Source organism: Faecalibacillus intestinalis, assembly GCF_015097455.1.
Lineage (GTDB): Bacteria > Bacillota_I > Bacilli_A > Erysipelotrichales > Coprobacillaceae > Faecalibacillus > Faecalibacillus intestinalis.
In genome coordinates this window covers 807,402-1,038,087 of the sequence record NZ_AP024085.1, presented here as the reverse complement: position 1 = coordinate 1,038,087, position 230,686 = coordinate 807,402, and the positions used below count along the sequence as shown (strand labels likewise).

The following is a 230,686-nucleotide window of genomic DNA, read 5'->3' as shown; positions in this document are numbered from 1 at the left end:
CCTGTTTTTAAATCGATAGAAGGAAGTTGCGCACCAAATTCCACAACAGTTATCGTTTTGATTGAGCCTTTACCTACAAACTCAGTTGTATTCATAGTAAATGTATATCCATTTCCAAAATCATTAAATTTTGAAACAAAAGCATCCGATGTCTTACTTCCGTTAAGACTTATATATCTTCCGCCTAGATAACTAACTCCTATATCAGACTTATAAGGTGGTATTTTAATGCGATCTCTATATTCTTCATATTTATTCTTTATCCAAGAAACTTTATTTTCCTTATATGCTTCGTTTCTCAACTGCTCAATTGTACTAGAAATTGCTTTTTGAGTGCCTTTATCTTTATATTTACCGTAATAGTCTTTTTTTAATTTATTACAGTATTTTTCAATCGAATCACTCACTACTTTATCATTTGGACAAGGTTCTGGTATTTTTTTCTGAATGGTTTTAGCCGTTTGTTTTACAGTCTTATTTACTATTTTTCTTGTTTCTGAAACTGTTTTCTTAATTCCATTTGTAACAGATGAAGTAGCACCTTTTCCTTTACTAGGTGTTGGATTTAGATTATGATTGTTGTCATCCTTCTTTTTCTTTTTAGAATTTTTATTTGCTACTTTAATGGCTTTTTCCTTTTCTTCTCTTTTTCTTTTTTCATTAGCAGCAAGTCCTATGCCTAATAAACCAATTCCAGTATATGATAGTATTCCTAAAACAACCATTGTTGTAATTCCAAAATGTCCACTAGGATCTACATACTTGTATTGATTATTCAAACAGTATGTGTATCGGTTTTGACTTGTAATGTTATCTTGTGTTCCCTTATAATCATCTATCTGTACGAACTGTCCAATTCTTGGATTGTAGTATCTTGCTCTTAAATAGATGTTTCCTGTTGTATCAAGCTTTTCTCCATCATAACCATAACCGCTTGTTTTATCATCTGTTTTTCCAAAGTCATCATATTCAATCTGTGACATTGTCCCTTTTGATGATATTTCAGCCATTACACTTTGATTGTTTCCACTTAGATAAGTTTGTGTTCCATCTGCACTTTCTGTTGAGATTCGTTCTTCTCCATAGATATGAACATCATCATTTTCAGAAAGCACAAGTGTATTTTCAGCTGTCTTATCTAAAAGATAATCTTTGTATTCACATTTTTCATTGGATTTTGGATCCTTAATGAGATTACTTGCACACAATCCATTTTTTCTTCTGTATGTAAGCTGATATCTCATTGCATCAAATGATTCATCTGATTTTTTCGCATCCAACAGTTCTTCTACTTCAGTAAATGGTAATGACTGCATATAGTCGAACCATTCTTCTGTATCCTGTTTGTAATCTAAATCATATGGGCTGTTGATGATCTTTTCTTCATGAATTCGATCACCTTCACCATCATATTCATAATTGTAAGTTCTATCTCTGTTTGTTTTTAAAGTAGTCAATTGACCAAATTCATCATATTGATAATATTCTTTGTATCCACCTGCGTAGTAGATATCTCTTACATTTCCATTTTTATCATAATAGATATCAGTAAGTCCATCTTTTGATTTAATACTTGTCAACTGATTTTTGTCATTGTAACGATAGATTTTATTTGTTCCATCACTTGATGACTCTACTTTGTTTCCAAAAAGATCATAGCTGTATTCAGTTATGACTGTTTTTCCATCAATCGTTTTTGTTGAAGCTTTCAATTCATCCGATTCATTGTAGTCATAGCTGTTAACGACACCATTGATTGTTTCTGAAATAACATTGTCCTGTCCGTCATACTCATATTTGTATTCTGACAGCATCTTGTCACCTTTAGTATTGACATAAGCTGTTCTACGATTCAGTTCATCATAACTGTAATCTGTAGTAATACCATTTCTTTCTAATGATTTTGTATTTCCTCTTACATCATAGCTGTAAGATGCATATTCCTTGCCATTTTTAGAAACCTTGTCTATTTTATCAAACTGACTATAGGTATAGCCTATTGTATAATCATTATACTTAATTTCAGTTCTGTTTCCATAGATATCCCATTTATATTCAACATTATTGTCGTTGGCATCTTTAACCTTTGTAATATTGTTGAACTTGTCATAGGTATACTTGACACTCTTATTGTTATAGTCTGCTTCTAAAAGGTTGTCATAGGCATCATATTTGAACTGTCTTGTTCCTTCTGAAAGCTTTCTTCCCAATGCATCATATGAATAATCGATCGTTGTTCCATCGTTTTTTGTATAAGATGTCATTTGACCGAAATCATCATACTGATAAGTTTCAGTAAGTCCATATTCGCTTACTTCTTTAATAAGATTATCAGCTTCATCATATTCATAAGTTGCTTTTTTATCATTATAACTTCTTTCAACAAGATTGTTGTTTCCGTCATAATCGTACTTCATCACTCTTTCAAGAGGACTTTGTACCTTTGTCATGTTATTTAAGCTGTCGTATTGATATCTTGTAATAAAGCCATTGCTGTTTGTTTCTGCAATCATATTGCTGTTGGCATCATATTCTCTTTTGATAACATGATCATAGATATCTTTATATTGAACAGCATTGCCTTCTTCATCATAATCAACAGATACAATTGCTTTCATGCTTCCATCTTCCAATGATGGGTAAAGATACTGTACTGGATGTTTTAAAGCATCATAGCGATATTGTGTTGTAAGACCCTTTTCAGTTTTTTCAACAACATTGCTTACAGCATCATATTTTTTTGAAATGATTTCCTTGTCGTTTTGTTTTTGACTTACTTCTCTTCCTAAAGCATCATAACTGTATGTTGTCACCTTATCCTTATTTTCTGTTTTCTTGATAAGTTGTGAATTGACATCATATTTGTTAACTTTTTCATGTTCTTCATAGGTTTCTTTTGTCTTATTTCCATATTTGTCATATTCATAAGTTGAAACATATTTTAAGGCATTTGTTGATTTAACGATTTGATTCAAATCATTATATTCATTTTCTTTTGTTGTCTTATCATTTTCTTTGACAGAAACAAGTCTGCCAAGAGAATCATATTTATTAACTGTTGTCTTTCTTGGTTCAACAGTTTTTACTACCTGACCAAGCAGATCATATTCATTTTCTGTAACATTTTTATTTGGATCTGTTTCTTTGATCTTTTGACCATAAATATCATATTCATACTCGCTGACAAATCCATTTTGGTTTGTTGCTTTTGATACAAATCCTTGGTCATTATATTCAAATGTTGCTTTGTTTCCAAGCTTGTCTGTCATTTCAGTAAGCTGGAATTTGTCATTGTAAACGTAAGATACTGCAAATCCTCTCTTGTCAACTTCTTTTTCAACAAGTCCGAAGGCATTGTAATGTGTCTGTGAACTGTTTCCAAGGGCATCCGTTTCCTTAATAACATTGCCATAGATATCATATTCTTTAAGAGTTGCATTTCCAGCAGCATCTGTTTCCTTGATGACTTGACCCTTGGCATCATAATCTGTCTTGGTTACATTTCCAAGCTTGTCTGTCTTTTCAACAGCCTGTCCTAAAGCATCATATTTGACCGTATCTGTTTTATCAGTAAATGAATCGTGTGTTGAAACAAGCTGACCTTTGGCATCATAACTGTATGTTAATGTTTTCTTGCCATCTGTTGAATCACTGACTTTTCTGTTTAACAGATCATATGTCGAATCAGTTACCGAACCAAGATGATTCGTCGTCTTGACTACATTTCCATATTTGTCGTATTCATAATCTGTTGCTTCATTTGTATTGCTTACTTCTTTAACAACACGACCATACTTGTCATATGTCTTGCTTGAAACTCTGCCATATGGATCTGTTGAGCTGACTTCCTGACTGAAGTCATCATATTCATGAGTTGTTACTTTTCCACCATTATCAGATGTTTTGGTTACATTTCCATTTTTATCATATTCTGTTTCTGTAACAAGTCCTGTTGTCTGATTCGTAGACTTGATGACCTGATCAAAACTATCATATTCTTCAACAGTGACCTCACTGATCTTGTTTGTTTTTGTAACACGCCCGTATTCATCATAAGATTTGATTTCTACCGGTGTATCATTGATTGTTGTCTTAGTTACATTCCCAAACTTGTCATATTCAAATTTTGTTGTATTTTTATAGGCATCAACCGTTTCGGCTTGTTGACCCTTGTCATTGTATTTATAAGTTGTAATGTTTCCAAGTTTATCAACATCCTGAACCAGAATACTGTTGATATCATAAATTTTTCTTTCGCTGTTTCCTTTAGCATCAATCGTTTCTGTTTCATTGTCCATTGCATCATATTTATGTTGTGTAACATTCCCTAGTTCATCCGTTTCCTTAACAAGTCTGTCGAGCTTATCATATTCACTTGTCTTTGTATTTCCATAGGTATCTGTTTCACTGAGAGTGTTTCCATAAACATCATAGCTGTATGTTGTTGTCTTTTTATCTTCTGTCTTTTTAATCAGTTGACCATAGACATCATATTTATTTGAAATAGCAACACCTTGCTCATTGACCTCTTTAATGACCCTGTCAAAAATATCATATTCTTTGGTATTGGCAAGTCCTCTTTGATCTACTGTCTTAATGATATTTCCATTTTTATCATATTCTTTTGTTTCAGTTTTTCCATTAGGTAAAGTTGTTTTTACAACTCTGTTAAACTCATCATATTCATAGGATGTAACATTTCCTCTTGCATCTGTTGTCTTTACAAGATTATCTCCATCATATTCATTTGATGTTGTATTTCCTTTTCCATCAACTGTCTTGATTTCATGACCGACTGCATCATAAGTATGCGTTGTAACCTGACCATAGGCATCTGTTTCCTTTACGATTTGTCCTTTGGCGTCATACGTATATTTTTTAGTAAGTCCTTGTTCATCTGTTTCACTGATAATACGATCACGATTGTCATACTTCTTAGATGTTTTTAGATTTCCCTTTTGAGTTTGGATAGCGTTGTTATTTTTATCATATACTGTAACTGTTTTGCTTCCAAGCTTGTCGATATATTCAACAACGTTTCCATTTCCATCATATTTGTATTCTTCACTGTTTCCATAGGAATCTGTTTTCTTGATGATCTGATTGCGATTGTCATAGACATACGTTGTTGTACGACCGTTTGAATCAGATTCATTAACAATATTTCCCATGGCATCATAGCTGTAGTTTTCTACCAGACCATTGCTGTGAGTAACTGTTACAACCTGATTACCATCGTAGGCATAGCTTTTCCATACACCAAGAGCATCTGTTTCTTTGACAAGAAGGTTCTGTTCATTATATTCATAAGTCACACCTTTTCTGTCTTCACTGTTTTCATAAATCAGATTGCTGTTGCTGTCATATTTATAGGTTTCTTTCGTACCATCCGCAGATGTTTTTGATGTTACATTATCATTTTCATCATAGGTATATTTTTCACTTGTTCCATCTGGATTGCTTTGCAATGTCAGATAGCCTTTTTTATTGTACTCATATGTTGTCTTTTGACCTTTTTCATCTGTTTCACTGATCATATTTCCAGCATCATTATAGCTGTAACTTTTCGATGATCCATCCGCCTTTGTAATTTTTGTTACCTTATAGCTGTCATCAAGAACATACTTTTCTGTTTCCTTATCATTATAGGTAACACTTGTCGTATTTCCCTTATAGTCAAAAGAGACCTTGTTTCCATTGGCATCCGTTTGTGAAACGACAACTCCGTTATCCTTATAAGTATTTTGTGCCAAAGTATTCCCATTTTTGTCTGTAATACTTTTTACCTTGCCATTTTTATCATAACTGTATTGTTCACTGTTTCCATTGGCATCAATAAATACTGTAAGCTGTCTGTCTGCGTTATATTGATATTGTACATTTGTACCATTTGGCAAGTTGATTTTGCTGACAAGATGATAATCATTGTATTCAAACGTTACTTGTTTGTTTCCCATATCAATATTTGTAATAAATCCATATTCATCATAGTTGATACGTGATTCAAATCCCGTTTTCGTTTTAATAGATGTCAGAATTCCATATTCATCAAAGATATATGTAACATCTTCTTTATCATCTTTAATAGAAACATAGTCACCATCAACATTGACAGTAAGACGATCAATAAGTTTAGGTACATATTTTCCATCTTTCTTTTCAATTTTTAAGATCTTTCCATCTCCTCTGTAAAAGATCATGTTATCGTCTTTATCATAGGAAATATACTGTTCAATATTTGATGAATAATTGTTTCCAAAAATCGATGCATTATCTTCTCCATAAGAGTTATAGACACGCGTCAAGATTAATTCATCAAAATCTGTTAAAGTAAAATCTTTTGATTCATGATAGAAGTTTCCAATACTTGTATTAACTGGATCGGCAACTGCACAGTTTCCGTAGCATGCAGGCCCTCTGTAAACATATTTTGCCTCAAAAGATGAAAGCTTTAATGGTGGTCTGTAGACATCCTTAGGTACTTTTGGATTATCTTTTGCAAATCTTAAGAAAAGAACATCTCCCTCTTTGACCTTGTTTGTAGATGTATTATTGTCTTTTTTAATATCATCTACCTTCAAGCCATAGTGTGATGCAATAGATTTAAGATTATCTCCAAGTTTTACCTTATAGATAATAAATCCGTCTGTAATCAGTTCTTTTTCTGACTCAGTGCCATCCTTTTTAACTTTCATTCGATATTCATAGAACGTATCGTATTTTGGAATATCTCCAATTTTTAGATAGCTCGTTGTATAGTTGACTTCACCCTTTTCATATTTTTGGGTTCCATCAATTGGATCAGTTATATAAACTGGATCAATGAAATAAGGTGAACTTTTTTCTTTGGCCTGTTGTGATTTTACAAGTTCAAAATCTGTTTCATTTGTTTTGGCATAAAGATCAAAATCAATATCACTGTTTGGCTTAGCAATACCATCCATGCTGATTGCTTCGAAATATTGACCGTCTTTACTGTAAACTCTTAATTCATTGTCAAACTCGTTGATGTCCAGATTTGGATCGACATCAAAATCATCACAGTGATAAATTTCAACCTTTGGCAGATTTCCTGTTGATTCTGAATTAAAAACATTACATTTCCAGTTAGGCGATTCATCCGTAACTTGCAGAATCAATGTTTTCTTTTGCCCATCCTTTAATTCTTGGACGTGCTTTGTAATATCAAATTCTTTAAATCCTTTTGGTTTAGAAAACTTGGTATTTGAAATAAACTGTTTTTGGTTATCTGCCGGCTGTGTATTCCATGTAACCTTACCGGGATCAACATAGCTGGAGTTATAGATATTGATATCATTTAACTCATTGGCACGATCCAGATCCTGTTCCTTATAAAGTTTCAAAACAGCATTTTCAACTCTTTGATTTTCACCGATATTTGGCATTGCAAAATAGATAAAAGTTCTAGCAATTTTAATATTGCTATTTTTACCACCGTAGAAGTTATCATCATATCCAACAAACAAATCTGAATATTGACTTTGGATATTTGGTCTTCCTGAACGGATATAGCTTGATTCAAGATCAATAACATCCACATTTTCAACTGCCACATTTGATCTGGCAACAACAGGATAGACTCTGTCTTCTTCACTTAACCAAGATGTTGTTAATGACAATGTAACTTTGATATTGCCATTATCAAGCTCCTTATAGTCATATCCTACTTCCTGATTTCTGTTTCCATCCTTATCAACAAGATAAGGTGCATTTAATACAAAGACTTCTTTTTTATCTTTCTTAAAAACAATAGATCCTGCATCATTTTTACTGACATTATAGTCATCTTTGTAAACTTCAAATGAATAAGTATCTTTATCAAGTTCCCCATTGATATAGATATTTTGTGAAACCGTATTTGAATTGATTCTATATTCTAAATCTAAATTTTTTTCTACTTCTGAATACAGAATAACATTTTCTTTGATAGCATAATTTGTAAGACTTCCAGAAGGCATAACTGTAAGTACATTATCTTTAGGATCTGTAATTTCTAATACGCCTTTTTGAATGTTGATGTCATAAAGACCATCTTTATTTTCATAAGAAGGGGTTGATCTGAATAACGATGTTTTCTTTTCTATATCGTTATCAATCTCAACATATTTTCCATCTTCTTTTTTATGTATCTGCTCGAAATAAAAATCTGTCACATATTCCCCACTTGACAGTTTATAAGTTTTTGTGTTTTCTGTTCTTAATTTAATGATTTCCTGATCATTTTGTCTTGAAGTATCTTCTTCGTCTACCGAAGGTTCTTTTGTAATAACATCAGGATTTCCTTTTTCTATTATTTGTGCAGATGTCTTATGAACATTATTGATATTTTCATCATAATATTCTCCATATGGATCCTGTTCCTTGATTTTTTCAAGTTCTTCTGCATATACTTTTCCAAACAGTTCAAGCTGACCAATTGCCATAGCTAGAACTATCATAGAAATGATGGCTATCTTTATTTTATTAAGTCCAGCTTTCATCTAAACAGCCTCCTCATTACTATAATGTTGATAATAATAATCATGATAGGCATTGTATGCTTTTTGAAGATCATCTACATCTTTTTCGCATAGCATATTGACCCATGCCTTTGTCGAAAATGAATGAAGCTTTTTTACGATAGCCTGTTGCAGCTCCATCATTTGTCTGACATAAGGATCTTTACTGTTAGAGTTTTCCTGAATCTGTTTATTTAAAATACTCTGACATTCCTGAACTTCTTGATACCACCCATCGTCACAGAAATTACTTCCGTTTATTATTTTCAAAATAATAAGCATATTAGATACAGGTGTCATTTTACTGTCAAATTTACCACTGCATTCATAATAGCCATTATCCTCAATTGCCTGTGTTTTCTGACTTGTCTGATAATAAACAGCGCCACTTACACCAACAACTGATAAAAATACGATGAGTCCAACAATGATATTTCTTGTCGTCCATTTCTTAAAACGCATAATTTATCCTCCCTCTTTCTCTTAAATACATGATTATGTATTTTTTATTATGAATAATTTATAAATCATCCATGTACTATACATTTTAAAAAATATCTATAAAAACTGTGACTTATTCATCATAGAATGCATTTTTTTATCATAGAAAACATAATTAAATAAGTTATAAGTATGTAATGCCACTATATCTTTAAATAATTTTATAGAATATATTTATAAAAAAATGAATCTTGTCATTTGCTTACATTTTCCAAATAACAAAATTCATTTCAATTTATCTATTTTAAATTTCTATATTTAAAATAGTCCTTTATACTAAAAAATTACGTTAGTCGAACTAAAAAAATTCTTGGCCATTTTTTCCTAATATTAAAAAAAGATTATCTTTTATATGTGCTATACCATTTAATTCGTTAATATTTCTATTTATTTTTTTACAATAATTTATTAATTCAGTACAATTAAAAATTTTTTCAACTCTTTTTGTACTTAAATTTATTTTATAAATATATCTACTTTTCCACACATAAAAATTAATATCTATCTAATTAGTTTTATTTTTTATTATAAAACCATTTATAGGATTTTTTTCTGTCATTATTTCTTTTTGCTTGAAATATGTAACATGTGTATAAATTTGTGTTGTTGAAATTGAGCTATGTCCTAAAATACTTTGTATATATCTAATATCAACTCCTTTTTCTAATAATGTTGTAGCAAAAGTGTGTCTAAACATGTGTGGTGTTACATGAGTTTGTAAAGATAATTCTTTCTCTAACTTATTTAATAATATTCTCACGGTCTGTTCGGACAAGGATTGATCAAACTTATTCAAAAAAAGGTATTCACAATCTATATTTTCTCTATAAAGCTGTATATAAGTTTTACAAAGTTCAATAACATCTGTATTTCCTACATACAAAATTCTTTCTTTTGATCCTTTACCAACTATTTTTAATGATTTTTCTTGTAAATTAATATCTTTTAATTTTATATTGCATAATTCAGATATTCTTACTCCTGTTGAAAATAATAAACATATAATAGTAATATTTCTAAAAGATATTTTCTTTTGAAAATTTGTTTTTGAGTTGTCAACCTCATCTAGCAAATACTGAATAATTTTACTAATATACTCTTTATGTATTGTTTTAGGCAACACTTTTGGTTCTTTTATTTTTGTCCTTATTTTTTGAAATGGTGAATATTCTACTATTTCTATATATTCTAAGTAAGAATAAAACGCTTTAACACTCGCTATCTTTCTTTTTATGGTTTTACATTTAGTATATTTTTTATTTAAAAAGTGAATATAATCCTTTATTGTTTTTGTAACTTCTGTTGAAGCATCTATAAAATCAATATATTGTTTTAAATCAATTTTATATGCTCTTAGCGTTTTATCACTTAATCTTTTTCGCAGTAAACAGTCTTCATAATAAGTTTCTAAATATTTTTCCAATTCTTCTTTTTTCATATTTGTTTCTCCCTTCAATATAATTAAGATTATATTGAAGGAAAATACACAAAATAAAGATATTTTTATAATTTAATAATTTGGTATGTCAAGCTTCTTTATAAATTAATAATAGATAGGAATTGAATATTCAGCATTTTGTAACTCAGTTAGATGATCCTTTTTGCTAAAAAATTTTTCAAGATCATGTTCATTTTTAAATAATTGTACACTTTCATATGTTTTATTTTCATCGTTTTCTTTTAAAATCAAATGAATTTTTTTCGTTTCTTCAGAGTTTTCAATCTCATCAATAAACAAATTAAAATAACTTTTTAATTTTAATACATCTATTTTTTCCCCTAATAAATTAAAACTGTATTTTTCAGAATATTCTAAACATAAATTTCTTTCTTTATTTTCTTTTACATCTTTGATAAACCATTCTGGTATGTTCTCATACGAAAAAGATAATGTATTTATTTTTTTATTAATCCTTAATGCTTTATTTTCTATAAACGATTTATATAACAAAAGTATATTGTCTAAATCTTTCTTATCTAATAAGTCATTAGTAATTGTAAATCTTAAGCCCAGTATTTTTTCTATTTGATAAACCTTATTCCATAAATCAATTAATTTTTCTCGCTTTTCATATTTTTCGTCTTTACCTTTCGAGCCTTTAATATATGTATCATTAATATACATTCCCTTATTAAATAACGATTGCATAAAAATTAATGTTTCAAGATATTCTTTAATTGTAGTATTTTGTAGTTTATTTATTTCTATATTGAATTTAATACGTTCATTATCTATTTCGTAATCAATGAGGAGCTTTGAATTGGGTGAAGTTACAAATCTTTTTTTTGTTAAACTATCAATAGGTTTTTGAATAAATGTATAAACATATGATTTTTCTCCATTACCTATTTTTAATTCAATACTTTTATTCATTTTTTCTGGAAAAATCACCAATTTTTCAGGTATAGGATCTGCTATAATATCTTTAGAAATTATAAATTCATTATTATCGATTTTTTCATTATTAATAAATTGTTGAAAATTCTTTAGAGGTTTTAAAGTTAATGGCCTTTGAGAGTTATAAGAATAATCTATCAAATCCTCCATTGTTAATTTTTCTTTTTGACATTTATCTTTAATTTCATCTAGATTCTCAATTTCAAAATTTTTAAATCCTAATTCAACCTTTCCATTTGTTGCTTCTAACATATATGTCCCATTTTCTTTATAAACATATTCCAAATTCCCATTCCATTTTTTAGATAACTCTTCCAATACAGATTGTGGTAGAAAACCATCATTATAATTTTGATTTTTAAAATTTTTAATAAAATTTGCCATCAAAAATCACCCTCCATTTCTTTCCAAATACATATTTTTGTTATTAATAAATCCTTTTCCTCTTGTGTACAATCTAATTTTTTTATTCTCTTTATCATATTTTTTCTTTGACTATCATTATTTACAAAAATATATTTAATATCTTCATAATCAAACTGTAAATAATATCCTTTATCTTTGATTATTTTATTATATGACTCTATAATATTTTGGTGATTAATTACGTTTTCTTCTACAATAATTTCTCCAAAATCTAATCCGTTGATTTCAGGTACATATCGCCATTCTTTTTCGTCTGTAAAATCTTTTATTCTTTTTGTTTTCAAATCCCTTCCAATTACAGGTTTCATATATTTAAAAACATAATTTGTCATTTCGCCTATATCTGCTAATACGTCATCATCAGATGAATATTGCATAGCAGCATTATATGACTTTCTTATTGAATTATAAAAAGAAGACTCTTGATTATAATAAATCACGGGTTGTAGGTTGTTTCTTATTCCCCATTCTTTTGTTAAACCTATGCAATATGTACCATATTCTTTCTTGTGCGCTTGAACCATATGTAAAGGAATATTACAAAAACATTTCATCGCAACACTAATATTTTTTATATCTAAATCTAAGTATTCTAGACTTTCTTTACAATATCTAGGATAAATCTTTTTATCACTTATCATTTCATTTAAATAATTAAACTTATTTACAAAATGAAAGAAAGTATTTGCACTTTGATAGGAAACAGGAAATTTATCATCTGATGTTATACCTATAGGTTTAGTTCTTATTACATTATTATTTCTATCCATTTTTATCACCTTCTATATTTCATCTTATAATTCTATCACTGTTATTTTTTATAAACAAGCTCCTCTATTCTAGTAATGATAATTGAATATTATCAATAGAAGGAGGAATTGAATATGAAAAAAATAATTCATTATTGTTGGTTTGGTAATAAAAAAATGGAAGATTATACAATAGCTTGTATTAAAAGTTGGCAAGAACATTTTCCAAATTATCAAATAATGGTATGGAATGAAAATAATTTTGATGTGAATATATGTGACTATACAAAAGAAGCATATGAAGCTAAACAATATGCATTTGTATCTGATTATGTAAGACTATATGCATTATATAACTATGGAGGTATCTATTTTGATACAGATTATGAAGTTTTTAAAAATTTTGAAGATTTATTAACTGCAGATCTTACTTTAGGGTTTGAAAGTATTGGAAAAGTTCAAACTGCTATGATGTTTTCAAAAAAAAGCAATCCTAATTTATTACATTTAATAAATTATTATAATACTCAACACTTTATTCAAAGTGATAAGAGCTATTCTCAAATAACAAATGTAGAAATAATATCAAATTATCTTTTAAAACTTGGTTTAAAAAACAAAAATGTTTATCAAAAGTTTAACAATATAGAAATTTACCCATCTGAATATTTTTGTCCTATTGATTTTAATTCTGGAAGTATTAATATAACTAAAAAAAGCATGGGTATCCATTCTTTTTCTGGAACATGGCTTGATAAAAATCAAAAAATCTATTTCAAAAATAAAAGACTACTCGGTAGAGAGGAAGCTAAAGAAAAGCAATTAATATTTAAGAACAGTTCATCAAATTTTTTAAAATATTCAATAATAATTACATTTTATAAAAACTTAAATCAATTACAAGCTTGTCTTAATGCACTTAGTATAGCCTTAAAGAATAGAAAAGACTATGAAATCATAATTGTCAACGACAATGAATTTCAAAAACTAAATAGAAATCATTTTAATAATATTAAAAATATAGACAATTTAAATATTATTAACAATGACAAAAATGTTGGATATTCTGCAGCCTGTAATATCGGTTCAAGCAATTCAAACGGAGAATACCTAATTTTTATAGATTCAGACATTATTGTGGATAGCATGTGGTTAATAGAAATGGAATTAACTGCAAAAAAACACCCTGATTTTGGCGCAATATCTTCAAAAATATTAAAACAATCAAACAATGGTATTGAGTATTTTGGTATGCTACTATATGAAGTTGATTCTATCAAACCAAAATATCAAAATAATCGTCCTAGTAAATATATATCAAAAGATAGAAAATTTAATATTGTTACCTCAGGATCAATGCTTATTTCTAAAAAACTGTTCAATTCTATTGGTGGTTTTGATGAAACACTCTATAATTCGCATTGTGATTTAGATTTATCATTAAAAATTTCCTCAAAAAATAATTACGTTTCAAATAAATCTATTGCTTATCATGGTGGTGCAACATCAGGTGATATAAGATATGTTTCTTATATCAAAGCACGATCACTATTTTTTAAAAAATGGGCTTCATTTAATATGAATGATATAACTCTAAAAGAATTAGAAGAAATGTATTCAGAATATAAAGAAAACATTTCTTCTCGATATTACAAAGTATTTAATTTTTCAAATACAAGATACGATGAGGTTTATTTAAAAGTTTTGGAAAAAGCATTAAATATACATATTGTTTCTAAAATTGATTTGCGTAACACATCTCAATCTCCAATACAATTATATAATTTATTAGATTATTCCATTGTTGAAACTTCAATGCCTATAATTTACTTTGTAGATAATTTTAATTTAATAATTAATAATAAACTTTGGTTTAATGAACGACCATTTAAAAGAGATTTAATCATTGACTGGAATGGAAATATTATACCTATTAATGAAATTTAATAGATATAATCCATTCCCTTAAAGTTCCACATTGTCCATGATTGTCCAATATCCGTATTTTTTTTACACACTTTCTTACAATATTTAATAAAAAAAGGATCGTGTATCATACTCAAATTATTTAAAACATCCTCTGTTGATTTACCTAACATTTTTATTATAATCAAATAATTAGATACTATAGGATACATTTTTAAATATATGTTTGCACTTTGTATCTGTAAATAAGCAGTTTTAATGTATTCGTATGCCATCACATTTTCATTTAATAACATATATGCTACTCCTATATTATTATTTAACTTAGCAACTGCTGCAGAATGTTGATTAACTTCACATTCTGCTTGTATATTTTTTAGTTCATTAATAGCTTTCTTGTAGTCACCTTTATACATTTGACATAAAGCTATAAGATTCTTAATGCGAAATTTTTCATATATCGAAAGACAACTATGGTTTTCTTCAAATTCTCTTGATAGCCTTTTAATTGCTTTATCATACTGTTCTTCTAAAATATCTACAAATGCTTCATGCCATGTTATTTCGTGTTTACGATAGACAGTTTCATCAATACTTTGATAATAATCTGAAATTGCCATTTTTAAATATTCTATTGTCTTTTTTTTATTTTCTTCTTTAAATTTACTATAAAAGTACATTAATGCTATATCACTATATGTTGTACTTGTCCAAAATTTTGAATTATTTTCTATCGTTTCTGCTACACGTAATGATTTTTCAAATATATCTTTTGCCTTATCAATCTTATTTATTGATAAATAAGTTACTGCTTCTCTATTATAAAGTAGAAAATCGTGAATTTTTGATTTAGGGTTTATTGTTTTATAAATCTTTATAATTTCCAAAGCTTCATCAAATCTATTAGATTGTAATTGAGAATTAATAGCGTCCCTGAAAAAATCACATATCTCTTCAATATCAATAATTGCTTGATTAGTTATATATAATTTAGACAATTCATAGAATATATTACAACTTTCATCTTTTTTTCCTAAAGATGAACATGCAAACGCATATAAGTGTGCACATTGTAAATACAATTTGATATTCTTTGTTTTTAAAGATTTGTTATTATACAAATTTTTTCCAAATTCAATCGCTTGTATGTAACTAAAATCATTTATATAATCAATTAGTATTTCTTTTGCAAGTTTTGAGTATTCGTAAATCTTATTTTGACAATAGTAAATATTGTAACTTACTAATTTTTTTTGTTCAAATTCATTGTTTTGCATAAAATTAATTATTCTATCTATTACTTTATATGTATATATACCTTCTTTTTTAAAAAATAAATACATTGAATCATGATAAAATGAATATATATTATCTTCAATTTTTATAATCGAATATTCTTTCAAAATATCAATTGCTTCGCTTGAATCAACTATTCTAAATAATGAATATGTATCAATGGAATTATTAAATAAAACTAATGTTGATATTATTTTTTTTAAAGAAGATAAAAATTCTTTATGTTGTTCGAAGATTGCATTAATTTTGTTTTTAAATATTAATTTAAATCCTGAGAAGAATTCATTTAAAATATTAGAAAATTTATCCTTATTGTATACATACCACTCTTCATTACTATGTTGTGCTAAAATTGAGTTTTGTTTTAAATAATCAGACACCATTGTGACTTCTAAAGGATTATCTCCAAATTTATGTACTAATTGTTCTACCAATGAATCATTTGCATCAAATCTTTTTAAAGATTCCATCCAAAATGTTATAACATCTTTTTCAAACCATCTAGGATTAAAAAACAAATATTGATTAGGTTTTGAATTTCGACTATGATTAATTACTTTTTTATAGTTCTCTATTATTTCTATGTTTTCATTTGATACTTTTTCGGTATTAAGCGCAGTTATCAATATAACATGAATATTATTATTTTCAAAATCTTCAATTAAATTTATAAGCAAATTTAAAAATACTGAATTACTATTTTGGATGTTATCTATTGAAATAATAATTGGTTTGTTTTTCGATCTTTCTTTAATTAAAATAGCGGTATATTGACTAATATAATTAATAATATTAATAAAATCATTACTTTGATCATTTTTGAAGATAAAATTAGATATTATTTTTGCTGCATTTTCTGTGATTTTTGGAGAAATTATTAATTTTTCTAATTGCTCTTGCGTATAAAATATATTTCTTTGTTTATATGAAATACCCGCTATATCACAAATGATTCTTCGAATTATGTCTAAATCTTGATAGTTATAACTATCATACGAAAAAAAAAGATAATCATTTTCTAGAGCTCTAGGTTTCATTTCATTGATAATTCGCGATTTTCCACATCCTGTTTTTCCTTCTATTTCAATATATTGAAATAATCCTGTTTTATTTTTCACAATAGCATTAGCAAAATCGTTACATATAAATTCTATGTATTTACTTCCCTGCAGTGGATGCCAATTATATCTTTTTAGACTTAATATTGGTAATTGATTATCATTGTAATATGTTTTATCATCGTAATCATAGCTTAAAATAATATTTGGCATTTCGATTTCTTTACCATGCAGTTTCTTTACATGACATAAAAAAGTTATTAAATAATCAGAAAATGGTTTTATTTCTTCAGATATCCATTCATCTTTGTATGTATTTAAAATTTCTATATTATCGTCATCATCCAACCAATCAATCTTAATGTTTGAAAAATAATGATTGGTTGTATTACTTATAAAAACATTTGTATAAAACATATCTGAATCTCTCAAATAAAAAGTATTTTTATATTCAGGATCACAAATACCTATTTCATTTAACTTTATTTTTATCGATAGTTTATCTTGTATTTCTTTCTGATTTATTTTATAACTTGGAAAATATTTATTTACTAATTCAGGATATTTTATTAATTCATTTTTTAAAAGTGTATCATCAAGAAATTGAACCTCAAAATTTAGTCTTCTACTAATATGGATAATTTCTTTTTTTGCCGAATCTCGAATCAGACTTGAAGAAAAAAATATTATTTTATTAATATTATGCGCTATAACAAGTACAACATTTTTACCTATTTCTTCTAAACCAATATTTCTTCTATGATGCTTACATTCTGCCCAAATTTTATATTCATGTATTTCATCAAAAAACTTCGTTTCAATATCTTTTCCGCCATCATGTGTATAACGAGTATGGAATAAAATATAATCATCTTTATTATAGATTTGTTTTGCATATTCAAAACACATTTCTTCAAAAGTAGCTGGTGTTAGTGTATAAAAATCCATATTCTTCGCCCTCCTGTATTAATGATAATATTCAATTATCTATGCTTAATATTATCATTTTTATGTATTAATAACAATTTTCTTATATCTTATTCTTGTTTTCTATAAAATACAACTTATTAAATTAATGTTTTTTCTATAATATTTAAAACCTATGTAAATCGAAATATATTTTATAGAACCTATGTCAAATTTTTATAAAAAATAGCGAGATAACTATACCCGCTATTTTTAGTAATTTTAAAGACAAAAACTAATAATTTAAATAATATAGTCCTTCTTGTTCTACTATAAGAATATTTTAACTAATAATTACTTCCTATTGTCCTCACTAAATAAGTAATAATACGTCTTTCCCATCACTAATTAGGCATTGAAAATTTAGCATATGGGGCAGAATTATACGGAACATAAAGTCTTAAATAGAATGTTGATTGTCCAAAATCACCTGTACATTTTCCAATAAAATATAATCTTGCTTGTGCCGGTGTACTATTAGTAGTCTCTGATCTTACTGTTTTTAAATCAAGACCACTAAATGTTCCACCAACAACAGTTGCGCCTTTACCCCAAACTTTATTAATTTTACCTTGTCCAGTAGCCCCAAATATATTTGCATAAAAACTTGCAGTAACTACTCCCCAAGATGCAATTACTCTTGCGCTTGTCCATTCATACTAATTTGACCCACTTGTACGAGTTCCATCAATTATACTTCCAGTAACAATTACTGGTGTAACGCTCAATGTCTTTACCGATCCATCAGGATATACATATTTTTCATATCCTCCCGTATCAGTTCATGATTTAACTGTTGGTTTTATATTATTATACTTTTCTTTCATACAATCGAGTTTTTCACCATCTTGTATTTTTGTAACCAACGAATCTATTTTATTTTCATTTACACCTACTTCTAAAAGTTTTTGCTTTATTTCATACCTTGAAACAGATGTTTCAATAGCAAATACAGATGTACAGTTTATTGATAATACGGTTAAAATAATTGCAATAATTTTAGTAATTCTTTTCATGATTTTTCCCTTCTTTCTTGCTCATAAGATAAATACAAAATGTTGTTAAGAAAAATGTACTATAAATAATCAATATTCCAATATGTAGAACAATGATATTAGGATTAAGTTTATACAAATTCATAGCCATAGAAGGATATAATATCTTAAAAACTTTATAAACAAAAAATAAAACAGATAAAGTTGGTATAATCCATCCATATTTTAAAGAACTTTTACAAATTAGATATTGTAAAATAATACTAAAAAACAATGGAATAATTATTTGATAAATTGAATATAACCAGTTTAAAAAAATACCTTGCATATTATCATTCCCTTCTCCAATTATAGAATATTAAATTTTATAAATAATACCTATATTTATTACATAAAATGCAATAATTTATCATAAGATACAAATATTCCATTATTTGCTTTAAATATAGAAATATATAACATTTAATTGCTATATTATCATGTCTCATTTTTTATAAAATATTTATCATACTCTTTAAATTTTTTTCAAAATAAAATAATTAATATGTCAAGTCTAGTTTTATATTTGAATCTTGCTATAATATATCTCATGAGGTGAAATTTTATCATGGAATCAACTATGTACTTTAAAGATATGAGAAATTGCGACCATAATAACTACCCAAATAAGATTTATAGGGTTGAACATTCAAAAATGCTAATAGAAATTTTAGATGATCAACACATTCAAGGTAGTGCTCAATATTTTAGTAGCATTCGTTCAAGAGATAATTTCATTGATAGCATTAAAAATAATATTTTAAAAATCAGCATAGATGAACTTAAAAAAATACAAAATTATTGGAAAATAAAAAACGAGGTCATAGATTATAAAATGGACCCTGTAAAACGGACACAAGAAAAAAAGAGTACTTAGGTTCTTGGTCCTGTTTTACAGGGCTTTTATTTTGTGTATCATGATTATTAGAAAAATGGTGGTGTTATTATTTATGGGAGTTAATTATTTTACGGATGAACAGCTTAGATTATTAGAAGAGAATCCTTATGTGGTAAAAGCATCTAAAAAAAGTATAACTTATTCAGAGGAATTTAAGGAACTGTATTGGATTGATTATCAAAATGGGATGCAACCAATAGAGATATTTAAAAAATACGGATTTGATCCGTACGCTTTGGGATCAAGAAGACGAGATAATTTTACAAATCGTTTAAAAAAACAGGCTGCAAGAGAAGATGGTTTCAAGGATACAAGAAGTAAAAACAGTGGTAGACCATCAACCAAAGAATTATCTTTAGAAGTGCAGCTGGAAAGACTGAAACATAAGAACGAAGTTCTCCAACAGGAGAATGATTTTTTAAAAAGAGTGAGATTTATCAACAGAAAACAAATTACAAAAAAATCGAAGAACAAACAGTAGGAGAAAAATATGGGCTTATTGATAAAACGTTAAATTCACCTAGAAATGTATTAACGGTTTCATATCTTTGTGAATCAGCTGGAGTTTCAAGAAGTGGATTCTATTCATGGAAGAAAAGAAAAAATGATCCATCATCTTTTTACAATAAGAAAGACGAACAGGATCGTAAAGACTTTGAGTTGATTTTAGAAGCTTATAACTTTAAAGGATATGATAAAGGCAGACGTGGTATTCATATGAGGCTTCTTCATATGGGAATTTTAATGAATCATAAGAAGATATCAAGGCTGATGAAAAAGTACAAGTTATTTTATCCGATAAGAAAAGCCAATCCTGCAAGAAGAATGGCCAAGGCAATAAAAACATCAAATTATGCAGATAATGTTTTAAACAGACATTTTGATGAATATGGACCTGGATATGTATTGGAAACAGATATCACTTATTTGTTTTATGGTCCGAAACGTTCAAAAGCCTATCTTTCAGTGGTTAAAGATGGCTTTACAAAACAAATACTCTCATATGTATTATCAACATCATTGGAAGAAGATTTCGTACTGAAAACAATAAATCAACTGTTTGAAAAGCATAAACATGATATTCATACTGATGCTTTAATTCATAGTGATCAGGGTGCACATTATACAAGCATCAGGTTCATTGATCTTCTTAAAAGTTTGGAAATCAGACAGTCAATGTCAAGAAGAGGAAATTGTTGGGACAATGCTCCTCAGAAATCATTTTTGGGGCATATGAAAGATGAGATTGGCAAATATATAGAAATCACTTCTACATACGACGGATTAGAAAAAGTAATCAATAATTATATGGATTACTATAATAATGAACGTTATCAGTATAAACTTGCCAAACTGTCACCAAATGAATTTTTTGAATATTATAAAACAGGAAATTATCCATTGGATCATATAACAAAAGAACCTGTTGAATATAAGAAAAAATTCAAATAGGTAAAGCAAAATTTGGATAGGAATCTAACACTCAAAAAGTTGATAAGTGTCATCGATAGAATATCTCATCTCAAATAAGCTATTGGGCAATTTATGTAGATGTTTGAGAATCAAATCAATATCATTTTCATTCAATGATACATAGCCATATTCATCCATCTTGGTAAAAATAACAGTTCCATTAAATACACCATCACAATCACCTGGATAAGATCTATAAATGATAGTTGTATCGTTATCATAAACACTTAAATCTCTTAAAAGGAGATAAATTGAAAGATCATCTTCAAAAAGATAGTCACGATAATCGAAAACACCCAATTCCTTTTTAACAAGGTTTTCCATTTTTTTAGTTTTTAAAATTTTTAATTCATTATTTTTAATAATTACATATCTATAATATTTTGACATAAAAATATATCCTCCTAGTTTTTGATACTTAGAGGATATATTTATTTCTATTTAGTTTTAAGTACTTTTTTATTTATTGTCCTTGACACGGGGTCCACTTTATTAAAATATTATTTCTAAACCTCTTTTTTATTTTAAATAATCATCATATGTCTTTTTTGATATGAATATTTTATAGTGGAAATCAAACAGAAGATTATATATATCATTACGCAATGTCTTAAATGTAGTGTTATTTAATAATTTATCAATAATAGTATCGTGTTCAATAAGGAAAATATCATTTTTTTCAAGTATTAATTCTTTTTCTTTTAAAAGCCTGATTATTTTTTTAGGACATTTTAAAGATAATAAATCCTGTAAACTTAATGTATTATTATCTAAAACTATGACAGTTAACCAATATAATTCTTCTGGAGATAATGTATCAATAATATCTTCATTTTGGGGTAATGAATATTTATTTTTTATAATTATATCTTTAATATCTTTTATGTTACCATCCCATTCCGATTCTAATAAATTTAATACTTCTTTTCTTGAAATGTAATCTTCCTGATTAATCATTTCTAATACATTATTTTTTTCTAATTTTTTAATTTCTGTTACTGATTTTTTGGCATCAGCTTCATTTTCGAAAAATTCTGCAATATCGCTTATCGTTAATCCGCCTACATTGTCTGTTTCTTCAATCAATAAATTATATGTATTTAATTGTGAAAGTATTCTAATTAATGCACAAAGTGATTCTTCATCAATTGATTGGAAATTTTCAATATTCAACACAAAATCATCATCTTTCAACATCATCAAAATAGCATTTTCAATAATTTTAATATTTGATTTATTATTATAGTTATCTAAAATTTCTTTTATTTTATCATACTCTTGTTCTATCATATCTGTTGTTTTATTGAATATTTGTCCAGCTGAGGAGGCTTCTAAAACTGATTTTAACAAAATGTATGGCATTTTTTTTAATGTATTTATTTTTATTAAGTCTTTTTTAGCGTATGTATAACTTAGATTAATATTATTAAGTGGTTCACATAGAGCACATGCTATTTTATATAAGTAGAATCCCGGAGAAATATTATCATTTTTTCTGATAACAACTTTAAATGTTGGTTTCTTATCATAGGATTTTAAAATCACTTCAGTTAAAGCACTTTTTCCTATACAAGTATCACCATGTATAATTATGATGTTCTTTTTATTAGTATCAAATTTTTCTTTTAATAATAAACGTTCTCTTTTCCTATTTACAAACTTAATCATTTTTTATAAGGATAATCACATATTATCCTTTCCTCCTTCCTATAATATATACCTTAATTATAATAGACAAATATTTTCATAACAATAAAATAAAATGTAAGATTTTTACAAAAGTATAAAAGCCTAGAAATCTAATTTCTAGTCCTTATTGGTACATAACATATATTTGTAATAATTTTTTGTATTAATACTTTGCAATTATTTTAGGAAATACAATCAATTAAACAATCTAAAAGATTTAAATATTCAAAAAGTTTATCCAATTCTTCATTACAAAAAACTAATGCCCCTATTTGATTATATAAAATTTTCGATATGTTTTCTGGACATTTTTCACTTTGATAATCAATTGCAATGTAACTGTAGCAGCTTCAAATTGTTTATTTATTCCTTTTTTTAACACTTCTAATAAGGTATCTGTCATTTTTTTAGTATCTTTCACGATTTGTTTCCTCCTACAAGAATAAAATAACATATATTGACAAATTTTATAAAAAAGAAACAAATTGGTCTTTAAATGAATCATTAAAAAAAGAGCACTTTCGTGCTCTTTGAACAATCCTGTTAGACTATTAGAGCAAAAGAAACTGCTCAATTAAAATACCATGTTAGCCATACAAATATGCAAAAGTTCATCAAAATCTTATTTTACTACTTATTATGAGATAACTTTTTTTGTGAATTTCCAATTTTTAAATACCACCCAATTAAATATCCTACAATATATAATAAAATATCATTTATATCAAAATAACCTGCAAATGTGACTAAATGAAATATTTCCTTACAAATACTTAATAATAATAAAGCACATATACCTTGTTTAAAAGTAACTTCTTTTTTCATTATCATTCCAAAAGGTACAAATAAAAGTAATTTCAAAGCAACATTTTTTACAATAATATCTAAATTAATATCATAATTAAAATTAAATGGAATTAAGTTAGTATTTTGAGCTATCTTGTCAAAGAATGGTAAAGAACCATTTATATCACTTACATTTCTTCCTAGAATATAAGGATATGCAAATAATAACACTATATATAGCAATATAATGATACGTATAATTTTTTTGTTTTTCATATAAATTCTCTCCTTTTATATTGCCTGGCCAGCTACTTACATTTTATGTATAGAATATTAAAAAATAAACATTTAAGGAATGAATGGTCTTAAATACTCATGGATGGTATTTTTTCATTCATTTAAATCATATATAATTAAATTGTAAAGTGAGGTGGTTATATGAAAGTTGCAATATTGGATGATAATATTTCATTTTGTAAAAGTTTAGAAAATTATTTGTCTAAATATCATTTTGATATTTCAATATACACAAATTATAACGATTTAAAAAATCATATAGATTCCTTTGAACTTTTATTTTTGGATATAGAAATGCCGAATATTAGCGGTATTGATATCGCCCAATCTTTATCATATAAACACCTTGATATCATTTTTATTTCAAGTCATGATGAAATGATCAAAAAATGTTTTAATAGAAATGTTGTTGGTTTCGTTGAAAAAAGCCATTTAGAAGAAATTGACGATATCATTTGTAGAATAATAAAAAAAGAACATCTAACAATTATAAAAGATGGTAAAGAATTTGATATATATTTTAATCAGATTGCTTATATTGAATATAGTTTACGTGATACCACTATTTATCTCAATAACAATTCTAAAATTAAGCTTTCTGAAAAATCCTTATCTTTTTTATCAAAAGAATTAGACGAACGTTTCTATCAAATCAATCGTAATATTATTATTAATTTAGACATGGAACCTATTTATAACAAAGGAACTGTTAAAATAAGCCACAATGAATTTCAAGTAAGTAGAAGAAATCAAAAAGATTTGAAAATTAAAATGTTAGAAAGGAGTATTTACAATGCTAGAAATATATAATTATGTTATTGGTATTCTTATAGGAATCTTATTTTCTTTCAGTAATCATAATGAATCAAAAATAATTATTATAAAAAACTGTTTAATAACAACTGTTATTTATGCTATTTCTATGAGTTTTATTAATGATTATTTTCTTTTAAGCTCTCTTCTAAAACTCATCTATTTTACTATATGTTTTATGTTGATTAGAAAATTGAATTTTTTTCAATCGTATTATAATTCTTTAATTATTGTATTATTTTATCTGCTAAGTTATGTTTTTCTTATTTTTATGCTTGAAAATTCAACTCAGTTTTCAATTTTTTATTCAGCAAACATTGACTGCATTGCAATTTTTATGAGTTTAATGGCTTTCTATTATTTAAACGAATTATCATTCTTAAATAATTCTGTGCAATTTAATATTTATGATCTTGTTCTTATAATACTGATTAATATCATACTTTTTATATTCATGTTCATTTTATCCTATAATTTCTTTATTAATAACTTAAATTATTATTTGGGTTTACTCATTTTAGGATTTCTTCTTTTATCAATAATTATAGTAGTTTCTCTTAATTACTGTTACATTCTTAAAAGAAAAGAAGATATCAATATATCTATGTATAAAGCTCAACAACTTGATAAAGCTTATTATCAAGGGCTTGAAATAGAAAATGAAGATTTAAGAAAATTAAAACATGATTATAAAAACCATTTACTTAATCTTAAGCAACTTATCGCATATCAAAATACAGAAGCTTCTTTACAATATATTAATAAATTAATAAATACAAACGTTACATCAAAAATGAATCGCTTCTGCAATATTTCTTATATTGATAGCTATCTTAACTCAATCATAGAATCTAATAATAATATCAACTTTGATATTCATTCAACAGACTTATCACAACTAAGCAACATGGGCTTTGATATTTTAATTATTCTAATGAATTTAATAGATAATGCTTTAGAAAATACATCTAACAATACAATAAATGTTGATATTGTATATAATCATGACATAATTATTAAAATTTGTAATCATTCAATAAAAAATCCCATCAAATCACACTTTAAATCTTCCAAGGGTGAAAATCATGGATTAGGTTTGAAAATAGTTAATGATATTGTAATGAAATATAACGGTGAAGCATACGACAATTATGAAAAAACACTCTACTCTAAATATATAATTTTAAAAACAGGAGCTAAAACAAATGAAGAAATCAACATATAAATATCTTTTAACAATATATCTCATATTAATGATATTCATTTCATATATAAATCAAGGTATTAACAATATAGGTGGACTTTCGTATTTTGAAGCTATTTGTCATTCAACAAATTTAGTACCACTACATAGCATTTCAATAAAACAATGTATTATTTCTTTTGTTCAATTTATGCCATTAGGATATCTTCTTCCAAGAGTTTTCTCTAAATTAAACTCAAACAAGAACTTTATCATATCATCATTCATAATTATAATTATATTCAAATTAGTAAAATTACTTACATTAACAGGATATTTTGATATTTCAAGCATTCTTTTAGGATTTGTGGGTTCATTTATAATTTATCGTATTTTGAAATAAATCTATAAAAAATAAAATGCAACTTTAATTTTGTAAAAAATGTGATATACTATAGACGTAGTCATAGGACTAGCATTAATAGACTAAAGAAAAAGGAAGAACGGCAATTCTTCCTTTTTCACTATTTTGGATACTAGCATCAATAGACTTAAGCAGTTAAAACTACTTCAATATAAAAGCGGTAATAACTAGAATTAAATAAAGAATAATTAAATATTCCATTTAATCCTCTCTTAAAGTCACATCAATGCTAGTCTCCTAGTATGATGTTTAAACATGCTAGATCCTCCATAGGCACATAAGTGCTTAAAGATTATATCATAATAAAAGCCATAATACGATAAAATATGACAATAATAAATTTATAACAGGCTATTATTTCTTAAACTCCATACCCATAAATAGATTTACTATTTAAATTATAATTTTTTCTTTTACCTCATCTTTGCTATTACCTTCTATAGTGAATACTTTTCCATTTTCAACTTTTTCAACAATACCTACATGATCTGTATGCCCATCCCGTTGCCAATCAAAAAATATGATATTTCCTGTCATTGGTACATAAGATTTATCTTTCCATCTGTTATTTTTCTTATACCAATTTTCTCCATCTGTACATAGAGAAAACTTTGGTACTGAGCTATCATCTAACATTCCACTTTCATTTGCACACCATGATACAAAAATGGCACACCAATTTACTTTTTTATTAAATCCATACCATATCCAATATTTACTTCCACTTGTTGTTCCGACTTGTGACTTTGCAACTTCTACTATATTGTTATTTCCAATATGATAATACCTTAAAACATGTACAACGTAATCAGGATCACCATAAACATTTGTTTTTAATTTTGCCTTCATTTCATCAGAAAACACCTTTGCATTTGCTCTAGTATATCCCCCAAAATGTTCATTTGCCCAACTTATATATCCGTTTCCATAATTATACCCTTGAAGGGCTAATGATATATGCTCGGTATCTCCACTTGAAGCTACTTTTGCATCATTTAAGCAACTAGCTAAATGTTGTATTCCTACCTTAATGGAATAATCAGCATCTGTTATTCCATTATGCACCCTTGGATATTTTTCATTAAATCCACATTCTGATGATTGCATAACTCTAAACATTCATAATCTCACCATCATCGTATAGTAAAATTGGGAACTTAATATAGTAATTTTAGTTTTCTAAAACTACTATAATCATTATTGATGATTTACTATACTTCTATCCACTATTTTATTTGCTGCTTACCATTAATCAGCCAAATATTTTTCTTTTATCTTTTTAACATATTTAATTTCACTACTATATTTTGAGATTTCTCCAACAGCTTCATTTAATTCAACTTCTCTATCTAACTTTTCTAAACATATAATTTTATAGTATAGGCACATAATGTACCCCAATCCCTTTTGTCCTTTTATCGCTTTCTTCAATAATTCCAAAGCTTGATCATATTCTTCGCTTATAATATAGTATATAATTTCAGAAAGGTTACTATTTATTTTACTATTTAATTTAGAATTATATAGTTCTAAATAATTATTATACTCTTGTCGATCATAATAGTATAATAATTTTGTTGTATACCAAAAAGCATAGCTCTTTTCTCCAAAAATTAAATCTTTATTTTTTTCAAAAAAATCATAAAATTCATCTGTATGATTTGATGCTTCTAATAAATCACAATATAATTTCTTTAAATAACTATTAATCAATGTTCCTTTTATTTTACATATCGCATCATTTACTTTTTTTATATTTTTTTCCAAATTTATACTTTTACTATAAATTTTATAAACTATTATTAAATATATATACATAGCACATCCTAAAATCAATACCAAAATTAAAATATAGCATATTGCTTTGCTTATTTCATTTACATAGGTTATTGCAACATATAGCGCAATTAAATAATATATTAACTTTATCAATCTATAACTAAATATAATTTCATTTTTCATAGCATCATTCTCTCCTTCTTATATAAAGTATACTAATACTATTTATCTATATTATCAACAAAAGTAAATATTTTTATTATTTAAACATCTTCATTAAATCTTTATCCTAACAATAAAAAAGTGGCTATTAACAAATAACCACTTTCTATATTAACTAGCAATTAGTTTACAAAGTTTAAATACGGCTATTGGTGTTTGAGGAAGGCCATATCCTTCCAATACTTTACCAATAAGTGAAAGTCCTACACTTGTCGTTACAGATAAACCAAATATAATTGCAACTGTATAAAAAGCTCTCGCTATAGCCATATCTTTTTCTGATAAAGTATCATATGCAAAATCCAATTGTGGATCTTGTGCTACTTTTACAGTTAAAATTAATTTAACATGGCTAGTTAATCCTTTATCATCAATTACTGGAGCTGTAATAGTATAAACATAAATTGCTCCTTTAGAATATCTATCTGCAACATTTTGAGTACTAAAGCTTAAAGAACCATGATTAATTGTAACCACTACCTCTTTTACTGAAGCTTTTATTTCAGCTTTTACATCATCATTAACTTTTAAGTCAACAGTTAAATCATCTAAAGATGATCCCTTAATTTCGCCTTCTACAATATTTAAAGTCCCGCTTGCTGAACTATCATAAGAAACATCATGTTTTAATTGTAAAGAAATGTAATTACCAATTGAATCCGGACCTTGTAAAAAAACTAATTGGTCTTTTTCATAATCAATTTTTACATTAAATAAATCAGACATTTTAAGTGCAGATAAAAAATTTTTCACAACATTTTCTGTTGTAATTTTCATGTTTGAAACGCCATTATCTTTATATGAAACAGCAACCTTATCAATATTTACAGATGTTGTACTATTTGATAAAGTAATATCTGTTTTGAATTGATCAAATGCCCATGAATCAGGCATTGTATATCCTAAATTTTCACTAAATCCATACGATGCATCTGATACAAAATAAAAGTCAAATCCTACAGATTTTTTAATTCTAGAACATACGTTTCTTGTTCCATAAACACCTATATTATAATATGACGAACATTCTGAATTTCTAATTGCTGTAAAATATGGAATAATATTTTTCGAAATTTCAGAATCTGTTGCATCAAAATCAACTGCAAAATAAATTACTGCGTTTTTGGGAACTCCTAAAGATAAAGCTGCATTAAGTGCTCTATTAGCATGTTCTGTTCCAGAGTTCAAAGTAAATTTACTTGCTTTATTTCCATATTCTTGAAAAATAAAGAATAAATTTAATCCTGCATTAACAATATTCTTATATTCTGTTCTTGTTAATTTTTTATCCAATGTTCCACCCGGGGTATTAGTTAAATAGCGCCCTACATGAGTATATCCAGAATTTTTAATAAGATTAATTTGATCAATTGTTAATCTTGTAGAAGTATCGCATCCTTTTGCGGATCTATTTGGATCTCCATTACTACTTAACAATGATTTGATGATTGTATAATCAATCACATTGCTTTTTTTATTTAATTTAAGTAACTTTGCAAACTCTGTTGCTTTTGCATCTAACGTTGAATCATATGTCTTTGATGAAGTACTTACACTAATTCCATTACATACTAACGCATATCTAACTAATTTAACTACATTACTTGATTTTCCTAATTCTAATCTTGGACATTTACTAATTGTTGATGGTCCCCATGTTCCTGTTGCTGAAGCTTTAGGAATTCCTTCTTCTTTTTGTAATGCATAAATTAACATTTTATTCATATCTCTATCATATAACCCATTACATGGACAAATTTGATAGAAATCATAATAGTCTTTATTTAATTGTTGTTGAATAGTTCTAATTTCTTCTTTTCCACCTGATAATAATTTAAATGCGCTCATATCTAACAATGCTTTCATAAAATCTTTATTGATGTTACCATCAGCATCATCAAATCCTGTAGCTTTTTTAAAACGTTGAACTGCTGCGTATGTTCCATCTCCATATACTCCATTAAATCCACCTGGACTATATCCTTTACACCATAATCCACCTTGTACAATATATACTAAATTCCCAGTATCACCCTTTTTTACAGTTGGACATTTTGCATATGTTGATTGCCCAAAGTTATTACTTAAAGAAGGTAATTTTTCTTCAATTTGTAATGCTCTACGTAATCCATAGATAGTACCCCAACCAGTAATACCATCTTCTGCTACTTTATTAAATCTAGAATCATTACCATATTTTTCGTTTAACCATTTTTGTGTGGCTAAAACCATTGCATCTGCCATAATTAATTCCTCTTTTCTTTTTTATTTGTAGAGTTTATACCGGTATTTCTTCTACATCTTTATATTAACTGCTTTTCCAAGCACTTTTGTGCTTATTAAATTTTCTCTATACAATTTTTTGAAATTGCTCCCGTAACTTGACCGTTTACTCCAATTACTACCCTATCACCTTTAATTTGAATTACTTCATATTTATTATTAAATACAAAACTTGCTATTGATTGACCTTCATACCATTTTGAACCTACTTTCACACGTACACTATCTCCACATTGTAAATTAGTTATTGTTTCTTTTTGTTTATAAAATGTTTTTATTAAACCATGATCATAACTACAATCCAAAAATTTTGAATTTATTCCTTTTATACTTTTCAATACACCTTTTTTTGCATTAGAAGTAAATTGATGTAATAAGACATTTCCAAATGGATTGTATTGAATCTTATTATCCCAGTTATTATATCCATTATTTGATCCATAATTAGCAATCCATAATGTCCATGCAGAAAATCCTTGATTTACTAATTTAGTTTTAAACCAATCTTGATTAGCATAAATACCAACAGCATATCCTGCTTTTTCAATCTCATCACAAAATGACTTTGCAATTTTATAATACATTTCATTACTCAAACTTCCTTGATAATCAGAATATTCTAAATCATAATAAATAACACTCACGTTATAATTACTACATGCTTTCAATGCTAAATTTGCTTCTTTTTTTGCTTCACTTTCATTTCTCGCATAGCAAAAATGATAAGCAAACAATGGAATTCCTAATTTATTAGCCTGTGATGCATTATTACTCCATTGTTTATCAATATTTTTATCACTCCAACCATAAGAACATCTTGCTATTACACCAGAAATACTTTCTTTAGCTTTACTTAAATCAACCTGTCCATTATGGTATGAAATATCAATAATCAAATTATTCATTTTCATTAAAATTATCAATCTTTTTTGAAGCAACTTCTAATCCTTTAACTAAAACTTGCGGAACATCGCATCCAGCTTCAACAAGATTTTCTAATATACTCCTATATTCATTTATAATTAATGAAGCTAAAACATACCATCCAAGAAATGCCAATATTGATAAATCAATATTAATTACAGCTCCTAATTCTTTAAAACATACTGGAATAACAAAGGCCAATAATACTAAAATCCATTGAACTAATTTTTTCATAATTCCTTTTAACCCTGCCATTGAATTTTCCTTATTATTAATTCTTGATTTTATCCATCCTGTTAAAGTATCGATAATATTGAGCAATAAAAGTACCATAAATAAAATCCAATGCTCACCTAAAAAAAGAGTCAAAATGGTTAATATAATAGAATATAAGTTACCTATATGTTCAATAAATCTATTCATCATTCATTTTTCTCACTTTATCTATTATTTTTCTATATTTTCTTATAATTGAACTATGATTAGCATAACCAACATGTATTGATATAAGATCAAAGGACATTTTTTCAAAATTGCGTAAAGTTATAATTTCTAGTTCATCTGGTAATAGCTCTTTCACCCAATTATTAACAATAGAAATAATATGTAAATAATACAAATAATCATTTTTCTCATATTTATTAAAATCTTCTAATCTTTCAATTTGCTTTTTTTGATTTAATTTATCTATATGTGATTTAGCAATAGAATATAAGTTTAGAGTAAGCTCAATTTCTTCATTAGAATATATCATTCCCCACTTACTCCTCTTCTTGTAATTTGTAAAACGTTTTACAATTTTAATGTATTACATTTTTTAAGCACAAATGTGCTTTTCTAACAGAAATTTCTATTATGAATTATTATCAAGACTATTGATAGGAATTTTTACTGATATAATAACTAATTGAGGTGATTGTATTCATGGAAAATACTATATATTTCAAAGATATTTCAAATTGTGACAAAAATAATTATCCTAATAAGATTTATCGAGTTGAACATTCAAAAATGCTAATAGAAATTTTAGATGATCAGCACATTCAAGATAGTGCTCAATATTTTAGTAGCATTCGTTCAAGAAATAATTTCATTGATAGCATTAAAAATAATATTTTAAAAATCAGCATAGATGAACTTAAAAAAATTCAACATTATTGGAAAATAAAAAATGAGGCTATAGATTAAACTAACATTTATATTAGTTTTCTATACCTCTTTTCTTACTTACTTTAAAAAAGCAAGTAATTATTTTTTATTTTACAACATAAATAATACTATTGAAATCTCTTAATCATTAAAGTTTTATTTCTTTTCTATACTTATTACAGATATATACTATTTATTTTAATATTCATTTCCTAAAATTAATATTCCTATCTATATTCAAACATTAAATTGTCATAAAATTTTTTAGAATATAACACATCACATTCCTTTGAAAAATTATATAGATTTGTATCAAATGTAACAAAAATAATATCATTTGTGTTTATCATATTATTTGTTTTATTTATAACTATAGATTCGTCCATACATGTTACTATAGAATAATCTAATCCATCATTTTTCTTTATTTTTGCCCCACTATAAACACATCTTCGACACATTCTAATCCAATATTTCATGCAATTTTTTGACATTCCCATTTTTTCTAATTCTTCCACTAATCCTTTTAAATGATTATCATATTTTTCAAACACTGTTTTATCATCTTTTTTTAATTTACAAAATAGTTTATGAACATATTTTGTCCCTTTTACATTTTGTATTTTGGGAAATTTATGTCCATTTTCTTTTATTTGTGGCTCAATATATGAAATCATATTTTCCAAAAGAAAATTAAATAGGTCATCTATTTCTTTATCATACCATTCATTTTTTAATTTTAAATCCGAATAATATTTATATGAAATTTCATTTAGTTTTATTTCACATATTACACCTGCTACATAATAAAAATTTCTTAAGAGTAAAATACCATAATATTCTGCGAGAAATTCTGTTATTGAAAAGCATACTTTGATTAATAACTCATTTATTTTTTTCACTTCGTACTCTCTTTTACGTTCAATAAAATGATTAATATCAACTTTATTATCTTTATATTGATCTTCAAATAACCTCAATTCAAACCCACCATCTGTATCATTCAATATAGAAAATTTTACATTATACTTATTTTTAAATTTAATAATTTGATCATAATAATAAGCAAATTGATCAATTTTTTTGTTTTTTTAATACTTTGCCAAAAAATCTCATATAATGTTTGAGATGTAATAAAAAGATAATTCGCATTTTTACATTCATCATAAAACTTACTTTCGTTTATTTGTCTATTTTCTAAAGAAATAGTATTACTACACTCCTTTTCATTCCTCATCAAATAAATAAAAGCATTTGTATCTAATAATATATTTTTTTTTCAATATATTCCCTCCACATCTTTAAAAAATATTATCCTTTCCTCCTTACTATAGATATATATCATATATTATAATAAACAAATACAATAAAATATAAAATCTTATAAAGGGTATAAAAGACTAGAAATCTAATTTCTAGTCTCTATTGATACATATATTTGTTATAATTTTGTTTTAATACTTTGCAATTATTTTAGGAAATGTAATCAATTAAACCATCTAAAAAATTCAAATATTTAAAGAGTTTATCTAATTCTTCATTACAAAAAACTAATACACCTATTTGATTATATAACATTTTAGATATATTTTTTGGACATTCTTCATATTGATGTATCAATTGCAATGTAACTATAGCAGATTCCAGTTGTTTCTTTATTCCTTTTTTTAACAATTCTGTTGTATCTGTCATTTCATCAATATCTTTCATAATTCATTTTCTCCCACAGGAACAAAATAACATATACTGATAAATATTATAAAAAATAGAACAAATTGGTCTTTAATCTTAATAAATAATTCTTTATTACTTAAAGAATCATTTGATTATTAATTTGACCCACTCAATTTCTTTATCATATCCTCTGCTGAATAACTTATATCTGCATCATTCTCATCATAATATTCAATATCATCAAATATTTCTGACATTTGATAATTCAATTTTTCAAATTCTTTTAATGACACTAAAGATGTATTTACTTTAATTTGAGGCTTAAAATATTTTGGGTTCTTGATTATAAATTCTAAGTTTGGTTTAATTTCATCAACATGTTCGTACTCGTTAATGCTTCCATTCATTTCAACAATAATTCCAACAGGTTCAACACCTACAATTTTAAATGCATTAATAAAATATTCATTGAATATTTTATTGTATTTAAATTCTTTTTTTATATTATTTTTATTGTCACAAACTATATTGTTTCCGTTCGTACATAATTCAATAAAAATCCATTTGTATTCTTTATGAACATACTCAATGCTATATGTTTTTCCATATCCTGCATAACCTCGATGATACTGATTTCCTGGTACAGTTAAATCAACATCAGATATAATCTTAAATTTCTTATACTCTTCTTTGAAAGTTCTTTGAATATATTCATAAAACAATGTCCTCATTTGTTCTTCAGAAACACTAGGAGTAGAAACATATACAATCAATAGAACAAAAATTGAAATAAAAAGAATAATTATTCTTTTCATACTAATTTGGAGTATTTATAATCGCCTTTAACCCTGAAACATTTTCCCAGCCATTTGTGTCACTGCTAACCCAAGCATGATAATTCTTTGTATGCTGTGCAATTTTGAAATCCCTGTAATTACTTTTTTGTGAGCCAATAGCTGTTACAAAAGCAACATGATTCCACTTTCCATCAGCTTCAGAATCATATGCAATAAACTTTCCTTTAGAAACTTTATTTGAAAATGTTTTAAAGCTGGTTGTAGAGTAAGCAACTTTCCAAGTTTTGACAAATGTATCCGCCCTTACCCAAGACGTTGAATAACTTTGAGTAGAATTATAATACCAATTACTTCGGTTACTAATTCCTCCCGCTCTAGCAATTTGAGAAGCAAAATTTGTACAGTCCCCATTAATAAAGCATGCATAAGAATAGTTATAGCTACTTGCCCATTTATCAGCATAATTTATCGCATTGGTAACATTCATTGTAGTATAAGTATTTATTGTTGCCTTTCTTTCATACTCTTTATAATATGGGCTTGTATAAGGCATAAGTACTGCCAATTCATCCATTGAATAATCATCTGTTTTAACTATTTGTCTTATTTCATTATTAAGATCACAATTATCACAAACATTAAAAAAAGTTAACAAACGTTGTGTATGGAAAGATTCACTTATATGATTTAAACTAATTTCATTTTCTAAAGCATTTTTATAATCTAACCAATTACTTTTTTCTAGGTTATCTAGATTATAATTCGTTGACAATATACTTATTAAATCATGTTCTAGACTATTAATTGTTTTAAAAGCCTCTTCATTATCAGAAAATTCCCAGTAAGTATCATTCTTTTTTTCATTAAGATATAAAACAGGACCTTTTTTTAGTTCGATAACATCTGTTATTTCTTCATAATATGGGCATTCTTGATTTTCTATTGCAAATATGCAAACAGTAGATGAATAAAATAAAGTTAAACTTATTAGTGCTGCAATAATTTTTTTCATAGTTATTAATCCTTTCTTGTAATTAAAGTAAGCGCTTCCCTCAATTAAAGTATATCATTTAACGAGCGTATGTCAACTATTACTTATTTTATATAGGTATTGAATTAAATATGGTATACATTTATAATTCTATATAGGTGATATTAATATGGCAAAAAATACAAAAGGTTTTTTTAAAATGGAGATGTTGCTATTAAAAATAATCAGTGAGGGAGACTGCTACGGCTATCAAATAGTCCAAACTCTAGATAAAATTTCAAATGGCACAATACATATAGCCGAAGGTACAATGTACCCTATTCTATATAGATTATTAGATGAAGGCTTAATCAGTGATGAAAAAAGACTGGTTGGTAAAAGACAAACTCGGATTTATTATCATATTGAGGATAAGGGCATTACACATATGCAGAAACTATATGAAGAATATTTAATAATGATTAATAGTATTGAAAGAATTATGGAGAACAAATATGAAAATGAATAGAAATGTAAATAAATATATCAAAGATTGTAAACATTTTTTTCCATTTTTATCAAAAAATGAAAAAATTTTTTTAAAAAGATTAAAAGTAAATATTGTTGAAAATATCGATTCAACTAATATAACTTATGATGATTTATGTAATAAATTTGGTTATCCTTCTAATATTATTATTTCATATTTTGAAGATCAAGACGCTAATTATTTAATCAAACAATCTCGAATAAGAAATATTTTAAAAAAAGCAATCATTATATGTACTGTAGCCATTTTAGTATGCTGTTTATGGCGTGGAATACTTATTTATAAAAGTTACCATGATTCAAAAAATTCAAAAGTAAAACATATAGAATATACAATAGAAGAGGTGAACTAATTATGAAAAAAATTATTACATTATTAACTATAGTAAGCAGTATTTTGTTTTTATCATTACCTGTATCTGCATTGGATCAAAAAAAAGAAATAATTAAATTAGATAACGGATATTATCTAGAAACAATTATAGAAGAAACATCCATGGCAAGAGCAGCTAATCAAAAAACTGCAAGAAAAACTGCAAATTACAAAAATGCTCAAGGTGCAATAATGTTTAGTGTTACTGTTACAGGTACATTTACATATACTGGTTCTTCGTCAACATGTACAAAGTCAGTTGCTGAAGCATCATCTAAAAATACCAACTGGAAAATTTCTTCAAAAAGCGCTTCCAAGTCAGGAAATAAAGCTACTGCTAAAGCAATAGCAAAAAGATATGTAGATGGTGTAGCAGTCGAAACACAAAATTGTACCGTTACATTAATATGTAGTTCAAACGGTTCTTTAAAATAATAAATATATATAAATAGCATACATTTTTTACATATTTAAAATATATTTTGTACTTTTTAAGAGGAAAAGCAAGACAGTTCAAGTCATTCTTCTCCTCTTTTTTATTTTTTGAATTCTATTTAAATTTTGACTTTATCTATATATTTTATAGATTTCCTACTTATTCTAAGAAAGTCTAATTTTATTTCTCGCTTGTTTGAAAATAAACTATATAAAGTTTTCCTTTGCATACACATTTATACCTTCATATAACCACTCTTCAAGATATATCTATCCACTATTTTCGTAAAATATTTGAAAATTATAATTAAAATAACCAAGTATTCCAACAATACTTTTTTCATATACAATTATTTTAATTCAAGTACTACTAGTTTATATAGTTTGAATTAAAAAATAATAAATTATCGTTCTACCTTAATTTAGAGACTACTTACATAACAACTAAAAGTAGACTTCAAAATTATACGATGCTAACAAGTCATATTCTTATTTATTATTTTATAATATTACCTATTTTATATATGTGTTTATTGACAAAAATATTCTTTATGCTATATTTAAGATAGAAAACGTTTTCATTAATATTTATTTTATAGGAGGGGTGCTTAAAATCAAAAAATATGTATCTTTATTTATCTTTTTATTAGTTCTATTAATACCTATCCAAGTTTTTGCAGAATATCAGCAGTTTGTTAGAAGATCAGATACTTTTAAAGTAGGACAATATGGTCAATTTGAACAATGTGTTGTTATTAATAAAGATCTCAGTACTAAGGTAATATCCTTTAATTCATGGGGAAATTATGCAGTTAAAAACAATAATGGATATAGCATCACAATGGTTTCAAGAAAACACGAAAAAAAGAATAATAAATTATACATTTACCTTACAGTAAAAGGTTATGACTTTAATACAAAAAAATATAGTTCAAATTATAATTTTAGTTTTACAATAAGTTCTTAAAATTAATAAAGTGACTGGATCTGTAACAAAATTCTCTAAAAAAAATAAAAAAAGAACAATGAAATAGTCAAAACTATAACATTGTTCTTTTTGTTATATAATGAGCACATTACCCGCATAATTTTAATAGTCAACGATTAAGAGATGAATTTCTTAATACTATGAAAAATAATATTTTACGTATTAACTTTAAAAACTTCTAAAATATAATCTTACTAAAAAAATCATCTCAATTTTTTCCAAATGAAAAAGTGATTATAGAATATAACAATAAATAAATTAGTGACAGAAAATTTTTTTAAACTCCATACCCATAAATAGATTTGCTACTTAAATTATAACTTTTTTCTCTAACCTCATCTTTGCTATTACCTTCTATAGTGAATACTTTTCCATTTTCAACTTTTTCAACAATACCTACATGATCTGTATGACCATCCTGTTGCCAATCAAAAAATATAATATTTCCTGTCATTGGCACATAAGATTTATCTTTCCATCTGTTATTTTTCTTATACCAATTTTCTCCATCTGTACATAGAGAAAACTTTGGTACTGAGCTATCATCTAACATTCCACTTTCATTTGCACACCATGATACAAAAATGGCACACCAATTTACTTTTTTATTAAATCCATACCATGTCCAATATTTACTTCCGCTTGTTGTTCCAACTTGTGACTTTGCAACTTCTACTATATTGTTATTTCCAATATGATAATACCTTAAAACATGTGCAACATAATCAGGATCACCATAAACATTTGTTTTTAATTTTGCCTTCATTTCATCAGAAAATACCTTTGCATTTGCTCTAGTATATCCCCCAAAATGTTCATTTGCCCAACTTATATATCCGTTTCCATAATTATACCCTTGAAGGGCTAATGATATATGCTCGGTATCTCCACTTGAAGCTACTTTTGAATCATTTAAGCAACTAGCTAAATGTTGTATTCCTACCTTAATGGAATAATCGGTATCTGTTATTCCATTATGCACCCTTGGATATTTTTCATTAAATCTACATTCTGATGACTGCACTGGAATCATCTGACAAAGCAGAAAATACTCCAATAAATAAAACAATCACTACTAGAATAATCATTCCTATTCCATAAGAAATCAAATGATTCATGATTGTTATTGGCTTTTTTATAAAATCTATAATTTTATTACCTGAATATTTCATCGTGGTTGTTTGTTGAACTTATTTAATGATTTTCTATATTTGTTCAACATTTTTGATTGGCTGTTTTAGTATATAATTTTATCTTTTCATTGCAATATACACTAATAATTTCAATATTTTATATTTCTATGCTTCTTATTGCATTTATCTCATCGTTATTCAATAATTTATAGAACACTTTCGCTTTATTTAATATTTCTAAAACCTCTTTTAAATTTTTAAAAGAATGTGCACCTTTTTTAATGTATTTCTTTGGCCATGATATAGATGAATTATTAAGAGCTGATTGCGGTATTAAAACATCTCTTCCTTGTTTTAGAGCATAATCTGCTTGTTTTAAAGCACCGCTTGTTTCCCCTGCTTCCATGATAATCGTTGCTAATGAGATTCCACTCATTGTCCCATTTCTTGTTGGAAAATTCCATCTATAAACTGGATTACATGGCGGAAATTGTGAAACCACTAATCCTTTTTCTTCAATAGCTAATTGCAATTCTTTTTTTTCTTTTGGATAGTATTGGTTAATTGGAGTTCCTATAACTGCAATTGTTCTTCCACCATTTTGTAAAGCTGATTTATGAGTAGCTGTATCGATTCCTTTAGCCAGTACTGCATTAACAACAATATTTCTTTTGATAAGTGACTTTACGATTTTTTCTGTCTTCTTCATTGAATCTATTGTAGCATTTCTGCTTCCAACAACACATACAGACTTTTCATTCAATAAATGAACATTTCCTTTTAGAAATAGAAATGGAGGTGTTCCTTGTATGTCAGCTAATAACTTTGAATATATTCCATCACCTTTTTTTACTAAAATGACATCATCTGTTAATTTTGCAAAGCTATCTTTTACTTTCAAATAACAGTTATAAAACTCTTTTTCTGAAATATCTAATTTTGATGACAAATAGGGAATATTATTTTTTAATCCACTTCTAAAATCAAAATGGTCTATTTTTTCTAATTGATCTATATATTCACATGTCTTTTTATCATTATTATTAAAATATTGTTGAATCGTATAATATAAGATTGCATCTCGAACATAAGCATTGTTAATATTAAACATTCCTGCTTTTGTTGTATTTTTCACTTTAACCTACTATTCCTTTTTCTTATTTTTTTAACAGTCATATCTTTTATAACATTATCAAGATATTTACTTAACTCATCAATTGTATATTGTTTATTATTTATAATTCTCTCTGATTCAATATAAACAAGTTGTTCATATAACTCTAACATTTTTTCTCTGCGATCATATGTCTCACTACTCATAATAATTAAATTCTCTTTATCATTAAATTCAAGATAAACAGGTTCATTGTTTTCTTTACAAAATTTTATAATTTCTCCAAGTTCTTTTTGCAATTTCGATGAACACTCTCTCTTGTTCACCTTGAATTTATCATTGAAATGTATTGTCATTGAATCTTCATCAATCCAGCCTTCTTCATTTGCTGAAGCTAAGCCTTCATTTAACATTTTCATTACTTCTAGTTCTGCTACCATCTTGTCATACTTTCTCGCCTTTCTTGACATTTCTTCTTGTTCATTTATATCCATAATAGTATAACAACCATGTCCATTTTTTGTTAAATAAACAGGAGACCCAACGGTAACATCTTCAAGTACTGCGCTGTAATTTCTTAAATCAGAGATAGGTTTTATATTTGGCATATTCTCTCCTCCTTTTATTAAAGTCATTATACTATTTTGACACCTGTTGCTAAAATATCAGTAGTATTTGTTATTCCAACGGTATCTAATGCTGTTAAATAATCCGAATATTTTAAATCTAAAATATTTGACATTGATCCAAAGAATTCATAAGCAAATGCATATTTTCCACCTTTTTCTTTATAATTTTTTATTCCATTTGTACAAGTCCTAAATGCTTTATAAATAGCGACACCTGTTTGAGCTTTATAAAATTGTTCATAAGCATCTATATCATTTTGTGAAATAATATTTGCATATACAGGATGTCCAAAATTTTTTTCATCTGAAAAACTCTTATCATAGTTTATATTTTCAATATAATGTGAAGTATATAAATATATCGTATATAGATTCATCATGGTTTCCATCATTATATTCTTTATTATAGACTGATCGAATATACTTCATTCTTTCTTTTTGTTCCTCTTTAGACGCAAGTGGATTTCCATCATATGGATCTCCACTTCGTGATGATTGTATATTAACTTTTTTTGGTATAGATGTATCAAATAAATCATTTTTATCTAAAGATAAAGCGTCTAATAATTCATCATCCGTTTGAGTTAGCGTAATTAAATTGAATAATTGTCCTGATGTAACACCAGCTTAATTATATTTATCTGAAATATCAATTATTTGATCAGTCACTTCATCTAATGTAATTTCATCTTCTGCATTTACTGTTGGAATAGTTGTTAATATCATACCAGCTGCAATAATTCCAATAAATACTTTTTTAATCATAAACTTTCTCCTTCCTTTTCACTTAATCAACATCTAAACTAAATAATGTAAACTGATTATAATTATTAAACTTGATATCTACTTCTTGATTATTTTTTAATATAACTCTGTATTTATTTTCTTCACCAATTTCATATGAATCTATTTTCCCAACTAGATTTTCAATTACTGTAAAATCATCTTTGATGCTTTCATGACTTTTCATCATAAAAGTTGCATATCCCTTATATCGATAAACAAGTGAATATTCTTTTATATCTAAAACATTACATTCTACATATGCTTTCGTCATGTATAAGTAATTTGCTTGTTTGAAGAAAGAAAAACTTAATCCAGATAACAGCAGAGTAATCGTCCAAAAAATAATAGATATCTTCTTAAAATGAAAATCGAGATAAACTAATTTTCGTCTCAACAAAAGTAATGTAAAATAAACTAAACCATCGAAGGATATTATATTAAGATATTTTTCAGCAATGATAAAAAACAACAAAACTGGGTACAAAATCAAAAAATAATTTTCGCCCAATATCTCATACACTCTATCTGATAGTGTTGGATATATATACTTTTTCAAAGACCTCACAAGAATTCACCTCCATTTTATCTTTATTAAATTTTACTATGTAAGCTTTTTTATTGTCAATTTATATAATTATTCACATATATAAAATAAAAATTGTTTATTTTTCTCTTCTATACTAAATATTACTTTTCCCAGTAAGATAACAGGAAAGGGGTTCTTAGGGGAAAACCGAGTCACATTTCCCCACAAAAAACAGACTCCCCCTTCACTAAGTCTGCTGAAATAAAATGTACAAAAAATACAGTTATATATGTAACTGTCATCTTTCTTGCTCTTTATTTCTTCTTTTTGCCCATCCTTTTAAAAGTTTCAATATAACTTCACTTTTTTCTCTAGGCGTATAGTTTTTTGGAAAATATTCATTAATATCTTCCATTTTAAACGATAATTTTTCTTTCTGATTTGCTTTTTCTTCCTTCATTATTGAATAAATAACGTTTTCATCTAAACGATTTTCTCTTGATAACTCCTTCATTCTTATTGCTTGAGCATGTGACGGTGTTAAATCAAGTTCTACAATATTTTTTACAACAAATTGTTGATTTTCTTTTGAAAGATATGAAAGTTCCACAGCAGGATTAAATGCAATCTTTTTCCCATCAGTTCTTATACCATCGACCATATCACGCAATGGCTCAATTAATTCTGTTAAACGTATAAATCTTCTAATTTGGTCTCTTGATTGTTTTACTTCTTCACTTAATATATCTACTGACCACTTATTTTGGGACTTCTGTGCAACTTGCGTAGAAGTTGATGATATCTGTTTTCCTTGATGTTTCATTGCATCTAATTTCAATTTGTAAGCAAATCCTCTTTCAGTTGGTAAGATGTTTTCCCTTTGTATATTTGAATCAACCATAATGATTGTTGCTTGGTCATCCGTGAGTTCTCTTACAATGGCCTGTATCTTTTCCTGACCATTTACCATTGCTGCATTCATTCTTCTGTGACCTGAAATCATTTCGTATCCGTGACTATTTGGATGCGGTCTTACAAGAACAGGAACTAAAATACCATTTGCTGAAACACTTTTTACAAGTTCAGACATTTGTTCATCATTTCTAACTCTAAATGGATGATTTTTAAACTCCTGAATATCTTCAACAGGAACTTCCATTATCTTTTCTAGTTTTGCATCCTGTCTTTGTTCTTCGTTGGTAAATAAATCATCGTACGTAGGAACTCTTATGTCGTTTATGCTCTTTTTCGGCATTTAAGATGACCTCCTTTGTAAAAGCTTCATAAGCTTTAGTTGCCGCACCTTTTGGATCATATTGAAATATGCTTTCTCCTATACCTGTACTTTCTGCTGCCTTTGTACATCTTGGAATTGTTGTATCAAATACCTTGATATGACCTCCAAAATTTTCTCTAACTTCGTGTGTGATTTTCTTTGATAGATTTGTTCTTTCATTTGTCATCGTAATCAACACACCTTCAATTTTTAAATCATGGTTAAGATTTCTTCTAACCATATTAATCGACCTTAATAAGTCAGCCATACCTTCAACAGCATAAGGCTCTGCCTGTACAGTTATAACAACTTTATCTGAAGCAGTAAGAGCATTAATAGGTAGATTATCCAGTGATGGATTTGTATCTATAATGACATAATCATAATCATCTTTTACAGTATCAATAAATCTTTTCAATACCGTTTCTCTACACATAGCACTTTCTAATTTAGAATTTATTCCTGCAAGAGAAATATTTGATGGAACAATATTAACATTTTCATTACTGTGAAGTATTAGCTGTTCTCTATTAAGTGGTATATCTTCAATAACTGATACAATAACATCCTTCATAGATAAAGGATATTGTGTACTGTCATAAAATCCAAATGCTTTTGTTGAATGTCCTTGTGGATCTAAATCTAACAGCAATACCTTTTTGTTATTTAATGCAAGACATGCACTTAAACTAACAGATGTCATTGTTTTACCTACACCACCCTTTTGATTTGCAATTGCTATTACTTCGCTCATTTGTAATCACTCCTATCTTTATATATTGCATTAAATTAACCTCCTTTCTTTTTTGCCAATCAATGATTGGCTATGTAAAAAAGCCATCTACTATGATGACTTTTATATGCTATCTTTCTTGTTGTTTATTTTTTGTATTTTTACTGTAGTCTTTTAACGGAACTTTCTTATCCATTACATGCTCTCTAAGTTTAAAAAAATTATCATGACTTTCAGAAGCAATGATATAGTCAAAACAGAATTTTCCTCTGTCGGCTGATGGTTCAACTGTGCTTAAATACCTTTTATCATTAAAAGCAGAATAGATAAAAGCATCTCCAACCTCTAAATCTTTAGCAAGTCTTATATTACCCTCATAGAATAAAACGAATGGTGGACATGCAATTTGTTTCAAAACTGTAGGATAGTTGTTATCTAAAATTGTTACATACTTTGTTTTCAATCCTCTTTTTAATTTAATAAATTCATTTTCATCTACAGGAACTTTTTCTTTTATGTCGTTATATATTTTTTCAAAGTCACCATCATGCTTCAAAGCAAAATAAAGCAATACATTATTCATAAATTCATCACCTCCTTTATATGAAAAAAGGAGATCCATTTTGAATCTCCTATACTTATTAAATTATTTACTTAGTCCCTTTTAATTTCTAATATGTTACCTAATTTGTTAGAAAAGCCCTATTTTTGTTAGATAAAAAGTCAAGAAAAGTTCCTCACTTTGTTAGAAAGAAAAAAGGATATTCAATAAGCAATAATACCTATCAAACATCCTATTTTTAATAGAAAAACCAATAAAAATGGCGGTACTTATGGGATTCGAACCCATGACCCTGTGCTCCGGAGGCACATACTCTATCCAACTGAGCTAAAGTACCATATATTTTTTGTAGAAATTATAATCATTTTAGCTAAACACCTGTTTACGCTCCGGAGACGTACGCTTTATCCAGCTAAGCTATAGTACCAACAAATATATTCTATCATATTAGAGATAAATAATGTATCAAATATAGTATTTTAAATCAATATTTGTTAGAATGTCATCCATGGGGTGAGGTTATGAAAAAAGGAATTATTATTACATTATTAGGTGGTACATTTTGGGGTATTTCTGGAACCATGGGACAGTTTCTATTTCAAACTTATCATTTAAATACAATGTGGCTTACAACATTGCGGATGATCTTTGCTGGAATCATATTATTAAGTGTTTGTTTTATCAAAGATACGAAAAAAACATTAAGTATCTGGAATAATAAAAATGATGTCTTTCAGCTTGTTTTGTTTGCACTATTAGGATTAATGTTTTGTCAATATTCCTATATGACAGCAATCTACTATTCAAACAGTTCAACCGCAGCTATTCTACAATACTTGAATCCAATCTTTATTATGTTCTATACATGTCTTGTTTGTAAAAGACTTCCTTATAAAAAAGAACTTCTTTGTGTTATTTTAGCTTTTGGTGGAACCTTCATCCTAGCAACACATGGAAATATTCATGAAATGATCTTATCTTTTGAAGGATTGTTTTGGGGAGTGATGGCAGGATTGGCTGCTTCGTTTTATTCATTGCTTCCTCGACATATCATGAATAAATACGGCAGTTTGATTCCTACAGGCTATGCCATGATTATTGGTGGTGTCGTATTAGGAATCATCGGACGTGTTTGGAATATCTCTGCTTCTTTAGATATTTATGGCTATTTAGCAATGGCAGGAATTATTGTTATCGGAACTGTTTTAGCTTTTTCAATGTATCTTATAGGAGTCAATCTTATTGGACCTATGAGAGCTTCATTAATTGCTGCAGTTGAACCATTAAGTGCAACGATTTGCATGTGTTTATGGTTACATTCTCCTTTTACATTAATGGATGTATTAGGTTTTATTATGGTTATGTCAACAATCTTCATATTATCTTATAAAAAGAAAGCATCATAAAAATAGCATAAAGTATTTAACTTTATGCCATTTTTTATGATTTAAAATATTTTTCTATTTCTAAAACTTTATCTTTAGAAACTTTTAACAATTCAACCGCTTTTGAAAATGAAATACTTAAGCTATTCATCAAATTTGTAATCAGTTCAATATTTTTCTTTTTTTGTCCTTGTACTAATCCTTTTTCTATATTTTCTCTGGCTATCATTTCTCCTAAATTACACATCTTTTTTACCTCCTTCTCTATTTCTTCAAATCCATATTCTTTCATGATCTCATTCTTTTTCAAAAGACCATATATATTATTTAAAAAGATGACTAACGGTGTCTAGAGCCAATCACTATCTTCATACTTATCTTTGATATCATGATCTTTATTTAAGGATACCATAATCTGTTCGCTTTTATCATAACTTTCTAACCTTTCAATAGTACTTCCACTGATATTTTCTAATTTAGAGTTTATTCGATTGACATGTCCATCTCTTTTTTTAGCTACCTGTGGCAGTATCCATATGACATAGGCCTTTTTCATTCCATCATAATTTCGATAATCATATTCTTTACCATTTTGACTGGTAATTATTCTTGAAAGATAATCATTTCCTCTTGTATGCAAAGCATAGCCAGGATTCTCTACATTTTGTATTTCTACATCTAGTTAGATTCTTTTCATTGTTCCATCAACTTGTGACAGATTGATATAACAGAAATAATCAAATTCTACTTTTCCATGATGAGGTATATCAATAACATTATTGAGTTGTTGAAAATAATAATTTCCTTCCTGATCTTTCTTTCCTTTAATAATTTCAATGATTTCTTCTAAAGAGACATCCTTAGCTTCTTTAACAAAGCCTTTGGTGATTCTTCCTAAAGTTTCTGGATGTCCTAATATTCTTTTACAGAGTTTATCGATCATGATAATATGATCATTTGATGTAATTTCTAGTACTTGGTCCATTTAATTTATCCCTCCTACTATTATATAGACATTTTTTTGACGTTTTTCTTTAAAAAAGAAAAACTTTCAAAGCTTTTACTTTGAAAGTTAAATCAAATCTAAATCTTTTAAAATATGAAGTCCTTCTTGAATAGCACCATTTCCACCTGTTTTAGTAAGTGTATAGGTTGCTGCTTCTTTAGCCTCCTTACATCCATTAGCTGGTGTAAAACTATAAGGGAATCCTTTTAACATACACACATCATTTAAACCATCTCCAAAAGTTGCCACTTCATCAAGATTCAATCCTTTTAATCTTAAAACTTCTTTTAACATGATTCCTTTATCATAATCATCACAAGTAATTTCAATATTATCTTCATATGATGAAGAAATGTTTAAATGAGGTATACAATCTAAACGTTCTCTTACGTCCTTTGCTTCTTCAGGATTTAAATGTCTAGCATCTACTTTTAAAGGCAAAGCTCCTTGGTTATAAATATCATCAATTGATTTTACCGAGGTACAATCATTTAAATAACCCCATCTTCTAAAGAATGTCGTATTTGGAAGGTCTTCTAAAGTAACGCCCTCACGACCTTTCATTAATAATTTAACATGTAGATCCCAATAGCTTTCAAAATCTGTTAAAATATATTTTCCTTTTGTTGTATGAATAGAAATATGATAATTATATTTTTGTAAAATAGGAATCATCTTTCTAAAAGCATCTTCATCCATTGGATGCGCAATATTTTTAGTTCCTTCAATATTTCGATATTGTGTCCCATTATTAATAATCAAATCACCATCTACATGAGACTTTTCAATCATATCAAGCATCATATTCATATCTCTACCTGAAGCAAACATAAATTCAATGCCCTTTTTTTTATAAAAATCAATCTCTTTAATATCATCATCATAAAATTGATTATCTCTATCAATGCTTGTTCCATCCACATCTAAAACAACTAATTTAATCATACTCTACCCTCTATCTTCCAAACTTATCCTTTAATTTATCAAATAAACTTTGTGAAATACCAAATTTTTTACACATATCTTGAACATATTGATTGACTTCTTCATTAGACATATTCTTAAGTCTTTCTTCATCAATACCTAAACTTTCCATCGTTGATTTCATTTGATCATACATTCCTGTATCACCATTTTGATAATTACTCATCATTTCATCGACCCAACGTTTAGCTCCCTCTAATTGTTGGTTTTCATGACTATCTTGTTGATCAAAGAAACTTTGTGCTTCATTTAAAGCATCAATTTCATCACTATCCAATCCTAAACTTTCAAAGAAATCTAAACAATAACGACATAAAGAACGACATTCATCTTGATAATCTAAACCTTTAAGTTCTTTTGCCATTTCTAATTCATGTTCAATATCTTTAATTTGTTGGAAGTGTTGTTCGTTAAGTTCTAAATCTTCATAAACATCTTCTTTTAAATCATTTAAAACAATTGGTACAAAGTATCCTACTTTTTCATAAGCTGACATTTCATAATGAACAGGCATTTCTAAAATTTCACTTAAACATTCAATAAATCCTTTTAAATTTAAATATTTATTTTTAAAAACAAAAGTATTTGCTTTTGTTTTGATTTTCGCATAAAAATCAAAACCTTCTTCTTTTTTAATAAGTACTACTTCTTCTATATCTTCATATAAAAATGAATGTGGTTCTTTAAAACAAAAATAAATTCCTTGATCCGTAAAGATCATTCCTTTACTTCCATCACCACTTGCATCAATAAATCCTAATACTTGATAATCTGTTGTACTTCCATATAAATAAAGTGCTTGTGATATCTGTGAAGGAATATTTTGTTGACTATAAAAGGTTGCCTCATTAACAATACTTTCATCTAAATTTTCTAATATGATTTCTTTTTCCATTTTTATCACCTTATAATACTTTACTATATTTTTAAAAGAATGCAAAGAAAAAATCCTTAATTGCTTAAGGATTTTGAATACATTTTTTTACTTGTAAAAAATGCGATTACTAATATAACAAAAGTGATATCAAAAGGACTGTTATAAAACACAATTGAAATCAATAATGAAATCACAATACTTGATATTTCAAGTACAAAAGGTTGAATTGATACTTGATATCTTTTAATCAATTTTCTTTGATTAAGAAGTTGTTTAATACTTATACAAAGCATTATTACAGCAACAAGTAAATCAATATAGTAATTGATTAAATAATGATTTCCAATCAATTCTTTAACAAAAAGAAGTACAATATAGATACACATTGTAAGTAAAATACCAGACATTTCATATTTATTTAAGTCTTTTTGTTTTAACTGATTGATTTTTTCTTTATAATTTATTTTTCGATTAATTTGATCAACAAATGATTGACTACTTTGTCCAATCATTTGTTTAACTGTTTGTCCTTTTTCCTGACAAATAAGCATACAATCTAAAATCTCAGATATTAAAATATTTGTTTTTAAAACATTTTTTTGCTTTTTAAACAATGTTTTTTCAATTTCTTGATAACATTTAAAATAATCATCATTTAAACTTTTTACTTTAACACTATTTTCAAAATAAATATCGTACTTCTTTTCTTTCATTCTAATCTACCTTTAATGAATGACTGTTAACTTCACTAATATGACAATTAAAGAATTCAGTCATTACTTGAATCATATAATAAGTATCTTTAATACCCGCAGTTTCATAAGTTGAATGCATTGCTAGTTGTGGTAAACCAATATCAACACTATTCATAGAAACTTGAGCCATTGCAATATTACCTAAAGTACTTCCTCCAGCTTCATCCGAACGATTAGCAAAGAATTGTACAGGCACATTAGCTTTTTTGCATAAGTCTTTAAATACCGCAACACTTACCGCATCACTTGTATATTTTTGACCAGCATGTGATTTAACAACAATTCCTTCATTCATATAAACACAGTTTGTTGCATCTGTTTTTTGTGGAATATGTGGATGAACAGCATGAGCGTTATCCGCTGAAAGCATAAAACTTGAAGCAATCGCACAATAGAATTGTTCTTCTGTTTTTCCAAGAGCACTGTTTGTACGTTTTAATACATCATATAAAAGTGTTGAAGCAGCCCCTTGTTTTGTTCCAGAACCAACTTCTTCATTATCAAAGCAAGCTAAAACATTGATTGATTGATCATTTCCACCTGCTAAGAAACCTTTTAATGAAGTAAATGCACATTGTAAATCATCTAAATGTTGACTTGAAATAAATTCATCGTTAGCTCCCCAGATAGATGGCGCTGTACGATTATAAAGATATAAATCACTACCATAAATATCTTCAACACTTACACCTGCTTCTTTAGCAACTAATTTCTTAAAGTCACCAGGTTTACAATCAGCACCACCAAATAATGGTAACATATCAATTTGTTTATTATATGCATAACCATCATTAACAGCTCTATTCATATGGATAGCTACATTAGGAATTAATACTAAATCACGATCAATATTAATTAATTGTGTTTTTAATTCATTTCCATCTTTAATTAATAAACGTCCAGCAATAGATAATGGTTTATCAAACCAAGTTGAACAAATCATTCCTCCATAACCTTCAGTATTTAATTGTGTGTATTTACCCTTAACTTCTAATTCAGCATTTTCTTTTAATTTAAAAGTTGGGCAATCACTATGTGAAGCAGCAACATTAAAACTATAATTTTCTAAATTGCTTCCGACCTTTAAAGCAATAATACTTGAATTATTACGAGTCACATAATATTTACCACCTGGAACCATTTTCCAAGGTTGACCTTCTAATAATTCAACAAAACCTTGTTTATTTAATTCTTCTTTAATGTTTTCAACAGCATGGAATGCTGTAGGACTTTTTTGTAAAAAGTCTAATAATTCTTTTGAAATTCCCCTATACATTTTCTAACACCTCTTCTATATTTTATCACAATTATTCTGTAATAGCGTTAGCTTTTTCTCTTTTAGCAATAGCTGGTAAAATTATTCCTAATGCAGTTAAAACAACAGGAGTAATAATATTTAAAGCCATTGTAAATAAGTCAGTTGAGTAAACACCCATGATACAACATGCAGCTGTTACAAAAAGACACCATCCACCAAAGAATAAAGCAACTGGTTGACTCTTAACAAAACGATAATCAGCTGGGATCTTATCATAAGCTTTTCTTAAACCAATATAAGCTAAGAATACCCAAACATAACGCATTGGCATACATACTGAATTTAATTTATTTAATTGGGCTAATACTCCAGCAGCTCCTTGTCCACCAATGATTTGAATTAAAATAATACTTCCAGATAAAGCCATAACCATTTTAATTCCATTAACATAAGCACCATATTTGTTTTGTTTTAATAATTTAGATGGAATAAATTGTCTAGCATCTTCATTATCTAATAACATTCTAAGTGGTGCATCAATACTTAATACTAATGTTGAGAATTGTCCAATCATATTACATAATGCGTAAATAATTAGTAATGCATCTCCCATATGATAGTATTGACCTAATTTTTGGAATGACCAGTAAGCACCATTTGATACATATGAATTGAATGATTCAGGTGATGCATTGATTACAGTTGGATCAAACATCATACCCATAGCAAATGTACCTAAAATAGCACATACCATAACCATGATTGCAAGTGCAATCATCCCTTTTGGGAATCCTTTTGAAGGATTTTCTACTTTATTTACATAAGGTGAAATTTTTTCACACCCACCAACTGCAAATACTAAAATAGAAAGTGACGTAAAATAATTAACATTAAATTGTGGAACAATTTTGTCAAAACTAAAGTCTAATGATAAATATCCCCCATTTGGATTAATTGCTGGTGCAGCAAACATCATTAAGATATATAAGATTGACATAACGAACATACTTGTTCCTGCAACTGTTGTTAATTGTTTAAGTGGGTTTAACCCTCTACTAGCAAACCAACAGAAAAATAAGAATACTGCAAGTGTAGCAAGTTGCACATACAATGTTGGAAGTGAGTCATAAAATTCAGCATTTCTAAAAATTGCCCAGCTTAATGCTTTTAAACCACCACTACCTTTACTTGCAATATAAGTAACGTGACATGCCCAATATGTCCATCCAGCATAGTATGCAAGTTTAGGACCAAATGTTTCATGTACCCAAGAACTTACTCCTCCACCAGAATTTTTAAACGCAGACCCTAGTTCTCCTACCATTAAAGCGTAAGGAACAAAATAAAGTGCGAACATTAATACCCAACTAAAAACTACTTGGATACCATTGAAGTAGATAAAGCCATTTAAAACGTTTCCAAATCCCCAAACAGTAGAAAACGCCATGAAAGCTAAACCATACCACTTGATTTTTTTTGAATCTTCCATGATTTTACCTCCATATTTTTTGAATAACTTAGGTCGTTTATTCTTAAATAAAATACAAATATTGTACTTCACGATACACTATTATATCGTATTATGTCGATAAATGCTATATATTTTATTTCATTGTACTCTTTTTTAGACATTTATCCGCAAATTGTCTAAAAAACCACACAATTCAATTCAAAAACAATATTCTATTTTTATCATCAATAAACTTTTATTATCATTTTATTTGATTTAACACCAAATATTTACCGTTTAAATATTTCTTTATTTATCAAAAAAATAAGTGAATTGTTACAATAAAAACAAGAGGTGAACGATATGGAAAATACATTATATTTTAAAGATATGAATCATTGTGATCAAAATAATTATCCTAAAAAAGTCTACAAAGTAGAATATTCTAAAATGTTGATAGAAATTTTAGATACCGATCATATTCAAGGTAGACCTTTCTATTTTAGTAGTCCTCATTCTAGAGACGATTTCATCAAACAAATTAAAGATCATATTTTAAGAATCAATCATGAAGAATTAGAAGATATCCAACTTTATTGGAAAAAAAGCAGATCTTACTAAAAAGAGCATCCGCTCTTTTTAGTATTTTATAATTCCATTGATATCTTAACAATCTTATTAAAATAAGTATCAAATGAATCATCTTTTTTTAATAAATGATCTTTTATTTTACCATCTTCAATATAATACATTTGAGATGAATAAGCTGCATCTAAAGGGTCATGCGTAACCATAATAACTGTAATATTCTTTTCTCTATTGACCTTTTCCAAATATTGCATCAATTGTTTAGAACGTACACCATCTAAATTACCTGTAGGTTCATCAGCAAAAATAATCTTTGGATGCATCACAAGTGTTCTTGCCACGGCCACTCTTTGACTTTGTCCTCCAGAACATTCAAATGAATATTTATCTAAAAGATCATCAATTTCTAAATCTTTGATTATTTGTTTAAAATCTTCTTCATCTATTATTTTACCTGCAAGTTTTAAAGGTAAAATAATATTTTCTTTAACCGTTAAAGTATCTAATAAATTAAAGTTTTGAAAAATAAAACCAATATTTTCTTTTCGAAAATGAGCTCTTTCAGTTTCAGACATTTCATAAATATTTTTACCATAAATAAAAAGTTTACCTTTTGTTAAATCATCAATTGTTGATAAAATATTTAACAATGTTGTTTTCCCTGAACCGCTTTTCCCCATGATCGCAATAAATTCTCCTTCTTTAACATCTAAAGAAACTTGATCTAATGCTAATTTAGGATTTAAACTTAAAGGATTATAGATTTTTGTAAGTGATTCTGTTTTTATAATTGTTTCCATATGACTACACTTCTCCCTTCTTTATATCGAGCAATTAAATACATCATCAACATTGGGATGATATAAACAAAACAGATAAATAATGCATTTGTTGATAAAACACATTTAATGATCAATGAAATTGTCAATGTTAAAATATACAAACTAACACAAATAAAAAGTGTTATATAAAAGAGTGAAATTTCTTTTTGCGAATACTTTTTAATTGTTTGCATGTCATATCCTAAGGTATATAACTTCTTATAAGTGTGTTTATTTTCTAAACGTTTGATATTCAATCTTTGATAAATAATATAATTTAAAATCATACTTGTAAAAATATACATGAATAGAAATTCTATAAAGAAACCTACTTGATCAAGATAAATATAAATCATTAAAGGCATCATGAGATTGATCAAGATACTTAATAAAATCAACATACCCATTTGATTAATAATAAAGATATAGTTTTTTAACATGACCAATGTTTCTCCTTTAACATCTTTTCTTAAAAGTATGACTTGAATCATTCTAGGTAATGTATATTTAATAATTCCATTGATTCCAAAAGTACAAAGTGAAAGTGGAACGATTAGATTTATCTTTAAAGTAGAGGTTAAGATAATATATAAACCATATAAAAATAAAGCAACATACAAAAATTCTTTAAACAAACTTTTTGTTTTTATTTTATAAGAAATCGTTTCATCCCCTTTTATTAAATGAGTTGTCGGTGTTTGAATAATATATCTAAACTCTACAAAAACAATAACTAAAATCGTTAAAAAGAAAAAAGCAAGTGTATCTAAATAACTTTTTTCAAAGAAAACAAAAACCATTTTTTCTTGTAAATAAAATGAAATAAATTTAAATAAGAGTGGTGTAACAAGCATACTTAATAATGTAAATAGAATAAAAGAAATACTTAAAATTATAGTGATTTGTATCATAAAAAATAAAACAATTTCTTTGGTCGTATATCCAAAAATCTTTAATAGACCTAATATCTTAGAATGGATCTTATTATAATAATTCGTAGAATAAACAACCACATAGATACAAATCAACATAAAAATTAAAATCACTGTCAATCTAAAAAGTTCCATAAAAAAGGCTGCTAAATCATCTGTCTTTAAAGGTGGATTAAGCGTCGTATTATAAAACATACTTAAAATCAAACTCAGTAATAACATTGCTCCTGTTATCACTCCAATCATACTGATATTCTTTTTGATTTCTTTAAAAAAGTATTTAAGTGTAAAATCAAACATATTTTTATCTCCTTTCCTTGATTTTCTTCTCTTTACACCTTCAAGATAAACTATAGAGTCCCTCTATACTCAAGTGTTTATTATAAAAAAAAGCTGAGATTTTTCTCAGCTTAACTGTTTTATTGTTCTTTTCTTTTAATAAACCATAATAATATAATTCCTACGAATAAGCTAATCGCTATACCAATTGCCATCAATTGGTAATTAAAATAAGAATATACTGATTGATCAATAATCTTTGTAACAGGATTCATACTTGCTATTAGCCAACTGAATACACATCCTATGAGTACAACAAATACTGGAACTTTTTTCATAGTAATCACCCCTCACTTGTTTTTAACATATTTCCTTCATTGTTTATTTTCATTAAAATGATAAATGTAAAACATGGTACAAAAAGAATAATTAAATTTATAATTATTAAAACACTTAATGCTCTTTCTATGATTATACTTGTCAAGACATGATATTGTAAGTAGAAAACACTCATCACTGAAACTTGTGCTAAAACAATAGATAGTAAACAATAATTAATCCTTTCTTTTAAAATAAGTTTTAAACATTGCTTTTTATTGAAACCATTGACAAGCAACAAGGCATATTGATAACGTCTTATGACAACATCAAACATTCCTATAATAAAACATGAAAGTACAAAGAGTATAAATATGATCTTTGAAAAATTGTAAATCATTTCAAATCCAAATGATGTTGTTTGACTTAGAATTGAAGAAGATACTGGATTATAAACTTTAATTTGTTGATCGTGTTTTTTAATAAAATCTGTTACTGCCTGTATGTTCTTATAAGAATTTATTTTTAAGATATAGACATTTGATTGATACGAGTCATCAGGAATACATTGATTGATGATTTTTTGATAGAGATTTTGTGAAATATAAATAATATTTTCAGTTGATTTCGTATAACGATTACCAATATCCTTATCAACAGTATCTGCATTTGAAAGTTCAAAAGGAATTTCAACAAATTCAAATTCATTGTTTTTTAGCACCTGCATTGTTCCAGTCAAATGAATATGTCCTTTTATTTTTTGATAAAGAGAATAAGAAATATAAATCTTGTCCGTATTTATTTTTTGTTTATCAATTAAAAATACAGGATTGCTGTTTTTTTTGACTGTTTTCATTTTCTTATAATAGGGTTGTATGACCACTGTTTCTTTAAAAGATGAATCATTAACCGTCATATGAGCCACATTCCATTCAAAAAAGGGAGAAATATTTTGAATCATATTATTTTGTGATAAATCTTGTACAAGTGTTCTAGAAACAGGCGTTCCAGCCATATCATAAGTATTTCCACCATCCTTATAAGAAATCCTTAATTCATTATCGATTGCTTTATTAATCATTCTTTCTGTTTCTTTTTGATAATAGGCTTGAAAACACATCATATAGGTCATAATGATCATCAAAAAGGAAATGATGATATTTCTTTTATAATGTATTTTATTTGATTTTTGTGCATGTAAATAATAATTAAGTGGAAATGTTAGAATTGTTTTTCTTGCAATCAAATTCTTATTTTCTTTAATGATATTTTTCTTTAATAAAATTTGTTGATTTTCAATATGATAGTGTTTATCTGCAATCTCTAACATACCTAAATCATGAGAAGCAATGACAACTGTTTTATGATATTTATAGCATAAATCATAAATGATTTTTCTCATACGTCTTCTGTTTTCATCATCTAAATACGCTGTTGGTTCATCCAAAAAAATGATTTCAGGTTCTTTCATCATACAGCATAAAATCAAAAGCCTTTGTTTTTGCCCTCCTGATAAAACTTTTACTTCTCCATTTAAATCAATATTTAAATCAAGTTCATCTAACAAATTCATCATTTTATCTTTCTTAAATTCAACCTGACCAAGTTGACTAAAGAATTCAATATTTTGAATGACTGATAGATCATTAAAAAGTCGACAGTCTTGAAAAACAAATGCGATTTTTCTTCTAAATGATTCCTCATCTAAATCAGACATTTTTTCATTTTCATAAATATATTCCTTATTTGCATAATCTGTAAGTCGTGCAAGTTCAAATAATAGAGTCGATTTACCCGAACCACTCTCTCCTGTAATCAATGTAATTTTCCCTGAATCAATTTTAATTTCTTGATCAGTAAATAAATCTTTATCCCTAAAGGATAAATTAATATGTTTCATTTCAATCATTGTTTCACCTTCTTAACAAAATACTTACTGTAGAATAAATACAAGATGTAAATAATGATAGAAACAGCTATTTGAATACTAAAGAAAAGTAATAAACTGATGATTAAACTTTGATCATTGACTGCAAAAAAAACCATCTTTCTTGCGATAAAGAAGCCCGGTATACCTAATGCAAGTGACAATAATAATTGAACAAAGCCATTTTCATTAATCAATGAATGAACATTCTTATCATTTAGTCCATAAAGTTTTAATAGTTTTACTTCATTTTTACGATCATCAAGTGCATTGATTTGTACCATTGCATAAAGTACAATGGCGACAAGAACCACCATAACCATGTAGATATATCTTCCTTTTCTTTCTTCTTTATAGATATCTGTCATATCAATAACTGAATTATATTGATCATAGGTTGCAAGATTTTTAGAAATCTTTGTTATTTCTTTCTCTACTATTTTTAAATTATTTATACGATCTACTTCTATAACATAATTCTTACTATGATAAGGTGTAATTGTTGCATTTAATTCTTTAGCGTCTAATAAACTATCTGGTGTCTGATTATTGTATTGATTCAATAAACTATAAAATGATTTTTCTGGCATTAAAATAGTATATCCTGCACTCAAAAATTCATTATAGTAATCATCGACAGAAATGATATGATCTACTTCTAAATCAAGTTTTACTTTTTTAGTAAGGACTTGCGACATCTCTGCCTTTAGCCCTGATTCATTCATTTCTCCTTGATAACTGTATTGTTGGACAGGTATATAGACCTCTACAGAAATCTTAAAATTCTTTTCATCCTTATCTATTCCTAGCTTATTAGCCAATGACTGACTGATAGCATTTCCTTTAAGCTTTTTACCATTTGATTTGATATTTTGAAAAGAATAATAAGGAGCTACAAGTGGACTACCATCTTTAAAATAATCAAAATTTACCTTGTTTCCTTGAAAGTAAACACTCGTCGTTGATACATTTTGCATCTGATTGATCGTATCAAAAACATCAAAAGGATAAACACCTTTAACATGCTTGATTGCTTTCATTTGTGCGAGTTCATCATCACTAATATCAAGATTATTTATCTGATCCCCTATAAAATAACCATCATTTCCAAAAAAGCATCATTCATTTTTCCTGTATAGACTTCTGCTTTATTAGCTCTTTCTATACCGTTTGCAAGCTGATTTTCCTGTAAAATACTGTCACTTATATTGATAGAAATAGAGACTGTCATAATAAATCCTAGTAACATCACCAATAGAAATTGAAACCATTGTCTTTGATTTTTATAGAAAAAATATTTTTTGATTCTTTGATGTTTTGTCTTTTCTATTTTTAAAACCTGTTGAACTTCTTTTATTTCCTGATGACAACAAAGCTGCTTATTTTCTATTTCATAAATGATATCCAAATGTTCAATTAAAAAATCATCATGGGTAGTAATAATAATATATTTATTGTCTTTTTTTAGCTTTTGTAGCAGATTTAAAATAATTTCTTTATTTTCTTGATCTAAAGATGCTGTTGGTTCATCAATGATAATGATGGAAGCATCTTTAAACATTGCAAGTGCTATTAAAAATCTTTTTCTTTGCCCTATAGATAAAGACGAAGGATAATTTTTTAAATCAATGGCATCTAATCCTACTAAATACAAGGTTTCTAACATTTTGTTTTGATTAAAATTCTGTTTTTTTAATTGACTTATAAATTCAAAATGTTCAATTATTTTCATATTTTCAAAGAATGTTCCAAATTGATCAATATAACTGACACAATGCAATAAGTAATCTTCCTTATTTTTCTCAGTGATTACTTGCTTATCAATAGAAAGTATTTGATTCTTGTATTGATAAATCAATGCTTTTAAAAACGTCGTCTTTCCACAACCACTTTTTCCTATAATTCCTGTTATTTTCCCTGGACATGTTTTAAAATTAGCATTTTTAAAAATCACTTGTTGCTTAAATTGAATATCTAAATGTTTTATTTCAATCATAAGTCTCACCTCTTTTCTAATTTCATTCTAACAAGCTTTAAAAAAAAGATAAGAGGTTGAGGACGTTTGACTTATTTTAAAGGATAATTAACAAAAAAATACCCATTATTGCATGGGTATAAGAAGTGAAATAATTAAATTTTGATTTTCATGTATGATTTTGATACTGCCTTGATATTTTTTTAGTAGTAATTTGAGAGTATCATATTTTACTGGATCAATATTTTCAATTCCTAAATGCATGGTCATTGTTATTTCAAAAACACATGTATCTTGAATAATTTTAACTTGTAACTCTTGATGATTGACACATAGAGCTGCTAAATCAAAAAGATAATTAATAATGATATTTAAATGATCATCTTGGATAAAGGAAATATCTTGAATAGAAATAATCATCGTAGGAATGATTTTTTTTAATTGTAATTGTTCAAGTTTCATATTAATAAATGAATCCAGCAACTTATTTCCTGATGTAATCAACATATCTTCTTGATCAAGTAAGGCTATTTTTTGATCAACGATTTGATTTATTGTTTCAAACTCTTTTTCTTTGATTGCCTGTTTCATTTGCAGATAATCATATTTTAAATCATGTTTTAATTTATAAAGTTCATTATTCTTTTTTTCAAGATAAGCATAATTTTGTTGATCATTTTTAAAATAAGTAATAGCTTGATTCAATAATTGTTGTTCATGATTTAATTTTGTATATTTAAAAAACATATAATAAGAAATCATCATTGTAATCACTAGTGTTGTAAGAATAATCAAATGTCGATTAACTCCTAAAATCTCAAGAAAATCATAATAAAGAATATGGTAAATACAAAGTGTACTTAAAGAAATCATCATTAATAAACTCCAATAAATATTTTGATTATCTATTAGATAACGTTGTTTTATATAAACAAGTAAAGCCATAACTGTCATATAAATTATGAATGATATAAGTGTATAAAATGGAAAAATAATAATAATATCTTTAACAACCAATAGAAAAGAAAGATAAAATAAAATTTCTGTTATCCTTCTTTTCAATGAATAAAACAAGAAAAAACATAAACTCTCTAGAAACAAAATATCCTGTAATAATAAGGAAGAACTGATCATCATCACTACACCATTAACAAATAATGACATACCAATATATCTTTTAAACAGTTCTTTAGGAATATTTAACAGGTAAATTAAAGCAATTTCTATACAACTTAAATATAAAAAAGTCATTATTGAATATACCTCCTATAGGTATGATATTTTTCGATGAGATCTTTTGCTTTTCTAGAGACATTAAATGTTTGTTGATTTAAAAGAGTTACTGATTGATGATTAATTTTAGTCACATATTTAAAATTAATAATCGTATAGGAATTGATTTTATAGAAAGCAATATTTGAACAAAAATATTCCGTACATTTTTTTAAAGTCGTATATTGTTGAAATTCTTGATCTTTAGTATAAAATGTACAAACATTTCTATGAGATTGAATATAATAAATATCAACGCAGCGAATATATTGATGATTTTTTTCATCAAGCAAATACTGTTTATTACTTTCTGCCTCATCTTTTTCTATCTTCAAAAGCAATCTCTTAAAATCTTCTTCATAAAAAGCTTTTCTAATAAAAAAATAAAGATGAATATCAAAACAATCATAAACTAACGCCTCATTAGCAGATACAAAAATGATCTTTGTCTGTTTATTTTTAACTTTTTTAGCAAGTTCAATCCCACTTGCTTGTAATAACATAATATCTATAAATAAATATTCATAATCCATCAAATCTAATGTTTCAAATTTTTCATTAAAAACAACAATCTCTGCATCTTCAAAATATAAACTTGTTTTTATCTTATTTTTTAATTGTGTGCTAAAACTAGCATCATCATCTATAATTCCTATTTTCATATGTAACCTCTTTTCATTTATTATATAATAATTAGATTTATTTTTAAAAGAAAAAGATAAGAGAAACCTCTTATCCTAACTTTACTGGATATAATTTAAATAATCCCTCACCAATAAAATTATTGATATCAAAATAGCCACAAAAATAATAGAAAGATTTATTTCACTAAAATGATAGTTAATTTCTATTGATGCAAACAGCCTTTAAACAACATCCCATTAACTTGTACCTTTTAACAATTGTTTAAAAAAGGCACCTTCATCTACTAATTGTTGATAACTTCCTGCTTCTTTTAAAGAACCATCTTTTAAAACGAGAATTTCATCAAATTTACTTAAGAGTTCCTTATCTAATTTATGAGTAATCATAAAGCATGTTTTATCTATATTTAAAAGAATACTTTCAATTTCTTTTGCAGTTGTATGATCTAAATTAGATGTAGGTTCATCATAAATCAACAAATCTGCATCTTTAAGTAAAGCTCTAGCAATACTGATTCTTTGTTTTTCACCACCTGAAATATTATTTCCATTTTCATTAATAACTGTATTTAAATCCTCAGGTAAGGCATTGACAAAATCTTTTAAGCCTGCTTTTTCTATGACTTCTGTGATTTGATTATCTGAATACTCTTTAAAGTATGTGATATTATTTTTTAAAGTATCATTTAATATTGGCGCATTTTGATGAACGATTGATATATGTTGATAAATATTTTCAATATTTATTGTGTTGATATCTATATCATTAATATATAAAGTCCCTTTACTTACTTCATAATTGTTTAAAAGTAACTTGATGATCGTTGATTTACCAGAACCGCTGTTTCCAACAAGAACGTATTTTTTATTTTTATAAAAAACATGATTAAAATCATGAATAATTTCTTTACTTTGATCATAACTAAATGAAACATCTTTAAATGAGATATTTTCTATAGAATCAATTGAATTTATTCGATGTTCGTGGCTATTTTCAAAATATGTTTCTATTTTATTTTCAATTGGTTTTATACTTTTTAATAAAGGAATTTCATTTGATAATCTTCCTAAAGGATTAGCAATATTATTGACTAATTGTGTAATTGCCAGCATTTCACCTATAGTAATCCTATTTATAATTACAAAATAGAGAGAAATAAGTGTTGTCATTACACTTACTCCTAAAGAAGATAATGTTGAAAAACCTGAAATAATTCCTTCATCGTAGCGATAATTTTGCATACTTGTTTCATATTCATTTTCTACATAATCAAATTGATGAATGACATGATGTGTAATTTGAAAACATTTGATAAGTTCAAAAGAATTGAAGAAATCTTTGATTTTGATATTTAATTGACTATATTTTTGCGTTGAAATCATTTGTTTTTTAGATAAAACTTTTCCAAATAAAATAGGAGCAAATATGGCAATAACATTGATCACAATAACAATAATAGCTAAAGAAAATTGAAATGAAAAAACAGCTACTAAACAAATAATAAATTGTGAGAGATCTGCACTAATCGTTAATAAATTATCAAAATAGTTTCTTTCAATAATTTTTAAATCATTATTAAAAATACTTAAATAGGCTGATGAGTTTTCTTGATTGAACTCTTTGACTGTTTTAAAAAAGATTCCTTTAAATAAATCATGATTCAATGAAAACATCACATTTTTTAAATATTTAGCTCTAAAAAAACCTCTTAAAACATAGATTAAAAAATTAATGATAATAAACAAAACCGCTAAGATCATAACATGACAAAATTGGATGATATTTTTATCAACAGATGTATCTACCATTTTTTGAACAATGCTTGCTAAAAAAACAGACATGATTCCTGCTGTTGAAAATAAAAGAACACATATCATAAAATAAAATTTATTTCTTTTTAAATATTTTTTCATATTCATCTCACCCTTTTATCTATTGTAACATTTTTCATAAATAAAAAGCTATTGGTTGTCCAATAACTTAAAGTATCTTTTTAAAATACAAAACATCATCCATCGGATTATGATAATACGCCTCACGTTCAACAAATCCTACCTTTTTATAAAGATGAATTGCTGATTGTAAAGGAATAATCGTGTCCAACATCATTTCCTTATATCCTGCTTTTTTAGCATACTCTAAAATTTCTAAAACAAGCTTTTTACCTAATTTATTTTCTCTATATTTTGGTTTTACATACAAGCGTTTCATTTCACAGCGACTCTTTGAATGGTGATGATAGGCAACCATTCCTATCACCTTTTTCTTTTCTACAGCCACTAAAAGTTCTCCTTCAGGAGCTGTATATTTTTTTGCTGGATTTTATAATTCCTCATCAATATTTTGAAAAGATAAATCACGTCCCAAACGCTTTGTATATTCTATAATTAATTCTTTTACTTGATCTAAATAATCAACACCATTACATATTTCCATAAAATCCTCTGATTTCAAACTAATTTTTTTCATATATATTTTCTATTATCTTTGTATCATCCCATATTTTTGAACTTTCAAAAGTGATTACTCTTTCTTTTCCCTTTAATATAAAAAGATGTTTTTGAATATCTACAAGGTCTTTATTTTGATAAAGGAAAACAATAACTTCCCCATAACATTTCTTTTTATCATTTTTTGTTTTCTTAATGCATTCATTTAATTGTTGTAAAGAAATATCAGTTATTCGATCAACATCAAAATTATTATACTCTTGATATTGGGTACTTTCTTTTGCTTCTATTTCGTCATAATAAGTATCTTTAAATTCATTTTTCTTAAAAATGAAAACACTTTGTTTACTTGCAGGTAAACATTTAATTTTTTGAACTTTTAATGATAGATCAATTGGTTCTTTTGAAATGTTTTTTTAAATCAAAATAACTTGATCATCTATTTTCTTTGTTTCAAATGAATATAGTTTATTTTGTTGATGACATCTTGTAAAAAGTGTTATCAAAATAATGAATGCACACATTTTTATAATCAATTTTTTCATAACTTTTCTTCCTTTTTATATAATCTACGTCGAAGTAAAACTTCTAAAATAAGATCAATAAATACTGTTACAAGATATATTGAATAATAATTCCAATATTTATCTTTTACTCTATTCATTTCATGAATTGGATTTTGTATAAAAGCTAATGCAATCAACAGTATTCCTAAAACATTAGAAATTCTAATAATGATCAATCCATAGTTATTTTCCTTATTTAGCAATTGTATAATTTGTCCTACAATACGTATAAGAAAAATAATTTCTATCGCTATCCAATAAAACATAAAATTTCATCCTTTCCTTTACATGCAGGCAAGTGAAAGCCAAATCAATGAAAGACAAAATACAACTACTGCTATTAAAAATAAAGTAACCCATAAAGCATATTTTCTAATATTTCTTTTCATATTTTTCTCCTTATTATAATCTTTAAAAGGTTTTATTATATATTTACTTACTTTTCAACAATACAATGGTTATTAAAATATTATTTTTCTATCAAAAAGTTTATTGCTTCTTTGGCGTTTGAAATAGGATAATAGGGCGTGCTTTTCTTTGTATTATCTTTATATTCTATTTCTAAACCTTTTTTATTTCCTTTTTTTGGTAAACTTCGATAATAATATCCTGAATAATCTTTTGCATTTTGATCATTAAACTCTAAAAACACTCCTTTTGCATAATAAAATACATAGCCTTCAAATTCTGGAGATACATATCGAAAACCCTCTAATTGTCCATCTTTTAAAAAACGTACTGCTACAAATTCTTGACAAGCTTTTTTATTGTCATCTTTTGATAAAAATATGTGATATTCAAAATAATCACCTAAACTACTTCTGCCTCCTATCAATCGATGATCTCCCATATATTTTTTAACATCTTCTTCTGTAAAATTGCTATTCAAATCCATAAACATTTTTTGATAAGGGCTATATTTTATGATTGTTTTAGTATCATCTAATAAAATATCTTTATTAGATTTTACACTACATCCACCTAATATTACTCCCATAACAAACAGTAATAAAATCATTTTTGCTTTCATTTTATTTCACCCTTCCTTGTTAAAACCACTCAAACATTTAATTATTAATTAAATACGTACGATATTTTAAATATAAAACCATATTAATAATCAAACCAACGCACATAAAAGTTATGGCACTTGAATAATGAAACATTGTCATAATTGAAAAATGATACATAACCAAATCAATTACAAGTAATCCAAATAAAAGAAAAGTATTTCTTTTAAGATCAATACATTCTTTAGAAACAACCTTTTTAATCATCATAAAAAAATAAACAAATATTATAAAATAAAACAAATAATGTATGACAACTGATAAATTATAAAGCAAGCCTACTTCCCCATAAATGGGATTTCCATCCGTTCCTATTGTAATCCAATGGGTAGAAATGTAATTATCAAAGTATTTGAATGCTAATAAACCTATTATTTCAAAAACATAGCTTAAATAAATAAGACAAACATCATATTGTTTCTTCATTTTCTTTTCCTCCATCCATAATATTATGAATCAAGGAAGCGCTTTCCTTACTTTCATTATACGTCTTTCTACCATTATGTCAATTATACTTTTATTATAATAGTATCTTGTTTATAATAATTCGTGTGTTATAATCAATTTGGGTGATAAAAGATGGCAAAATCTAACAGTTTCTTTAATATTGATATGCTTGTTTTAAGTTTGTTGAAAGTAAAGGATTGTTATGGATATGAATTAGTAAAATTAATTAAAGAAATTTCCAATGGCTCATTAGATATTAAAGAAGGTACTCTTTATCCTGTTGTACATAATTTATTAAAAAAAGAATATATTTCAAGTCGAGATGAGATCGTTAATAAAAAAATCAGAGTTTATTATCATATTGAGCCAATTGGAAAAGAATATTTAGAACAAACAATTATTGAATTTAGAAAGAATATGCAAGGTGTATTTGAAATCATTGCATATGGTGAAGGCAAAAAAGATGAGTAACGATATAAAAAAATATATAAAATATGTTAAAAAAATTATTCCAATCTATTCAAAAGATAAAAAAGAATTTATACAGTTATTAACACAAAAAATCATTGAATTTTCTAATGAACATGACTCCTGTAGTTATCAAGATATCGTAGATGAATTTGGGAGTCCTAATGAAGTTGCTGGTTCTTATATTGAAACTTTAGATAGTGACGAAATTATAAAGAAACTTAATAAAAAGAAAATTATAAATATTTTTATTTCTGTCATAATTATTTTATGCATAAGTGTTTGGGGATTTGAAAGATATCGAATCAATCAATTGATTGATGAAGCAAAACATACAAAGATGAAAACATATACAGCTGAAGAATATAAAGAAAAAATAGCAAAAGAAAAACAAGAAAAATAAGTATTTAAATTAGGAGTAAAAAATGAATAAAGAAATCAAAAAATATATAAAATATGTTAAAAAAATTATTCCTTTTTATTCTAAAGATAAAAAAGAATTTCTAAGGTTACTAACACAAAAAATTATTGAATTTTCAAATACTCATCCTAATTGTACTTATCAAAATATCATAGATGAATTTGGTAGTCCTAATGAAGTTGCTGGATCATATATTGAAAGTTTAGAAAACGATGACATAATAAAGCAACTTAATAAAAAATATATTTTTAAAACATTAGTAACCATTATTATATTTATATCTATTGGTATTTGGTGTTTAGAAATTTATCATTTCAACAAACTCTACCAAGATGCAAGAGACAGTATTCATGGATATTGGGTAGAAGAAATTACTGAAGATAGTCGTACTGAAAATGAATAAGGCTCCTTTTAGAGCCCAATGGAGTCAACTTAAGAAGTTGGCTCTTTTTTTACCTTTTTAACTCATATAGATTTCTAAATACATATTTGTAGTTAAGTATTTGTAGACTATTTATATTTAATCATATAAATATCTAATATATAATGTAGTTAAGAAAGAAGGCGATAATATGTTTGTTAGAGCTGTTAAAAATAATAAAGGTAAAAAAGATACATACTTTTGTTCACTCGTTGAATCTTATCGTGATGAATCTGGTGTCCCCAGACATCGTGTTCTTATCAATTTTGGGCAAGTTGATAAGGATGCCGTTCCTTATTTGAAGGCTGCTTTTGCTAAAAAGAAGCCTCGTCTTGTTTATGATGATGAATAGTGTAGTTAAGTCTTCTGAATTATCTCAACTTTTTTGTGATTTCAATTCTATTATACAATCTGACATCGTCAACATGCTTTGTCGTAAACAAAAAAGGATTTTACTCGTAATAGGAATATGAATTTCTATTCTGTCATCTATTATTTTATTTTTCGAAATAAAACTACTACGAATGCTGAACTTACTCATTTCTACTCTTCAATAGATAAATTTGAAAAAAGAATAAGTAAATAAGCACTCAATAAAGCTATAAAAAAGCTCAATCCTAATGTTTTTACATATCTTATCAATCAATTTGCTTCTATTTATTATGCATCTTCTCTTCCTAAAAAATATAGAGATCATTTGCTTATCGCAGAAGATGGAACATACATGGAAATCCCATATAATGTTTACAATATAAATGATTTCCAATTCTGTATGAATCAGCATGTGCATGATATTTTTGATGTTAAAAAAGTTCAGTCCAAAGCAGATGGACTTTATGATGTTACCAATAGTTTGTTTATTGACTTTTCATTGAAGCCTGCTCCATATTCAGAGACTCCTTTGGCTTTTGCACATTTATATAGGACAAAAAAAATCCTGAAAAATCAAAAAATCATTTATCTTGCAGATAGATATTATGGTTCAGCTGAAATCATATCTCATTTGGAGTTTCTTAAATATAACTATGTTATTAGAGGAAAATCTAATTTTTATAAAAAACAGGTTGCTCTCATGCAATCTGATGATGAATGGATTGAAGTTGAAGTCGATGATAAATGGCTTAAAAGATTCAGATTTTCACTAGAAGCCAAAGAATTGAGAAAAGAAAAACCAATTTTCAAAATAAGAGTTATAAAAAGAGTTTATAAATATACAGACATTAACCATGTATTCATTGTGAAAACCTTATTTATTTTACCAATCTAAGTAAAGAAGTATTTTCAGCAGATGAAGTCATTGAGCTATATTCAAAAAGATGGGATATTGAGGTTTCATATAAGACAATGAAAACAACTCAGGAAATAGAAAGGCACATAAGCTTAAATGGAGATGTTGCACGAAATGATATATATGCAAAGGTTCTGTTTCATAATATTGTTGGAGTTTTAAGAAAAGAAATAAATCATGAATTGGAAAAGAGGCAAACCGAAAAAAATATGTCGTGAACATAACACAATTGCATGTCATAGTTCATGAAATCAATTTTTTAAATTGTATGATGTATAATCTGAAAGAAAAAATCAAAAAGAAAATAGATAGTATCATGAAGATCATAGACAAAATAAAAGTGCCTGTTCGCCCAAACAGACACTATCAACGTTGGGGAAGAGTTATGCTGTCGGCACCGTCATATCGATTTAGACTCGACGGAAGAAATAATCCGAAACTTAAAAAAATCGGATCCGTTCTCATGACCACATTCCCGTAGTTAAGAATACATATATATTTTAACACAAAAAATTTAAAAAAATAGGTAATATTAAAAGGGATTTTATGCGCTTTTTTTATTGCACAAAAATATTGATAAAATAATTTTAAATTTATTTTCATAATAACAAAAATAGCACCAACTTAAAGAATGCATAATTCCTTAAGTTGACGCCATTTGGCTCCTTTTAGAGCCTTATTTTTTTATTCAACATTCTTTAATGCTTCATCCATTGGAATTTTCTTGATTTTTCTCATTTGAATCATCATAACAAATAAGTAAGAAATAACAGTCATGATAAACATCTTGATATAAACACTACCTTCTACATAGAAAGGTAACCATCCTGCATATTCTTCAAAAACTATTTTGAAAGCATAAGATAAGATCCATGTTGTTATTCCAAAAGAAAGTAATGTTGAAATCATAATAACAATTGTTGTGGCATGAACATACATCTTTTGTATTTCTTTTGATGTATAACCAAGAATTTTAACCATGGAGATCGATACTTTATTATTTTCAATAATCATCTTTGTAAGAAGATAAATAAGCATAATAAACATCACAATTGCAAATCCTTCAACTAAATAAAACATTTCTCCCATTGAAACATTTAATTGTCTTGATACTTTTGTTAAATCATCTTGAGTAATGGTTGAAGCGATATAGTCATCTTTTAAATCTGTTATTTTTCTATTTGAAAAATAACCATTGAAGTATCCATCTTGACAGTTGAAAACTTCATTAAAATAAGATTTAGACATATAAAGTGCCATACTACCAGGTGCATCATAAATGCCTTTAATTTCAAAAGTATAACGTAAATCTTTATAGCTTTCTTTTAAAGAAATACGATCGCCTTTTTTTAAATTATATTTATCAGCAATATCTTTTGAAATATAAACACCTTTTTTGGGTAATGATTTTATATGAATATATTGACTATTATTTTGTAAACCATAGAGGCTAATATCTTCTTCTATTGTACTTTCTGGAAGTGTTTTTAATGAGTAAAGAGAAAAAGCTTCTGCCCCTGTGGTTTTAGTTTTATAGTTATCATACATTTCATCATATTGATCGTCAATCAAACTTAAGAAACTATCCCTAAATTCTTGAGGAACCGTTTGGAAAGCTTGTTCAATGGCTGTGGTATCAATTGATTCTGGAGTATTTAAAATATATTGATATTTAGCAGTCATATTATTAACAACAACATCTTGATAATGATCGAGAACAGGATGCATATCCATTCCAAACATTAATAAGATAATTGCAAATAAAACACCGACAAATAATGTAACATACCCTGATAAGTTATTTAAAATAACACTTAATCTAAATTGAGAAAAGAAACCTAAACGATGTAAGACGAGTGTTTTCTTATTCTTTTTAGCTTTTTTAATATCTCTTTTCATAAATTTAAGAGGTGATAATTTTAAAGATTTCATTAAAATACCATAGTTAATTAAAACCATCATAATAAATGGAATGATCGTTGTCTTAATAAACGCATCTCCAGACCAAATAGTAACATAAGTTGGTAAACTATAACTTCCATAATACATACCGGCCATGACATCTTTAAAATATGTATAACCTAAAATATTTCCGACAATACAAGCCCCTAAAGAAACAAGAATAGGTAATGTCATGTATTGAACTAACATTTCTTTTTTTGTATATCCCATAGCGCGAAGAGTTCCAATCATTGGTGCTTCGCTTTCAATGGTATTTTTAGTAGTGATTGCAAAGACAAAAGCAAGGATTCCAATAATGATATAAAGTAAAACTGTCATCATTGCTTCATCTCCACCCATATCATCACCTGTAAAATGGATGGCTTGGTTGGCGTATTGAGGAATATAATCATCAATTCCTGAAACGTTTTTAACAAGTACGTTTAAAAAATCATTGCTGGCATTAACTTCATTATCAACCTTTTCATTATATGTCCACGCATAGTTATAGTAGATTTTAGTATCTTTAAAGCTTTCAAACCCTTCATCAGAAACAATGCCAACACCAAATTTAACAGAATCAAACATTAGATCACTATTTTTTGAAAAAAGAGCACTATAATCTGATAAAGCCACAAGTCCAGTAATTTTTAACTTCTTTTTACCTACTTTGATGGTTTGGCCTACTTGATAATTATTATTATCGGCATACATACGATCAATCGCTATTTCATTTTTACTTTGAGGAAGTTTTCCATCCATAATACAGACTTGATTGACTTTGTTTCTTGGTTTAAAGAGACGAATTGTACTTGAAGATTCTACTTTTTCTTCGATGTAATTAAGATTATAAATTGTGACACCTTCTTTTTCTAAAGCCTTTTTATTTTCTTTTGAAAGAGAATCATTTAAACGAAAATGTCCATCTTCAATATTGTATTTATCAAAACTGTCATTATAAGCTTTGATCATTGAGCCATCAGCTACTAAAAATCCTGAAATAAGACCAATAGATCCTGCCATAAACAAAAATATAATTAAATATTTTGCAATTTCATCTTTTAAAATATATGGTAATCTTTTAAATAATGGATTCTTCATTTTACCAATTCAAATCCTTTGCTGGAATTTTATGCGTATTTTTAATATTTTCACGAATACGTCCATCATGCAAATAAATCACACGATCAGCCATGTCTTTAATCGCATCATTATGCGTTACAATAATAATTGTATTACCATATTTTTTATTAACATCTTCAATCAATTGTAAAATATCTTTTGATGTATGATAATCTAAAGCTCCTGTTGGTTCATCACAAAGTAATAAATCTGGATTTTTGATGATTGCACGTCCTATTGATGTTCTTTGTTGTTGACCACCAGATAATTGATTTGGTTGTTTATAACGATGTTCTTTTAACCCAAGTGTTTGTAAGAGTTCTTCTTTATTTAATGGATTTTTACTTAAATATTTTCCTACATCAATATTTTGTTCAACATTTAAATGTGAAATCAAATTATACATTTGAAAAACATATCCCAAATGATTACGACGATAATTTGTTAGATCTTTTTCTTTTAATGTTGAAATTGTTTTTCCTTGAATCGTAATTGTCCCACTATCTGGTTGATCAATTCCTCCAATAATATTTAGAAGTGTTGATTTACCAGAACCTGAAGGCCCAAGTAAAACACAAATTTCACCTTTTTCTATTTCAAAATCAATACCTTTTAAAACTTCTGTCTTATATTCATCTTCACCAAAGCTTTTTTTAAGATCCTTGATTGATAAAAACATAATATTTCCTCCCATGGTTAGCCTTACCTAACCACATATAGAATACTATCACTTTTCTCTTTTTTCAAGTATCTCAAAGAAAAAAAACAGATTTCTCCGTTTTTATAACTCAATATGTTTCATAATAGCTTTAGCAATACCATCATTATTATTTGTATCTGTAATTTCATTAGCTACTGCTTTTAATTCATCTGAAGCATTTCCCATAGCCACACCTAAGCCAACATATTCCACCATTGATTTATCATTTTGAGCATCCCCAAAAGCCATCATTTCTTCTTTTTTATAACCCATAGGAATTAAAACACTATCTAAAGCTTTGGCTTTATCAACACCTTTTGCAGTAAATTCAAAATAGAAATCAGATGTAAACATACAATTTAGACGATCTTTAAATGGTTCCATCATTTCCTTATAATGTGCTTGTAAATAGTCTGGATCACCAAATGTAAGAATTTTATTGATTTCAAAATCAACAAAGGCTGCTAAATCTCTTTTTTCACATAAGATGTAGTTATTTCCTCTTGATTCATATTGCATAACATTAAATGGTTTTCCTTTATAAGTAATTGTATTATCAAAAACATCATTGACATACATATATTCATCTTTATCAAACATTGGTCTTGCTTTAAAATTCTTTAGATGTTCTAAGATTGCTTTACTATCTTCTACAGAAATTGCATGGTTATAAAGTGTTTCATGACTTTGACAATCAACTACTTTTGAACCATTGAAACATACAAACAAACCATGATGATTTTCCATATCTAATTCTTCAGCAAGTTTTAATAAACCACTTGTTGGTCTTCCTGAAGCTAAAACCAAACGTACCCCTTTATCTTGTGCTTTTAATAAGGTTTCTTTAGTAAGAGGAGTAATGACTTTTTCATCATTGACTAAAGTCCCATCAATATCCATAATTATTACTTTAATTGCCATAATCTATCTCCTTTTCTATTAGTATAATAAAGCGCTTTTACAACTTCAACATACTTTCATAAAAAGAAAAAGAAACAGAAAATATCTGTTTCTAATGTAATAATGAACGTGTTGAACCTGAAGCAATTAAGAATGTACTTCCATTATGAAGCATGGCGAGCATTTGTGGTGTAAGTAAACCTAATGCTCCTAAAACAATAAAGGATGTATTTAAACCAACAATCAAACGATATTGACTATGAATACGTTTAAATAAGCCTTCTGAAATCATTCTTAAAGCAACAATATCATTTAACGAATTTGATACAAGTGTAATATCTGCAAGTTCACGCGCAATATCTGAGCTATCTTGAAGTGAAATCGAAACATCTGCCATGGATAAGGCTGGTGTATCATTAATACCATCTCCTACCATCACAACGGTATTTCCTTCTTTTTTTAAACTTTCAATATAACTTGCTTTATCTTCTGGTAAAACTCCTGCTCTAAAATCATCTAAATTTAATTGTTTCGCAATTGCTTTTGCACAGTTAGGACTATCCCCTGTAAGCATAATGACTTTATCGAAACCAATATCACGAAGTTCTTGAACAACTTCTTTAGCTTCTGGTTTTAAAGGATCATAAATACTAATAATACCTGCAAGCTTTTTAGCAATGGCTAGATAAATAAGGGAACTTGAACCTTTACTTTCAAGTGAAGAAATCAAATCTTTAATTTCTTGTGTCATTTCTACACCTTCATCTTCAAAGACAAAATGACTGCTTCCAATAATAACATCTTCACCATTTAAGCTTGTCGAAATACCATGAGCAATCACATATTTTACTTCCGCATGTTCTTCACGATGTTTTAAGTTTTCAACTTCTGCTTGATGAACGATGGCATTAGCCACACTATGTGGGAAATGTTCTTCTAGACAAGCCGCAATTTTTAAAACTTCTTCTCTTGTATAATCTTGTAAAGGAACGACATCTAGTACAACAGGTTTGGCATGTGTTAAAGTTCCTGTTTTATCAAAAACAATCACATTTGCATCCTTCATGCTTTCTAAATGTTTTCCACCTTTAACTAAAACATTATGCATTGAAGCTTCTTGCATTGCTGAAATCACTGAAATTGATGTTGATAGACGAATCGCACAAGAATAATCCACTAATAAAAGAGAAGTGGCTCTTGTAAGATTTCTTGTCAATGCCCAAACCCCAAAGAATCCTAAGAAACTATAAGGTACAATGGCATCCGCCATATGTTCTGCTCTTGATTGAATGGATGCTTTTAATGATTCATTTGTATCAATCATATCAATGATTTTAACAATACGGCTATCATCTTGTAAGTTTCTGACCTTAACAAAAATCTTTCCTTCTTCAATCAATGTTCCTGCATAAACCGTATCATTTAATGTCACACGTTTGCTTAACGGTTCACCTGTAAAGCTTGATTCATTGACCATCGCTTCACCATCAACGATTTCTCCATCAATAGGAACCATACTTCCTGTTTGAACAATAACAACTTGCCCTTGTTTTAAATCAGACATCGCAATTTCTTGTTCTTGTCCATCTTCATAAATCCAAACTTTATCAAACTTACTCATCAAACTATCACCTAATTGTAAAGTAACTTTTTGACGTGTATAGTCTTCTAATAATTCAGATATTTTAAGCATCAACATAATATTGCTTGCTGTATTGAACTCTTTACGCAATAAAGAAACACCAATACTTGTTGCATCTAAAACAGGTACATCAATACGTCTATTTCCAAGTGAAGAAAGTCCTGCTTTAAAATAAGCTAATGCTTTATAAATAACAATTCCTTTACCAACAACATTTGGTAAAAAGAACTTAACAGCATATCTTCTAGCAAAAATTTTAATTAATTCATGCTTAAAACTTTGATCAAGTACTTGTAAATTTTGAGAACAATTCTCAGGGATTTCTCTGTTTTGTAAATCACTTAAATCATAATTATTTAAATAATCAAATACTTCATTTTTATAATTTTCATCAAAAACCAATAAAAGACTTCCATTTTTATAATGAGCTTCTACATATCTTACATACTCAAGATTTAAAAAATCGCTTTTTAAAATAGTTGCTTGTCCACTTGTAAAAGCATATTGTCCAAAACGAACACGTAATCTTCCATCAATTTCATGAACTATTTTAAAATTACTCATCATTATTGTGCCTTACTTTTTTCTACAGCTTCAGCATAGACGTCTTGAGCATCTTCTTTAATAGAAGTAACAGTTGCTTCTACGTTATCTTTTACTTGCATTCCACTAGCTAATCCTTTAACAGCTAATTCTCTTGCTTTATTACTTTTAGCGAACTTTGAAGTGACAACAGCAGTTACTGCTCCTCCTACAAATGTCCATAATTCTTTACTTTTGAAAAATTCTTTCATCTTAAAATCCTCCTATCATTTGTCATTATACGACATTTTCTTAAAAAATAAATATTTTTTATCTCATCTTTAAGTTTTTATTATACCTTGTTCTATTTCAATAATTTCATCACATAAAGCAAGAGATGACTTTCGATGACTAACAATAATAATCAATTTTTCATCTTTAATTCGTTTTAAACTTTCTAACAGGGCTGCTTCATTTAAACTATCAATACGACTTGTTGGTTCATCTAATAAAAGAATCGGTGTTTTTCTTAAGAAAGCACGTGCAAGACCAATTCTTTGTTTTTGACCACCCGAAATATTTTCATCATAAATCGTTTGATATCCTTGTGGTAAAGACATAATAAAATCATGAATTTGTGCTTGTTTACAAGCTTCTATTACATCTTCTTGACTATAAGCAGGATTTAATAAAGTAATATTATGATATAACGTATCTTTAAATAAAAATGTTTCTTGATCAACATAGCTGATATTTTCTTTTAAAGTGTGGCTATTGATATTTTCAATGGATTCATGATCAAATAAAATCTCACCTTCACCTTGATAAATACGCATTAATAATTTCAATAATGTTGATTTACCACATCCACTTTTACCAAGAAGACCATAGGTTTTACCAAATTCAAATGTATAATTGATTTGATGTAAAATTTCAGTAGACGTATTTGGATAATGAAATGAAAGATTTTTTATTTCAATTGGTAAATTTAAAATTGTATTTTTATTTGTAATTTCTTTAAGTAATGGTTCTTCATCTAATAGATTTAAAATACGTCTTGCACAAGGGAATACTTGATTGAGATTGTTGGCTAGATTTGCTAGAGCAATCGTTGGTCCAAAGGATGAAGAAAGTGCCATCATTGGAATCAACAATTCCTTAGAAACATGATTCTTGATCAATAAAATAGAAATAACAATCGATAAAATAATCAGCCCATCTGAAAGTATTTGTTGAAAACTTTGATGCTTGATTAATTTTTGATGTGTTTGGGTTAAATTATTTTGATGATCCATCATCTGTTCAAAGCGTTTTTCTTGTTGACTAAATTGTAAAATTTCTCTTTTACCTAAAACTGTCTCTAAAACAAAAGTATTAAAATTAGCAAGTAAAAAACGATAATTGCTTCCCTCTTTTTGACTCACTTTATAAGTAATATATGGAATCAATATACCCATGATACCATAACAAATAAAAGCAAGTATCCCAAAAACAAAATGATAAGAACCTATAAAACAAATCATAATTATACTATAAATAAAGGCAATCATCACTGGCGAAATAGTATGAGCAAAGAAAACTTCTAAGAGTTCAACATCACTTGTCAACATTGCAATAATATTTCCTTTATCTTCATTTTCTAATTTAGCTGGTGCCAATTCTCTTAATTTTTCAAAGACTAAATGACGAATATGAGCCAATACTTTAAAGGCAATATAATGATTACATGCTTGTTCTATGTATCGTAAGATTCCTCTTGAAAATGCACAAAGAATAATTAATTTAACAGCAAGTGAAAAGGAAATTACTTTACAAAAAGCAAGAATGATAAAAACGGTAATAAAGGTTGCTGTTAAATGCCCTAACACACCTAAAATAATTGCCAATAACATAATCATTAAAAAAGGACGTACTAATTTTAATAAAGAAATAATTAATTTTATCTTATCTTTCATTTTCAATAATCCTTTCTAAATTCTTTTGATTTTCCACAAGCTCTCTAAATAAATTAGCTTGATTGAATAATTCATCATAACTTCCTTGTTGAATCAATCTCCCCTCTTTCATCACAAAAGTAAGTTGACTTTCTTTACAATGAGCCATGCGATGTGTAATAAAAATAATAATTTTATCTTTAGCTAAACGTTTCATAATTTTTAAAATAATCTCTTCACTTTCACGATCAACATTATTCGTTGCTTCATCAAAAATATAAACATCACTTTCACGCAATAACGCTCTTGCAAGAGCTAATCTTTGTCTTTGTCCACCTGATATATTTTTAGCTCCTTCATTGAGTTGAAACTTTAATCCTCCTTGATTTTCAAAGACCTCAAATAGTTTTACTTCTTTTAAAACAGCCATCATTTTTTCTTCATCAATACATCCTGACATTGCAAGATGATCAAAGACTGTCCCTTTTAAAATATATGTTTCATCTTTGATCAACGTTATTTTTTGATAAAGTGTCATTGTTTCTGGTATTGTTTCTTGATTATAAAGAATTTTACCTTTTTGAATTGGATATAAATTCATTAGCAGTGAAGCAATTGTACTTTTCCCCGAACCTGATTCTCCTACAATCGTTAAAAATATTCCTTTGGATAAAGAAAATGAAACATCTTTTAAAATAATTTTTTCATCATAGCCAAAAGTTACATGTTCAAAAAATAAAGTTGAAATCGATTCCTGATAACTTTCTTGAATATCATCCAAGCTATCCAATAGTTTAAAAATTTTATCTGCTGCCGCGTTTCCATTTTGTCCAATATGAAAATAACTTCCTAACATTCTTAAAGGTAAAAAGAATTCAATAGAAATCATTACAATAAAAACAAACATCATAAAAGTAATATGTTGATTTAAATATTCTTGTAGACCCAAAACAACTCCTAAACCAAAACCACCATAAGCCACTAGATCCATCACACTAATCGAATTCAGTTGCATAATTAAAACACGCATGGTTTTCTTTCTAAAGTCTTCTGCTTCCCTATCCATTTTATCTTGATAATATAAATCACTTTGATAATATTTTAAAGTTGTAAGTCCTTGTAAATTTTCTAAAAAAGAATCCGCTAATCCTGTATAACTATTCCAATACTTCGCTAATAACCTTTTAGCTATTTTTTGTACAATAACAATAGAAACAGGAATAAGTGGTACACATAAAAGCAAGATAAGCGCTACTTTTAAAGACATAAAACCAACAACGATAAATAAAGTAAGTGGTGCCAACATGGCATAAAAGAATTGTGGTATATATTTAGAAAAATAAATTTCTAATTGATCAATACCTTCACTTGTAAGTTGAGTAAGCGTCGATTCTTTAAAAACTGTTGTTTGTTTTTGATGATATATCTTATCAAAAACACTTTTTCTTAACTTTGTCTTAATCATTTCACTTAAAGATAATGCTTGTTTATTTTGTGTTGTTTGTAAAAAACATTTTAAAGCAAACAAACAAATCACACTTAATAAATAAAAAACAAGTGAAAAAGATTGTTTTAAATAAAGACAAGATAAAACATAACTATGTAAAAATGTCAGTAGAATATGGCAAATTAAAACCAACCATTGAATCAAGACTAACCCATAAACATTTTTCATTTCCGCTTTAAAAGTTTTTAATAATCTTTTATTAAACATTTTTTCTTCTCCTTTCTTTAAGTGAAAGCCATCCATGTTTGATTGTTAGAAGTGGATGGTAAAAAAGCATATACTTTCCAGAAAAGCGCATCACTTTTTTAACTTGGCTTCGATATTCTTTTTGATAACAATGAACTTGACATCCACTACAAAAAGTTTTAGTTTCCATAAAAGGACATTTATCAATACGCAAACAAGCGTACTTATAAAGATCTTCACACATCTTACTTTCTTGAGGATGTTTTCTTTGATAAATATCAATCATTACCTTTAATATTCTTTTTTCATTTTCTCTTTTTTGATCTATTTTATTCATTAATAATCTCTACTTTCTTTAACATAATAAAATGATGAATACTCATTACCATCAGTAAACATATCTTTCCAATCCATACAGGTGTAATCATTACAGCAATCAAAAAAATAAGTGTTACTGTAAATAATGACTGATTCCTTTTCTTTCTCGTTGTCTTTCTTTCAATGACCATTTCATTGATATATTTTTGATAAAGTTTTGTTTGAATTAAATATTCATGAAATCTATCTGAACTTTTTGAAAATAAAAAAGCACTTAAAAGTAAAAATGGGGGTCGTTGGCAATATTGGTAAAACCACACCAATCGCTCCTAAAATAAATGATATAATTCCAAATATAATAAATAATATTTTCATGTTTCCTCCTGTAGTTAGTTATATCTAACTATTATTATCATATCTGTTTAAAATAAAAAAACAAGCATTTGATTTGTTTCATTCATGAAACAAAATGCTGTTTTTTCCATGTTTTATAATACTTTTTCGTGTTTCATCAATGAAACAGTATTTTTAAAAGGGCAAGATTTTCTGGCATATGTCCTTTTAATAAATTAACCTTTAATTTAACCGTAAGAGATGTTTGCATCAATCTTTCTTCTTTTGTATAAAAGAAATTTAAATCTGTAATAGGTATATAGAAACAATCATTTTTTTCAAAACAATCATATTCCTTATCCTGAATAAAATATTTCATCGATTTTAATTTAGAAGAAATCGTAATTCTTTCTTTTAATAATTCTTTTTTCATTTCAATTGGTTGAAACACAAGAAATCCTTGATGTTGTTCTATTAAAAGATAGGCTGGATGTTCAAAGCCTCGATTAGCCATTGAATGAACATTTGCATCTTTATAATGAAATAATGTAAAAGAAAAATTATATTTACCTGGTTCTAAATGATGTTCTAAATAATGTCCTGAAAATTCTACAAGGTCTCCTAGTTGATCAAAAACTTTATTAAAATGAATACGACTACAAATGCGCTCAATGGTTTCATCATTAAGTGTCGTATAGAGTTTGATAGCTTCTTGACGAGCCTCTTCTTCATTTAGGTGACTTGTTTCTTGTAGCCAATAGGTTAGATTCTTTATTTTTTCTTGAATTTTTTCAATATATTCTTGTCCTTTTTTTGAAAGCTGACATTTACCTTTATCTAAAGTTAATCCTTGTTCATAAAAAGTATTGATCATTCTTGACATTGTTGCTTTTGAAACATTCATTTTTTTAGCTAGTAATGTGACTGTTATTTTTTTATTTTCATTCATTAATAATAAGCTTTTTATTTTTTCTGTTGTCATTTTAATCCCTCATATTGTAAATTAGCACAAGCTAACTAATATGTCAATGTTAATGATATTAACATTTAAAGCTCTTACATTTTTGGGAATTTGTTAATGGAATTCAAAGTGATATCTAAATGCTTTATCTTTTTTATCATTCATTCTATAATATATTTGCATTAAGAAAGAGGGAATAAAATATGAGTATCAATGAAATCAATGAACAAGCAAAACAATCTTTAAGAAAATATTTTAAGGACAGTCAAGACATCCAACATGATGATGATGACACTAAAAAACAATTAACAATCGAAGAAATGTATCAATCAGTTGATGGTGAAATCAAAGAACAAGAAAAGAAATTAGAAGAATTACATCAAATGCGTCATGCATTACAACATAACGCTAAAGAAGCTTATGAAGCGGTTTATGGGAAAACTGATGAAGCAGCAGAAGTAAAACATACGACTGTCGAAGAAATGGAAAAAGAACTTCATGAAAATGCTGAACATCAAATGGAATATGTCAATGAATTAAAAAATAAATCTTTAAAAAAATAGGTCAACTCGACCTATTTTTCATTTATATATTCATCTTCACTTTGACGATCATCAACATATGAAGCAACTACAATTTTCGTTTCTAGATTCTTTTTATAATCATGCGAAAAGACACCTGCATATAAAATATCAAATAAATATTTTAAAGAGGTTGTTGAAGCAAAATCACCTATTTTAATATGTAACATTTCTCTTGAAGAAAGATACAAATGAACATCCGCCAATCTTGAAATAGAATTTTCTGCCATACAAGTAATTGAAATAAATGGAATATTTCTTTTATGATAAATTTCCGCAACTTCCACCATTTCTCTTGTTTGTCCTGAATAAGAAATAATGATTGCACAATGACTCTCATCGGCAAGACAGGCACTTCTTTTTTGACCCGTTACTTGATCAATGACTTGAACATCTTTACCAATATACATCATTAATGTTTTAAAATGTTTCGCTAGTAAAACATGATTGAGAACACCATAAACATCAATAACTTGTGCTTTTTGTAATAAGCGAACCGCTTCTTGTAGATCATCATGATGATTAAGTTGCTGTGTATCTTGAATGGTTTCTTTTTCTAATAAAGCAAGATTTTTTGTAATTGTCATCAAATCATCACTTAATAAAAAAGGAATAGAAGCATCTACATCTGTTTCTTCTAACATATAAGAAAGTTCTTTTAAATAAGCACTTTTAAATTCATTAAAACCACTATATCCTAACTTCTTAGCAATTCTTACAAGCAAAGGTGCACTTGTAAATGTATTCCTTGCTATTTCATTAGCAGACATTTTTTCAATATTCATTCCTTGATCAATAATATAATCAACAATTTCCTTCTCTGTTTTTGAAAAATGTGTATTTTCTATTTGATTGACAATAAGCATAAAAATCTCCTTTCTATAATTCTATTGTTTCTAAATCATTAGGAACATAAATCTTCCCACTAAAATAAGCTTTTCCTTCTTTTGTATAAAGTTCTTTACGATTTTCAATATTTTGATCTTCGCTGTGATATAAAACCACATTTTTTACTTTTAATTTTTCAGCAAGCTGACACGCATCTTTAACTGTTGAATGATGTTTTTCATAAGGATGAAAAATATCTGCTTGATTATATAAACAAAAAGCTTCATGTAATAAATAATCACTCTTTAAAGCATATTTTTCATTTGCTTCGTTATAAGGTTCATCCCCACAACAAGTAAGTTTTCTATTTTCATCTAATTCCATCATATAACCAAATTGTTTAGCTTTCGTTGAATGAATATCAAAGAAAGTTACTTTCTTACCAATAATTTCTTTCGTTTGACCATCGTTTACAACCACAAGATGTAAACGGTCATGAATAAATTTTGTTTGTTTACTTTGTAAAAGCATCTTACAAATTGTCTCTAACATCTCAATGACTTCCTCATGACCATAAATATAAGCTTCTCCCTCATATTTTCCAGCTGCCATATTTTGACAAATCAGTCTTATCATCCAAATCATTCCAAGTAAATGATCAATATGTTTATGTGTGACAAAAATATGTTTTACATCTTTCCAATTGATTCCTACTTTTTCAAGTTGATTTAAAACTGTATTACCCCCACCAGCATCAACCATAAAATAATCATTTTCATTTTCAAAAATATAACAAGTATTATAGCACTTTGTTACTAGGGCATTCCCTGTTCCAAGCATTGTTAGTTTCAAATTTAATCCCCCTCATCCTCTTTTATTTTAGCGAAAGTCTTTTCCTTTGTAAAATAAAAAAATAGAGACTAAGCTCTATTTTCATTAAAGATTTTACCAAATACAAAACGTACGATTGGTCCTGCAAAACATAATTGTAAGAAAAATGCCATAGGGAAATTCATAACTGTTGTTTGTAACCAAACAGCAATGATTTGACTTCCTGCATTTTTAAATAAAAGTGTTGCTGCAAATGACATACATGGACACATTAAAATAATAGATACCACTGAAATCACAATTACTAAATGAAATGGATGATCATTTTCTAAATCAACAATTTGAAATGCTTTCTTTTTAGCTAAATGTCCAATAATGAAAAAATCTAAAATAAAAGCAACGGGTCCCATAATCACTAATTCATGAAAAGCCATTAAGAACACTTGATTTGTCATTCCTCCAATATTTAATGAAATATTATAACAAATCATAAAATAAACCATCATGAATACCATCATAATTGTAAAAATAATTTCTTGAAATTTTGTTTTTGGCATAAAAAAACCTCCTTGAATAATAATGAATCTGTGTTGTTCGTTATCACTCAAAGAGTGTGCGTTTCCAATATAAACCAAATATTTAAGCCGAGTGTTATTTTATTAAATAATGTTAACTAAGTCAACTATTATTTAATAAAAGATTGACTAGGGCAACGAGTATGTCTATAATCAATTCATAGTTGTTTAGTATGATTAAGGAGGCTTTTATGTTAAATCAATTTTCAAGAACTCAATTATTATATGGAAAAGAAGCCATGGAAAAACTTAAAAACAGCCGTGTGGCCATCTTTAGTCTAGGTGGTGTCGGCGGTTATGTAGGCGAAGCGCTTGTAAGAAGTGGAATTGGCTCTTTTGATTTAATTGATGATGATAAAATTTGTCTAACAAATCTCAATCGTCAAATCATCGCTACATTTGATACAGTTGGTCAATATAAAACAGATGTCATGAAAGAAAGAATGTTAAAAATTAATCCGAAAGTCAACATTCAAACACATCAATGTTTCTTTTTACCAGAAAATGCATCTGATTTTTCATTTGAAGATTATGATTATATTATAGATGCAGTTGATACAGTTTCTGCAAAAATCGAGCTTGTTTTAAAAGCCCAAGAACACAATATTCCCATTATTTCAAGTATGGGAGCTGGAAATAAAGTTGATTCTACCCAATTTAAAATCACAGATATTTATAAAACAAAAGTATGTCCTCTAGCAAAAGTCATGCGTCGAGAGCTCAAAAAAAGACATGTTAAAAAATTAAAAGTTGTTTATTCTGAAGAAAAACCAATTCGCCCAATTGATGATTTATCCATCAGTTGCCGAACACATTGTATATGCCCTCCTGGTACAAAACGTAAATGTACAATTAGAAGAGATATTCCTGGAAGTAATGCCTTTGTTCCTTCCACTGTAGGATTAATTATTGCAAGTGAAGTTGTTAAAGATTTAACAACTATTTAAAATGGAAGATACTTAATCTATCTTCCTTTTCTTTTACGTTTATTTTCATACATCTTATAATCTGCAATCTCGATCATTCTTTGTAAATCAGTACTTTCTGTTCCATAACAAACACCATATGAAAATGCTAAATTTACACTATGATCATCTGCTAATAAAACGATTTGATCTCTTATTTCATTTAATTGATTAATATCATTATTTAATTTTTCCATTGAATCATAATGATGAAAAAAAGCAATAAATTCATCTCCACCCAAGCGTCCTACCAAACATTTTTCTCCCGAAATAGTTTTTAAAACATTTGTCATTTGTTTTAAATAAAGATCTCCACAATAATGTCCATAGACATCATTTACTTGTTTTAAGTCATCTAAATCTATAAATATCAAAGCATATTGAGCTATATTTTTATCTTCTAATAACTTATTGATTTTTATTTTTAAACCATTTCGATTATATATTTGTGTTAATTCATCGACATCTCTTTCTATTTCTATTTTCTTTCTTTTTATATAAGAGGTTGTGATATCTATCATAACGCCTAATGTAATATCTTGATCTTTTCGATCATTTATTTGTATATAACGTTTCATTTGAGGAAGATAATAAATATCTTTTTCAACTTGATGTGTATTTATTTTATTTAAAAAATCAATAAAATCATTAATATCTTCTTTAAATTGTGTGCATTGTTGTGAATTTAAAGAAAATATTTCTTTAAACCCATCTGATAAATACAATGTATTTAATTTTTGATTATATTCATAGAACCCGATAAGTTGATTTGTTTGAGTTAAAATATAATCCATTTTTTTATTATTAACTAATAAGCTTTGTTTCATTTCATTAATATAATGACTTAATTTTTGAAATTCTAAACTATTATTAATCGATACTTCCTCATCTAATTGTCCTTTAGAAATCTTAGATAATTGATGATTAATTTGATTTATACTATCAATCACATAAACACGAATATACTTAATAATAAGTAATCTAAATAAAATAGATATAATAATTAAACAAACGATCATTTCTAAACAATTTTTAGGTACTTCCTTAAAAAGAACTCTTACAGGAATAATACAATAAATATAATTATTTTTTATTTTCTTTGAAACACAATAGGATAATTGTCCATCAATTTCAGTAAAAAAACCATTTTTTGCTTCTTTAATTTGTGTATCTTTCAATCCAATACTAGAAGCTACATCTCCTATATGATGATGTGTTGTACCAACAATCTTATGATTTTTAGAATTGATTGCATAATATTGTGCTTCATTATTTACTCTAAATAATTTAAATAAATAAGATAATTGATTCTTTTTAGTTGCTTTAGAGGCATTTTCATGATTCATGCCTACTTGTACAATAAATTCTTTATTCTCACTCCATAAAGCAGAATATTGCATTTTTATATGAGAAGCAGTATTTTCCATAATTTTTTGAGTCAGTTGTAAATTTTGATTAGAAAGTAATGGTTTAAAAAAGCTTAGTTGTTTACCTGAATCAAATGAATAACCATAATATTCAGGATGTGTCCCAGAAATAATAACACCTTGCTTATTAAAAATATGAATTTCATCAACTTCAACATACTGTGCTATTTTCTTTAATTCATCAATATTATATAACGCATCTGGATTTTCTTGAAGACTATATGCAACAGCTTGAGCATTATCAATACAGGTTTGTCGATATTCTTTCTTTTGTTTATTTAAATCTTTTTGATTTTCATTTAAAATTTGTTCAATATGATAAAAAGTCGTTTGTGCTGTATAATTTGCTTCTTTTTTAGCTGTTATACAGTTAAAAAAAGTAACAATAATCATTAAAAAAAAGATAATAAATAATGTGATTTTTTTACTTTCCTTTTGAATTAATTCCTTTAAACTTTGCATATTCATGACTTCCTTTAACTATTAAAAAGTATAGCACAACTCATTCTTTTTTACAAAATCAACTCTATAAACAAAAAAAAGAATTGCTTTTGCAACTCTCTTTATAATTCTTTTCCATTAGACTTACATACTTTTTGATCCCCATAGAATGAATCTTACGGAGGAAGTATGTTAAATCAATTTTCAAGAACACAATTATTATATGGAAAAGAAGCCATGGATAAATTAAAAAATAGTCGAGTTGCTATCTTTGGTTTAGGTGGTGGTGGTGGATATGTTGGCGAAGCCTTAGTAAGAAGCAGAATTGGCTCATTTGATCTAATTGACGATGATAAAATCTGTTTAACTAATCTCAATCGTCAAATTATTGCTACTTATGATACTGTTGGAAAATATAAAACTGATGTAATGAAAGATGGAGTATTGTTAAATTAATACTCTATTTTGATTATTATTCATGAATCATCATCTTTATAATTTCTTTATTCGTTTCCCTCATTCCTTCTCTACCTAATCGCCCGACACTTTGAATCGTTGCTTCAACATTTTCCATCACAAGTCCATCTCCAGATTTAAATTCCTGTCCATTTTTGTACATATGATAACCTAAAATAGCCGCATCAACACTAGAAGCAATTTTTGCTGCACAAGAAGCTTTTGCTCCATCACAAACAATACCTGAAACATTGGCAAGTGTATTAACAATTGTATGAATGACAGCTTGATAATCTTCATCGTATAAATAAGCAATTCCTGCACCAGCTCCAGTAGCGGCACTTACTGCCCCACAGTAAGCTGATAAAGTTCCAATACCACTTTTTTCATGAATCGCCACAAGGTTAGATAGAGCTAACGCTCTAAACATTTTTTCTTTTGAAACCTTTAATTCTTGAGCATAGATAATAACAGGTAAAGAACATGTCATCCCTTGATTACCACTACCCGAATTAATAACAACCGGCAATTCGCAACCATTCATTCTCGCATCACTACCAGCTGCAGCATAAGCCTTCGCTTTATTTTTTACATCATTGCCAAAAGATTTTAAAAGAACTTTTCCAATATTAGCTCCATAATTATCATTTAAACCTGCACAAGCTATTGCATAATTATAATCTATTTGTCTTTCTAAAATATCTTGAATATCTGTCAATTCGACAGTCTTTATAAAATCATAAATATCTTTTATATCTAATAATGAACGATCTGCTTTTTCTTTTTTTACAACACTTTTTTCTTCTTGAAGGATTTGTCCATTTTTTTCTATACAAACAACATGCATATGAGAATCACTTATTCTCACTTTTACATACTCTTTTTTATTCCAAACCGTTATTATGTAATCAAATACTTTTGAACTATCCAAAAAATGTTCTTCAAAATCTACTTTTTCTATATATTGATCAATTTCTTTCTTTGTTTTTTCATCAATTTGACTTAATACTTCTAAATATTTATCATCATTGCCTCCTATGATTCCAGCACAAACAGCTGCTTTAATTCCTTTTAAATGATGTGTATGAGGAACAATGACACTCTTTACATTTTTTATAATACTTCCACTTGCTTCTACAACAATTTTTGTAGGTAGATGATTTAACACTTTTCTAGCAATACTTGCTCCATACGCTAATGAAATCGGTTCTGTACATCCCATAGCAGGTATTAATTCTTCTTTTAATATTTGAACAAATGCTTGATATTTTTGCTCTGTCTTTTTCATATGAATACTCCTTGATTAATTGATAACTCTAGTTTAATATGAATATGTTATCAAGTAAATTAAACGTTTTTAATAAAGCTGTTTAATTTTTTTAATACTAGGAGACTCTTATGGAAATACAAGAACTTATTTCATTTACAACTATTGTTCAACAAGGAAGTTTTTCAAAAGCTTCTAAAAAATTAGATTATTGTCAAGGATCTATCACCATTCATATCAAAAATCTTGAAAGAGAACTTGGTGTACAATTATTTGATCGCTTAGGTAAAAAAGTAACTCTTACAAATCATGGTAAAACATTTTATCAGCACTGTTTGAAGATACTTGATGATATTTCATGTGCGAAAGAAGCCATCAATCCTTCATTAGAACTTAATGGTCATCTTACAATTGGAACTATTGATTCATTATGTTCTTCCATAGTTCCTCAGCTTATTTGTAAATATCATCAATACCATCCTCATGTATCCGTTTCAATTACAACAGATACAATCGAAGGTCTATTAAAAATGCTTAAAAATAATGATATTGATTTTGCATATTTAGTTGATAAACAACTTTTAGATACAGATTGGCTAAAAATATATCAATCTAAAGAAGAAGTTACTTTTGTAGCATCATGTCATCACCCAATCTGTAAAATCAAACAGCCAACAATTCAAGATATCCTAACTTATCCCATTATTTTAACAGAAAAAAATGCCAGTTATCGTCGCCTTCTCGAAGAAAAGCTTCATGAAGACAATTTAGAAATTAAGCCTTTTATCCAATCTAAAAATACAGATTTACTTTTAGAACTATTGAAACTTGATCAATATATCAGTTTTTTACCAAAATATATTTTAGAAAATGATTTAAAAAATAAAACAATCACTCAAATCAATCTTCCTGATTACCAAATTGATGTCTATCGTCAACTTCTTTGTCATAAAGATAAGTGGCTTTCTCATGAAATGAAAGCATTCTTTCAATTAATAAAAGAAAAATATTAAAAAAGAATTGCATTTTGCAATTCTTTTATAATTCTTCTCCATTAGACTTACATACTTTTTGATACCAGTAGAAAGAGTCTTTACGTGCACGATGTAAATCACCGTTGCCATCATCATCCATATCAACATAGATAAATCCATAACGTTTTCTCATTTCACCAGTTCCTGCTGAAACCACATCAATACATCCCCAAGGCATATATCCCATTAAATCAACACCATCTTCATCAACTGCTTTTTTCATTTCAATGATATGTTGTTTCATATAATCAATACGATAAGGATCATGAATTGAACCATCTTCTTCCACTGTATCGATAGCTCCTAAACCATTTTCAACGATCCATAGTGGTTTATGATAACGATCCCATAATTCATTTAATACAATACGAAGACCAACTGGATCAATTTGCCATCCCCAATCATTTGCTTTTAAATAAGGGTTTTTAACAGCACTTTCTAAGTTAGAAGCTGTTTTTTTAGCATCCGCTTTAACAGTTGCAACACTTGTTGAATAGTAAGAAAATCCAATATAATCTACTGTACCAGCTTTTATTGTTTCTAAATCTCCATCTTCCATTTTTAATTCAATACCAGCATTTTTATATTCAATAAGTTTCCATTCTGGATAGAATCCTTTATTTTGAACATCTGTATAGAATGTACGTAATCTTTTTTCTGTAATACGTTTCCACATATTTTCTGGATTACAATCTTCTGGATAAATTTCTGAATAATTGATCATCATCCCAATTTGAAATTCTGGATTGATTTCATGACCACGAATTACTGTTTTTGCTGCAGCAACAAGCATATGATGAACAGCTTGTGCAACTTTATCTGGTCTAGATAAAGCTTCTGTAATTCCTAAGTTTGTGTAATCTTTACAGAAATTGATTTCATTAAATGTTAACCAATATTTAACTTTATTTTTATAACGATTGAAAATTGTTTCTACATAATTCATATAGAAATCAATTGTTTTTCTATTATACCAACCATCATATTCTGTTGCTAGATGAAGTGGTAAATCAAAATGGACAATTGTTACTTGTGGTTCAATACCATATTTTAACATTTCATCAAAAACATCATCATAGAATTGTAATCCTTCTTCATTAGGTTCTTTTTCATCCCCATTTGGGAAAATTCTTGTCCAGTTAATAGACATACGGAATGATTTAAATCCCATTTGGGCAAATAATGCAATATCTTCTTTATAATGATGATAGAAATCAGTTGCCACATGGCTTGGATAATATGTATCTTCATCCACATATGGTACAGCACCATCAGGTACTTCAGTTCCACGACGATCAATAAATTTTGTTGATCCATCAGCAAGCTTTAAAGCCATACGTCTAGGAATATTATTTCTTCCATCTCCACCAGTGATTACATCTTGAATAGCAAGCCCTTTACCACCACTTAAATACCCACCTTCATATTGGTTAGCAGCTGTTGCTCCTCCCCAAAAAAAACCTTCTTTAAATCCCATTGATACTTCCTCCTTGTTTTCTTATAATATTATATTCATTTTTATGTATTCGGTTTCATTTTTTCACTTTATGAAAATCTCATTTTCATAATAATACAGAATTCGTTATAATAAATATATATTCGGAGGGATAATATGAAATTACATCAATTACGTTATTTTCAATGTCTAGCTCATTATTTACATTATCGTAAAGCAAGTGAAGCCCTTTATATTTCTCAACCTACACTTTCATTTGCAATCAAAGAATTAGAAAAAAAACTAGTTGTTGCTTTATTTAAAAAAGAAGGAAGAACTATTCAACTTTCTCAAGAAGGAAAAATATTCTTAGATTATGTATCAAAAAGTTTACAAATTTTAGATGAAGGAATTCATGCTATTCAACCAAAAAAAGAAATTAGAATTTCATCTATTCCTACTGTCATTAATAGTTTTCTTGTACCTTTTATCATTCATTTACAAAAAGAACAACCTCATATCAACATACAATTTCGTAGTGAAAAGACAGAAACAATTACTCAAAAAATATTAGAAAATCAAAGACAATCATTTACAATATATTCCTCTTATTAAAAGAAAACTTGTCATTGTACTTTCAAAAGAAAATCCTTTATCAAAAAAAGAAAAAGTAGAATTAAAAGATCTATTAGATTATCCTTTCTATACTTATCAAAAAAATATGACACTTTATAGTACAATTAAAGATTTATTTATAAGTCAACATTTACCCTTTAAACCTACTAACTATTTTGATGATGAAAATTCGATGATTGGTTTAGTAAATGCTAATTTAGCTGTTTCTATTATGGAAGACAATGATACGCTTCTTTCTTATCAAAATATTATAAAAAAAGAAATTTCTCTTCCTTATAAAGAAAGAGAAATCTATATTGTATATGATCCTTTAAATATTTCTAAATTATCTTTAGATATTATTCAAGAAATGTTAAATTTTAAAAATGTTTGATAGATTTTATCTATCAAACCATAGAAATTATGATATTGTTTATAATTATCTTTTTATTTTAAAATTCTTATATAAAAGTGAGAATTTTTTATGGAAAGAAGTCAAATAATTGATATAAAACAATTTAATACATTTTATGATATTAACTATCATTCAATTGATCGATTGATTCAATTTGGTCAAATTAAACATATCAAGAAAAATACACTCATTATTGAAGAAAAACAAAAAAATGAAAATATATTTTTCTTACTTCAAGGTATTGCTTATAATTATTGCCTTTTTGAAAATGATAGTAAAAGAATACTCAATATTGAAAATCAAGGACATTTTTTAAACGAAGACGCTATCTATCAAGAATACGCATCTTCAAATATTAAAGTCTTAAAAAATTCTACTATTTTAGTAATTCCTATTTCTATCATTAAAGAGTTAATCCATGATAATTTTCTATTTTCATAAAAAATACAATCATCGTTAGCTTCTAAATATATAGAAAATCAAAATCTTTTAAAATTTAATTCTTATCAAAATAGTCAAGCGCGTTTAACTATATATCTTTGTTATTTAGCTCATAAACTTGGTATTCCTTATCAAGATGACATTGAAATTCCTTTTGATTTTTCAGTTGTTTTTCTTTCTCAATTAATTGGTGCAAAAAGAGAAACAACTTCTAGAATTTTAAATCAACTTATTGATCAAGATTTTATTTACTATCATCAAAAACACTTAGTCATTAAAAATTTAAATTTATTTAACCATTTAAAAAGTATCGCTTTTTCGTGATACTTTTTTAAAACTCTAAATTTAAAATATCTTTGATATGTTCAACCGACATTTCTTTTCCAGTCCATAATTTAAAAGTTTCTGCTCCTTGATAAAGCATCATACCTTCGCCATTAATAGCTTTTTTAACCCCAAATTTTCTAGCAACTCTTAATAATTCAGTTTCTTTAGGAGTATAAACAGTATCTGCTACATAAAAATCTTTTCTTAAATAAGTTTCATTCCTACTCCTGTTGCATTAACAAATAAGTAAGATTCATTCATTTCTTTTCTTAATGCTTCATGATCTGCTCAATCAAAAACTTTAGCTTTTGATTGAGTATTTTCATTAATATTTTTACAATTAATTAAAGCTTGATTATAAAATTCATCTTTTCTATTAAAAATAGAAATCTCTGCGACACCATCTAAAGCTGCTTGTATTTCAATAGCTGTAACTGCTCCACTAGCTCCAACAATCGTTATTTTTTTACCAATAGGATCAAGATTACTTTCTTTTAACGCTTTTATAAAACCAACGCCATCAGTCGTAGTACCAGTTAAAACACCATCATCATTAATAACAGTATTAACTGCTTGGCCCATCTTAGCAACAGGTGTTAAGTGATCTAAATACTTTACAATTGTTGTTTTATTAGGCATAGAGACATTCCATCCTCTTGCTTTCATTGCCTTTAAACCTTCTACAGTTTTCTCTAAATTTTCATGATCAACTTTATAACACATATAACAATAATCTAATCTTAACTTAGCAAATGCTTCATTATGCATTGTTGGACTTTTAGAATGTCTAATAGGATTAGCAATAAGTCCTATTAATTCTGTATTCCAGTCACTCTTTCAGTAATTCCTGCCATTTTTATTTTCCCCTCTACAATAATTCTTTTTGTTTTAATAAATGAATAATATTTCTTCCCTCTTGTGTTCCTTCAATAATACGTCTAGCTCTTTTACAGTCTCCAATTTCTAAAACATCACCATTTTTATCTTGATAATAATCTTTAAGTTGTAAATAAAGTGGATTATAAGCTTTCATTCCTAAACATACAAAGCCATAATCAAATGGAACTTTTATTTCTTGATTTTCTTTTTCTACAATAAAATAGCTTTCATGTACTTCTTTTAATTTTGTTTGTGTCATTTGTTTTACATGATGTTTTTCCATCATTTCTTTTGTTTGTGATTTTGTAACAGGATCAAGATCTCTTCCAATTTGATTCATCATTTCAATAATAGTAGGTGATGCCCCTCTATTAGCAAAATATTCAGCAACATCTAATCCTACTGCTCCTCCACCAACAATAACAATCTCTTTATTGGTTGTATCATCTGGATAAAGATCTAGATGATTCATAAATTTATCAATACTACTCACCTTATGATTATCTAAATCAATATTTTCCTTTAATCCACTAATTGGTGGAAGGATTGGTTTTGAACCAGTTGCAACAACAATATCAAGTTTAAAATTATCAACAAAATTAACGTTTGCTTCTACTCCTTTTAAAATAAATCGTGTAACTTTTCTGCTCTTTTTTCTAAATACTTAGGAAAATGAGCTATTCTTGTTTTTTCAGGTATTTGACTAATTTGTCTAGCTAAGCCACCTAAAGTTTTTTCTTTTTCTATTAAAAATGTTGTACATCCTACTTCACTTGCTGTACAAGCTGCTTCAAGTCCTGCTGTTCCCCCCACCAATAACTACTACATTCGTTTTCTTATTTACTTTTTGTTTTTTATAAAAATCATCATAGAAAACATCTGGATTAACTGTACAACGGATTGGTCTATTTAATCCAATATGATGCCCTGCACATCCAATATTACAAGAAATACATTGACGAATTTCATCTATTTTTCCTGTTTTGACTTTATGAGACCAACTTGGATTTGCAATTGTTTGACGACCCATTCCAATTAAATCAGCATCTTGGTTTTCAAGAATTTCACAAGCACTTTGAGGATTGCGAATATTTCCTGATGTCATGACTATTTTATCAGGAAAAGCTTCTTTAATAGCACGTGCCATATAACGACGCCATCCATCAGGATAATATGAAGCATCTATTTGTTTATGAATTGAATCACTTAATCCTGCAGAAACATCAATCATATCAACTTCTTTTACAAAGTATTTAAGTCATTCAATGCTATCTTCTAATGTATTACCACCATCTAAAAATTCATCTGCAGAAATTCTTATAATAACAGGAAAACGTGGACCGACTACTTTTCTTACTTTTTCTACAATGATTTTAGCAAAACGTGCACGATTTTCTATATTTCCACCAAATTCATCCGTTCTATCATTCGTAAGTGGTAATAAAAATCGTAAAATTAGATATGAATGTCCTGCATGTATTTCAATGGCATCAAAACCTATTGTTTGAGCTCTTTTAGCTGAGGTTGCATAATCATCAGCGATACTATAAATTTCCTCAACTGATAATTTTCTTGGAATAGCACCGCATTCTTTATTTGGTAAATTACTTGCAGAAACAGGTTGCATACCAATACGACTTTCCAAGGCACTTGCTCCTGCATGATTTAATTGGATAGCAATTTTAGCTCCATATTGATGAATTGTCTCACATAATTTATAAAGTCTTGGTATATAATTATCAGCATCTATTCTAAGTTGTGTAGTTCCATTACTTCCCTCTGGATATTTCACACAAGCATTTTCAACAATCATAAGCTCATAACCTCCTTGAGCTCTTCTTTCATAATAATCCATATGTAGAAAACTCATTTCTCCATTTTGTTCACCAAAATTAGTTCCCATAGGTATCATGACTAATCTATTTTCTAATGTTAATCCATTAATTTCTATTGGTTCAAATAAGTTTTTATATTGGTTCATTGATATCCCTCCACATATTATTCAAACAAATAGAAAAATAATAAAAAATAACAAAACCGTGATATATATCACAAAAAAAGAATATGTCCTTAAAACATACTCTTAATACTTAATATCTAACAATTCTTTAAAACAATTTAAATGATAATCTGCAAAAGTGCAATGATAAGCACTTGATAAAGCTGCTACATTCATAGAAGCGCTTTTAGCAGCAAAACATCCTGAAATTGCATCTTCTACAACTAAACATTCTTTATAAGGAATATTAAGCAAGTCTGCAGCTTTCATGAAAACCTCTGGATGTGGTTTTGAATACTGAATAGAATTTCCATCGCTAATTGCATCAAAGAAAGTATCTAAACCTAGTTGTTTTAAAATAAGCATTGTATTTTTACTTGAAGATCCAATAGCAAGTTTTAATCCTTTTTTTCTTAATTGTTCTAGTGTTTCTTTGACTTCTTTAGATAAATCTTTTGTAGACATTTTTAATAAATATTGTTGATAAAGCTTATTTTTTCTATCAGCAAATTGTTCTTTTTCTTTTAATGAATAGTTTTCTTTTGATTTTTCTAAAATAATATCTAAACTTTCCATTCTAGAAACACCTCTTAAACGTTCATTATCTTTTTCATCAAAAGGAATATTTAAATCATCTGCTAAAGATTTCCAAGCTAAATAATGATAATGATCTGTTGAACAAATAACACCATCTAAATCAAAAATAATGGCTTTCATCTTTTTGTATCCCACCTTCCACAATAGACATCAACTGGACTTTTTCCAACAAATTTTTCTTTTCCAAGAAGCTTATCCACTAAAACTTGTAATGTTTGATCATTGTTTGTATAACAATTAATATAGGTTTTTATCATTGGTACATCAAAAAGATGATATGGATTAGCAAGAGAGACAAAAATAGTTGGCACATCTTGCATAAACCATGGCGCATTTGCTGCCATTAATTTTATCCATTCTACTCTTCTTGTCGTTTGATTACTCGCTGTATCATAATTAGCTACATAAATGACTAAATCACATTTTTCTTTGATATCTTTTATACCGCCTTCAAATACCTCTTGAAAATCTAAACGTTTTGTATCAAATTCATAAACATTGAATCCTTCTTTTTGTAATAAATTGGTTAGTGATAGTTGTGTTCCTTCTTCTTTAAAACCACCATTATCTTGATCAGTTAGATTATATATTCTAATTTTTTTGTATTTATCACTTGTTAATGGTAAAACACCTTTTTGTTCTTTAACTAAAGTAATAGCTTGTTTAGCGCATTCTTTTGCTAAGCTTTGATGTTCGATACAACCTACAATCTTTTCAGATTCTTCTACCTCACTATGGTCAAACAAGCCATTTGCCATCTTTGTACCAATAATTCTTAAAACAGCTTCATCTAATCTTTTTTGAGATAAAAGACCTTCTTTTAAACCATTTTTTATAAACATGTAGTCTTCAGCGATATTTTTATTAAATAAAATCATATCACAACCTCTTTCAATACATAGAGGTAATGCTTTTGATCTAGACATAGCTACATTAAACCCAATCATTGCTGTAGCATCTGTTACAACTAATCCATTAAATCCTAATTTGTTTCTTAATAACACTGTTAAAATCTCTTTTGATAAACTTGCTGGCATATAGTCTTCTTCATTGCATTCAGGATTTATTTCTTTAATATAATGAGGTAATAAGATATGCCCAACCATGATTGAACCTATTCCATTATTAATAAAATGTTGATATATTTTTCCATAACTATTATTCCACTTATCAACGGTTAAATCATTTACACTACTTAATAGATGCTGATCTCTCATATCCACACCATCTCCTGGAAAGTGTTTAATACAAGGTAAAATATGGTTTTCTTTAAGTGCTTCAATTTGACAATCAGCAAATTTAATAATTGTTTCTTGATTTGAACCATAAGTTCTAATATTTGTAATAGGATTCAAAAAATTATAATCAATATCAACAATAGGAGCAAATGACCAGTTACATCCTACTGCGTGTGCCTCTTTACCTGCAATCATTCCTAAATCATAAGCAAATTTTTCTTGATTAGTAGCAGCAACAGACATTTGTCTAGCAAAATATGTACCATCAAGGCAAATGCCATTTCCCCCACTTTCTAAATTAGCAGCCAATAATAATGGTATTTTACTTTGGCTTTGAAGTCTATGATGAATTCTTTTTATCTCTTTTGAAGGAAGTGGGCGATACATCATTGCTCCTGGTTTATATTTTTGAATGAATTCGTCTATTTCTTTTTCATCTTGAACATTACCTATAGGACAAAAGATTTGTCCTATTTTTTCATCTAATGTCATATCACTACATATCTTAGTAACTTTTTGAATTTGTTCATCATTTAAATTAAATGGATATGTTGATAAATCTATCATATATTTTCTCCATTTCTTTCAATAATTTCTTTATACCAATAAAAAGAATCTTTCTTATAACGTTTACAATCCATAATATCTTGATCTGTGCGATTGACATAAACTAGACCATATCTTTTTGAAAAACCTTGGTGTGAACTAACAACATCAATAAACGACCATGGACAATATCCAAAAACAGGATATCCTTCTTCTTTTGCACGTAATACTTCTTTAATATGGGCTGAAAGATATTCAATACGATAAGTATCATGAACTCTATTATTTTCTAATACATCACTATAAGCCATACCATTTTCAGTAATAATAATAGGTAAAGCATAACGATTATAAATTTTATAGATAATACTTCTAATTCCTAATGGATCTATTCCATTAGACATCCATTTTGTTTTCTTTAAATGTTCATTAGGACAAACTTCAAACATAGAACTTCTAAAAAATGGCGGTAATTGATAATTAATACGATGTTCTTTGTTTTCTTTTACACAAATAGATGAATAATAGTTTATTCCTATAAAATCTGGTTTAGAAGATTTGAGAATTTCATCATCCCCTTTTTCTTGAACTGGATAACAATCCATATTCTTTAAAATACTTTTTACTCTAAATGAATAACTTCCTTTAACAGACATATCTAAAAGCATATACATCATTAATTCCTCAGCATCCATTGCTGCTAAAACATCTTCAGGAGATGAACTATATGGATAAACATTTTGAACAGCATTTACGACACCAATTTTTGCATTTACATCAATTTCTTTAAGTAATTTCATTACTTTCTTTTCTGCTAATGAAGCATGATATGACATTTGATACATATTTTTTGTTTGTAATACTTTATCATTTTCATGATTTCCATTTAGATCACTTGCTGCCATAGCAATCAATTGTTCATTGATTGTCACCCAATGCTTGATCGTACCTTGCCATTTTTGAAAGCAGATTTTAGCATATTCAACAAAAGCATCGATACATTTTCTACTTTTCCAACCACCAAATTCGTCAACTAATGCTTGAGGCATTTCAAAATGATAAAGTGTTGGAATCGGTTCAATATCATTTTCTAAACATAATTGAATAATTTGATCATAAAATTCAAGACCCTCTTGATTGACATGATGTCCATCTGGCATAATTCTTGCCCAACAAAAAGAGAAACGATATGCTTTTAATCCCAATTCTTTCATCAAAAGAATATCTTCTTTAAAATGATGATAATGATCACTTGCTACTTTTGTATCAGCAATACCTTCTTTAACATGACGTACATCTGTTGTTGAAAGTCCCTTACCACCTAAATTGTAGCCTCCTTCTACTTGAAAGCCACTGGTTGAAGCACCCCATAAAAATTTATTCATGTTGATCCCCTTTTTCATTCATTAATGCTTGATTATCAAGTGTTTTAAAGAATGGATAATAAATAATAATCGAAATAACAACAGCAACTAATTGGAAAATACCCCAAGATAAACTACCTTGCATAATACCTGAAATAAGTGGTGGCATTGAACCTAATCCTAAAATTCCAATTGGAGCGGTCACAATTCCAAATTGAATTAATGCATATCCTAAACAAACCAAAACAATTGGACAAAGAATAAAAGGAATAAGCATAATTGGATTTAAAATAACTGGTAATCCAAAAATAACAGGTTCATTAACACTAAAGATTCCACATGGTAATGTTAGTTTTCCAAATGATTTATATTGTTCACTTTTAGCTTTAAAGAACATTAAAATAACAAGACCAATTGTAGCACCTGAACCACCTAAATTAGCTAAATCCCATAATCCAATATTTAATACATGAGGAATTGCTTTCCCTGCAGCCATGGCTGCTGTGTTATCTCCAATATAACTAAGCCAAATTGGAAATAAAATAGGTAATACTGTCATCGATCCATGAATTCCAAAGAACCATAATAATTGTGCAATTAAAATAATAATGATAAATGCTGGTAAATTTCCTGTTAATGATTGAAGTGGTGTTTGAATAATTGTATAAATGCAATCAGTTGCATTTCCATAAGCTGTCATTGCAAATAACGCTCTTAATACTAAAAATACAATGGTAATGATAACTCCTGCTAATAAAGATGATAAAGATTCACTGACCATTTCTGGTACAGAATCAGGTAATTTAATAACAATATTTTTTTCAGTAATTAAAGCTAATAATCTAGAAACCACTAGTCCTGCAAGCAATGCTACGAAAACTCCTTTTGTTCCTAAATAAGCTGTATTAAAGAAACTAATTCCACTATCTGCTAAAGTTGTACTATCTAATGGAATAAGTAACATATAAGCAAATAAAGATAAAAAACCTGATGTTAAAGTATATTTTTTATTTCCAAATACAGTTGCTCCACGATATCCTACTGCAAAAGCCATATAAACAGCTAATAAATTTGTAGTAACATTTTGAACTCCTGTAAATAACTGACCTAACCCTGTTTTAGCAAGTAAATCTGTATAAGGTTGCCATGAAATATTCGTTAAAATTGTAAAAACTGCACCTAACATGATTATTCCAAGAGTAGACATACATCCACCACTAATTGCATTTAAATATTTGTTTTGTGATAATTTATTAGCAACTGGAACAAGTGTTTTTTCTATAATAGATATTAATTTTTCCATTTCCTATTCTCCTTTATGTATCTGACATTGGCCTTTGTCTACATTGAGTATAACAAGAAAAAGAAAAAATAAGTCATCAAAAAACCAGTGCTATTTTCAAAAATAAACACTGGTTTTCATAATCTGAAAATTTTATTAATAAGTAAAATAAATACAATAATACATGATGATTATTTCTAGTGTATAAAGTAATGATATGCGAGATTCAGTATTTGTATTATCTTGACTGCATAAAATAACTTCTCGATCAATAAATTCATTTATCATTTTTTGATGTTCATTCATTGTTAAAACAACAAGTTTAACTTTCTTTTCAAGAAGAATTTGTATAACTTCATTATGACGATAAAAATAGCCACCTTCAACACTTAAAATAATAACAGTACTACCTTCTTTTAAAGCATGTGCACTTTCTAACTGTTCTTCATTAGAAATAGCTACAGAAATATACTTATTCATTAAAGCAAAACGATTTTGTACATGTTGAGCTAGTAAAGTTGAAAACTCTAATCCAAGAATTAAAACGTCATCACTATCGTGTATATAAGAACAAATACGATCTAATTGTTCAAAATCAAGATGATCATAAGAAAATTGAATATTATTTATTACACGATTTGTATAATGCTGAAGAATTTCCTTAACATCATTTTTATTTGCTTTTATCACTTTAGGAGAATAATCAGTTTTTGAAATATCCAACGTATTCAAACAGGCGTTTTTAAATTCTTGAAAAGAATGAAATCCAATAAGTTTAACAAAACGTGAAATTGATGCTGGTGAAACATAGCATAAATCTGATATTTCATTAATTGTTTTTTTAGGAATCTCACTATAATGTGTTAAAAGAGCTAGTGCTATATCATAATTTGTATCTTTTTTATATTGACCATTAACATATCTTAATAATATTGATAATACTGAATTTGTATCCATAACTACTCCTCTATATCATATGATGATATTATTTTAACACATTTTTTTATTTTTATAAATTTTCTGCTAATAATTCTACTAAATGAATCGTTCTATACCACCTATTTTAAGTCCTTTTTCACAACCATTACAATAAACTAATATATTATTTTTATAATGTTTGACCCATTCTTTCATTTTCTTTTCTTGAATATTTTGTGGTAAAAGTTCAATATAGTGTTCTTTTAATCTTTGCATTGTTTGAGGTGCAATTTTGAACAAGTATATCTCCTTCCTTTAAAAAATCATCTTTACTTCGACAACACTTATCAATAATAGCGCCTTGTTCTTGCATATATTTTGTAATTTTATGAATAGCTTGTTCATGATTTTTTCTTACATCATAACCTCCTTCATATTGATTAGCAGCACTTGTTCCACCCCATAAAAAATCTTTATTCATCTTTTAACCTCCTCGTTTTTTTATTTTATATATTATTTTAATATATTAAAAAAGCGGTTATAAACTATGGTATAAGATTTCGGTTTTTATTTAAAATAACAAAAAAAGCGAAATTTAAGTTCGCTTTTAATCCAATTCATTAATAATGAAAGAGTTTCTTCCTGCATCCTTTGCTTCATACATAGACTTATCTCCTAAACGAATTAATTCTGTATAATCTGCATCCTTACCTTTCATAATAGCAATACCTATACTGCAAGATACTGAGATAGTTTGTTGACTATTCTTATCATAAAAACCACTTTTTAATAATTGAAGAAGTCTATTCATCTCTTTTTACCAACAAAACAAAAAATAAATTCATCTCCACCAACACGTCCTATTTCACCTTTAAGTTGTTCTTTTAAAACAGCCGATACAAATTGAAGTACCTTATCTCCAACTTGATGTCCAAAATAAGTATTAAAATCTTTAAAATGATCAATATCTAAAAACCCTAAAGTAATTTGTCCATCTTTTTCTGCTTGAGCTTGCAATATTTTTTATTTTTCTTGATCTCGATTTTTTTCTTTTTCTATGTAATCTAATAATTCATTAATACTTATAGCAAGTTTACTAAATTCATCTTTTTGATTGGTTTCTAATCTAATTGAATAATCTTGTGTACGTTTGATTTGTTCAAAAGCTTGTATTTCTTTTTGAATAGGAAAAGTTATCTGTTGAGCAAAGAAACTTTGAATCAATATTGCTCCTATAACTAATAAAATAAAGACCAATAAATAATATATTCTAAAAGATTGAATACTTTCTTTTTGTCTTGTATCACCTTCTTATCAAGTATAAAGTTTGCTACTTTCTTTTGGGAAGTTAATAAATGTATTGTTTCTAATTTTTGAATAATTGACATGATTTTCACCCCATTTTGGTAATTCTTTGACCTATTTTTAAGTAGATTAGTTCACCTATCATTCCTATACCTATCCCTGATAAAATACCAAATAACATTAAATAGGGTAAATAATAAATAAATACAGAAGAATTAAAGAAACACATAGCAACGAGTAGTTGTCCAATATTATGAAATACACCACCCATAATTGAAATAATAAGATGTGAAAATAGTTTTGTTTTATTAAATATAAACATTATGAATAATGATAAAATACCACCTGCTAAACTATAAAGAAACATATAAAGATTTGTAAAAGCCATAGCTACAATCATAATTCTAAGTAATAAAACAATTAAAGCTTCTTTAAAACCAAAACATAAAAGCAACGTAAGGGTAACAACATTAGCAAGACCTATCTTAGCTCCTGGAATTCCTAGATAAAAAGGAAATAGTGTTTCAATATAACTTAAAACAATTGCAATTGCACAAAACAAAGAAAGATAGCATAATTTTCTAATAGACTTTTCCATCTTGTACTTCCTCTTTTCCTTCTTTTATTTCTATTATTAAATGATGTGGTAAACAAACAATTGTTGATCCTTTTTTATCAATTGTTCCTTGTTTAATACATAAATGATCTGGACAAGTAGCTTGTATCATTTTTACTTTTTGATTTTTTATTTGAATCGTATTTTTTTGATCTATTTTTATGATTTGATCTTCATTTAAAGAATAATAACCATATATTTGATTATCTTTTGTTATTTCTATTAATTGACCTTGTTTTCTTGATTTAAAGAAAAATAATCCTCCAATGATTAAAAATAAAATAACAATAACAACCAAATCATTTCTTAATGTTTTATTTTTCATTTTTTCACTCCATGATATAATAAGATAAAGGTGGTCTATATGAAAAAAATACTTATTTCTATCATTATTTTTTCATTTTTATTATGTGGTTGTCAAAAAACAACACCGCTATCTCATAAAGAATTTTGTTTAGATACAATTGTACAAATTACTTTGTATGATTCATCCTCTAAAAATATTTTAAATAACTGTTTCAATTTATGCAAGAAGTATGAACTTGTCTTTTCAGCGAATAATAAAGAAAGTGAACTCTATAAAATCAATCATGCTCATCACAAATTAGATGAACAACCTCTTTCTAAAGAACTTTTTAAAGTCATTAAAGAAGGTCTTTATTATAGTCAACTTTCTCAAGGTGCTTTTGATATAACCATTGGTTCTGTTTCTTCATTATGGAACTTTAAAGAAAATAAACTTCCTGATGATCAACAAATTAAAACTCATTTAAATGATATATCTTATCAAAATATTATATTAGATAATCAAAAAATACGCTTTTTAAATGAACAAACAATGATAGATTTAGGTGCGATAGCTAAAGGATATATCGCTGATCAAATTAAAAGTTATCTATTAAAAAATAAGGTTAACAGTGCTTTAATTAATTTAGGTGGTAATATTTTATGTGTTGGTCAAAAAAATAATAATCCATTTTCTATAGGCATTACTGATCCTCAAAATACAAATCATTCAATACTTAGTTTAAATATTAATAATTTATCGATTGTAACAAGTGGTACGTATCAAAGATATATTGAAATTAATTCAAAAAAATATCATCATATTTTAAATCCCTCAACTGGATATTGTTATGATAATGATTTATCTTCTGTTACTATTGTATCTAAAAGTTCTTTACAAGGAGATGCTTTAAGTACGGTTTGTTTTGCTTTAGGTAAAGAAAAAGGATTAGCATTACTCAATTCAATAAAAAACGTTTCAGGATGTTTTATTGATGATCATAATCAAATAAGCTATAGTAAAAATTTTAAAAAATATCTTTCAAATTAAAAACTCCTTTTGGGAGTTTTTATTCAATAATCTTTCTAGGACATTTTTCTTTACATTTTCCACAATGAATACATTTTGTATAATCGATATGTGCTAAAAAATCATCTACTGTAATTGCTTGAGTTGGACATACCTTTGTACATAGCATGCATCCAAGACATCCTGCTTTACAATTTTTATTAACAATAGCTCCTTTATCATGACTATTGCATCTAACATGACTATTTGCTTCATAAGGTACCATTTCAATAAGATGTTGTGGGCAAACATCCATACATTTTTGACATGATTTACATTTATCCTGATCTACTTGAGCAATACCATCAATAATATGAATAGCATCAAAAGCACAAGCTTTAACACAACTTCCATACCCAATACAACTAAAACGACACTTTTTATCACCACTACCAGGAACAATGGCGGCACTTAAACAATCATGAATACCATCATATTGATATTGTGTTTGAATTTGATCACAAGTCCCTTTACATTTTACATAAGCTACTAAATGTACATGGTTTTCTACTTCTAGATGCATGATTTCACCTATTTTTTTAGCAACTTCTTCGCCCCCAACAGGACATTGATTGATGGGTGCTTCTTTTTTAGCAATGGCACAAGCAAGTCCATCACATCCTGGATAGCCACAAGCCCCACAATTATTACCTGGAAGAATTGCCCTTATTTTTTCTTCATTTTCATCTACTTTCACTTCAAATTTTATACTTGCTAGCGAAAGTAAAATTCCAATCAGTAAACCTATTATTCCTACAACAAGAATTGAAATAATCATATGCATTCCTCCTAAATTAATCCTGAAAAGCCAATAAATGCAATTGCCATAAGACCGGCAGTAATTAAAACAATGGGTGAACCTTGAAGTACATGAGGAATATCATTATCAGCAATTCTTTCTCTTATACCAGCTAATATTGTAATAGAAATTGTAAATCCTAAAGCTGTTCCAAATCCAGCAACAACGCTTGTAATAAAATTATAATGATTTTGTACATTTGTTAAAGCAACACCTAAAACTGCACAATTCGTTGTAATCAATGGTAAGTAAACACCTAATGCATTATATAAAGCTGTCGAGTATTTTTTTAAAAACAATTCAACAAGTTGTACTAAAGCAGCAATAATAAGAATAAAAGTTACTGTTTCTAAGTATTCTACATGTAATAAAACAAGTAAACGATATAAAACGTGAGTAACTGCAGAAGCAATCGTAATAACAAAAATAACTGCACCACCCATCGAAAGAGCTGTTTTTGTTTGTTTAGAAACGCCTAAAAATGGACATAATCCTAAAAATTGTGATAAGACAACATTATTAACTAAAGATACACTAATGAGTGTTAGTATAAGTGTTTTCATTTTTCAGGATCCTCCTTTAACAAGGATTTATTAATTTGGCATTGACTACCATGACAATGTAAACAATCCCCTCCACATTTTAAAGATGAATTTTGTACATTTGTTGCACTAGGTAGCTTTAATTTATTTTGAATAGCTGTTAATAAAGCTAAGATAAAGAATGCTCCTGGTGCCATTACAAAAATAGTAATTGGTTCAAAGGAAATAGGTAAAGTCATTGAAAATGCTGTTCCAGAACCTAAAATTTCTCTTACTAAACCTATTGAGGTTAATGCGAGAGTAAAACCTAACCCCATTCCTAATCCATCCATTATAGAAAGAAGCGGATTATTTTTAGAAGCAAAAGCTTCTGCTCTTCCTAAAATAATGCAATTAACAACAATTAAAGGAATATAAATACCTAATGTATCATATAATGAAGGAATATATGCTTGAAGTAGTAATTGAACAACTGTTACAAGTGATGCTACAATCACTATATAAGCAGGTATTCTCATACGACTAGGAATTATTTTTCTAAGTGCTGAAATAACAAAATTCGACATAATTAAAACCACCATCGTCGTAAGTCCCATTCCCATTCCATTCATTGCTGAGGTTGTAACCGCAAGAGTTGGGCACATACCAAGCATTAAAACAAAAGTAGGATTTTCTTTAATGATTCCATTATATAAAGGTTTTAAATACTTCTTCATATTTTCATCTTCCTTTCAATAAATCATAAAAATCTAAGGCTCCATTGATTCCATTTGTCATTGCTTTTGAAGTAATTGTCGCTCCTGATAAAGAATCTACTTCATCTTCATTTTGTTTACCATTTTTAACGACTTGGAAATGATCTACTTTTTTCCCTACATACTGATTTCTAAACTCTTCATTTTTAGCATTCATTCCAAGTCCTACTGTTTCATCAATTGATAAAATTTCAACTCCTGTAATTTCTTTTTGAAGGTTGATACCAACAATGATTTCAATATCTCCACCAAAACCATCATGATCAACAACTTGAATAATATAGCCTATACCCTCTTTTTGTTTAAAAGATTTTAAAGCTTTTTCAATTGTTATCCCATTTTTACCATACTTATTTTTTAATTGTTTAGCTAATCTATTGATTTCTTTTGAATTAATTTCTTTAAATGATGTTGCTTCTTTCATGACTTCTAAATAAGCTTCTTGTTGACTTTGTTGAGCTTGTTTTTCAATAGGGCTTAGAGTAATTTGGTAAACATAACCTAAAACACCACCACATATAACTGTAATAATACATAAAATAAGAATATCTTTTATTATTTTCTTCATTGATAAACACCGCCTTTTAAAGTGAATTTATCAATTAAAGGTACTAATAAATTAGAAAGAATAATGGCATAAGAAACACCTTCTGTACTAGTTCCAAAAAAACGAAATAATCCTGTTAATACACCTAATAAAATACCATAAATAAGTTGTCCTTTTTGATCCATTGGACTTGTTACATAATCAGTAGCCATAAAGAATGCCCCTAAAATAAGTCCTCCTCCACAAAGCTCACAAGCTAAATAGTAAAAATCAAAAGAACAAGGTGAAAATAATAATGTAAAAATAGAAAAAGTTATGATATAAGTCATTGGAATTGTTAATTTAATAACTCCTTTAATAAGTAAATAAACAACTCCTATAAGCAAAGCAACCGTAGAAGTTTCCCCTATTGTTCCAGCAGTATTTCCAATAAACATCCTTATTAAATCAAAGCTTTCTCCATTTTTTAAAATTGCAAGTGGCGTTGATGAAGTCATCCCGTCAAATGCAAAATTTGTCATTCTTCCAGTAAAGGAAATCAATAAAAAACATCTTGCTGCTAAAGCTGGATTCATAAAATTTTGTCCTAAGCCTCCATAAAATTGTTTAACCACAATAATAGCAAAGAGACCACCAATAACAGGAAGCCATAAAGGAACTGTTGATGGTAAATTTAAAGCAAGAATAAGTCCTGTGACAACTGCTGATAGATCTTTGATGGTAATTGTTTTTTTCATAAAACACTCATATAAATATTCTGCTAAAACACATGTTGTTATCGTTGTTACAATAATCAATAAAGCATTTATTTTAAATTGAATAATTCCAAATAAAGTAGCTGGTATTAAAGCAATAATGACATCTAACATAATAGAAGATGTTGTAACACGATCTTTAATATGCGGTGAAGCAGAAACATGTAGTAATTGATTCATGAATAACACCTACTTTCTTTTATTAATAGAGACTAAATATTTCATCTTCTTAAATGCCTGTGTCATATTTCTTTTTGCTGGACATGTATAGCTACAACAACCACATTCTATACATTCCATTCCACCATTTAAAATAAAGGCCTCTGTATCATTTTTTGTTGCTATTTGATAAAGTTTTTGAGGGACTAATAAACTCGGACACACGTCTTTACATCGACCACAACGAATACATGCAGAAGGTTCAAAAAGGGATACTTCATCTTGTACAAGTGCAAGTAAAGAACTTGATGTCTTAGTTACAGGTATATCTAAATGAATAAGGGCACTTCCCATCATTGGACCTCCACAAATAAGTTTTTGAACTTCAGATTTGAAACCTCCTAATTGTTCAACGATCCATTTAAAACTCGTTCCTATAGGAACTTCAATATTGCTAGGTGTTATTCCATCACCCGAAATCGTCATTACTTTAGAAATTAAAGGTTGATTATAACGAACCGCTTGATTAATAGCAATCACTGTTGCTACATTATCAACAATACATCCTACATCTAAAGGAAGCATTTTAGAATTTAATGTCTTTCCTGTTAAAACCTTAACAAGCATTCTTTCTCCACCTTGAGGATATTTTGTTTTTAGTTCTTTCACAGCAATTCTTTTTTCATCTTTACACTTTTCTTTTAATAAATGAATAGCCTCTTTTTTATTATCTTCAATGGCAATATAACAAAGAGCTTTTGGAAACATTTCTAATAGAACATGAATTCCTGCTATTAGTTCATCTGTTTTTTCAAGCATCAAACGATAATCACTTGTAAGATAGGGTTCACATTCCGCACCATTAACAATATAATATTGAACTTGATTTGAATCTTTAACAGATAATTTTACATGTGTAGGAAACCCTGCTCCTCCTAGACCAACTATACCTGCTGCCTTAATTCTTTCAATTTTTTCTTCATAAGTTAATTCTTGTTTATTATTATTATTTTCAACTTTTTGATATAATCCATCATTAGCAATAACAATTGATTCTTGAATTTTCCCACTGACATCCATTCTTTCTTCTATTTTTTTTACTACACCTGAAACTGAAGAAATAATAGGACTTGATACAAATTGATCTGAAGTAGCTATTATTTGTCCTACTTTTACATTATCTTTTATTTTTACAATTGGTTGACAAGGTGCACCAATATGTTGTTTTAAAGGAAATACAACTTCATCACTTGCTTTTATTTTAATAATAGGTAAATCCTTTGTATATTGTTTTTGATCTTTTGGATGTATACCTCCAATAAATGATTTTAAACTCATAACTTCCATCCCCTTTAACCCTATTTTAGTCCTATTATTTTCAAATTGAAAGCGTTTACAACAAGTTAAAAAATTAACTTGTTTTCTTTGAAATATATGAAAATTATGTGATTTTAATCACATTTAAATATAAAAAAAAGATAGCTTTCGCTATCTTAAAAATACTAATTTTGTTCATAAAATTCTTCGTCATCTAACATTGGATAAGTTGTAAGTTGTTGTGCATCTAAATTTACTTTATGCATATTAACTGCTGTAATTTGTCTTCTATTATAAGTTGTGTAATAATAGATTCCTTTTTGACTATTCCAACATGAAGTATAAATTGTAATTTCATATTTACCATCTGCTACTTCACAACATCCTCTTTGTTGTTCAACTGAACCTAAAATATGAAAAAATTGATTAACACTATCTCTTTCATTATCTTTTGATTGTCCGTTCATTTTAGTAAATGCAACACGTACAAAACGTGACATTGAAGATAAATCACCAGGTAAACCAAGTGCTCCCATACCTCTTGAATATGTTTGTAAATCTAATTCTTTAGAAAAAAGATTTTGCGGTTGTTTTGGAGAAAGCGACATGTAATTATTTAAGTTGAATAATTGTTTATCAAATGAAGGATTATTTGCAAGAACTCCTACAGGATTTTCATAGATTTTTAATCCTTCTTCGACTGATTCAACAGTTATACATCCACTTTGATCTGCAATAATCCAATGTAATGAAGCTACAGGTAATTGTTCATTATAAGGAGTATTCACTAAATTCATTGTTTGAATAAGTTGTTTAGCTTCTTTAAGCGTTGCACATTGACTTAAAACCCAAGGAATGAATTCATATTGAGCAACGTTGACTGCTCCTTCTTTAACCTCTTGATAACAAGCATTTCCGACAAAATTTAATCCTGCCATTCCTAAACCTTTTTCATTAACAGCATCATAGTATAATGGATAATCTTCAACTACATGAGCCATACCAATCATGGCATAATGTTCAATATTTTTTAATCCATGTCTATATTGTAAAGGATAGTTTCTCGGCATAATAGCTATTTTTTCACCATAGGAAAATTCATAATCCAAAGTTCTACCCATATAAAAATCTTTTGTTTGATAAGTTGCTGCTGTACACATATAAAATCTCTCCTTCTTTTCATTGTTTTGCTATTATATAGTATAACCCATTTATTTCATCTTTATGAATTAGAAAAGAAAAACACTCCTAAGAGTGTATTTCGAATATTATTTAACTTCAACAAGTTCTAAATAGCTTGTTGCACCTTTAACTCCTGGTGTTCCACCAGTAACTAAGATTTTTTGACCAGGTTTTACACCATTTTCTCTAGCAATAATACTTGCATAATCAATCATTGAAATACGTGAATTTAATGGTTTACAAGGAACAGCTTTAACACCCCAGTTTAAAGCTAATGCTTTTACTGTTTTTATAGATGGAGTTGCTGCTATAATACGAGATTTTGTACGATAACGCGCCATTTTACGAGCAGTAAATCCTGATTCTGTAAAGGCTATAATCGCTGCTACATTAAATTTATAAGCAATTTCAGCAACTGACATACAAATAGCTTCACTTGTATCATCTGGTGCTGTACGAATAGCTTGTCTTTGTAAGCTTTGATAATCCAAAGTTCCTTCTGTTTTTAAAGCAATTTTAGACATCATCATGACTGCTTCTTGAGGATATAATCCACTTGCAGATTCACCAGATAACATAATTGCATCTGTACCATCATAAATCGCATTAGCCACGTCAGATACTTCCGCACGTGTTGGTCTTGGATTTTGTTGCATACTTTCTAACATTTGAGTGGCAGTAATAACGATTTTACCACGTTGTTTACATTTTTTAATAATTGATTTTTGAATAAGTGGGACATCTTCAGCAGGAACTTCTACACCTAAGTCACCACGAGCAACCATGATACCATCAGCAATATCAAGAATTTCATCAACATTTTCAACACCTTCTTGATTTTCAATCTTAGCTAAAATTTGAATATCATTTCTACCATTTTCAATTAATAATTTTTTGATATCAATAATATCTTGTGCTCTTCGACAGAATGAAGCAGCTACATAATCAAAAGGTTGACCTGCTCCAAATGTTAAATCTGAAATATCTTTAGGTGATAAATAATCAAATCCTAATTTAATTCCTGGAACATTGATTCCACGTTTATTTTTTACTTCTCCATCATTTGCTGCAACACAAACAATATCAGTTCCTTCAATATGATCAACTAATAATTCTACTTGACCATCGTTTACTAAGATATAACCACCAGGTTTAACATCTTTATATAAATCTTTATAAGTGATTGTAAATCTTTCACTTGTACCTTCGATATCTTCTACACAAATAATAGAAGTTTGCCCTTTTTTAAAAGTAGTTTTACCACCAACAAAATCACCTGTACGAATTTCAGGTCCTTTTGTATCTAATAAAATAGCAACATTTGTAGATAATTCTTTATTAATTTCTAATAATGTAGTAATTTTTTCTGCATGTTCTTCATGTGTTCCATGTGAGAAATTTAATCTCATGACATTCATTCCAGCTTTTACTAATTTTGTAAGCATTTCTTTGCTTTCAGATGCTGGTCCTACAGTACATACAATTTTTGTTTTTGACATAATCTCGTTTTTCTTCATAACTTTTGCCTTCCTTTACTCTCTACAATTTTAAGTATAAACCTATTTTTTTACTTTAACAATGGTCAAAAGTAATGTAAGCACATCCACTTGAAAATATTTACTTTAATGTAAATTTGTTACATCTATTTATATGATTTATCAAAAACAAGAAAATATTTTTCTATTAAAAAAACCTTTTAAAGTAAGCTCTAAAAGGTTTAAATATTATTGGTATTCAAAATAATCTTTACTATGATGTACTGCAATTTCTAGAGGTAAAGTTTCTAATAATTCTGGTAATTTTTCTTCAATGATCACTTCTAAATGATGCCCTGGATCTATTAATAAACAATCATGATCTATCGCATATTTAGCATGACGATATTTAGTATCACCTGTAATATAACAATCTACTTGATCAGCAAGAATTTCTAAGTCGTCTGCTGCACTTCCCCCGCAAATAGCAATTGTATGTATCATTTTATTTGTATTTTTACTATATTTTAAATGTTCTATATGAAAAATGTCTTTTACTTTTTCAATGAAATCTTTTCCATTTATAGCTTCATTTAAAATAGCTTTCTTTCCAACTTCATAATGATCATAACAAGTAACATCATGAACACCTAACTTTTGAATCAACCAATCATTCATTGAAATACCATTTTGTCCTCGATCTAAACATGTGTGTAAACTATAAACAACAATATCATGTTTCATGGCTGTTGAAATAAATTTTCCTTGATGTAAAGAAGTATCTAAATTTTTAATCTTTTCTAATAAAAAAGGATGATGTGTAATTAACATTTGACAATTATTTTCAATACAGGCTTGTAATGTTTCATTATCAGCGTTTAAAGCAATATAAACTTTTTTAACTTCCTTTTCTCTACTTCCAATTTGTAGACCACAGCAATCAAAATCCATTTGAAGATTTAAAGGAAAATATTTCTCCAAATGATTCATAATTTCATAAGCTTTCATTAAGTTCACCTTCAATTAATTGTTTTTGTTTTTCTAATTCTAAATATCTTGGATGATTTGATGGCAAATCTTTCATAATCTTTAAATATGTTTGATATTGTTTTTGCCAATAACGAATAAATAATTCATCTTTATTTTTTCTTAAAACTGGACCAAACATCATATCTTCTTGATTATATTGAATATCTTGATTTGTATTTTCTACAACCATCATTTCATAAATATGATGACCATCTTTAATCATCTTTTCATCAACAATTTTAAAATGATTTTTAAATAAATATTTTCTTAGATGATCCGTATTAGCGTTAGGTTGTAAATAGAATTGTTTAACTTTGTTTAAATACGCTTTATTTTTTTCTAATATTTCTACAATTAGAAATGATCCCATTCCAGCAATCGTTACCATATCAACTTCTTTATCAAGAATAGGATCTAATCCATCTCCTAATAATGCTTCTACATTTTCTTCAAAATGATATTGCTTAATAGTAGAAAGTGACGCCGCAAAAGGACCTTTTGCGACATCACAGGCATAAGCTTTATCTATAATATTTTTTTCAACTAAATAACATGGCAAATAAGCATGATCTGTTCCAATATCTGCCAAGATATTTCCTTTTTTATGTTTTTCTACCAAATAAGCAAGTAATTCTAATCTTTTTGATAGTTTCATTAACGATCTAAGAAATCCTTTAATCTTTTAGAACGAGATGGATGTTTTAATTTTCTTAATGCTTTTGCTTCAATTTGACGAATACGTTCACGTGTAACGTTAAATTCACGACCTACTTCTTCAAGAGTTCTTGTTCTACCATCATCTAATCCAAAACGAAGTCTTAAAACTTTTTCTTCACGATCAGTAAGTTCTAATAAAACATCATTTAATTCATCTTTTAATAATTCATTTGCTGCATAATCATTTGGTGACATAGCGCCTTCATCTTCAATAAAATCACCTAAATGAGAATCATCTTCTTCACCAATTGGTGTTTCTAATGAAACGGGTTCTAAAGAGATTTTTTGAATTTCACGTACTTTTTCTGGTGTCATACCATCCATTTTTTCAGCAATTTCTTCAGCAGATGGTTCTCTTCCTAATTCTTGAATTAATTGTCTTTGAATACGTGTTAATTTATTGATTGTTTCTACCATGTGTACTGGAATACGAATTGTACGGGCTTGATCGGCAATTGCACGTGTAATTGCTTGTCTAATCCACCAAGTCGCATAAGTAGAAAATTTAAATCCTTTTGTATAATCAAATTTTTCTACTGCCTTAATTAACCCCATGTTTCCTTCTTGGATTAAATCTAAGAATAACATTCCACGCCCAACATATCTTTTAGCGATAGAAACAACTAATCTTAAGTTTGCTGCAGCAAGTTCTTTTTTAGCTTGTTCATCTCCTTCAAGAATTCTTTTAGCTAATTCAATTTCTTGATCATGATTTAATAATTCAACTCGCCCAATTTCTTTAAGATACATTTTTACAGGATCATTAATTTTAACATTACTTCCAAGTTGAGTGCTTTCGCTTTCTTTATCATCATCATGTTCTTGATACATATGTAATGTATCCCCTGTCATCATATCGAAATCACCATCAAAATCTAAATCAGGAGTATCGTCTGCATCATCTATATCAAGGTCTAAATCATCATCCATTGTAGGAACGTCTGCAAGTAACATATCATCATCTACATCTAATGAATCTAAATCATCATCAGAAATGGTAATTTGATTTTGTTGAATATATTCAAGTAATTCTTCTGCGAGTTCATCACTTAAATCATAATTCATTAAATATTCATCAATTTGTTCTTGGGTTAATACATTGTTATTGTTTTTTGCTTCATTTACAACTAATTTTTTTAAATCATCAAATGAAACTGCTTGTACTTTTTTCTTTGCCATAGTTTACTCCTTATCTTTTGATTCTATAATTTCTTGAAGAATTTTTGCTTGTTGACGAGGATCATATGTTTGTGATAGCTCCTGTTCAAGTTGTTTAATTCGTTCAATTTTAAGTTTTTCTTGTATTATTTTGATATAATCATCAATTGCTTGATTTGATTCTAATTGAGGTAAATGTAAAGATGATATTTCTAAAATTCTTTTAACAATATCTTGATCATCAATCATATTAATCAAATCAGCAACTTCTAAAATGACGTACTGACGATAATAATCAATAATATAGGAAGCAATTAAGCGATTAACTTTATCATACATATAGCCTGCTTTTGCTTCATATTCCATCGCATACTTTTTATCCTGCATCATATAATATAACAAATCTCTTTCAGCCTTTTGATACTTATCAATCAATCTTGAAACATGATCATAAGTCACTGGTCTAAAAGGTATTGGTTTTTTTACAAGAGTTTGTTGACTCATTAAATGATGAATTGTTTCTTTAGAAAATCCTGATTTTTTTTCAAGTTGACCAATATAATAATCTTGATCAACAATATCATCCAATTGCATGATGACTTTAACCATGGATTCTAAATAATTTTTTCGATCTTCATAATTATCAACATTGATACGTTCATAATAATAATTTAATTTAAACTCAACAGCACTTATTGGATTTTTAAAGAGTGCTATTAATTCATCTTTTCCTTTAGCTTCTAGAAATTCATCTGGATCCATTGCATCAGGAATAACCACGATTGATGTATGAAATCCTTCATTATTTAAAGCATCCACACATTTTATCATCGCATTTTTTCCAGCTTGATCACCATCAAGACATAAAACAATATCATTTGATAATCGTTTTAACATTTTTAAATGTTGTGAAGTTAAAGCTGTCCCCATAATTGCGACAGTATTTTTAATACCCGCTTTATATAATGCTATTACATCCATAAAACCTTCTAGAATAATAACTTTACCTTCATTTCTAACATCATTTTTTATACGATGGTAATTGTATAAGGTCTCTCCTTTAATAAAAATTTTAGATTCAGGAGAGTTCATATACTTGGATTCTTTTTGATTTTTTTGATAGATACGACCACTAAAGCCAACAACACGTCCTTCACTATTATGTAAAGGAAACATAATACGATTGGAATAGCGATCATATCCCACTTCAGATTCTATAACAAGTCCTGATTCATAAGCTTGCATTCTTGAAAAACCAGATTTTTCAAAAGCTTTTAATAAAATATTTTGTTCCGGTGCATAACCAATTTCAAAATAGTCAATAATATCTTTAGATAAATGTCTTTGACTTAAATAACTATTTGCTTCTAAAGCAAGCTTCGTCGTTAAATAATGTTTATAAATACGATTAGCTTCTTCATGCATTAAATAGTATGGTTCTAATTCTTGATTTACATGTGGTTTTTCTTCATAAAATGTAAAATCACCTAAATCAACATTTCCCATTTGAGCCACCATTTTGACAGCTTCCATAAAGGAAATTTTTAAGTAATCTTGTAAGAAAGTAAACACATTTCCACCGTGTGAACATACAAAACATCTATAGATCTGCTTTTCAGGTGAAACAGACATTGATGGATGATCATCATTGTGAAATGGGCACCTTGCTAAATAATTACGTCCTCTTCTTTCTAAAGGAAGATAATTGCCAATAACATCAACGATATCAACGCTTTGTCTTATTTCATTGATTTTTTCATTTGAAAGTCTTGGCATAATAATCTCCTTTATTAGAATGTAATTTTATCTTGAATATAACCTACTAATTGATCAATTGGTAAACGTACTTGTTCCATGGTATCTCTATCACGAACAGTAACAGCATTGTCTTCCATTGTATCAAAATCAACAGTCACACAATATGGTGTTCCAATAGCATCTTGACGACGATATCTTTTACCAATTTGACCTGCAACATCAAATTCAACAGAGAAATGTTTAGCAAGTGTTGCATAAACTTCTTCAGCTTTTTCACTTTGTTTTTTAGTAAGTGGTAAAACTGCTACTTTATATGGAGCAATGGCAGGATGTAATTTCATCACTGTTCTTGTATCTCCATTTTCTAATGTTTCTTCTTGATAACTATCACAGAAAATAGATAAGAATAAACGGTCTGCCCCTACAGATGGTTCAATAACATATGGAATATATTTTTCATTTGTTTGAGGATCTAAATATTCTAAAGATTTTTTAGAATGTTCCATATGACGAGATAAATCATAATCTGTACGGTCTGCAATACCCCATAATTCACCCCATCCAAATGGGAATTTATATTCAACATCACATGTAGCCTTAGAATAGAAAGATAATTCTTCTTTTTCATGATCTCTGAATTTTAAATTTTCTTCTTTTAATCCTAAGTCTAATAAGAATTTTTTACAATAAGCTTTCCAATAATCAAACCATTCTAAATCAGTATCTGGTTTACAAAAGAATTCTAATTCCATTTGTTCAAATTCTCTTGTTCTAAAAATAAAGTTACCTGGTGTAATTTCATTTCTGAATGATTTACCAATTTGACCAATACCAAATGGTACTTTTTTACGAGAAGTTCTTTGAATATTTTTAAAGTTTACAAAGATTCCTTGTGCAGTTTCTGGACGTAAATAAACAACAGATTTATCATCTTCAACAACACCCATATGTGTTTCAAACATTAATTTAAATTGTCTAACATCAGTGAAATTACTTTTTCCACAGTTAGGACAAACAATATTATGTTCTTTAATATAAGACATTGTTTGTTCATTAGACCAACCTTCACTATGTACAGAAGGATCATATGCTTCAATTAATTTATCTGCACGATGTCTTGTTTTACATTCTTTACAGTCAATTAATGGATCAGAGAAACCACCAACATGTCCTGAAGCTTCCCATACCTTTGGATTCATGAAAATAGCTGAATCTAAACCAACGTTATAAGGAGATTCTTGAATGAATCTTTTCCACCATAAACGTTTAATATTGTTTTTCATTTCAACCCCTAATGGTCCATAATCCCAAGTATTTGCTAGTCCATCATAGATTTCTGAACCTTGATATACAAAACCAGTTGATTTTGCATGATTTACTAATTTATCCATATCTTTAGTTGCCATAATTTTCTCCTTTTTTACGATATAAATGAATAAAGACTTGGCTTTCCAAGTCTTCTATCTTCTTTTCGCGTACAAATAAAATACCCTTATAGTGGATATTTGTCAACCAACTATAAGGGTACTATATATAGGTTCTTTCGTCTAACCAATGCATAATATCATGATAGACATCTCGATAATTATTATCATGTAAAATATCTTGTCTTTTATTATCATAAATCTTATATTGGAGATTTTTTAGACCATTTCCTTTTAATATTTGATAAAGTTTTATAGTATCTTTTCCATTTTTAGTAAGATTATCAAAACCACCTGATAATAAATAAACAGGTAAATAATCAGGTATATGTTTTAGATGATCTTCATCACTTACATATTTTATGTATTCCAATATATCATGATAGGCTTGATTTGTATAAACAAAATCACTTAAAGGATCTTCTTGATAAAGCTGTACTTCTTTTTGATTACTCATTTTATAACAACCATTTAAATTTTTTTGTAAAAATAAATCAACTGCTTTTTTTATTACTCTTGAACGATTCATTTGTCCATGTAGTAAAATATTTAAATCAACAATCGTTTTCATACGATAATAAAAATTATTTTTCATACATGTTCCAAGCATAATCATTCCATTAATATAATCTCCATACGTCATGGCATATTTAAGTAATACGAGCGAACCAAAATCAACACCAATCATAAAATAAGGAAGGTCTTCATATCTTTTAGCGATAATATGTCTTAAACGTTGCATATCTTCAATCAAAGTATCAAGCGCATTTCCGCTTCCAAAATAGCCTTGTTCAAAATGATAAAGTGATGTACCATGCCCAGGAAAATCAGGCACGACTACAATAAAACCTTCATGACTTAAATATTCCGCAAATTTTTGATAACGGTCTGAATGTTCACATAATCCATGATGAAGTTGAATGATTCCCTTATATCTTAATATCACATTTGGTTGATAAATATCAAATTTAATATGTGTTTGTGTTAAGGAGGTATACGTTTCTGTAAGTTTCATCATTTATGCCCCCTTGTATAAGACTTGTTATAGTTTTGCCTTTTTGTACGTGGTTTAATCAGGCATTTTTTACCAAATCCAATCAAATCTTTTCGATTAGCTTTGATCAAGGCTTCATATACAAGGTCATAGTTTTTAGGATTCTTATATTGAATCAAGGCTCTTTGCATCGCTTTTTCTTTAGGATCTTTTGGCACATAAACAGGTGTCATATCACGAGGATCCAACCCTGTATAATACATCGTTGTTGAAAGTGTTCCTGGTGTTGGATAAAAATCTTGTACTTGTTCTGGTTGATGATGAATATCTCTTAAATATTCCGCCAGTTCGATAGCATCTTCTAAACGGCATCCTGGATGAGAGGACATTAAATAAGGCACTAAGAATTGTTTTTTATTATATTTTTCATTAATACGATAATATTTATCAACAAATTTTTCGTAAAGCCCACGTCTTGGTTTGCCCATCTTATCTAAAGCATGATTACTGATATGTTCAGGAGCAACTTTTAATTGTCCTGAAATATGATGTTGAACAAGCTCTTCAAAGAAATGATCATTTTTATCATACATGAGATAATCGTAACGAATTCCTGAACGTACGAAAACTTTTTTAACGTTTGGAAGCTGTCTTAATTTTGTAAGTAATGATAAATAATCTTCATGATCAACTTTTAAATTTTTACAAGGTTCTGGCCATAAGCATTGTTTTGTAGGACAAGCCCCTTTGGTTTTTTGTTTATCACAAGCAGTATCTCTAAAGTTAGCTGTTGGTCCACCAACATCATGAATGTATCCTTTAAAATCAGGATCCCAAACCATTTTATTTGCTTCTGCAATAATTGATTCATGACTTCTTGCTTGAATAATTCTTCCTTGATGGAACGCTAAAGCACAGAAATTACATGATCCAAAACACCCTCTATTTGAAATAAGTGAGAATTTAACTTCATCAATAGCTGGAACGTGTTGATAACTTGGATGATAATCACGATTGTAATCATAACCATAAGCTCTATCGAATTCTCTTTGGGTAAGTGGTCTATTCGGTTTATTTTGAACCACATACCATCCTTGATAAGGTTCAACTAAGATTTTAGCATTATAATGATCGGTATTTAAATATTGTTTTTGGAAAGATTCAGCATATTTTCTTTTAGATGTTGTAATTTCTTCGTAACTAGGAAGCATTATATAATCAGCTTCATTTAAATCATCGATATTTTTTGTTTTATAAACTGTTCCATCTAAATACGTTAAATATTTAATATCTAACCCACTATCTAATGCTTCTGCAACTTCAATAATACTGTTTTCTCCCATTCCAAACATTAATAAATCTGCATTGGCATCAATAATAATCGATTTTCTAACCTTATCACTCCAATAATCATAATGAGCTAAACGTCTAAGAGAAGCTTCAATTCCTCCAATTAAAATATTAGCATCAGGAAATGCTTGTCTTGCCATTTGACTATAAACAATCACTGCTCTATCAGGTCTTTTAAAACCTTCGCCACCTGATGTATAAGAATCTTTATGTCTTCTTTTTTTAGAAACAGTATAGTGATTGACCATTGAATCAATATTTCCTGAAGAAATTAAAAAACCTAAACGAGGTTTCCCAAATTGCCTAAATTCTTCTACCTTATGCCAATCTGGTTGCGATAAAAAAGCAACCTTAAAACCATTTGCCTCTAATGTACGACAAATAATAGCTGCTCCAAATGAAGGGTGATCTACATAAGCATCACCACAAATATAGACAAAATCTACCTCTTGCCATCCTCTTTCTTCCATTTCTTTTCTATTTATCGGTAAAAATTGTCCCATCTATAAATCCTCCCCTTACTTTTGTTTCTATTATAGTCAAAATATGTTTATAAAAAAAGACAAAAGTGTCTACTTTTGTCATATTTTTGAAAGACTTTGAATCATTTTCTTTGTTTTAAATAAAATCCCCGTCATCTCATCAACATAATAATCCATAATTTCCATTAATAAATCAATAGATTCATCCGGTACTTTAAGTTGATCAATAGAATCAATCGTTAATTTATTAATATGACGAAAAGCCTTTAATGTTACCTTATCTAATTGTTTATCATGAAGTGATAAACAATCATGACAGACAAAGCCCCCATCTTCTAAACTGATTCCTGCTATATGATCTTGTCTTAAACATCTTACACAGCCATCAACTTGTAAAGCCATCCCGCATCTTTTTAAAATAAATGCATTATATAATAGATAAACCAATGGATAGGGATAACCATGATTTAGAGCATCTAATGATTTTTTTAAAGTATCAAAGATTTCTAAATCCGGTTGATTATCCTCTTCATTCTTTAAAACAAATTCCATAAAATAACTTGCATACGCTTCTAATTCAAGATTTTCTTTAATATAGCGATAAAAATCAACCGAACTTGCTTTAATCATCGTTGATAAACCATTTCTAGGTATAAAAGTAAACTCTGAAAGTGTAAGACTTTGACAAGCCGAAGCATTTTTACTTTTTAATTTTTTTACACCCCGAGCAATCAAAGTCATTTTTCCATAATCTTTAAAATACACAGTGACTAAAGAATCACTTTCTTTATAAGGATGCGTCTTTAAAACAATACCTAAAGAAACAACTTCTTCTTTTTTAATAGTCATCTTCGTTATAACCAAATTCTTTTAAATATTTTTGTTTATTACGCCAATTATTTTCAACTTTAACAAATAATTCCAAATGCACTGTTGTTTGTAAAAAACGTTTCATTTCTCTTTGTGCATTTTGACGAATTTTTTTGATCATACTTCCTTGTTTACCAATCAAAATACCCTTTTGAGATTTACGATCAACAACAATTGTCGCAATAACTTCTACACTGCCATCCTCTAATTCTGCCATTCTTTCAACAACGATTGCAACACTATGAGGAACTTCTTCTCTTGTAAAATAAAGGATCTTTTCTCTAATAAATTCAGCCATCACAAATCTTTCTGGATGATCTGTCATTTGATCTTTTGGATAATACATCATTCCTTCATTTAAATATGTTTTAATTGTAGAAATCAATGTATCCACATTTTGATCTTCTAAAGCTGAAATAGGAATGATTTCTTTAAAATCAAAAAGTTCTTTCCATTCTGTTAATTTTTTAATAACTTCATCTTTAGAAACAAGATCACATTTATTAAGTAAAAGGAAAACCGGTCCATCCGCTTCTTTTAATCTTTCAATAATAAAACGGTCTCCTCTACCAATCGTTTCATTTGCTGGTGCAATAAATAAAACCATATCCACTCCATAAATACTATTTAAAGCCGTCGTATTCATAAAGTTTCCTAAACCATCTTGAGGTTTATGGATTCCTGGTGTATCCATAAAAATGATTTGTGCTTCATCATCTGTATAAATACCTTGAATTGTATTACGTGTTGTTTGAGCAACATCTGACATGATTGCAAGCTTTGTTTTTAATATTTGATTTAATAAGGTAGACTTTCCAACATTTGGACGTCCTACAATACTGACAAATCCTGATTTAAAACTCATAAACTCTCTCCTATAAATACCATTGGTAATAATTCACCAATTGTATGTTTTTCTACTTTTTCTTTATTTGCTAGAAAGATGGGCATCTCTAAATCAACAAGTTCTGATAATACTTGGCGACATGCCCCACATGGAGAAGCAATCGGACTACAATCAGCAACAATTGCTAGTCCAATAATATCTTCTTTGCGATAACCTTTACAATAAGCGCCAAAGACAGCATTTCTTTCTGCACACATTGTTGACCCATAAGCAGCATTTTCAATATTACATCCTTGAACAAATGTTCCATCTTTTAAAGCAATACAAGCTCCTACTTTAAAATGACTATAAGGAACATACGCATTTTCTCTTGCTTTCCAAGCTAAATCGATTAATTTATTTTGGTCCATATTATTTCCTTTCAATATTTAAAGCATTCAATATTTCTTTTTGTCTTGAAAACATCACTTTTTCATCCTCTTCATTCATATGATCAAATCCAAGCAAATGTAATAAACCATGTGTAAATAAAAAACACATTTCTCGATAAAATGAATGACCATATTCTTCTGCTTGCATTTTAGCATGATCAATTGAAATAAAAATATCTCCTATTTCTCTTGGCATACCTTCAATATAATATTGTTCACTATCTTCTAAAGCAAAACTAATAACATCTGTACTACGATCAATTTTACGATATTCCTTATTGATTTCATGAATACGCTGATCATCTACAAAAATAACTGATAATTCTAAATCATCATGAATACCTAATTGTTTACATGCTTCTTGAATAATTTCTAAATAAATACTTTCATAATCTTCTTTAAAATCTTCTACTTCATTATTAAGTGCTAAATCTATTTCCATAATCTTCCTCACCCACTATTTTTCCTGAATCAATTATAACACAGTCAAACTGGCAGTTCATCATATTTATTTGATGAGAAACAATAATCACGATGATCTTTTGAAAACTTAGATAATTGATCAATAATTGTAATCTTTCTTGATCTATATTACTAAATGCTTCATCTAAAATCAAAACATCGGGTTCACTTAATAGTGCACGAATAATCATCACGAGCTGTCCTTGTCCCGATGATAAAAAGCCACCCTGTTCATCAAGCTTTAAATCTAAACCATTTACTAAATCATCCAACATAAAATAATGCAATAATTCTATCATTTTATTCTCTAAAAACAAACGATCAAAAATCATATTCGTTCTTAATGATTCTTTATAAAAAACGGGAGTTTTATTTAAATATTTAATATGACTATAATAACTATTTAAATCAAGTTCTTGTAGATTGATTCCATTAATAACAATTTCTCCTTTTGTTGGTTGTAATTGATTCATGATCAGTTTTAAAAGTGTTGATTTACCACTTCCTGTTTTTCCTTGAATAAACACTGATTTTTCTATTTTCAGTTGAAAATGATCAAAAAGAGGTCGTGTATAACCATAACTAAAACTTACATGTTTTAATTCAATGCTTTTTATCTTTTTGATTTTCTTTTTCCTCTCTCTTTTTTCAGGTAACATTTCTTTATATCTTTCAAAAATAATTTGTAATTCATCATGCATCGCAATAAAGACTGATATTTTCATTAAAGGATCAATCATATAAGAAAGTAATAAATAAACAAGCATCACTGTTCCAAGAGTCATCTGCTGTTTTTTATAAATGAAAATAGAAAATAATAAAACAACCATGATCATGATTTGAATCAATGCTTCTAATTGAATTTGATGCCTATTTGTTATTTCATCATGATGATAAACATCCATAAAATAGTTATCATAGAGATATCCCAATTTATTTTTCATCATTTTTTTAACTTTAAACTGGATTGTTTGAAAATAGTTTTCTTGAAATTCTAACAAACCATCATTTAAATGTTCTTTTTGTTCTAATATTTTTTTATTTTCAATATGTAACTTTTTACTATAAAAATAAAATACTAAAAAAATGAGGACCATCATCAATAAAACAATAAAAAACAAAGATAACTGAATCGATATAATAAAAAACAATATAAAGAGTATTAAAATACTATCTATAAAGATTACATGATAAAATTCTATAAAATATTGACTTAATTCAAATAAGTTTTGTGATCTAGATAATAAAGTTCCTTTTTCTAAACCATCAATATAATCATAATCTTGATAAATCAGATTTTGCATTGTTTTTAAAGCATATTCTTGATTAAGTTCTTTACTTAATTCTAAAATTTGTTGTCTTCTTAAATAATCTAATAAAAGTTTAAAAGCATAGAGTATTGTAAAACAAAGAGAAATGAGAATAATTTGATAAATTTGATATTTTGAAAAAGAATCAATCAATAATTGATAATAATAAGAAAAAAGCATTGTCAATAGAGAAATAATAATGGTTTTGATGACCATTTTAATAATTGTTTGATAATGTTGTTTAAAATGATCTTTTAGAAAATTTTGAAAAGTATAGTTATTTCTTTTAGTAAGCGGCATTCCTACATGATTGACCATTATGATTACCCCTGTAAACTGTTTTGAAAAAATTTCATAAGACATTTTTATGAGTCCTTTGGCTGGATCTCCCACTAAAAAATATTCATCTTTGATTTTATACAAAACAACATAATGATAGAGATCATCTTGTTTTAAATGAATGATTACTGGGCAATTGACCTCTTCAAATAAATGTTTAAACTCACATTGATACGCTTTTGCTTCTAGATGATATTTCTTTAAAACTTGTATCAATCCATAAACCGTAACGCCTTCTTTTGTAAGACGACAACACTTTTTAATATTTTTAATTTCATCATCTCTTTTATAAAAGCTTAAGAGCATTTTAATACAGTATGCCCCGCAACTGTTTTCATTATCTTGTAAAAAAATAGGATATTTCAACATATATTTATCACCTCATCATTATATATGTCAAAAACATCCTATTTTTCTTTTAATTTTTTAAAATTTTTAAATATTTTTTTCAATTGCTTGATCTAAAATAGCAATTGCTTGATCAACATCTTTTTCAGTTGTAATAAATGGTGGTAACATTCTTATAACATTCGCTCCTGCCATGACAACAATAAGTCCATTATCTAAACAAGTTTGAACAATATCTTTAACTGGTCGATCAAATTCTAAACCAATCATCAATCCTAAACCACGTCTTTCTTTAATACAAGAATATTTATCTTTTAAATCATCTAATTTTTCAATTAAATATTCACTGATATCTTGAACATGATCAAGCATTTTTGTTTCTTCTAAGATTTTAAAGACTGTTCGACATGCTTGTCCAGCCATTGGATTTCCACCATAAGTAGAACCATGATCTCCAGGTTCCATCGCTGCAGCAAACTTTTTATTTGCGACAAAGGCTCCCATTGGAAAACCTGCCCCAATTCCTTTAGCTAAACATAAAATATCAGGTAAGATATCGTATTGGAAATAAGTCATAATTGTTCCTGTACGACCCATACCACATTGAACTTCATCTAAAATCAAAGCAATATCTTTTTCATCACAAAGAATTCTTAAACCTGTTAAGAATTCTTTTGTACAAACGTAAACGCCACCTTCACCTTGAACAGGTTCAACGATGATTGCTGCTGTTTTTTCACTTATTAATGCTTTTACGCTTTCTAAATCATTGATATTTGCATATTTTACACCTTCAATTAAAGGTCCAAACGCTTCTTGATAATGTGCATTTCCTGTAAGTTTAACAGATCCTGTTGTTCTTCCATGGAAAGAATGATTTAAAGAAATAATTTCACTATCCGCTTTTCCATGTTTTTGATAATAATATTTACGTGCAAGTTTTAAAGCACCTTCTGTTGATTCAGCTCCTGAATTTGTAAAGAATACTTTATCTAATTTTGTAGCTTTTTTAACACATTCAGCTGCTTCAATTGTTTCAACCGTATTAAAGTAGTTAGAAATATGCATTAATCTATGTAATTGTTTTTCCATGGCTTCTACATAAGCTGGATAATTATAGCCAAAAGAATTAACACCAATTCCTGAAAAGAAATCAATATATTCTTTTTGATTTACATCATATAAATGAATGCCATCTCCATGATCAAATGTGACATTATATCTTCCATAGGCATGCATTAAAGCATCCAATGATCTATCATAATAATTCATTTTTAGTCCCCCAATTGTACATTTCTTGCAAGTTTTTCATAAAGTTCAACAGCTTGTACTAAAACTTCTTCATGAAAATTGAAAGTTGGTGTATGTAAACCTGAAGTATATTCTTTACATCTTGTCCCCACATAAAAGAAAACACCAGGAATCACTTTTTGATAATGAGCAAAGTCTTCTGCTAACATCACAGGCTCTTCAAGTTCTTCGAAGTTTGCGCCAACATTCTTTTTAAGTTCTTCATATAAATGTGCATCATTTAAAACAGGTGGGTTAAAAGGTTGACAGGCAAAATCAATTTGACAATGATATGCTTGTTCCATTCCTTGATTAAACCCTTTCATTGCTTCTACAATACGTGAAAAGACTTCTTCACTATAAGTTCTAAGTGTTCCATGGAAACTTGTTTGACTAGCCACAATATTTCTGACCGTTCCCCCATGTATTTCACCTATATTTAAAACACAAGGTTGCATTGGCGAAATCATTCGTGAAATGATACTTTGATAATTACTAATCAAAAAACTCGCAATCACAATCGAATCAATTCCTTCATGATACTTACCTGCATGTGCACTTTTACCATGAACCGTTACATCCAATTCACCACTTTCAGCCATTAAAGGACCTTTACGACAAGCAATTTTTCCTTCATCAACATCTGGGAACATATGTAAACCATAAATTCCTTTAACATGATATTTTTCAAAAATACCTGTATTAATAATTGATGGTGCCCCATTGACCACTTCTTCTCCTGGTTGAAAAATAAGCAAAACATTATGTGGTAGATCTTGAACATCTTTTAGCTTATAAGCAAGTCCAAGAAGTGCTGTCATATGTCCATCATGACCACAGGCATGCATTTTTCCTTGATGTGTACTTTTAAATGATACACCTGTTTGTTCTTCAATTTCTAAAGCATCGATATCGCTTCTAAAAGCAAGTGTTTTTTCTTTATGAAAATCAAGATAAACAGCGATTCCCGTCTCTGTTATTTTTAAAGGCTGATACCCCATTTTTTTTAATTCTTCATAAAGATACTTTGATGTTTTATATTCTTGAAAACCGATTTCAGGAATGGCGTGTAAATGACGACGCCATGTCCTTATTTGATCTAATAATTGTTCCATAATCGTATCCTAGATTTTACGTAAATCATCCATTAATTGTGTTTTACCTTCAGTTTTTTCATCTTTTTGTTCCTTGATGATTCTTGCTGGATTTCCAACAACAACCGCACCAGCAGGTACATCTTGAGTAACGATACTTCCTGCACCTACAACTGCACCTTTACCAATATGAACACCTTCGATAACAACCGCATTTGCACCAATTAAAACATCATCTTCTAGAATAACAGGTGAAGCACTAGGTGGTTCAATAACACCAGCTAACACTGCTCCAGCTCCAACGTGACAATGTTTTCCAACTTCAGCACGTCCTCCTAAAACAGCACCCATATCGATCATTGATCCTTCACCAATTTTAGCACCGATATTGATAACAGCACCCATCATGATAACGGCATTATCTCCAATAGAAACATTTTCACGAATGAAGCATCCTGGTTCAATACGAGCGTTGATATTTCTCATATCTAACATTGGAATCGCACTATTACGACGATCTTGTTCAATAAATGAATCTTTGATTAAATCTTTATTTTCTTCAACATAAGCATTAATAGCATCTAAATCTCCAATAGCAATTTTAAAATGACTATCTCCAAATAAATGGAATGCATCTGTATCAGGTAAATTTTCACCTTTTAAATACATTTTAATTGGTGTTTGTTTCTTTGCATCACCAATATACTTAATAATTTCTTCTGCTGTTTGTAACATAAATTTCCTCCTTATATTTTTATTTTTCCTTCAAACACAGTTGTTGCTGGACCTGTCATAAAAATATGTCCCTCTTGAAGTTCAATTTCTAACTTTCCTCCAAGAAGCTCAACTGTTGCTTTTTCTTTACAATAACCATTCAAATAACTTGCATACATAACAGCACAAGCACCAGTTCCACAAGCCATTGTTTCACCACTGCCTCTTTCCCATACACGCATTTTTAAATAATGATCATTGATTACTTCAACAAATTCAGTATTGACAGATTCTGGAAACATAGCATGTTTTTCAAATTGTTTTCCTATTTTTTCAATATCAAAATCTAATGAATCAACATACGTAATGACATGGGGATTCCCCATAGAAACAGCTGTTAAAGCATATTCTTGATCTCCAATCATTACTTTTTCATTAATCATTTTTTCTTGATCAAAAATAACAGGAATGTCTTTACAATTTAAAATTGGTTCTTGCATATCTACTTTTGCGCCAACAACTTCATCCCCATCAAAAATAAGTTCTACAATACGTAAACCTGCCTTTGTTTCAATATTTAAAACCTTTTTATCTGTTAAATGATGGTCATAACAAAATTTAGCAAAACAACGAATTCCATTTCCACACATCATTCCTTCACTACCATCTAGATTGAACATACGCATTTTAAAATCATATTGATCAGACTTTAAAATAACAATCATCCCATCTCCACCAATACCAAAATGGCGATTAGAAATACGACTAATAAATTCAGCATCCATCGGTACTTCTTGATGGATCCCATCAACATAAATATAGTCATTTCCAATACCTTCCATTTTTGTAAAATGTAATTCCACTTTATCACCTCACATTGTTTAAAACAATTTTACCAAAATGATAATTTTTTTCAATCTTCTTTATCATTTAATTTTATGACATCACATAAAAACACATGATTGAACCATTGTTCTATTACAGTTTTCATCTATATTATAACCATGAAAGATCAATCATCTTTCGTTAAATAATAAATTCATATTCCCTTCCTAATTATTATTTAAACAAAAAAGTCTTTAAAAAAGGCTTTTTTTGTTTAATAAGAAATATTCAGTTCACAATTGTTTATTATGATAATAACAAGAAAGATAAATAATATTTAAACATCTTTCTTAGAAAAAAATTTTTTTCAAATTTCCTTCCCTTATAAAACATTATATATCGTAAACGAATAAAGGATCCTTCTTGGATCCTTTATTTTGTTTCTAATTCTTCTTTATATTCTAAATATTCATCGTATGTTGATAAACGATCAATCATACCATCTTTATTAAATTCAATAATTCTATTAGCAATTGTTTGTACAAATTGATGGTCATGACATGTAAATAAAATATTTTCTTTAAATTGAATAAGACCTTGGTTTAAAGCTTGAATTGATTCAAGATCCAAATGGTTTGTTGGTTCATCAAAAACAAGAACATTTGCATCTTCCATCATCATTTTAGCCAGCATACATCTTACCTTTTCTCCTCCAGATAAAACATTTGCTTTCTTTAAAGCTTCTTCTCCAGAGAATAACACTCTTCCTAACCATCCTCTTAAATCTTGTTCATAAACCGTTCCATCTGTAAATTGTCTTAACCAATCAACAAGTGATAATTCACAGTCATTAAAATATTTTGAGTTATCTTTAGGAAAATAAGATTGGCTTGTTGTCACACCCCATTTAAATTCTCCTTCATAATCTTCATCTTCACCCATAATAATTTTAAAGAACGCTTCTGTTGCTTTATCATCTCCTACAAAAGCAACTTTTTCATTTGGTTGAATAGAGAATGAAACATTATTAATAAGTTTTTCTCCATCAACTACTTTAGTAAGACCTTCAACATTTAAAACGATATTTCCTACTTCTCTTCCTGGTTTAAAACCAATAAATGGATATCTTCTAAGAGATGGTTTAATATCGACCATTTCTAAGTTATCTAATAATTTCTTTCTAGAAGTTGCTTGTTTGGCTTTTGAAGCATTGGCACTGAATCTTGCAATAAATTCTTCCAATTCTTTTTTCTTTGCTTCAGCTTTTTTATTTTGATCTTTCGCTTGTTGAATTTGCATTTGACTATATTCATACCAGAAATCATAGTTTCCAACGTATAATTGAATACGGCTATAGTCAATATCAGCAATATGTGTACAAACTTTATTTAAAAAATGGCGGTCATGAGAAACAACAATAACAGTATTTTTGAAATTTAACAAGAAGTTTTCTAACCAATTAATACTTTTTAAATCCAAGTGGTTTGTTGGTTCGTCTAATAATAAAATATCCGGATCACCAAATAAGGCTTGCGCTAATAAAACTTTTACTTTTTGATTTCCATCTAAATCTTTCATATACATATCATGAAACTCAGAAGTAATTCCTAAACCATTAAGCATTGTTTCAGCATCAGCTTCAGCGTTCCAACCATCCATATCCGCAAATTCACCTTCTAATTCACCAAGTAAAATACCATCTTCATCATTAAAATCTTCTTTTGCGTATAATCTTTCTTTTTCTTGCATGATTTCATAAAGTCTTTTATTACCCATAATAACAGTTTCAACAACTTTATTTTCATCATAAGCAAAGTGATCTTGTTTTAAAACAGATAATCTTTTATGAGGTTCAATAATAACTTCCCCTTTATTAGGTTCAATTTCTCCTGCTAAGATTTTTAAAAATGTAGATTTACCAGCACCATTGGCACCAATAATTCCATAACAGTTACCTTCTGTAAATTTAACAGAAACATTTTCAAATAATGCTCTATCTCCATATCTTAATGAGACATTTTGTGTTGATATCATATCGTCATTCCTTTCTTTTAAGTAGCTTTGGTATTATGACATAAAACACAAAAAATGTCTATTAAAAGTAGATAAAATGGATTTTCAATATATTTATTTAATTACAAATGACAATCTTGAAATATTTTTCTATGACTTTCCATATCATCAAAGATGGGTTTTCTTTATAAAATTGATATCCTCTATAATTTAGCGTATCCACTTCTTTCTTTCATCTCTCATAATATTTTTCCTGCTTGTCTTTCATTAATTAATAAAAGTTTCCTATTTGAACTTTCAAGTCATTTTCTAACAACAATCTAACCCTTTCTATAAATGAAGGAACACTTTCATTTATGCTATATTGCCCCGTTTTTCTAAATTATGACATTAAAATAAAACATCCATTATTTATATATAGAAATTTATTTTTTGAACATAATAAAAGTGAATCCTTCATCGATTCACTTTTATTAGATATCTTATTTATCTTGAGAATGTCTTTCACCAATTTGGAATTCTTCTTGATGATCAAACATATATCTTACTGAAATAGGTGTATCTCCTGTAAGTATTGTAAAGTCTTTTGTATGAATATCCATTTTACCTTCTCTGATTGCTTGAGCAAATGTAACCATTCCATCTGATGAAAATGGTGCTTCTGAATCTTTTTGGAATACACCATCTGTTGTTCTAGGAACACCCATAGTATCCCAAATTTGATAGTTTTCTTCATCAGTCACATTCACAAATGGAACATGATTTCCTGTACTGACATCTCCAATAGCACAGAATGTTGAAATTGTCATTAATTCTAAACCATTAATGTTCCATACTTTTTGATGGAATTCATTTGATCTATGCAAAGCATAAGCTAATGCTTTCGCACAGTCTTTACGTGAAATGTAAGCCATTAAACCATCACCTTGTGAATTTGTAAGTGGTGCATTCATATGTGCATAAGTAAAGTAGTTTGTGACCATTGCTTCAGCATATTGAGAATTTCTCATAAATTGATAATCTAAACCAACTTCTTGAATATATTTTTCAGTATAAATATGATCTTTCTTTTCTACTGATGGATTTGTTTCATCATCCGCATTGACTAAAGATGTATAAATAATTTGTTTAACACCTGCAGCTTTAGCAGCATCTACTGCATTTTTATGCGCATTTTGTCTTTTAGCACCAACAAATGGCATAGAAATCAATGCTAGAGCATCTGCTCCTTTAAAAGCTTCAGCTAATCCATCAGGATTATTAAAGTTTGTGATATGTGTTTCAATTCCTTTTTCAGCATATTTCTTTAGTGATTCTTCACTATATCCACAAAAAATTAAGTTTTCTACTGGTTCTAGTGTTAATAAAACATCAGCAGTTAATTGACCTAAGTTACCATCAACACCAGTTAATAATAATTTACCCATGATTCTTCCTCCTATTTTACAGTAATATGATAACATTTTCACAAGATAATTATAGTCCTTATTTATTAATAAAGACTATAAGTTTTACTTATGGTCTTTAACCAATACTTTTACAATTTCTCCATAATATTGACTATGAACCCCTTCTTCTTGGTACCATTCATAAACATTTTCATCAACACTCTTTTGATCAAAATCACTTTTACCCATAACCTTACATAAAATAACGACTGAACTCTCTTCAAAATAAGGAGCAACATCTTGATTATTAACAGTCATTCCACACTTTTCCATTTTATTTTCATCTCTACCAGAAACACGTCCAAAATAACCTAATTGATTTTTATGTTCTTGATCCATAAAACAAATCGAATAATATTTAGCATGATCGAAAATATGTTTTGAATAACGTGTTTTATGTACATAAACTGTAGCCATTGGCTTTCTCCATAAAACACCAAATCCAGCCCAACCAATTGTAAGCCCATTGGTTTCTTTTCCATCACTAGCAATAGCTGGTTTTAAAAGGATTAATATATTTGATTAAATCTTTTACTTCTATTTCTTTCATCCAACTCATCTCCTTAAACACCTTTATTAATACTTATAATAAACAAAAATAGGCAATGGATTTTTCAGGTATATTAAATTATCCGGTACGCTATAAATTATCGTGGGGAATGTTACGAAATAATTTAAAATCGTAACATCCGTTTTTTATAAAATCTAACTAAAAAATAGGATATTGATATCTTATCAGTAATATTTATTTCTTACCAATTAATTCCTCAAACGTTATGTTTGAGGAATTATTGTAATTAGAAACAATTGCTTCTTATAGTAGTATAATTTTATTATATAGATATTTAAAATTCCTATTTTTATTTTACAAAAGAAAAGACTGTATGAAATTAATTATTTAATTTCGTAACAGCTCCTTTTTAAATTGAATTATTCTTAAATTATAATCATTTAACACTAACAAATAATAATGTTATAAAGACATTTGAACATTGGAAAGAAGAGATACCCAACTTTTTTACATGGATAAATGACGGACGTATATCCAATGGACCATGTAAAGGTAAAAATAATTATTAAAAAAAAATCTTATCCAATGCCAATGGCATGTCCTATTTTCAACGCGCAAGAAAAAGAATCTTATATTCTCAAAATAAATTGGATTGTCAACACATTTATACTTAATGAGTCATCAAAGCATCCTAAACTTACGCTCAAAGCCTCTTCAACTTCCTCCATCTCATACTCGTCTAACCGATCTAAACATCTAATTAATCTTGATTTATCAATCGTTCTTATTTGCTCGCACATTATTATAGAATCATGTTCAAGATCTTCTCGGCTGTTAATAAAGACATGTGTTGGTAAATTTCCTTTTTTTGCTACGTGAGATGTCAGTGATGCAACTATAGTAGTGCTACTAAAATAATTTCCTGCATCATTTTGTAAAATAACTACAGGTCTTATCCCACCTTGTTCAAAACCTTGATACGGATTTAAGTCGGCTACATATATTTCACCTCTACTGATTTTTTTATCATTGCATACTCCTTTCATATAATTCCAATACTATTTAGTGTTCAACTCGCATAAATATGTTAAAAAAATCTCCTTAAATATAAGGAGATTCAATAAAGCATTTTTAAGTTATGATCTTTGAATTAATCATTAATGTTATAACTATTTTTAATAACAATTATAAACAAATAAAAAAGATCATTTAAGGGGAATGATCTTCTTTATTTTTATAGGGAATTCGTGTAATAAAAAAATTAATATCTTGGGAAACTATTACTTAAAATGTAAATATATGAGATATAAATATATATGGGTTATCTCATTCTTTTACATGTTAATTTTTATTACAATTTCATTATAATGAAATATAACAAATTGAGTAGAGACAAGCATCCTAAATTAATCATTAGTATTTGTGCAATGTGCACAAATGATGTGAAGCGTTAAGAGCTTGTTTTTATTAATAAAATAATTTAAAAAAGACTGTTAACTTCATATTTGTCAACAGTCTTAAATCTCCTTAAAATAATGAGATTTATAAAACATTTTTAAGTTACGATATTTAAATTAATCATTAATGTCATAACCGTTTTTAATTAGAACTTCTTTAATTTTTTCCAGTATTATTTTAATAGAATAGTAAACCGCAGGCATACTACAGTTTTCTTCAATAGCAATTGATTCTAGAGTCTTACATTGAACATATTTTTTTAAAATACGTTCTTTTTCTTTGACTGGTAAATCTTTAATTGTTAACTCAATAAAACTTATTAATTCTTGATGTATCAATTCTTTCAACAATAAGTTTTCGTTAACATCAAAGCCTTCTTTTTCTAATTCTAAAAATGGACTTCGATCTAACGAAAAATATCCCTTATGATAATCTACTTTTCTTTTATATGCTGCATCAATATGATCATATTTATTCATTGTCTCATAAACATCCTGATCAACTTCAACAAAGCAATCTTGATTATAATATTTAGGATACATTTCTCTCAGGTTTACCCTAACTTTAGTTGACATATTATCCCTCCCTTCTTCATAAACTGAGAGAAACAACTGTCGAACTTTAAGTTTTATAAAAAAAAGCTCTAATGATTTTGGGGTCTCATTAGAGCATACTTAAGTTATTCAATTTTTAAAAGATTGATGTGTGAGTTAATCTTCTTTTTTTAATTTGTTTGTACTGAATTTTCTTCTTCTAATTTTTGTTTTTCTAATAATTTAAAGAATGGATAATATAAAACCATATCTAAGATAATTAAACCAATAACCATAATAGCAGCTTTAAAATCCATACATCCAAGAGCAGCTCCAAGTGGTGCTGGTGTTGTCCATGGTGTTTCAATAATTCCTTTTCCTACAATATGGAAGGCCATTAAACCATAAGCAATAATTGAATTGATTACTGGTACAAAGATAAATGGAATCATCATTAATGGATTTAAAACCATTGGTAAACCAAAGATAATCGGTTCATTGATATTAAAGATTGCAGGTCCAATTGATAATTTTCCTAATGTCTTTAATTCTGCTGATTTAGATTTCAACAACAAGATACAAAGTCCCATTGTAGCTCCACCACCACCAAGTGTAATAACATATGACCAGAATGGTTGAGTAAAGTAATGTACGATTGGTTGTCCAGCAGAGAATGCTGAAAGATTAGCAATCAAATACATTTGCATAAATGGTAAACGGATTGGTTGAGTAATACTTGCTCCATGTAATCCAAAGAACCAGAATACTTGAGCAATCATGGTAATTAAACAAATACCAACTAATGAATCAAGTCCTGAAATTGCAGGTGCTAAAACTGTCATGATCATACTTGGTAAAAGTTGTCCGCTAAAGTTTTGTACAACTAAAGAAAGACCATAAAAAATGATTACACAAATAAATAATGGTAAGATTGCATCAAAAGATGAACTGATTGCTGGTGGAACACCTTCAGGCATTTTAATACGAATGTCTTTTTTAAACATAAAATGCATAATTTCCACACAACCTATAGCAACCAAGATTGCTGTAAAGATACCTTTGGCATCCAAATAGGTCGTTGGTATGTAATTACCAGCTAAAGCTAATAAGTCTGTGGCACTTTTTCCATCAACAATAAGATTTGATGCTACTGCTGAAGTTGTTGGTGCAGATACAATTAAAAATACGGCAGTTGATACGATTGCTGAATTTAATTTTGGCATTTCGTATTCATCTGCTAAATGATAAGCAATTGCAAATGCAATAAATAACCCCATTAATGCCATTGTCATATTATAAGGTAATTGCAACATTGCTTTGTTAGCTTGCGCCCAATTATACCAACCATTTAACATATCAGAGACAAATCCCCAATTTGGCAACGTTTCTGGTTTAAAAGGTGGTGTGGAAATAATTAAACATACCCCTCCTAAAATAGATAACGGAATTGCTACTACCATTCCATCACGAATAGCAGCCAAATGTCTTTGATTCCCTAATTTGTTAGCAATTGGTACAAGTGTACGATTTGCAAGTTCATTAAATTTTTCCATGAAATTCATGAAAGTTCCCTCCCTTCTCTTGCTACAGTGAAATTATATAACTGTAACCGCTTAAAATTCTTTTGATTTCCACAACAAAAAATATCTTTCCAATTGCTTGAAATCTTTTCCAAATCGTGGAAATAAATTGTTTTATTTTTTTTATTGGCATTTATTTTTTTATGTTGACACTCCCTTTTTATTTTTTATAATGAAATTGTGTGTGAGTTATATCTTCTTATAAAATAGGAGGATATATTTATGAAATTAATCATTGAAGAAAATGAACAAAAAATGAGCGAAAGTGCAATGCACATTTTACTTGGAGCAATGATGCAAGATAAAAGAGTTAATATCTCTTTAACTGCTGGGCGTTCTCCAATCAATCTTTATAAGATGATGGTTCCTTATGTTAAAGACCAAGAAAAATTCAAAGACATTCAATACTATCTTTTTGATGAAGCACCTTATCAAGATAAACCATATGGCCCAAACTGGGAAGAAATGCAAGAACTATTCTTTAAAGATGCAAATATCCCTGATGAAAGAATCCATACAACAACTATGGAAAATTGGGAAACTTATGATCAAGAAATCAGAGATGCTGGTGGTATTGATGTTATGTTGATTGGACTAGGTTGGGATGGACATTTCTGCAGCAACTGTCCAAGATGTACACCTATGGATAGTTATACTTATCCAATGGATCGTAAAACAAAAAATGCAGCTAATCCAACATATCCAGCAAGAGATCATCTACCAATCACTTTATCAATGGGACCAAAAAGTCTAATGAGAGTGAAACATCTTGTAATGATTGTTACTGGTAAAGAAAAAGCTCAAATTTTAAAACAAGTGTTAGATTCACCTATTTCAGATGAACTACCAGCAACTGTTTTAAAATTACATCCTAACTTCACTGTTATCTGTGATAAAGATGCTGCATCTTTATTAAATATGGATGATTATAAAAGATTATAAAATCTTTATAGAAAGCTTCGGCTTTCTTTTTTTATTTCCAATGTTTGGAAATAATTTCTACCTTTTGGAAAAGAAAAAGTAAATAAAGCGTTCATTTGTTATAATTTTTCTATCCTGGAGGACTACTTATGAGAAAAAATAAAACAAAAAATAAAAAAAGCAATAAAAACAGAAATAATATGGATATTATCGAAACACGTGTTAGAAGATTTGTAGCTATGATCATCGATTGGTATCTTACTAACATGCTGGCTGTTATCCCTATTACCTTCTATTTAAGAGGAAATGACTACTTAAAACCTTATATGTTTGATTTAACACACTATGATTTTTCTATAGGTCTTGCTTTAGGTCTTTATGGTGTTTTGATTGGTATTATTTACTATGTATTTATTCCAACATATCTTTTTAAAGGACAAACACTTGGTAAAAAAATATGTAAGATCAAAATCATTAAAGAAAATAATGAATCAATCAATTTAAAAGATATGATGTTAAGAGAACTTCTTGGAGCATCCTTACTTGAAGGTGGGATGATTATCATCCCAACCTATATAAGAAAGCTACTTCCATTATTTAAACTTACAATGATTGTTGATCCTTTAAAATATATTGCCTATGCTTTAACTATCGGTTCAATTATCTATGCTTATTTCCAAGCAAATACACAATCTTTTCATGATAAAGTAGCTAAAACTATTGTTGTTAAACAATAATTAACTATGGTATAATTATGCAAAATATACATAAAGGAGATTCTTCATGTTTAACCTAATAATTATACTTTTATCAACACTTAATGATGAACCAAAAGGTTCAAATAACTATAAAATAGCTAAATATATGATAGAAAATATGCGCGATTTAGAAGAATATTCTCTCACAGATCTAGCTCAGGCTTGCTATGTGTCAAATTCTAGTATTTCGCGCTTTTGTCGTGATATTGGACTTAAAGATTTCAATGCATTGAAAAATCAAATCGCAAAGTTTTCTGTTGAGTCTGCTCGCTTAAAAAGAAAGTTTGACTATGAAAAACATGAATCCTCATCAATGTTTCAATCATATGTAAAAAATGTTATTTCCAATTTAAATTACTTCTTAGAAAATGATATTGAAAAACAAATCAATACACTTGTTCAAGAAATCAGTTCTTATCAGAAAATAGCCGCTTTTGGCTATATGCAATCTGAAAGTGTTGCCTGCAATTTACAGTTCGATCTGCAAACAAGTGGTAAACTTATCTTTTCTTGTTTTAATATCAAAGATCAGGCAGACTATATTACTGACGCTGATGAAAATAATCTCATTATTATTTTTTCAGAATCAGGAACCTATTTTGATCGTATTTTTCCAAGAGCCAAGCCATTCAAAAGTAACAAAAAGAAACCAAAGATATGCATGATTACTTCTGACCAGTCAATAGAATATCCATTTATCGATTTCTACATCCGTTATAACAGTAAAGGTGGCTACGCAAGTCATCCCTATCCGTTACAGCTTATTTCTGATCTAATCAGTATCAGATATTCTGAAACTTTATAAATAATAAACAGGTTTACCATCGCAAACCTGTTTATTTTTATATAATAGGGTCTAAAATTTGTTCGAGTTTGAAATTTCCATTTGAATAATCAACAATCATTGCTGAAGCATTATTAGGAAATTTAAAAGATTGTTGAGGTAATAATGATTTGATAAATCCATATAACAAACAGCCGTGCCCTACGATTAAAACGGTATCCTTTTCATTACAATCCTCTATGATTTCTTGAAGTGCATCATGATGTTTTGAAATAACATCATGAATGTCTTCTCCTTCATAAGGTCTGTAATCCATATCCAAATCTTCTAACCAGTTTGGTGATTCAATATTGAGTTTTCTTACAAGTTCTGTGGATATTCCTTCAAGTATTCCAAAATTAACTTCTTTAAAACGTTCTTCATAAATCGGTTCGACTTCTTTTTTACTTAGAATAATATTTGACGTTTGTACTGCCCTACCCAATGGAGATGTGTATGCCTTATCTATTTGGTATTGTTCTAGTTGCTTTGAAATACTTTCAACTTGTCTGATTCCCACTTTTGACAAAGGAGAATCACACCAACCCTGTGTCAGATTGATTTCATTAAAATGTGTCTTTCCGTGTCTTACAAATATAAATCTCATTATAACTTACCTTTAAAACTAAAACGTAAATGATGTTTTTCTTTATCTAATAAGAATTCATCATGTGTCTTAGCACCCCATGTATCATCACCAGCAACACCCATTTGTTTTTCATTGATACATAAAACCGTTTGATAAACATTTGGAAGTTCATCTTTGTGACGCGCATTTTCTAATTCATAAGGTGTATAGTGTAAAGCTGTAAATTCAAAGTCTTCACCTTTGACTGTTAATTTTGTATTTTCACCTGCAACTGATAATTCTCTGACATGCGTTCTGTTACCACATTCTTGTGGATATAAATAAGGTGTTAAATTGTCTGTTACTTGATAAGTATATTTTCCAAGAAGTGCCCCTTTGTTTCGATCAATATAGTTTTCTTCTGGACCAAATCCATAATAATTTACTTCTTCCATATCTTTATATAATTGGAAGATAAGTCCAAATACAGGCATTTCAATTTCAGAAACAACCGGTTGATAAGACATATCTACAATGATTTTACCATCACCATAGACTTCATAAACTAAATGAACCTTTTCATCTTGTAAATTTGGCAAATCATAAGCATATTCAATCTTGCAGGAACAGTCTCCTTTTGAAATACCAACAAACTCACATTTTGCATATAGACTGGCAGTTAACCATTTACCATAGCGATAACCATATTTATTTTCAACATCATTATTTGTAGCGGCTCTAAAGAAATTTGGTCTGACAGGTACTCTAATATATTCTTGTTGATGATATCTATAAGAAACCAAACCTTTTTGTTTTGAGAAAATCGCATTGAAATCTTTTCCTACAACGCCTACATTCAAGTAGTCTTCAACGATATCTACGTGTTTTGTTGTATGAATGTTATGTGTTTTATTTTTTACTTCATAGATATATTGTTGTTGAGCGTATATTTCATGATTCTTTTTCAAATAGACTGTTACAGTATATTCTTGGTCTTGATCATTTATTTTAAATGGATTTTCAACAACAACTGATGATAATGGTTTACAATCTACTGTCATTGTTTTGGTTTGAACAACATTACCATTGCATAACAGATCCATTTGTAATTGATATTCATTTAAATTTGTAAACAGATAATTATTGTTGATATGAATATCATTTTCATCTATTCTAAAATCTACATATTGATAACAGTATTTGACTTCTTGCATCTTTGGTGTATTTGTACGATCTGCAAAAACAATTCCATTTCCACAGAAATCATAGTCACTTGGTCTTTCGCCAAAGTCCCCACCATAACATAATTTTCCACCATGGTATAATGCTTGATCGATGTAATCCCAGATGAATCCACCTTGATACAAGGAATATTTCTTTTCTAAATCAATATATTTGAATAATGCTCCATTACTGTTTCCCATAGAATGGGCGTATTCACATAAAATAAATGGTTTATCTTGATGTTCCTTTAAGTATTTTTCAACATCAACTGCAAAAGTATACATTTGACTTTCAATGTCACTTGTTTCATTGTAGCGACGATCATGTGAAAGTCCTTCATAATGAATCAAACGAGAAGTATCTTTTTGTTTCATAAACTTAGACATTTCATAAAGATTTTTACCACCATAAGATTCATTTCCTAATGACCAAATAATAATCGAAGGATGGTTTTTATCTCTTTCATACATGGAATTGGCACGATCTAAAATAATATCTAGCCATTCAGATTTATCATCTGGTATGATATGTGTTTTATCAAAAAGTTCACTCCAAGTTCCATGTGTTTCAAGATTGACTTCATCAATGACATAAAGACCATATTCATCGCATAAATCATAAACAAATGTTTGATTTGGATAATGACATGTACGTAAGGCATTGATATTATTAGCTTTCATATTCAAGATATCTTTTTTAGTATCTTCATAAGAAACCGTTCTTCCCGTCTTAGCAGAAAATTCATGTCGGTTGACACCATGAAAAACAATTCTTTTGCCATTGATACACATGATACCATCAATAAGTTTAAATTCTCTGACACCCACATTGTATTGACTACATTCAACTAAACCCTTTTCATCCATGATTTCTACATATAATTGGTAAAGGTTTGGTTTTTCTGCTGACCATAAATGAGGATCATCGAATTCAAAATTGATTGGACTGCAACAATCTTTGCTTTCTTTTTGTCCAATAATTTCATCTTTATACTTTAAAGTATAGACTGCCTTAAATTTAGCCTCTTTTCTTACAATCATTGGCGTTACTTCAACAGTTGCATGATCATAATTTTCATTTAAATGTGTCAAAATCTTGATATCTTTTAAATGAACGTGTGATACCATTTGAAGTTCAACATCTCTGAAAATACCTGAAAAACGCCAGAAATCTTGATCTTCTAACCAGCTTCCACTGCTGAAACGATAAACGTTAACAGCAATTTTGTTTTCTCCATTAACAATCAAATCTGTAATATTAAAACTTGAAGGTGTAAATGTGTCTTCACTGTAACCAACAAATGTTCCATTGACCCATAGAGCCATGGCTGATTCAACACCATGGAAAGTAATATAAGTATCGACATTATCTTTGATTACTGAGCTGTCAAAATAAGTGACATAACTTCCAATTGGATTTTTATCAGGGAGTTCTCCAGGAATGATTTGTTGTGTTCCTGACCAAGGATAGATTTGATTGACATACATTGGTTTTCCATATCCTTGTAATTGAATATGACCAGGTACTTTGATTTCATCCCAGTGATCTACACAATAATCTTTATTAGAAAACTCCGGTATTAATTGATTAAATCCTGTTGCATAATGAAACTTCCAGCTCCCATTTAATGAATAATTGAAACTGCTTTGTTTTTCTTTTAATTCTTTAATACTTGCATATCTATGAATCGATGCTGTTGCTCTTAAACGATTGACATTAAAAATCTTTGGATCTTTGACCCATTCATTTTTCATTTCCATTTTTCTTTCCTCCTGACTATATTATAAATTAACCCTTAAAAATAGAAATGGAACAAAGTATAATATAGAGTAAAAAAGTATAAATATGTTTTTTATTCATTATATTTCTACCTATTTATGATATAAAAAGAAAGAAGTATAATAATTATAAGCTTATATTATATAAAGTATGGAGAATATTATGAATGAATTAGAAAAATTATTAAAAGATTTATATAAAATATCAGGTTTGAATATGTCTATATTTGATTTGAACCAAAATTTATTAGCTTCTTATCCTCATAAGAAATCAAAATTTTGTAATGAATTAGAAAAAAACAACAATGCTTTTCAACATTGTATTGATTGTGATTATAAAGCTATGGAACATGTCAAAAAAACGGGTGAACTTTATATTTATAAATGCCACTTTGGTTTAAATGAAGCAATTATGCCTCTTTATTCTTATGGAAGTTTAACTGGTTATTTAATGATGGGACAAGCCGTTATAGGAACATATAGAAATTATTCTGAAATCATTGAAAAATCTAAAGAATATTTTCAAGATAAAGAAATATTAAAAAAATATATCACAGAAATTACAATTTTAAACGAGGAACAAGTTTATGCTTTTGCGAGTATTTGTGATGTATGTGCAAAATACATTTCACTTACAAACCGTATCCAAGCAAAACATGATCATCTTGCCCAAGAAGTTAAACACTATATCATTGCAAACTACAATAAACAAATTACAATTGAAGAATTATGTTCTTATTTTTTCTGTAGTCGTGGAACTCTACTTAATCATTTTAAATCAAAATACAATACAACAATCCATCAATATCTTTTGGATTATCGTTTAAAAAAAGCCACAGAACTTCTTATAAATGATGAGTTAAATGTTAAAGAAATTGCCTTTTTTTGTGGTTTTGAAGATCCTAATTATTTTTCTAAAGTATTTAAAAAAAGATATGGTCGATCCCCTCTAGAATTTAAAAACAATATAAATCAGTAAAAAAGCCCTTAGATTTCTCTAAGGACCTTTTTAACTTTATAATAATTTTATTCGACACCAATAATAAATGAATAAACAGGTTGTTTTCCTTCGATAATATCTACTTCTGCATCAAAGTTATCTTCAATGTAGCTTTCAATTTCTTCAACTTCTTCATCAACAACATCTTCACCTACAAGTAAAGTAATCAATTCAGAATCTTCATCTACTAATTTATCTAAACATACTTTAACCGCATCTAATTTATTTGGTTTACAAGCAACAATATCTTTTTCAACTAAAGCCATATAATCATTCGCTTTAATTTCAACACCATCAATATTTGTATCTTTGATTGCAAATGTTACTTGTCCAGTTTTAACATGAGATACTGCATCTTCCATTTCAGCAATATTATCTTCCAATGAAACTTCTGGATTATACATAACACATGCTGATAATCCTTGAGGAATTGTTTTTGTTGGAATAACAATAACATTGACTTCTCCTTCTAAGATTGTAGCTGTTTGTTGAGCAGTCATTACAATATTAGAGTTATTTGGTAAGATAATAACATTTTTAGCATTTACTTCTTTAACAGCTGCAACCATATCTTCAGTAGATGGATTCATTGTTTGTCCACCACTTACAACATAATCACAATGTAATCCTAAGAATGCATCTTCTACACCTTGTCCAGCACAAACAGAAATAATAGCTGTTTCTTTAGCTTCACGTTTTTGAGGTTTGCTATCATCAACACCTACAATACTTCCTTGATTTGCTGCAGCATTTTGTAAGTTATTTGCTTGTTCTTGCATATTTTCAATTTTTAACTTCACAAATTCACCAAATCTTTGTGCTAAGTTTAAAGCTTCACCTGGTTTTAATGTATGTACGTGTACTTTAACGATATCTTCATCTTGTACAACGACGATACTGTTTCCTGGAATTCTTTCTAATTCTTTCTTTAATTGGTTTTCTGAGAATTTATCAATTAATGAAGGTTCAAGACGAACAATAAATTCTGTACAGTATCCATATCCTTCTTCACCAGATTCTAATTCAGTTCCAGCATTGACTTGACCTTCTGATTTAATATCAACAAAATCAACACGATCACCTGATAAAGCAGCCATAAATCCAGTTAAAACCAACAATAAACCTGCTCCACCACTATCAACAACACCAACTTCTTTTAATACTGGAAGTAATTCAGGTGTTCTTTCTAATGAATTTTCTGCTTCTTTAACAAAATAAGAGAAAACATCTTCAATTTCCATACCTGGTTGAGTATATTCAACGATCTTTTCACTTGATTCTCTAATAACAGTTAAAATTGTTCCTTCAACAGGTCTCATAACAGCTTTATAAGCAACTTCTGCCCCACTTTTCCAAGCATTGGCAAAAGCAACAGCATCAACACTTTCATGACCTTCTAAGCCCATTGCAAATCCTCTAAAGATTTGTGATAAGATAACACCTGAGTTACCACGTGCTCCCATTAATAAACCTTTAGATAATTTTTTAGCAATATCATAAATATTGTCACTATCCATATCTTTGATTTCTGCTGCTCCAGCATTAAAAGTCATAGACATGTTTGTTCCAGTATCCCCATCAGGTACAGGGAATACATTTAAAGCATCTATTTCAGGATGATTATTATGAAGAGTATTCGCACCACATAAAACCATCTCTTTAAATAGCTTTCCTGTAAGTATTTGCATATTTTTCCTCCACTAATCGATATTACGAAGTCCTTGAACATAAACATTAACTGCCTCAACTTTGACATCTAATGTTGATTCAACAACGTATTTCACTTTCTTTTGAACTTCAACTAAAATTTCATTAATTTTAATTCCATACCCTAAAATGATATATAAATCTAAAATTAAACCAGTTTCTCCATCACTCGCAATAATTCCTTTAGAATAATTTTCTTTCTTTAATAATTCATAAAATCCATCTTTTAATTTCTTTTGGCTAGCCATACCTACTACACCATAACATTCAGTAGCAGCTCCACCAGCTACAGTAGAAACTACATCTAAAGAAATATTTACTGATCCTAAATTTGTATTTTTTTCAATCATCAAGTTATCCTCCTTAAAATGATTTCATGTTCAAACATAATTATACCTTAAAAATATAATATTTACAAATTATAATCACTCTTTTAGTATCTTTCCAACCGCAAGCCATCATATCACATATTATTAAAAAAAAATACAAATTAACTCATTTTTATCATTATATAAAGTATTTATAATCACAAATATTGATAAAAACAGCTTTTTTGTAAAAAAATGTTTGCATTATACTATAAATAATGTTAATATAACACAGTACGTAGAACAACTACTAAAGGAGGGAAAGAACATGTCAAGAAAATGCCAAATCAGTGGTAGAGGTCCATTATCAGGAAACACTCGTTCTCATGCGTTAAACTCAAGTAGAAGAAAATGGAATGTTAACTTACAAAAAGCTACTATTTTAGTAGATGGTAAACCTACAAAAGTTAGAATTTCTGCTAAAGAGTTAAGAACATTAAGAAAAGCTGGATAATAGATGAAGACAGTACATAGTACTGTTTTTTTGTTTATAAACAACTTATTAAAAAACAAAACACCTGTAGAAAGTATAAACAATACAACAAAAGCAAAATCTTATTTTCAAAAAAAAGACATCGATCATTACCTTAAAAGCCATAAATCCGATGTCTTTTATCTTTAACTCCAAATTGACTATAAAAGTCTATAACACATTTTATTAAATCATAAATCACTATATAGCCATACATTTATATGTGTTATATAGCTTTTATTATTTAATCTTCTTTATTTCTTCTTTGAAGTGCAATATAACCCCCAGCTGTTGCCATAAGTAAAATATATGGTACAACTGACATATCATCACCAGTTTTTATATGAGAGTTATTTTTTGTTGATGATGTTTTATTGTCATCTTCTTTTTTAATACTTGTTTGTATTTGATCATTTGGTTTTTGATTTGGTTGATCATTATTTCCAGTTTGAGAAACTGTTTTTAAATTCTTAATGGCATCTTGTAGAGATGCTAAAGCTTGATCAACTTCATCTTGAGTTGTATTTTCATTTTGTAAAACATCTTTTGCATGATCTAATGCTTCTTTAAATGCTTTCCATGAATCTACCGTATAATCTTTTTCAACAAAATCATTAGTTGTTTCAATAACATTTGATAATTCTTTTTTATCTACTATTACAGGAGCATCAATTAATACTTTAATAGCCTTATCTAAATCATCATAAGCCTTATCAACTTGTTCTTGAGTAGCATTACTATCTTCATTAACAATGATTGCTTCTAATAAAGCTTTTTCAAATCTTGACCATGATTCAATAGAATAGTTATTATTTTCTATTTCTTTTGCATCATTAATCTTATTTGTTAGTTTTTCTTTGTTTGAGGTAACTGTATCTCTTAATGCATTGATTGCATTACGTAAATTATTAGTTTCTTCAGTTACATCAACTTTTCCTTCAACATAAGATTTTTGAGCAACAATTAATGCATCAATCATTTCATTTACTGAGCCACTAGATTTACCAGTAATATTTAATGTTTCAGCTTCTAAAATCATATCTTTTAAAGTTGAATCTTCAGGTATTTCTTCTAATTCAAACTTAACTTCTGCAATTTGATACCAGTTCCCTTTACCTTCAGTAAGAACAATTCTAACATATTTAGTCAATGTCTTATCAAAAGTAATAGTTTTTTCAAATGCTGAATTATCTAACGTTCCTACTGTTGTCCAATTTTTTCCATCAGTGGAGATTTGCACATCAGCACCATCAATTATATCTTTACCAGCATTGCTTGGTTGAATGATTTGGATAGAACTAATATTTATTGGACGAGTAAATGTGAATTTAACTTCTTTACCAATTTCTTGGTTGCTATTAAACCAACATTTAGTATTAATATTACCATCAATCATATTATTGTAGTTATTAGATTGATAATAAGTATCAGTTGCTGAAATAGTTGGAACTTTAGCATTAGGTTTAACTAATGATTGCTTAGCTGTTTGAATTGCATTATAAGCTTCTTTAGCTTTTTCAACAGTTAATCCTTCACTATTAAGTAATGTTTTTCCTGTAGTTACAGCATTTTTATAAGCTTGATATCCACTTGAATAGTCACTTTCATTTAATGGATATGTAACTTCAACATATAATGAATAATATTCCAATTTTACAGCTTTATTTTTAGCATCTTGTAATGCTCTTAATGCGTTATTAACAGCTAATTGTCCACTTGTTTCGTCAAAATATATTTCTTTTGCCATTGTTAATGCTTTATTATAATCAGCTACAGTTTCATTAATATATTCACTTACTGCTAATGGTTCAAATATTTCTTTTTTTAAATCAGTTTTATCACAATGTAATTGATATTTTAAAGTAATTGTCATATTACCGTTATATTTACCATCTAATGGTAAATCTGATTCAATAAAACTATATCCAAATAATTCTTTTGCTTCAAAATGATAATCACTATCATTTAGACCATAGAATACATCATCTGCAGCAATAGTCTTACCAAAATTATCAATATATTTGATAGTAACTGTTGCTGTATCTTCACCCTGGAACACTTCACCCGGAGCAGGTAAAGCCTCATTGAAGCCTGGAGTTCTTCCCAATTTATCAACAGCAGCTTTAAAAACATCATAGTCTGGTTGATTATCGTTCGCGTTCCACATCTTATAAGCTGTTGCACGTGTGCGATGATAGATTTTATCTTCTACGCTTTGTTCGCTTTCATAATTTGGATCATCACACCAAACTGCGTAAGAACCACCCATTACATATTCTGGATAAGGTTCTTCAAAAGTTTGTGCTGTTCCGGATAAGTTAGAGAATTTACCAGGATGCCATTCATTATAAATACGATCACCTTCTGGTACTGCATTAGTTTGCCACCACCAAGAAAGTACATAGTACATATAAACATCAGAATAGTTGATTACTTTGTTACCATTAGCAACAAAATCCGCTACCGATGCACAGTTTTCAGGAGCTGCCCAGTAACAAACTTCAATGTCACTATCCAATGTATAACCCTCATAATCACCAAATAATAAACCATCATTCCATGCTCTTGGAGTCATTCCGTTATCTTTAACTATCTTAGAAATATCATTAAAATATGTCATAATTTGTCCGTATTGTTCATTACTAAAACTAGAGAATTTAGCTAAGAACTCATCACCGCCAATATTAAAATGTTTACATCCCGCATCACCAAAGAATTCAATAAATTCAGTCATTAAATTTACTAAGAATTCTCTAGCTTCAGGATTTGTAAAGATATTAAAGCATTGATTTCGTCGAGCATCGGTTGGGAATAGTTCTCTACAACTGTAATCAGTTGGCAGATATTGTAAAACTGCTCCCGAGTGACCTGGAGAATCTAAAGAAGGCACGATTTCAATATGATAATCATTAGCAACTTGAATAATATCTAAAATATCTTGTTTACTTAATACATCATCATATTTATATTTAAATCCTTCGATTGCATCTAGAGTATCACTTTGAATTCTAAATCCTTCATTTTCAGAAAAATGAAGTTGAACCGCATTATATTTTTGCCAAGATAAATCTTTGATTTGACGAATTATCCATTCTTTAGAGAATGGTTTACGAGCAATGTCTAAATGCATTGAACGTAATTCAACATCTGGATAATCAATAACAGTTCCTTTCTCTAATATTTTATCATTAATCTTTAACATTTGAATTACTGACATTAAACCATAATAAATACCAATTTCATCTTTAGCGGTTACTGTGATTTTATCAGTAATATCTAATTTGTAGCTTTCAGCTTTTCCTTCTAATTCAGCCACATCCTCCATTCTAACAACAATATCATTAACTACTGCATTTTCTTCTTTACCGAATACTATTATTGGGGCTTTGGATAAAACTCCAGCGGCTTCAAAATTTGAACTAGTTAATTTTAAATCTTTTAATAAAATAGTATTATTTAATGTTTTTTCATTTGCTACTACAAAAATTCGACTATTTTCAGCAAGAGTAAAATCTTGCCCCGCTTCTTTAGTATATTGTTGAACATTTGGATAAGTCATTAATGATGTTGTTGCAACATTGCCTTTAGCTAAAACTGCCTGAAAACCGACTGCTTGACAAATAATAGCAACTACCAAAAGTGCCGGTAAAACTACTTTAAGAAACTTATTCTTCGATACTTTTCCTTTCATTTTCTACTCACTTTAAATTAATAAATTAATACATATACTAGTTTTTATTAATGATGTAAATTAGGTATATAAAACCAAAAACCTTATCTAAAACTTTAATTTATGCTAATTATTATCAATTGTTTTATCAATAATAGAATATTAGTAAATTATTATAATAGAATAGTAATTCTGCTATATTTGTGAATGCCTATTTAAGCGAGTCATAAAACTATAAATAATACCCCTTAACATCAACATTAATCATTCACCAGTATTTTACGTATTATTTAAGTACTAATTTAACCCCTTTCCTAATTTTCTTTTTAAACTGCGAACATCCGTTTAAGCGCTTACATTTCTCGCTAAAAAAAGTGGTTAGGTTTAAATAAAATGACCGTATTTTTTTATAAAAACCTAACATCACATTCACTTCTATAAGAATCATATCATGATATAAATATATATTCAATAATATTTAACATATTATCCCGCTTTTTGTGATTTTTTTAACAATTAATAAAAAACATAACAAACTACTACAATTACAAAAATTTTTTTATCCATTAATAAACGCTTAAAAACTGTATTCATCCCAAAAATCCAGTTATCAATACAACTATAAAAGCCAAAAAAGTGAGATGAAACTGAACTCACCCCACTATATTTACGGTTTTATTTTATGTCATGATATTTGAAACTACTTTTCAAAATCTTGTGGTTTTAATAATTAAAATAAAAGCAGACATTTTCTGTTATATGAGGTTTGCTCTTTTTCGTAATAATAACTAACGCTAATGGATTAGCTGTTTACAATTTTTAAGTTATGTGCTATTAAAGAATTAGATATAGTTATTTTTAATTTCTCTCTTTTCATTAAATTTTTTCCTTATTTATCTTGTCATAGTTATTTTTCTATTCTTAAGCTTATTAAATGTATTTTTAAATCAATTACTTGCTTTAATTAAAGAATATTATTATTAGTTGTTAGCTATTCTTTTAATACACTAATTTTTGAGTAGGTTTACCGTTTATTGTGTTACCAATGTTAAAATCAAATTAGTAAAAAATATCTGGACTATAGCAAGACACCAATAATAGAGCATATAAAAACATGAGGTCTCCTCCATAGAAAAAACCTCATGTTATCTAATTAGCTTCGTTTTAAAAATATCATGTTATTTCATAAAGCCATAAATCCGATGTCTTTTATCTTTAACTCCAAATTGACTATAAAAGTCTATAACACATTTTATTAAATCATAAATCACTATATAGCCATACATTTATATGTGTTATATAGCTTTTATTATTTAATCTTCTTTATTTCTTCTTTGAAGTGCAATATAACCCCCAGCTGTTGCCATAAGTAAAATATATGGTACAACTGACATATCATCACCAGTTTTTATATGAGAGTTATTTTTTGTTGATGATGTTTTATTGTCATCTTCTTTTTTAATACTTGTTTGTATTTGATCATTTGGTTTTTGATTTGGTTGATCATTATTTCCAGTTTGAGAAACTGTTTTTAAATTCTTAATGGCATCTTGTAGAGATGCTAAAGCTTGATCAACTTCATCTTGAGTTGTATTTTCATTTTGTAAAACATCTTTTGCATGATCTAATGCTTCTTTAAATGCTTTCCATGAATCTACCGTATAATCTTTTTCAACAAAATCATTAGTTGTTTCAATAACATTTGATAATTCTTTTTTATCTACTATTACAGGAGCATCAATTAATCCTTTAATAGCCTTATCTAAATCATCATAAGCCTTATTAACTTGTTCTTGAGTAACTTTATCATCAGCCACTACCTTATTAGCTTCATCTAGTGCATCTTTTAATACTTTCCATGATTCAGGAGTATAATCTTTTTCAACTAATTCTTTAGTTGTTTCCATAATTTTTAATAACTCTGTTTTATCCGCTGCTATAGGAGCATCAATTAATCCTTTAATAGCCTTATCTAAATCATCATAAGCCTTATCAACTTGTTCTTGTGTGGCAGTTTTATTTTCTAAAACTTTTAATGCCTTATTATAAGAAGTTTTTAAATCATTCCATGAATCTACTGTATAATCAGCTTCGTTTAATTTTTGTACTTCTTCTATTAATCTTGATAAATCAGTAGTATCAGCTGCATTTTTTAATGCATCGATAGCATTTCTTAAATTTGTTTCTACAGTTGTAGTATCAGTAGTACCTTTAACATATTCCTTTTGACCAGCGATTAAAGCATCAACCATATTAGACACTAAAACGGAAGACTTACCGCTTATATCTAATTCTTCAGCTTCATTAATCATATCTCTTAAAGTGTTATCTTCTTGTGGTTGTTCATAAGCAAATTTTACTTCAGAAACTTGATACCAATAACCTGGTTTAGCTACAGTTAAACGGACTCTGACATATTTTACTGCTGTTTTTTCAAATGTTGCTGTGTAATCTAAATCATTTTCCGTAATTGATCCAACTTTAGTCCATTTTTCACCATCTAATGAAACTTCAATATCTGCACCTTTTAAAGCATCAGGACCTACATTAGAAGGTTGAATAACTTGAACACTTGTCATGTTGACAGCTGTAGGAAAAGTAAATTTAAATTCTTTATCCGCTGCTTGTTCTTGTCCAAACCAGCACTTAGTATTCAAATCATTATCTAACATTTTTTCATAACTATATTCTTTAGTTGGATACCATTGATTCTTTTCGTAATAGTTATCTGTTGCAGTAATTGATGGCGTATTTCCATCAGGTTTTACTAAGTTTGATTTAGCAGTTTTAATTGCTTCATAAGCTCCTTTAGCAGTCTCAGCATTTAAAGTATCGCTAGATAATAATGCTTTACCAGCATCTACAGCTTGTTTATATGCTTCATATCCACCAACATAATCATCTTGTTTTAGTGGATATGTACTTTGTACATATAATGAATAATATTCTATTTTAACTGCTTTTGCTTTAGCTTCGATAAGTTCATCATATACTTCATCAACTTCTGCTTGTGTTGCATCAGTTTTATCATTAATAGCTTTAGCAGCTATTAATGCTGTTTTATATTCACTAAATGTTTCATTGATATAATCTTTTTCTTTTAATGCATTTGTTACTTCATTATTTAAAGCTGCTTTATCTGTATATAATTCATAAGTAAATACATAAACAGCACCTTCTTTAGTATAAGTACCAGTAATTGGTTTATTATCAATTACACGATATCCATAAATAGGATCTGCACTAAATTCAAATTTTTCACCAACTGTTCCATATTTAGTTACTTCATGTTTTAATTCTTGATTGTTTTCATCTACGAAACGAATAGTAATTTTACCTAAATCACCCGCTGTTAAGAATTCCCCAACATCTGGTAATGTAGATCCTTTTTCAAATCCAGCAACATTACCTAATTTAGTATAATTTTCTTGGAAACTATCAAAATCAGTAATTGAATTACTACTTGTATTCCATGATTTAGAAGCTAATGCACGTAACTCATCAGCAATATCTTCAGTAATTACATCTTCACTACATAAATTTGGATTATCACACCAAATTGCCAATGAAGCACCCTTGATAAAATCAGAACCATCATTTACAGCTGGATTTCCTTGGAACTTTCCAGGTGACCATTCATTATAGATTTTACGATCTGCATTTAAGTTATCAAATGAATGTTGTTCTCTGCCATCTGTAGGTTTACTATTACGTAATACATAATAGAAAAAGCTTGCATTGATATTGTAAATTGTATCATGGCCTTTATTAATGAATGTTTGTAAATTTGCAATACTTGAATTCCATGACATTTGTGACCAGAAATCAATTCCAATATAGTCATGCATTTTTATTTTTTGTGCACCTTCATAAGAATTTTCACCATAATAAACACCATCATTCCAAATTCTTGGTGTAAATCCACGATTATGTACATATTCTGCTAAATCATTGATATATCCAGTAATTACATCTTTCCAAATATATCCTTGACCATATTTTTTAACTGCATATGAATTTAATACACTCTTATATTCTGTAGTAAATGGTGCACGGTCAAACTCCATATACTCATCGCCACCAATATGGAAATCAGTACATCCTTCAAATAGATCCATATATTCATCATATAAACTACGAATATATGCAATAGCTTCAGGATTAGTAACATCTAAACCAGATTTATAATGATTTCCACTAGTATTAACTTGCCCATATTCTGGATGAGCTTTTAAAATTTGATCAACATGACCTGGACTATCAAATGATGGAATAACATTAATACCATATTTTTTAGCTTCTGCTAATATTTCTCTCACTTCTGTCTTTGTTAAATATTGATCAGAAACGATAGATGGATCTGTTTCACATTCAATTCTAAATCCCATATTTTCAGAAAAATGAATTTGAAGAGCATTCATTTTCATATATGACATTTCTCTAATTTGACGAATAAACCAATCTTTAGAAATATATTTTCTAGCACAATCGACATGTACTCTGCGTTCTGCAACATTTGGATAATCTACGATTTCACCGTAAACTAATCCATCGTTAGTAATAATCAAATTTTGGATTGTTCTTAATCCGTGCATAATAGCATTTTCACTAGCACCAGTTAAACGAACTCCATTTTCTCCAATAGTGATTTTATATGCTTCTTTACTATTAGAGCTACTAGTAATTGAACTTGTTTGATCAATATCAATCAAAATATCTCCATAACTCACATCTTTTTCTTGAGCATAAACCATTGCTAGCGGAGATGAAATAATTTCTTTTTCAACAAATTCTGAATTTACTAATTTTACCACTTCTTGTAATCTTGCATTTTCGATATTAGTTTGATTTGCTAAAACAGCTAATCGACTATCGTTAGTCATTTTCCAAACTTTATGGCTACTATCTGCTTTGTAAGATTGAAGAATAGGATTTGTTAATGCTTGTAATTGTTGATCTGTAAGGTTTGAAATACTGTCGCTAGATGTTGTTGCAACATTGCCTTTAGCTAAAACTGCCTGAAAACCGACTGCTTGACAAATAATAGCAACTACCAAAAGTGCCGGTAAAACTACTTTAAGAAACTTATTCTTCGATACTTTTCCTTTCATTTTCTACTCACTTTAAATTAATAAATTAATACATATACTAGTTTTTATTAATGATGTAAATTAGGTATATAAAACCAAAAACCTTATCTAAAACTTTAATTTATGCTAATTATTATCAATTGTTTTATCAATAATAGAATATTAGTAAATTATTATAATAGAATAGTAATTCTGCTATATTTGTGAATGCCTATTTAAGCGAGTCATAAAACTATAAATAATACCCCTTAACATCAACATTAATCATTCACTAGTGTTTTATGCGTTATTTAAATACTAATTTAACCCCTTTCTTGATTTTTGTTTTCCCTTTTAAAATACAAATATTTAAAGTTAGCGCTTACATCCCTCCTTAAAAAATGTATTGGGTTTAAATAAAATGACCGTATTTTTTTATAAAAACCTAACATCATATTCACTTCTATAAGAATCATATCATGATATAAATATATATTCAATAATATTTAACATATTATCCCGCTTTTTGTGATTTTTTTAACAATTAATAAAAAACATAACAAACTACTACAATTACAAAAAATTTTTTATCCATTAATAAACGCTTAAAAACTGTATTTATCCCAAAAATCCAGTTATCAATACAACTATAAAAGCCAAAAAAGTGAGATGAAACTGAACTCACCCCACTATATTTACTCGCTATTCTATCTTTTAAATCCTTTCTTAAATGATTCAAAGATAGATTCTTTTTTACTTAATTTTTGTAATTGTTCATACAATGATTTTTCTTTACTAGAAAGTTTTGTAGGAATTTTAACTTCAACCTTAACCATTTGATCTCCGTATCCGTTTCCTCTTAAATCTTTGACCCCTTTACCTTTTAATCTTAAAGTTGTTCCAGATTGTGTTCCTGCAGGAATTTTAACTTTCACGTCACCTTGTACTGTTGGTACATCTACCTCACATCCTAAAGTTGCATCAACTGAACTAATAGGAATTGTAACATAAATATTACGTCCTTCACGAATAAAGTGTGTATTGTTTCTTACACGGATTTCTACAAATAAGTCACCATTAGATCCACCATTAGATCCTCTTCCACCTTTACCAGCAACGCGTAATTGTTGACCATCATTGATACCAGCTGGAATATCTAATTGAACAGTAACTGTTTTAGTAATATATCCTTTACCATGACAGTCAGGACATTTAACTTTAATTTCTTTACCAGTACCATTACAATGTGGACATGTTGTTTGTGTTACAAATGTACCAAATGGAGATTGTTGTTGTTTAGAAACAGTTCCTGTACCATTACAATGCGAACATGTTTGTACATCGTTTGGTGTTTTTGCACCACTACCATGACAATGTGGACATTCTGCATCATAAGTTACTTTAATATCTTTTTTAACACCATTGATTGCATCCATGAAATCAATTTCTAGACGCATTAAATGATCATCACCACGACGTGGTCCATTTTGTCTTTGACGACGACTTCCCCCGCCACCAAAGAATGATCCAAAAATATCTCCTAAATCGACATCTTCAAAACCAAATCTACCAAAGCCACCGGCTCCAGCACCACCTGCACCTTGTTCAAAGGCTGCATGTCCATAACGATCATAAGCCGCTCTTTTATTATCATCAGATAAAACTTCGTAAGCTTCTTGAACTTCTTTAAATTTTTCTTCTGCATCAGGTTCTTTACAGATATCGGGATGATATTGTTTTGCTTTTTTACGGTATGCACGTTTTATTTCATCAGCGTTTGCTGTTTTTGAAATCCCTAAGACTTCATAAAAATCTCTTTTACTTGCCATAAAATCATCCTTTCTATAATACTTTTAAAAAACCAAGGAAGAACCTTGGTTTTTTAAGTGATTAGTTCTTTTCTTCGAAATCAGCATCAACAACATTATCATCATTGTTATTTGATGTTGTTTGTCCAGCACCACCATTAGGGTTTGCTTGTTGTTGTTGATAAGCATATGATGCCATTTGTTGAGCCATTTGTTCTAATTCTGACATTTTAGCTTCAAGAGTAGCCATATCATTGTTATCTAAAGCAGTTTTTAATTCAGTTTTTAATTGTTCTGCTTGTTGTTTTTGATTAGCATCAATCTTATCACCTTGTTCAGCTAAAGCTTTATCAATTTCATTGATCATTTGTTCAGCTTTATTTCTTGTTTCGATATCTTTACGTTTCTTTTCATCTTCAGCTTTATTAGCTTCAGCTTCTTTTACCATACGATCGATTTCTTCATCAGATAATCCTGTAGAGTTTTGAATAACGATTGATTGTTCTTTTTGAGTTTTTAAATCTTTAGCTTTAACATTTACGATACCGTTAACGTCAATTGAGAAAGTAACTTCGATTTGAGGTACTCCTCTTGGAGCTGGTTCGATACCATCTAATTTGAATAAACCTAATTGTTTATTATCTCTAGCCATTGATCTTTCACCTTGTAATACGTTGATATCAACAGCTGGTTGATTATCAGCAGCAGTAGAGAATACTTGTGATTTAGTAGTTGGAATTGTTGTATTTCTTTCAATCAATACTGTCATAACTCCACCCATTGTTTCGATACCTAATGAAAGTGGTGTAACATCTAATAATAAGACATCTTTAACGTCACCAGCGATAACTCCACCTTGGATAGCAGCACCCATAGATACAACTTCATCTGGGTTTACTGATTTGTTAGGTTCTTTTCCAAGTAAACGTTTAACAGATTCTTGAACAGCAGGGATACGAGTAGATCCACCAACTAATAATACTTGATCAATTTCACTTGGTTGCATTCCAGCATCACTTAATGCTTGTCTAACTGGTCCTTCAGTAGCTACAACTAAGTCTCTTGTAATTTCATCAAATTTAGCTCTTGTTAATGATAATTCTAAGTGTAATGGTCCAGCAGCACCAGCTGAGATGAATGGTAATGAAATTTGAGTTTGCATTACACCAGATAAGTCTTTTTTAGCTTTTTCTGCAGCTTCTTTAATACGTTGCATTGCCATTTTATCGTTAGATAAATCAATACCATTTTCTTTCTTGAATTCATCTACGATGTAGTCCATGATTTTCTTATCGAAATCATCCCCACCTAATTTATTGTTACCAGCAGTAGCTAATACTTCAAATGTACCATCAGCTAAGTCTAAGATAGATACGTCGAAAGTACCACCACCTAAGTCATAAACTAATACTTTTTGTTCTTGGTCTAATTTATCAAGACCGAATGCTAATGCTGCAGCAGTTGGTTCGTTGATGATACGTTCAACATCTAAACCAGCGATTTTACCAGCATCTTTTGTTGCTTGTCTTTGAGCATCATTAAAATATGCAGGTACAGTGATAACTGCTTTTGTTACTGTTTCACCTAAATAAGCTTCAGCAGTTGCTTTTAAGTTTTGTAAGATCATTGCTGAAATTTCTTGTGGTGTATAAGATTTACCATTTACGTTTTCTTTATGATCAGTACCCATATAACGTTTAACTGACATTACTGTATCAGGGTTTGTTACTGCTTGTCTTTTTGCAGCTTCCCCAACAATAATTTCACCATTTTTGAAAGATACAACTGAAGGTGTTGTACGATTTCCTTCTGGGTTTGCAATTACTTTTACTTCATTGTTTTCTAACACACTTACACATGAGTTTGTAGTTCCTAAGTCAATACCAATAATTTTTGCCATAATATAAATCCTCCTATTTTATTCACTTACTTTTACTAAAGATGCACGAATAACGCGATCTTTTAACATATAACCTTTTTGTAACTCTTCAACAACCATACCAGGTTTAAAGTTTTCATCACTTACAGTCATTACTGCTTGATGGAAGTTAGGATCAAATTCTTTACCTTCAGCTTCAATCACTTTAACTCCTTGGTTTTCTAATAATGTCATGATTTGTTTATAAATCATTTCATATCCTTTTAAGAAGTTTGCCACTTCTTCACTTGGATTTTCAATTGCTAATGATCTTTCAAAGTTATCAACGATTGGTAACATTTGTTCAATAAAACCTTGCATCATGAACTTTAAGTTATTTGCATGTTCATTTTGCATACGTCTTTTAATGTTTTCCATATCCGCAAACACTTTATAATAATCATTTTTCCATTTATCAACTTCACCTTGAAGAATTTTAATTTGATCTTCTTGATCAACTTTTTCCTCTTCAACAACTTCAGCCTCAGCTTCTTTGTTTTCTTCAACTTCTTCAGTTACTTCTTTTTCAACTTTAGTTTCCTCAGCCAATTTGTTCACCTCTATTTCTCATCTTGTTTATCTTCTAAACAAGCCTTTTCAATATTTTCAGATATATACTCTACTAATGCCACTACTTTTTCATAAGGCATTCTTGTTGGACCAATTACCGAAATAGAACCTTTTGATGTTTCCCCTGTTTTAAATGAAGCAGAGATTACTGAAACATCATTCATTTTTCCTAGAGGTGTTTCATTTCCAATATTGATTTGAATACCATCCTCACTCGATAACGGTAGAGTTTTCCACACTTTTGAATTTTCAAAAGCACTTACAAGTCTTCTTAATTTATCCACATCATTAAATTCTGGTTGATAGAGAATATTTTCTTTTCCAGAAAAATAAACACTATTTGAAGCAAATTTAACGAATGCTTCCAAAAACGCATTAAATAATTCTTCATGTTGCTTCACTTGCGTTGTAAGAATTGGTCGAACATCTCGTTCTAAACGAAATGCCACTTCACTGATAGGTGTTCCTATCAATAATTCATTCATCACATTAACACAACTTAATAAATCTTCCATTTCTACATCACTTGAAAATTGGAAAACTTTATTTTCAACATGACCTTGACTTGTAATGATAATTGCTGTTACACGTCCATCATCCAAAGGAACAACAGAGATGCGTTGCAACATATCATCTAAAGCATTTCCTAATGCAACACTTGTAAGATGAGTTAATTCACTCAACATGTTACAACTTTCATGCACCATCTCATTTAAATTTCGACGATGCTTATTAATAATTGTAGCAACTTGATTTTTTGTTCCTTCATCCAAATCAACTTTTCCTAAGTTATGAACATAGAAACGATATCCTTCTTTAGAAGGTACTCTTCCTGAAGAAATATGTGTTTTTTCTAGATAGCCATAATTTTCTAGAAAGTTCATTTCATTACGAATCGTTGCACTTGAATACGGTAGTTGATATTTTACCATCAATGCCTTGGATCCAACCGGTTCAGCATTTTCGATAAATTCTTCAACTATACATTTGAATATCAGCATTTGTCTTGCTGTTAACATCAAGTTCACCACCTTTAGCACTCCTATTTCTCTTGTGCTAAATACATTATACATTTTATTTTAGCACTGTCAACAACTTGGTGCTAAAAAAATAAAAAAATAGCATTCCTGCTATTTCATAAAATCAATTAATATATCATTTAAAACATATTGCCCTTCTTGCGTTGCTTTTAAATAATCATTTTCAATCATCAATCTACCCTTTTCTATATTTCTAGTAACCGCTTCTTTATATAGAACACAAGCATCTTCTTGATATCTTTCTTTAAATTTTTTTAAATCTAAACCTTCTTTTAAACGAAGTGACATCATTATTTGATTAAACATCGTTTCTTCTTTTGTTTCATCAATTGTTGTTGTTTTAAAATCACCATTTAAATATTTAGTAAGTGATCGACTATGTTCTATAATTTGTCCATCAATTTTACTACATGCACCTAATCCTATTCCATAATAATTATCATAATACCAATAAGTTAAATTATGCTTTGATTGATAACCTTGTTTAGCATAATTAGAAATTTCATATTTTTCAAAACCTATTTTTTCTAATTCTTGATCAATGAATAATGTTAATTGATATTCGCTTTCTTCATCTAAAGGTTGATAATTTTTATATTTTAAAATCGTTCCTTCTTCTAAAATCAAAGAATAATAAGAAACATGTTGTAAATTTAAAGTTTGTAAAACTTCTATATCCTTTTGAATATCTTCTTTTGTTTGTTTTGGTAAACCATACATCAAATCAATTGAGATATTATCAAAACCTATTTCTTTAGCGTATTTAATAATATTTTTTACTTGTGTTGTATTATGATGACGATCTATTTCTTTTAATAAATGATCTTGAAATGTTTGTACACCAATACTTAAACGATTAATGCCACTTTTTTTTAAAATCTTTAACTTATAATAATCCATTGACTCTGGATTAACTTCCATACAATATTCTTCCACTTCTAAACTATAGGTTTTTAACATTGACATTAATTTTTCTAATTGTTCATCATTTAAAGCACTAGGGGTTCCCCCTCCAATATAAATCGTTTTTAAATGATGTTGCTCTATTTGTGATAATTCTTCATTTAATCTTTGTAAATAGAGATCACTTTGTTTTTGATCATAATAGACCTTGCAAAAATCACAATAACTACAAATAGACTCACAAAAAGGAATGTGTACATATAAACTTCTAGTCTCCATCTTTTAAACCAAATTCCTTTGCTAGTCCACCTAAAGAAGTTTCTTTATAAGCACTATTTAAATCTTTACCTGTTTCTTTCATAACATTGACAATTGAATCAAAAGAAACTTTATTTTTTCTTAAATATCCTAATTGCTTCGCATAACTTGCTGCATCGATTGCACGTAAAGCTCCAAAACCATTTCTTTCAATACAAGGAATTTGAACATAGCCACCAACCGGATCACATGTTAGTCCTAAATTATGTTCAAGCCCCATCTCTGCAGCATATTCGATTAAAGAATTGTTAAGTTCTAAAATCCAACCATACGCTGCCGCTGCCATCGCACAGGCACTTCCTACCTCTGCTTGACATCCGCCATCAGCACCAGAAATTGTTGCATTATGTTTAATAACATTTCCAAATAATCCAGCAACGGCCAAAGCTTTGATCAATTCTTTACGAGGAATCTCTAATTGTTTATAACAATAAAATAACACTGCTGGTAAAATTCCACTTGCTCCACATGTTGGCGCAGTAACAATTTTATTACCACAAGCATTTTCCTCAGAAACTGCATAAGCATAGCTTGAAACAAGTAATCTTTCTCGATCACTTTCTCTTCGCGTATTGATGGCTTGTTGATACATACTTTTAGCAACTCTTTTTAGTTGTAACCTTCCAGGAATCACTCCTTCATGATGTAAGCCATTTTGTACACAGGTAAACATACTATCTAACACTTCAAATAAGTAGGCCTTAAAATGTTCATCTTCATAATTTAAAACATAATCATAGAAGGAAATACCATTGTCTTCAATATATTGAATAATTTCTTTAAGATTTTTATGAGGATAGATTTGTTTTGTTTGTTGCAACTTACTTCCTTCATATTCAACAGTTCCTCCACCTATAGAATAAGCAGTAATTGTATCAAGAATTTCTTCATCTTGGTACACATAAAATTTCATTCCATTTGGATGATAAGGTAAACGATCACTTTTAAAACGAACAATCGTTTGCTTGCCCAATGTTTGTTTAATAATATAATCTGTTAAATGACCTTTTCCAGTTAAGGCAAGCGACCCATATAATTCAACTTCAAAACGTGAAGCATTTGGATATTGTTCTTTTATTTTAGAAGCTGCTCTTTGCGGACCCATTGTATGTGAAGAGGATGGTCCAAATCCTATCTTAAATAATTCTCTTAATGATTCCATAATTTCTCCTATATTCTTAACATAAATAATTCTAAGCCTAATTTTTTATCTATTTGTCCCGTCTTAATTTTAACATCCAATAAAGATAATTCATTTAAACATCTAAGTAGTTCATCTATTTGAAAAAATTGACCTTCTTTTCTTACATATTTTAAACGAAAAGGATTAACTGCCAACATTTTAGCAATTTCTTGATCAGTATACCCTTTTCTATCTAATAATTTTACTTGATAAATCAACCGCATAGAATTAGCTACCAAAACAATCAATTTAACTGGTTCTTCATTAATTGTCATTAAATCTTTATAAATAGACATCATCTTTTGTTTATCTTTACTTAAAATAGCTGTTGTTAAATCAAAAACATTTTCATCCAAGGGACGACTGACAAGTTCTTCAACACAATGAATATCAATATGCTGTGTATATAAACAAAGCTTTTCTACTTCACTAGCAATATCCATTAAATTTGTTCCTTTTCTACTTAAAAGTAACTCTAAAGCATCATCATCAATAGTACAATTTCTTTTTTTAACAGCCTGTCTTGCTGTATCAGAAACTTTATAATAATTTAGAGGATTGATTTCATAAAACTGTGCTTCTTTTCTTAACATCTTGACAACTTTTTTTCTTTCATCAAAATTCTTTTCATCATTAAAAATAACAAGATGCACTGTTTTATCTAAATAAGGTAAACATTGCATAAAATAATCTATATCATGATTATCTTTTTTTATTTTTTTGGTTGTTAGAAAATCTGCTTTTTTAATAACAACCATTTTTTCATCACTTAAAAAAGGAGGTGTCATTACATCTTCTAAAACAACTTTCATTCCCTCTTTAGAAACATCATAAACTGTATAATTCATCTGTTCTTGATTACAATGATGATCTTTTTTTAACTTATCTAAACGTTGATCCATCAGTAATCTTTCTGTTCCATATAATACATATAACATATCATCACCATAGATATTATAAACTAAAAACCACTTGAAGTCATGACATAATTCTTACCTCCATAATAAACAATCTTAACCATTCCCTGAAGATCACTGCGATAAATTTTCACCCCATATGCTTCCAAACGATTTAATGTTAAATAAGATGGATGTCTATAACGATTATTCTTTCCTACAGAAATAAGTGCTACTTTAGGATCAATCATTTTAAACAAATCATCACTTGAAGAACTGCTACTTCCATGATGTGCCACTTTTAAAACGTCAATATCTAAATGATGATATGTCTGATATAAATCACTTTCCACCTCTTTAGAAATATCACCTGTAAATAAGTAATTTAAATAGTTGATAGTCACGTAAATAATAGAGGAGCGATCATTTGAATTTGTATAATATTTATCTAAAGCTAAATTTTTAAAAACTAAATCGCCAATTTTCTTTTTTTTAAAATCATAGATAACCTTTTTAACTTTAAAATGTTCTTTCAAAGACGCTAACGCTCCACAATGATCATAGTCTTCATGCGAAATAAAAACGGCATCCAAATAAAAAACACCCTGACTTTGTAAATAAGGAATCAACCGAGAAGTCGCAAGATCACTCTTTTGTAATCCCCCAGTATCAATCAATACATTTCCTCTGGCATAAGGCTGTTGAATAAAAAAACAATCCCCTTGACCCACATCAATCATCACAACTTGTCCTTTCATGTTGTAATAAGGATAAAAATAAAAAGCAAGTAACACACTTAATAATAGACATACTTCATGGGTTACTTTTCTATTGACATTCAATTTATAAATTCCTTTTAAATAAAGATAATAATAAACACCTATAAAAAATAAAGTCGGTTGACTAAAAGGCAATGTAAAAGAAAAATCATAAATAAAAGCAATCATTTTTAATAACAATTCATATTCTAAAGATAAAAAAGGTAAAATATATTTTCCAAGTAATAAATAATAAAGCATACTTTTATAAATTATTTCTATATAAGGCATTAGAAGAATACCTATTAAAAAAGAAAACACCGGTAAAACATGTTGAATAGAAATAATAATGGGAATTGAACCTAAAAATAAATAATATTTCCCTGCTTTTTGATTTTGTAAAAGTAAAATAAAAAAATAAATCAAATAAGAAAAAATAAAAGATAAATTATAAACCAAATAAGGATTATACATTAACATACCAACTGTTAAAAAAGAAAAAATATCCAACTGATTTAACCATTTACCAAAAATCATTGGTAAAAAAAGCATTAGATACGCTCTTAAATAAGAAATATTATAAGGAATACTAAACATGTAAACCCCAATCAATATAAGAGATATACATTTTTGTCCCTTTTTTGAAAAAAAGAATTTTAAAAAATTCATCAACCATTTCTGTAAAATTGTAAGATGCATACCCGAAAGAGCAAATAAATGAACAATCGAGAGTTGCGTTAACTTTTGATAATATTCTTTCATTTGTTCATCTTTTGTTCCTAAAATAAATAAAGACAACAGACTTTTTACTTTGGAAGATGTCTTGATTCTTTTTTCTAAATAATGATACAGATGATCTTGATGTTGATTACTTTTTATTTTTTCAAGTTGTAAAGTATCAAAAATATTTAAACTATATAAATAATATTGATAATTAAACGCATAATCATTTTGTATTTGATGGAAGTTATAAGGTTTTCCTATCAAAGAAATGTCATCAAACAACGAAATATTTTTAAATTCTCCATAAACCTTTACTTTATGATATCCCCTCTTGACAACAATACTTTGATCATCCTTACTTACGACCTTTCCTGAAATTTCATTTTGATTTAAAGGTTGTGGTAAATAAAAAAAGAGAAATAAGAGAAATGATAATAGTAAACTTACACTCAATAGTATTTTAAAATGTTTTAAATACAGAAAAATAAAATAAAAAATAAGAAATACATATAAAATAGGCTGTAACATTTTAGCTAAAACAACCACCAATAAAGGAAGTGCTAGATAAAAACCTTTTCCTTTTATAAACATAAATACTCTCTTAATCGAAGATATGTCTTTTCACCAATTCCTTGAATATTCATTAAATCTTCAATTGTTTGAAATGGTGTTTTTTGTCGATACTCATCAATCTTTATGGCTGTTTTTTCTCCTATTCCTTTTAATGCCATTAAATCATCAAGTGAAGCATGATTTAATGAAATCAGATTTTGACCATGAGGTAAATAAAGTTTACTTTCATTTGTAAGTTGATAATTTTCATTAAATTGATAATGGTTATCTGTTTGCAGTTTTGTTAAAACATCATTAATTGTTGGTTTTGTTTTAAAGGAGAGTTTTTTTTCAAACTCTCCTTCTACATAAATGACAATATTTTGTTTGGTTTGAATATTTTCAACAATAGCTGTTGGCTTTACATAACTATAAATGAGAGAAATAAAAAATAGGACTATAAGTCCTATCTTTTCAAAACTATTCATAATCTTGTTCAATATTTAAATGACGATAAGCCTCAGCTGTTGCTATACGTCCTCTTGGCGTTCTTTTAATCAAACCAATTTGTAATAAATAAGGTTCATTGACATCTTCTAAAGTTTGTGGTTCTTCCCCAATAGATGCAGCAATTGCTTCAAGTCCTACAGGTCCTCCTTTAAAACGATGAATGATTCCTAATAAATACTTATGATCAACATCATCTAATCCTAAATTGTCTACTTTTAATCTTTCTAATGCTTCAATTGTTCTATCTCTTGTAATTGTTGCATCGCCATAAAACTGCGAAAAGTCTCTGACTCTTCTAAATAATCTATTTGCAATACGTGGTGTCCCACGACTTCTTCTTGCAAGTTCCCCTTTAGCATCATCATCCATAACAATATTATACACACGACTTGTACGATCAATAATTTGAGTCAGTTCTTCTTCACTATAATATTCTAATTTTGAAACAATACCAAAACGGTCTCTTAATGGTGCTGATAAATCACCTGCTCTCGTTGTTGCCCCAACAAGGGTAAAAGGTGGTAAATCAATTCTTACCGATCTTGTAGATGCTTCTTTTCCGATGACAACATCAATACAAAAATCTTCCATCGCTGGATATAAAATTTCTTCTACCACTTTATTTAAACGATGAATTTCATCAATAAATAAAACATCACCTGGTTCAAGAGCTGTTAAAATAGCTACTAGATCCCCTGTTTTTTCAATACTTGGACCTGTTGTAATTTTAATATGCGTCCCCATTTCATGAGCAATGATCATTGACATAGTTGTTTTTCCTAAACCTGGTGGTCCATAAAGTAAAACGTGATCTAACGACTCATCACGAAGCTTTGCAGCACCTACAAACACTTTTAAATTTTCTTTAAGATTTGTTTGTCCAATATATTCATCAAAATCACTTGGACGAAGCGAACTTTCATCATCTTCTACAATTTCAGGATCTAAAACCTCGTTCATGTTTTCCCTCCTATTTAACAATTAAACTTAATGCTTTTTTGACATAACCATTTGTATCTAAATTTTCATCTGTCAATTTCTTAACAACTTTATCTACTTCACTTTGTTTATAACCTAATGCAATTAATACTTCCATAGCTTCTTCCAATTCTTGATTAACGACCGTTTGTTTTGTAGCAGTTACTTTTCCTTGTAAATCAAGAATAATTTGTCCTGCTGCTTTAGGTCCAATACCTGGTATTTTCTTTAAATAAGTCATATTGCCACTTTCAATAGCTTCACAAATTCCTTCAACATCTCCACTTGCTAGCATTGTACAAGCACTTTTACAACCAATTCCTTTAACTGAAATCAATTTTAAAAATAAATCTTTTTCTTCTTTTAAATTAAACCCATACAATAAAATACCATCTTCTTTTACTTGTTGATAAAGATAAACAACCACTTCTTTTCCTTTAGAAAAAGCATAAGGATTGCTCACATAAATCAAATAACCAATCCCATTATTTTCTAAAACAATATGATCACTTTGAATATCAACAATCAAACCTTTAATATAACTATACATACATTTCTCCTATTACTATTATATTATAAAAAACGAATCATTTCGTCTCAAATTTGTGTCAAATTTGTCTCAATTATATCATAGTATCTATTAACTGAAAATAAAAAATCAGGCATAAAGCCTGATTCATTAATCATAGAATTCGAATTCAAAATCAAGAATAGAAACAACATCTCCATCTTGACATCCTGCGTTTCTAAGAGCTTCATCAATTCCCATATTACGCATTTTAATAGATAAACGTTTAATTGCATCATCACTTACTAGAGAAGTCATGGATACAAGACGTTCAATCTTCTTACCAGTAATTGTCCACTGACCATTACCTAAATTATGAACAACAAATGGTGCCTCTTCTTCTTCATAATTATAAACAACTGTATTTTCTTCTACTTCTTCCATATCAAACTTAGGTGCAGTTTCTAAAGCATCTGCAACAGCATATAATACTTGATCAACACCTTCATGAATAATCGCTGAAATAGGGAATACTTTAACATCTTCTCCTACTTTTTCTTTGAAAGCTTTTAAATTTTCTTCAGCATTTTCTTCATCCATTTTATTAGCTACGACAATTTGTGGTCTTTCTAATAAACGATATTGATATTGTCCAAGTTCTTCATTAATTGTACAATAATCTTCATAAGGATCACGTCCTTCAATACCACCCATATCAATAATATGAACAATAACACGACATCTTTCAATATGTCTTAAAAATTGATGACCAAGTCCTTTACCTTGACTTGCCCCTTCAATTAATCCTGGAAGGTCAGCCATAACAAAGTTACGACCATCTTTTGCTTGAACGACTCCTAAATTAGGAACAATAGTCGTAAAATGGTAATCAGCAATTTCTGGTCTTGCACGTGAAACAACAGATAAGAATGTTGATTTACCTACTGAAGGGAACCCTACAAGTCCAACATCTGCTAATAATTTAAGCTCACAGCAAACATCAAATTTTTCTCCCGGTTCTCCTCTTTCACAAATTTGTGGTGCAGGATTTCGAGAAGTTGCAAAACGCGCATTTCCTCTTCCACCACGACCACCTTTAGCAAGAACGACACGTTGTCTGTCTTCTGTTAAATCAGCCATGATTTTTCCAGTTTCTTCATTCGTAATAACTGTCCCCACTGGTACCTTGATTACTAAATCACTTGCATCTGCACCATGCATTTTTTTAGCCATCCCATTACCACCAGGACGTGCCTTATAAACACGTTTATATTTTAAATCTAATAACGTTGATAAAGATGTTGTTGCTTCAAAAATAATGCTTCCACCTTTTCCACCGTCTCCACCGGCAGGTCCACCTTTTGGAACATGTGCTTCACGTCTAAAAGCCACTGTTCCATCTCCACCTTTACCAGCTTCAATATATATTTTAGCTTTATCGATAAATTGCATACTTCCACCTCTCTTTCAAAAAAAAATCCCTTTTCAGGGATTTCATTATGCAGCTGGGTAAACTGATACTTTTTTTCTATCTTTTCCCATTCTTTCGAATTTAACAATTCCATCACACATAGCGAATAAAGTGTCATCTCCACCTTTTCCTACGTTAGTACCTGGATGAATTTTAGTACCTCTTTGTCTATAAATAATAGAACCAGCAGTAGCGAATTGTCCGTCTGATAATTTAGCTCCTAATCTTTTTGATTTTGAGTCACGACCGTTTTTAGTTGATCCAACCCCTTTTTTAGAAGCGAATAATTGTAAATCTAATTTAAACATCATGATGTTATTCCTCCTCATAGGTTATCTTGATATATTGATGATAGTCTTCTGTAAATGATTCCAAACTAATCACAAGAGTCTCTAGTATCACTTGCATTACTTCATCATTTTCATACACATCTATCATTATATTACCATTTTTTAAAATAATTGCACACTTTTTTTCTTCTAGAAATCCCTTTTTAGCAAGAGTATTGCAAATACCTGTAGCCACAGCACTTACGCCAGCACACACAAGATCTTTGCCATATTCACCAAACTGGGCATGTCCTTTTATTTTAATTTGCGTAATATATTTATTATTTCTTTTTATTTGAACTTTAATCATTATTTAACGTTGATTGCATCAACAATTAATTTTGTATAAGGTTGTCTATGACCTTGTTTTTTGTGGTAATGTTTTTTAGCGTTATATTTATAAATAGTTACTTTTCTTTCTTTACCTTGTTTTTCTACAGTAGCTTCTACAGTAGCACCTTCAACGTAAGGAGCACCAATAGTTACAGTTTCATCTCCGACTAATAATACTTTATCAAAAGTAACTTTTTCTCCTGCTTCAACTTCTAATTTTTCTACGAAAATTGCATCACCAGCTTCAACTTTTAATTGTTTTCCACCTGTTTCGATAATTGCGTACATACCGCACCTCCTATAAATTTTTTCTAAGACTCGCCAACCAAGGCAGCAAACGCATTTAATACCTCTTATGTGCGGTTGTAGTCTAGAGGTCTACAACAAGTGCATTATACTGAATATTCCAATTAAAGTCAATGCGATTTCTTAGATTTTATCAAATAAATTTTTATTGTGTCAAAATCATAAAATCGTTGATGAAAATGATAGATATTTTGATAAGGTCGAAAATATTCAAGATGTTTATTTATTTTCACTCTTTTTTTACTAAGATGATCACTCATTAATGTTTCCATATAAATCAAACGATAATTTTTAAGATATAAAATAACTTGATAAAATAAATATCCTAAAATAATTTTTCTCCCTATTTGTTTCGTAATAATCCATAAAATACAAATAAACAATAGTGAAACTTTTATTTGTATTTGCATGGCTTTTTGATAATCTATGAAATAAGATAAAAATAATAATAAAAGTTTTGAACCATCCAAAGGATAAACTGGAAGTAAGTTGAATATTAAAATATAAATATTGATTTTAGCTAACAATGGTTCTTTTATAAAAAGAAAAAAAATAAAACAAATAAGATTAATAAATGGACCACAAAGAAACATCCCTATTTCTTCATAGACATAATGCTTTCCTAAATCTTTTAACAATAAAAAAGCCCCAAAAGGAAGTATCATGATTTTTTCAATTTCAAAAGAGAAATAAAGAGCAACGAGATAATGTCCTATTTCATGTAAAATAGAAAAAAGTAAAAAAGCTACATAATAAGAAGATCTTGATATAAAAGCTAAAAACAAATAAAGATAAGTAAGGGGATGTATTTTCATTTTACATCCCCAAATATTCTTGATAAGTGATTTGTTTTCCTAAATATTCAAATATCATTTTAAACTTTTGTTGATACAAAGCAATTGTATCCCCTTGTTTTATTTTCTGAAATGTTTTTACTTGAATATCTTTTAACTTAGAAAAAGTAATTTCCGTACCGTTTTCATCTAAAATTGTCACTTGTTGTTTTTTTACATCAATCACTTTACCGTTATTCATTGCAAGAACCTGATTTCCTGTTCCTTTATAATAATCATCCTTGATCAAGGTATATTGTAATTCTTGACTTACTTTAACATCTTCTGGTAAAAAATCTAAAACACTTTGTGAAACAAAGGTAATCAATTGTTGTAAATATTTTTGATTAAATATTTTTTGTTCAAGTTCTGGATTTTTCAAAACAATCAACGAACCTAAAACAACAATCATCATGACCATCAAACGTACCATACCATTATAAAGCTTTTTGAAATTATGATCATTAAGTGGTCTTTTCCTTTTTTCAATGCGTTTTCTTACATCATCCAAATCTGACATATAATCACCTATTACATCATATGAAATCATCCCAAAAAGATACGACTTAATAAACCTCTCCTTTTACATTTAGCAAAAGCTCTTTTATGTCCTAACAAACGATGTGCGATATTATCAAAACAATCATGTAAAAGATGACCCTTCAACAAATAAACAGGGCGTCCTTTATTATTAGCTTCAATCATTTCATGATCTTCATAAACAATTCCTAAAAGTGGTAAGGACAAAATATCTAAAGCATCATCGATCGTTAATGATTTGCCATCTTCAATATCATCTAAATTCACTTTATTAATAATCAACTTTAAATCCTGTATTCCCTTTTTAAGCAATAGGCCAATCACTCGGTCATTATCTCTTAATGTTGCAAGATCAAGATTAACAACAATAATTGCTTCATCAGCAATTGATGAGGCATAAGTAAACCCTTGTTCAATTCCTGCTGGTGAATCTACAATAATAAAATCAAAATCATTTTTTAAATAATCAATCAGTGCCGCCATGATCGATGCGTCTAAATTTTGAAAAGACAACGTTTTACACGCTGGTAATAAATAAAGCGTTTGTTCTCTTTTATCTTTGACCAACACCTGATGAATTTCACATTTACCAGAAATCACATCATTTAAATCATAAACAACTCTATTTTCCAATCCCATCATAACATCTAAATTCTTTAAACCAAAATCTCCATCAATCAAACATACTTTTAAGTTTTGATGTGCCAAAGCAATTGCTAAATTAACACTGATACTACTTTTACCCACACCACCTTTTCCAGATGTCACAGTAATGATTCTAGACATGTATGTAATCCCCCTTTTCTACAACGATATCATTATCTTTATAATAAACAAGTGACATTTCGAAAGTTGTAAAATGGTGTATAGATTTTCCAAAAAAGCGAATTGTTGCATTCTTAAATCTTTGACTGGAAATACAAGCTTCTTCACTTTGGCCTTCTATAATCCCAAAAACACCTTGCATGACATATAATTTAGCATACACTTGAACAATGGCCCCTGGATTGATTTTACCTGTAATTAAAGTATCTTCATAAATTTCTATTTTTTCTCCTGCATGTATAGAAGCACCGATCATTCTTAATTCTTTTTTCTCCTCCGTTTTTTCTTCTATAAAACCACCAAACAAGAGACTTTTACATTCTACAAGAACACCAAAAAATTGTAATATCTCATCATTTTCCAAAATTCGACCCTTCAAATCAAAAAAGGCCTTTGGGTAATAATCCTTCTTTTTAAAGAAAGATTGCACCAAAAGACCTTTTAATTCATTTAATAAAACTTCAAAATCGACTTCATTATCCATTATAAAAATCAAACGTCCATTAAGATTCTTAACTAAAATATACATCAATATCACCTTCAAATTTTAATTTATCGTGGATAAAATACACTCCATTAAAAATAACAATATTGAATAGTAATGTTGGTAGTAGTCTCTTAATTAGAAATGTTGTTATCACTAATTGAGTTGTATTTGTTATCCACATTAAAGAATATAACACACTCTCCTGTACAAAAATTGTCAAAACAACGATGACAATTGCCTCAAAATAAGTCATAACAGCTTTTTTCATATAACGCTTTTCAAAAAAAGAATACATAAAGAACAATAAGACATATACAAAAATAGAATTTCCATAAATTACACTAAAATAAATTCCACAAATTCCTGCAAAAATATAACGATGATCTTCATCAATTGTATTCGTCAATAAATCAAACATCATCACACCAACATAAGGAACAATTGTCAAATTTAATTTCAAAATTGAAGATGGTAAATAAAAACGTAAAATACTGTCGATAACAAAGGAAATAAACATGATAATTAAATATCTAACAAGCTTATTCTTCATTACCATTGACCTTCTTTACTACACTTACATAAGATAAATCTTTAAACTGCGCAGCCATTTTAACAGTTAAAGTCATTGTTGTTCCATCACTTTGAGTTACCAGTTTTTTTGCTTTACCAATATAAATTCCTTTAGGACATTTTCCATCTCCACCTAAACCAGAAGTATAAACTTTCGCATTTTTTTCTAATTTATCAATTCCTGAAAGTAAAGTAATATTTAAAACTTTCTTATTAACATCATAATTTTTTAATAATCCATAAATCGTTTGATCACCATTAATAATCATTACTGGAATTTGATTTGATGGATTTTCACTTGTAAGTAACGAAACAGTAGAACTAATTTCCGTTACATGACTAACAACACCGATCATTCCTTTAGAATCACAAACTGCCATTCCTTCTTGCACATTATTTAAACTTCCAGCATCAATTGTAATTTCATCATTCCAATTTGTTTGATCACGTATTTGTACACTAGCTGCCTTCGTTTTATAATCATTTGGAAGGTAATCCATTTCTGTTAATTTCTTTAATTTTTTAATTTCCGATTGTAAAACTTCATTTTCAGATTCAACATTGACATAAGAATCTAACTTTTCTTTTAAAATCCTATTTTCATCATAAACATCCTTTAAATCATTATATTCATTAAAGATATCATTTACAAAAGAAATAGGTTTTTTAATAATATAGTATTCAATCATAGAAATAGAATTACTTAATGTCTTTTCTAAACGGGATTGTTTTCTCCCTACAAAAAAACCAATAACTGATACTAAAATAACAACGACAAAAACACCAATAATAATTCTTTTATTTCTTTTTTTTCTACGATTGTTCATATAATCACCTCTAGTATCATTCATTATATAGAGTTCACTAAAAAAAATCAATCTTCTTTATTTTGATAGATTTTTTTTGAAGCAAAACTATAAAAACAATGATTACCAACAATTAGATGATCTATGAACTCTATTTCTAAACAATCTGCCATTTCTTTAATCTTTTGCGTTATTAATTCATCTTCTACAGATGGTGCAGGATTTCCACTTGGATGATTATGTATCAAAATAATTCGATTAGCACCACATCTAAGTGTATGTTGAAACACCTCTTTTGTTTCTAACATAGAAGCGTCTCCACTTCCTATAAATAATAATTTCTCTTGAATGATTTCTAAACGGCTATTTAAACAAAGTAAAATGACTTTTTCCTGTTTTTCAAACATCAATTTATGTTTAATATATTCATAACCATCTTGAGGTTCTTTAATAACAAATCTTTTTGTATTTTCTTTTTGCATTCTTTTCGCAAGTTCTATACTTGCCATTAATTCAATTGCTTTTGCTTGTTTAATACCTTTGATCTTCGTTAATTGATAATAGTCTACATCTTTTAAAGCTTGAAACCCTCCTATTTCTTCTAATAATAAAGAAGCCAAATTTAAAACAGACATTTCTTTATTTCCTGTTCTTAAAATCACTGCAATTAATTCTTGATTCGATAAAGTTTCAATTCCATTACAAATTGCTTTTTCTCTTGGTCTTTCAAAGCGAGGACAATTCAACATCATTTAAAGCTTTACTTTTATTTTTTTACTTAAACAATAGGCTAATACTATTTTTATAAGATCTCCAGGTATAAAAGGAACAACACACATCATTAAAGAAGCACTTAAATTCATCTTCGTCACAAACATAAACCACAGTGTTCCAATAAAATAGCAGATCACACTTCCAATAATACATGCTAAACCAATAGGAACTCTTGTTTTTAATTTTGAAATAACATAGACCATTATTGGAAACGAAAAGATATATCCCCCACTATAACCTAAAAGTGATCCCATACCACCTTGAAATCCAGCAAAAACAGGTAAACCAACCGCACCCATCAACAAATAAACAACACATGCACTAACTGCTACTTTACAAGGAGCAATCAATGCAATTAAACAAACCATAAAGGTTTGTAATGTAATTGGTACATATCCCGGTAAATCAATTTTAATTTGCGAAAATATAGCCATCATACATGCCATAAGTGCGCAATAACACATTTCTTTTACTTTGAAGTTCAAAGCTTCCACCCCCTGAAAGCATATTATCAAAGAGTGACTTCCTTGTCAATTTGTTTTTAAAAATTGATAAATTGCATTATATTCTTTTTTTTCAATCTTCTTTTGATAACGATCATCTATAAAATATTCTTTAACCACACATGTATTTCCTTTTTCAGCAATCTCTTTTGCTTGTTGATGTGCCTCTTTTTGTTTTATAAAAATATCAGTAATAACAACATACTCTTGATCTTGATACATAAAACCCTTATACCCTAATTCTTCTATTTGTTTCATTGTATTTTCAGCATTTGCTTTTTCTTTATAGCGTCCTACTTGTACAACATAGATATTGATTTCTTGCTTAAGCGCTTGACTTACATAATACATAGTTAGTGTATTACATAAAAGCATCAAAAAAGTAAAAATAAGCATTCCTTTCTTTTTCATAGACTCACCTCTTTCTAGTCTATGAAAATTAATAAAGAATATGAAGGTACCAAAGTACCTTCATCTATTATCTCCATTCAATAGAAACAAGTCTTGGAATTGAAATACGACCACTAGAAGAATATAACATTTTATAAACGGCTGCTCCCACAACAACACAGACGATCCATGTTCCTACTCCTCCACCAATAATTTCCATTTGATTTGTTAATTGTAATTCTTGCATTTTCATTTCCTCCTTTTTTTATTTAAGGAACAGACACCCACTAACTTCCTCACTATTTATATAGACATTTTTTGAGTATTTTTCTTTTAAAAATTAAAAAAAATCAAGTTTTTTCAAACTTGATTTTACATAGCTGCTAATTTTTCTTTAACAGCATTATATTTAGATGTATAATCTTCTAATTTTTGACGCTCACTATCAACTTTTGCTTGAGGTGCTTTTGATACAAATTTTTCATTACTTAACATATTTGTACAACGTTTAATTTCCCCTTCAAGTTTTTGAAGTTCAGCTTGTAATTTTTGTTTTTCCGCTTCTTTATCAACATACGCACCAAGTTCAACGATCAATGTATTACCACCTTGAATCATAGCTGTCGCAATATCTTTAGAAGCTTTTTGATTATAGCCAACACAAGTTGCATTACATAATTTCTTTAAGTAAGGAACACATTGGTCTAATAAAGCTTGTAAGTTTTCATCTTTTGTTTCAATTGAGTATTCCACTTCGATTGCATTTTTAATTGTATAGTTTGCACGAATTTCACGAACACCTTTAACAATATCCATTAAATAAGTAAATTGTTTGTTGATGTTTTCATCATTGAAATCAGGATTTACTGTTGGATATTTAGAAATACAAATTGATTCTTCTAAATGTGGAATTGCTTGATAAATTTCTTCAGTTACAAATGGCATGAATGGATGTAACATTCTAACGATTGCATTTAATACATAAACAAGAGTATGGGCACTTGCTTGTTTTTCAACTTCATTATCACTATTTAAATGAACTTTTGTAAGTTCGATATACCATGAACAGAAATCATCCCAAATGAATTTATATAATTCGCTACCAACATTAACAAATTCAAATTTATCCATGTTCGCATCTACTTCTTCAATTACGTTATTTAAACGATTTAAGATCCATTTATCACATAAATTTAAATGATCAAATTTTAAATCTTTATATTCTAAATCTTCATCAATATTCATTAAAACAAATCTAGCTGAGTTCCAAATTTTATTAATAAAATTCCATGATGCTTCTAGTTTTTCAGGAATATATCTTAAATCCATACCTGGTGCTGAATTTGTAGTTAAGAAGAATCTTAATGTATCGGCACCATATTGATCGATAACATCCATTGGGTCAACCCCATTACCTAATGATTTAGACATTTTTCTTCCTTGTTCATCACGAATTAAACCATGAATCAAAACATGTTCAAATGGTCTTTGACCTGTAAATTCTAATGATTGGAAAATCATACGACTTACCCAGAAGAAAATAATATCATATCCTGTAACTAAAGTATTTGTTGGGAAGTATCTTTTAAATAAAGGATCTTCTGTATTAGGCCAACCTAATGTTGAAAATGGCCATAATGCACTAGAGAACCAAGTATCTAAGACATCTTCATCTTGTGTCCAGTTTTCGATATCTTCTGGTGCAGTTTTTCCAACATAAACTTCACCTGTTTCTTTATGATACCATGCTGGTACTTGATGTCCCCACCATAATTGACGTGAAATACACCAATCTTCGATATTTTCCATCCATTGTGTAAATGTTTTTTCAAATCTTTCTGGTACAAAGTTTACTTTAGAATCTTTCTTTTGATTAGCTAAAGCAGCTTCAGCCAATGGTTTCATCTTAACGAACCATTGTTTTGATAAATAAGGTTCAACAATAGCTCCTGATCTTTCTGAGTGACCTACTTGATGTAAATGTTTTTCAATATGATCAACAATACCCGCTGCTTCAAAATCAGCAACTAATTGTTTACGACATTCAAAACGATCCATACCTTGATATTTATGACAAAGTTCATTCATTGTTCCATCATCATTCATACAAATAGGCATGTCTAAGTTGTATTTTTTAGCTAAGGCAAAGTCATTTGGATCATGCGCAGGTGTACATTTCATAACAGCTGTCCCAAAATCCATATCGATATAACTATCAGCCATAATTGGTAATTTTTCACCATTAGCTGGGTTGATTGCATATTTACCAACTAAATCTTTATATCTTTCATCATCAGGGTGAACAAAGATAGCTTGATCGGCAAACATTGTTTCAGGACGTGTTGTCGCAATGACTAATTCTTGATCACTATCTACAATTTTATATTTGAAATAATACATTGCCCCTTCAATTTCTTTATGAATAACTTCGATATTACTTAAAGCTGTTCTTTGTACAGGATCCCAGTTAATAATTCTTTTGCCTTGATAAATATATCCTTTTTCATATAAACGAACGAAAACTTCTTTAACCGCTTGAGATAATCCTTCATCTAAAGTAAATCTTTCTTTCGAATAATCTAAAGATAAACCTAATTTTTCCCATTGAGCACGAATAATAGAAGCATATTCTTCTTTCCAAGACCAAGCTTTTTCTAAGAAACCTTCTCTTCCTAAATCATAGCGAGAAATTCCTTCTTCTCTCATTCTTGCTTCTACTTTAGCTTGTGTAGCAATTCCGGCATGGTCCATACCAGGAAGCCATAAAGCATCATAACCTTGCATTCTTTTATAACGAATAATCATATCTTGTAAAGTTGTATCCCAAGCATGTCCTAAATGAAGTTTACCTGTAACGTTTGGTGGTGGAATAACGATGGCATAAGGCTTTTTAGAAACATCTCCTGCTTTAAAATATTCTTTTTCTAACCAATGTTGATATTTACCTTTTTCAACACTTTTATGATCATATTTACTCGCTAATTCTTTTTTCATTTTCATCATCCTTTTCAATAAAGCTTTCTTTATGTTCTTTAATATATTCTCCTAATTTATCACCAATTCCTGAAGAACGTAATAAAGAAACAAATTCATTTGTAAAATCAGAGAAATTGTATGTAGCGTATTCACTTGTTTCATCAATTTCATCTTCTTGATCATTTTCAATTAAAATAGCTAATTTTTCAGCTTCTTCTAATAAATGAGCAATATCATAACATTTCATTGTTTCAAATGCTTCTTTATAATAAGGTCGATAATTACAATAAGGTTCTGTTATAAAAAACGAATGGATTGAACCTCTTCCCCCTTCTAAAGAACATTCTAATTGGTACATTGTATAAATCAATAATTCCTCATGTGTTAAATAAGGAATAATATTTCCATCATAGTTATCATCTTCATATAGACGATCTTCTTTCGCATTAATATGAAAAATAACAGCTCTTGTTAGATCAATTGGTTCAATCTTATCAAAAACATCACTTGTAAGATGAGAAAACATATCTTTTTCTTGAGCTAATTTTTCTTCATATTGCTTTCTTTTTTCTTTTACTTGTTTAAATTTTTTACCATAAAAACTAAACAAGAACACACACATGATAGCAAAAATAATCCATACATACCAATACTCTGTAAAATAATTCATCTTTTTCCTCCTTAAAATAAAAAAGCCATCCCTCTAAGGACGACTTATATCGCGATACCACCTTAGTTCTAAGTATAAAACTTAGCACCTTAAAACTTTAACGCAGTTCTACGTGTTAAACTACTTTATTTCATCTAACATGCTCCTTGGCTACCTTCACTCTTTTCATTTATCCCTTTCCAGCAAACGGGACTCTCTATCAAACAAAGAAGAACTACTCCTCCAAATCATTGCAGTTCTATTCTATCAAATAGACTATTTCTCGTCAATCATTAACTTTTTGAATATTTCTTGTAAGCCATCTAAATAACAAATTAATTTTGACATTTGATAAATATTGACTTCTTCTTGTAAATTTAATTGAACTTGCGGAACAATTGATAAAATACATTGTATTAAGATTTTTTCTTCTTTTAAAAGCTTTACTTCTTTTAAATAATATTCTAATAACGGTAAACTCTCATAGAGTCCATCATGATTTTGAAAAATATCTATCAAATCATAAATACAATAATTAATTTTCATTTGATCAATTGAAATAAGTGTTTCATCACTAACAAAAATATGTTCCTTATTAAAATGATTATACGTTAAAGAAAGTCTAATTTCATTTTTACCTTTCATTATTTCTTGATATTGACTTAAATAATAATATGCTTGATTTAAATAATGAACGATACGATAATAATTTAAAACAAGCATCCAACCTGCTGGAGATTTAAATTTTCTAAATTCAAATTCTCTCATTAATTTTTCATAATCATTTTTTCTTTGTTGAATCAAAGAAAAAAGATCATCATACTGCTTTTTAAAAAAAGCATCTTCTTCATGTTGCATAAAAAAAGAATGATTGTGTAAATACGCTAGGATTTGATAATATGTTTTTATTTTCATTTCTTTTTTTATATGATTATCTTCTTGTAAATAAGGCATAAGATAGATATATTGATCTTGAAAAGGTGTAAAATAGTGTTGTTCATTATTTAATATCAAATGAATAAAATGATGGAGATGTAAGGTATTAAGATGTTGATAAGCAACTTCTAGTTTCTTTTCATCAACAATCTTAACACAATAAAAATGATTAGCTGTTTTCACTTTATAGACACGCGGACTGATTTGAATCAGTCCAATTACGTCTAAATCATACTTTGTTTGAATGATCTTTTGGAGCATAAGGAATAATAAGAATTTGTCCTGCATCTAAATTTAGATCTTGATTATAGTCTCTAATCATTTTTTCATCTACCTGATATTGTCTAGCTATTGAAGCATACGTATCATTTGGTAAAACGACATATAAATAATAAACACCTAGATCCTCGTCATCATCAACCTTTTCTTCTTTTTCTTTCGTTTCATAAATTTTTTCTTGTAACTTTTCAACATCTTGAATTTCTTCGGGTGCCTCAGCAACGACTTGTTCATTTATCGTTTGAGTCTCAACATCCCTTGATAATTTTTCAATTTCATCAATAGGATCTTCATCAAGTTGAATATAACGATTTTCACCTTCTTCAACCCCATACACTCCAACTTCAATTTTAATTTTCAAATTACCATCAATAATATCATAATGAAAATCTTCAACCTTCAAATGAAAATCTTGATGATCTATAATCTTTTGATCATCCGCATAAACATCTAATTCCACATTTTCTAAAAAATGTCTTTTTTCTTGACTAATATATTCTCCTTTAATAGCAAGACTCCCCACCGCTCTAACACCATGATCTTCAATCTTATAGTCGATAGATTCATCAACCGTTAAAGAAACTAATTCCTTTAATTGATGTAGTAAATCAATTTCCTTTTCGTAAAATATTTTTTGCATAGTCATCCTCCTAACAAAGTCTATGCAACAAATCATCAAATATGAAAAAAAGTAGGTTTCCCTACTCAAAATCTAAATCACACAATTCATAAATTGCATTCCAAGCTTCTTGAATTCCTTTTTTCTTTAAACTTGAAAAACGAATAAATGTATCACTTGGATCAAAATGTAATGTATCTTTAATTAATTTTTCATTTTTCTTTAAATCATTACGTTTAAGTTTATCTTCTTTAGTCGCAACGACAATGACAGGTACACCATGATGTTTAACGAACTCATACATCATCACATCATCTTTTGTTGGTTTATGACGATAATCAACAAGTAAAATAAAACCTCTTAAAGTTTGTCTTTCACTAATATATTCATCCATCGTTTTACCAAATTGTTTTGTGACATTATTAGCAACTTTAGCATATCCATATCCAGGAACATCTACAAAATAAAGTGCATCATTGACATTAAAGAAATTCAAAGTTCTTGTTTTACCTGGCGTACTTGATACTTTTGCAAGACCATTTCTAGATAACATTGCATTAATAAAACTACTTTTTCCAACATTTGATCGTCCAGCTAAACACATTTCTGGAAAACTTTCTTTTGGCCATTGGCTTTTCCATGCGGCTGATAATATATATTCTGCTTTTTTAATTTTTACCATTTTTCATCACCTTTTGTATTGTACAAAAAAAATAACGAAAATTCAAGATTTCCGTTATTTAACAATTGCATGCTCTAAAACTGTATCGATATGATCAGCTAAAACAATTTCTAAATCATTTCTTACTGATTCTGGGATATCTTCGATATCCTTTTCATTTTCTTTAGGAATGATGATTTTTCTAATTCCAGAACGATGTGCTGAAATAGATTTTTCTTTCAATCCACCAATTGGTAAGACATTACCACGTAAAGTGATTTCTCCTGTCATGGCAACATCATCTCTTACAGGTTTATTTGTAAAAGCTGAATAGATTGCAGTTGTAAGAGTGACACCTGCTGATGGACCATCTTTTTTGATAGCTCCTTCAGGAACGTGAATATGAATATCTTGTTTATCAAAGGCTTTATCATCTAAACCATATTTTTCTTTATTAGCTTTTAGGTAATCTAAAGCAATTGATGCTGATTCTTTCATAACATCACCTAATTGACCAGTAATAATAAATTTACCAGTACCATCAAAATGATTAACTTCGATTGGTAAAATATCTCCACCAAATTGAGTATAAGCCATACCTGTAACAACCCCTACTTGAGGACGAGGAAGTTTCTTAGTATGATCAAATGGTGCTTTTCCTAAGAATTCAACAAGTTTATCTTGATCAATTATAACTGATTCAACTTTTTCTTTTAGGATAGCTAAAACAGTTTTACGACATAATTTAGCAATATATCTTTCAAGTTCACGAACACCTGCTTCACGTGTATAATGTTGAATGATTTCCATGATGATATCATCAGAAATAATCATTTGTTCAGGTTTTAATGAATGCGCATCTAATTGTTTTTTAATTAAATGTTCTTTAACAATCATTAATTTTTCTTGTTCTGTATAACTTGAAACTTCAATAATTTCAAGACGATCTCTAAGTGGTCCAGGAATCCCTCCTAAATCATTAGCAGTCGCAATGAATAAAACTTTAGATAAATCATATGGTTCTTCGATATAGTTATCAGAGAATTGAGAATTTTGTTCAGGGTCTAAAACTTCAAGCATTGCACTTGTAGGATCTCCTTTATAATCACTTGCCATCTTATCAATTTCGTCTAATAAGAAGACAGGGTTTACAACACCAGCTTTTTTCATTCCTTGAATGATACGTCCAGGCATTGATCCTAAATAAGTACGACGATGTCCACGAACTTCTGCTTCGTCTCTTACTCCACCTAAAGAAGCTTTAACAAATTTACGATCTAAAGCACGTGCAATACTTTTAGCAATACTTGTTTTCCCCACACCTGGTGGACCTGCTAAACAGATAATTGGTGCTTTTAAAGATTGTGTCATTTGTTTAACTGCTAAGTGTTCAACAATTCTTTCTTTTACTTTTTCTAATCCAAAATGATCTTCTTCTAAAATTGCTTCAATTTTAGAAATATCTTCTTCATCTTTAGTTTCTTGATACCAAGGTGTTTTCATCACCCAATCAATATAAGTTCTAACAACGTTTGCTTCTGAAGATGCTGGTGGCATAGCTTCAAAACGACGTAATTCTTCTTCAATTTTATCCTTGATATATTGAGGATATGGATTTTCAGCTAATTCTTTACGAATTTGATCAGCATCGTCTCCTTTATCAACAGTATCACCAAGTTCATCTTTAATAGCTCTTAATTTTTCTCTTAGATAGTATTCTTTTTGATTTTCATCAATACTTTCTTTGACTTTTCTATTGATTGTATCTTCTAATTGACTAATCATTTTTTCAGATTCAATAGAACTTGCTACTAAGAATAATCTTTCATTAATTCTTTGTTCTTCAAGAATTTTTTGTTTTCTATCTAAATCAATTGGTAAATATTGACCAATTGTATCAGCAAGTAAACTAGCTGATGTCCCATTTGAAAGTAAAGTTAAGCTTTCAGCTGGAATATGAGGCATATGACGTCTTGCTTGTTCAAAATAAGCTGTTGTTTTTCTTACTAAAGCAACTTCTTCATTTGTGTCTCCATAAATATCTTCTAAAACTTCAGCTGTTGAAAAAATTGAACCATCTTCAATTTTAAAATCTCGAAGAGCAACTCTTTTTTCTCCAGTAACAGTTAATTTGATTGTCCCTGCACTATCGCGACGGATTTTCTTTTCAATTTTACATAAAGTTCCAACATGATAAACATCATCATATTTTGGATCATCAACAATAGGATTGATTTGTGATACAAATAGGATATTGTTATCAAAGTCACGACTTGAAAGTTCAAGTGCTTTTAAACTAAGGGGGCGACCAACATCTAATGATAAACGGTTACCCGGAAAGACAATCATTCCTCTTGTGCACACAACAGGAAGGGTTAATAATGTACTTTCACTCATAATAATCCTCCTTTTTTAAAAAGACGCTTACGCGTCTTTTAAACTATTTCTTTAAGTTTTCTTTAACAACGTCTAACGCTTTTCTATTTAAAATATCAGCATCGATTTGGTACATATTTTGAGCGAAGATTTGTTTAATTTCTTCTAAGTCTCTATTATATGTATTTGCGATTGTTTCTAATTCGCTATTACGTTCTTCATCAGTTACTTCAATATTTTCAGCTTCAACGATAGCAGCTAAGATTAAGTTTAATTTAACTCTGTCTTTTGCTTGATCAGTTAAATCAGCTTTGATAGCATCTTTGTTTTTACCAGTGAATTGTTCATATAATTCAAATGATAAACCTTGTTGTTGTAAGTTCATTTCAACTTCTCTTAACATTGTATCTAATTCAGAATTTAATAAAGCTTCACTATCTTCTACTTTACAACATTCAATTAAAGCTTGAGTTAAATCAGAGAAGAATTTGTTTTCTACTTCATTTTCTTTTTGTGATTTTAATTGAGCTTTAATATGATCTTTTAATTGATCTAAAGTTTCAACACCTTCGATGTTAACATCTTTAGCTAATTCATCATCAGCTTCAGGTAAAACTTTTTCTTTAATTTCATGAACAGTTACTTTGAATGTAGCTTCTTTACCAGCTAATTCAGTAGCTTGATAATCTTCTGGGAATGTTACAACAACATCTTTTTCATTTTCACAAGTCATACCGATCATTTGATCTTCAAAACCTGGAATGAATTGTCCAGAACCGATTTCTAATGAATGATTTTCAGCTTTTCCACCTTCGAATGCTTCACCATCGATGAATCCTTCAAAGTCCATAACTACTGTATCACCTTTAGCAACTTCACCGTTTTCTTTAGTTGTTAATTCAGCGAATTGATGACGATAGTTTTCAATTTGTGCTTCGATATCTTTTTTAGCAACAGTTACTCTACCTTTTTTAACTTCTAATCCTTTGTATTCACCTAATTCAACTTCAGGTTTAACAGGACATAAGATTGTAATTTTTAAGTTATCATTATCAACACTATCAATATTTAATGTTGGTTGAGCAATTGGAGCAACTTCAGCTTTTTTCATGATATCAGCATATCTTTTTTGTAAGATTTGATCAGTAGCTTCATCATAGATAGCTTGTTTTCCAAGTCTAGCTTTAATCATAGCAACTGGAGCTTTACCAGGTCTGAAACCATCTAATTTAACTCTTGTAGCTAATCTTTTTAAAGCAGCGTCTTGAGCTTCTGCCCATTCTTTTTTATCAAATGTTACTTTAATTTGAGTAACAGCATTTTCTAATTTTTTTGTAGTTGTTCTCATTATATATTTCTCCTTATTCCGTATCAAAAGACATTATATACTAACCTTTTTTTAAATTCAACTATATTAATAAATTTTAATATTCGATTGATTGTATTGTTTCCAATACATCTTTTACATCCTCTTGATTGCAATTATATAAATATTCAATATCTTCTAATTCAATATCTATATATTGTAGAGATGCTAAATGATAATGAATAGCTCCTGCAATACTACGATAATCTTGTTCATCAATATATTTTGGATAGATTGAATAAAGATAAAAATTTAAAAATTGTTCACACATCGTAAGTAAAGATGGATTATCATCTTCTAAAGCATCCATCAACAATTTATAAATTTCAACACCAGATTCTTGATTCAAGACCATTGGGGCATAACTTGGGTTAATATCGTACTGCACACCTTTTTTGACAACTTCCAAATCTTCATCAATTTCTTGATCAATCATTAATTCTATTAATAAACTTTTGGCAAAATCAGGTTGATCATTATCTCTAATAAATTGACGAATAGGAACAATCATACGACGAATATTCATGCCTTCCATTTGTTCAATAGCCATATAAAGTAAATCTTCATTTGTATCTTTTTTAGTTAAAATATTTTCGATATCTTCTTCATTAAAGACTTTTTGAGTCACCCCATCAAAAGATGCTTCTTGTTTCGCTAATAACAATTCATCATAAGCTGCATTAAAAACTGTTTCATATTGATAAGGAATATAAGGCATTGATAATTCCTCTACAATAATATTAATAGCTTCTTCAAATTCTTCTAAATCTTTTAAAATCGATACATAAATAGCAACAACATCATAATAAGTTTCTCCAGCAAGAACTTTTGCTTTCATACCTTCTCTTTTAGCTTGTTGTAACTCTTTCAATCCATATAAACAAACAAGTCTTTGATAACGTACTTGTTCATTATCCATATCATTTAAATATTGCAACGCTTCTTTATATTGACCTGTTTCAATTAAATCTTCTATCATTTTTCTTCTTCATCCTCATCATCATCTAATTGTAAATCATAAGTGATTTCGGGTTGTGTTTGTTCTTCTTCATGTAATTTTTGAATCATTTCACTATAACCCTCTAGTTTCCCAGTCTTCACAAAATCATCATCAGTAAGTGGCACAACTATCCCTCCTTCATTTTCGCTATTATAATATAAAATAAATATTTAAAAAAGGCAAATTTTAAGACTATTTTATCACTCTTTTCATATTTTAAATAGTGAGGTGATTTCATGTATAAAAAATATTTAAGAAATATTTCAATGATTTTTTTATGTGCTTTTGCAACCTTTGTTTATTTTAAAAATGATGATGTTAAAACAGTGAAAAAGAAAGCCAATATGCAAACAGTTATTTTTAAAGATCAAGATGAAACGCTTATTCCTGTTTCTGTGGATATTGGTGTTAAGGATAATAAGGAAAATAATATTCGAGGGGTTATTGAAACAATGAAATCAAAAGATTTTACTCAATTAGGACTTTATCCTATTTTTAATAAGAAATTAGAACTTAATGCTTTAATTATGGAAAGTAATCAACTTACATTTGATTTTACAAACAACTTTAAAATCTCTAACAATCAACAAGCTTTAGATATTTGTGAAGCCCTTAGTTATTTATTTTGTAAAGATGGTATTTCTAAAATCAATATGAAAATAGATGGTAAAGCTGTTTCTTCATTTGAAAACACAACAATACCATTAAGTTGTATCACTCCTAATTTAGGTATTAATAACTTTGAAACATCCACTTTTGATCTTTATCAAACCTCTTCCGTCCTTGTTTATAACGAAAAAGAAATTGCTGGAAAAACATATTATATTCCTACAACAACACGTATTCAAAACACAAATCAAACAATTGATCAAAAAGTATCTTTATTATTAGATCATTTTGAAAATAATACTAAAGTAGAAACAACTAAAAAATCACAATTAAACGATGGCTTACTTTCTATCTATTTATCATCACGTATTCTAGATAATAGCGAAAATATTTCCCCTACTCTTTATAGTCGTCTTGAAAAATCATTTTTATCACTTCCTGATGTTAGTTCAGTCCATATCTATATTAATAATGAACTTATTCAAGAAGATCAAAATGTAAGTACATCAATCGATAATATTGTACAAATCTAGTAAAGTTTTGTTATAATGTTTTTGGTGATGAAAATGAAAAAAATAGTAGTAATGTCAGATAGTCATGGTTATCATCAAATGATTAATCGTGTAAAAGAACTAGAACCCGATGGAGATTATTATGTTCACTGTGGTGATAGTGAAGCTGAAACATATATGATGCAAGATTGGTTATGTGTTAAAGGAAATAATGATTGGTATAGTGATTTTCCAAATCAAATCAAATTTAAAGTTGAAGATTTAAACTTTTTAGTTGCTCATGGGCATCGTTTTGGATATATGGATCGTGAAACAAGTATGATCTATACTTTGCAAGAAGCAAACTATGATGTACTACTTTCAGGACATACGCATGTTCCTATGTATAAAGAAGTTGATGGTTATACACTTATTAATCCTGGATCTACAACTTTACCTCGTGGAGGAAGTAATCGAAGTTATTGTGTTATTTATGTAGAAGGTAAAGATTTGAAGGTTGAATTCAAAAATTTAGATGATTTTTAAAAAAGTATTGCTTTTTAAAAAAATATATGCTATTCTAGTTGAGCAGTTGAAAGTAAGCAATGTCTACGTAGCTCAGCTGGATAGAGCACACGCCTTCTAAGCGTGCGGTCAGGGGTTCGAATCCCTTCGTGGACGCCATTTAATAAACAACAACCTTCGGGTTGTTTTTTATTTTATATATATCTCTTCAAAATATAAATTTAAAAAAAATTGTAATTTTTTATTGCAATCATTTCATATTCATGCTAATATATATGAGCAGTTGAAAGTAAGCAATGTCTACGTAGCTCAGCTGGATAGAGCACACGCCTTCTAAGCGTGCGGTCAGGGGTTCGAATCCCTTCGTGGACGCCATTTAATAAACAACAACCTTCGGGTTGTTTTTTATTTTATACAAACGTTTAATCCAGAGATAAATATCTCTGGATTCTATTTTTACTATTTTGTTATTTTTATAAATTATTCAATTATATTTGTGGACCACATTTATTTTTTTAACTTAATCCTGACAATGATCTCATAACAAGATCAACATCCCTATTTTCTAATTCTTGTATAATATGTAAATACGTTTTTTGTGTCGTATTCATACTAGAATGTCCTAATCTTCTAGCAACACTTGCAATCGATACACCAGCAAATAAAAGTAAAGATGCGTGAGTATGTCTTAAACCATGTATCGAAATTACAGGAACTTCTGCTTTTTTACAATATCTTTCTAAAACTCCATTTACTGTAGAATTATAAACTTTTCCTTTTACAAATATTGGTTTATCCTCTGGTAAATCTTTAATCAATTGTGAAAACTGAATAACTGTTTGCCAATCAATTTGTACTTTTCTAATAGACGATTGATTTTTTGTAGGCAAAAAACCACCATCGCCTTTATAATCCCATGTTTTAGAAACAGATATTGATTGCCTTGAAAAATTAAAATCTGCTGGTGTTAGGGCAAGCGCTTCTGAAAATCTCAATCCTGTCTTAGCAATCAATAAAATCATCCATTCCCAGCTTATCTCATTTTTTAACTCTAATGTATCTAATAAAGTATGTAATTCAAATTGATTAATAAATTTTACTTTTTTTACACTTGGTGTTTTTCCTTTAATAATAGCTTTTCTAGTAGGATCTCTATCAAGCAATCCCTCATCTACTGCATCCAAAATAGAACCTTTTAACTGATGATGAAAATCCATAGTTGTTTGTCTTTCATGTTCCAAAGCATAATTATTTAACAACGCTTGATAAGATATCCTCGTTAAATCCTTTATTTTCAAATCTGGAATTAATTTTCTTAACCATCTTAGTGTCATCTTATATTTATCTAAAGTTACTTTTCTTATAGCACCTTCTTTATATATTTTTATCCATTTTTCATAATAATCACAAAATAAATCATCCTTATTTATATCATCCATCTAAATTCTCCTTTATTGTGGTCCACAAATATAAATATATATTTCATATTAAAATTCTTATAAAAAACATTAATTATCACTAAAATTTACAAACGCTGATGAAGGGTAATAAGGTTGTCGAGTTGTGAGAAATATTGACCGATTTTTGCTTGTTCTTCCTCTAATTTAGGATAAATAATATACGTATTTTGCATAGCAGATTTTGAAATTGACATAACCTTAATTCCTTGCATCAAAGGTATTAACTGATTATGATATGCACTTGAATTTAGATAATATCCCAAATATCCAGAAGCAAATTTTTCTACTGGTCTGTATGGAATAGTATGTAGTCCAGACAGTACAATTTCATCATTCAATCCTATTATTTCACTACATTTTCCAACAGATGAGTCTTCGGCTGTATCAGCAACAATCACATCTCCATTTTGCAAAAAAGAAGCTTTATATTTTTTTAAAATACTTTCATCTGAAATCATTGGTAGTTTCTCTTTGCTTACATCTAAGATATCTCCAAATTTAATAAGAACATCGCCATAATGAACATTCTTGGCAACTCCGGTTTCACTCATTAAGTTCACTCTAGAAAGTGTATTATTTTGTAAACTAATCAGTACTTCACTCAACTTACGCTGTTCCCAAGTTATTACAAAGAAAAAAAGCTAAGTAATCTCAGCTTTTTCAAAATAATCGTTATTTATTTAATTCTAAATCTTTTAATGTTTTTCCATTCTCATCTTTCCAGCTTACCAAACCATTCGCACTTTTCCCAATTACAAACATCGCTGCATAAGAAGGACTAGAAAAAGGCATATTGTCAATTAAATTACCATTTTCATCCAATTTAACTGTTTTCTTACGTTCTTTTAATACTTGTGGTACTGTATTATCGTCTTCCGTAGAAATATGACTGCCTGAAAATACAACAAATCCATCAGATGTTTGCATACCTGTTGCTTGTACTTCTCCAAATTCCTTTACCTTTCTTTTTAAGTAAAGAATTGTGTTATTTTCATCTGTATCATACGAAATATCATTTTGATTATCCACATTTGATTTTGCATACGGTTCAAACACCTTATGACCTAAAGTTCCCATAACAACCTTTGCATAATCAATAAATTCTTCCATTTCACTTTCTTTTTCTTCAGTAATATTTCCCATAGTAGGATCATTTTCATTTTTAACTTCATACCTATTAGCCTGTTTTGCAAGATTACAAAATCTATTTTCAAGATAACTTATTTCAGTTGGTCCAAAAGAATTATTAGAAGTTGTAAATACAATCGCTTCCGTCCAATAATCTTTCTTTGAATTTCGCTTATGTTCTTTTAATCTATCCAATATTCCTTCTCCATTTTTTCTTGCACCTGCTTGCCCAATATATACAATCCCTTTTTCTGAATTCTCAGATTTACCAAACAAAAAATAGACGCCACTTTGTTTCAAATCTTCTCTATTCTTACATCTATCTAAATCAATTCTAGGAATTTTGTATGCTAATCCTGTCCAATTTGCTAATGTACATTTAATTCTTCCACTAGCTTCACCATCCATTAAAAACAAATTAATACTTTTTCCTCTTGTTGCCATATTTTCCTCCTTTCCATAATCCTTATATATAATAACTAAATTCATATAACCAACAATAATATTTATCTTTTTTCTAAAATCCTTTCTTTTTTCACGCTGATGAAGGGTAATAAGGTTGTCGAGATGTGAGAAATATTGTCCTATTTCAGTTTGTTCATCTATACTAGGCAAATAAATTTTATATTCAAGCATATCACTAATTTTAAGAACCCTATTTCTTCCTGCTCCTCCAGGAGAGGATAATTCTAAATGTTTTCTAAATTTTTCGTCTAATATCAAATATTTAAAAAAATTAGATTTTAAACATTTATCGAATGAAAATTGAGGAAATCTATGTGAAACAAGCTTTCCTTCATCATTTTTATCAGTAATTGCTACAGCATGTTCCCATGCAAATGTAATATTTAAAATAAATTTATTCGCTGCAACTCTATGCATTCTTACAGAATTTAGTTCCTCTCCAGATTCAACAAAACTATGAAACGTTCCCTTTGCATGACTTCTTATACCCAATCTTTCATAACCGTCATGAGGAGTTTCAACTGGATCTTCATATTTTTCTAATAATTCTCCTAACTTACGTTGTTCCCAAACTTAGCAATATTTTTATATATTTTGCAAAACAAACACCACATATCTAATAATCGTTCCTATTATTTTAGTAATTTCATAAAATTATCTAACTCCGCTTTAGCTTCTGGTGTTGTGCCTTCTAATTGATCTAATAATTCAAATAATTCTTTAGATGTTTTTTCAATTTCTTGTCTTACATCATTTAATTCTTTCATTACATCAGGTAAAGGTATAACCTCTTCTTCCTCAAATGTATCCACATATCGAGGAATGTTTAAATTATAGTCATTTTCTACTATTTCATCATAAGTGGCAACATGTGCATATTTATCTACATCTACCCTATTTTTATATGTATCGATTATTTTATTAATATTTTCTGCTGTTAACTTATTTTGATTTTTTTCTTTAGTAAATTCTTTAGAAGCATCAATAAATAAAATATCTTTACTATTTCCCCTTGCATCTCTGCCTTGAAAAACCAATATACATGTTGGAATGCTTGTTCCATAAAATAAGTTTGCGGGTATCCCAATAACTGCATCTAATAAATTTTCATCGATAATATTTTTACGTATTTTACCTTCTGAACTTCCTCTAAATAGAACACCATGAGGTAAAACAATAGCCATCGTTCCTGTTTTTTCTAGATGGTATAATCCATGTAAAACAAATGCATAATCTGCTTTAGAAGCAGGTGCAACTCCAAAATTAGCAAATCTAGGATCTTTTTCTCTACTAATACTTTTAATATCCCATTTTTGAGAATATGGCGGATTTGCAACAACTGCATCAAATTTTAATGGTGTTTGTACTCCATCTTTTTCAGCAAATGGCCAATCCCCATCAAGAGTATCTGCCCTTCTAAGTTCCATATTACGATAATTAACCCCATGCATCATAAGATTCATACGCGCTAAGTTATATGTTGTTGTATTTAATTCTTGTCCATAAAACATAACACTCCCTTTTTTATCATGATTAGGTAATTCCTTTTGTACTGTTAATAATAATGATCCTGATCCCATTGTAGGGTCATATACCCTAAATTGCTCATCAGATTCTTTTATATTATAGGAAACCAATTTGGCTAATACTTGGCTTATTTCATGAGGCGTATAGAATTCCCCACCTTTTTTTCCAGCATTAGCAGCAAATTGTCCTATTAAATATTCATAAACATCCCCTAAAATATCATGTCCTGAATCATCTTTAAAATTAAAATCATCAATCATCAACACAATATCATTAAGGGCTTTAGCACGTTCATTTGTACTACTTCCTAATCTTGTATCCCCTAAATTAACATCAGAAAATACATTGGCAAAATCATTTTCAGCAATAGGATTACGTTTAGCATTTATATTAAATGAATCAAACATATCTTGGAAATCACTAGCTTTAATCTTATGGCTATCGATTTTAGATACAATTGATTCCCACCTATATTCAGGAACAATTGCATAGCCTAACCCTTTACTAATTTCTTCTAGATATTCATCTTGTTCTTCTTTATCTGTAACATCATAAAATTCTTCCAAGATATTTTCTTTTAAATAATCATCTTGATTTTTAGAAAGATATCTATAAAACATAAATGGCAATATATAATTTTTATATTCACTTGCATCCATAGTTCCACGTAATTTATTAGCCATGGACCATAATTTTGTAGTTATTTCAGTTGCATTACTCATTATTTTAATTCTCCTTTATATAAACATTCTCTTTAAACATGTTTTTTTCAAATTTTTTAAGATTTCTAGCTCACGCTGATGAAGGGTAATAAGGTTGTCGAGTTGTGAGAAATATTGACCGATTTTTATTTGTTCCTCATTAACAGGAACTAATAAATTGCTATTTTTTATATCATTAGAATTTAATGATTCAAAAGTTGAACCTGTTGTGATTTTTTTCCAAAAACCTTCAATATCTTTTTTTATTAAACTTTGAAATATAAATTCATTACCTTTAATTGCAGCTACTCCTCTACCAATTACTACATTATATGCGGTTTTTCCCATAGAACCAGCCGGTGCACGAACACTCATTATTAAATCACCTACATCGGCCTTTTTTGTCATTTGTGTTGTCCACAATCTAGGTTCTACCCATCCATCTTTTATATCTGAATTACCTTGTACGAGTATATAATCTTTGGGTGTTTCTGAATACGTGCTCCCATCAGGAGATTGCCCCATGATTATTTGAGTAACATCACCTAACTTACGCTGTTCCCAATCATCAGTAAATCCAGCAAATCTCACTTCAGGAATATTTGAGCCATCACGAGGAAACATTTTTTTCAACATAGTTTTCTTTAATTCTTTCAATTGATTGCACTCACGCTGATGAAGGGTAATAAGATTATCAAGATTCTTGAAATATGAACCAATTTTAGACTGTTCTTCAACAGCAGCAGTCAATATTACATCCACTTTTCCAATTTCATCTTTATTGATTTTCATAGGAACTGCAGTTTTTAATGTACGATTTGCTAATCCTTTTTGAACATAATTCGACTGCATTGCATTACTTAAAAAGTATGGATTAGTATTCTTATATTTTAATAGTGCAAGGCTAACATAGTAGGCTTTTAAAGTATTATCTGTCATAACATTTGTTGTACCAACATCGCCAATTCTTGTCATTAATATATCGTTTTCTTGAGGATAGACTTTATAATCACGCTTAAAATCTTCTTCAGATATATATTTTGTAGATTGCAAAGTAGAAATATTTTCTACTGATAAAAACATTATTCCACTATCTTGATATTTGGGAGTTTGGTGTACCCCATCGTATATCCCAACAATTTCACCCAGCTTACGCTGTTCCCAATCATCGGTAAATCCTTTAAATCTTATATCGGGTTTTGTCTTGTTTTCTTTCATTTCCATCCTCCCTCTCTTTTTAATCTATTTTCTTTATCTCATCTGCAAGAATATAAATAGCTTTTCTAAATTCTTTACGATATTTAAGCCATGATAAAACTTTTACTTCATATGTTGCAATTTCTTTATAATCATCTTTAGCTTTTATCATAATATCTGTTATTTCATTTTGGTTATCTAAATCTTCTTTACCGTAATGATGCTTATTAATTAACGCTTCTAATTCTCTAGGTTTAATTGTATTATCTAATCCCCATTTACGTACAAAATCAGTAACTAATTTTAAATTAGAATCTTTTTGTGATGAATCCATTGCTTTATTCATTAATTCAACATTTCTAGGAGCTGGATATTGGTTAAATACAAATTCTTTGTTATAGATCCTATTAACAAAATTTTGTATTTTGTATTTTTCTTTTTCATTATCAGATTTAGATAGTTCATTATGTATTTCTACTTTTGTTTTGCTTGCTTTTTCCATTTCATTTTCATGAACTTCATCAGCCATTTGAGCAATTAGTTCTGTTAAATAATCATAATTGATTGTTACATCGTGTATGTGCACCATTTCTAAATTTACTTGTGAAATATCTATTTCTTCTTGTCTTGCCTTAATAATCTTAATTTCATCAGAAATTGTTGTTGTTAAAGTAATTTCTTGATCTTCAGTAATACCTATTCTTTCGTAAAATCCTGTTGGATCATCATAAGCAGAAACCGCATTTCCTTCATCATCTTCTGTATATTGTTTCAATTGACTTAAAAGATGATTATATTTCTTTAAATTTTCAAAGACTACATCTTGTTTCTTTTCACTTTGTGGTGCTCTAACAAAATTATCTGTTAACTCAGATAAAACATTAACAACTTCTTTTAATTCATGAAGAACCTCAGAAAATGGTTTAGAAATAATACCAACATTTTTATTCAACAACTCTATTACTTTTAAATCTAATTTTTGTTGTTCATTTGCTGAATCTCTATTTGAATAAAGATAAAAAGCTTCATTCATCTCATATTCATTTTGTACCGGCCATCTATAATTAATAACATTTCCCCATGGTTTATTAACTAAATCATGCATTCTATTTGTACGAGAATAAGCTTGTATTAAATTACCACCCTTTAATGTTCTATCTACATATAAAGTATTTAATTCAGGTGCATCAAATCCAGTAAGTAATTGATCTACAACAATAACTAAATCTAAGTATTGTCCATCATCTGCTGTTTTATTTAATCTTCTTGCTAAATCATCCGTATATTGTTTTACAGTAGTCATATCAAATGTTGTTCCAAATATTTTATTATATTCTTTAATTGCTCTATGCAAATTACTATTTGTTTCTAATTGATTATTTCCATTTGATGTATCCACTGAAAAACTAATTGCAACTTTTAATCTTTCATCTTCAGGTTTTGTTTTATTTATTTCTTGAAATTTATCAAAATATTCCATTGCTCTTGGTGTAGAAGCTTTATTTCCACCCACATGTACTGTCAATAAGGCATTATATTTCCTATTATTTGAACGACTTTTCCAATTATCAAAGATATCTTTAACAACCAATTCTACATGTTCACTACTTGTATCATATACACTTCCTTTTATATTATCATCAATATCTTCATTTGTTGGATTTTCAGGCGCTTTAATCGTTTCTTTGAATTCAACATTGAATCCTAATACATTTTTATCTGCAATTGCTTCCTTTATTGTATAAGCATGTAATAAATCTCCGAATATTTCTCTTGTTTCAGGAAATTTAGGAGTTCCTGTATAGCCAATCCAAGCCGCCTTTGGAATAGCATTTCGAATTGATTCAAGCATACCTTGATTTTCACTACCATTTCCTGTGGATCTATGCGCTTCATCAACAATAAAGAGAATATTTTCATTTAATGGTTTAAAACTTTGTCTTGAAACATAACGTGACATCTTTTGAATACTCGTTACTATAATATTTTTATCGCTTTTTATAGTTAATTTTCTTTGTAAATCAGAAATATTAGCTGTATCACTTACAACCCCTGTCTTACCCTCAAATCCAGCGACAGGGTCATAAGCTCTATATGCATCAGCAGTTTGATTTGTTAAAGCAATTCTATCAACCAAAAAGATTACTTTGTCTACATTTGGTAATCTACTTGCTAACCATGCTGTTTTAAAACTTGTAATTGTCTTTCCACTACCAGTTGTATGCCAAATATATCCTAGTTTTCCATCATCATAGCTAAAATCATGTTTTCTAACCTTATCTAATACACGTTTTGTTGCATATACTTGATAGGGTCTCATTACTTTTATACTTTCTTTATTTTTAGTTCCATCTAATACCATATATCTTGTAGCTAAATCATGAGCCATAGGAATAGATAAAACTTTATCAGCAAAAGTTTTCCATGATCTTACAGGTTTTGCATTTTCTTCATTTTGCCAATTAAATGCAAATGCTTTATTAAAACTCTTTAATGTTGTATTTGCCATATATCTTATATCAAATGGTGTCATAGCTATTAATATTTGTAAGGTAGAAAAAATTCCAGAATATTGTTTTTCAGCTATATATTGTTTCATTTGATTTAAAGATTCATTTGTTGAATGCATAGCTTTTTTTAATTCTATTTGAATGATAGGTAAACCATTAATTAATAATGTTACATCAAATCTTCTATTAGGTTTCCCATCAACAATTTTAGGTCTTTCAATTTGATTAACAACTTGATACACAGTATTTCCACCACCAACTTGTGCTTGATCAAATACTGTTAAAAAAACATGTTGTCCACTATCTAAATCTAACTCTATTTCCGAAACACCATTTACTCCATATAAAAATTGTCCTGCATGATAAGGTGTATCAATATTCGAGATAATCTTTTTTACTTGATTAAATTCTGTAACTGTTAATGTTTTTTTCAAGCGCGCCCTATTATTTTGTTCTAAAATCAATTTAAAATTATTCCACAATTGTTCCGTTGTTTTAACATTTTCTAAATATTCCCATTGTTTAACACCACCTATGTGTGTTAAATAATCAATAACTTCTCTTTCAAAATCTAATTCTGATTTACTTTTATAATCACTCATCTTCTTCTCCCCCTTACTGATTCTTCTAGAATTGAATTAGCACATTTTTCCATCAAACTCTTATATTTATCTAGATAGTTATTTAAACATATAGTCTTCTTATAAGCTTCTCCTATTTTTACTTGTTCTGACATTGAAATAATAGGTATTTCTATATCATTTAATGATTTAACAGGTATCTTTAAAACAGCCCCTGTTCCTTGTAGCATTCTTTCTTTTTGCCTTTTAACCCCAGAATAAGAATTAAATAAATATAAAAAATATTTTTTATCAAGAAAATCATTATCGAAATCAACTTTTATAAAATTCAAAGTAAGTATTTTTCCATCATTACCTTTACTAACAATTGCAGCTTGACGAGTAACAACGCTAATAACAACATCTCCTTCTTTTAATTTTAAAAGATTTTCACCATCAAAAGATTTGTCTTTTATATTTACTTTATTTATAAAATTGTAGTCATTAACAAAATCATTTTGATCATAAAACTCCAAATCTGTTGTTTGTATACGTGACGGATTAATACCAGGAGTAAAAGAAACACAATTTTTCAAAAAATACTCACCCATAATTATTCTCCTATCCTAATTTTTTCAAAAACTACCCTTTATCTATCTTTAGTATATCACCTCTCGTAAATATGCACAACGATTTTTTGTAATTTAATTAAATTTCATGTTTATTATGATTGGGAACAGCGTAAGTTAGGTGATGTTACTCAAATAATCATGGGGCAATCTCCTGATGGGAGCACGTATTCAGAAACACCCAAAGATTATATACTCGTACAAGGTAATTCAGATATAAAAGATGGATGGGTAGAACCTAGATTGTGGACAACACAAATGACAAAAAAGGCCGATGTAGGTGATTTAATAATGAGTGTTCGTGCACCGGCTGGTTCTATGGGAAAAACCGCATATAATGTAGTAATTGGTAGAGGAGTAGCTGCAATTAAAGGTAATGAATTTATATTTCAAAGTTTAATAAAAAAAGATATTGAAGGTTTTTGGAAAAAAATCACAACAGGTTCAACTTTTGAATCATTAAATTCTAATGATATAAAAAATAGCAATTTATTAGTTCCTGTTAATGAGGAACAAATAAAAATCGGTCAATATTTCTCACAACTCGACAACCTTATTACCCTTCATCAGCGTTTGTAATATTTCTATAGTTTGGAGAATTTTTTTAAAAAATATAGATGTAATTTTACTTATAACCATGTTCAATCAGCAACAAAATATTTAATACAGCATCTATTATATTTAAAACTGTTTTCTATGATAAATTTTCTTCTTTATATCTATAATGAATTGAATAATAAAAAATTATAATGCACTCACTTTATGAAATTTTAAAACAAATATAATTAATCTTTTTAATATCGCTAAGGACCTGTAATGGATAAAAATATCACAAAAGAAATGTATACATTCATGAATATTATTTGATTAATTTTTAAAATATTGAAAAACAAAAAATCATTCAATTATATTGTTAATATTTTAAAAAGATTGGCTTTAAATAAAAAAATAATATGATATAATTTATTTATATTAGTTCTATCAAATGGATATAATATACATAATAGGAGGTGATATAAATGATAATAATGGATTTAAAAATAAATAACTTTTTTGCATTTGAAAATTTCCATATTAATTTTTCCTATCCAAAAAAAATAGTAAATTCTTATTTAGAAGATGAGTTTTTAGAAGGCTATCCAAATTTTAGATATCAAAAAATAAATATTATCATGGGATCTAACGCTACAGGAAAAACATCTCTTGGAAAAATGATACTCGCTATTTTTAATTTGATAAATAAAAAAAATATAGATTTAATATCTCCTTTTATTTCAAATAAAAAAAAGAATGCTTTTTTTGCAATGGATTTTGTTGAAAAAAAAGAAAATAAATATTATTTATATCGAATGAATGCACATTTTTTAGGAAACGATGAGGATAGTTACTCAATTGATAATGTAAAAATAAATGTTTATTCAGTAGAAATTAAAAAGCGTGATAATTATGAATTATGTAGTGAAAGGCTTGATTTATTAACAAATAATAAATCCACCGAAAATTACATTACCGAATTAGAAAAAATCCCAAAACTTTCATGGGGGTTTGCATTTCCATTTGATTCATTTAAATCAGAATACAGTGTATTAGATGATGATCGCTATTTAAAATTATTGGAATACACATTAAAAGTTTTAGATCCTGCTGTTAAATATGTTAGAAGAATAGAAAATGTTAAAAATGCTTTTATTATAAGCTTTGGAGATAAGGATATAATTTTACAAGATGGTAAGATTGTAAACGAAAGTTTATTATCATCTGGAACAAAAGAAGGAATTCGAATTGCTTCTATTATCGATTCACTTAAAGTAGGAAAAGAAGCAGTTTATTATTGTGATGAAATGTTTTCACATATTCACTCAGATATTGAAAAAGGATTTTTCTCATTGATGATTGATTTGCTGGGTCGAAATTCACAATTGTTTTTTACATCTCATAACACTGATTTATTGGATTTACCTTTACCTAAGCATTGTTTCACTTTTTTAAAAAAAGAAATTTATGATGACGGGCAAGTAATATCAGCAATAAATGCATCTAAATACTTAAAAAAGAATACAGATTCCTTAAGAAATGCTGTTGATAATGATTTATTTTCTGTTTCCCCAAACCTAGTATTATTAGATGAAATTGGAAATATATAGGAGTTAAAGATGGCTAATAATATTTATCATTATTATGTAGAGGGAGATGACGAAAAGAAAGTAATTGACACTTTAAAAACCTCTATGCAACTAATCATTTCAGGAAAAGTTGATGTATTTAATGTAATAGAAAGAAAATTTACAAGAAATCAAATAATGAGATTGAAACAAGGAACAATTGTTGTATTGGTATTTGACACTGATACAAATCAAGTAGACACATTATTAGAAAACATCCTCTTTTTACAAAAACAACCCATTGTAAAAAAAGTAATATGTGTACCCCAAGTGAAAAATTTAGAGGATGAATTATTAAGAAGTTGTAATATTAAACAAATAAAAGAATTAACCGGCAGTAAATCAAATTCAAATTATAAACATGATTTAATACAACACAAAAATCTTTCTAACGCTTTAAAAACTCACGGATTTAATATCGAAAAATTTTGGTGCAAAGATCCATCATATCCATTTGATACTATTAAAAATGAAAGTCTATCAATAAAAAAATAAGAATTATACATTTAATAAATCGTTAAACGTTGTACTATATTTACATTTAATTAGTCTTTTGTAAAAAACAATCATAAAGAACATATAATTTTAGTTATGACGTCTATAACGCGTAAAACGGGCAATTTGCCCGTTTTCACTTATTTCAATAAATTATCTAACACTTTGATCATTTCTTCTACTTTTTGATCACAATCTTCACTATTGACTGCATCATGTACACAATGTGTCATGTGTGCCTTTAAGACTTCTTTATTGGCTCTTTTTAAAATCGCTTCACTTGCCATGATTTGATGTGAAATATCAATACAATAGCGATCTTCTTCCACCATTTTTAAGATTCCATCAATTTGTCCTCTTGCTGTTTTTAAAAGTCTTGTGACCTGTTTTTTATCGGCCATCATACTTATTCAATTCCTTTATAAGTATATCCAGCTTCTTCAATGGCTTGTTTTAGTGTTGCTTCGTCAACTTCACCTTCTACAAAAGCACAGTTTTTTTCTAGATCAACTGTTGCTTGAATATCATCAATAGCATTTAATGCTTTTTCTACATGTGCTTTACAATGTTCGCACATCATTCCTTCTACTAATACTTTTTTCATTTTCTTTTCTTCCTTTTTCCTATTTTCTCGTATTTGAATAATTTGATGTTTTGGTTTAAAGAATCTTAATCTAAGTGCATTTGATACAACAAAGACAGAACTTAATGACATTGCTGCTGCTCCATACATTGGATCTAACAACCAGCCAAAGATTGAATAAAACACGCCTGCAGCAACAGGAATACCAATGACATTATAGAAGAATGCCCAAAATAAGTTTTCTTTAATATTTTTAATTGTGGCTTTTGAAAGTTCATAAGCCACAACAACATCTTGTAAATCATTTTTCATTAAAACGATATCAGCAGATTCGATCGCAATATCAATACCTGAAGTCATCGCAATACCAACATCACTTCTAACAAGAGCAGGGGCATCATTGATTCCATCACCCACCATGATGGCACGATGTCCTTTTTCTTGTAAGTCTCTTACATGTTTTTCTTTATCTTGTGGTAAGACTTCTCCAATAGCTTCAATACCTAATTCATCAGCAATCGCATTGGCTGTTAATTGATTGTCCCCTGTCAACATATAGATATTCATGTTCATATCTTTTAAACAATCAATGGCATGTTTACTTGTTTGTTTCAAGACATCTGAAACAACGATTAAACCAATAAGTTGACCGGCATAGCTATAGAATAAAGGTGTCTTTCCTTTAGATGATAATTCTTTATAGAGATTTTCAATCGAAGAAAGATCAACATCATTTTCTTCCATCAAACGTCTATTTCCTGATAAAAGAATTTCTCCCTTTAATTCACCTACAAGACCTAATCCTTGTTTCATTTCAAAATGATCTAATGAATCAATAGATAAACCTTGTTCTAAAACATAACTATGAATTGCCTTGGCAAGTGGATGTTTAGAATATTGTTCAATCGAACCCGCATATTTCAATAAATCATTTTCACTTACACCAATTGGATAAACTTCTGTAACTTGGGGTTTTCCTTCAGTAAGTGTTCCCGTCTTATCTAAAACAATCGTATCACATTTAGAAAGTTCTTCTAAGTGTTGTGCTGATTTAACTAAGATACCTAAGTTAGCCCCTTTCCCTGTTCCAACCATGATTGCTGTAGGAGTGGCAAGCCCTAAAGCACATGGACAAGAAATAACAAGGACTGAAATTGCACAGTTTAAGGCAAAGTGGAAATCTTTATTTCCAAGGGTCAACCATAAAATGAAAGTAATGATTGCAATTGTAATAACGGTTGGTACAAAGACACCACTGATCTTATCGGCAAGTTTCGCAATTGGTGCTTTAGAAGCACCTGCTTCTTCTACTAAACGAATGATTTTAGAAAGCGTTGTATCATTTGAAGCATGACTAACTTCTACTTGCATATAACCATCTAAGTTATTGGTTGAACCAATAACTTGATCACCAACTGTTTTATCGACTGGTAAGCTTTCTCCAGTAATCATCGCTTCATTGATTGAACCATGTCCTTGAATGATTTTTCCATCCAAAGGAATATTGTTACCTGGTTTAACAATCACAACATCACCAATTTGAACATCTTCAATGGCCACTTCAACTTCTTTGCCATCTTTTAACACGATAGCTGTTGAAGGCATTAGCTTCATCAATTTTTCAATCGCTTCTGAAGTCTTTTGTTTAGAACGTGATTCTAAATATTTACCTAAAGAAATTAATGTTAAAATCATTCCTGCCGATTCAAAGTAAAGTTGCATCATATAATGATGGGTCATATCCATGTCCATTCTTCCTAGATAATAAGCCATCATAAACGTTGCATATAAACTATAAATAAAAGCTGCTGAAGACCCTAAGGCAATCAAGGAATCCATATTTGGACTTCTATTCCATAAAGTTTTAAATCCTCGAATATAATATCCTCTATTAATAAACATAATAGGAACAACTAAACATAATTGAACTAAAACAAAGATCATCATATTTTCATGACCTAAGAGAATACTTGGTAAAGGCCAATTCATCATATGTCCCATACTGATATAAAATAAAGGAATCAAGAAAATAAATGATAAAATCAAATTCTTCTTTTTATGTTCATTTTCATCTTCTTGAACATTTGAAACCTGTTTTTCACCAATATTTTGAGCTTTATAACCCGCTTTATCGACCGCTTCAAAAATCTGATTTTCATTTATTTTATTTTCATTAAATTCAACAGTCATTGAGTTCTGTAATAAATTGACATTAACATCATCAACACCATCCAACCCTCTTACTGCTTTATCTACATGAGCTGAACATGCACTACATGTCATCCCAATGACATCATATTTCTTTTTCATTACTACACCTCCCACCCCTATAGGGTATCTATATCATACTTGAATACTAGAAAATAAGCAAGAAATATGCTTACAAAATTTCTTGCTTTTCTAAGATTAGTTTTCCCTCTTTTATTTGATAAATACGATTTCCCCATTCTTTTCTTTCATCACTTTCTTCAACCAATTCATTCATACTTACCCCAAACAAACAACTTAATGCATATAAATGATGAATTGAGGGATATGTACTTCCTTTAAACCAACGATAAATTGGTTGAGGACATTCTAAACATAAATAATTTTGGATATCTTTGACTTTATATCCTATTGTCTTAATATATTTTTTTAAATTCATTCCTAGTTTTAAAGGGTCTATTAATTTTTTATCCATTTTTATCACCAACATTATTGTAAAACAAAAAAAGAAAGCTGTCATTGAACTTATAGTTCACTAGTCTTCCCTTTTTTCAGACATTCTAAACTTAAATCACCTTTTCTTTGTAACCTTAAAAAATGATTGATTTAATCTCAAAGATAACATTTTATCATTCATTTCTTTTGCCAACTTGTAGATAAAACTTATCATAAAAGCAAAGAATAAAACTATTATTGAAAAAATACTGGTAAAAAAAAGATACCAAAAATCGGTATCTTAATCATATTCTGGCATAAGGCTTTCATCAACAACATAGGCTATTCTATTGTATAGAATTTTTAATAGATCTTCTTTAGCAACATTTTCTAAAAGCCCTTTCCCAAGTTCAGATTTAACTAAATGAGTGAGACAGTCATATTGGAAAGCATATTTAAATGGAGCATAGTCATTTCTAAACATATAAATTGAATACTTATCACTGGCAAAAGGAATACCACTATCAACATGTACACCATATGTACCATATTTTTCTAATGGAAAATCATTTTTTCTATATCTATAATGTATTGTATCTTCTGTACCATAGATTTTAGAAAAAGCATAGAACTCCCTAAATTTATATATCTTATAGAGATCCCCCTCTTTTTCAAAATAAGAGTCTGAATCTAAACCAATGGTCATTGTAAATGGAAAATCAAAGACTTTTCCACTTTTATGTGAGTTAAATGAAACACTTCCTATAATATCTAAAGAACCTTGGTTAAAAGTTTCTTCATCATATATTTCATTAAACCCTAATTCTATTTCAAAATCAGGACCAATATTCCCACAATTATCATATTTATTGATATCCTCTAATAATTTGTTATGAAAAACATTATTAAAAAGTTCATTGTAAGAATAAGCACTTTTTAAATCAACATTAGCTATTTCATTGGCACTGTTTTTAAGCATGCTTATTTCTTTTTCATCTGTCATTTTTCTATAACAGATAAACTTATCAAAAACAGCTTCCTTTAAATTATTTTCAAATTTATTAAATTGATAAACAAGCTTTCCCAAAAAATTGTCTTGTATATAGATTTCATTTTGATTCAAACCTTCAAAATATTCTTTTAGGCCAGGAATATACCAATTGGCATCTTCATTCTTTACAAAATCAAAAAATTCATCAAATGTAACATGTTCCATATAAGAGTCCCCCTTAAAAATATATACTCAAATTTTAGCACAGAAATAAGAAAAGGGTAAAGAAAAAGACGATTTTAAATTTCCATCATCTCTTTGTAAAATTCTATAAATTCATTTTCAACTATTTCAAAAGCTACAAAACTTAAATCAACTTTTCTTTGCAACTTTAAATAATCTTGATTGATTTCATCATTTAATAATTCTTTTAATTCCAAAGATAACATTTCATCATCAATTTCAAAAACTAATTTAGTTTCATCTTTTGTTAAATCTCTTTGAATAAAATGTTTCCAAATAACATTTTGTAAAACATCTTCCACTTCTAAATAATAAGTAAGTTCTTTTTTTATCGGTCTTGTAACATCACTTAAATAAACTTCACTTCCATCATGCAACAAACATCCTAAAATAACTTCTTTACTATACCCTCTTGTCTTTGCTTCCTTAGCACAAGCAAGACTATGTTGAGCTACGGAATAAAAATATTGAACATGTCCATTTCCTCGACATATTAAAGAAAGCTCATGAGCAATATCTTTAATATCTAATAAACTTTCATCTACATTTAATGGATCAAAATATTTTTTTGTATACGTTGTAATAAAACTCATAAAATACTCCTATAACTTAATTGACACCGTACTTAATGCGCAAACTGTCATTAAAAGACAACAAATAATGATACTCATGCCAAATGAAAATGATAAAAAATAGGCAATAATCGAATAAACAAAATAACCTAAACAAACCATTAAAAATCTTATAAAATGTTTATACGCATACTCTTTTCTTTGTTTGCTTGTAACCGCACATGCTTCTTGATAAGAAATCCCTGTATACCAATAGATTGCCTCATTTTTATAAATCATGCCCGTAAGAATGGCAAGAGTTATAAACATATAATTACCTAAAACCAAACCTACTAAATCTATATTCTTGATATCCATAAAAATAATCGCCAACACACCTACGCAAAATAAAACCAGCCATGCCATAAATCCTTTATAACTTTTTTTCATTTTTATAAACCTATTTCCTTATAAATTTTTTCAATAATTTGTGATTTATACATACAATATTTTTCAATATCATTTGGATACAACTTTGCTGCTTCTTTTTTAATTTTACCGTATTCTTTTACAGTATTTGGATGTTTTCTTAAATAATTTCTAAAAGCAAGATGTCGTTTCAATTCTTTAGAATCTTGTGGACATACATAAAGATGATGTGTTCTTAAATGCTCTTTTCCTTCATATCTAAAAGCTTCGCGATCTTTAAGACCTAAATCGCCTTCATAAATATAACCATGATTTTCTAAAAGATAAATAACTTCTTTTAAATCATTTTGATCAATAACAACATCTAAATCAATGATTGGTTTAGCTGCTAGTAAAGGAACAGAAGTGCTTCCTACATGTTCAACAGCAAGCACTAAATCTTTTAAAGCTTCTTCTATTTCCCCTTTAATTTGATTGAAATCATTTACCCACTTCGAATCATAATCTACAACTTCAATATGTTCTGTTTTCATCTTTCAATATCTCCACATAAACGCTCACAAACAAGATTCCTACAACGCTTTTTATGTGCTTCATGTAATGAATGATTTTGAAAATTCTTTAATGCCTCTAAATTTTCAAACTCACTATAAAAAACAAGATCATAACCTGAAGTCAAGTTTTCTTCCATTTCCACACATAATAAGCCTTCAATTCCTTCTAAAGTTTGAACCGATTCTTTTAATTTTTGAAGTGTTTCTTTTTCTAAATGGTTTTCTTTAACTTCTTTTGTATAATTCCAAAATAAAATATGTCTAATCATTTTCATCACCTACTTTTATTATTTCTTTAACAATTTCTTCAATTGTTTTATTAGAAACATCAATTTTATATGTATTTAATTTTTGATACATTTCTAATCTTTCTACACTACGAGCAAGGACATCTGGTTTTCTAGTTCCTTGATCGATATCTTTTTGAATACGTTTTTCTAAAGCTTCTTTTTGACAAACTAAAGAAATCGCTATTACTTTTACGTCATTTAAATCCAGGCGTGAAAGTATATCATCAATTATACTTTGTTCATGCATCACCCAACAAAAAATAATATTTTCAAAAGTATTACATTTTATATCATTGTTCAATAAAGTACAGATATTGTTTAAAACAAGCTTCTTTGTTTCTTTATTTACAACAAAAGGATGCATATCCCAACACCAATCACCATCTAAAAATACACTTTTATCTAATTTTGTTTTTAAAACTTGGCATGTGGTTGTTTTGCCAACACCCATTGTTCCACCTATTAAATATAATTTTTTCATACAAATACCTCAAATTTAATTCTACATTAAATATTTTAACATATATTAAAATAGAATTGATTTATTTATGATTATCAATTATTATTTTTATATAAAAGGGAGTAGTTAGCATCTTCGATGTTCTAATAATCGTCATCACGCTTATAGCCGGTTATTATGAGTAAATAACGAGACTTTTATCAATCAATTTTTTTGATGCGAAAAAAGTCTTTTTTGTTGACTTTTTTCGCAAGAAAGAGGAAAACATGGAATATATTTTATTAATGATTGGTTTTATTTTTCTAATTAAAGGTGCTGATTTATTTGTTGAGGGAAGCTGTAATCTGGCAAGATTTCTAAAAGTACCCAGTGTAATCATTGGTTTAACGATTGTAGCGATGGGAACGAGCGCACCAGAAGCATCGGTAAGTATACGTGCTGCATTTACAGGAAATAACGAAATAGCTTTAAGCAATATTATTGGTTCTAATATTTTTAATGGTTTAATTGTTGTTGGTATCTGTGCTTTTTTAGCTTCATTTAAAACAGATAGAACGATTTTAAAAAAGGATCTTCCTTTTAATATCATCGTTACTTTCATTTTACTTATCATGTTATTTGATGGAAAACTTTCAAGATTAGAAGGAATATTTCTTATTTTATTAATGATTATCTATCTTGGAAGAATGATTTATGAAGCGATTTGTCACCAACAAAATGAAGATAACACAAAAACACGTTCTCTATTAACGAGTATTCTATTTATTGTTTTAGGATTAGCTTTCGTTATTTTGGGTGGACAACAAATCGTTGATCAAGCTTGTATTATTGCTAGAAATTTAGGTGTAAGCGAAAATTTCATTGGACTTACGATTGTTGCTATTGGTACTTCTCTTCCTGAACTTGTAACTTCTATTGTTGCTACAAAAAAGGGAGAAAGTGGTTTAGCTTTAGGTAACGCTATTGGCTCTAATATCTTTAATATCTTATTTATTTTAGGATGTTCTGCTACACTTTCACCACTTACTGTTATAAATGAATCTATTATTGATTGTATTATCTTACTAGTAAGTAGCATTCTACTTTATCTATTTGCAAAAACAAATAAATCAATGAACAGAAAAGAAGGTCTTCTTTGTATTTTACTCTATATCATTTATACAGCTTATTTATTCATTAGATAAATCAAAGAGAGCATTCCAAATAGGAATACTCTCTCCTTTTTAACTCGCTCTTTTTCAAATTATATAACTTGATTTGGTGGCGTACACCGCTTTTTTAACTCCCTCTTAATGGTTGGGAACACCGCTTTTTTTGGTGGATTACCACACAACTTATAAGATTCAATACAATACTTTTTAAAAATTTGAACTATTTTATAGGTATTATTACTTTTTGTTGTTTCATTTTTAATTTTGTGTTGTCTTTTTTCTGTATTTGCATATAATAATAATGTAAATGGCACTTGGTGCGGAAGAAAACTCATGAATAATCATGAGTTTTTTCTTTACATAATTCTTTAATCATATTTAAATATTTTTTCCTATCAGATACTTTTCGTAGTTCATGGGTCTTAGGATTATAAAATCTAATTAATATTTCTAAACTATTACTATGCATTACACAATTACGAATAGAAACCAAACAAAAAATTTTATTAATAAAATCTGGTATCTTTTGTACATTGAAATTCATATTAAATCGCTTTAAATCTTCAAAAATTACATCTTGTTGTTTTTTATCAAGACACGTGAAAACAGTTAACATATTTCCTAAACTCATTCTATCAAAGAAACAATAAATATCTGCATAATTAAAAATTTGTTCTTTTAGTTTTTCTAAATGTGCATTCATATGTTTTATTCTTTGTTCATTATATCTATTTTCTAAAATTGCAGCTCTTATTTTTAAGCCATCAAAAAACATCCTCAATTGATTAGAATCTGTTAATTGATTCAAAGTTAAAATATGATAAGCTGTTATTGACTTGAAATGAATTTCAAAATCTAGTATGTTTTCAATAATCATCGGATATAATTTTCTTTCATTCATAAACAAATCATAATATTCACTAAATTCAACATTTCTTTCGTAAATATGTTCTCCATTTACTTTAATCACTTCTTTTTTTTCATTTGTTTTTGCAAAGTTATGTTTATACGGAGTTATTAAATTTATATAGTTATATTCTAATAATTTCTCACCCGCTATTTTTTTAGACATTATATTAAATTGAACATGCTTTTTATTTTCTAAATACTCAATTTGATTTGAAATTTTTTTCGCTAATTTATATTTTTGAACACGATTTTCATTCATATTATTTCCCCTTTTATTAAAATATATTATATCGAATCATATACTTTCTTCCAAGTAAACCTGCAATATTCAATAAAAATAATACTCTATAAATTTATTGTCTTTTTAACTCTCATCAATTAAGATTAAATTATACGAGGAGGTCATTCTATGATTTATTTAAGTAGCTTTAAATTAAGTAACAAAAAACTTAAAAACCCTAATATTTATCCTTATAGTGTCTTTAAAGATAAATACATTGAACCCTTTTCTTTTGCACCTATTACTATTTTCTATGGAAATAATGGTTGTGGAAAATCTACTCTTTTAAATATTATTGCTGGAAAACTAAAGATAAAAGGAAAAGAAAGCCCTGCAAGCAATAATTATGGTTCAGAAAATTATTGTCAAAGATTTGAAAATGAATGTGCCTATAGTTTGGGAAGTAATGAATACGGTGTTCCTTTTTATCATCTTCCTGAAAATAGTCGTTATATCAAAAGTGAAGATATTCTCTATGAAATTAAAAAAATACAACAAAAAGCAATTTTAGAACATGGATTAACTTATGATTATATGCAAGATGGTTTATCTTTAGAAAAAGCTCAAAGTATTTTGGATCATAAAAAAGAACAAAGAATAGAAAATATTATTTTTTCTCAAGAAAAGTATTCCAATGGAGAAACCTCTTTACAGTTTTTTCAAGAATACCTCATACCTGAAGCGCTTTATTTATTAGATGAACCTGAAGTTTCTTTATCCCCTGCCAACCAGGTTGCATTAGCCCATGAAATTAATAAACTCGCACATTATTTAGGATGTCAATTTGTTATTGCTACTCATTCTCCTTTTATGTTAGGAACTTTAGATGCTAAAATATATAATCTTGATGCTAAAGAATGCCAAGTCACGCCTTGGTATCAATTAGAAAACGTACGTTATTTTTATGACTTTTTCAAAAAACATGAAAAAGAGTTCACTCAATGAGCTCTTTTTTTCTTTACCTTATTGACAAATCATTAAATGTATTATACTGTATTAGTGTACTAGTGACACTAATACAGTTAGGAGGACTCTATGTTTATAATAGATATTCAAAATAAAGTTCCTATTTTTGAACAACTCAAAAAACAAATTTTAGAATTTATCTCTATCGGCATTTTACTTCCTAATGATAAATTACCTTCGGTAAGATCTCTTGCAACAGATATTGGCGTTAATCCTAATACTGTTTCTAAGGCCTATCAAGAATTAGAGAACCAAGGTTATATTTATTCCGTTAAAGGAAAAGGATGTTTTATTGCTGATAATCAAACTGATCAATTGATTAAAGATGATAAATTAGATGATTTTAAAGGATGTGTCAATGAAATGAAAAAGCATCAAATTACCAAAGACAAATTATTAGAAATTATTGAAGAAGTATATAAGGAGGAAACTGTATGATTGAAATTAAAGATGTGATGAAATCTTTTGAAAATAAAAATGTTTTAAATCATTTAAATGTCACAATTTCCTCAGGAAGTATTTTTGGTTTGATTGGTCCTAATGGAGCTGGGAAATCAACCTTACTTTATTTATTAAATGGGATTTCTAAATGTGATGAAGGAAGTATTTTATTTGATGGAAAAGATGTTTATGAAAATCCTGATGTTAAAAAAGATATTTTATTCATTAGTGATGATCCCTACTATTTTCACTTTGCTACTATTGATGAAATGAAAGATTTCTATCTTACTTTTTATCCACAATTCAATTTAGAAACCTATCAACATTATGTTGATTTATTCCGTTTACCACAAAATAAACCTTTAAAAGATTATTCAAAAGGAATGAAAAGACAAGCAATGTTTGCTTTAGCACTTGCAATTGCACCAAAATATTTACTATTAGATGAAGCTTTTGATGGTTTAGACCCTGTTATGCGTTTAGCTTTTAAAAAAGCTATTAATCAAATCATTGATGAAAATATGACAGTCATTATTTCATCTCATAATTTAAGAGAGCTTGAAGATATTTGTGATAGTTTTGGTATTTTAGAAAATGGATGTATGACAACATCTGGTGATCTCTATGATATTAAAGATCATATTCATAAAATACAAATTGCTTTTAAAGAAGAATTAAACAAAGAAGAATTTAGTCATTTAGATGTTCTATCTTTCCATAAACAATCTCGTGTGATTAATATGGTTGTTAAAGGAGACATCAATGAAATTAAAGATTATTTAAGAATGTTCAATCCAATTATGTTAGAAGTTTTACCTGTAAATTTAGAAGAAATATTTATTTATGAAATGGAAAGAAAGGGGTATGGTGTCTATGATTAATAAAGATTATTTTAAATATTTAATAAAACAAAATAAGAAATATCTTATTCTTATTTATGTAATTGGAATCATTATTCCTTTTCTACTAATCAATAAATTTGATTATGTACCTTTAAACGATGAAAATATAACGCGTTTTGCACAAATAATTCCTTTAGCTTATGGATTTATGTTATCTTTTATTGTCCCTATTTATCTGTTTTCTTTTTTACAAAAAAAGAAAAGTAATATACTTTACTTTTCCTTACCAATAAAAAAAGAATCACTTTATTTAACAACAAGTTTATTTTCTTACTTTGCAACTATTCTACCTGTTGTTATTTACCAAATTATAAGCCAACTTATTAGTAACTATATGATTTCTTTTCCATTGGATAAATTTATTCTAGCAATAATTATCACCATCGTCCATATGTTTGCGATGAATACAATCATTACATTTGTAACACTTTCATCTCAAAATATGACTGATAGTTTAATTTGTTCGATTGCTTATATGATCATACCCTTTGTTGTTTTTCTTGCTCTTAATATTTGTGCAACCAAGGTAGCCCAAACATTTATGATGGGATATGGAAACTATTCACAATCATTAAAATTATTACTTAATTATATAAGTATTGTTTATAGTGGGTTTTTCCAAGGAAACTATTTATTATCGCCATTTGTTTCTAATACACCTATTATCTATTGGTTTATTTTAAGTATTATCTTTTCATTGATTAATTATCATTTATTTTTAAAACGCACACTCGAAAAAAGTGAAACATACACAAAATCTATCTTTATGTATCCATTGATTATTATTTTAAGTACATTATCAATGATGTTATTTGTGTATGATCTAGGGGATTTAAAAATGACAACACTCATGTTTTCTGTTATTTTCATCATTTATTTAATTATGTATTATTTTTCAAAAAGAAAAGTTTATTTCAGTTGGAAAATTCCATCTTTCTTTATTCTATTGATTATTGGTTGCATTGGTTTTTCTAATATTTATTCTAATACCAAAGGTCTTAATACAATTTATGAATTACCAAAAAACAAGGATATCCAAGAAATCTATTTTTCTACTGATCGTTATATTTTCGACGAAGATAAGCCATCAACTGTCGATAATCAAGAAATAGAGAATTTAACAACAAAAAATATTACAATTCAAAATAAAAAAAATTTCATGAAAAGTATGTACGAAATTATGAACAAAAATTTAATTACTAAATCCGCTGATTATCATGGTTATGAAAACTATTATGAATTAACGATTAGTTTTACAACTAAAAACACCATCAATCCAAACAGAAATTATATTATTAAGGATGAAAATATGGCAGCTGTACTGGATATTTTTTCTAAATATGACATCATTAAAAACAAATAGGTTGGGTATTACCTCAACCTATTTCTATAGAAGGAGTCTTTATGAAAAAAACTACACATATATTATTTACTATTTACATATTTTTAGTCATTTGGATCATACTTTTTAAATTATCTGTTTCTATTGATCAATTACCACATTTTAGAAGCATTAATTTAATTCCCTTCTATTATCCAAATAAGACAACTTATCAAATAAGAGAAGTTCTTGATAATCTGATTATTTTTATTCCTTTTGGGCTCTATTTAAAAACATTAAATATTAATAGTGATCGAACAATATTTCTTGGTTTTCTATTAAGCATTTCATTAGAATTATCTCAATATATCTTTTGTCTTGGAGCAAGTGATATTACAGATTTAATTACGAATACAACAGGAGTACTTGTCGGTGTTGGTCTTTATTATCTTTTAAAAAAGATTTTTAAAGAGAAGACCAATAAAATTATTTTAGCATTAGCAGCTATTGTAACGATTTTATTTGTTTCTTTGATCATTATTATTCTTATAAACAATTAATGCACATAAATCACAAGTTATTCACAATTGTGCATAATAAAAAATGAGGTCTCCCTCATTTTTTTATTCTGTTGGATGACGATCACCTAATAAATAATCATCTACATGTTCAAAGATATATTGAATAGATAATGGTTTTCTTCCTGTAAGTGAACTAAAATCACTAACAGGAACATCTAAATAGCCTTGTGTGACAGTTGTTCCAAAAGTAACCATTCCTTCTGATGTTGCTTTAATTGGACTTTTTGAAAAATCTCCATCCGTATTTCTAGGAACACCAATTGAATCAAAATAAGCATAAAGTTCATCATCTGTAAGTCTTGTATAAGTGATATGATTTCCTGTTACTTTGTTTCCAATAGCTAAGAAATCTTCATAAGATAGTGGTTCTAAACCATTAATATTTAAAACAGCTCGATGTAATAAATGATTATTTAAAGCACAAGCTGCTGCATAAGCGCAATCCTTACGTGAAATAAACCACACACGTCCATCACCCATATTTTTAGAAATGGTTGTTTCTTTAGCTTCTACGGCTCTTAAATAGTCACTTGTAAATGCTTCAACAAAAAGAGAATTTCTTAAAAAGATATAATCAAGCGATGTATTTTGAATAATTGCTTCTGTATAAGAATGATCTACATTTTCAATGCTTGGGTTAAATGGATGTGCTGCTGATAAAACAGATGTATAAATAATTTGTTTAACATTTGCTTTCACACATGCATCTACTGCATTTTTATGAGCTTGTCTTCTCTTTTCACCTACAAAAGGCATTGAAATCAATAAAACCTTATCCGCATTTTCAAAAACTTTTACAAGTCCTTCAGGATCATTAAAATTAGCTATAGCTGTTTGAATCCCTTGTTCCTTATATTCTTTTAAACTTTCTTCTTTAGGTGCTGTAAATACTAAATCTTCTTTGTTCATCAATTCTAAAGCGTATTTAGCCACTAATGAGCCAAAATTTCCATCAACACCATTAATAACAATTTTACTCATCGTTCATACCTCCACATGTGAAAATTATATCATGAATATTTTTATAAAATAGACCTTAAAAATTAATAAAGACTATAAGTTTTTCTTATAGTCTAAAATAATCTTCTACATATTTCATAAATTGTTGTATCGCCTTTTTTTCATTATCTCGATGATAGCCTACTGCATAATCTGCATGGTGATGACTTTCTTTTAAAGGAATAGCCACAACTTGATCATTTTCATTAATTACTTCCGTTGCTGTAAGACCAATACCTTCCCCTAAAGAAATAGCCATCATATATTCATTTAAATCATCTACTTCTTTTTTTATGTAAGGAATCATCCCATCTAAACGAAAAGATTCCATATAATCATGATAATATTCTTCTCCTTGTTTTTTAGATAAAATAATGAGTGGTTCATTTTTAATATCTTCTATCGTTAAATATTCTTTATGACTTAAAGGATGTTCTAATGAAGTGACAACACAAATATGGCTATGATGTATTGTTTGATAAATTAAATCAGGATATTTTTTAAAGTTATTGGTTAATCCAAAGCCTAAGTCTATTTCCCTTTCATTTAATTTTTCCATACATGTTAATAAATTAAACGCTTTAATATCAATAGAAACATCATGATTTTCTTTAAAACTTCTTACAATAAAAGGAATATGTTGTTTTTCAAAGGGTCCTGTTATCCCTATCGTTAATACATCCTTTTGTAAGTTTTCCTTAATATCTTCATATTCATTATTATAATCATCTATTAATCTTTTAGCCAAATCATAATAACGCTTTCCTTCTTTTGTAAGAGTTGGACAATAAGTTTTTCGATTAAACAAAGAAAATCCTAAATCTTTTTCTAATTTTGTAATTTGTTGAGAAATTGCTGATTGTGAAAGATAGTATTTCTTAGCAGCTTTAGAAAAGCTCCCTTCTTCTACTACAGCCATAAAATAATAAATCACTTGTTTAAACATCTACATCACCCTATTTATCATATCATCTTATGCACATTTTTTCATAAATTGTGCGTAAAAAAGTGAATAACTTGAGTTATTCACCTTATTCACATATTTATTCACTTTTGTACAAATAAAAAACACATCTAAGATGTGAATCAAATAACCTGGCAGGGGTAGTAGGAGTCGAACCCACATCAACGGTTTTGGAGACCGGTATTCTACCATTGAACTATACCCCTATTTGGTTTGCCTAATTAATATACCATAATAAAAATAAATATGCAATAGGTATTTTCACTATAATTGTAAAAAAAATAAACATATGATAATTTTGAGGAGGTTAAATATGAAAAATGACTTAGAATTAACTATTTCTTCTATCAAAATACAATCATTTAAAGATATTTATAAAATGAACATTGCTTTTGATAAAGGAACTATTTTTAAACAACTTGATAAACCTTGGGCGATGTGTCGTGGATGATACATTATTACAAATAAGTAAATTGGATTTTTGTATCCAAGATGTTACTTTGTTTTTAGATACCCACCCTGATGATCAAGAAGCTAAAAAATATTATAAGGAAGGGATGAAGCATCTTTTAAAGATGAAAGAAACTTATTTAAAAAATGGCGGTGCTCTTACAAATAGAGACGGAAAGAATATTGAAAACTATATTAATGAACCATTTCCTTGGATGAAAGGAGGATCAACATGTGGTTGTATGAAAAGCGCTTGCAATATCCCGTTAATGTAAGAAAACCTGATGCTAAAACAGCTAAAATTGTTATTTCACAGCTTGGTGGACCTAATGGTGAATTAGGAGCAGCACTTCGTTATCTAAATCAACGCTATACGATGCCTTATCCAAGAATTCAAGCCTTATTGACAGACATTGGAACAGAAGAACTTGCTCATGTTGAAATTATTAGTACCCTTTTCTATCAACTTACCAATGGTCTAACACCTCAAGAAATTAAAGAAGGTGGATTAGATGCCTATTTTACTGATCATACATTAGGTGTCTATCCAACAAATAGTGCGGGTATTCCTTTTAGTGCCGATACTTTCCAATCTGTGGGAGATCCTATTTCTGATTTAACAGAAGACATGGCTGCTGAACAAAAAGCTAGAACCACTTATGATAACATTCTTGCTTTAAGTAAAAATGAAGACGTCAATAAAGTCATTCGTTTTTTAAGAGAAAGAGAAATCGTGCATTATCAACGTTTTGCTGAAGGACTTGAATATGTCAAGAGTCAATTAAATAAGAAGAACTACTACGCTTATAATCCCTCATTTACTTCATCAAAACGTGAACAAACATGTGAATAAGGTGAATAACTCAAGTTATTCACCTTTTATGCACTTATTCACACTTTCCCCACAAATATTCACTTAAATTTGTTACTAAAAACATTTGTATTTCTTGAGCCATTTCCTTATTTATCTTAGAAATTCTCCCTTTATTTTCTACATAAACATCGATATATCTTTTTTTAGCCGGAATTTGTTTACAAAAAAATTCTTTATTTTTTCCTTTATAAACACAACTTAATTGTCGAAAATCATCCCATAACTGTTTAATTTCTTTATCTTTTATTAATAAATCAATAAAACTCTTTTCTTGAAGATAAAAATCATCTTCTTTAACTACACCTCTATCAACTGCTTTTTTAATAACATAAGATAAATATTGCATCGCATAACGATCTTCATCACAAATATAAACATGTGAACACTTCAACATCATTCTTGTAAAAAGAACAGCTTTGTCTTCATGTTTAAAAATAAGTTCATCTTTCTTGTCATTTACTTTGAGATCCTTATAAATCATTTGTATCATCTCTAAATCACAAAATCCATAACTATACATATTTCCTAATGTATATTCCAAACGATCTGCAGAAAGTTTAGGAGATTCATTATCAGCCAGCGGATATAAATGATAGTTACAAACATCTTCTATCGTTAAATGATACTCATGCAACAAAGAAACTAATAAGGCATCTTGTTCAATTACCTTTTTCGTATCTAATTCTGTTGATTCTTGTTTTAAATGATCTTGGTGATAGAAATCTATCGTATGTGCAAAGATAGGAGTTGCTATATCATGAAGCAAACCTGCAACTGTCTGTCTAAAATCATGTGAAAAATGATAAACAATTAATGCAACCCCTATACTATGTTGATAACGAGAATATGGTACGATGTTTGAAAAGAAGTCAAAAGCAGTATATTCCACTCCACAATTCATCCCAGTATCTTTAAGTCTTTGCATTGATGGAACATGTATAAGACTATTTATAAATTCTAAAGGCTCTTTTTCATAAATTTTCCATAAATTATTCAATTTTTTCAACTCCTTAAAATTCTAAATTACATTCATTTTATCACACTTTTTTTAAAGTATATTAAAATAGAGTAAAATTTATTTTAATATTTTTTTAAAATAAAGCTTGATTAAAGTGAAAATATATGTATAATTATAAGGGCAGTAACGGGAAGTAGCACAGCTTGGTAGTGCACCTGGTTTGGGACCAGGGGGTCGCAGGTTCAAATCCTGTCTTCCCGACCATTTATAAAAATTGGGGCCATAGCTCAGCTGGGAGAGCACCTGCCTTGCACGCAGGGGGTCAGCGGTTCGATCCCGCTTGGCTCCACCAATTAGTTTAATAAATTTCAATATTATGGCGGGATAGCTCAGTTGGCTAGAGCATTCGGTTCATACCCGGAGTGTCGAGGGTTCGAATCCCCCTCCCGCTACCATTAATATTGCGGAGATTTACCCAAGTCTGGCTGAAGGGACTGGTCTTGAAAACCAGCAGAGGATTAACGTCCTGCGGGGGTTCGAATCCCTCAATCTCCGCCATTTATTAAAAAAACTTAATATCGCGGGATGGAGCAGTCTGGTAGCTCGTCGGGCTCATAACCCGAAGGTCGTTGGTTCAAATCCTTCTCCCGCAACCAAAATGGTCTGGTAGTTCAGTTGGTTAGAATGCCGCCCTGTCACGGCGGAGGTCGCGGGTTCGAGTCCCGTCCAGACCGCCAAATGATGGTTCCGTAGCTCAGTCGGTAGAGCAGAGGACTGAAAATCCTCGTGTCGGTGGTTCGATTCCGCCCGGAACCACCATTTTTTTATTTGATTTTACGTATACAAAAAAAGCATCATTTTGATGCCTTTTTTTATAATCTTTTTTCAAACCCTCCATGAACCATTGGCCCTTGTGCTAATGTAACAAAGGCTTTGGGATCTAATGAAGAAACAATTTTATTAAGTTGTTGAATTTCATATTTATTGATTGCCACATAAAGAATTTCTTGATCTGTTTCCGTATAAGCGCCTTTGCCCATCCAATAGGTAACTCCTCTACCCATTTGTTTCATAATCGCTTCTTTAATTTCTTTATTCTTTGTAAATATTAAGACCGCTACATTGATATTTTGTAGATGGAACTTATCTGCTGTTGTATAAAGAATTGCGACAAAGACAATTGAATACATAATAATTTTAATATCATAAATAAATAAACATATTCCAAACAAAACAACATTAAATATTATAGAAAGCTGCCCTGCTTTAAAATCTGGATTTTTCTTAACTAAACAAACTGTCGCAATATCAATACCCCCACAGCATCCACTACTTCGAAGTGCAAGCCCTACTCCTATTCCACAAATAATGGCCGCAAAGGCAACATTTAATAAAGCATCTTCAACAATCGGTTCTTTGATTGCTGGAAGAATGGATAGTAATACAGTTTGGATAATTAAAGAAATAATTGTTTTAAAACAAAATTCTTTATTCATTATTTTATATCCAAAAATAAATAATGGAATATTCATTAATAAGTTGATCATTCCTAATGTATTCAATGATTTTGGTAAAACTAAAAAATTATGTATAAAATAATCAATTAATTGAGCTAAACCAATCATTCCCCCAAAGTTGATTTGATTTGGTGTCACAAACAGCCAAATACCTAGTGTCAACAATGTTGAACCTAAAACTAAATAAAAATATTGTTCTAATCTTTTACTCATATACTCCCCTCACCCATGAAAAGTATAATCTACTTTGCTTATTTCTACAATAAAAAAGAGTCAATTTAATGACCCTTCAAAAATTATTTTTTAATATATTCTGGATAAGCTTCACATCCATGTTCTTCTAAATCAAGACCAATGATTTCTTCTCTTTCAGATACACGTAATCCAAAGATTTTTTTGATGATAAAGAAAGTAATTGTAATAGTAATCGCTGTCCAAATACCTACTGATAAAACACCTGTTAATTGTTTAATTAATAAATCAAATCCACCACCGTAGAATAAACCTGTTAAAGTACTTTCTGGTGCAGAAGTTGTCGCAAATAAACCAACAGCAATTGTTCCCCAAATACCATTGCAACAATGTACAGCAACAGCACCTACAGGATCATCAATGTGTAATTTATAATCTAAGAACCAAACTCCAAGGCAAACAAGTAATCCAGCAACAGCACCAATAATAATCGATCCTAAAACATCTGTGACGTCGCATCCAGCAGTGATTGCTACTAAACCTGCAAGTGAAGCATTTAAACACATACCAACATCAGGTTTACCATATTTGATCCAAGTAAAGATCAAACAAGAAACAGTTGCAATGGCCGGTGCCACTGTTGTTGTTACGAAAATTGAACCAAGTTGTGGAACAGTTGTAGCCGCTGCCCCATTGAATCCATACCATCCAAGCCAAAGAATAAAGACACCTAAAGCTCCAGCAGTAATGTTATGTCCTGGAATCGCGTTAACTTTAACAACTTTTCCATTTTTATCTGTATCAAATTTACCAATACGAGGTCCTATGATTTTAGCACCAATTAATGCAGAGATACCACCAACCATATGAATTGCACATGATCCAGCAAAATCATGGAATCCAAGTTGTGATAACCATCCACCACCCCAAATCCAATGAGCTTCAATTGGATAAATAAGTGCTGAAATAACTCCTGAATAAACACAATAAGATAAGAATTTTGTTCTTTCTGCCATTGCTCCTGAAACAATAGTAGCAGTTGTTGCACAGAACACTAAGTTAAAAACAAAGTTTGAAAAATCAAAGTTTGCATAACTTGTAAATATATCAAATCCTGGTTTACCAATAAAACCAAGTAAATCTTCTCCTAATAATAAACTAAAACCAATTAAAATAAATGTACATGTCCCAATACAGAAATCCATTAAGTTTTTCATAATAATGTTCCCTGTATTTTTTGATCTTGTAAATCCTGCTTCTACCATGGCGAATCCAGCTTGCATCCAAAATACCAGCGCTGCGCCAATTAGAAACCATACGCTAAATGTTTCACTCATAATAAATCCCCCTCAATTTTTATAATGCGTTTTCCCCTTTTTCTCCAGTACGAATACGAATCGCTTCTTCAACTGGATAAATAAAGATTTTTCCATCTCCTACATTTCCACTTGATAAAGTTTCAGTAACTTTATCAACAATTTCTTGAACGATTTCATCTTTAACAACTGTTTCAACTCTTAATTTTGAAACAAGATTAACAGAATATGTGACACCTCGATATTGATGTGTATAACCCATTTGATTTCCAAACCCCATAATATTGGAAATCATCATACCTGTTACACCAGAAACTGTTAAAATATCTTTTAAATCTTCTAACTTTTCTGGTCTGATAATGATTTCAAGTTTTTTCATAAGTTTTCCCCCTTTTTTATTGATTTCCATTCCCTTTTAGAAATCTTGACAAAAATATATCACATTGATAAATTAGTGCCAATATAATTTTATTGATTTAATATTTTTTTATTACAATAAGAAAATAAAAAAGGAGCCTCGCTCCTAATAGTAATTTCGTATAACATTTACCATATCTTCTATATAAAGCCTTGCATTATCAATAATAAGAGGATTGATTTCCTTTCTTTGATCAAAGGACATTTTGAAAGTATATTGTTCTCTCATAAGAGGTAATTGTTGATTTTGACAAAGATGAATTACTTTCATCAATCTTTTGCTATTAATAAAAAAACAATTGATCAATGCTAGATTTTTTACATTTTGCCGACTTAATGATTGTATAAATTCCAGCAACTGTTTATCTTCAAATAACGTATCATCAAACCCAATAACAAGTAAATCAACATCATGATCGCTATGATAATGATTTAAATCTTGAGCATGTGTTTTGACCCACCTTGCCATTTCATCAGCGACACACTTTATATATTTAGATTTTGTTGTATAAACAATATCGATTTTCATTTCTATCACCTAATTTATTTTAATACAGAAATATGAACTAAAAATGTATTTAATTGTTAATAATTATAACAAAACCTATTGTTTATTTGGAGGATTCTATGAAAAAAATACTAAAAATTTGTATAACTTTATCTTTTACTTTTTTACTTACTGGCTGTGTAGACTGTTTAGTTTCTTTAAATTATTCTAAAATAAAAAAACCTACTCTTTATGGTGAACTTACAATAGAGCCTCAAATTTTAGAAAAATATAGCATGTCTATTTCACAAATAAAAAAACAATTATTGGATTATGATTTTTTTAAAGATTGGACAATAAAAAAACAAACCGATTCTTCACTTTCGATAGAATCTCCTACTTCTTTTATTAAAGAAATTTCTACGCTTACAAAACAAAACAATAAATATATTTTATCTATTGATATTCCTAAAAATATGCTCGATACTTCAGAATTGAATCATTATAAAAATACTTTACAACTTTTAAATTCTAGTAATGCTACCTGCTCTTTTAAAATTACTATGCCAGGTACAATTATTTCCAGCAATGTTGGCAAATATCAACAAAATGTAGTAACAATTAATCTCTTTGAACTTTTTATTGAAGAAAAAGCTTTATCTTTTCATATCATTTCAAAAAAAGAAAATAATCATTTATTACTTTATTTTATAACTCTCATCATTTTACTTGTTTTAATCATTATCCTTATTTTCATCAAAAAAAGACAAAAAGACTAGAAGATTACTTTTCTTTAATGCGGGTATTTGATAGAATAAAGGCGTTAAAGGAGACAAGAAGAATATGAAAAGAAACTGTATTATTGGACAATCTGGAGGACCCACAATCGCAATTAATGCTAGTCTTGCTGGGATTATTCATCGTGCTAAAGCATCTCAAGAATTTGAAAATGTTTATGGGATGATCAATGGTATCAAAGGTCTACTCGAAGGTAGATATATGGATTTATTAGAAGAATTTGATGATGGTGATAAAATCAATGCTTTAAAACAAACACCTGCCATGTATTTAGGTTCTTGCCGTTATAAATTACCTACTTTTCAAGATGACGAAGATACTTATGTTAAATTGTTTAGAATTTTAAAAGAATTAGAAATCACTGATTTTTTCTATATTGGTGGTAATGACTCAATGGATACCGTTATGAAATTAGATGATTACGCTAAATATATTAATAGTGATATTCATTTTATTGGTATTCCTAAAACCATTGATAATGACTTAATGGGAACAGATCATACACCAGGATTTGGTTCTGCCGCTAAATATGTTGCTGCTTCTATCTTAGAAGTTGTACATGATAGTTTAATTTATCAATTACAATCCGTTACAATCATTGAAATCATGGGAAGAAATGCAGGGTGGTTAACTGCCGCTGCTGCTCTTGCGAGAAATGAATATAATGTAGCTCCTGATCTTATTTATTTACCAGAAGTTGTTTTTGATAAAGATAAGTTTTTAGCAGATATTCATGAAGTCATGAAAAGAAAAAGATGTGTTGTCATTGCTGTATCTGAAGGTATCAGAGATCAAAACGGTCACTTCTTAGATGATGATAGTAAATACGCTAAAAAAGATGCTTTTGGACACGTCTTACATTCAGGAACAGGAAAATTACTTGAATCTCTTGTATTTAAAGAATTTGGATGTAAAGTTAGAAGTATTGAATTAAACGTTTTACAAAGATGTGCTATGCACATTGCTAGTAAAACAGATTTAAATGAATCATTTGTTATTGGTTCTAAAGCTATCGATAAAGCTTTAGAAAACGTTTCTGGTCATGTAATGGGATTTAAGCGTCTTTCTAATCATCCTTATGAAATCGATTATATTTCTACTGATGTAAGAGAAGTTGCTAACTATGAACAAAAAATTCCTGTAGAATGGATCAATGAAGAAGGAAATGATATTACTCAAGAACTATATGAATATTTATATCCACTTATTCAAGGTGAAGTACATGTTACTTATAAAGATGGTATTCCTTCTTATTACAGTTGTAAACATTTAGAAAAATAAAAAGAACTGCTACAAATAAACGTAGCAGTTTTTTAATGCTTTGCTTTAATATAATAATAACCAAAAATCGTTAGATCAATAGTCAAGGCAATAATAGAAATTGTGACTAGTGGTGAAACGTTAATCATTTGTATTATATTCATAATACACCTCCGCTAAAGATCTATTGTAAGAGTTACAGGACAATGATCACTTCCCATAATCTCTGTTTCAATTGTTGCATCAATAATCTTATCCTTTAAGCTATCACTAACAATAAAATAATCAATACGCCATCCCGCATTTTTTTCTCTTGCTTTAAAACGATAAGACCACCAAGAATAAACACCTTCTTGTAAAGGATAAAGATAACGATACGTATCGATAAAACCGTGATTTAATAACTGAGTCATTTTTTCTCTTTCTTCATCAGAAAAACCCGCATTTTTACGATTTGATTTAGGATTTTTCAAATCTATTTCTTGATGAGCAACATTTAAATCACCACATAAAATAATTGGTTTATCTAAACTTTCAAGATACTTTAAAAAATCATCTTCCCATTTCATACGATAAGATAGACGTTTGAGTTCATTTTGACTATTAGGAGTGTAACAAGTAATGACATAATAATTTTCAAATTCCAAAGTAATTAATCTACCTTCTTGATCATGTTCTTCTTTATTCATTCCATAAAAAACATTCAATGGTTTTTCTTTACTATAAATAAGTGTTCCACTATACCCTTTTTTAACAGCACTGTTTAAATAATAATGATACCCTTCAATCTCTAAATCTGCTTGACCACTTTGCATTTTAGTTTCTTGAACACAAAAAATATCTGCATCTAATTGATAAAAGCTATCTAAAAAACCTTTTTGTAAACATGCTCTTATTCCATTTACATTCCAACTTACTAATTTCATAATTACCTCTTTCTCCAATATATTCTATTATATAACATCTCATTCATGATTTGAACGTATATTTTTAAATAAATAGGGATATACTAAACTAGGTGAACATTATGAAAAAAAGAACATTCATTATTAGTTTGATTATTCCTTTATTAGTAGGTGCTATAAGCGCTTTTATCACAAATAATCAAATGGAAACATATAGCAATTTAAATACCCCCTTATTGGCTCCTCCAGGATGGTTATTTCCTATTGTCTGGACCCTTCTTTATATTTTGATGGGAATTTCTAGTTATTTTATTTATATCAGTCATGATCCTAAACGTGAAAACGCCTTAATTGTCTACTCTTTTCAATTATTTATTAATTTTTGTTGGCCACTTTTCTTTTTTAATCTTCATAATTATTTTCTTTCATTAATGATTTTAATAGCTTTGATTCTTACTGTTATTTATATGTTGATCATTTTTAAAAAAATTAATCCAAAAAGTTTTTATCTAAATATTCCTTATATTCTTTGGTTATTCTTTGCTTTATATTTAAACTTTATGATTTTTATAAACAACTAAAATAGAACAAAGTTTCTTCCATGGCCCTTGTTTTAAGACGATAGTATGTACTCCGAGAATAATAATCAATCCACCAATCTTTACCAACTCTCTCTATAAATTCTTTTTCAATAATAATTTTACTCTCCATCGATAAACAATCTAAAATAAATTCAAATGTTGCAATAACTTTCTCTAATTCTTCTTTTAACACCAATTGATCATTCAATTGACTTCCTTTATCTTGATAATACATCTTCTTTTCTTTAACGGTATCAAATTGAATCGATGGATAAAAATTCCTTTCTTCTAAACATTTAAGTTGTAAAACAGCACGGTGATACTTTTTAAATAGATCTTCTAAAACATCTTGTTTTTCTTTAAACGTTAATGCCTTCATAAAAAAACCTCCTATGTTTATATATGACAATAGGAGGCCTTTTTTCTTTTAAATTATGAAATTTTCTTTAATTTCTTCAATTTCTTCATCACTAAAACCAATATTTAATAAATATCCTTTAGTACTACCATAATTTTCTCTTAAATACGCAATAAATTTCATCATCACTCTTGGATCAGAACCTAAGAATTTTTCATCTTCACTTGGTATCATTTCTTCCAATTGTTTAATCATTGCCATATTATTTTCATAAGATTCTGAATAATCTTTAACAATATCATATTCATGACATCCCGCTAGATCTAATAACATGCATGCAATAACGCCTGTACGATCTTTACCTGCAGAACAATTAAATAATGTGCAGTCATAGGGATGGTTTAAAAAGATATTAAATACTTTTTTTAATTGTTTTTTATTCGCTTCAATCATAAAAATATAAAAACCACTTAAATCTTGATAGTCTTTAATATCATTTGGTAATACTGACATATTTTCATTTTGTAGTAAATTAATATGATAATACTCTATATCTTTATACCCTTTTAAACTATGCGGTTGATGAACTAATTCATAATCACTTCTTAAATCAATGACAGTGCGAATACCATATTGATAAAATTGTTCTTTTAAATCATCACTGATCCCACTTGGACATGTACTTCTAACATATTTATGTGATTTTGTATAATATCCTTCTTGTGTTTCATAACCACCTAAATCTCTTACATTGGTCATTTTTCCTATATGAAGTAATCTTTCTTCACGAGATAATTGCATCATTTTTTCTTTCCTCACTAATCTTCAAATGGTCTTATTCTTAAAGTTACCCCAATATTTTGAGCAATCTGTTTACAAATTTCTACATCTTTTTCAGGAATTGTTGTATCAACAATCGTTAAAACAACATGAGGCACATAGGCTTTACATTTTTTAGCAAAATCTAATAATTCATCAAATGAATCAATTCCATATTGGCTTCTTGTAAGTTTTAAATAATCTTCTTTATTATTTGTATTTAAACTAATAGAAACAGTATCTAACAATCCTTTAAATTCAGGCGTAATATCTCTTTTATTATATAAAGAAGATAACCCATTGGTATTCACTCTTGTAGGTAGATCGGGTCTTCTTTCTTTTAAATACTTAGCAACTTTCATTAAATCATCATGTCTTATAAGTGGTTCACCAAAACCACAAAAAACAATTTCTTTAAAATCATTTAAATCATATTTTTCAAATTCTTGAATAATTTCATCAACCGTTGGTTCTTCTTTTAACCATAAAGAATTATTTTCAATCATTTCCTTTGTTTGTCTTAAACAAAATGTACATGAACATGTACAACGATTTGTCGAATTAACATAACATGTAATCCCTTTAGTACTTTCTAAATGTGCAATATCAATATAACTATTTTTATATAATGTATATAATATCATCTTAATCCCCCAATTCTTTTAATAATGGTTCAAAACATAATCCCATATGTGGATGAGCATCAATATCTACAGAATGTTGAATGCATTTAGAAGCAAAATCTGTTGATTTTTTAACAGCTTCTAAAAAATTTTGCTCTTTCAAATAGCTTCCTGCAATTACTGCAGAAATAACATCTCCTGTGCCACTACGATCTTCTCCAATACGTTTTGCATAGATTTTTTCAACTTTTCCATGGTTATAAACAAAATTTAAAATTTGATGACCAATAGAAATACCCGTTACTACAATCATTTTTGGACCCATTTGACTTAATTTTTCACACATGCGCTTAAGTTCTTGCTCATTGCTTGTTTCATGATAAGCTTCATCAATCAAAGCACACAATTCTGTTAAATTAGGTGTAACAATTGCCGCATAAGGCATGAGTTTTCTCATTTTTTCTTGCATTTCTCGCGTATAAGTCGGATAAAGTTTTCCATGATCACCCATGACTGGATCTACTAAAATAAAGTTTTTTTCTGTTTTAAAATCTTTAAAAAATTCTTTTACTATTTCTATTTGTTTCGCAGATCCTAAAAAGCCACTGCATATTCCATCAAAATCAATATTCATTTTTTTATATGTTTCAATATAATCATTCATCTTTGATGTATAATCATCAAAAAAGAAATCTTTATGGTATGTATTGATAGATAAAATTGCTGTTGGTACAAAAGCTGTTTCAATTCCCATAGCTGAAATAATTGGCAATTGACAGGCTACTGAACATCTTGATAATCCTGTTACATCATTTACTAATACAATTCTTTTTTCTCTCATCTTTAAAACCTCTTTCATGTATTTTAGCACAATCAAGTCTTATTGAGTATCTTTTTTTCATAATTCATATTTGTTATAATATTGAAAGAGGTGAAATGAATGAAAAAAATGCTAAAAGTACTTTTAGTTTTAATGACTGTTGTTTCCATTGCTGGATGTTCTTCTAAAACAACAACAGAAAAAGCAACTAAAAAAACAAAAACTTTATCAGGAAATTATCAAGTTGAAATTAAAGTTAAAGATTATGGAACAATTTATGCTGAAATTGATGCTGATACAGCACCAATTACAGTAACAAACTTTGTAAAGTTAAGTAAAGAAAAGTTTTATGATGATTTAACTTTTCATCGTATTATTGATGGTTTCATGATTCAAGGTGGAGATCCTAAAGGAGATGGCACTGGTGGAAGTAAAGAAACAATTAAGGGAGAATTTTCAGATAATGGGGTAAAAAATCCTTTAAGTCATACACGTGGAGCTCTTTCTATGGCAAGAAGTCAAGATAATGATAGTGCTTCTTCACAATTCTTTATTGTTCAAAGTGATTCTACTTATTTGGATGGTCAATATGCTGTTTTTGGTTATGTTTATGAAGGCATGGACATTGTTGATCAAATTTGTAAAGATGTAAAAGTAGAAGATAATAATGGAACTGTAAAAAAAGAAAATCAACCTGTTATTGAATCGATTCGTTGTAAAAAGATATAATTAAAAAGAAGCTCAGGCTTCTTTTTTTAAGGCATTTTTTAATAATAAAACAGTAATAATAAACGCTGATAGATCCGCAACAGGGACAGCTATAAAAATACCATCTAAACCTATAATCGATGAAAAAATTATGATACAAGGAATTAAAATAATAATTTGTCTCAATAAATTTAAAACACTTGATATTTTTATCTTACCAATCGCTTGAAAATAGTTTGCACACATTACTTGTGCACCAATAACCGGTAAACACATAAACCAAATATGTAAAGCATGGCTACATAATTTTACAACATCTGCTTCATCATTAAACATATAGACAATACTTTTTGTAAAAAATTGTACTGCGATAAAACCAATCAAAGCAATCATTGTAGCACCTATAATTGCGTATTTTAATGTTTCTTTAACACGATCCATTTTTAAAGCACCATAATTATATGAAATCAATGGTTGTTGACCTTGCATCAAACCAGTAATTGGCATTAAAATCAATGTTTGAATGCTTGTAACAATACCAATAGCACTTAACGCTAAATCTCCACCATATTTAA

Annotated in this window: 238 protein-coding genes, 11 tRNA genes, 6 pseudogenes and 2 other annotated features (2 of these 257 only partly in view); of the genes and pseudogenes, 62 read left to right on the top strand and 193 right to left on the bottom strand. The window is 28.4% G+C overall.

The window, feature by feature from the left end:
- The 6 genes from Fi14EGH31_RS05395 to Fi14EGH31_RS05370 form a co-directional block, all read right to left on the bottom strand.
- On the bottom strand, positions 1–8,501 hold the 5' portion of the coding sequence (locus Fi14EGH31_RS05395; RefSeq protein ID WP_200765220.1) for an RHS repeat-associated core domain-containing protein. The gene continues 232 nt to the left of window position 1, outside the view; the window shows 8,501 of its 8,733 coding nt (coding positions 1–8,501); the start codon lies at positions 8,499–8,501; its stop codon lies beyond the left edge, outside the window.
- Complete coding sequence (locus Fi14EGH31_RS05390) at positions 8,502–8,981, bottom strand: YfgM family protein (protein WP_048924740.1); 480 nt, start codon at positions 8,979–8,981, stop codon at positions 8,502–8,504. It lies immediately after the preceding gene.
- 337 nt (positions 8,982–9,318) lie between these two features.
- On the bottom strand, positions 9,319–9,507 hold the full coding sequence (locus tag Fi14EGH31_RS15685; protein WP_158548321.1) for a glutaminyl-peptide cyclotransferase: 189 nt from the start codon (positions 9,505–9,507) through the stop codon (positions 9,319–9,321).
- Between the two features lie 18 nt (positions 9,508–9,525).
- Positions 9,526–10,458, bottom strand: a complete 933-nt coding sequence (locus tag Fi14EGH31_RS05380; protein WP_117576158.1) for a tyrosine-type recombinase/integrase — start codon at positions 10,456–10,458, stop codon at positions 9,526–9,528.
- A gap of 105 nt (positions 10,459–10,563) precedes the next feature.
- Positions 10,564–11,802, bottom strand: a complete 1,239-nt coding sequence (locus tag Fi14EGH31_RS05375) for an abortive infection system toxin AbiGii family protein (RefSeq protein ID WP_200765219.1) — start codon at positions 11,800–11,802, stop codon at positions 10,564–10,566.
- A complete protein-coding gene (locus tag Fi14EGH31_RS05370; protein ID WP_117576160.1) occupies positions 11,802–12,614 on the bottom strand; it encodes an abortive infection system antitoxin AbiGi family protein in 813 nt (270 codons plus the stop codon). Before Fi14EGH31_RS05370 ends, Fi14EGH31_RS05375 begins: the two co-directional genes overlap by 1 nt.
- Positions 12,615–12,728: 114 nt before the next feature.
- Here Fi14EGH31_RS05370 and Fi14EGH31_RS05365 point away from each other — a divergent pair, with 114 nt between their 5' ends.
- Positions 12,729–14,540 (top strand): glycosyltransferase, encoded by a 1,812-nt coding sequence (locus tag Fi14EGH31_RS05365; protein WP_117829366.1) that lies wholly within the window; start codon positions 12,729–12,731, stop codon positions 14,538–14,540.
- Here the strand turns inward: Fi14EGH31_RS05365 and Fi14EGH31_RS05360 are convergent.
- The 3 genes from Fi14EGH31_RS05360 to Fi14EGH31_RS05350 all read right to left on the bottom strand — a co-directional run bounded on the left by Fi14EGH31_RS05360 (position 14,537) and on the right by Fi14EGH31_RS05350 (position 19,162).
- Positions 14,537–17,821 carry a restriction endonuclease gene (locus Fi14EGH31_RS05360; protein ID WP_200765218.1) on the bottom strand — a complete coding sequence of 1,095 codons (3,285 nt, stop codon included), beginning with the start codon at positions 17,819–17,821 and terminating at the stop codon, positions 14,537–14,539. The two genes, Fi14EGH31_RS05365 and Fi14EGH31_RS05360, sit on opposite strands and share 4 nt — an antisense overlap.
- 800 nt (positions 17,822–18,621) lie before the next feature.
- Positions 18,622–18,855, bottom strand: coding sequence for a hypothetical protein (locus tag Fi14EGH31_RS05355; RefSeq protein ID WP_117865647.1), 234 nt, complete (start codon positions 18,853–18,855; stop codon positions 18,622–18,624).
- Entirely contained in the window at positions 18,839–19,162 is a 324-nt protein-coding gene (locus Fi14EGH31_RS05350) for a hypothetical protein (protein WP_117788804.1), read from the bottom strand. The genes Fi14EGH31_RS05355 and Fi14EGH31_RS05350 overlap by 17 nt, the downstream gene beginning before the upstream one ends.
- Before the next feature lie 279 nt (positions 19,163–19,441).
- Between Fi14EGH31_RS05350 and Fi14EGH31_RS05345 the strand changes: the two genes are divergently transcribed.
- The 3 genes from Fi14EGH31_RS05345 to Fi14EGH31_RS05335 all read left to right on the top strand — a co-directional run bounded on the left by Fi14EGH31_RS05345 (position 19,442) and on the right by Fi14EGH31_RS05335 (position 21,223).
- Positions 19,442–19,750 carry a hypothetical protein gene (locus tag Fi14EGH31_RS05345; protein WP_117788805.1) on the top strand — a complete coding sequence of 103 codons (309 nt, stop codon included), beginning with the start codon at positions 19,442–19,444 and terminating at the stop codon, positions 19,748–19,750.
- A gap of 73 nt (positions 19,751–19,823) precedes the next feature.
- A complete protein-coding gene (locus Fi14EGH31_RS05340; RefSeq protein ID WP_117788806.1) occupies positions 19,824–20,252 on the top strand; it encodes an HTH domain-containing protein in 429 nt (142 codons plus the stop codon).
- A complete protein-coding gene (locus Fi14EGH31_RS05335) occupies positions 20,204–21,223 on the top strand; it encodes an IS3 family transposase (RefSeq protein WP_117829369.1) in 1,020 nt (339 codons plus the stop codon). The genes Fi14EGH31_RS05340 and Fi14EGH31_RS05335 overlap by 49 nt, the downstream gene beginning before the upstream one ends.
- Positions 21,224–21,247: 24 nt before the next feature.
- On the opposite strand, the gene Fi14EGH31_RS05330 is transcribed toward Fi14EGH31_RS05335, so the two are convergent.
- From Fi14EGH31_RS05330 to Fi14EGH31_RS05315, 4 genes are all read right to left on the bottom strand, one after another.
- A complete protein-coding gene (locus tag Fi14EGH31_RS05330) occupies positions 21,248–21,634 on the bottom strand; it encodes a hypothetical protein (RefSeq protein ID WP_117829370.1) in 387 nt (128 codons plus the stop codon).
- Positions 21,635–21,763: 129 nt separating this feature from the next.
- On the bottom strand, positions 21,764–22,912 hold the full coding sequence (locus tag Fi14EGH31_RS05325; protein WP_200765217.1) for a hypothetical protein: 1,149 nt from the start codon (positions 22,910–22,912) through the stop codon (positions 21,764–21,766).
- A gap of 289 nt (positions 22,913–23,201) precedes the next feature.
- A complete protein-coding gene (locus Fi14EGH31_RS05320; protein WP_200765216.1) occupies positions 23,202–23,354 on the bottom strand; it encodes a hypothetical protein in 153 nt (50 codons plus the stop codon).
- A gap of 209 nt (positions 23,355–23,563) precedes the next feature.
- Positions 23,564–23,995: a VanZ family protein gene (locus Fi14EGH31_RS05315; RefSeq protein WP_117576161.1), complete on the bottom strand. Its 432-nt coding sequence runs from the start codon at positions 23,993–23,995 to the stop codon at positions 23,564–23,566.
- Positions 23,996–24,157: 162 nt separating this feature from the next.
- Here Fi14EGH31_RS05315 and Fi14EGH31_RS05310 point away from each other — a divergent pair, with 162 nt between their 5' ends.
- The 3 genes from Fi14EGH31_RS05310 to Fi14EGH31_RS15680 all read left to right on the top strand — a co-directional run bounded on the left by Fi14EGH31_RS05310 (position 24,158) and on the right by Fi14EGH31_RS15680 (position 26,415).
- Complete coding sequence (locus Fi14EGH31_RS05310; protein ID WP_117576162.1) at positions 24,158–24,826, top strand: LytR/AlgR family response regulator transcription factor; 669 nt, start codon at positions 24,158–24,160, stop codon at positions 24,824–24,826.
- A 607-nt stretch (positions 24,827–25,433) separates the two neighbouring features.
- Positions 25,434–26,054, top strand: a complete 621-nt coding sequence (locus Fi14EGH31_RS05305; protein ID WP_158548323.1) for a GHKL domain-containing protein — start codon at positions 25,434–25,436, stop codon at positions 26,052–26,054.
- On the top strand, positions 26,035–26,415 hold the full coding sequence (locus tag Fi14EGH31_RS15680) for a VanZ family protein (protein ID WP_107030360.1): 381 nt from the start codon (positions 26,035–26,037) through the stop codon (positions 26,413–26,415). Before Fi14EGH31_RS05305 ends, Fi14EGH31_RS15680 begins: the two co-directional genes overlap by 20 nt.
- A 414-nt stretch (positions 26,416–26,829) precedes the next feature.
- On the opposite strand, the gene Fi14EGH31_RS05300 is transcribed toward Fi14EGH31_RS15680, so the two are convergent.
- The 6 genes from Fi14EGH31_RS05300 to Fi14EGH31_RS05275 form a co-directional block, all read right to left on the bottom strand.
- Positions 26,830–27,555, bottom strand: a complete 726-nt coding sequence (locus tag Fi14EGH31_RS05300) for a CHAP domain-containing protein (RefSeq protein WP_200765215.1) — start codon at positions 27,553–27,555, stop codon at positions 26,830–26,832.
- 129 nt (positions 27,556–27,684) lie between these two features.
- Positions 27,685–28,398, bottom strand: a complete 714-nt coding sequence (locus Fi14EGH31_RS05295) for a hypothetical protein (RefSeq protein ID WP_117576156.1) — start codon at positions 28,396–28,398, stop codon at positions 27,685–27,687.
- 150 nt (positions 28,399–28,548) lie between these two features.
- On the bottom strand, positions 28,549–30,681 hold the full coding sequence (locus tag Fi14EGH31_RS05290; RefSeq protein WP_200765214.1) for a glycoside hydrolase domain-containing protein: 2,133 nt from the start codon (positions 30,679–30,681) through the stop codon (positions 28,549–28,551).
- A gap of 95 nt (positions 30,682–30,776) precedes the next feature.
- Positions 30,777–31,631, bottom strand: coding sequence for a GH25 family lysozyme (locus Fi14EGH31_RS05285; RefSeq protein ID WP_147337940.1), 855 nt, complete (start codon positions 31,629–31,631; stop codon positions 30,777–30,779).
- Positions 31,618–32,070 carry a phage holin family protein gene (locus Fi14EGH31_RS05280; RefSeq protein WP_318030069.1) on the bottom strand — a complete coding sequence of 151 codons (453 nt, stop codon included), beginning with the start codon at positions 32,068–32,070 and terminating at the stop codon, positions 31,618–31,620. The genes Fi14EGH31_RS05285 and Fi14EGH31_RS05280 overlap by 14 nt, the downstream gene beginning before the upstream one ends.
- On the bottom strand, positions 32,060–32,398 hold the full coding sequence (locus Fi14EGH31_RS05275) for a hypothetical protein (RefSeq protein WP_117576165.1): 339 nt from the start codon (positions 32,396–32,398) through the stop codon (positions 32,060–32,062). Before Fi14EGH31_RS05275 ends, Fi14EGH31_RS05280 begins: the two co-directional genes overlap by 11 nt.
- A 170-nt stretch (positions 32,399–32,568) precedes the next feature.
- Between Fi14EGH31_RS05275 and Fi14EGH31_RS05270 the strand changes: the two genes are divergently transcribed.
- Complete coding sequence (locus Fi14EGH31_RS05270; RefSeq protein ID WP_200765213.1) at positions 32,569–32,832, top strand: hypothetical protein; 264 nt, start codon at positions 32,569–32,571, stop codon at positions 32,830–32,832.
- A 188-nt stretch (positions 32,833–33,020) separates the two neighbouring features.
- Here Fi14EGH31_RS05270 and Fi14EGH31_RS05265 read toward each other — a convergent pair whose 3' ends face one another.
- The 4 genes from Fi14EGH31_RS05265 to Fi14EGH31_RS05250 form a co-directional block, all read right to left on the bottom strand.
- Complete coding sequence (locus Fi14EGH31_RS05265) at positions 33,021–33,773, bottom strand: hypothetical protein (protein WP_117852303.1); 753 nt, start codon at positions 33,771–33,773, stop codon at positions 33,021–33,023.
- Positions 33,774–34,266: 493 nt separating this feature from the next.
- A complete protein-coding gene (locus Fi14EGH31_RS05260) occupies positions 34,267–34,503 on the bottom strand; it encodes a hypothetical protein (protein WP_117829422.1) in 237 nt (78 codons plus the stop codon).
- Between the two features lie 119 nt (positions 34,504–34,622).
- On the bottom strand, positions 34,623–35,282 hold the full coding sequence (locus Fi14EGH31_RS05255; protein ID WP_117576167.1) for a hypothetical protein: 660 nt from the start codon (positions 35,280–35,282) through the stop codon (positions 34,623–34,625).
- 1 nt (position 35,283) lies between these two features.
- Positions 35,284–36,276 (bottom strand): amidase domain-containing protein, encoded by a 993-nt coding sequence (locus Fi14EGH31_RS05250; protein WP_117576168.1) that lies wholly within the window; start codon positions 36,274–36,276, stop codon positions 35,284–35,286.
- Between the two features lie 148 nt (positions 36,277–36,424).
- Between Fi14EGH31_RS05250 and Fi14EGH31_RS05245 the strand changes: the two genes are divergently transcribed.
- The 4 genes from Fi14EGH31_RS05245 (at position 36,425) to Fi14EGH31_RS05230 (ending at position 38,558) form a co-directional block, all read left to right on the top strand.
- A complete protein-coding gene (locus Fi14EGH31_RS05245) occupies positions 36,425–36,763 on the top strand; it encodes a PadR family transcriptional regulator (protein WP_032089847.1) in 339 nt (112 codons plus the stop codon).
- Positions 36,750–37,136 (top strand): DUF6120 family protein, encoded by a 387-nt coding sequence (locus Fi14EGH31_RS05240; RefSeq protein WP_117576169.1) that lies wholly within the window; start codon positions 36,750–36,752, stop codon positions 37,134–37,136. The genes Fi14EGH31_RS05245 and Fi14EGH31_RS05240 overlap by 14 nt, the downstream gene beginning before the upstream one ends.
- Positions 37,137–37,138: 2 nt before the next feature.
- Positions 37,139–37,591 (top strand): hypothetical protein, encoded by a 453-nt coding sequence (locus Fi14EGH31_RS05235; RefSeq protein ID WP_032089846.1) that lies wholly within the window; start codon positions 37,139–37,141, stop codon positions 37,589–37,591.
- Between the two features lie 604 nt (positions 37,592–38,195).
- On the top strand, positions 38,196–38,558 hold the full coding sequence (locus tag Fi14EGH31_RS05230; protein WP_117829423.1) for a hypothetical protein: 363 nt from the start codon (positions 38,196–38,198) through the stop codon (positions 38,556–38,558).
- A 298-nt stretch (positions 38,559–38,856) separates the two neighbouring features.
- Here the strand turns inward: Fi14EGH31_RS05230 and Fi14EGH31_RS05225 are convergent, their stop codons facing one another.
- The 11 genes from Fi14EGH31_RS05225 to Fi14EGH31_RS05175 all read right to left on the bottom strand — a co-directional run bounded on the left by Fi14EGH31_RS05225 (position 38,857) and on the right by Fi14EGH31_RS05175 (position 45,675).
- Positions 38,857–39,603, bottom strand: a complete 747-nt coding sequence (locus Fi14EGH31_RS05225; protein ID WP_200765212.1) for a CHAP domain-containing protein — start codon at positions 39,601–39,603, stop codon at positions 38,857–38,859.
- Entirely contained in the window at positions 39,584–39,751 is a 168-nt protein-coding gene (locus Fi14EGH31_RS05220) for a hypothetical protein (RefSeq protein ID WP_158560091.1), read from the bottom strand. Before Fi14EGH31_RS05220 ends, Fi14EGH31_RS05225 begins: the two co-directional genes overlap by 20 nt.
- A gap of 118 nt (positions 39,752–39,869) precedes the next feature.
- Positions 39,870–40,847, bottom strand: a complete 978-nt coding sequence (locus Fi14EGH31_RS05215; protein WP_234697831.1) for a DNA-processing protein DprA — start codon at positions 40,845–40,847, stop codon at positions 39,870–39,872.
- Complete coding sequence (locus Fi14EGH31_RS15310) at positions 40,844–41,434, bottom strand: hypothetical protein (protein WP_233544775.1); 591 nt, start codon at positions 41,432–41,434, stop codon at positions 40,844–40,846. Before Fi14EGH31_RS15310 ends, Fi14EGH31_RS05215 begins: the two co-directional genes overlap by 4 nt.
- Before the next feature lie 26 nt (positions 41,435–41,460).
- Positions 41,461–41,835 carry a hypothetical protein gene (locus tag Fi14EGH31_RS05205; protein ID WP_147337941.1) on the bottom strand — a complete coding sequence of 125 codons (375 nt, stop codon included), beginning with the start codon at positions 41,833–41,835 and terminating at the stop codon, positions 41,461–41,463.
- A 247-nt stretch (positions 41,836–42,082) separates the two neighbouring features.
- The gene (locus Fi14EGH31_RS05200; protein ID WP_155522463.1) at positions 42,083–42,220 is read right to left on the bottom strand and encodes a hypothetical protein; all 138 of its coding nucleotides are present in this window, start codon (positions 42,218–42,220) and stop codon (positions 42,083–42,085) included.
- Between the two features lie 22 nt (positions 42,221–42,242).
- Entirely contained in the window at positions 42,243–42,512 is a 270-nt protein-coding gene (locus tag Fi14EGH31_RS05195; protein WP_117828867.1) for a hypothetical protein, read from the bottom strand.
- A 553-nt stretch (positions 42,513–43,065) separates the two neighbouring features.
- Entirely contained in the window at positions 43,066–44,022 is a 957-nt protein-coding gene (locus Fi14EGH31_RS05190; protein ID WP_117828866.1) for a ParB/RepB/Spo0J family partition protein, read from the bottom strand.
- On the bottom strand, positions 43,976–44,797 hold the full coding sequence (locus tag Fi14EGH31_RS05185) for a ParA family protein (RefSeq protein WP_117865413.1): 822 nt from the start codon (positions 44,795–44,797) through the stop codon (positions 43,976–43,978). The genes Fi14EGH31_RS05190 and Fi14EGH31_RS05185 overlap by 47 nt, the downstream gene beginning before the upstream one ends.
- 109 nt (positions 44,798–44,906) lie before the next feature.
- Positions 44,907–45,359 carry a hypothetical protein gene (locus Fi14EGH31_RS05180; RefSeq protein WP_147340326.1) on the bottom strand — a complete coding sequence of 151 codons (453 nt, stop codon included), beginning with the start codon at positions 45,357–45,359 and terminating at the stop codon, positions 44,907–44,909.
- A 239-nt stretch (positions 45,360–45,598) separates the two neighbouring features.
- Positions 45,599–45,675, bottom strand: a tRNA-Arg gene (locus Fi14EGH31_RS05175).
- 184 nt (positions 45,676–45,859) lie between these two features.
- Here Fi14EGH31_RS05175 and Fi14EGH31_RS05170 point away from each other — a divergent pair.
- Positions 45,860–46,744, top strand: a complete 885-nt coding sequence (locus Fi14EGH31_RS05170; RefSeq protein ID WP_200765211.1) for a DMT family transporter — start codon at positions 45,860–45,862, stop codon at positions 46,742–46,744.
- Positions 46,745–46,778: 34 nt separating this feature from the next.
- Here Fi14EGH31_RS05170 and Fi14EGH31_RS05165 read toward each other — a convergent pair whose 3' ends face one another.
- The 8 genes from Fi14EGH31_RS05165 to Fi14EGH31_RS05130 all read right to left on the bottom strand — a co-directional run bounded on the left by Fi14EGH31_RS05165 (position 46,779) and on the right by Fi14EGH31_RS05130 (position 53,092).
- The gene (locus Fi14EGH31_RS05165; protein ID WP_022002113.1) at positions 46,779–46,970 is read right to left on the bottom strand and encodes a hypothetical protein; all 192 of its coding nucleotides are present in this window, start codon (positions 46,968–46,970) and stop codon (positions 46,779–46,781) included.
- Positions 46,971–47,072: 102 nt separating this feature from the next.
- A complete protein-coding gene (locus Fi14EGH31_RS05160) occupies positions 47,073–47,363 on the bottom strand; it encodes a hypothetical protein (RefSeq protein WP_117574937.1) in 291 nt (96 codons plus the stop codon).
- Between the two features lie 42 nt (positions 47,364–47,405).
- Positions 47,406–47,708 carry a hypothetical protein gene (locus tag Fi14EGH31_RS05155; RefSeq protein ID WP_117788260.1) on the bottom strand — a complete coding sequence of 101 codons (303 nt, stop codon included), beginning with the start codon at positions 47,706–47,708 and terminating at the stop codon, positions 47,406–47,408.
- Positions 47,709–47,795: 87 nt separating this feature from the next.
- Positions 47,796–48,674 carry an HAD hydrolase family protein gene (locus Fi14EGH31_RS05150; RefSeq protein WP_022002116.1) on the bottom strand — a complete coding sequence of 293 codons (879 nt, stop codon included), beginning with the start codon at positions 48,672–48,674 and terminating at the stop codon, positions 47,796–47,798.
- A 10-nt stretch (positions 48,675–48,684) separates the two neighbouring features.
- Positions 48,685–49,608, bottom strand: a complete 924-nt coding sequence (locus Fi14EGH31_RS05145) for a hypothetical protein (RefSeq protein WP_117828860.1) — start codon at positions 49,606–49,608, stop codon at positions 48,685–48,687.
- Positions 49,609–49,664: 56 nt separating this feature from the next.
- Complete coding sequence (locus Fi14EGH31_RS05140; protein WP_022002118.1) at positions 49,665–50,303, bottom strand: hypothetical protein; 639 nt, start codon at positions 50,301–50,303, stop codon at positions 49,665–49,667.
- A gap of 1 nt (position 50,304) precedes the next feature.
- Positions 50,305–51,621 carry a M18 family aminopeptidase gene (locus Fi14EGH31_RS05135; RefSeq protein ID WP_022002119.1) on the bottom strand — a complete coding sequence of 439 codons (1,317 nt, stop codon included), beginning with the start codon at positions 51,619–51,621 and terminating at the stop codon, positions 50,305–50,307.
- 31 nt (positions 51,622–51,652) lie between these two features.
- A complete protein-coding gene (locus Fi14EGH31_RS05130) occupies positions 51,653–53,092 on the bottom strand; it encodes an APC family permease (RefSeq protein ID WP_117574938.1) in 1,440 nt (479 codons plus the stop codon).
- Between the two features lie 324 nt (positions 53,093–53,416).
- On the opposite strand from Fi14EGH31_RS05130, the gene Fi14EGH31_RS05125 reads away from it, so the two are divergent.
- Positions 53,417–53,674 (top strand): hypothetical protein, encoded by a 258-nt coding sequence (locus tag Fi14EGH31_RS05125; RefSeq protein ID WP_117480661.1) that lies wholly within the window; start codon positions 53,417–53,419, stop codon positions 53,672–53,674.
- A gap of 26 nt (positions 53,675–53,700) precedes the next feature.
- Here the strand turns inward: Fi14EGH31_RS05125 and Fi14EGH31_RS05120 are convergent, their stop codons facing one another.
- The 15 genes and pseudogenes from Fi14EGH31_RS05120 to Fi14EGH31_RS05060 form a co-directional block, all read right to left on the bottom strand.
- Positions 53,701–54,441, bottom strand: coding sequence for an ABC transporter ATP-binding protein (locus tag Fi14EGH31_RS05120; RefSeq protein ID WP_200765210.1), 741 nt, complete (start codon positions 54,439–54,441; stop codon positions 53,701–53,703).
- Positions 54,426–55,694 carry an FtsX-like permease family protein gene (locus Fi14EGH31_RS05115; RefSeq protein WP_117783263.1) on the bottom strand — a complete coding sequence of 423 codons (1,269 nt, stop codon included), beginning with the start codon at positions 55,692–55,694 and terminating at the stop codon, positions 54,426–54,428. The genes Fi14EGH31_RS05120 and Fi14EGH31_RS05115 overlap by 16 nt, the downstream gene beginning before the upstream one ends.
- 119 nt (positions 55,695–55,813) lie before the next feature.
- Positions 55,814–56,020: a hypothetical protein gene (locus Fi14EGH31_RS05110; RefSeq protein WP_147341726.1), complete on the bottom strand. Its 207-nt coding sequence runs from the start codon at positions 56,018–56,020 to the stop codon at positions 55,814–55,816.
- The gene (locus Fi14EGH31_RS05105; protein WP_200765209.1) at positions 56,017–57,900 is read right to left on the bottom strand and encodes an ABC transporter ATP-binding protein; all 1,884 of its coding nucleotides are present in this window, start codon (positions 57,898–57,900) and stop codon (positions 56,017–56,019) included. The genes Fi14EGH31_RS05110 and Fi14EGH31_RS05105 overlap by 4 nt, the downstream gene beginning before the upstream one ends.
- Entirely contained in the window at positions 57,897–58,958 is a 1,062-nt protein-coding gene (locus Fi14EGH31_RS05100; protein ID WP_200765208.1) for an FtsX-like permease family protein, read from the bottom strand. The genes Fi14EGH31_RS05105 and Fi14EGH31_RS05100 overlap by 4 nt, the downstream gene beginning before the upstream one ends.
- A 47-nt stretch (positions 58,959–59,005) precedes the next feature.
- Positions 59,006–59,914, bottom strand: a complete 909-nt coding sequence (locus tag Fi14EGH31_RS05095) for an ATP-binding cassette domain-containing protein (RefSeq protein WP_200765207.1) — start codon at positions 59,912–59,914, stop codon at positions 59,006–59,008.
- Positions 59,915–60,019: 105 nt separating this feature from the next.
- Positions 60,020–61,144, bottom strand: coding sequence for a hypothetical protein (locus Fi14EGH31_RS05090; RefSeq protein ID WP_200765206.1), 1,125 nt, complete (start codon positions 61,142–61,144; stop codon positions 60,020–60,022).
- Positions 61,144–61,827, bottom strand: a complete 684-nt coding sequence (locus Fi14EGH31_RS05085) for a LytR/AlgR family response regulator transcription factor (protein WP_117783261.1) — start codon at positions 61,825–61,827, stop codon at positions 61,144–61,146. The genes Fi14EGH31_RS05090 and Fi14EGH31_RS05085 overlap by 1 nt, the downstream gene beginning before the upstream one ends.
- A 219-nt stretch (positions 61,828–62,046) precedes the next feature.
- Positions 62,047–63,723 carry an ABC transporter ATP-binding protein gene (locus tag Fi14EGH31_RS05080; RefSeq protein WP_200765205.1) on the bottom strand — a complete coding sequence of 559 codons (1,677 nt, stop codon included), beginning with the start codon at positions 63,721–63,723 and terminating at the stop codon, positions 62,047–62,049.
- A 67-nt stretch (positions 63,724–63,790) separates the two neighbouring features.
- Positions 63,791–64,099 (bottom strand): annotated as a pseudogene (locus Fi14EGH31_RS05075) (GNAT family N-acetyltransferase); the annotation flags it as partial.
- A 33-nt stretch (positions 64,100–64,132) separates the two neighbouring features.
- Positions 64,133–64,279, bottom strand: coding sequence for a hypothetical protein (locus Fi14EGH31_RS15305; RefSeq protein ID WP_233550221.1), 147 nt, complete (start codon positions 64,277–64,279; stop codon positions 64,133–64,135).
- 397 nt (positions 64,280–64,676) lie between these two features.
- On the bottom strand, positions 64,677–64,805 hold the full coding sequence (locus Fi14EGH31_RS15555) for a hypothetical protein (protein ID WP_256179957.1): 129 nt from the start codon (positions 64,803–64,805) through the stop codon (positions 64,677–64,679).
- Complete coding sequence (locus Fi14EGH31_RS05070) at positions 64,802–65,092, bottom strand: hypothetical protein (RefSeq protein WP_117574939.1); 291 nt, start codon at positions 65,090–65,092, stop codon at positions 64,802–64,804. The genes Fi14EGH31_RS15555 and Fi14EGH31_RS05070 overlap by 4 nt, the downstream gene beginning before the upstream one ends.
- 203 nt (positions 65,093–65,295) lie before the next feature.
- Entirely contained in the window at positions 65,296–65,856 is a 561-nt protein-coding gene (locus tag Fi14EGH31_RS05065) for a hypothetical protein (RefSeq protein WP_032091478.1), read from the bottom strand.
- Between the two features lie 37 nt (positions 65,857–65,893).
- Entirely contained in the window at positions 65,894–66,322 is a 429-nt protein-coding gene (locus Fi14EGH31_RS05060) for a hypothetical protein (protein ID WP_022002128.1), read from the bottom strand.
- Between the two features lie 153 nt (positions 66,323–66,475).
- Here Fi14EGH31_RS05060 and Fi14EGH31_RS05055 point away from each other — a divergent pair, with 153 nt between their 5' ends.
- The 6 genes from Fi14EGH31_RS05055 to Fi14EGH31_RS05030 all read left to right on the top strand — a co-directional run bounded on the left by Fi14EGH31_RS05055 (position 66,476) and on the right by Fi14EGH31_RS05030 (position 69,159).
- A complete protein-coding gene (locus tag Fi14EGH31_RS05055) occupies positions 66,476–66,814 on the top strand; it encodes a PadR family transcriptional regulator (RefSeq protein ID WP_022002129.1) in 339 nt (112 codons plus the stop codon).
- A complete protein-coding gene (locus tag Fi14EGH31_RS05050) occupies positions 66,807–67,214 on the top strand; it encodes a DUF6120 family protein (RefSeq protein WP_200765204.1) in 408 nt (135 codons plus the stop codon). The genes Fi14EGH31_RS05055 and Fi14EGH31_RS05050 overlap by 8 nt, the downstream gene beginning before the upstream one ends.
- 22 nt (positions 67,215–67,236) lie before the next feature.
- Positions 67,237–67,635, top strand: a complete 399-nt coding sequence (locus Fi14EGH31_RS05045; protein WP_200765203.1) for a DUF6120 family protein — start codon at positions 67,237–67,239, stop codon at positions 67,633–67,635.
- Between the two features lie 169 nt (positions 67,636–67,804).
- Positions 67,805–68,005: a hypothetical protein gene (locus Fi14EGH31_RS05040; protein ID WP_117347170.1), complete on the top strand. Its 201-nt coding sequence runs from the start codon at positions 67,805–67,807 to the stop codon at positions 68,003–68,005.
- A gap of 345 nt (positions 68,006–68,350) precedes the next feature.
- A complete protein-coding gene (locus Fi14EGH31_RS05035) occupies positions 68,351–68,920 on the top strand; it encodes a transposase (RefSeq protein WP_200765202.1) in 570 nt (189 codons plus the stop codon).
- A complete protein-coding gene (locus Fi14EGH31_RS05030; RefSeq protein ID WP_200765373.1) occupies positions 68,884–69,159 on the top strand; it encodes a transposase in 276 nt (91 codons plus the stop codon). The genes Fi14EGH31_RS05035 and Fi14EGH31_RS05030 overlap by 37 nt, the downstream gene beginning before the upstream one ends.
- A 466-nt stretch (positions 69,160–69,625) precedes the next feature.
- On the opposite strand, the gene Fi14EGH31_RS05025 is transcribed toward Fi14EGH31_RS05030, so the two are convergent.
- The 11 genes and pseudogenes from Fi14EGH31_RS05025 to Fi14EGH31_RS04980 all read right to left on the bottom strand — a co-directional run bounded on the left by Fi14EGH31_RS05025 (position 69,626) and on the right by Fi14EGH31_RS04980 (position 81,028).
- Positions 69,626–71,983, bottom strand: coding sequence for an ABC transporter permease (locus Fi14EGH31_RS05025; RefSeq protein ID WP_200765201.1), 2,358 nt, complete (start codon positions 71,981–71,983; stop codon positions 69,626–69,628).
- Position 71,984: 1 nt separating this feature from the next.
- The gene (locus tag Fi14EGH31_RS05020) at positions 71,985–72,683 is read right to left on the bottom strand and encodes an ABC transporter ATP-binding protein (protein ID WP_022002133.1); all 699 of its coding nucleotides are present in this window, start codon (positions 72,681–72,683) and stop codon (positions 71,985–71,987) included.
- Between the two features lie 102 nt (positions 72,684–72,785).
- Positions 72,786–73,625, bottom strand: coding sequence for a Cof-type HAD-IIB family hydrolase (locus Fi14EGH31_RS05015; protein WP_032091485.1), 840 nt, complete (start codon positions 73,623–73,625; stop codon positions 72,786–72,788).
- A 91-nt stretch (positions 73,626–73,716) separates the two neighbouring features.
- Complete coding sequence (locus Fi14EGH31_RS05010) at positions 73,717–75,813, bottom strand: heavy metal translocating P-type ATPase (RefSeq protein ID WP_234697829.1); 2,097 nt, start codon at positions 75,811–75,813, stop codon at positions 73,717–73,719.
- Positions 75,813–76,040, bottom strand: a complete 228-nt coding sequence (locus Fi14EGH31_RS05005) for a DUF6110 family protein (RefSeq protein ID WP_022002136.1) — start codon at positions 76,038–76,040, stop codon at positions 75,813–75,815. Before Fi14EGH31_RS05005 ends, Fi14EGH31_RS05010 begins: the two co-directional genes overlap by 1 nt.
- Positions 76,041–76,109: 69 nt before the next feature.
- Entirely contained in the window at positions 76,110–77,723 is a 1,614-nt protein-coding gene (locus Fi14EGH31_RS05000; protein WP_200765200.1) for an amino acid ABC transporter ATP-binding/permease protein, read from the bottom strand.
- On the bottom strand, positions 77,713–79,416 hold the full coding sequence (locus tag Fi14EGH31_RS04995) for an ABC transporter ATP-binding protein/permease (RefSeq protein ID WP_200765199.1): 1,704 nt from the start codon (positions 79,414–79,416) through the stop codon (positions 77,713–77,715). The genes Fi14EGH31_RS05000 and Fi14EGH31_RS04995 overlap by 11 nt, the downstream gene beginning before the upstream one ends.
- Positions 79,409–79,732 carry a nitrous oxide-stimulated promoter family protein gene (locus Fi14EGH31_RS04990; RefSeq protein ID WP_022002139.1) on the bottom strand — a complete coding sequence of 108 codons (324 nt, stop codon included), beginning with the start codon at positions 79,730–79,732 and terminating at the stop codon, positions 79,409–79,411. Before Fi14EGH31_RS04990 ends, Fi14EGH31_RS04995 begins: the two co-directional genes overlap by 8 nt.
- The gene (locus tag Fi14EGH31_RS04985) at positions 79,725–80,033 is read right to left on the bottom strand and encodes a YbaN family protein (RefSeq protein ID WP_200765198.1); all 309 of its coding nucleotides are present in this window, start codon (positions 80,031–80,033) and stop codon (positions 79,725–79,727) included. Before Fi14EGH31_RS04985 ends, Fi14EGH31_RS04990 begins: the two co-directional genes overlap by 8 nt.
- A 7-nt stretch (positions 80,034–80,040) precedes the next feature.
- A pseudogene (locus tag Fi14EGH31_RS15675) lies at positions 80,041–80,088 on the bottom strand (hypothetical protein); the annotation flags it as partial.
- Between the two features lie 136 nt (positions 80,089–80,224).
- Entirely contained in the window at positions 80,225–81,028 is an 804-nt protein-coding gene (locus Fi14EGH31_RS04980; protein ID WP_022002141.1) for a metal-dependent transcriptional regulator, read from the bottom strand.
- A gap of 182 nt (positions 81,029–81,210) precedes the next feature.
- Here Fi14EGH31_RS04980 and Fi14EGH31_RS04975 point away from each other — a divergent pair, with 182 nt between their 5' ends.
- Positions 81,211–81,570 carry a hypothetical protein gene (locus Fi14EGH31_RS04975; protein WP_117788227.1) on the top strand — a complete coding sequence of 120 codons (360 nt, stop codon included), beginning with the start codon at positions 81,211–81,213 and terminating at the stop codon, positions 81,568–81,570.
- Between the two features lie 11 nt (positions 81,571–81,581).
- Here Fi14EGH31_RS04975 and Fi14EGH31_RS04970 read toward each other — a convergent pair whose 3' ends face one another.
- The 3 genes from Fi14EGH31_RS04970 to Fi14EGH31_RS04960 form a co-directional block, all read right to left on the bottom strand.
- Entirely contained in the window at positions 81,582–82,454 is an 873-nt protein-coding gene (locus Fi14EGH31_RS04970) for a MurR/RpiR family transcriptional regulator (protein ID WP_117788225.1), read from the bottom strand.
- Between the two features lie 13 nt (positions 82,455–82,467).
- Entirely contained in the window at positions 82,468–83,268 is an 801-nt protein-coding gene (locus Fi14EGH31_RS04965) for an MBL fold metallo-hydrolase (protein ID WP_117783324.1), read from the bottom strand.
- Positions 83,269–83,336: 68 nt separating this feature from the next.
- Positions 83,337–83,804, bottom strand: a complete 468-nt coding sequence (locus tag Fi14EGH31_RS04960) for a DUF2798 domain-containing protein (RefSeq protein WP_200765197.1) — start codon at positions 83,802–83,804, stop codon at positions 83,337–83,339.
- A gap of 209 nt (positions 83,805–84,013) precedes the next feature.
- Here Fi14EGH31_RS04960 and Fi14EGH31_RS04955 point away from each other — a divergent pair, with 209 nt between their 5' ends.
- Positions 84,014–84,769, top strand: coding sequence for a tRNA threonylcarbamoyladenosine dehydratase (locus Fi14EGH31_RS04955; protein ID WP_117788222.1), 756 nt, complete (start codon positions 84,014–84,016; stop codon positions 84,767–84,769).
- Positions 84,770–84,786: 17 nt separating this feature from the next.
- On the opposite strand, the gene Fi14EGH31_RS04950 is transcribed toward Fi14EGH31_RS04955, so the two are convergent.
- A complete protein-coding gene (locus Fi14EGH31_RS04950) occupies positions 84,787–86,676 on the bottom strand; it encodes a sensor domain-containing diguanylate cyclase (RefSeq protein WP_200765196.1) in 1,890 nt (629 codons plus the stop codon).
- A 168-nt stretch (positions 86,677–86,844) separates the two neighbouring features.
- Here Fi14EGH31_RS04950 and Fi14EGH31_RS04945 point away from each other — a divergent pair, with 168 nt between their 5' ends.
- A complete protein-coding gene (locus tag Fi14EGH31_RS04945) occupies positions 86,845–87,111 on the top strand; it encodes a ThiF family adenylyltransferase (RefSeq protein WP_200765195.1) in 267 nt (88 codons plus the stop codon).
- Between the two features lie 16 nt (positions 87,112–87,127).
- Here the strand turns inward: Fi14EGH31_RS04945 and Fi14EGH31_RS04940 are convergent, their stop codons facing one another.
- Positions 87,128–88,399 carry an L-cysteine desulfidase family protein gene (locus tag Fi14EGH31_RS04940; RefSeq protein ID WP_117347182.1) on the bottom strand — a complete coding sequence of 424 codons (1,272 nt, stop codon included), beginning with the start codon at positions 88,397–88,399 and terminating at the stop codon, positions 87,128–87,130.
- Between the two features lie 110 nt (positions 88,400–88,509).
- Here Fi14EGH31_RS04940 and Fi14EGH31_RS04935 point away from each other — a divergent pair, with 110 nt between their 5' ends.
- A complete protein-coding gene (locus Fi14EGH31_RS04935) occupies positions 88,510–89,391 on the top strand; it encodes a LysR family transcriptional regulator (protein ID WP_117828846.1) in 882 nt (293 codons plus the stop codon).
- A 25-nt stretch (positions 89,392–89,416) separates the two neighbouring features.
- Here the strand turns inward: Fi14EGH31_RS04935 and Fi14EGH31_RS04930 are convergent, their stop codons facing one another.
- Positions 89,417–90,889 carry a family 1 glycosylhydrolase gene (locus Fi14EGH31_RS04930; protein ID WP_200765194.1) on the bottom strand — a complete coding sequence of 491 codons (1,473 nt, stop codon included), beginning with the start codon at positions 90,887–90,889 and terminating at the stop codon, positions 89,417–89,419.
- Between the two features lie 135 nt (positions 90,890–91,024).
- Between Fi14EGH31_RS04930 and Fi14EGH31_RS04925 the strand changes: the two genes are divergently transcribed.
- The 4 genes from Fi14EGH31_RS04925 (at position 91,025) to Fi14EGH31_RS15670 (ending at position 92,642) form a co-directional block, all read left to right on the top strand.
- Entirely contained in the window at positions 91,025–91,462 is a 438-nt protein-coding gene (locus Fi14EGH31_RS04925; RefSeq protein ID WP_117851000.1) for a LysR family transcriptional regulator, read from the top strand.
- Positions 91,425–91,856 (top strand): LysR substrate-binding domain-containing protein, encoded by a 432-nt coding sequence (locus Fi14EGH31_RS04920; RefSeq protein WP_117480689.1) that lies wholly within the window; start codon positions 91,425–91,427, stop codon positions 91,854–91,856. Before Fi14EGH31_RS04925 ends, Fi14EGH31_RS04920 begins: the two co-directional genes overlap by 38 nt.
- 90 nt (positions 91,857–91,946) lie before the next feature.
- Complete coding sequence (locus Fi14EGH31_RS04915) at positions 91,947–92,318, top strand: Crp/Fnr family transcriptional regulator (protein ID WP_200765193.1); 372 nt, start codon at positions 91,947–91,949, stop codon at positions 92,316–92,318.
- 3 nt (positions 92,319–92,321) lie between these two features.
- On the top strand, positions 92,322–92,642 hold the full coding sequence (locus Fi14EGH31_RS15670) for a helix-turn-helix domain-containing protein (protein ID WP_117826078.1): 321 nt from the start codon (positions 92,322–92,324) through the stop codon (positions 92,640–92,642).
- 7 nt (positions 92,643–92,649) lie between these two features.
- Here the strand turns inward: Fi14EGH31_RS15670 and Fi14EGH31_RS15300 are convergent, their stop codons facing one another.
- The 17 genes and pseudogenes from Fi14EGH31_RS15300 to Fi14EGH31_RS04840 all read right to left on the bottom strand — a co-directional run bounded on the left by Fi14EGH31_RS15300 (position 92,650) and on the right by Fi14EGH31_RS04840 (position 103,714).
- Positions 92,650–92,742, bottom strand: coding sequence for a hypothetical protein (locus tag Fi14EGH31_RS15300; protein ID WP_227351989.1), 93 nt, complete (start codon positions 92,740–92,742; stop codon positions 92,650–92,652).
- 191 nt (positions 92,743–92,933) lie between these two features.
- On the bottom strand, positions 92,934–93,413 hold the full coding sequence (locus Fi14EGH31_RS15295; protein WP_234697828.1) for a hypothetical protein: 480 nt from the start codon (positions 93,411–93,413) through the stop codon (positions 92,934–92,936).
- A gap of 100 nt (positions 93,414–93,513) precedes the next feature.
- Positions 93,514–94,098: an FAD-dependent oxidoreductase gene (locus Fi14EGH31_RS15290; protein WP_267905658.1), complete on the bottom strand. Its 585-nt coding sequence runs from the start codon at positions 94,096–94,098 to the stop codon at positions 93,514–93,516.
- Positions 94,099–94,145: 47 nt separating this feature from the next.
- Complete coding sequence (locus Fi14EGH31_RS15285) at positions 94,146–94,337, bottom strand: NAD(P)-binding protein (RefSeq protein WP_233545321.1); 192 nt, start codon at positions 94,335–94,337, stop codon at positions 94,146–94,148.
- Positions 94,315–95,505, bottom strand: a pseudogene (locus Fi14EGH31_RS15280) (oxidoreductase). Before Fi14EGH31_RS15280 ends, Fi14EGH31_RS15285 begins: the two are co-directional and overlap by 23 nt.
- A 102-nt stretch (positions 95,506–95,607) precedes the next feature.
- Positions 95,608–96,240 (bottom strand): beta-phosphoglucomutase, encoded by a 633-nt coding sequence (pgmB, locus tag Fi14EGH31_RS04895; protein WP_022002159.1) that lies wholly within the window; start codon positions 96,238–96,240, stop codon positions 95,608–95,610.
- Positions 96,237–97,925 (bottom strand): glycoside hydrolase family 3 protein, encoded by a 1,689-nt coding sequence (locus Fi14EGH31_RS04890; RefSeq protein WP_022002160.1) that lies wholly within the window; start codon positions 97,923–97,925, stop codon positions 96,237–96,239. Before Fi14EGH31_RS04890 ends, pgmB begins: the two co-directional genes overlap by 4 nt.
- Entirely contained in the window at positions 97,922–99,289 is a 1,368-nt protein-coding gene (locus Fi14EGH31_RS04885; protein ID WP_022002161.1) for a glycoside hydrolase family 1 protein, read from the bottom strand. The genes Fi14EGH31_RS04890 and Fi14EGH31_RS04885 overlap by 4 nt, the downstream gene beginning before the upstream one ends.
- Positions 99,282–100,571, bottom strand: coding sequence for a PTS sugar transporter subunit IIC (locus tag Fi14EGH31_RS04880; protein WP_022002162.1), 1,290 nt, complete (start codon positions 100,569–100,571; stop codon positions 99,282–99,284). Before Fi14EGH31_RS04880 ends, Fi14EGH31_RS04885 begins: the two co-directional genes overlap by 8 nt.
- A gap of 135 nt (positions 100,572–100,706) precedes the next feature.
- Positions 100,707–101,507: a MurR/RpiR family transcriptional regulator gene (locus tag Fi14EGH31_RS04875; protein ID WP_022002163.1), complete on the bottom strand. Its 801-nt coding sequence runs from the start codon at positions 101,505–101,507 to the stop codon at positions 100,707–100,709.
- 78 nt (positions 101,508–101,585) lie between these two features.
- On the bottom strand, positions 101,586–101,768 hold the full coding sequence (locus Fi14EGH31_RS04870) for a hypothetical protein (RefSeq protein ID WP_117574953.1): 183 nt from the start codon (positions 101,766–101,768) through the stop codon (positions 101,586–101,588).
- A complete protein-coding gene (locus Fi14EGH31_RS04865; protein ID WP_107029838.1) occupies positions 101,716–101,949 on the bottom strand; it encodes a hypothetical protein in 234 nt (77 codons plus the stop codon). Before Fi14EGH31_RS04865 ends, Fi14EGH31_RS04870 begins: the two co-directional genes overlap by 53 nt.
- 126 nt (positions 101,950–102,075) lie before the next feature.
- Positions 102,076–102,279: a diguanylate cyclase gene (locus Fi14EGH31_RS15550; RefSeq protein WP_117825994.1), complete on the bottom strand. Its 204-nt coding sequence runs from the start codon at positions 102,277–102,279 to the stop codon at positions 102,076–102,078.
- Positions 102,276–102,485 (bottom strand): diguanylate cyclase, encoded by a 210-nt coding sequence (locus Fi14EGH31_RS15545; protein WP_267905645.1) that lies wholly within the window; start codon positions 102,483–102,485, stop codon positions 102,276–102,278. The genes Fi14EGH31_RS15550 and Fi14EGH31_RS15545 overlap by 4 nt, the downstream gene beginning before the upstream one ends.
- 6 nt (positions 102,486–102,491) lie before the next feature.
- On the bottom strand, positions 102,492–102,692 hold the full coding sequence (locus Fi14EGH31_RS04850) for a hypothetical protein (protein ID WP_158562050.1): 201 nt from the start codon (positions 102,690–102,692) through the stop codon (positions 102,492–102,494).
- A 169-nt stretch (positions 102,693–102,861) separates the two neighbouring features.
- Entirely contained in the window at positions 102,862–103,371 is a 510-nt protein-coding gene (locus Fi14EGH31_RS04845; protein WP_022002168.1) for a Gx transporter family protein, read from the bottom strand.
- Positions 103,355–103,714 (bottom strand): NusG domain II-containing protein, encoded by a 360-nt coding sequence (locus tag Fi14EGH31_RS04840; RefSeq protein WP_022002169.1) that lies wholly within the window; start codon positions 103,712–103,714, stop codon positions 103,355–103,357. Before Fi14EGH31_RS04840 ends, Fi14EGH31_RS04845 begins: the two co-directional genes overlap by 17 nt.
- A gap of 39 nt (positions 103,715–103,753) precedes the next feature.
- On the opposite strand from Fi14EGH31_RS04840, the gene Fi14EGH31_RS04835 reads away from it, so the two are divergent.
- Complete coding sequence (locus tag Fi14EGH31_RS04835) at positions 103,754–104,725, top strand: FAD:protein FMN transferase (protein ID WP_022002170.1); 972 nt, start codon at positions 103,754–103,756, stop codon at positions 104,723–104,725.
- Between the two features lie 19 nt (positions 104,726–104,744).
- Here the strand turns inward: Fi14EGH31_RS04835 and Fi14EGH31_RS04830 are convergent, their stop codons facing one another.
- From Fi14EGH31_RS04830 to Fi14EGH31_RS04700, 27 genes are all read right to left on the bottom strand, one after another.
- A complete protein-coding gene (locus Fi14EGH31_RS04830) occupies positions 104,745–105,521 on the bottom strand; it encodes an RnfABCDGE type electron transport complex subunit B (protein ID WP_022002171.1) in 777 nt (258 codons plus the stop codon).
- Positions 105,522–105,532: 11 nt separating this feature from the next.
- Positions 105,533–106,105, bottom strand: a complete 573-nt coding sequence (locus Fi14EGH31_RS04825) for an electron transport complex protein RnfA (RefSeq protein WP_107029833.1) — start codon at positions 106,103–106,105, stop codon at positions 105,533–105,535.
- Positions 106,102–106,800 carry an electron transport complex subunit RsxE gene (gene rsxE / locus Fi14EGH31_RS04820; protein ID WP_117788208.1) on the bottom strand — a complete coding sequence of 233 codons (699 nt, stop codon included), beginning with the start codon at positions 106,798–106,800 and terminating at the stop codon, positions 106,102–106,104. The genes Fi14EGH31_RS04825 and rsxE overlap by 4 nt, the downstream gene beginning before the upstream one ends.
- Positions 106,801–106,804: 4 nt before the next feature.
- Positions 106,805–107,407: an RnfABCDGE type electron transport complex subunit G gene (locus Fi14EGH31_RS04815; RefSeq protein ID WP_117788206.1), complete on the bottom strand. Its 603-nt coding sequence runs from the start codon at positions 107,405–107,407 to the stop codon at positions 106,805–106,807.
- Entirely contained in the window at positions 107,404–108,321 is a 918-nt protein-coding gene (locus tag Fi14EGH31_RS04810; protein WP_117788204.1) for an RnfABCDGE type electron transport complex subunit D, read from the bottom strand. Before Fi14EGH31_RS04810 ends, Fi14EGH31_RS04815 begins: the two co-directional genes overlap by 4 nt.
- A 9-nt stretch (positions 108,322–108,330) precedes the next feature.
- Positions 108,331–109,638: an electron transport complex subunit RsxC gene (gene rsxC / locus Fi14EGH31_RS04805; RefSeq protein WP_200765191.1), complete on the bottom strand. Its 1,308-nt coding sequence runs from the start codon at positions 109,636–109,638 to the stop codon at positions 108,331–108,333.
- Between the two features lie 164 nt (positions 109,639–109,802).
- Complete coding sequence (gene bsh, locus Fi14EGH31_RS04800; protein ID WP_195946301.1) at positions 109,803–110,777, bottom strand: choloylglycine hydrolase; 975 nt, start codon at positions 110,775–110,777, stop codon at positions 109,803–109,805.
- A 108-nt stretch (positions 110,778–110,885) separates the two neighbouring features.
- Positions 110,886–112,316, bottom strand: coding sequence for a pyruvate kinase (pyk, locus tag Fi14EGH31_RS04795; protein ID WP_022002178.1), 1,431 nt, complete (start codon positions 112,314–112,316; stop codon positions 110,886–110,888).
- A gap of 207 nt (positions 112,317–112,523) precedes the next feature.
- Positions 112,524–113,282 carry a Nif3-like dinuclear metal center hexameric protein gene (locus tag Fi14EGH31_RS04790; protein ID WP_107029827.1) on the bottom strand — a complete coding sequence of 253 codons (759 nt, stop codon included), beginning with the start codon at positions 113,280–113,282 and terminating at the stop codon, positions 112,524–112,526.
- Positions 113,269–113,958: a tRNA (adenine(22)-N(1))-methyltransferase gene (locus tag Fi14EGH31_RS04785; RefSeq protein WP_107029826.1), complete on the bottom strand. Its 690-nt coding sequence runs from the start codon at positions 113,956–113,958 to the stop codon at positions 113,269–113,271. The genes Fi14EGH31_RS04790 and Fi14EGH31_RS04785 overlap by 14 nt, the downstream gene beginning before the upstream one ends.
- Positions 113,958–115,199 carry an RNA polymerase sigma factor RpoD gene (gene rpoD, locus Fi14EGH31_RS04780; protein ID WP_117788200.1) on the bottom strand — a complete coding sequence of 414 codons (1,242 nt, stop codon included), beginning with the start codon at positions 115,197–115,199 and terminating at the stop codon, positions 113,958–113,960. Before rpoD ends, Fi14EGH31_RS04785 begins: the two co-directional genes overlap by 1 nt.
- A 3-nt stretch (positions 115,200–115,202) precedes the next feature.
- A complete protein-coding gene (dnaG, locus tag Fi14EGH31_RS04775; RefSeq protein WP_117347210.1) occupies positions 115,203–116,954 on the bottom strand; it encodes a DNA primase in 1,752 nt (583 codons plus the stop codon).
- 14 nt (positions 116,955–116,968) lie between these two features.
- Entirely contained in the window at positions 116,969–118,342 is a 1,374-nt protein-coding gene (locus tag Fi14EGH31_RS04770) for a glycine--tRNA ligase (protein ID WP_107029823.1), read from the bottom strand.
- A 121-nt stretch (positions 118,343–118,463) separates the two neighbouring features.
- The gene (locus Fi14EGH31_RS04765) at positions 118,464–119,378 is read right to left on the bottom strand and encodes an alpha/beta fold hydrolase (RefSeq protein ID WP_117832282.1); all 915 of its coding nucleotides are present in this window, start codon (positions 119,376–119,378) and stop codon (positions 118,464–118,466) included.
- Complete coding sequence (locus Fi14EGH31_RS04760) at positions 119,375–121,207, bottom strand: YgiQ family radical SAM protein (RefSeq protein WP_117788197.1); 1,833 nt, start codon at positions 121,205–121,207, stop codon at positions 119,375–119,377. The genes Fi14EGH31_RS04765 and Fi14EGH31_RS04760 overlap by 4 nt, the downstream gene beginning before the upstream one ends.
- Positions 121,208–121,285: 78 nt before the next feature.
- Positions 121,286–122,035 (bottom strand): DNA repair protein RecO, encoded by a 750-nt coding sequence (gene recO / locus Fi14EGH31_RS04755; protein WP_022002186.1) that lies wholly within the window; start codon positions 122,033–122,035, stop codon positions 121,286–121,288.
- Positions 122,025–122,921: a GTPase Era gene (era, locus tag Fi14EGH31_RS04750; protein WP_107029820.1), complete on the bottom strand. Its 897-nt coding sequence runs from the start codon at positions 122,919–122,921 to the stop codon at positions 122,025–122,027. Before era ends, recO begins: the two co-directional genes overlap by 11 nt.
- A complete protein-coding gene (gene cdd, locus Fi14EGH31_RS04745) occupies positions 122,918–123,313 on the bottom strand; it encodes a cytidine deaminase (protein WP_022002188.1) in 396 nt (131 codons plus the stop codon). The genes era and cdd overlap by 4 nt, the downstream gene beginning before the upstream one ends.
- A gap of 1 nt (position 123,314) precedes the next feature.
- The gene (gene ybeY / locus Fi14EGH31_RS04740; protein ID WP_107029819.1) at positions 123,315–123,776 is read right to left on the bottom strand and encodes an rRNA maturation RNase YbeY; all 462 of its coding nucleotides are present in this window, start codon (positions 123,774–123,776) and stop codon (positions 123,315–123,317) included.
- Positions 123,754–125,814 (bottom strand): cysteine peptidase family C39 domain-containing protein, encoded by a 2,061-nt coding sequence (locus tag Fi14EGH31_RS04735; RefSeq protein WP_117813747.1) that lies wholly within the window; start codon positions 125,812–125,814, stop codon positions 123,754–123,756. Before Fi14EGH31_RS04735 ends, ybeY begins: the two co-directional genes overlap by 23 nt.
- A 66-nt stretch (positions 125,815–125,880) precedes the next feature.
- Entirely contained in the window at positions 125,881–127,065 is a 1,185-nt protein-coding gene (locus Fi14EGH31_RS04730; protein ID WP_107029817.1) for an aspartate aminotransferase family protein, read from the bottom strand.
- Positions 127,066–127,067: 2 nt separating this feature from the next.
- Positions 127,068–128,198 (bottom strand): M20 metallopeptidase family protein, encoded by a 1,131-nt coding sequence (locus Fi14EGH31_RS04725; protein ID WP_107029816.1) that lies wholly within the window; start codon positions 128,196–128,198, stop codon positions 127,068–127,070.
- Between the two features lie 9 nt (positions 128,199–128,207).
- On the bottom strand, positions 128,208–128,912 hold the full coding sequence (gene dapD, locus Fi14EGH31_RS04720) for a 2,3,4,5-tetrahydropyridine-2,6-dicarboxylate N-acetyltransferase (RefSeq protein WP_022002193.1): 705 nt from the start codon (positions 128,910–128,912) through the stop codon (positions 128,208–128,210).
- A gap of 11 nt (positions 128,913–128,923) precedes the next feature.
- On the bottom strand, positions 128,924–129,754 hold the full coding sequence (dapF, locus tag Fi14EGH31_RS04715) for a diaminopimelate epimerase (protein WP_117788193.1): 831 nt from the start codon (positions 129,752–129,754) through the stop codon (positions 128,924–128,926).
- 394 nt (positions 129,755–130,148) lie between these two features.
- The gene (locus Fi14EGH31_RS04710) at positions 130,149–131,750 is read right to left on the bottom strand and encodes an ABC-F family ATP-binding cassette domain-containing protein (RefSeq protein ID WP_022002195.1); all 1,602 of its coding nucleotides are present in this window, start codon (positions 131,748–131,750) and stop codon (positions 130,149–130,151) included.
- 461 nt (positions 131,751–132,211) lie between these two features.
- Positions 132,212–133,156, bottom strand: a complete 945-nt coding sequence (locus Fi14EGH31_RS04705) for an NAD(P)H-binding protein (RefSeq protein WP_117788191.1) — start codon at positions 133,154–133,156, stop codon at positions 132,212–132,214.
- A gap of 84 nt (positions 133,157–133,240) precedes the next feature.
- Positions 133,241–133,669, bottom strand: a complete 429-nt coding sequence (locus Fi14EGH31_RS04700; RefSeq protein ID WP_267905657.1) for a flavin reductase family protein — start codon at positions 133,667–133,669, stop codon at positions 133,241–133,243.
- Positions 133,670–134,158: 489 nt separating this feature from the next.
- Here Fi14EGH31_RS04700 and Fi14EGH31_RS15780 point away from each other — a divergent pair.
- A pseudogene (locus Fi14EGH31_RS15780) lies at positions 134,159–134,341 on the top strand (ISL3 family transposase); the annotation flags it as partial.
- Here Fi14EGH31_RS15780 and Fi14EGH31_RS04695 read toward each other — a convergent pair.
- The 3 genes from Fi14EGH31_RS04695 to Fi14EGH31_RS04685 all read right to left on the bottom strand — a co-directional run bounded on the left by Fi14EGH31_RS04695 (position 134,318) and on the right by Fi14EGH31_RS04685 (position 137,241).
- Entirely contained in the window at positions 134,318–134,734 is a 417-nt protein-coding gene (locus Fi14EGH31_RS04695) for a type II toxin-antitoxin system PemK/MazF family toxin (protein ID WP_107029812.1), read from the bottom strand. The pseudogene Fi14EGH31_RS15780 and the gene Fi14EGH31_RS04695 sit on opposite strands and share 24 nt — an antisense overlap.
- Before the next feature lie 528 nt (positions 134,735–135,262).
- On the bottom strand, positions 135,263–135,721 hold the full coding sequence (locus Fi14EGH31_RS04690; protein ID WP_117864425.1) for a sigma-70 RNA polymerase sigma factor region 4 domain-containing protein: 459 nt from the start codon (positions 135,719–135,721) through the stop codon (positions 135,263–135,265).
- Between the two features lie 149 nt (positions 135,722–135,870).
- Positions 135,871–137,241 carry a PTS sugar transporter subunit IIC gene (locus Fi14EGH31_RS04685; RefSeq protein ID WP_022002200.1) on the bottom strand — a complete coding sequence of 457 codons (1,371 nt, stop codon included), beginning with the start codon at positions 137,239–137,241 and terminating at the stop codon, positions 135,871–135,873.
- 240 nt (positions 137,242–137,481) lie between these two features.
- Between Fi14EGH31_RS04685 and Fi14EGH31_RS04680 the strand changes: the two genes are divergently transcribed.
- From Fi14EGH31_RS04680 to Fi14EGH31_RS04670, 3 genes are all read left to right on the top strand, one after another.
- Positions 137,482–138,201 carry a 6-phosphogluconolactonase gene (locus Fi14EGH31_RS04680; protein ID WP_022002201.1) on the top strand — a complete coding sequence of 240 codons (720 nt, stop codon included), beginning with the start codon at positions 137,482–137,484 and terminating at the stop codon, positions 138,199–138,201.
- Positions 138,202–138,329: 128 nt separating this feature from the next.
- Positions 138,330–138,917, top strand: a complete 588-nt coding sequence (locus tag Fi14EGH31_RS04675; protein ID WP_234697827.1) for an RDD family protein — start codon at positions 138,330–138,332, stop codon at positions 138,915–138,917.
- 46 nt (positions 138,918–138,963) lie between these two features.
- On the top strand, positions 138,964–139,743 hold the full coding sequence (locus tag Fi14EGH31_RS04670; protein WP_107029809.1) for a MurR/RpiR family transcriptional regulator: 780 nt from the start codon (positions 138,964–138,966) through the stop codon (positions 139,741–139,743).
- A 37-nt stretch (positions 139,744–139,780) separates the two neighbouring features.
- On the opposite strand, the gene Fi14EGH31_RS04665 is transcribed toward Fi14EGH31_RS04670, so the two are convergent.
- Together Fi14EGH31_RS04665 and Fi14EGH31_RS04660 are read right to left on the bottom strand one after the other, a co-directional pair.
- Entirely contained in the window at positions 139,781–140,368 is a 588-nt protein-coding gene (locus Fi14EGH31_RS04665; RefSeq protein ID WP_117813749.1) for a histidine phosphatase family protein, read from the bottom strand.
- A complete protein-coding gene (locus Fi14EGH31_RS04660) occupies positions 140,368–143,313 on the bottom strand; it encodes a glycoside hydrolase family 2 TIM barrel-domain containing protein (protein ID WP_117864421.1) in 2,946 nt (981 codons plus the stop codon). Before Fi14EGH31_RS04660 ends, Fi14EGH31_RS04665 begins: the two co-directional genes overlap by 1 nt.
- A 181-nt stretch (positions 143,314–143,494) precedes the next feature.
- Between Fi14EGH31_RS04660 and Fi14EGH31_RS04655 the strand changes: the two genes are divergently transcribed.
- On the top strand, positions 143,495–144,310 hold the full coding sequence (locus Fi14EGH31_RS04655; RefSeq protein WP_158562543.1) for a PocR ligand-binding domain-containing protein: 816 nt from the start codon (positions 143,495–143,497) through the stop codon (positions 144,308–144,310).
- A 47-nt stretch (positions 144,311–144,357) separates the two neighbouring features.
- On the opposite strand, the gene Fi14EGH31_RS04650 is transcribed toward Fi14EGH31_RS04655, so the two are convergent.
- On the bottom strand, positions 144,358–146,019 hold the full coding sequence (locus Fi14EGH31_RS04650; protein WP_117832297.1) for a DAK2 domain-containing protein: 1,662 nt from the start codon (positions 146,017–146,019) through the stop codon (positions 144,358–144,360).
- A 12-nt stretch (positions 146,020–146,031) separates the two neighbouring features.
- On the bottom strand, positions 146,032–146,388 hold the full coding sequence (locus tag Fi14EGH31_RS04645) for an Asp23/Gls24 family envelope stress response protein (RefSeq protein ID WP_022002208.1): 357 nt from the start codon (positions 146,386–146,388) through the stop codon (positions 146,032–146,034).
- A 286-nt stretch (positions 146,389–146,674) separates the two neighbouring features.
- Here Fi14EGH31_RS04645 and rpmB point away from each other — a divergent pair, with 286 nt between their 5' ends.
- A complete protein-coding gene (gene rpmB, locus Fi14EGH31_RS04640; RefSeq protein WP_022002209.1) occupies positions 146,675–146,860 on the top strand; it encodes a 50S ribosomal protein L28 in 186 nt (61 codons plus the stop codon).
- Between the two features lie 262 nt (positions 146,861–147,122).
- Here the strand turns inward: rpmB and Fi14EGH31_RS04635 are convergent, their stop codons facing one another.
- From Fi14EGH31_RS04635 to Fi14EGH31_RS04460, 36 genes are all read right to left on the bottom strand, one after another.
- Positions 147,123–150,569: a family 20 glycosylhydrolase gene (locus Fi14EGH31_RS04635; RefSeq protein ID WP_234697826.1), complete on the bottom strand. Its 3,447-nt coding sequence runs from the start codon at positions 150,567–150,569 to the stop codon at positions 147,123–147,125.
- Between the two features lie 1,292 nt (positions 150,570–151,861).
- Positions 151,862–155,659, bottom strand: a complete 3,798-nt coding sequence (locus tag Fi14EGH31_RS04630; RefSeq protein WP_200765190.1) for a family 20 glycosylhydrolase — start codon at positions 155,657–155,659, stop codon at positions 151,862–151,864.
- A 665-nt stretch (positions 155,660–156,324) separates the two neighbouring features.
- A complete protein-coding gene (gene dnaJ, locus Fi14EGH31_RS04625) occupies positions 156,325–157,446 on the bottom strand; it encodes a molecular chaperone DnaJ (RefSeq protein WP_200765189.1) in 1,122 nt (373 codons plus the stop codon).
- Between the two features lie 61 nt (positions 157,447–157,507).
- Positions 157,508–159,325: a molecular chaperone DnaK gene (dnaK, locus tag Fi14EGH31_RS04620; RefSeq protein ID WP_032091579.1), complete on the bottom strand. Its 1,818-nt coding sequence runs from the start codon at positions 159,323–159,325 to the stop codon at positions 157,508–157,510.
- 18 nt (positions 159,326–159,343) lie between these two features.
- The gene (gene grpE, locus Fi14EGH31_RS04615; protein ID WP_032091580.1) at positions 159,344–159,901 is read right to left on the bottom strand and encodes a nucleotide exchange factor GrpE; all 558 of its coding nucleotides are present in this window, start codon (positions 159,899–159,901) and stop codon (positions 159,344–159,346) included.
- A 2-nt stretch (positions 159,902–159,903) separates the two neighbouring features.
- On the bottom strand, positions 159,904–160,932 hold the full coding sequence (hrcA, locus tag Fi14EGH31_RS04610; protein WP_107029932.1) for a heat-inducible transcriptional repressor HrcA: 1,029 nt from the start codon (positions 160,930–160,932) through the stop codon (positions 159,904–159,906).
- 111 nt (positions 160,933–161,043) lie between these two features.
- A complete protein-coding gene (hemW, locus tag Fi14EGH31_RS04605) occupies positions 161,044–162,135 on the bottom strand; it encodes a radical SAM family heme chaperone HemW (RefSeq protein WP_107029931.1) in 1,092 nt (363 codons plus the stop codon).
- A complete protein-coding gene (locus tag Fi14EGH31_RS04600; protein WP_022002216.1) occupies positions 162,125–163,336 on the bottom strand; it encodes an L-serine ammonia-lyase, iron-sulfur-dependent, subunit alpha in 1,212 nt (403 codons plus the stop codon). The genes hemW and Fi14EGH31_RS04600 overlap by 11 nt, the downstream gene beginning before the upstream one ends.
- A gap of 8 nt (positions 163,337–163,344) precedes the next feature.
- Positions 163,345–164,295 carry a DNA polymerase III subunit delta gene (holA, locus tag Fi14EGH31_RS04595; RefSeq protein WP_032091585.1) on the bottom strand — a complete coding sequence of 317 codons (951 nt, stop codon included), beginning with the start codon at positions 164,293–164,295 and terminating at the stop codon, positions 163,345–163,347.
- A gap of 23 nt (positions 164,296–164,318) precedes the next feature.
- Positions 164,319–166,325: a ComEC/Rec2 family competence protein gene (locus tag Fi14EGH31_RS04590; RefSeq protein ID WP_200765188.1), complete on the bottom strand. Its 2,007-nt coding sequence runs from the start codon at positions 166,323–166,325 to the stop codon at positions 164,319–164,321.
- Positions 166,316–166,774, bottom strand: a complete 459-nt coding sequence (locus Fi14EGH31_RS04585; protein WP_200765187.1) for a ComEA family DNA-binding protein — start codon at positions 166,772–166,774, stop codon at positions 166,316–166,318. The genes Fi14EGH31_RS04590 and Fi14EGH31_RS04585 overlap by 10 nt, the downstream gene beginning before the upstream one ends.
- Positions 166,767–167,756, bottom strand: coding sequence for a Holliday junction branch migration DNA helicase RuvB (ruvB, locus tag Fi14EGH31_RS04580; RefSeq protein WP_107029927.1), 990 nt, complete (start codon positions 167,754–167,756; stop codon positions 166,767–166,769). Before ruvB ends, Fi14EGH31_RS04585 begins: the two co-directional genes overlap by 8 nt.
- A gap of 10 nt (positions 167,757–167,766) precedes the next feature.
- On the bottom strand, positions 167,767–168,324 hold the full coding sequence (ruvA, locus tag Fi14EGH31_RS04575; RefSeq protein WP_022002221.1) for a Holliday junction branch migration protein RuvA: 558 nt from the start codon (positions 168,322–168,324) through the stop codon (positions 167,767–167,769).
- A 129-nt stretch (positions 168,325–168,453) separates the two neighbouring features.
- Entirely contained in the window at positions 168,454–169,734 is a 1,281-nt protein-coding gene (obgE, locus tag Fi14EGH31_RS04570; RefSeq protein WP_032091588.1) for a GTPase ObgE, read from the bottom strand.
- A gap of 45 nt (positions 169,735–169,779) precedes the next feature.
- A complete protein-coding gene (gene rpmA / locus Fi14EGH31_RS04565) occupies positions 169,780–170,064 on the bottom strand; it encodes a 50S ribosomal protein L27 (protein WP_022002223.1) in 285 nt (94 codons plus the stop codon).
- A 4-nt stretch (positions 170,065–170,068) separates the two neighbouring features.
- Complete coding sequence (locus Fi14EGH31_RS04560; protein WP_107029926.1) at positions 170,069–170,392, bottom strand: ribosomal-processing cysteine protease Prp; 324 nt, start codon at positions 170,390–170,392, stop codon at positions 170,069–170,071.
- A complete protein-coding gene (gene rplU / locus Fi14EGH31_RS04555) occupies positions 170,392–170,703 on the bottom strand; it encodes a 50S ribosomal protein L21 (RefSeq protein ID WP_022002225.1) in 312 nt (103 codons plus the stop codon). The genes Fi14EGH31_RS04560 and rplU overlap by 1 nt, the downstream gene beginning before the upstream one ends.
- Before the next feature lie 16 nt (positions 170,704–170,719).
- Positions 170,720–170,790 (bottom strand) — a sequence feature (ribosomal protein L21 leader region).
- Positions 170,791–170,831: 41 nt separating this feature from the next.
- Entirely contained in the window at positions 170,832–171,536 is a 705-nt protein-coding gene (locus tag Fi14EGH31_RS04550; RefSeq protein WP_200765186.1) for a site-2 protease family protein, read from the bottom strand.
- A gap of 1 nt (position 171,537) precedes the next feature.
- On the bottom strand, positions 171,538–172,074 hold the full coding sequence (locus Fi14EGH31_RS04545) for a M23 family metallopeptidase (protein ID WP_158546493.1): 537 nt from the start codon (positions 172,072–172,074) through the stop codon (positions 171,538–171,540).
- A 26-nt stretch (positions 172,075–172,100) separates the two neighbouring features.
- Complete coding sequence (gene minD, locus Fi14EGH31_RS04540) at positions 172,101–172,880, bottom strand: septum site-determining protein MinD (protein ID WP_022002228.1); 780 nt, start codon at positions 172,878–172,880, stop codon at positions 172,101–172,103.
- Entirely contained in the window at positions 172,873–173,448 is a 576-nt protein-coding gene (locus Fi14EGH31_RS04535; protein WP_022002229.1) for a hypothetical protein, read from the bottom strand. The genes minD and Fi14EGH31_RS04535 overlap by 8 nt, the downstream gene beginning before the upstream one ends.
- Positions 173,432–173,956 carry a hypothetical protein gene (locus Fi14EGH31_RS04530; protein ID WP_022002230.1) on the bottom strand — a complete coding sequence of 175 codons (525 nt, stop codon included), beginning with the start codon at positions 173,954–173,956 and terminating at the stop codon, positions 173,432–173,434. Before Fi14EGH31_RS04530 ends, Fi14EGH31_RS04535 begins: the two co-directional genes overlap by 17 nt.
- On the bottom strand, positions 173,946–174,803 hold the full coding sequence (gene mreC, locus Fi14EGH31_RS04525) for a rod shape-determining protein MreC (RefSeq protein WP_107029924.1): 858 nt from the start codon (positions 174,801–174,803) through the stop codon (positions 173,946–173,948). The genes Fi14EGH31_RS04530 and mreC overlap by 11 nt, the downstream gene beginning before the upstream one ends.
- A 47-nt stretch (positions 174,804–174,850) precedes the next feature.
- The gene (gene radC, locus Fi14EGH31_RS04520) at positions 174,851–175,534 is read right to left on the bottom strand and encodes a RadC family protein (RefSeq protein ID WP_107029923.1); all 684 of its coding nucleotides are present in this window, start codon (positions 175,532–175,534) and stop codon (positions 174,851–174,853) included.
- Complete coding sequence (locus Fi14EGH31_RS04515) at positions 175,535–176,041, bottom strand: biotin transporter BioY (RefSeq protein ID WP_107029922.1); 507 nt, start codon at positions 176,039–176,041, stop codon at positions 175,535–175,537.
- A 45-nt stretch (positions 176,042–176,086) separates the two neighbouring features.
- A complete protein-coding gene (locus Fi14EGH31_RS04510) occupies positions 176,087–176,470 on the bottom strand; it encodes an SPOR domain-containing protein (protein WP_107029921.1) in 384 nt (127 codons plus the stop codon).
- 67 nt (positions 176,471–176,537) lie between these two features.
- Positions 176,538–176,696: a hypothetical protein gene (locus Fi14EGH31_RS04505; RefSeq protein ID WP_167389340.1), complete on the bottom strand. Its 159-nt coding sequence runs from the start codon at positions 176,694–176,696 to the stop codon at positions 176,538–176,540.
- Between the two features lie 125 nt (positions 176,697–176,821).
- Positions 176,822–179,443, bottom strand: coding sequence for a valine--tRNA ligase (locus Fi14EGH31_RS04500; protein ID WP_107029920.1), 2,622 nt, complete (start codon positions 179,441–179,443; stop codon positions 176,822–176,824).
- Positions 179,421–180,095 (bottom strand): DMP19 family protein, encoded by a 675-nt coding sequence (locus tag Fi14EGH31_RS04495; RefSeq protein ID WP_022002237.1) that lies wholly within the window; start codon positions 180,093–180,095, stop codon positions 179,421–179,423. Before Fi14EGH31_RS04495 ends, Fi14EGH31_RS04500 begins: the two co-directional genes overlap by 23 nt.
- Positions 180,096–180,127: 32 nt before the next feature.
- Positions 180,128–180,335 (bottom strand) — a binding site (T-box leader).
- 15 nt (positions 180,336–180,350) lie between these two features.
- Complete coding sequence (locus Fi14EGH31_RS04490; protein ID WP_200765185.1) at positions 180,351–181,271, bottom strand: hypothetical protein; 921 nt, start codon at positions 181,269–181,271, stop codon at positions 180,351–180,353.
- Positions 181,240–181,929 (bottom strand): LysM peptidoglycan-binding domain-containing protein, encoded by a 690-nt coding sequence (locus tag Fi14EGH31_RS04485; protein ID WP_032091602.1) that lies wholly within the window; start codon positions 181,927–181,929, stop codon positions 181,240–181,242. Before Fi14EGH31_RS04485 ends, Fi14EGH31_RS04490 begins: the two co-directional genes overlap by 32 nt.
- Before the next feature lie 61 nt (positions 181,930–181,990).
- Positions 181,991–182,590, bottom strand: coding sequence for a ribosome biogenesis GTP-binding protein YihA/YsxC (yihA, locus tag Fi14EGH31_RS04480; RefSeq protein ID WP_107029917.1), 600 nt, complete (start codon positions 182,588–182,590; stop codon positions 181,991–181,993).
- 54 nt (positions 182,591–182,644) lie between these two features.
- Positions 182,645–184,966, bottom strand: coding sequence for an endopeptidase La (gene lon / locus Fi14EGH31_RS04475; RefSeq protein ID WP_200765184.1), 2,322 nt, complete (start codon positions 184,964–184,966; stop codon positions 182,645–182,647).
- Between the two features lie 43 nt (positions 184,967–185,009).
- A complete protein-coding gene (gene tig / locus Fi14EGH31_RS04470) occupies positions 185,010–186,293 on the bottom strand; it encodes a trigger factor (protein ID WP_117832775.1) in 1,284 nt (427 codons plus the stop codon).
- 76 nt (positions 186,294–186,369) lie between these two features.
- Positions 186,370–187,290, bottom strand: a complete 921-nt coding sequence (locus Fi14EGH31_RS04465; RefSeq protein ID WP_200765183.1) for a hypothetical protein — start codon at positions 187,288–187,290, stop codon at positions 186,370–186,372.
- Positions 187,287–187,436, bottom strand: a complete 150-nt coding sequence (locus Fi14EGH31_RS04460) for a hypothetical protein (RefSeq protein WP_022002244.1) — start codon at positions 187,434–187,436, stop codon at positions 187,287–187,289. Before Fi14EGH31_RS04460 ends, Fi14EGH31_RS04465 begins: the two co-directional genes overlap by 4 nt.
- Positions 187,437–187,547: 111 nt before the next feature.
- On the opposite strand from Fi14EGH31_RS04460, the gene Fi14EGH31_RS04455 reads away from it, so the two are divergent.
- The 4 genes from Fi14EGH31_RS04455 to Fi14EGH31_RS04440 all read left to right on the top strand — a co-directional run bounded on the left by Fi14EGH31_RS04455 (position 187,548) and on the right by Fi14EGH31_RS04440 (position 189,311).
- Entirely contained in the window at positions 187,548–188,453 is a 906-nt protein-coding gene (locus Fi14EGH31_RS04455) for a GerMN domain-containing protein (RefSeq protein ID WP_022002245.1), read from the top strand.
- 33 nt (positions 188,454–188,486) lie between these two features.
- Complete coding sequence (locus Fi14EGH31_RS04450; protein ID WP_200765182.1) at positions 188,487–188,957, top strand: metallophosphoesterase family protein; 471 nt, start codon at positions 188,487–188,489, stop codon at positions 188,955–188,957.
- Positions 188,958–189,018: 61 nt separating this feature from the next.
- Positions 189,019–189,095 (top strand) — tRNA-Arg (locus tag Fi14EGH31_RS04445).
- Between the two features lie 139 nt (positions 189,096–189,234).
- Positions 189,235–189,311 (top strand) — tRNA-Arg (locus tag Fi14EGH31_RS04440).
- Between the two features lie 140 nt (positions 189,312–189,451).
- On the opposite strand, the gene Fi14EGH31_RS04435 is transcribed toward Fi14EGH31_RS04440, so the two are convergent.
- The 8 genes and pseudogenes from Fi14EGH31_RS04435 to Fi14EGH31_RS04400 all read right to left on the bottom strand — a co-directional run bounded on the left by Fi14EGH31_RS04435 (position 189,452) and on the right by Fi14EGH31_RS04400 (position 199,095).
- A complete protein-coding gene (locus Fi14EGH31_RS04435; RefSeq protein WP_200765181.1) occupies positions 189,452–190,375 on the bottom strand; it encodes a site-specific integrase in 924 nt (307 codons plus the stop codon).
- Between the two features lie 86 nt (positions 190,376–190,461).
- Complete coding sequence (locus Fi14EGH31_RS04430; RefSeq protein ID WP_267905656.1) at positions 190,462–191,022, bottom strand: restriction endonuclease subunit S; 561 nt, start codon at positions 191,020–191,022, stop codon at positions 190,462–190,464.
- Between the two features lie 46 nt (positions 191,023–191,068).
- A complete protein-coding gene (locus Fi14EGH31_RS15540) occupies positions 191,069–191,323 on the bottom strand; it encodes a DUF4357 domain-containing protein (RefSeq protein WP_256188040.1) in 255 nt (84 codons plus the stop codon).
- 744 nt (positions 191,324–192,067) lie between these two features.
- Positions 192,068–192,547 (bottom strand): annotated as a pseudogene (locus Fi14EGH31_RS04420) (restriction endonuclease subunit S); the annotation flags it as partial.
- A 74-nt stretch (positions 192,548–192,621) separates the two neighbouring features.
- The gene (locus tag Fi14EGH31_RS04415) at positions 192,622–194,238 is read right to left on the bottom strand and encodes a type I restriction-modification system subunit M (RefSeq protein ID WP_200765179.1); all 1,617 of its coding nucleotides are present in this window, start codon (positions 194,236–194,238) and stop codon (positions 192,622–192,624) included.
- A gap of 15 nt (positions 194,239–194,253) precedes the next feature.
- Complete coding sequence (locus Fi14EGH31_RS04410) at positions 194,254–195,435, bottom strand: restriction endonuclease subunit S (protein WP_200765178.1); 1,182 nt, start codon at positions 195,433–195,435, stop codon at positions 194,254–194,256.
- Between the two features lie 19 nt (positions 195,436–195,454).
- The gene (locus Fi14EGH31_RS04405) at positions 195,455–198,526 is read right to left on the bottom strand and encodes a type I restriction endonuclease subunit R (protein WP_200765177.1); all 3,072 of its coding nucleotides are present in this window, start codon (positions 198,524–198,526) and stop codon (positions 195,455–195,457) included.
- Positions 198,523–199,095, bottom strand: coding sequence for a restriction endonuclease subunit S domain-containing protein (locus tag Fi14EGH31_RS04400; RefSeq protein ID WP_200765176.1), 573 nt, complete (start codon positions 199,093–199,095; stop codon positions 198,523–198,525). Before Fi14EGH31_RS04400 ends, Fi14EGH31_RS04405 begins: the two co-directional genes overlap by 4 nt.
- 69 nt (positions 199,096–199,164) lie before the next feature.
- Here Fi14EGH31_RS04400 and Fi14EGH31_RS04395 point away from each other — a divergent pair, with 69 nt between their 5' ends.
- The 3 genes from Fi14EGH31_RS04395 to Fi14EGH31_RS04385 all read left to right on the top strand — a co-directional run bounded on the left by Fi14EGH31_RS04395 (position 199,165) and on the right by Fi14EGH31_RS04385 (position 201,770).
- Positions 199,165–199,692, top strand: coding sequence for a restriction endonuclease subunit S (locus Fi14EGH31_RS04395; protein WP_318030071.1), 528 nt, complete (start codon positions 199,165–199,167; stop codon positions 199,690–199,692).
- Positions 199,693–200,132: 440 nt separating this feature from the next.
- Positions 200,133–201,257 carry an AAA family ATPase gene (locus tag Fi14EGH31_RS04390; RefSeq protein WP_200765175.1) on the top strand — a complete coding sequence of 375 codons (1,125 nt, stop codon included), beginning with the start codon at positions 200,133–200,135 and terminating at the stop codon, positions 201,255–201,257.
- A gap of 9 nt (positions 201,258–201,266) precedes the next feature.
- A complete protein-coding gene (locus Fi14EGH31_RS04385) occupies positions 201,267–201,770 on the top strand; it encodes a hypothetical protein (RefSeq protein ID WP_200765174.1) in 504 nt (167 codons plus the stop codon).
- Between the two features lie 140 nt (positions 201,771–201,910).
- On the opposite strand, the gene Fi14EGH31_RS04380 is transcribed toward Fi14EGH31_RS04385, so the two are convergent.
- The 9 genes from Fi14EGH31_RS04380 to Fi14EGH31_RS04340 all read right to left on the bottom strand — a co-directional run bounded on the left by Fi14EGH31_RS04380 (position 201,911) and on the right by Fi14EGH31_RS04340 (position 208,535).
- Positions 201,911–202,174 carry a metal-sensing transcriptional repressor gene (locus Fi14EGH31_RS04380; RefSeq protein ID WP_048923456.1) on the bottom strand — a complete coding sequence of 88 codons (264 nt, stop codon included), beginning with the start codon at positions 202,172–202,174 and terminating at the stop codon, positions 201,911–201,913.
- 2 nt (positions 202,175–202,176) lie between these two features.
- A complete protein-coding gene (locus Fi14EGH31_RS04375) occupies positions 202,177–204,663 on the bottom strand; it encodes a heavy metal translocating P-type ATPase (RefSeq protein ID WP_200765173.1) in 2,487 nt (828 codons plus the stop codon).
- A gap of 70 nt (positions 204,664–204,733) precedes the next feature.
- Positions 204,734–205,036, bottom strand: coding sequence for a helix-turn-helix domain-containing protein (locus tag Fi14EGH31_RS04370; protein WP_118470335.1), 303 nt, complete (start codon positions 205,034–205,036; stop codon positions 204,734–204,736).
- 261 nt (positions 205,037–205,297) lie between these two features.
- Positions 205,298–206,212 (bottom strand): hypothetical protein, encoded by a 915-nt coding sequence (locus Fi14EGH31_RS04365; RefSeq protein ID WP_200765172.1) that lies wholly within the window; start codon positions 206,210–206,212, stop codon positions 205,298–205,300.
- Positions 206,213–206,286: 74 nt separating this feature from the next.
- Positions 206,287–206,823 (bottom strand): phosphohydrolase, encoded by a 537-nt coding sequence (locus tag Fi14EGH31_RS04360; protein WP_200765171.1) that lies wholly within the window; start codon positions 206,821–206,823, stop codon positions 206,287–206,289.
- Positions 206,824–206,832: 9 nt separating this feature from the next.
- Positions 206,833–207,231, bottom strand: coding sequence for a hypothetical protein (locus Fi14EGH31_RS04355; RefSeq protein ID WP_032091618.1), 399 nt, complete (start codon positions 207,229–207,231; stop codon positions 206,833–206,835).
- 2 nt (positions 207,232–207,233) lie between these two features.
- The gene (locus Fi14EGH31_RS04350) at positions 207,234–207,743 is read right to left on the bottom strand and encodes a GrpB family protein (RefSeq protein ID WP_117871972.1); all 510 of its coding nucleotides are present in this window, start codon (positions 207,741–207,743) and stop codon (positions 207,234–207,236) included.
- Complete coding sequence (locus Fi14EGH31_RS04345; RefSeq protein WP_022001073.1) at positions 207,740–208,033, bottom strand: Dabb family protein; 294 nt, start codon at positions 208,031–208,033, stop codon at positions 207,740–207,742. The genes Fi14EGH31_RS04350 and Fi14EGH31_RS04345 overlap by 4 nt, the downstream gene beginning before the upstream one ends.
- On the bottom strand, positions 208,026–208,535 hold the full coding sequence (locus Fi14EGH31_RS04340) for an AAA family ATPase (protein WP_117575288.1): 510 nt from the start codon (positions 208,533–208,535) through the stop codon (positions 208,026–208,028). Before Fi14EGH31_RS04340 ends, Fi14EGH31_RS04345 begins: the two co-directional genes overlap by 8 nt.
- A 245-nt stretch (positions 208,536–208,780) precedes the next feature.
- Between Fi14EGH31_RS04340 and Fi14EGH31_RS04335 the strand changes: the two genes are divergently transcribed.
- Positions 208,781–209,698 (top strand): calcium/sodium antiporter, encoded by a 918-nt coding sequence (locus Fi14EGH31_RS04335; RefSeq protein ID WP_200765170.1) that lies wholly within the window; start codon positions 208,781–208,783, stop codon positions 209,696–209,698.
- Between the two features lie 298 nt (positions 209,699–209,996).
- Here Fi14EGH31_RS04335 and Fi14EGH31_RS04330 read toward each other — a convergent pair whose 3' ends face one another.
- Positions 209,997–210,833 (bottom strand): Abi family protein, encoded by an 837-nt coding sequence (locus Fi14EGH31_RS04330; protein ID WP_117788069.1) that lies wholly within the window; start codon positions 210,831–210,833, stop codon positions 209,997–209,999.
- Positions 210,834–210,983: 150 nt separating this feature from the next.
- Here Fi14EGH31_RS04330 and Fi14EGH31_RS04325 point away from each other — a divergent pair, with 150 nt between their 5' ends.
- The 5 genes from Fi14EGH31_RS04325 (at position 210,984) to Fi14EGH31_RS04305 (ending at position 215,044) form a co-directional block, all read left to right on the top strand.
- Entirely contained in the window at positions 210,984–211,799 is an 816-nt protein-coding gene (locus Fi14EGH31_RS04325; protein WP_107029901.1) for an AAA family ATPase, read from the top strand.
- Positions 211,800–211,889: 90 nt separating this feature from the next.
- Positions 211,890–212,258 (top strand): GntR family transcriptional regulator, encoded by a 369-nt coding sequence (locus Fi14EGH31_RS04320; RefSeq protein ID WP_107029900.1) that lies wholly within the window; start codon positions 211,890–211,892, stop codon positions 212,256–212,258.
- Complete coding sequence (locus tag Fi14EGH31_RS04315; protein WP_107029899.1) at positions 212,255–213,142, top strand: ABC transporter ATP-binding protein; 888 nt, start codon at positions 212,255–212,257, stop codon at positions 213,140–213,142. The genes Fi14EGH31_RS04320 and Fi14EGH31_RS04315 overlap by 4 nt, the downstream gene beginning before the upstream one ends.
- Positions 213,135–214,526, top strand: coding sequence for a hypothetical protein (locus Fi14EGH31_RS04310; RefSeq protein ID WP_200765169.1), 1,392 nt, complete (start codon positions 213,135–213,137; stop codon positions 214,524–214,526). The genes Fi14EGH31_RS04315 and Fi14EGH31_RS04310 overlap by 8 nt, the downstream gene beginning before the upstream one ends.
- A gap of 41 nt (positions 214,527–214,567) precedes the next feature.
- On the top strand, positions 214,568–215,044 hold the full coding sequence (locus Fi14EGH31_RS04305) for a VanZ family protein (protein WP_117481384.1): 477 nt from the start codon (positions 214,568–214,570) through the stop codon (positions 215,042–215,044).
- Between the two features lie 63 nt (positions 215,045–215,107).
- Here Fi14EGH31_RS04305 and Fi14EGH31_RS04300 read toward each other — a convergent pair whose 3' ends face one another.
- The 3 genes from Fi14EGH31_RS04300 to Fi14EGH31_RS04290 all read right to left on the bottom strand — a co-directional run bounded on the left by Fi14EGH31_RS04300 (position 215,108) and on the right by Fi14EGH31_RS04290 (position 217,234).
- Positions 215,108–216,046, bottom strand: coding sequence for an NAD(P)H-binding protein (locus Fi14EGH31_RS04300; RefSeq protein WP_200765168.1), 939 nt, complete (start codon positions 216,044–216,046; stop codon positions 215,108–215,110).
- An 85-nt stretch (positions 216,047–216,131) separates the two neighbouring features.
- Positions 216,132–217,010: a LysR family transcriptional regulator gene (locus Fi14EGH31_RS04295; protein ID WP_022001065.1), complete on the bottom strand. Its 879-nt coding sequence runs from the start codon at positions 217,008–217,010 to the stop codon at positions 216,132–216,134.
- 150 nt (positions 217,011–217,160) lie between these two features.
- A tRNA-Trp gene (locus Fi14EGH31_RS04290) sits at positions 217,161–217,234 on the bottom strand.
- Positions 217,235–217,341: 107 nt separating this feature from the next.
- Between Fi14EGH31_RS04290 and Fi14EGH31_RS04285 the strand changes: the two genes are divergently transcribed.
- Genes Fi14EGH31_RS04285 through Fi14EGH31_RS04275 form a run of 3 tightly spaced genes read left to right on the top strand, consistent with a single transcriptional unit; the run spans position 217,342 to position 218,331 of the window.
- Positions 217,342–217,479, top strand: coding sequence for a spore coat associated protein CotJA (locus tag Fi14EGH31_RS04285; protein ID WP_200765167.1), 138 nt, complete (start codon positions 217,342–217,344; stop codon positions 217,477–217,479).
- Complete coding sequence (locus Fi14EGH31_RS04280) at positions 217,472–217,753, top strand: spore coat protein CotJB (RefSeq protein WP_117813763.1); 282 nt, start codon at positions 217,472–217,474, stop codon at positions 217,751–217,753. Before Fi14EGH31_RS04285 ends, Fi14EGH31_RS04280 begins: the two co-directional genes overlap by 8 nt.
- Entirely contained in the window at positions 217,711–218,331 is a 621-nt protein-coding gene (locus Fi14EGH31_RS04275) for a manganese catalase family protein (protein ID WP_032091630.1), read from the top strand. The genes Fi14EGH31_RS04280 and Fi14EGH31_RS04275 overlap by 43 nt, the downstream gene beginning before the upstream one ends.
- Before the next feature lie 34 nt (positions 218,332–218,365).
- On the opposite strand, the gene Fi14EGH31_RS04270 is transcribed toward Fi14EGH31_RS04275, so the two are convergent.
- Positions 218,366–219,349: an HD domain-containing protein gene (locus Fi14EGH31_RS04270; RefSeq protein ID WP_118473421.1), complete on the bottom strand. Its 984-nt coding sequence runs from the start codon at positions 219,347–219,349 to the stop codon at positions 218,366–218,368.
- Positions 219,350–219,497: 148 nt separating this feature from the next.
- Here Fi14EGH31_RS04270 and Fi14EGH31_RS04265 point away from each other — a divergent pair.
- The 7 genes from Fi14EGH31_RS04265 to Fi14EGH31_RS04235 all read left to right on the top strand — a co-directional run bounded on the left by Fi14EGH31_RS04265 (position 219,498) and on the right by Fi14EGH31_RS04235 (position 220,129).
- Positions 219,498–219,574, top strand: a tRNA-Pro gene (locus Fi14EGH31_RS04265).
- A 12-nt stretch (positions 219,575–219,586) separates the two neighbouring features.
- Positions 219,587–219,662: transfer RNA gene (locus Fi14EGH31_RS04260), tRNA-Ala, on the top strand.
- 26 nt (positions 219,663–219,688) lie between these two features.
- Positions 219,689–219,765, top strand: a tRNA-Met gene (locus Fi14EGH31_RS04255).
- Between the two features lie 10 nt (positions 219,766–219,775).
- Positions 219,776–219,868, top strand: a tRNA-Ser gene (locus tag Fi14EGH31_RS04250).
- A gap of 21 nt (positions 219,869–219,889) precedes the next feature.
- Positions 219,890–219,966 (top strand) — tRNA-Met (locus Fi14EGH31_RS04245).
- A gap of 4 nt (positions 219,967–219,970) precedes the next feature.
- Positions 219,971–220,047: transfer RNA gene (locus Fi14EGH31_RS04240), tRNA-Asp, on the top strand.
- Between the two features lie 6 nt (positions 220,048–220,053).
- Positions 220,054–220,129 (top strand) — tRNA-Phe (locus Fi14EGH31_RS04235).
- 53 nt (positions 220,130–220,182) lie between these two features.
- On the opposite strand, the gene Fi14EGH31_RS04230 is transcribed toward Fi14EGH31_RS04235, so the two are convergent.
- From Fi14EGH31_RS04230 to Fi14EGH31_RS04215, 4 genes and pseudogenes are all read right to left on the bottom strand, one after another.
- Complete coding sequence (locus Fi14EGH31_RS04230) at positions 220,183–221,040, bottom strand: YitT family protein (RefSeq protein WP_107029891.1); 858 nt, start codon at positions 221,038–221,040, stop codon at positions 220,183–220,185.
- Between the two features lie 107 nt (positions 221,041–221,147).
- A pseudogene (locus Fi14EGH31_RS04225) lies at positions 221,148–222,356 on the bottom strand (ammonium transporter); the annotation flags it as partial.
- A gap of 19 nt (positions 222,357–222,375) precedes the next feature.
- On the bottom strand, positions 222,376–222,714 hold the full coding sequence (locus Fi14EGH31_RS04220) for a P-II family nitrogen regulator (protein ID WP_022000849.1): 339 nt from the start codon (positions 222,712–222,714) through the stop codon (positions 222,376–222,378).
- 144 nt (positions 222,715–222,858) lie between these two features.
- On the bottom strand, positions 222,859–223,281 hold the full coding sequence (locus Fi14EGH31_RS04215; protein ID WP_022000850.1) for a hypothetical protein: 423 nt from the start codon (positions 223,279–223,281) through the stop codon (positions 222,859–222,861).
- 98 nt (positions 223,282–223,379) lie between these two features.
- Here Fi14EGH31_RS04215 and Fi14EGH31_RS04210 point away from each other — a divergent pair, with 98 nt between their 5' ends.
- Together Fi14EGH31_RS04210 and Fi14EGH31_RS04205 are read left to right on the top strand one after the other, a co-directional pair.
- The gene (locus Fi14EGH31_RS04210; RefSeq protein ID WP_022000851.1) at positions 223,380–224,018 is read left to right on the top strand and encodes a hypothetical protein; all 639 of its coding nucleotides are present in this window, start codon (positions 223,380–223,382) and stop codon (positions 224,016–224,018) included.
- Between the two features lie 64 nt (positions 224,019–224,082).
- On the top strand, positions 224,083–225,318 hold the full coding sequence (locus Fi14EGH31_RS04205) for a 6-phosphofructokinase (protein ID WP_022000852.1): 1,236 nt from the start codon (positions 224,083–224,085) through the stop codon (positions 225,316–225,318).
- Between the two features lie 155 nt (positions 225,319–225,473).
- Here the strand turns inward: Fi14EGH31_RS04205 and Fi14EGH31_RS04200 are convergent, their stop codons facing one another.
- Positions 225,474–226,223 (bottom strand): exodeoxyribonuclease III, encoded by a 750-nt coding sequence (locus tag Fi14EGH31_RS04200; RefSeq protein ID WP_022000853.1) that lies wholly within the window; start codon positions 226,221–226,223, stop codon positions 225,474–225,476.
- A gap of 101 nt (positions 226,224–226,324) precedes the next feature.
- Here Fi14EGH31_RS04200 and Fi14EGH31_RS04195 point away from each other — a divergent pair, with 101 nt between their 5' ends.
- Positions 226,325–226,783: a TspO/MBR family protein gene (locus Fi14EGH31_RS04195; RefSeq protein ID WP_022000854.1), complete on the top strand. Its 459-nt coding sequence runs from the start codon at positions 226,325–226,327 to the stop codon at positions 226,781–226,783.
- Here Fi14EGH31_RS04195 and Fi14EGH31_RS04190 read toward each other — a convergent pair.
- The 4 genes from Fi14EGH31_RS04190 to Fi14EGH31_RS04175 are packed head-to-tail and all read right to left on the bottom strand — an operon-like array spanning position 226,770 to position 229,424.
- Positions 226,770–227,162, bottom strand: coding sequence for an MG284/MPN403 family protein (locus tag Fi14EGH31_RS04190; RefSeq protein WP_022000855.1), 393 nt, complete (start codon positions 227,160–227,162; stop codon positions 226,770–226,772). The two genes, Fi14EGH31_RS04195 and Fi14EGH31_RS04190, sit on opposite strands and share 14 nt — an antisense overlap.
- 48 nt (positions 227,163–227,210) lie before the next feature.
- Positions 227,211–227,945: a tyrosine-protein phosphatase gene (locus Fi14EGH31_RS04185; protein ID WP_022000856.1), complete on the bottom strand. Its 735-nt coding sequence runs from the start codon at positions 227,943–227,945 to the stop codon at positions 227,211–227,213.
- A gap of 14 nt (positions 227,946–227,959) precedes the next feature.
- Entirely contained in the window at positions 227,960–228,604 is a 645-nt protein-coding gene (locus Fi14EGH31_RS04180) for a TatD family nuclease-associated radical SAM protein (RefSeq protein WP_117832581.1), read from the bottom strand.
- Position 228,605: 1 nt separating this feature from the next.
- On the bottom strand, positions 228,606–229,424 hold the full coding sequence (locus tag Fi14EGH31_RS04175) for a pyridoxamine kinase (protein WP_117832583.1): 819 nt from the start codon (positions 229,422–229,424) through the stop codon (positions 228,606–228,608).
- Between the two features lie 99 nt (positions 229,425–229,523).
- On the opposite strand from Fi14EGH31_RS04175, the gene Fi14EGH31_RS04170 reads away from it, so the two are divergent.
- Positions 229,524–230,132: a peptidylprolyl isomerase gene (locus Fi14EGH31_RS04170; RefSeq protein ID WP_107029887.1), complete on the top strand. Its 609-nt coding sequence runs from the start codon at positions 229,524–229,526 to the stop codon at positions 230,130–230,132.
- A gap of 12 nt (positions 230,133–230,144) precedes the next feature.
- On the opposite strand, the gene Fi14EGH31_RS04165 is transcribed toward Fi14EGH31_RS04170, so the two are convergent.
- Positions 230,145–230,686: the final stretch of an MATE family efflux transporter gene (locus Fi14EGH31_RS04165; protein ID WP_022000860.1), read on the bottom strand. 796 nt of this gene lie beyond the right edge of the window; 542 of the gene's 1,338 nt are visible here — the last part of the coding sequence; its start codon lies beyond the right edge, outside the window; the stop codon is at positions 230,145–230,147.

What these genes read in the sequence shown, in the direction of transcription:
- Fi14EGH31_RS05060 (WP_022002128.1), bottom strand. Translation starts at nt 66,322, where the DNA reads ATGAAGAAACAATATGATGTTTGTCTTATTTATTTAAGCTATGTTTTT.
- Fi14EGH31_RS04410 (WP_200765178.1), bottom strand. Translation starts at nt 195,435, where the DNA reads ATGAAAGAAAACAAGACAAAACCCGATATAAGATTTAAAGGATTTACC.
- Fi14EGH31_RS04180 (WP_117832581.1), bottom strand. Translation starts at nt 228,604, where the DNA reads ATGATATTATATACATTATATAAAAATAGTTATATTGATATTGCACAT.
- Fi14EGH31_RS05170 (WP_200765211.1), top strand. Translation starts at nt 45,860, where the DNA reads ATGAAAAAAGGAATTATTATTACATTATTAGGTGGTACATTTTGGGGT.
- Fi14EGH31_RS04175 (WP_117832583.1), bottom strand. Translation starts at nt 229,424, where the DNA reads ATGAGAGAAAAAAGAATTGTATTAGTAAATGATGTAACAGGATTATCA.
- Fi14EGH31_RS04505 (WP_167389340.1), bottom strand. Translation starts at nt 176,696, where the DNA reads ATGCAAGAATTACAATTAACAAATCAAATGGAAATTATTGGTGGAGGA.
- Fi14EGH31_RS15540 (WP_256188040.1), bottom strand. Translation starts at nt 191,323, where the DNA reads ATGCAAACATCTGATGGATTTGTTGTATTTTCAGGCAGTCATATTTCT.
- Fi14EGH31_RS05360 (WP_200765218.1), bottom strand. Translation starts at nt 17,821, where the DNA reads ATGGATTTTTATACACTAACACCAGCTACTTTTGAAGAAATGTGTTTT.
- Fi14EGH31_RS04710 (WP_022002195.1), bottom strand. Translation starts at nt 131,750, where the DNA reads ATGATATCAACACAAAATGTCTCATTAAGATATGGAGATAGAGCATTA.
- Fi14EGH31_RS05040 (WP_117347170.1), top strand. Translation starts at nt 67,805, where the DNA reads ATGTTTGTTAGAGCTGTTAAAAATAATAAAGGTAAAAAAGATACATAC.
- Fi14EGH31_RS04680 (WP_022002201.1), top strand. Translation starts at nt 137,482, where the DNA reads ATGAAATTAATCATTGAAGAAAATGAACAAAAAATGAGCGAAAGTGCA.
- Fi14EGH31_RS04585 (WP_200765187.1), bottom strand. Translation starts at nt 166,774, where the DNA reads ATGAATAGTTTTGAAAAGATAGGACTTATAGTCCTATTTTTTATTTCT.
- ybeY (WP_107029819.1), bottom strand. Translation starts at nt 123,776, where the DNA reads ATGGAAATAGATTTAGCACTTAATAATGAAGTAGAAGATTTTAAAGAA.
- radC (WP_107029923.1), bottom strand. Translation starts at nt 175,534, where the DNA reads ATGATGTTGAATTGTCCTCGCTTTGAAAGACCAAGAGAAAAAGCAATT.
- ruvA (WP_022002221.1), bottom strand. Translation starts at nt 168,324, where the DNA reads ATGTATAGTTATATTAAAGGTTTGATTGTTGATATTCAAAGTGATCAT.
- Fi14EGH31_RS05065 (WP_032091478.1), bottom strand. Translation starts at nt 65,856, where the DNA reads ATGAAAGCAAAAATGATTTTATTACTGTTTGTTATGGGAGTAATATTA.
- Fi14EGH31_RS04675 (WP_234697827.1), top strand. Translation starts at nt 138,330, where the DNA reads ATGAGAAAAAATAAAACAAAAAATAAAAAAAGCAATAAAAACAGAAAT.
- Fi14EGH31_RS04335 (WP_200765170.1), top strand. Translation starts at nt 208,781, where the DNA reads ATGGAATATATTTTATTAATGATTGGTTTTATTTTTCTAATTAAAGGT.
- recO (WP_022002186.1), bottom strand. Translation starts at nt 122,035, where the DNA reads ATGACTATTAAAAAAGAAGAAGTTGTTTCTTTAGGTATTGTTTTAAAG.
- Fi14EGH31_RS04790 (WP_107029827.1), bottom strand. Translation starts at nt 113,282, where the DNA reads ATGAAAGCTTATGAAATTATGAATCATTTGGAGAAATATTTTCCTTTA.
- Fi14EGH31_RS04685 (WP_022002200.1), bottom strand. Translation starts at nt 137,241, where the DNA reads ATGAATTTCATGGAAAAATTTAATGAACTTGCAAATCGTACACTTGTA.
- Fi14EGH31_RS05250 (WP_117576168.1), bottom strand. Translation starts at nt 36,276, where the DNA reads ATGAAAAAAATTATTGCAGCACTAATAAGTTTAACTTTATTTTATTCA.
- Fi14EGH31_RS04215 (WP_022000850.1), bottom strand. Translation starts at nt 223,281, where the DNA reads ATGAAAATCGATATTGTTTATACAACAAAATCTAAATATATAAAGTGT.
- Fi14EGH31_RS04350 (WP_117871972.1), bottom strand. Translation starts at nt 207,743, where the DNA reads ATGAAAACAGAACATATTGAAGTTGTAGATTATGATTCGAAGTGGGTA.
- Fi14EGH31_RS04200 (WP_022000853.1), bottom strand. Translation starts at nt 226,223, where the DNA reads ATGAAATTAGTAAGTTGGAATGTAAATGGAATAAGAGCATGTTTACAA.
- Fi14EGH31_RS05340 (WP_117788806.1), top strand. Translation starts at nt 19,824, where the DNA reads ATGGGAGTTAATTATTTTACGGATGAACAGCTTAGATTATTAGAAGAG.
- Fi14EGH31_RS15305 (WP_233550221.1), bottom strand. Translation starts at nt 64,279, where the DNA reads ATGAAAAAAATTAGTTTGAAATCAGAGGATTTTATGGAAATATGTAAT.
- Fi14EGH31_RS04980 (WP_022002141.1), bottom strand. Translation starts at nt 81,028, where the DNA reads ATGACAACAGAAAAAATAAAAAGCTTATTATTAATGAATGAAAATAAA.
- Fi14EGH31_RS04310 (WP_200765169.1), top strand. Translation starts at nt 213,135, where the DNA reads ATGATTAATAAAGATTATTTTAAATATTTAATAAAACAAAATAAGAAA.
- lon (WP_200765184.1), bottom strand. Translation starts at nt 184,966, where the DNA reads ATGAGTGAAAGTACATTATTAACCCTTCCTGTTGTGTGCACAAGAGGA.
- holA (WP_032091585.1), bottom strand. Translation starts at nt 164,295, where the DNA reads ATGTTATATGTATTATATGGAACAGAAAGATTACTGATGGATCAACGT.
- Fi14EGH31_RS04205 (WP_022000852.1), top strand. Translation starts at nt 224,083, where the DNA reads ATGAAAAGAAACTGTATTATTGGACAATCTGGAGGACCCACAATCGCA.
- Fi14EGH31_RS15555 (WP_256179957.1), bottom strand. Translation starts at nt 64,805, where the DNA reads ATGAAAAAATTGATTATAAAAATGTGTGCATTCATTATTTTGATAACA.
- Fi14EGH31_RS05105 (WP_200765209.1), bottom strand. Translation starts at nt 57,900, where the DNA reads ATGATTGAAATGAAACATATTAATTTATCCTTTAGGGATAAAGATTTA.
- Fi14EGH31_RS04990 (WP_022002139.1), bottom strand. Translation starts at nt 79,732, where the DNA reads ATGAATAAAATAGATCAAAAAAGAGAAAATGAAAAAAGAATATTAAAG.
- Fi14EGH31_RS04435 (WP_200765181.1), bottom strand. Translation starts at nt 190,375, where the DNA reads ATGGATGATATAAATAAGGATGATTTATTTTGTGATTATTATGAAAAA.
- Fi14EGH31_RS04325 (WP_107029901.1), top strand. Translation starts at nt 210,984, where the DNA reads ATGATTTATTTAAGTAGCTTTAAATTAAGTAACAAAAAACTTAAAAAC.
- Fi14EGH31_RS04725 (WP_107029816.1), bottom strand. Translation starts at nt 128,198, where the DNA reads ATGGAACAATTATTAGATCAAATAAGGACATGGCGTCGTCATTTACAC.
- Fi14EGH31_RS04560 (WP_107029926.1), bottom strand. Translation starts at nt 170,392, where the DNA reads ATGATTAAAGTTCAAATAAAAAGAAATAATAAATATATTACGCAAATT.
- Fi14EGH31_RS04705 (WP_117788191.1), bottom strand. Translation starts at nt 133,156, where the DNA reads ATGGGTAAATTATTATTAACTGGTGTTGATGGTAACTTAGGTCAATTA.
- Fi14EGH31_RS04545 (WP_158546493.1), bottom strand. Translation starts at nt 172,074, where the DNA reads ATGTCAGATTTGGATGATGTAAGAAAACGCATTGAAAAAAGGAAAAGA.
- Fi14EGH31_RS04550 (WP_200765186.1), bottom strand. Translation starts at nt 171,536, where the DNA reads ATGAAAATACATCCCCTTACTTATCTTTATTTGTTTTTAGCTTTTATA.
- Fi14EGH31_RS04455 (WP_022002245.1), top strand. Translation starts at nt 187,548, where the DNA reads ATGTATAAAAAATATTTAAGAAATATTTCAATGATTTTTTTATGTGCT.
- Fi14EGH31_RS04845 (WP_022002168.1), bottom strand. Translation starts at nt 103,371, where the DNA reads ATGGAAAAGTCTATTAGAAAATTATGCTATCTTTCTTTGTTTTGTGCA.
- cdd (WP_022002188.1), bottom strand. Translation starts at nt 123,313, where the DNA reads ATGGACCAAAATAAATTAATCGATTTAGCTTGGAAAGCAAGAGAAAAT.
- Fi14EGH31_RS05190 (WP_117828866.1), bottom strand. Translation starts at nt 44,022, where the DNA reads ATGCCGAAAAAGAGCATAAACGACATAAGAGTTCCTACGTACGATGAT.
- Fi14EGH31_RS05200 (WP_155522463.1), bottom strand. Translation starts at nt 42,220, where the DNA reads ATGATTAAAAAAGTATTTATTGGAATTATTGCAGCTGGTATGATATTA.
- dnaJ (WP_200765189.1), bottom strand. Translation starts at nt 157,446, where the DNA reads ATGGCAAGTAAAAGAGATTTTTATGAAGTCTTAGGGATTTCAAAAACA.
- Fi14EGH31_RS04815 (WP_117788206.1), bottom strand. Translation starts at nt 107,407, where the DNA reads ATGAAGAAAATAATAAAAGATATTCTTATTTTATGTATTATTACAGTT.
- Fi14EGH31_RS04185 (WP_022000856.1), bottom strand. Translation starts at nt 227,945, where the DNA reads ATGATGCAATTATCTCGTGAAGAAAGATTACTTCATATAGGAAAAATG.
- Fi14EGH31_RS04220 (WP_022000849.1), bottom strand. Translation starts at nt 222,714, where the DNA reads ATGAAAAAACTTGAAATCATTATCAGACCAGAAAAGTTAGAAGATTTA.
- Fi14EGH31_RS04690 (WP_117864425.1), bottom strand. Translation starts at nt 135,721, where the DNA reads ATGTCAACTAAAGTTAGGGTAAACCTGAGAGAAATGTATCCTAAATAT.
- Fi14EGH31_RS04590 (WP_200765188.1), bottom strand. Translation starts at nt 166,325, where the DNA reads ATGTTTATAAAAGGAAAAGGTTTTTATCTAGCACTTCCTTTATTGGTG.
- Fi14EGH31_RS05140 (WP_022002118.1), bottom strand. Translation starts at nt 50,303, where the DNA reads ATGAAAGAAAAGAAGTACGATATTTATTTTGAAAATAGTGTTAAAGTA.
- Fi14EGH31_RS05045 (WP_200765203.1), top strand. Translation starts at nt 67,237, where the DNA reads ATGAATAAAGAAATCAAAAAATATATAAAATATGTTAAAAAAATTATT.
- Fi14EGH31_RS04285 (WP_200765167.1), top strand. Translation starts at nt 217,342, where the DNA reads ATGAAAAATGACTTAGAATTAACTATTTCTTCTATCAAAATACAATCA.
- Fi14EGH31_RS04500 (WP_107029920.1), bottom strand. Translation starts at nt 179,443, where the DNA reads ATGAAAAAAGAATTAGCGAGTAAATATGATCATAAAAGTGTTGAAAAA.
- Fi14EGH31_RS04935 (WP_117828846.1), top strand. Translation starts at nt 88,510, where the DNA reads ATGGAAATACAAGAACTTATTTCATTTACAACTATTGTTCAACAAGGA.
- Fi14EGH31_RS04760 (WP_117788197.1), bottom strand. Translation starts at nt 121,207, where the DNA reads ATGGGACAATTTTTACCGATAAATAGAAAAGAAATGGAAGAAAGAGGA.
- bsh (WP_195946301.1), bottom strand. Translation starts at nt 110,777, where the DNA reads ATGTGTACAGCAGCAACTTATCAAACAAAAGATTTTTATATGGGTAGA.
- Fi14EGH31_RS04295 (WP_022001065.1), bottom strand. Translation starts at nt 217,010, where the DNA reads ATGTTTAAACAAGTGATTTATTATTTTATGGCTGTAGTAGAAGAAGGG.
- tig (WP_117832775.1), bottom strand. Translation starts at nt 186,293, where the DNA reads ATGAGAACAACTACAAAAAAATTAGAAAATGCTGTTACTCAAATTAAA.
- Fi14EGH31_RS05285 (WP_147337940.1), bottom strand. Translation starts at nt 31,631, where the DNA reads ATGAAAATGAATAATTTGATTATTGATATTTCATACCATAATGGACAG.
- Fi14EGH31_RS05185 (WP_117865413.1), bottom strand. Translation starts at nt 44,797, where the DNA reads ATGAGCGAAGTAATAGCAATTGCAAATCAAAAGGGTGGTGTAGGTAAA.
- Fi14EGH31_RS04465 (WP_200765183.1), bottom strand. Translation starts at nt 187,290, where the DNA reads ATGATAGAAGATTTAATTGAAACAGGTCAATATAAAGAAGCGTTGCAA.
- pyk (WP_022002178.1), bottom strand. Translation starts at nt 112,316, where the DNA reads ATGAAGAAAAACGAGATTATGTCAAAAACAAAAATTGTATGTACTGTA.
- Fi14EGH31_RS05015 (WP_032091485.1), bottom strand. Translation starts at nt 73,625, where the DNA reads ATGGCAATTAAAGTAATAATTATGGATATTGATGGGACTTTAGTCAAT.
- Fi14EGH31_RS04390 (WP_200765175.1), top strand. Translation starts at nt 200,133, where the DNA reads ATGATAATAATGGATTTAAAAATAAATAACTTTTTTGCATTTGAAAAT.
- Fi14EGH31_RS04840 (WP_022002169.1), bottom strand. Translation starts at nt 103,714, where the DNA reads ATGAAAAATAAAACATTAAGAAATGATTTGGTTGTTATTGTTATTTTA.
- Fi14EGH31_RS05390 (WP_048924740.1), bottom strand. Translation starts at nt 8,981, where the DNA reads ATGCGTTTTAAGAAATGGACGACAAGAAATATCATTGTTGGACTCATC.
- Fi14EGH31_RS04940 (WP_117347182.1), bottom strand. Translation starts at nt 88,399, where the DNA reads ATGAAAAAGACAGAGCAAAAATATCAAGCATTTGTTCAAATATTAAAA.
- Fi14EGH31_RS04375 (WP_200765173.1), bottom strand. Translation starts at nt 204,663, where the DNA reads ATGAAAAAGAAATATGATGTCATTGGGATGACATGTAGTGCATGTTCA.
- rsxC (WP_200765191.1), bottom strand. Translation starts at nt 109,638, where the DNA reads ATGAGTTTAAAATCATTTATTGGAGGTATACATCCAAAAGATCAAAAA.
- Fi14EGH31_RS05290 (WP_200765214.1), bottom strand. Translation starts at nt 30,681, where the DNA reads ATGGCAGATGCAATGGTTTTAGCCACACAAAAATGGTTAAACGAAAAA.
- Fi14EGH31_RS05305 (WP_158548323.1), top strand. Translation starts at nt 25,434, where the DNA reads ATGTATAAAGCTCAACAACTTGATAAAGCTTATTATCAAGGGCTTGAA.
- Fi14EGH31_RS04875 (WP_022002163.1), bottom strand. Translation starts at nt 101,507, where the DNA reads ATGGATACAAATTCAGTATTATCAATATTATTAAGATATGTTAATGGT.
- Fi14EGH31_RS04810 (WP_117788204.1), bottom strand. Translation starts at nt 108,321, where the DNA reads ATGAATCAATTACTACATGTTTCTGCTTCACCGCATATTAAAGATCGT.
- Fi14EGH31_RS05260 (WP_117829422.1), bottom strand. Translation starts at nt 34,503, where the DNA reads ATGAAAGATATTGATGAAATGACAGATACAACAGAATTGTTAAAAAAA.
- Fi14EGH31_RS04695 (WP_107029812.1), bottom strand. Translation starts at nt 134,734, where the DNA reads ATGAAAGGAGTATGCAATGATAAAAAAATCAGTAGAGGTGAAATATAT.
- Fi14EGH31_RS04915 (WP_200765193.1), top strand. Translation starts at nt 91,947, where the DNA reads ATGGAAAGAAGTCAAATAATTGATATAAAACAATTTAATACATTTTAT.
- Fi14EGH31_RS04400 (WP_200765176.1), bottom strand. Translation starts at nt 199,095, where the DNA reads ATGGGTGAGTATTTTTTGAAAAATTGTGTTTCTTTTACTCCTGGTATT.
- Fi14EGH31_RS05325 (WP_200765217.1), bottom strand. Translation starts at nt 22,912, where the DNA reads ATGATTAAGTTTGTAAATAGGAAAAGAGAACGTTTATTATTAAAAGAA.
- Fi14EGH31_RS05130 (WP_117574938.1), bottom strand. Translation starts at nt 53,092, where the DNA reads ATGGAAGATTCAAAAAAAATCAAGTGGTATGGTTTAGCTTTCATGGCG.
- Fi14EGH31_RS05085 (WP_117783261.1), bottom strand. Translation starts at nt 61,827, where the DNA reads ATGAAAATAGGAATTATAGATGATGATGCTAGTTTTAGCACACAATTA.
- Fi14EGH31_RS05120 (WP_200765210.1), bottom strand. Translation starts at nt 54,441, where the DNA reads ATGGAAACAATTATAAAAACAGAATCACTTACAAAAATCTATAATCCT.
- Fi14EGH31_RS05025 (WP_200765201.1), bottom strand. Translation starts at nt 71,983, where the DNA reads ATGAAGAATCCATTATTTAAAAGATTACCATATATTTTAAAAGATGAA.
- Fi14EGH31_RS04955 (WP_117788222.1), top strand. Translation starts at nt 84,014, where the DNA reads ATGTTAAATCAATTTTCAAGAACTCAATTATTATATGGAAAAGAAGCC.
- Fi14EGH31_RS04345 (WP_022001073.1), bottom strand. Translation starts at nt 208,033, where the DNA reads ATGATTAGACATATTTTATTTTGGAATTATACAAAAGAAGTTAAAGAA.
- Fi14EGH31_RS04825 (WP_107029833.1), bottom strand. Translation starts at nt 106,105, where the DNA reads ATGAAAACACTTATACTAACACTCATTAGTGTATCTTTAGTTAATAAT.
- Fi14EGH31_RS04865 (WP_107029838.1), bottom strand. Translation starts at nt 101,949, where the DNA reads ATGAATAAAGATTTTTTATGGGGTGGAACAAGTGCTGCTAATCAATAT.
- Fi14EGH31_RS04450 (WP_200765182.1), top strand. Translation starts at nt 188,487, where the DNA reads ATGAAAAAAATAGTAGTAATGTCAGATAGTCATGGTTATCATCAAATG.
- Fi14EGH31_RS05235 (WP_032089846.1), top strand. Translation starts at nt 37,139, where the DNA reads ATGAAAAAAATTATTACATTATTAACTATAGTAAGCAGTATTTTGTTT.
- Fi14EGH31_RS04995 (WP_200765199.1), bottom strand. Translation starts at nt 79,416, where the DNA reads ATGTTTAATAAAAGATTATTAAAAACTTTTAAAGCGGAAATGAAAAAT.
- Fi14EGH31_RS04880 (WP_022002162.1), bottom strand. Translation starts at nt 100,571, where the DNA reads ATGGAAAAATTAATATCTATTATAGAAAAAACACTTGTTCCAGTTGCT.
- Fi14EGH31_RS05355 (WP_117865647.1), bottom strand. Translation starts at nt 18,855, where the DNA reads ATGAAAAGAATTACTAAAATTATTGCAATTATTTTAACCGTATTATCA.
- Fi14EGH31_RS04730 (WP_107029817.1), bottom strand. Translation starts at nt 127,065, where the DNA reads ATGAATTATTATGATAGATCATTGGATGCTTTAATGCATGCCTATGGA.
- yihA (WP_107029917.1), bottom strand. Translation starts at nt 182,590, where the DNA reads ATGGTAAAAATTAAAAAAGCAGAATATATATTATCAGCCGCATGGAAA.
- Fi14EGH31_RS04380 (WP_048923456.1), bottom strand. Translation starts at nt 202,174, where the DNA reads ATGATGGCCGATAAAAAACAGGTCACAAGACTTTTAAAAACAGCAAGA.
- Fi14EGH31_RS05100 (WP_200765208.1), bottom strand. Translation starts at nt 58,958, where the DNA reads ATGAAAGCAATCAAGCATGTTAAAGGTGTTTATCCTTTTGATGTTTTT.
- Fi14EGH31_RS05375 (WP_200765219.1), bottom strand. Translation starts at nt 11,802, where the DNA reads ATGGCAAATTTTATTAAAAATTTTAAAAATCAAAATTATAATGATGGT.
- obgE (WP_032091588.1), bottom strand. Translation starts at nt 169,734, where the DNA reads ATGCAATTTATCGATAAAGCTAAAATATATATTGAAGCTGGTAAAGGT.
- Fi14EGH31_RS05055 (WP_022002129.1), top strand. Translation starts at nt 66,476, where the DNA reads ATGGCAAAATCTAACAGTTTCTTTAATATTGATATGCTTGTTTTAAGT.
- mreC (WP_107029924.1), bottom strand. Translation starts at nt 174,803, where the DNA reads ATGAACAATCGTAGAAAAAAAAGAAATAAAAGAATTATTATTGGTGTT.
- Fi14EGH31_RS04660 (WP_117864421.1), bottom strand. Translation starts at nt 143,313, where the DNA reads ATGGAAATGAAAAATGAATGGGTCAAAGATCCAAAGATTTTTAATGTC.
- Fi14EGH31_RS15680 (WP_107030360.1), top strand. Translation starts at nt 26,035, where the DNA reads ATGAAGAAATCAACATATAAATATCTTTTAACAATATATCTCATATTA.
- Fi14EGH31_RS04765 (WP_117832282.1), bottom strand. Translation starts at nt 119,378, where the DNA reads ATGATGAAACTTACAGAAACGTATACCTCCTTAACACAAACACATATT.
- Fi14EGH31_RS04925 (WP_117851000.1), top strand. Translation starts at nt 91,025, where the DNA reads ATGAAATTACATCAATTACGTTATTTTCAATGTCTAGCTCATTATTTA.
- hrcA (WP_107029932.1), bottom strand. Translation starts at nt 160,932, where the DNA reads ATGTTAACAGCAAGACAAATGCTGATATTCAAATGTATAGTTGAAGAA.
- Fi14EGH31_RS04890 (WP_022002160.1), bottom strand. Translation starts at nt 97,925, where the DNA reads ATGATAGATTTATCAACATATCCATTTAATTTAAATGATGAACAAATT.
- Fi14EGH31_RS04385 (WP_200765174.1), top strand. Translation starts at nt 201,267, where the DNA reads ATGGCTAATAATATTTATCATTATTATGTAGAGGGAGATGACGAAAAG.
- Fi14EGH31_RS05205 (WP_147337941.1), bottom strand. Translation starts at nt 41,835, where the DNA reads ATGATGAATCTATATACGATATATTTATATACTTCACATTATATTGAA.
- Fi14EGH31_RS04655 (WP_158562543.1), top strand. Translation starts at nt 143,495, where the DNA reads ATGAATGAATTAGAAAAATTATTAAAAGATTTATATAAAATATCAGGT.
- Fi14EGH31_RS05070 (WP_117574939.1), bottom strand. Translation starts at nt 65,092, where the DNA reads ATGTTTTATTGGATAGCGATAGAAATTATTTTTCTTATACGTATTGTA.
- Fi14EGH31_RS04535 (WP_022002229.1), bottom strand. Translation starts at nt 173,448, where the DNA reads ATGTATATTTTAGTTAAGAATCTTAATGGACGTTTGATTTTTATAATG.
- Fi14EGH31_RS04960 (WP_200765197.1), bottom strand. Translation starts at nt 83,804, where the DNA reads ATGCCAAAAACAAAATTTCAAGAAATTATTTTTACAATTATGATGGTA.
- dnaK (WP_032091579.1), bottom strand. Translation starts at nt 159,325, where the DNA reads ATGGCAAAAATTATTGGTATTGACTTAGGAACTACAAACTCATGTGTA.
- Fi14EGH31_RS05135 (WP_022002119.1), bottom strand. Translation starts at nt 51,621, where the DNA reads ATGTATAGGGGAATTTCAAAAGAATTATTAGACTTTTTACAAAAAAGT.
- Fi14EGH31_RS05020 (WP_022002133.1), bottom strand. Translation starts at nt 72,683, where the DNA reads ATGTTTTTATCAATCAAGGATCTTAAAAAAAGCTTTGGTGAAGATGAA.
- Fi14EGH31_RS05330 (WP_117829370.1), bottom strand. Translation starts at nt 21,634, where the DNA reads ATGTCAAAATATTATAGATATGTAATTATTAAAAATAATGAATTAAAA.
- Fi14EGH31_RS04275 (WP_032091630.1), top strand. Translation starts at nt 217,711, where the DNA reads ATGTGGTTGTATGAAAAGCGCTTGCAATATCCCGTTAATGTAAGAAAA.
- Fi14EGH31_RS05380 (WP_117576158.1), bottom strand. Translation starts at nt 10,458, where the DNA reads ATGAAAAAAGAAGAATTGGAAAAATATTTAGAAACTTATTATGAAGAC.
- Fi14EGH31_RS04365 (WP_200765172.1), bottom strand. Translation starts at nt 206,212, where the DNA reads ATGGAACATGTTACATTTGATGAATTTTTTGATTTTGTAAAGAATGAA.
- Fi14EGH31_RS04490 (WP_200765185.1), bottom strand. Translation starts at nt 181,271, where the DNA reads ATGCTCCAAAAGATCATTCAAACAAAGTATGATTTAGACGTAATTGGA.
- minD (WP_022002228.1), bottom strand. Translation starts at nt 172,880, where the DNA reads ATGTCTAGAATCATTACTGTGACATCTGGAAAAGGTGGTGTGGGTAAA.
- Fi14EGH31_RS04930 (WP_200765194.1), bottom strand. Translation starts at nt 90,889, where the DNA reads ATGGGATTTAAAGAAGGTTTTTTTTGGGGAGGAGCAACAGCTGCTAAC.
- dnaG (WP_117347210.1), bottom strand. Translation starts at nt 116,954, where the DNA reads ATGCCAAGACTTTCAAATGAAAAAATCAATGAAATAAGACAAAGCGTT.
- Fi14EGH31_RS05180 (WP_147340326.1), bottom strand. Translation starts at nt 45,359, where the DNA reads ATGAATAATGTATTGCTTTATTTTGCTTTGAAGCATGATGGTGACTTT.
- Fi14EGH31_RS04415 (WP_200765179.1), bottom strand. Translation starts at nt 194,238, where the DNA reads ATGAGTAATGCAACTGAAATAACTACAAAATTATGGTCCATGGCTAAT.
- Fi14EGH31_RS05275 (WP_117576165.1), bottom strand. Translation starts at nt 32,398, where the DNA reads ATGATATATTCTAATGAAGAAATTGAGCTTACTCTAAACTTATATTCT.
- Fi14EGH31_RS04210 (WP_022000851.1), top strand. Translation starts at nt 223,380, where the DNA reads ATGAAAAAAATACTAAAAATTTGTATAACTTTATCTTTTACTTTTTTA.
- Fi14EGH31_RS05280 (WP_318030069.1), bottom strand. Translation starts at nt 32,070, where the DNA reads ATGATGAATAGATTTATTGAACATATAGGTAACTTATATTCTATTATA.
- Fi14EGH31_RS04510 (WP_107029921.1), bottom strand. Translation starts at nt 176,470, where the DNA reads ATGAAAAAGAAAGGAATGCTTATTTTTACTTTTTTGATGCTTTTATGT.
- dapD (WP_022002193.1), bottom strand. Translation starts at nt 128,912, where the DNA reads ATGTTACAAACAGCAGAAGAAATTATTAAGTATATTGGTGATGCAAAG.
- Fi14EGH31_RS05245 (WP_032089847.1), top strand. Translation starts at nt 36,425, where the DNA reads ATGGCAAAAAATACAAAAGGTTTTTTTAAAATGGAGATGTTGCTATTA.
- Fi14EGH31_RS04305 (WP_117481384.1), top strand. Translation starts at nt 214,568, where the DNA reads ATGAAAAAAACTACACATATATTATTTACTATTTACATATTTTTAGTC.
- Fi14EGH31_RS04495 (WP_022002237.1), bottom strand. Translation starts at nt 180,095, where the DNA reads ATGAATTATTTTACAGAGTATTGGTATGTATGGATTATTTTTGCTATC.
- Fi14EGH31_RS05295 (WP_117576156.1), bottom strand. Translation starts at nt 28,398, where the DNA reads ATGAAAAATGAAATTATATTTAGTTATAGATTGATAAAGTTAATATAT.
- Fi14EGH31_RS04190 (WP_022000855.1), bottom strand. Translation starts at nt 227,162, where the DNA reads ATGAAGGCATTAACGTTTAAAGAAAAACAAGATGTTTTAGAAGATCTA.
- Fi14EGH31_RS04950 (WP_200765196.1), bottom strand. Translation starts at nt 86,676, where the DNA reads ATGCAAAGTTTAAAGGAATTAATTCAAAAGGAAAGTAAAAAAATCACA.
- Fi14EGH31_RS04650 (WP_117832297.1), bottom strand. Translation starts at nt 146,019, where the DNA reads ATGCAAATACTTACAGGAAAGCTATTTAAAGAGATGGTTTTATGTGGT.
- Fi14EGH31_RS04370 (WP_118470335.1), bottom strand. Translation starts at nt 205,036, where the DNA reads ATGGATAAAAAATTAATAGACCCTTTAAAACTAGGAATGAATTTAAAA.
- Fi14EGH31_RS05240 (WP_117576169.1), top strand. Translation starts at nt 36,750, where the DNA reads ATGAAAATGAATAGAAATGTAAATAAATATATCAAAGATTGTAAACAT.
- Fi14EGH31_RS04195 (WP_022000854.1), top strand. Translation starts at nt 226,325, where the DNA reads ATGAAAAAAAGAACATTCATTATTAGTTTGATTATTCCTTTATTAGTA.
- pgmB (WP_022002159.1), bottom strand. Translation starts at nt 96,240, where the DNA reads ATGAAAGCCATTATTTTTGATTTAGATGGTGTTATTTGTTCAACAGAT.
- Fi14EGH31_RS04665 (WP_117813749.1), bottom strand. Translation starts at nt 140,368, where the DNA reads ATGAGATTTATATTTGTAAGACACGGAAAGACACATTTTAATGAAATC.
- rpoD (WP_117788200.1), bottom strand. Translation starts at nt 115,199, where the DNA reads ATGGCAAAGAAAAAAGTACAAGCAGTTTCATTTGATGATTTAAAAAAA.
- Fi14EGH31_RS04360 (WP_200765171.1), bottom strand. Translation starts at nt 206,823, where the DNA reads ATGAGTTTTATTACAACGTATACAAAAAAATATTTTGATCCATTAAAT.
- rsxE (WP_117788208.1), bottom strand. Translation starts at nt 106,800, where the DNA reads ATGAAGAAGTATTTAAAACCTTTATATAATGGAATCATTAAAGAAAAT.
- Fi14EGH31_RS05270 (WP_200765213.1), top strand. Translation starts at nt 32,569, where the DNA reads ATGGAAAATACTATATATTTCAAAGATATTTCAAATTGTGACAAAAAT.
- Fi14EGH31_RS04770 (WP_107029823.1), bottom strand. Translation starts at nt 118,342, where the DNA reads ATGGCAACTAAAGATATGGATAAATTAGTAAATCATGCAAAATCAACT.
- Fi14EGH31_RS04530 (WP_022002230.1), bottom strand. Translation starts at nt 173,956, where the DNA reads ATGAAGAATAAGCTTGTTAGATATTTAATTATCATGTTTATTTCCTTT.
- Fi14EGH31_RS04735 (WP_117813747.1), bottom strand. Translation starts at nt 125,814, where the DNA reads ATGTTGAAATATCCTATTTTTTTACAAGATAATGAAAACAGTTGCGGG.
- rpmA (WP_022002223.1), bottom strand. Translation starts at nt 170,064, where the DNA reads ATGATGTTTAAATTAGATTTACAATTATTCGCTTCTAAAAAAGGGGTT.
- Fi14EGH31_RS04330 (WP_117788069.1), bottom strand. Translation starts at nt 210,833, where the DNA reads ATGAATGAAAATCGTGTTCAAAAATATAAATTAGCGAAAAAAATTTCA.
- Fi14EGH31_RS15310 (WP_233544775.1), bottom strand. Translation starts at nt 41,434, where the DNA reads ATGCCAAATATAAAACCTATCTCTGATTTAAGAAATTACAGCGCAGTA.
- Fi14EGH31_RS04630 (WP_200765190.1), bottom strand. Translation starts at nt 155,659, where the DNA reads ATGAAAGGAAAAGTATCGAAGAATAAGTTTCTTAAAGTAGTTTTACCG.
- Fi14EGH31_RS15300 (WP_227351989.1), bottom strand. Translation starts at nt 92,742, where the DNA reads ATGCTTTATCAAGGAGCAGAAACTTTTAAATTATGGACTGGAAAAGAA.
- Fi14EGH31_RS05010 (WP_234697829.1), bottom strand. Translation starts at nt 75,813, where the DNA reads ATGATGAGTAATTTTAAAATAGTTCATGAAATTGATGGAAGATTACGT.
- Fi14EGH31_RS05005 (WP_022002136.1), bottom strand. Translation starts at nt 76,040, where the DNA reads ATGAAAGAATTTTTCAAAAGTAAAGAATTATGGACATTTGTAGGAGGA.
- Fi14EGH31_RS05195 (WP_117828867.1), bottom strand. Translation starts at nt 42,512, where the DNA reads ATGACGAAAGCATATGTAGAATGTAATGTTTTAGATATAAAAGAATAT.
- Fi14EGH31_RS05315 (WP_117576161.1), bottom strand. Translation starts at nt 23,995, where the DNA reads ATGAAAAACAAAAAAATTATACGTATCATTATATTGCTATATATAGTG.
- Fi14EGH31_RS05165 (WP_022002113.1), bottom strand. Translation starts at nt 46,970, where the DNA reads ATGTGTAATTTAGGAGAAATGATAGCCAGAGAAAATATAGAAAAAGGA.
- Fi14EGH31_RS04315 (WP_107029899.1), top strand. Translation starts at nt 212,255, where the DNA reads ATGATTGAAATTAAAGATGTGATGAAATCTTTTGAAAATAAAAATGTT.
- Fi14EGH31_RS05310 (WP_117576162.1), top strand. Translation starts at nt 24,158, where the DNA reads ATGAAAGTTGCAATATTGGATGATAATATTTCATTTTGTAAAAGTTTA.
- Fi14EGH31_RS05145 (WP_117828860.1), bottom strand. Translation starts at nt 49,608, where the DNA reads ATGGAAAAAGAAATCATATTAGAAAATTTAGATGAAAGTATTGTTAAT.
- Fi14EGH31_RS04835 (WP_022002170.1), top strand. Translation starts at nt 103,754, where the DNA reads ATGAAAAAAATACTTATTTCTATCATTATTTTTTCATTTTTATTATGT.
- Fi14EGH31_RS04970 (WP_117788225.1), bottom strand. Translation starts at nt 82,454, where the DNA reads ATGCTTATTGTCAATCAAATAGAAAATACACATTTTTCAAAAACAGAG.
- Fi14EGH31_RS04830 (WP_022002171.1), bottom strand. Translation starts at nt 105,521, where the DNA reads ATGATTATTTCAATTCTTGTTGTAGGAATAATAGGTTTACTGATTGGA.
- Fi14EGH31_RS04340 (WP_117575288.1), bottom strand. Translation starts at nt 208,535, where the DNA reads ATGAAAAAATTATATTTAATAGGTGGAACAATGGGTGTTGGCAAAACA.
- Fi14EGH31_RS05220 (WP_158560091.1), bottom strand. Translation starts at nt 39,751, where the DNA reads ATGAAATATTCAGGTAATAAAATTATAGATTTTATAAAAAAGCCAATA.
- hemW (WP_107029931.1), bottom strand. Translation starts at nt 162,135, where the DNA reads ATGGAGACTAGAAGTTTATATGTACACATTCCTTTTTGTGAGTCTATT.
- Fi14EGH31_RS04230 (WP_107029891.1), bottom strand. Translation starts at nt 221,040, where the DNA reads ATGAGTAAAAGATTAGAACAATATTTTTATTTAGTTTTAGGTTCAACA.
- Fi14EGH31_RS05255 (WP_117576167.1), bottom strand. Translation starts at nt 35,282, where the DNA reads ATGAAAAGAATAATTATTCTTTTTATTTCAATTTTTGTTCTATTGATT.
- Fi14EGH31_RS05350 (WP_117788804.1), bottom strand. Translation starts at nt 19,162, where the DNA reads ATGCAAGGTATTTTTTTAAACTGGTTATATTCAATTTATCAAATAATT.
- Fi14EGH31_RS04170 (WP_107029887.1), top strand. Translation starts at nt 229,524, where the DNA reads ATGAAAAAAATGCTAAAAGTACTTTTAGTTTTAATGACTGTTGTTTCC.
- Fi14EGH31_RS04300 (WP_200765168.1), bottom strand. Translation starts at nt 216,046, where the DNA reads ATGAGTAAAATTGTTATTAATGGTGTTGATGGAAATTTTGGCTCATTA.
- ruvB (WP_107029927.1), bottom strand. Translation starts at nt 167,756, where the DNA reads ATGAACGAGGTTTTAGATCCTGAAATTGTAGAAGATGATGAAAGTTCG.
- Fi14EGH31_RS05080 (WP_200765205.1), bottom strand. Translation starts at nt 63,723, where the DNA reads ATGAAAAAATATTTAAAAAGAAATAAATTTTATTTTATGATATGTGTT.
- Fi14EGH31_RS04945 (WP_200765195.1), top strand. Translation starts at nt 86,845, where the DNA reads ATGTTAAATCAATTTTCAAGAACACAATTATTATATGGAAAAGAAGCC.
- rpmB (WP_022002209.1), top strand. Translation starts at nt 146,675, where the DNA reads ATGTCAAGAAAATGCCAAATCAGTGGTAGAGGTCCATTATCAGGAAAC.
- Fi14EGH31_RS04635 (WP_234697826.1), bottom strand. Translation starts at nt 150,569, where the DNA reads ATGAAAGGAAAAGTATCGAAGAATAAGTTTCTTAAAGTAGTTTTACCG.
- Fi14EGH31_RS04975 (WP_117788227.1), top strand. Translation starts at nt 81,211, where the DNA reads ATGAGTATCAATGAAATCAATGAACAAGCAAAACAATCTTTAAGAAAA.
- Fi14EGH31_RS05300 (WP_200765215.1), bottom strand. Translation starts at nt 27,555, where the DNA reads ATGTTTAGAGTTATGCAATCATCAGAATGTGGATTTAATGAAAAATAT.
- Fi14EGH31_RS04785 (WP_107029826.1), bottom strand. Translation starts at nt 113,958, where the DNA reads ATGAAACTATCAAAAAGATTAGAATTACTTGCTTATTTGGTAGAAAAA.
- Fi14EGH31_RS05095 (WP_200765207.1), bottom strand. Translation starts at nt 59,914, where the DNA reads ATGATTGAAATAAAACATTTAGATATTCAATTTAAGCAACAAGTGATT.
- Fi14EGH31_RS04405 (WP_200765177.1), bottom strand. Translation starts at nt 198,526, where the DNA reads ATGAGTGATTATAAAAGTAAATCAGAATTAGATTTTGAAAGAGAAGTT.
- Fi14EGH31_RS04485 (WP_032091602.1), bottom strand. Translation starts at nt 181,929, where the DNA reads ATGCAAAAAATATTTTACGAAAAGGAAATTGATTTACTACATCAATTA.
- Fi14EGH31_RS05345 (WP_117788805.1), top strand. Translation starts at nt 19,442, where the DNA reads ATGGAATCAACTATGTACTTTAAAGATATGAGAAATTGCGACCATAAT.
- Fi14EGH31_RS04885 (WP_022002161.1), bottom strand. Translation starts at nt 99,289, where the DNA reads ATGAATAAATTTTTATGGGGTGCTTCAACCAGTGGCTTTCAAGTAGAA.
- Fi14EGH31_RS05090 (WP_200765206.1), bottom strand. Translation starts at nt 61,144, where the DNA reads ATGACTTTTTTATATTTAAGTTGTATAGAAATTGCTTTAATTTACCTG.
- Fi14EGH31_RS15550 (WP_117825994.1), bottom strand. Translation starts at nt 102,279, where the DNA reads ATGAATAGACTTCTTCAATTATTAAAAAGTGGTTTTTATGATAAGAAT.
- rplU (WP_022002225.1), bottom strand. Translation starts at nt 170,703, where the DNA reads ATGTACGCAATTATCGAAACAGGTGGAAAACAATTAAAAGTTGAAGCT.
- Fi14EGH31_RS05150 (WP_022002116.1), bottom strand. Translation starts at nt 48,674, where the DNA reads ATGATTAAATTAGTTGTTTTAGATGTGGATGGAACAAGCATTGATAGA.
- Fi14EGH31_RS04670 (WP_107029809.1), top strand. Translation starts at nt 138,964, where the DNA reads ATGTTTAACCTAATAATTATACTTTTATCAACACTTAATGATGAACCA.
- Fi14EGH31_RS05050 (WP_200765204.1), top strand. Translation starts at nt 66,807, where the DNA reads ATGAGTAACGATATAAAAAAATATATAAAATATGTTAAAAAAATTATT.
- era (WP_107029820.1), bottom strand. Translation starts at nt 122,921, where the DNA reads ATGAGTTTTAAATCAGGATTTGTCAGTATTGTAGGACGTCCAAATGTT.
- Fi14EGH31_RS04600 (WP_022002216.1), bottom strand. Translation starts at nt 163,336, where the DNA reads ATGGAATCATTAAGAGAATTATTTAAGATAGGATTTGGACCATCCTCT.
- Fi14EGH31_RS15295 (WP_234697828.1), bottom strand. Translation starts at nt 93,413, where the DNA reads ATGCATAATGAAGCATTTGCTAAGTTAAGATTAGATTATTGTTATATG.
- Fi14EGH31_RS05155 (WP_117788260.1), bottom strand. Translation starts at nt 47,708, where the DNA reads ATGGACCAAGTACTAGAAATTACATCAAATGATCATATTATCATGATC.
- Fi14EGH31_RS05365 (WP_117829366.1), top strand. Translation starts at nt 12,729, where the DNA reads ATGAAAAAAATAATTCATTATTGTTGGTTTGGTAATAAAAAAATGGAA.
- Fi14EGH31_RS05115 (WP_117783263.1), bottom strand. Translation starts at nt 55,694, where the DNA reads ATGTTTGATTTTACACTTAAATACTTTTTTAAAGAAATCAAAAAGAAT.
- Fi14EGH31_RS05000 (WP_200765200.1), bottom strand. Translation starts at nt 77,723, where the DNA reads ATGAAAGATAAGATAAAATTAATTATTTCTTTATTAAAATTAGTACGT.
- Fi14EGH31_RS05370 (WP_117576160.1), bottom strand. Translation starts at nt 12,614, where the DNA reads ATGGATAGAAATAATAATGTAATAAGAACTAAACCTATAGGTATAACA.
- Fi14EGH31_RS04320 (WP_107029900.1), top strand. Translation starts at nt 211,890, where the DNA reads ATGTTTATAATAGATATTCAAAATAAAGTTCCTATTTTTGAACAACTC.
- Fi14EGH31_RS05125 (WP_117480661.1), top strand. Translation starts at nt 53,417, where the DNA reads ATGGAAAATACATTATATTTTAAAGATATGAATCATTGTGATCAAAAT.
- Fi14EGH31_RS04645 (WP_022002208.1), bottom strand. Translation starts at nt 146,388, where the DNA reads ATGATTGAAAAAAATACAAATTTAGGATCAGTAAATATTTCTTTAGAT.
- Fi14EGH31_RS04355 (WP_032091618.1), bottom strand. Translation starts at nt 207,231, where the DNA reads ATGAAAAAAAGTTATAAAGGATTTATGGCATGGCTGGTTTTATTTTGC.